This is a genomic window from Methylobacterium sp. Leaf85, from assembly GCF_001422125.1.
GTDB lineage: Bacteria > Pseudomonadota > Alphaproteobacteria > Rhizobiales > Beijerinckiaceae > Methylobacterium > Methylobacterium bullatum.
Genome location: NZ_LMME01000002.1, coordinates 1 through 191,916, shown reverse-complemented (window position 1 = coordinate 191,916; position 191,916 = coordinate 1). Strand labels below are relative to the sequence as shown.

The following is a 191,916-nucleotide window of genomic DNA, read 5'->3' as shown; positions in this document are numbered from 1 at the left end:
CCGGGAAGGGGGCCGGCTCTACCGCACCGGGGATCTGGCGCGCTGGCGGGCGGACGGGACGGTGGAGTATCTCGGCCGGGCCGACGCGCAGGTGAAGCTGCGCGGGTTCCGGATCGAGCTCGGCGAGGTCGAGGCGGCGCTGCTGGCGCAGGAGATTGTGGCGGGCGCGGCGGCGGCGTTGCGCCAGGGTCCGGCGGGTGCGCTGCTGGTGGCCTACGTTGTCACTGCGACCGGGGCGGTCCTCGACACGAGCGCACTCCGGGCCGACCTCGCCCGGCGGTTGCCGGACTACATGGTGCCGAGCCGGATCGTGGCGCTGGATCGCTTGCCGCTGACGCCCAACGGCAAGCTCGACCGGGCGGCGCTGCCGGAGCCCGCGCCGCTGGTCGAGGCGACGGGCGGTCCCTCGCGTCCGCTCACCCCCACCGAGACCGTGGTGGCCGAGATCTGGGCCAAGGCGCTCGGCCTCCCCGCCATCCCACCCGACCAGAACTTCTTCGAGGCCGGCGCGAACTCGCTCACCGCCCTGCGCGTGCTCACCGCCCTCGGCGCGGCCTTCCCGGAGCGCAGCCCGACCATCGCCGACATCTTCAACAACCAGAGCGTCGAGACCCTGGCTGCGGCGCTCACCGCCGACGCCGTCGGCACCGCGCAGGTGGTGCGCCTGCGGGCGACGGGCGACCGCCCGATGCTCTATTGCTTCCCCGGCCTGATGGTGAACACCCGCGAATACGCGCCCCTGGTCCGCCGCCTCGGGCCGGACCAGCCGGTGACCGGCTTCGTCTGCTACTCCCTCACCGATGCGCGCAAGAGCGTGGTCTCGGTGGAAGACATCGCCGCGCGCTATGCGGAGATCATCGAGAAGGAGAGCGCCGGACGCCCCTGCACCATGCTCGGCTGGTCCTGGGGCGGCGTCCTCGCCTACGAGGCGGCGCGGATGCTGGGCTCGCGCATCGACCTCGGCTTCGTCGGCATGCTCGACGTCTGCGACATCGATGTGAGCTTCGCCGTCGGCGCCCTGCCGGTGCTGACGCCGGAGCAGCGCCGCCGCCTTCAGGAGAATGTCGCGTCCTGGCTGGAGCGCTCGCCGATGCGGGCCGATTGGGAGGACCTGTTCCGGCGCATGGACCCGGAACTCCACGAGCAGTTCCTCGCCTATGTGGCGGCCGCCCCCGATCCGCTGCCCCTTGATGGCCCAGGCGTCGGCAGCAAGGAATACGAACTCTGGACCTTCGTCGACAACACGCTGCTCTATCGCCGCTACCGGGCGGACAGGTTCGATTGCCCGATCCGCGTCTGGCTCGCCGGCAAGTCGGTAGAGCGCGGGCTGAACCATGTGGATTGGGGCCGCTACTCCAACCGGGTGGAACAGGTGACCGTGATCCCCGACGTCACCCACCGGGAGATCGTGGATTCCACGATGTTCCACGACAGTTTCGCGGCCTCGCTGTGACCGGACCGCGTCGCTCGGCCTGCATCCCCTCTCCGCGTGGGGGGCTACTGGATTCACACACCTGCTCTTTCAAGCAGACCGCGTCCCTCTCCCCCTTGTGGGCCTACGATGGTCACACATCTCGCAGGATGCGCGGGTCCCCTCTCTTGGAAGGAGAGGGACAGGGAGAGGTGTGTGAGTTTTCCGGGGATGGACCACACCTCACCCCAACCCTCTCCTTCCAGGAGAGGGAGCCCGTCGTGCCTCTGGTCGAACCCTCTTGGGAAGCGGGCCCGTCCGCCGGGCGGAGGCGTGAATCCAGGAGCTTCTGGGCAGAGGCTAGGGGTGTGGATTGTACCGCCAGCCTCCGCAAACTGAGGGTCGCCCGACCACCCCCACCTCCAACTCCTCCCCACAAGCTCGACGGATCTCGGGCAGGCCCGAGATCCGCCGGGGAGGCGTGTCGTCTATCGTTGCGAGCCGGCGCCCGGCGCGAACACCATCAGCGTCGGGCTCGCCGCCACGGTGAAGCCGAGGCCGGCATAGAGCCGTTCCACATGGCCGCCGGCCACGCATTGGAGCATCACCGTCTCCGCGCCGGCCTGCCGGGCGCTCGCCATCGCCGCCCGGGTGACCAGGGCGCCCAGGCCGTGCCCACGCCGCGTCGCGAGGCTGCCGACATTGTAGAGTCCGGCAAGGCGGCCCGCCCGGTAGACCGAGGCGCAGGCCACCGGAACGCCATCCGCGCTCACGGTGAGGTGGCGCGTCTCCACCCCCTCGACGGGCCGGGCGCCACGCAGCACCGGCAGGAAGACCGCCTCGGCGATCGCGTTCACGCCCACATCGTCGTAGAGGCCGCCGCAGACCGACAGGTAGCCCTCGCCGGGCGCCGCCGCCACCTCCGTCGCGAGGGTCAGCCCCTCCGGCATGACTGGCGCCTGCACGTCCCGGCAATCGCCCAGCATCCAGCGGGTCGGGAAGGCGGCCTGCAGGTCCGGATGGGCGCTAAGCGCGTCCCCGCCCTCGGTGACGAGGAGGGCCGGGAGCCGGCCGCGCCGCGCGGAGGTCGCCCGGACCCAGGCGAGGTCAGTGGTCTCGACGCCGACGTTGAAACCCGGCTCCGGAATCGCGTTCGACCAGAGATAGCGCCCGCCATCCGGCGCGGTTTCGATGTCCGAGACGTAGCAGCCCGCCTGCATCAGGCAATGGGCATCGAGCATCTCGCGAAAATCGACATCGTTCATGCATTCTCCCGTTTCGGTTCGATGGCGGCAAGACCTGGTCCGTCCTGTTCCTGGCCAGTGTCAGGTGCCGGTCGAGTACCGATATGGGAGATCGCCCAGTTTTGTCGACATTTTGTCGATCAATATTTTGTCTTTGACAATGTAACGATAAAAGGTGGGGTCGAATGTCTCTTTAGACGGAGCGTGTTCGTGCCTGTGCTGACGGCGAGTAAAACTTTTAGCCTGCCTGTTGCGGGCGTCGCGATCGCGGAGGCGGGATCGCGACATCGAATCGGTTCTTTGCCGGGTTGCGAAGACACGGCGACAAAAGCGCGGAAAGCATTCTTGATGATGGTAGTTTTTCTATCAACTATAAATAATCGATCCGGTGCGCTTCGATGAAATCAGTCACCTTGTTTTGCGTTGTGTGTCCGTCCGTCCTCGTTTACAGCCACCGGCCGATCCGCGGCCAGACTTCGCGCCGTCCCGCCATCGTGGAGAACACCCCGTGACAGCCATGGCTTCCGAAGCCCAGGTGCGCCTCGCCGATGCCGGGCGATACATCGCGGACCTGTGCGAGCATTTCCTCGAACACGACATCCCCGTGCTTCACGAGCCGGGACGCGGGCGGGTCGATTTCGATGTCGGCACCGGCACCCTCGTCGCCGCCGAGGGCCTGCTCGCCCTGAAGGCGGAGGCGACCGACGAGACCTCCCTCGCCGTCGTCAAGTTCATGCTCGCCTCGCATCTCCAGGAGCTTCCCGGCGCCACGGACGCATCCATCGTCTGGACCGGAGACGGCTGCGCCGACGAGACCATTCCGAGCCTGCGCGAGGTGACGGTTCGGCGCGTGGTCGATCTCACGCCGCATATGCGCCGGATCACCTTCGTCGGCACGGATCTGGCGCGCTACGACGCGTTCGACATGCATGTGCACGTCATCATCCCGCCCGAGGGCCACGCGCCGCAATGGCCCGTGCCGGGAATCGACGGTATCCCGGTCTGGCCGCAGGGGGAGGGCGCGCCCTCCATGCGGACCTACACGATCCGCCGCATCGACGTGGCTGCGGGCGAGATCGACATCGACTTCGTCATGCATCACGACGCCGGCCCCGGCGCCTCCTTCGCCAAGCGCGCCAAGGCCGGGGACGTGGTCGGCCTGCTCGGCCCCGGCGGCCGCAGCGCTGGCGCGGCGGAGTGGTATTGTCTCGCCGCCGACGAGACCGGCCTGCCGGCCATCGGCCGCATCCTCGGGCGGCTTCCCGGCCATGTCGGCGGGGTCGCGGTGATCGAGGTCGATGGGCCGGCCGACGAACAGGCGCTCGACCGGCCGGAGGGGGTGGAGTTGCGCTGGCTCCACCGCAACGGCGCACCGCCCGGCACGACCACGCTCCTGGCGGATGCGGTCCGGGCGATCCCGTTCCCGCAGGATCGCACGGTCTTCGCCTGGGCCGGCTCGGAATTCGACGCGTTCAAGGCCCTGCGGGCGCATTGGCGCAAGACCTGTGGCCTCACCCGTGACCAGCATCTCGCCGTGGCCTATTGGCGGCGCGGCGCCGACGAAGACGCCAAGGACGAGGATTGAAGCGTGATGTCAAAGAGCGTCATCCGGAGCGGCATGGCACCATGATGCTCGACCTGTCTCCCCTGCGGGCGAGCCGCGGGTTCCAGCTGCTCTATGCGGCGCGGGCCGCCTCGTTCCTCGCCTTCGGGGTGCTCGGCGTCGCCGTGAGCCTGCAGATGTACGCCCTCACCGCCTCGTCGCTGCAGGTGGCGTTCCTCAACGCCGCCGTCGCGGGATCGATGGCGCTGGCGCTCATCGTCGGCGGCTGGCTCGCCGACAGCTACGACCGCCGCGCGGTCATGGTCTGGTCGCGCACGGCCCATCTCCTCACCATCCTGATCCTCATGGCCAACGCCGCCCTCGCGGCCCCGATGGTCTGGCCGATCTACGCCGCGGCGGTGGTCGGCGGCTCGACCTTCGGCTTCGGCATGCCGGCGATCATGGCCGCCACCCCGGCGCTGGTCGGGCGCGAGCACCTGTCGGGCGCCGCCGCGCTCACGGCCGTCGCGGCGCAGGCGGGCGCCATCGCCGGGCCGTTCCTCGCCGGGGCGATCACCGCCGGCGCGGGGCTCGTCGCGTGCTACGGCGTCGTCGCGCTCATCTCCGGCATCACGCCGATCGTGCTCGGGTTCCTGCCCCCCTTGCCGCCGCTCGCCGGCCCCTCCGCCGGAGCGCCACTCCCCGTACTTGCCGCCGACGAGGCCGGCTTCATGGGGGGCCTGCGCTACATCGCCCGCTCGCCCCTGGTGCTGAGCTTGCTCCTCGTCGATCTCGTCGCCCTGGTCTTCGCCGTGCCCTACGTGCTGCTGCCCGAACTCGCGACGCACGGGCTCGGCGGAGGGCCGGACAGCATCGGCCTGCTCTATGCCGCCCCTTCGGTCGGTGCTCTCTTCGGCGCCCTGGCCTCGGGCCGGGCCGGCGCGAGCCCGTTCGCCGGGCGCTGGCTGGTGGCCTGCGTGGCGATCTGGGCCTGTGCCTGCATCGCGCTGGGCTTCAGCGAGGGCATGGCTCCCGCCCTGTTCTGCCTTGCCACCCTCGGCGCGGCCGCGAGCCTCGCCGGCATCCTGCGCGCGGCCCTGATCCAGCGCGCGACGCCGGATGCGATGCTCGGCCGGGTGTCGAGCCTGTGGGTGCTGGAGGAGACGATCGGCCCGGCGCTCGGCGGCATGCAGGCGGGCACCACGGCCCATCTCGCCTCGGCGCGGATCGCCATGGCGGCGGGGGGCGGCCTGTGCCTCGCCGCCACCGCCGCCATCGCGGCGTTCACGCCCGCCCTGCGGGATGCGAGCCTCGCTCCGGAGGCGAAAAGGAAGGCCGACGATCTCGCCCTGGCTGCCGTCGATGTCCGCTAGACGGGCCGTTCTCGGCCTGGCGGCCTGCCTCCTCGTGCTGGCCTGTCTGCCCGCGCGCGCGGAGAAAAAGATGCCCGCCCAGCCGCGCGTCGCGGCCCTGGACTGGAGCGCCGTGGAACTGCTCCTCGGCCTCGGCATCGTGCCGGTCGCGGTGACGCAGCCAGAGAACTACAACCGCACCGTGGTGGCGCCGGCGCTCCCCGAGGGCGTGGTCGATCTCGGCCTCGTGGTGGAGCCCAATCTCGAAGTGCTGGCGAGCCTGAAGCCGGACCTCATCCTCGCCAACCCGATCCAGGTGGCGACGCAAGGGAGCTTCCTGTCGCGCATCGCCCCGACGGAGGCGGTCTCCATCGCCAATGCCGGGGGCGATCCCTACGCGCGGGCGAAGGCGGAGACCATGCGCATCGCCCTGCGTCTCGGCCGCGTCGATGAAGCCAAGGCCCTGGAAGCACGCACCGAGGCGATTCTCGACGCGGCGGCGGCGAGCGCCTGCCCGGCCGAGAGGCACCCGACCTACCTCGTCTGGATCGTCGACCACCGCAACATCGTCGTCTACGGCCGCACCAGCCTGTTCCAGACCGTGCTCGACCGCCTTCGGATCCCGAATGCCTGGACCGGCGCCAGCAACGCCTCCGGCTTCACGGCGGTGGGGATCGAACAGCTCGCCACCGGCCCGGCCGATGCCCGCATCGTCCATATCGGGCCGATTCAATCCGACGCCGCCAGGGCGCTGGCCGGCAGCCGGCTCTGGCAGACGTTGCCGCCGGTGCGCGAGCATCATGTCGACGTGGTGGCCCCGGTCTGGTTCTATGGCGGCCTGCCGGCCATCGCGCGTTTCGCCGAGCTGATGACCGGTCTCGCCAAGCGGGATTGCCCCCGTGGCTGAGGTGGATCTGGCCGAGCCCCGCCTCGATGCCCTCGCGCCGCCCCGGTCGCGGATCGGCGGGACGATGCTCCTCATCGGCGCGGTGGCCCTCGTGGCCGGGCTCCTCACCCTGCGCACGCTCACCGCCGACATGGCCCTCGGCCCGGCGCTGAAGGCCCTGTGGAGTCCCGACTGGACCGACATCGCCCAGGTGATCCTGCATGAGAGCGTGCTGCCGCGGATCGTCACCGCCTGGCTGGCCGGCGGCGCCCTCGCTCTGTCGGGGGTGGTGCTGCAGCAGGTGCTGCGCAATCCCCTCGCCTCGCCCTCGACGCTGGGCATCTCGGCCGGGGCGCAGCTCGCTCTGGCCCTGGCCTCCCTGTTCGCGCCCGGCCTCTTCTCGCAAGGGCGGGAGGCGGTGGCGCTCTCGGGCTCGGCCCTGGCGGTGCTCGCGGTCTTCGCCCTCGGCCGCGCCAAGGGCTTCGCCCCCCTCGCGCTGCTGCTGGCCGGCCTCGTGATCGAGCTCTATTGCGGGGCGATCCAGACCCTCCTCGTGATCCTGCATCAGGAGCGGCTGTTCGGCCTGTTCGTCTGGGGCGCGGGCTCCCTCGCCATGAACGACTGGAGCGCCCCGGCCTATCTCGCGCCCCGCCTCGCGGTGGCCGCCATGCTGGTCGCGCTGATGGTGCGGCCCCTGTCCGTGCTGGATCTCGACGAGGCGAACGCGAAGAGCCTCGGGCTCTCCCTCGGCCGGGTCCGGTTCCTCGCCGTGGCCGTGGCGGTGGCGCTGGGCGGCTTCGTGGTGGCGGGGGTGGGCGTCATCGGCTTCGTGGGTTTCGCCGCGCCGATCCTCGTTCGGCTCACCGGCACGCGCACCTTGCGCGACCGCCTCGTCGCCGCGCCCCTGCTCGGGGCGGCCCTGATCTGGCTCACCGATTCCGTGGTCCTGGCGCTCGCCCCCATCGCACAGGTGCCGACGGGGGCGCTGGCCTCCCTCGTCGGCGTGCCGATGCTGCTCTGGCTGCTGCCGCGCCTGCGTGGCGTCGGCGCGCTGCATCGTCCGGACGGCGGCGCCTCGGCCCGGATCGCGCGACCCTGGCGCCTGGTCCTCGTGGGAGCGGCGTCGCTGGTCCTCCTCGTCTTCGTCGCGCTGACCCTCGGCCGCGATTCCGCCGGCTGGCACTGGAGCCTCGGGGCCGGGCTCGACGCGGTGCTTCCCTGGCGCCTGCCCCGGATCGCCGCCTCGCTCGCGGCCGGCGCGATGCTGGCTATCGCCGGCACCCTGCTGCAGCGGCTCACCGGCAATCCCCTGGCGAGTCCCGAAGTGCTCGGGATCAGCTCCGGGGCCGCCCTCGGTCTCGTCGCGGTCACGATCGTCCTCGGAACGCCGGACCGGACGGCGTTGCTGGGCGCCGGCAGCCTCGGGGCGCTCGCGACCCTCCTGGCGATCCTGAGCCTCGGCCGCCGTGCAGACACCGCGCCCGAGCAGATGCTGCTGGCCGGCATCGGCCTCACCACCGGGTTCGGCGCCCTCCTCACCATCCTGATGATCAGCGGCGACCCTTCCGTGGTCATGCTGCTCGGGTGGACGGCGGGCTCCACGGCGCGGGTGGCGCCGGAGGATGCCGTGGCCGCCCTCGCCATCCTCGCCCTCGGGGCCGCCTGCCTTCCCGGTCTGACCCGATGGCTCGATCTGCTACCCCTCGGCGCTCCCACCGGCCGCTCGCTCGGGCTCGACCTTCGCCGCAGCCGCCTCGCCATCCTCGTCCTGGCGGCGATCCTCACCACCGCGGCGACCCTGGTGGCGGGGCCGTTGAGCTTCGTCGGCCTCGTGGCGCCTCAGGTGGCGCGGTTGACCGGCCTCACCCGCGCGGCGCCGCAGCTCGCGGGTGCGGCGATCGTCGGCGCGCTCATCATGGTCGCGGCGGATTTCGTCGGGCGGATGGCGTTCTTCCCTTACCAGCTGCCCGCCGGATTGGTGGCGACCCTGGTCGGCGGGCCGTTCCTGATGTGGCTCCTGGCCCGGCGCTGAGGGCGCCTCTCACAACTCTCGGTCACGGGCGGCCCTCCCTCGGAGCACGACGGCGCGGCGGGCGCTTCGTGAGAGCCGCCGAGTATTCCCGAGCGCGTTTATCCAGGCTCTAGACTCGAATTATTCCAAAGTATGAATGTGCTTCCTAGGCAACGCAGTCACAACTTCGCTCGCCGAACCGCAACTTCGCCTTGCTGTCAAAGACGCCGTATGGATTTGTCTTGCCGAGGCGCGAGCTTTGTTTTTGAATCGTTCTACGCGATGCATCGACGGAGACATCTCGCTCAGTCACGATCGAGCCCGTGCTGTATTTTCGACGATCAAGGTCTTCTGTATGTCTGATGGCATGTTGCTCTCCTCCGGCACGTTTTCTCACAAAGCCGTGAGTGGCCTGCGCTGTCTGGCCGGCGTCTCCACCGTGGCGATGCTCGCCATGGCCCCCGCCCTGTGGAGTGGGGAGGCCTTCGCCCAAGCCGCGTCGGGCGGCACGGCGGCGGTGCAGCTCGACACCTTGTCGGTGCAGGGCTCCGGCGCCGGTGTCGGCAGCGGCAGCACCAACGACAGCATCGTCGCGGCGAATTCCTACGTCGTGTCGCGCAGCTCGTCCGGCACCAAGACCAACGCCAGCCTGCGCGAAATCCCGCAATCGATCTCGGTGGTGACGCAGAAGCAACTCGAGGATCGCGGCGCACAGAACCTCGCCGACGCCCTCGCTTACACGGCCGGCGTCTTTTCTTCGCCCCAGGGCGAGGACGGCCGGTTCGACCAGCTCATCATCCGCGGCTTCGACCAGACCATCCGCGGCGTCTACCGCGACGGCATGCGCCTGCCCGTCACGAGCTTCTCCGGCTTCCCGCAGGAGCCCTACGGCGTCGAACGTATCGACGTCCTGCGCGGGCCGACTTCGGGCCTCTACGGCCTGAACGATCCGGGCGGTCTCGTGAACTTCGTCAGCAAGAAGCCCCTCGACGTGCCCCTGCGCGAGATCTACGGCTCTTACGGCACCTACAACCGCAAGCAGTTCGGCTTCGACCTGAGCGGCCCGGCCAACCCCGAGAAGACCATCCTCTACCGGATCACCGGCTTCCTGCGGAACGGCGGCACCCAGGCCGATTATGTCGACCTCGACCGGGTGTACATCGCGCCGGCCGTGACGTTCCGGCCATCTGCCGATACCAGCCTGACGCTTCTGGGCAATTACCAGAAGGATGTCTCGGGCGATAAGTACCGCCTGATCCCGCAATACTACACCAACGGGTCGAACCCGCTGAAGGCCAACCTGCGCGACCGTTTCCTCGGCGAGTCCAATTTCAGCCGTTTCAGGTCCGAGCGCGCCATGGCGGGCTACGAGTTCTCGCACCGCTTCGACAACGAATGGACCGTGCGCCAGAACCTGCGCTACGCCCATGCCAGCACCGACTACAACAGCATCTACCCGACCGGGCTGAACACCACGCTCGTCAACGGCGTCCCGACGGTGACGTCGCCCTCGCTCATCGACCGCTCGGCCCAGACCTGGCTCGAGGATTACGGTGTCTTCACCGTCGACACCCAGATCCAACACGAGCACGTGTTCGACTGGTTCAAGAATACCGCCCTGCTCGGCATCGACTACAGCAACATCAAGCATAAGAGCGATCAGAGAGGCGGCCCGACCCAGGCCTTCTTCGATCCCAACTTCCTCTTCGGCGCTCCGGCGCCAGCGCTCGTCGGCCCGATCGACGTCCTCAACCCGACCTATGGCTCGGCTGTCGCACCTCTCCAGCGGACGCTGCTGAGCCGTCTGTCGCAGGAACAGACCGGCATCTACGCGCAGGATCAGGTGAAGTTCGGCAACGGCTTCCTGTTCAGCGCCAACGCCCGCTACGATTGGGTGAAGACGAAGACCGATGTGCAGAATCCGGCGATCGACGCAGTGCGAACCTTCTTGGACGCCAACGGCATCGCCAACGGGATCCCGACCAATTTCGGGGTGAACCAGAATGCGCAATCGTACAGCGGTCGAGTGGGTCTCTCTTACCTTTTCGATAACGGCCTGACGCCGTACGTCGCTGCCGCCCGCTCGTTCAATGTCCTGCCGTTCTACATTCAGACGAGCGCACCGAGTGCCCTCGGTCCCACCATACCTGGCGCCTACTCCATTACGCCTGCAAAGCCCGAGATTGGCGAGACCATCGAGGGCGGCGTGAAGTATCAGGCGCCGGGGTCCAATAGCACCCTGCTGCTCTCGGTGTTCGACACCAAGAAGACCAATGCCCTGACCTTCGACCCGACCGATCCGCTGCAGCAGGCCTATTACCAGACCGGCGAAATCGCGGTGAAGGGCATCGAGGCCGAGGCCACGATCGAGCTCGCGGAAGGATTCCGTTTGATCAGCTCCGCCACCGCCCTCAATGCCCGAGTGACGAAGGACACGCCTCCGTCCCCTCTGATTGCCAGCGCCGTCGGAAACCGGCCGATCATGGTTCCCCAATACGTCGTCTCCAACTGGGCCGACTACACCGTACAGACCGGCCTGTTCCGTGGTCTCGGCTTCGGCTTCGGCGTCCGCTACATCGGCGACACCTTCGGCGATGCCGCCAACACGATCCGCGTGCCGGATTACTTCCTGATGGATGCGTCGATCCGCTATTCCTTCGACAACTGGCGCTTCCAGGTGGCCGCCAACAACCTCGCCGACCGGGTCTATGTCGGCACCTGCGCCCAACTCGGCGGATATGTCGGCTGCAATTACGGCGACGGCCGCCGCATCACGGGCTCCGTCACCTACCGCTGGTAGACGACGCGCATCCGAGATGATCGGCCCCGGATCGAAAGATCCGGGGCTTTTCTTTTGGGCTGTTGCCGTGACGTCGTTGACGCGGTCTCCCGGCCTCGACTAGCTTGAGCATGACGGTTCCTCTTCGGGGGATCAAAAGGGAACGCGGTGAGGACACCCGCGAGCCAGGAGACCTGCCGTCAGTCGTGGTCACACGCGAAACGCATCGGGCGGGGTGTCCTGGTGGGGTGTCGGGGCGTTCGCATGTCGCGAATGCATCGGCTTCGTTCGCGGTGACGTGCCACTGCGCTGAGCCGCGCCCGCCGTCTGCCTGCGATGCCCGATCGTTCCCGTTCCTTCCGTTACAGAATCGCTCCACGGCATGCCTTCGGCGAGACCGCCCGGTCCCGCACGCAGGCACTTTGCCAGGTTCGCTGTATTGTAACGTTATAACATACGATTTAGCAGAGGGGGCGCGGCATTCGGCCAGCGATCACTCCGGTTTGCCAAAACGAACATGCCCAGACAGGTCACCCACCGCGCCCCCGGCCGGACATCCAAGGCCCGCGCCACCGCTCTCCTCGCGTCGCTCCTCGGCTCGACCCTGCTCGTGGCCCAAGTCCGCGCCCAGGATTCCGTCAGCCAGAATGCCGTCACCCTCGACCAGCTCACCGTGGAGGGGAGCGGGGTCGGCCTCACCCGCGCCAACCCGGTCGGGCTCAACCTCTCGACCCCCTCCCGCAGCGCCAGTCGCCTCGGCCTGACGCCGCTGGAGACGCCCGCCAGCATCGACGTCATCAGCGGCGAGACCGCCCGCATCCGGGGCCAGAACACGGTGGTCGAGGCGGTGACGCAGAACGCCACCGGCATCACCACCATCGCGTCGCCCGGCAACGGCAACGGCGCCTTCTCCAGCCGGGGCTTCGCCGGCCCGAATTCGATCCAGCAGCTGTATGACGGCACCCGCCTGTTCGTGGGCGCCGGCACGGTGACCTTCCCGTTCGACACCTGGAACGTGGAGCGGATCGAGGTGCTGCGCGGCCCGGCCTCCGTGCTCTACGGCGACGGCGCCATCGGCGGCGTGGTCAACGTGGTCTCGAAGAAGCCGAGCTTCACGCCGATCCATGCCGCCCGCGCCGCAACCGGGTCGGATGGGCTCGCGCGCCTCGCCGTCGATCTCGGCGGTCCCATCGGCGATGCGGTCGCCTACCGCCTCAATGTCAGCGGCAACCGCGACGGCGGCTGGACCAGCCCGAACGGGGATTTCCGCAACCTCGCGGTCTCGGGCGCGCTGCTGTTCCAGCTGAACCCCGATCTCGCGGTGACCCTCAGCCACGATCTCGGCTACCAGGAGCCCGCCCGCTACTGGGGCACGCCGCTGGTCGATGGCCGGATCGTCCAGTCCCTGCGCAACAACAACTACAATGTCGACGGCGCGAAGGTCATCTGGTCCGACAACTGGACCCAGCTGAAGACCGAGTGGACGCCGAGCGCCGACATCACCATCCGCAACACCGCCTACCGGCTGCAGAGCCGCCGCCACTGGCTCGATGTCGAGCAATACAGCTTCAATCGCGGCACGGGCCTCATCGACCGGTCCAGCTATACCGAAATCTACCATCAACAGGAGCAGGTCGGGAACCGCTTCGACGCGGCCTTCAAGGGCAACGTCTTCGGGTTCCGCAACGAGTTCGCCATCGGGTTCGACGTCAACCACGTGGATTTCCGCCACACCAACAACTTCTCCAGCGCGGGCGGCGGCCTCGTCACCAGCGTCGATCCGTTCAATTACGATCCCGGACAGTTTCCGGCCAATGGCCGCGCGAGCCCGGCCTATGCCACCAGCACCAACCAGGCCTCGGTCTTCGCCGAGAACCGGCTGATCCTCAGCGACCAACTCTCCTTCCTCACTGGCGTGCGCTTCGACGCGCCGACCCTGCACCGGCGCAACCTGCAGACCGGCGACACCTTCGCGCGCTCGTTCGAGGCCCTGAGTTACCGCTTCGGCCTCGTCTACAACCCGACGCCGGATTCGGCCCTCTACGTGCAATACGCCACCGCCACCGACCCGGTGGGGAGCCTCATCAGCCTGTCGCAAGCGAACGCCAATTTCGACCTCTCCACCGGCGAGCAGATCGAGGTCGGTGCCAAGGGCCTCGCGCTGAACGGCGCCCTCGAATGGACGCTCGCCGGCTACCGCATCGTCAAGGACAAGCTGATCTCGGCGGTGCCGGGCCAGCCCAATGTCTCGACCCAGGTCGGCCGGCAATCCTCGCACGGGGTGGAGGGGGCGCTCGCCCTGCGCCTGCCCGATGGCTGGCGCATCGACGCCAACCTCGCTCTGCTCCACGCGCAATATGACGAGTTCCGGGAGGGGGCGGTGTCCTATGCGGGCAACCAGCCCATCGACGTGCCCGAGCGCGTCGCCAATGTCTGGCTCAATTGGGCCTTCGCCCGTGACTGGGAGGCCAGGATCGGGCTCCAGAATGTCGGCCGGGTCTTCAGCGATTTCTCCAATACCGCGCCACGGCCCGACTACACCCTCGCCCATCTCGGCCTCGACCATCAGGTCACCCCGGCCTCGCGCCTGAGCCTTCGCGTCTACAACCTGTTCGACAAGACCTACGCCATCAGCGGCAACGCCGTGGACGGGATCGGCACCAACTGGATCCTCGGGCGACCGCGCTCGTTCGAGGTGGCCTACAGCGTCGCGTGGTGAACCCGCTGAAACGAGGGAAGCGGTGGCTGGTCCTCGGCCATCGCTGGCTCGGCATCGCCACCGGGCTGCTCTTCGCCCTGTGGATCGGCTCCGGGCTGGTGATGCTCTACGTGCCGTTCCCGAGCCTCACGGAGACCGAGCGTCTCGCGCGTCTTCGCCCGATGGCGTGGGAGGCCGTCGCGGTGTCGCCGGACGAGGCCCTGGCCGCCGCCGGGCTGCACGGCATGCCCCGCAGCCTCGATCTGGAGATGCGCGGGGACGAGCCTTTCTACCGGATGTCGGCTAGCGACGGCCGCCGCATCACCCTCTCGGCGCGAACCGGCGCACCGGCCGGGCCGGTCGATGGCGAGGCGGCCCGGCGCCTCACCGGGGCCGGTCCCGGCGCGTCCGTGGAGGAGGTCGAGCGCGACCAATGGACGGTGACGGCGCGCTACGATCCCCTGCGACCCTTCCACAAGGTCGCGTTGAACGACGCGGCCGGCACGGAGCTCTATGTCTCGGAAAGGACGGGCGAGATCGTGCTCGACACGACGCGGTTCGAGCGCGGCTGGAACTGGGTCGGCGCCGTCACCCACTGGGTCTATCTCACGCCGCTGCGCGCCCGCGCCGAGCTGTGGCGCGATGCTGTGCTCTGGATTTCCGGCATCGCCGCCTTCACGGCGCTCAGCGGCCTCGTCCTCGGGATCTGGCGCCTGCGCCTGAGGCGGCGTTACGCGCGAGGACGCGTCACGCCCTATCGCGGGATGGCGCGATGGCACCACCTCGCCGGGCTCATCGGCGGGATCGGGCTCACCACCTTCATCCTCAGCGGCTGGCTCTCCATGAACCCGAACCGCTGGTTCACCTCCCTCGCGCCGCCCGCCCACCTGCGCGAGGCCTATGCCGGGGCGGACAGCCCAATCGGCCTCACGACCGCGAGCCTGCGGGCGATGGCCGCCCATGCGCCCCTCGGCCTGCATCTCGCGCGGATCGGCGGGCACTGGGTCGCGACGGGGCTCGACCGCACCGGCGGCCGGGTGATCGGAGACGCACCCTCGACCGCCCGGATCGCGGCGGCGGCCGGCTTCGCGATGGAGGGTGCGAGGCTGGAGAGCGTCGAGCGCCTCGACATCCACGATCTCTACTGGTCGCCGCTCACGAGCGGGACGCTCCCCATCCTGCGCCTGCGCTTCGCCGACCCGGCCGCCACCTGGCTTCACGTCGATCCGGCCAGCGGCGAGATTCTCAACCGGCTCGACCGTTCGGGCCGCGTCAACCGCTGGCTGTTCACGGCGGTCCACCGCCTCGACCTGCCAATCCTCGTCGGCCACCCGCCGGCGAGAGATGCGGCGCAATGGCTGCTGAACCTGCTCGCCGGAGCCCTCGTGACGACGGGGCTCGTCATCGGATGGCGGCGGATCGGACCGAAGGCCGGCGCGCATTCCCCTCTCCCCGCGCGCGGCGAGGCGGCAGCCGAGGGTGAGGGGGCGCGGCCGAAGGAGCCCTACCCGGAGAGACCCCCTCACCCTCGCCCTGGCGGGCTCACGTCGCCTCCCGGCAAGGGGAGGACAACGTCATCTCCCCGCCTAGCGGGGAGAGGGGGACCAGCCTCTTTTGAATAGGGACGTGACCTCAGACTGTTGGACCCGAAGGCCGGCGCGTATTCCCCTCTCCCCGCGCGCGGGGAGAGGGCCGCGACGACCCCGTCGTCGGCGCGGCAAGGCGGCAGCCGAGGGTGAGGGGGCTCGGCCGAAGGAGCCACACCCGGAGAGCCCCCCTCACCCTCGCCCTGGCGGGCTCACGTCGCCTCCCGGCAAGGGGAGGACGACGTCCTCTCCCCGCCCGGCGGGGAGAGGGGAAGGGCGTGTGCCTTACTGCTGCTGGGCCTGCTGCGATTGGCGCATGAAGGTGTCGGGCGTGCCGGTCCCGTCCGAGACGAAGCGGATGTCGCGCGGTTCGCGGCGGGGCGTGTCGACGGAGAGGAACACCATCGGCTCCTCCAGGATTTCCGGCACGGAATGCACCACGCCGCGTTGGAACATCACCAGCTTGCCCGGCCCGACCTCGACGGCGGGCTCGTCGGCGAACTTCATCATGCAGCGGCCGGAGAGCACGTAGAGATACTCGTCGCAGGAGGCGTGGCTGTGCGGCGGGGTGGGGGAATAGACCCGGAACACCCGCGCGCTCGCCGCCGGCTGATCGACGAACCGATGGTCAGCCACCATGGTGGAACAGGCCTCGGGCAGGGTCGCCACGGCGGCGGCGACGTCGAACACCGCATGGGCGGCGGTGCTGGAATGTGTCGGGTCCTTGTCCATCGCGCGTCCTGGGCTGTCCGTCTGATTGCCGGCGCAGAATACCCGCTTTTCGCGCCCGCCCCAACGACGATGCCGAGATGCGGGCCCAGGACGACGGGCCCGCCCCCTCAGGCGGCCCGCACGGTCGCGAGAAAGCGGGCGACGTCGGTGCCGAGGCGGTCCGACTGGCGGGACAGTTCGGCGGCGGCCGAAAGCACCTGGCTCGCCGCCGCGCCGGTCTCCTCGGAGGCCTGGGAGACGCCGCCAATGTTCGCGGTCACCTCGCTCGTTCCGCTCGAGGCTTCCGCGACGTTGCGGACGATCTCCTGGGTCGCCGCGCCCTGCTGCTCCACCGCCGCCGCGATGCTGGTTGCCACGACGTCGATTTCGCGGATGCGGGCGGTGATGTCGCCGATGGCGCTGACCGCCTCGCCGGTCGCCCCCTGGATCAGGCCGATCTGCCGGCTGATCTCGTCGGTGGCCCGCGCGGTCTGGTTGGCGAGTTCCTTGACCTCCGCGGCGACCACCGCGAAGCCGCGACCGGCCTCGCCGGCCCGCGCTGCCTCGATCGTGGCGTTGAGCGCCAGAAGATTGGTCTGGCCGGCGATCTGCGAGATCAGGACGACCACGTCGCCGATGCGGGAGACCGAGCCGTCGAGCGCCTGGACGAGGTCGGCCGTCCGGTTCGCCTCGCCGACCGCCCGGCGGGCGAGGTCGGCCGAGCCGTCGACCTGCCGGCTGATCTCGCTCACCGAGGCGCCGAGTTCCTCGGCCGCCGCCGCCACGGTGCCGACATTGGCCGCCGCCTCCTCGGCCGCCGCGGCGACGCTGGTGGATTGGGCCGCCGTCTGCGTCGCCGTGGCGCTCATGTTGCGGGCGGTGGCCTGAAGCTCGGTCGCCGAGGACGAGACCATGGCGACGATGCCGCCCACCGCCGCTTCGAGTTCGTCGGCGAGGCTGAGCACGGCCTGCCGCTGCCGGGCCGCCACCGAGGCCGCCAGACGCTCCTGCTCGGCGCGATGCAGCCGGCGCTCGATGACGCTGTCGCGGAAGGCTTCCGCCGCCTTCGACAGTGCCCTGACCTCGTGCGGGCCGCCCTGGGGCACGGCGACATCCTCGTCCCCCCGGCCGATCGCATCGAGCACCGAGGCCATCCGGGTCAGCGGCCGGGCGATGGCGCCGCCCAGCCCGAAGGCGAGGCCCACGGAGAGCAGGAACGTGGCGAGGCCGGCGACCAGCCAGGCCAGCAGCGCGCTCTCCGCCTCCGTCCGGGTCGCGGCGGCGGCGGCGACCAGATCGGCGCTCAGGCGGTCCTCGACCCCCTTCAGGCCGTCGATCCGCTTCGTCGCGAGCTGGAACCAGAGCGGTGCGTCGCGGAAGGACAGCGTCTCGCCCAAAGCCGTGTCCAGCGCGAGCTTGCGCAGGCGCGCCGTCTCACGGGCGGCCTCGGAGGCTTCCACCGCGTCGAGCAGAGCTGCCTGGTCAGCCTCCGCTCCGGCGCGGAACCGTGCCTCGGCGGAGCTCTGTCCGCCGCCCAGGCCGGCGAGCCGGATGAGGGCCGGCTGGTCGAGGCGACCCGCCGAGAAGGCGGCGGCCCCCGCCGCGCGCTCCTGGCCCGCCTGCTCCTTCAGGGTGAGGAAGGCCGAATAGGCCGAGGCCCGCCCCGCGATGGCGGCATTGCCGACGAGACCCGCCATTTCGCGGACGACGGCGAGCCCTTCCGAGACCAGTCCGGTATAGAAGGCGGCGGCTTGCGGCCCGGTCAGTTCCAGCGCGTCGATGCGGCGGCGCTGGTCTGCCAGCCTGGCCAGATCCTGTTCGAGCGCCTGCCGGTGGCGTCCGAAGGCCGGATCGTCCAGGGCCGCTTTCAGATCGCGGATACCGGCATCGGTCCGGCCGCGCTGGGCCGCGAGTTCGGGCGCGAACTGGCTCCCCTTCGAGCCGATGAACAGGCTCGACGCGCCGCGCTCGCGCTGGATTTCGTGCAGGAAGGCGCTGATCCGCGTGGCGAGGCCGGCCAGCGCCTCGACGCGGATCATCTCGTTGCGCTGCGTCGCCCGGTCGGAGACCGCGATCGCCGTCACGGCTCCGAAGGCCAGACACGGTGCCAGGGCGACCGCAACGATGCGGGCGCGGAGTGTATTGAACCATTTGAAAGACATGCCGGTACCCTGATCGGCCACGATGGTTCGATCCTCTCGGCGAGAACGCATAAAGAATATTTAAAAATGTTATGAAATCGAGGGCTGAGTGCGGTCGATGGTTTGGAGAGCCACACGTGCGAGCCTCCAAGTCGCACGACTGATCCACTCCCCCTTTGTGCGGGACGATTTCCTGCAAAAAATGCTTGGCGGATGGCTTCCTGGCCGGGATCGTCTCGGGAAAAGGCCGACACCGTCGTCAGGCCTTCCCTCCTCTCGGCTTCAGCGCCTCGGCTATCCGTCTCACCGCCGGTATGACGGCACGCTCCGGCACGCAGGCATAGCCGAGAAGCAGCCCCTGCTCGCCTCGCGCCGGATCGGCGAAATGCGGCGAGAGCGCCGTGGTGGCGATGCCGGCACGCGCGCAGGCTTCAACGGCGAGGCGATCGTCGAAATCCGTTCCGGGGACGGGGCGGGCCACCAGATGCATGCCGCCGTCGCGGGGCGGCACTTCCAGCACATCGTCGAGATGGTCGCGCGCCGCCGCCACGAGGGCCGCCTGTCGCTGCCCGTAGAGACGCCGCGTCCGGCGCAGATGGGCGGCGAAATGGCCCTCCGCGATGAAGCGGGCGAGCGCGCCCTGCCCGAGGATCGAGGCGAAGCCGCCGCTACCCGTGAGGGCGCGGCGCACGGGTTCCACGAGGGCCTCCGGCAGGACGAGGTAGCTCATCTGCAGGGCGGGCAGGAGCACCTTGGAGACGCTGCCGACATAGAGAACGCGCCCGGCCCGGTCGAGGGCGTGGAGCGGCGCCAGCGGCCGCCCGGCATAGCGGTACTCGCCGTCGTAATCGTCCTCGACGATCCAGCCATCCTCCGCCTCCGCCCAGGCGAGGAGGGCGAGGCGGTTCTCCAGGCTCATCGTGGCGCCGAGGGGATGGCCCTGGGCCGGCGTGACCACCGCGAGCCGGGCGCCGGGATCGATGGACCGCGCCCGCGCGATCGAGAAGCCGGCCGCGTCGCACGGCACCGGGACCGTGCGCAGGCCCGCGGCCCGCAGGGCATGGGCGAGGCCGGGAAAGCCCGGCTCCTCCAGATAGGCCGCCTCGCCGGGCTCCAGCAGGAGCTCCGCCAGGAGGCGCAGGCTCTGGCGGATGCTGGCGGTGACGATCACCGCCTCCTCGCTGCAAGCGACCCCGCGCCCGGCCGAGAGATAGGCCGCCAGGGCGCGGCGCAGGCGCGGATCGCCGAGGGGATGACGATGCGCGGGCGGGCCGGCGCGCCATTCGGCCTGGAGCAGGCGTGCCCAGGTTTCACGTGGAAACGCATCGAGGGCCGGGCGGCCGAGGGCGAAAGCGTCGGGGATCGGGGCGTCGCCCGCCTCGCCCCGCGACGCTGCCAGCGACGCCCCGCGCCGCGATAGCACCGGCGCCGCGGGGGAGGGGGGCGTGCGGCCTGCCGTGCCCCGCGGGACGAGGAGATCGTCGGGCAGGGTGTCGGCCACGCGGGTGCCGGAGCCGGGGCGGGTGGTGAGGTAGCCTTCGGCCACCAGCTGCTCGATGGCGAGCAGGATCGTCCCCCGCGCGCAGCCGAGATCCCCGGCGAGGGTGCGGGACGAGGGCAGGCGCCCTCCCGGCGGCAGGCGCCCCGCCAGGATCGCGTCGCGCAGGGCCTCCCGCACGCGCCCATGCAGGCTCGCATCCCCGCGACGAAGCGGGCCGGCGGCCGGCGGGTCGAGATCGAGCTGAAGCGGCAGGGGAGGGCGGCGCCGGGTCTTCGTCGAACTGGTCCAGTCAGATGGCGAAAACTGGATCTTCCGCATGATCCGCCCTGCGTCAACAGAGGCTGTGAGACCCACGCCCCGTCGAGGATGCGTCATGTACGAGCCGCCCCATTTCCGCACCGACGATGCCGCGGCCCAGGCCGCCCTCATCCGTGCCTGTCCGCTGGGACTACTGGTGAGCGCTGGCGCCGGCGGGCTAATGGCCAACCCCGTTCCCTTCCTCCTCGACGAGGGCGCGGGCGGAGAGCGCGTGCTCCGCGCCCATCTCGCCCGCGCCAACCCGCACTGGCGCGACCTCGACGGGCTTCCCGAATGCCTCGTCGTGTTCCAGGGGCCGGACCGCTACGTCACGCCCTCCTGGTACGCGACGAAGCGTGAGACGGGGAAGGTGGTGCCCACCTGGAATTACGCCACCGTCCAGGCGCGGGGCCGCCCGCGCGTCATCGAGGACGAGGCCTGGCTGCGCCGGCAGATCGACGACCTGACACGGATGCAGGAGTCGGGGCGGGACGCGCCCTGGTCGGTGGCGGACGCGCCGCCGGCCTTCACCGCCGCGCAGATCAGGGGAATCGTCGGCATCGAGATTCCGATTGCGCGTCTCACCGGCAAATGGAAGGTCAGCCAGAACCGCACGGAGGCGGACCGGGCCGGCGTCGCGGCCGGATTGCGCCGGGACGCGGGCGGCAACGACGCGATGGCGGACCTCGTCGACAGGTTGGGAGTTCGGGCATGAGCGAGCGCGTGAATTCCTATGGCCAGCCGGTCGGCCCCGCCCTCGCGGATTGGACCGCGCCGCCGTTCCCGCCACGCGAGGCGATGCAGGGCCGGTTCTGCCGGATCGAGCCCCTCGATGCCGAGCGCCATGCGGGCGACCTTTTTTCCGCCCTGGCGCACGACCCGGCGCGCTGGACCTACCTGCCCGTGGAGCCCCCGGCGGACGAGGCGGAGTATCGCGCGCGATTGGCCGAGATCGCGCGCAGCCGCGACCCGATGCATCACGCGATCCTCGACGCCGCCACCGGCCGGGCGCTGGGCCTCGCGGCCTATCTCAGGATCGAGCCGGCCCATGGCTGTATCGAGGTCGGCCATATCCAGTTCGGCCCCGGTCTCGCCCGCAACCCCGCCGCCACCGAGGCGATGGCCCTGATGATGGCCCGCGCCTTCGACCTCGGATATCGCCGCTACGAGTGGAAATGCGACAGCCTCAACGCGCCCTCCCGCGCGGCGGCCCTGCGCTACGGCTTCATCTTCGAGGGCATCTTCCGCAACGCCATCGTCACCAAGGGGCGCTCGCGCGACACGGCCTGGTTCGCGGTGACCGATGCCGACTGGCCCCGCCTGCGGGACGCCTTCGCCGCCTGGCTCGCGCCGGAGAATTTCGACGATGCGGGGCGCCAGAGGCGGAGCCTCGCGGCCCTGCGGGGCTGAAGGCCGTCCGGCGATGGGAGCACCGCCCTCCGAAAGCCGGAGGTCGCCTCGGCCACATCTCACGTTTCATCTGGTGCGATCATCCCCTGCATCATGAATACTCTCGTCCTGTTGCAGGGACGGCGCAGCGTCTCGGGGTGCGGCCGGCTAGGGTGTCGACGGGACCGGGGGACATCGGTGCCTCGGGCCGAAGGAAACACCGCGCCATGACGCCCGTGAGGATCGCCGTCGCGCTTCTTCTCGCCGCCTGTTCCTGCGCGCCGGCGCTGGCCGGCTCCGACGACGGCAAGGACGGCAAGAGCGGCGGTCCGGCGCGCTCGTCGAAGGCCAAGTCGCCGTCGCCTGAGACGAAAGCCAAGACGTCGTCGCCCGAGAAAGAGGATGTCGACACCGACCGCGAGCGCTATGTCGGCTTGGCCTTCTCCAGCCGTATGCCGGCCGGCTCTGCCGAGGCTGCCGCGAGCAGAGATTTCCAGTCGTCGGGCGGGTTGCCCTTGTCGAGCATCCCCTTGAACACGCGATAGGCGTCGGTTTTCGAGCCGTAGGGCCGTAACGTCGTCTCGTCGTTCACCCAGGCGAAGATGAGGATTTTCGTTCTGCTGTCGTAGCGGAAGAACAGCCGGAACCGGCCGTTGCCGAATTTGGCCCGGAACCAATGCTTCCGGGTCCTTCCGAGCGTGTCGCCTTGGCGGTACTCCTGCCGCGTTGGATCGGACGGGATCGTCTCGAAGATCAACGTAGCGAGCATGGCGAGAAGCTTCGCTTGCGCCGTGCGCTGATAGCCCGTCGGGTCGGCCGCCTTGGCCGCTTCCACTGCCGCCGTCGCCCTCTCGAGCTGATCGAGCAACAGAGGATGGGCGAAGACCGTCCAGCCGTCGATGACCATGGCTCAGAGCGTCACGTCGCCGTCGATATCCTCATTGAAATCGACGGTCATTCCGGCTGTGAGCGTCGTCATGCGTTCCGCCAATCCGGCGGGGAAAGCCGAAATCTGCGAAGGGTTGCGGGCCATGTCCCGCGCGAGGAAGGTCAGGAACCCGTCGATTACCGGGTCCGTCTCCTCCGCCGCCGCCGCGAACAGGCTCACGCGACCGCCCTCGTCGATGACGTAGGCGATGTCGCCGCCGTAGCTCACGCCGAGCGCCTGGCGCACGGCCTTGGGGATCGTGGTCTGACCCTTCGCGGTGATCTTGCTCCGCTCGCGAACGAGGACCGCCATGATATCCTCCGTCGATGTGTAAGGAATCTACCTTACATTTTGCGGGGCAGGTCGGCAACGGCGAGGATCTGCTTGGACCCGGAAGCAGCCTCGACGTGACGAGCGCAGGCGCACGGTTTCATCCACGCCTGGATTCTCCGTCACCTCGCTCACGGACAAACAGCTCCGCCAATCCTCCGGCGCGAAACGAGTTGATCTCTGATGCGAGGTGAGAAAGAAGAGCACTCATCGTTCCCAAGTGCGGGGTCAGGCTATTCTCATGAAATGCTTATTATTATTGAACGGGAGCTTCGGCCTCGCCATCATCCGGCTGGTCTGATCATGGGCGAACATCACAAGCACGCGTCGGTGGGGGTCGCGCAGGCGATCTTCGACGGGATGCCGTCCGCCGACCGGGCGAAGGTCGAGGCGGAGGCCGCGAGCAAGGGCGTCAGCGCCCTGGAGATCGTGCGCCAATCCCTCGACATCCTCATTGCCGATGCCGAGCCGGCGACCAACGGGGGCGGCGGAGCGGGTTCGGCGCGGTGAGGGCCGTCGCCTCATGGCTCGGCCATGCACGATGACGGGCCACTTCCGTGGCCTCGCGGGGGCGCTCCTCCTGCTCTCGGCCCTGTCCGGCCCGGCGCAGGCGCAGCGGGTCGAGGACGGGTCCGATGCCGTCATCGGCAAGTCCGCGGCGGAAGCGATCCTCGTCATGGTGGGCGAGCGTTTCGGCGCCCTCGACCCGAAGGTGACGGCGTTGCGCAAGGCCGAAGGGTCGTGGGTCTGCGGCTCGGTCAACGTGAAGAACCGGGACGGGCTCTATATCGGCGAGCGCGGCTTCGTGGCCGATCCGGCAAGCGCGTTCTTCGGCCGCGTCCCGGAGGGGCCGGAACTCCTCAACCCGCGCGCCGAGGGGTTCCAGGCCCTGGAGCGGATCAGGCAGCTGTATTTCGCCATGTGCCTGGACTGAGAGACATTTTGGATGTTTTTCCAAGGCTCTACCTTATCCTGAGGTGCCGCGTAGCGGCCTCGAAGGAGGGCTCCAGGGAACGCTTCGGTATCTGGAGGGCTCCTTCGAGGCCCTTCGCCGAGGCGAAGGGCACCTCAGGATGAGGTGGTCGGGTCGGGCGATCGACTTTGGCGGACGACCGACGTCAGCGTGTGCATCCGCTGAGTTATCCGATCACGCCGGCTCGGTCACGGGGCGATCCGAAACCGCCCGGTCCGGCGACACCAAAGCCGGCCGACGCCGTTATCCCCCCATGATGATGGACACGCCGCGCCTCGGTTTCTGCTGCACCTTCGTGCTCGACGACGATCCCGCCAGCTTCAAGACCCTGAAGGCCGCCCGCGAGGCGACGCTTCACATGAACCTGTCGCACACCACCATGAGCCATCTCGACACGCTCGCGCCCGCGGCGCGGCGGGCGAAGCTCGAGGGTCTCGTCCGGCACAATCTCGGCGCGCTCGAACGGCAGATCGCCTGGGTCGCGGCCCGGCCGCCCCTGGAGCGCCTGCTGCGGATGGCGAGCAATGTCCTGCCCGGCTACACCCACGCGGTGGCACGCTCGATCTATGCCGAGCCCGAGATGGTCGATCTCGTGGAGACCGGTCTCGCGCGCGTCGGCGAGCGGGCGCGGGCGGGGGGCGTGCGCCTCAGCTTCCACCCCGGGCCGTTCTGCGTCATCGCCTCGCGCAACCCCAATGCCGAGCGCAACGGCATCTCCGAGCTCGAATACCATGCCGAGCTGATGGCGATGATGGGCTATGGCGGCGGCTGGCACCCGCAGGGCGCCCATATCAACATCCATGTCGGCGCCCGCGATCCGGGCATCGAAGGGTTTCGCGCCAGCCTGCCCAAGCTCTCGCAGACCGCGCGCGACCTGCTGACGGTGGAGAACGACGAGAACGCCTTCGGCCTCGACACGGTGCTGGACCTGGCGGACGACGTGCCGGTGGTCCTCGATCTGCACCACCACTGGGTCCAGAGCGGCGGCGTCTATATAGAGCCCGACGATTCGCGGATCGCCCGCATCCGCGACTCCTGGCGCGGTGTGCGCCCGATCGCCCATATCAGCCTCTCGCGCGAGGCCCTGCTGGAGGGGCACGACCCGGACACGCTGCCCGATTACCCCACCCTGATAGGGGCCGGGCACAAGTGGCGGGACATCGCGGCCCATTCGCACCTGATGGGCAACCGGGCGCTCAACGCCCTCGTGGCCCGGCACCTCGCCTGGGCCGATTTCGAGATCGAGGCGAAGGGCAAGAACCTGGCCTCCACCGGCATCGCCGCCGCGATCGGTGAGGCGCGTGCGGCCGAGCCGTTACGCAGCACCGCCTCCGCTGCGTGAGCGGAGCGGCAGTGGGTCGCCGCTCATGTCACAGAATCGGGAGTGGGCCGGTTCGGAATCTGACGGGTTTGATCTGCCTTCGGGACGGTTGCGCTGGCAGAGGCTGCAGATCGGAAATCGAGCAAACACAAACTATGCGGAAAACTTAGGAGCCAATCTCCCCGCGTGGCAGAAATATACCTTTGATGCATGTGTCGTTTCTGACTGCTATCTGTGTGTGGGTCCTGGAATAAAATCCACCCTGCGGATAAGCTGGGCTTCCTTCAACGAAAAGACCTCTTACTGTATCGAACGGCTCTATGTAGTCTTCGCTTTCGGGGTCATTATAATGTTTGTCTTCAATGATTTCGTGCAAGTGTCGGATGACGGCGCAGTCGCGAAATCGCAGGAGTTTGTCTCCTTGATTAATTGTTTTTGGGTCTTTGTTCTTAGGCATTTCTGTGCCGGCTTGTTCGTTCAGCAGCTTCAGACTATCGTATGCGTCAGTCAGCAGCTCAATATTTTCTCGCTGCAATAAATCGAGACAATTTCCCAGATCGATGATCGCACCTATGACAAATGGATCGTCATATGCGCCGGACGCCGCCTTCGCCTGCGCCCACTCATAGGCCCGTAGCGCATCGTTTTCCCAAAAATAGACTCCCGGGCCGAGCCAATCGTAATCTTTATTGGAAGGGGCCAAAGGAAGACCGTGAGTCAAAGCTTTGCGGCCTACCTTTCTGCTACACCCATGGTAGCCAAAAGCGAAAGACGGCAAATTTCTAGACATTAAAACCCAGCAGTGGCTTTTTTCTTTCGTTCGCCACCGTAGGCAGCAGTAATTTCGCCTTTTTTATTGTGCGTCCCCTCTTTGACCAGGGCGCCCAACGCTAAGGCCTTCGTCGCTTTCTTTGCAGTTGTATAGCGCTTGATCGCCAACTTGAGCGCAGCACGCTTTTCGGCCTTCATTCCATGGTTCCTTATGGCCTCTCTTCAAATTGGCGCGTCGGCCCGCTTAAATCAAGGCAGCAATGCGGCGCTGGAACCGGCATCGACTTCATCACGGGGCACCACCTCCGCCTCATGAAGGGAGCGAGGCGGGCCAGGTCACGTGAAGCCTGCCCGCCGCCCTCCCGCACCGTGGTGCGTCGCGCGAACTGACTATCCCGTCGGTCAGCGCGTGGCGAACTTGATGCTGATCGCGGCCTTTGCCGTCAGGCCTGGGCTCTGCAGCAGGTTGAGGTACTGGGTGTAGCGCTTGTCGAAGGCGTTCTGCAGGGTGAAGTCGGCGCGGATCCGGTCGTTGACCCGGTAGGACGCGAAGAAATCCACGAGGCCATAGGCCTTGGTCGCCAGGATCGTCGCACTGTCGGGAACGACGTTGCTTTTGTCCACGAAGGTGAGGCGGCTTCCCACCGTGAGGCTGTCGTCGAGGAAGCGCAGGCCGAGCGTGGCGCTGATGCGGTCCGGGGGGATGCTCAGAAGGGCCTCGCGCGTGGCCTTGTCGCGCCCCTCGGTATGGGTGGCCGCCACCGAGACGAAGCCGCCGCCCCAATCGTAGGCGCCCTCCAGTTCGACGCCGGAGATTTCGGCCTGCGCCACGTTGAGGTACTGGAACGACTGGACCGGGATGAAGCACGGGAAACGTCCGGGCCGGCCGACGCAGACCGAGGCCGGAATGCCGGGAATCACGGGCACGAAATAGGTCGGGCCGACCTGGGCGGTGTTGATGTAGTCGTCGATCTCGTTCTGGAAGACGTTGGCCTTGGCGCGGAAGACGTCGCCGGGCCTCAGGACATCGCCGTATTTGAGGTTGATGCCCCCTTCGATATTGTGCGCCACTTCAGGCTTCAGGGACGCATTCGGCAGGATGTTGAAGGCCGGGAAGGGATGGATGCCCTGGACCAGGGTCTCGGTGATCGATGGCGCCCGATAGCCTTCCGCATAGGTGCCGTAGAACTCGATCCCGGCAAAGGGCGAGACCCCCACCGTGATCTTGGGAGAGAGGCGGTCGCCGCTCGAGCTCGCGTTGCCGCCGGACATTTCGTAATGGTCGTAGCGCAACGCTCCGATGACCCGCAGCCAGGAGGCGTAGCGCACCTCGTCCTGGATGAAGGCGCCCGCCAGGGTCCGCTCCCCGGAGGGCGTGAAGGCGGAGCCGAAGCCCCCGGCATTGTCCGTGGTCTTGACCCGGTCGAACACCGCGTCGCCGCCGATGGTCAGGGCGTGGCTCAAGGCCCAGGTGTCGAAACGGGCCGTGTTGTGGACGTCGACGCCCAGCGTCTCGATGTCGTAGTCGATCCTGTCGCCGGCCCGCACGCCGAGATTGCCGTAGAGACCGCTCGCGGTGTCGTTGAGGAAGGTCAGCGTGTTGTGCGTGCTGGCGTAGTAGCCCTTCACGCTCAGATCGATCAGCGGCACGTCGGGCCGGGCGAAGCGGTAGCCGAGGGTGTAGGTGTTGGCCTGGACCGCGTTGTTGAAGCGGGCTCCGGCGTTGCTGCTGCCGTTATTGGCGAAGTCGAAGTTCTGCAGGAGGGCCGTGCCGCTGATCTCGTGGCCGTCGGCGGGCCGGAGGTTGAACTTGGCCAGGCCGGAGGTCAGTTCGTTGCCGGTGTCGCGCACGAGCGTGCCGAACCCGTCGCGATAGGCGTCGTTGTTGCGGTAGACGAACTGACCGAACACATCCGCCGCGGTGCCGATGCGGGCGCCCAGCGCCGTCGAGTTCAGGAATTTCTGTCCGTTCGAGCCGAAGCCGAATTTCTGGACCGCGCCCGCCTTCTCGTCCGGCGCCAGGATGTCGTCGATGGAGCGCGTGCGGAAGGCGACCACGCCGCCGATCGCGCCGGAGCCGTAGATGGTGGAGGTGGGGCCGCGCGTGATGTCGACGCCGCCGACGAGTTCGGGATCGAGATAGAAGACGCCGTTGGCGCTGTGGCCCGAGGTCTGGAAGTTCTGGCGGGCGCCGTCCACCAGGACGTTGACGCGCCCGAAATCCTGCAGCCCGCGGATGTTGATGGCCTGGGCCGGGTCGTTCTGGTTCTCCTGCGTGGTGACGCCGGGGACGTCGCGCAGGACGTCGGAGAGGCGGCTCGGCTGCAGGCGGTCCATCTGCGCGCGGGTGACGACGCTGCTCCCGGACAGGGCGTCGATGGCGGGCTCCTCGGTCTTCGTCCCGGTGACCGAGAGGGTGTCGAGGCTCACTGCCGTGTGCGGCGGTTGCGCCGCGGGGAGGGCGGGCGCCGTCTGCGCTTGAGCGGCGCTCATCGCGATGAGCGAGACGCCGACGAGGGCGCCGGCGCGATGGGGGGTGAGGAGGAGACGGGGAGGCATGACCGATTCCGCGAGACAGGAGAGACAGCGCCGGGAGATGGGCTGGCTCCCAGCGCTGATGCTGCTCCATGACTGTGCGGTCAACGCGGTTTAGTCTTGGTTAGATTGGTGTGAGTCCAAGGAGCATCTGAATATGCCTAGACCTGTTCTAGCCTAGTTTTATAATCCCGTGGTCTGTTGCCGCCCGGTCACAGGCGGCGCGGGAGGATGAAGGGCCGGCCGCCCTCGGGCACCCGCCCGACGGGCCAGTTCACCTGGAAGACCTCGGCGATCAGGTCGTCGCGCAGGATCGCCGCCGGGGTGCCGCTTGCCACGAGGCGGCCCTCGGAGAGCACCAGCAGGGTGTCGGCATAGGCGGCCGCGAGGTTGAGGTCGTGCAGGATCGCCACCACGCCGACGCCGCGGCCCCGCAGCCCATCCACGGCTTCCAGGATCGCGCTCTGATGGCGCAGGTCGAGGCTCGCGGTGGGTTCGTCGAGGAACAGGACCTGTCCGGTGGCGATGGTGCGGCCGGCGGCGAGCTGGCACAGCACGCGCGCGAACTGGACCCGGGCCTGCTCGCCGCCCGAGAGGCTCTGATAGGCACGGCCCGCGAGATGCAGGATGTCGGCCCGGCCGAGGGCGTCGGCGAGGATCGCCTCGCGGTCGCGCCGGGTGAGGCCGCGGCCGATGCCGTCGAGGCCGATGCGGGCGACGTCCGAGACCGAGAAGGGAAAGGCGAGCCGCGTGGTCTGCGGCAGCACCGCCCGCAGGGCCGCGAGCCGCCAGGGCGGGATCGTCGGAACCGGCGTTCCGCCATAGGCCACCGTGCCCGCGGTGGGGGCGAGCTCGCCGCAGAGGAGGCGCAGCAGGGTGGATTTGCCCGCGCCGTTCGGGCCGATGATGACCTGCAGCGATCCTGGCTCCACGTCGAGCGACACGCCCTCCACGAGGGTGCGCCCGCCCGTGGCGAAGGCGAGGCCGGAGGCGGTGAGCAGGGGCGCCGCCTCAGACATCGAGGGTCCGGGTCCGCGCCAGGAGGAGCCACAGGAAGACGGGGGCACCCACCAGCGCCGTGACGATCCCGATCGGCAGTTCGGCCGGCGCCACCACGAGACGCGCCGCCACATCCGCCAGGACGAGGAGCGCGCCCCCGAGGAGGGCGGAGGCCGGCAGGAGCCGCCGGTGCTCGGGGCCGATCATCAGCCGCAGGGTATGGGGCACCACGAGGCCGACGAAGCCGATCACCCCGGCCGCCGCCACGCCGGCGCCGACGGCGATGGCGACGAGGAGGATCGCCGCCCGCTTGAGCCGCTCCACCGGGATGCCGAGATGGAACGCCTCCGCCTCCCCGAGGACCAGGGCGTTGAGCCCGCGCCCGAGGAACGGCACGGCGATCAGCACCGGGAGGATCGCCGGAGCGGTGGCCGCCACCTTGGTCCAGGTCGATCCCCCGAGGCTGCCCAGGGACCAGAAGGTGAGGTCGCGCAGCTGCCGGTCGTCGCTGGCATAGACGAGGAGCCCCGTCATCGCGCCGCTCAGCGCTCCGAGCGCGATGCCGGCGAGCAGCATCGTCGCCACGGAGGTCCGGCCCGAGCGCGTGGCGACGAGGTAGAGGCCCAGCGTCGCGGTGAGCCCCCCGCAGAAGGCCGCCGCCGGCAGCACCGCATAGGGGAGCGGCCCCGGCAGGCCAAAGGCCACGAGGAGCCGGTCGCCCAGGACGATGATACAGGCCGCCGCGAGACCCGCCCCGGCGGAGACGCCGACCAGGGCCGGATCGGCCAGGGGATTGCGGAAGAGCCCCTGCATCAGCGCCCCGGAAACAGCCAGGCCCGCGCCGACCATCAGGCCCAGGAGGGTACGAGGCAGGCGGATGTTGAGGATGACGAGGCTGTCGCGCGCGAGGCTCGGATCCGCCCCGCCCCGCATCAGCACGTCGAGGATCCGCGACGGCGCGATGGGGATCGCCCCGATTCCGACGGAGAGGAGGCTGACGGCGAGGACGAGGATCGCCAGGCCGGCGAAGACCGCGACGTCCCGGCGGCGCGGATCGGCGAGCCTGTCCCCGTGGACAGGATCAGCCACGGATGAGGTCGGGGTAGATCGCCCGTATCAGGTCGCGTGCGGCATCCGGGGTGCGCGGGCCGAAGCCGAGGAGGTAGAGGCCGTCCATGGCCACGAGGGCGTGTTTGGCCGCCGCCGGCACCTGGCCGAGGGCGGTGCCGGGGGCGAAGGTCGTCTCCGGGTTCGGGGCCTCGGCCCCGTTCTGCATCATCACCACGGCGTCGGGGGCGGCGGCGATGATGGCCTCGTCCGTCATCGGCTTGAACCCCTCGATGCCGGTGGCCGCGTTCTCCACCCCCGCCAGGGCCAGGATGCCGTCCGCCGTGCTGTTGCGGCCCCCGACCATGACGCGGCCGTTCGCCACCGACAGCACGACGAGCGCCCTGGCCGGGCGGGTGATGCGGGCGCGCTGCTCGCTCAGGCCGGCGAATTGCGCGCGCACCTCCGCGGCGAGGGCGGCGGCCTCCCGTTCGAGGCCGGCGAGGCGTCCCACGGTGGCGATCTTGTCGAGGACACCCTCGGGGGTCGGCGGCTCTTTGACGATGGAGACCGGCACGCCCGCCTCGCGCACCAGGGTCAGCACGTCGGCGGGGCCGGCGCCCTCGGCCGCGATGACGAGGTCCGGGCCGGCCGAGAGCAGCCCCTCCGCCGACAGCGCGCGCAGATAGCCGACATTCGGCTTCTCGCGCAGGGCCTGCGCCGGGTAGATGCTGGTGGTGTCGACCACCACGATCCGGCTCGCGGCCCCGAGCCGGTAGAGGATCTCGGTCACGGCCCCGCCGAGGGAGGCGATGCGCGCGGCCGGCCCCGCCGCCCGCGCCGGGCCCCCGAGGGCGGCGAGGCCGAGCCCGCCGGCCAGGATCGCGCGGCGGGACGGGGGGAGAGGGGAAGGACGGTGCGTCATCGGATCGGGATCACCCTGTCGCTGGCGGCCGCCCGGAGCCGGTCGCGCGCCGGCATGGACGGGGACCGCCTTCCGGCGACCGTCCGTCGGCGTCACCCGTGTCATGCTATAGGTCGAAGAGTGTGCCTGCCTGCGCAGTCCAAGGCAAGATTTAAAAAAATCTCTACTTTTGAATTGATACAGTCTGTTCTTGCCGTTGCTGCGCCGGAGGCTCTACCGACGCGGCCGCTGCATCTTCACCACGGTGCTCTTGGGGCGGCCGATCGGCTTCAGGGGCGCCTTGGCCTCCAGGGCGGCGCGGGCGAGGTCCTGGGGGCGCGGCGCCCCGTTCGCGATCCGCATCAGGGCCTCGGCCATCTCCTCGATGGTCTGGGCCGCCTCGCCCTCCAGCGTCTCCTCCGCCCGGATGCCGGGCAGTTCGGGCGCGATCTCTTCGGCGGCCTCCCGCAACTGCTCGATGAGTTCGGAGGGGGAGTAGCGGGAGGGAGGTGACTGTGCCATCGGGCGACCATGGCAGCCGCCGGCGGCCTCGACAACCGGGCCGATGGATCGGGACGTCGAACTCAGCTCAACGCTGCACTCCAGGTCAAGCCTTGGACAAACACCTCAACCAGCCTCTCGGCGCGGCGCGCCTCCCCCACGCGGCGGCCCCGTACCGAAGGCACACCAAAACGTAGAGGACATGCACTCAGCCTCGAAAAACATCGGGTCGATGCGGCTCCTTTAAGCGAACCTTTCCCTTGTTCTGGCTTCTCGGTGATAGGAGATGGCGCACTGCGGGGGGCGATCACCGGTGACCATGCGGCCTCAATCATTCCACGACGGCTCCGCGACGGACGCGTCCCGCCCCGAGGGCGATTCCGGCCACGGGCGGCTGAGCCTGAAGGGGCAGGGCGTCGTGAACCTCGCTCTGGCCAAGGGAGAGGGCGCCCCCGTCGACGATCTCCTCGCCGCCTCCGAGGCTCCGGCGAGCCAGATGGCGCTGCCGCTCTGGCTGCTGCTGGTGGGGCGGGAGGCGGTCCACCGGCGCTGGGGCCTCGTCACCGGGGCGGGTCTCGTCTGGACGGGGTTCGGCGCCGCCCTCGTGATCGATGCCCTCGACGGGGCCACGCATATTCCCGACCGCTGGTTCGGCCTCCTCCTCGTGGTCGAGGCTGTGGGCGCGTTCCTGCGCGGCCTCGTCGCCACGGGCGCCGCGCGCCGGTTGCGCCTCCTCAAGGCGGCGCTCCTCCTCGTGGTGGCGGTGCTGACGATGCTGGCCTCGTCCTCGAGCACGTTCCTCCTCGCCATGCTGTTCGGGACGGCCTTCCTGTTCGACGGCCTGTCGCGCTTCGCGCTCTCCTATGTGCTCCGCTTTCCGGGCTGGCGCCTGTCGGCGGCGCATGGGGCGCTGGGCGTGGCGCTGGGCATCATCACCCTGCAGCCCTGGCCCACCTGGTACGCCGGCACGGTGGGGTTCTGCATCGGCGCCTTCCTGATGCTGGCGGGGATCAAGGTGGCGATCCTCGGGCTGCGGTTGCGGCGCCCTCCGGCGGCAGCCGGACCGCACGCCGACGGGGCCGGCACGGACACGCTCACCGTCTATGTCTGGACGCCGACGGGAACGGCCTCGATCCCGGCCCGGCAGCGCCTGGTCCATCGCTACGTCATCTCCGTGAACGGGTCCGGCCACATCTCCACCGGGCACGCGGCCCTGGAACTGGGCGATGGCAGCGGGACGCACGGGAGCCCGCTCTATGTGAGCCATTACCCCGCCGTGGAGATCGACCGCTCCCCCGACAACCTGCGCGCCACCCTGCGGGCCGGCCCGGAGAACAACGTGCCGGGCCGCTTCCTGCCGAGCTACCGCGCGGAGGCGGACGATTGGTGCGAGGCCACCGTCACGGTCACCTTGCACGGCATCGACGGGGCGGGCTTGACGCGCTTCTGGGCCGGCTATCGCCGCGACGCGACCTACAATCTCGTGGGCCGGAATTGCTCGACGGCGGTCGCCCGCGCCCTCGACGCCGCCGTGGAGGGCGCCTTCAGCCGGGCCGGCAAGCCGTGGCGCAGGCTCGCCCAGGCCGCCCTGAGCCCGGAATTCTGGGCGGCCGCCCTCCTGCGCAACGGGGCCGGCGCGATGACCTGGACGCCCGGTCTCGTGCTCGATTACTCGCGGGCGCTCAGCGCCCTCATCGATCCCGTCTCGCCGGTCCAGGCGATCGGCTGGGACGGCGTGAGGCGGCGGCTCCTGCGCAACTGGCGGGCCGAGGCGGTGGCACGGATGCGCAGCCTCGCCCGGCGGCGGTCCCCGGCCGCGTAGGCGGCGGGACGGGGGTGGGTCGGTCTGGGATCCGATGGGGTCGCCCCGACCTTGGAGGGTTCGGGCGACCGTGCCATGATGGCGAGATGCAGATTCCCACCTTGCCCAACCATAGCGTTGCCGTGTCAGCGTGCCGGAGCGACAAGACCCGCTTCCGCTGGTCGGTGACGACGGCCGGGTTCCATGCCTGCCGTTCGACGACCTCCTCTTCGTCCGCCGCCATGGCAATGGCCGCCGGCATCTCTCACGCCCACGTCCTGGCGGAGCCGTATCGGATCAGGGCGCGGATCAATGATGGCGGCTGGATATAGTCGGCGCTCCTGCGTTTTTCCGTGGCGTCGTTGATGGAGGGGGCACAATCTGACGGCTGGTACCAATCCCTAACGTCCGAGGTGGGTGGAAAGCGGTCGTCAGTCACTCGCGAGATAGGCCGACGCTTCTAGGTCAAGACCGAAGCGACCAATCGCTGCCACCACGTCGTTCGGCACGAGCAACGAAGCAGTCACGCGATCCTCCTGGACGAAGAAGGCAACGTCTAGGGACGGCCGCCCAACCTCTCCGCGCTCGACGTGCCCCAGCAATGCTGGACCGACCCGTTCAATGAGAGCGAGCACGTCTGACCATGCGCAGTCTTCGGACGTGCCGATCTGAGCGTAGTTGAAGCCGCTCACCTTGGATGCCTCGAACCGATCAAGGGGGCCTACTGTCGCCTCCATCGACGTTCGGGAGATAGTGACGGCTGGAACGCGCACCACGGCATTGACGGGAGGTTTCGACTGCTCGGCCATGCGAGCAGTTTCAGGCGAAGTGCCTACGTCCGCAATGGGTCGAAAGCAGCCCCGGTAACGGGTACCAAACGTCAGATGTTCCCCACTAGATCGATGTAGCCCTGTTCAAGTTGTTGTTCCAAGGCTTTACCTCATCCTGAGGTGAGATCTCGGACCAGAAAATCAAAGCAAGCCCTCGGCATAGGCATCAGGGCTGAAGTTGCCTTTGTGCAAGTCCATTCCGAACAACTGAAATTGCGCATCGTCGGCCGATACCTTCGGCTCCGATGACAGCGAGCGCCGCGTGGTCCCGCCGCCCGGTCCTTCGCCTCAACGCGCCGGGCGCGCCGCCGCCAGCTCCCGCGAGATCGCCAGCATCACCGCCAGCGTGTCGGCTTCGTCCTGCTCGGCGCCGTGATCGCTGAGCTTGACGATCACCGTGCCGGTGTCGCGGTTGATGTAGACGTATTGCCCATAGACGCCGATGGCGGAGATGTCGTCGTCCCCTTCCGGCACGTGCCACCATTGCGCCGAGTAGGGCCAGCCGTCGACATCCCGGCGCGCCGGGGTCTCGATCCGCTCGATCCAGCGTGCCGGGACGATGTGCGTGCCGCCGACGCGGCCATGGTCGGCCACCATCAGCCCCAGGCGGGCGAAATCCCGCGCCACGGCGTTGATGCAGCAGAAGGCCTTCTCCGTCCCCCCCGGCCGGTCGAGATTCCAGGTCGCCTTCGCCTCCGCGCCCATGGGCTTCCAGATCGCCTCCGAGAGGAGGTCGGCCAGGGGCTTCTTCTGGACCTCCGCGAGGATCAGGCCGAGGATCTCGGTGTCGATGCTGCGGTATTGCCCCGTGCTGCCGGGCTTCGACGACAGGGTGGCGTGGTCGCGCACGAACTCCCGGATGTCGCGGGTGAGGTATAGGCCGGCGGTGCCCGTGAGCGGGTCCCACGGGTCGTAATTCTCCGGCACCGCGAGTCCGCTCGTCATGTCGAGGAGGTCGCGGACGGTGATGCGGCCGAAGGCCGGCTCGTCCCGCAGATACGGCAGCAGGGCCGACACATGGTCCGTCTCGGCGAGCTTGCCCTCGGCGATCGTCTGTCCGACCAGCAGCGAGACCACCGATTTGGCCACCGACCAGGACGGGAACAGCGTCGCCGGCCCCGAGCCGGGGCGGTACCATTCGTGGACGAGGACGCCGTCCTGGGTCACCAGCAGGGCGTTGGTATGGGTCGCCCGCAGCATCTCCGCCAGGGGAACGCTCCGTCCCTTCCAGGGAACCCGGTCGGGAATCGCGTGAAGCCGGACGGGCAGGGGGCGGGACGAGGGCGGCGCCGCCACCACCCGGCTCGCGAACCAGGTGCCGACGGAGGAGGGCTCGACGATGGCGAGGGCGGCGAGCGTGATCGGGTTCGGCACGCCGAGCAGCGGCCCGATGGCGGCCGCCAGCCCGCCCAGCGCCAAGGCGCAGATCAGCGCCCCGGCGAGTCGGGGGCGGCGAAAGCGGGGCCGGAGGCGGGCAAATCGCGACATCGCCCCTCAGTGATGCGCGGTCTGGCCCGAGGCGAGGATCGTCACGCCGACGGCGATCACCGCGATCCCGATCATCATCGGCAGGGTGATCGGCTCCTGAAACAGCAGCGCGCCGCCGACCGCCGCGCCGACCATGCCGACCCCGGCCCAGATCGCGTAGACGATCCCGATCGGCAGCATGTTCATGCTGTTCGACATCAGCCAGAACGCCGTGCCGTAGCCCAGCACCACGATGATCGTCGGCACCGGCTTGGTGAGACCGTCGGCCGCCTTGAGGGCGAGGGTCGCCGTCACTTCGGCGCCGATGGCCAGGGCGAGGAGGAGATAGGGGTTCATCCGTGGGTCGTCCGTGCGGTCGGCGGGCTGAAGGCGGGTCGGGCGGCCATCCGCATGGCGATGGCCGCGTCATGGCCGATACCGGGGGAAATCCACCGGTACGGCTCCGGATTTCCAAGAGCACGCCGGCCGTTAATGTCCCGTGTGGATGGCGCATGAAAGGCCGCCCGATGGCGGTCGAAACAGGGTGCGCGTGGCGGTGGCGATCCGGCTCGGGCGGCGCGCACCGGATTCGAAGCCCGCCCGTCGATGGCGTCTTGCCCCGGTCGGGGTCTCACGGCACAGATCGAAGACGGACTGCGCGAGATTCTCTTTCGTCCTTTCGGCGCCGGCAAGTCCGCAGGGGGAGGGGCTCCCGGCACGATCCTCGTCACCACCGAGACCCTTCCCCTCCCTATGTCCCTCTCCCCGCGACGGAATCCGACACCATGCGCACGACCCTGACCGCCTTTCTCCTCATCGCTTTCACGGGTGCCGCCCTCGCGCAGCAGGTGAACGAGCCGCCGATCCAGAGCCCGCAGGACGCCGCCTGTCGCGAACAGGCCAGGGCGCAGGTCTTCAGCGCCGCCAACCCGAACAACCTCAGCCTCTACGACCTCGGCTCGCAGATCTATCACGCCTGCATGGCCAGCTATCACACCACCGGCCCGAACCCGGACCGCAAGGATCGCCGCTTCTGAGGAGAGCCAAGCCCTTCCGTCTCAACGATAATCGGTGGGCGTCAGGCCGTGCCGGGCGATCTTGTCGTAGAGGGTCTTGCGCGGTGTGCCGAGGGATTCGGCGGCGATGCGGACGTCCCCGCCGGCCATGATCAGCTCCTCGCGGATCAGGCCGCGCTCGAACCGGTCGACCTGTTCGGCCAGGGTTCCGGCGGTGGCGGCCTCGGGCGGCGAGACCTCCTTCTGCCCGAGGCCCAGGGCGTGACGCTCGGCGAAATGGCCGAGTTCGCGCACGTTGCCGGGCCAGTCGTGCCGGCGCAGGTGCTCCCGCACGGCTGCGGTGATCGGCGCGGGCTCGCGGCCGAAGCGCGTCGCCGCGCGGGTCAGGAACTCCTGGAACAGTAGCATCACGTCCTCGCGCCGGTCGCGCAGGGGCGGGATCGCGATCGTGATGACGTTGAGCCGGTGGTAGAGGTCGTCGCGGAAGGTGCCCTGCGCCGCCGCCTGGCCGAGATCGACCTTGGTCGCCGCCACCACGCGCATGTCGATGGGGCGGATCTCGTTGGTGCCCAGCGGCTCCACCGCCCGTTCCTGCAGCACGCGCAAGAGCTTGACCTGGAGACCGAGCGGCATGCTCTCGATCTCGTCGAGGAACAGCGTGCCCCCCTGCGCGTGCTCGATCCGGCCGACGCGGCGCTTGAGGGCCCCGGTGAAGGCGCCCGCTTCGTGGCCGAAGAGCTCGCTCTCGACGACGCTGTCGGGCAGCGCCCCGCAATTCATGGCGACGAAGTTCCGGCCGCCCCGCCGGCTCCAGCGATGCAGGGCGCTCGCCACCACCTCCTTGCCAGACCCGGTCTCGCCGAAGACGAGCACGTCCACATCGGCCTGGGCGACCTCGCGCACGAGGCGGCGCAGGCGCACCATCTCGGGTGAGATGCCGAGGAAGGCCGGGTCCTCCTCCACCGCCGCGTCCAGCCGGGCGCGCAGGGTGCGGTTCTCGAGGACGAGCCGGCGCCGCTCCAGCGCGCGGCGCGCCGAGGCGACGAGGGATTCGGCCGGATAGGGCTTGGCCAGGAAATCGTAGGCCCCGTCGCGCATGGCGCCCACCGCCATGCGGATGTCGCCATGCCCGGTGATCAGGATCACGGGCAGTTCCGGATCGATCGCCTTGATCCGCCCGAGCAGGGCGATGCCGTCGAGATCGGGCAGGCGCACGTCGGTGACCACGAGGCCGGGCGGATCGGCGAGGATGGCAGCCAGCGCCGGTCCGGCGGCCCCGAAGGTCTCCACCGTGAACCCGTCGAGCTCCAGGCTCTGGCGGTTGGCGCGGCAGACATCCGTCTCGTCGTCGATGAAGACGACCCGTTCGGCCGACCCGCCCGCACCCTCTTCAACGCTCACGGTGTCGTCTCCACGGGGGCTTTGGCCAGTTCCATCCGAAACACCGCGCCGCCGGCCGGATCGTCCATGGCGTTCAGGCTGCCGCCGCAATCCTCGACGATTCCGCGCGCGATGGCGAGCCCGAGACCGAGCCCATCGGATTTGGTGGTGAAGAAGGCATCGAAGACCTGCGCCCGGATGGTCTCGGGGAGGCCCGGCCCGGTATCGCGGACCTCGATGGCCACGCGATTATCGGGCACGTCCCGCACCAGAAGGGAGACCCGTGGATCGGTGCTCCCCGCCGCCGCGTCGAGGGCGTTCTGGAGCAGGTTCACCACGACCTGTTCGAGGCGCGGCCCGTCGCCGAGGACGTAGAGGCCGGGAGCCGGCCTCTCCGCCGAGATCGCAATCCGGGCCGCCTGTGCCCGTGCTTCCACCAGTTCCAGGCTGTTGGCGAGGATATCGGCGAGCGCCACGGGCTCGCGACGGGGCGACGAGCGCCGGGCGAACCCCTTGAGCTGCCGCGTCAGCCCGCCGATGCGGTCGGTGAGGCGGCCGATGGCGAAGGCGTTCTCCGCCGCCTCCTCGCCCCGGCCCCGCCGCACCAGGATCGCCGCATTGTCGGCGTAGGAGCGGATGGCGGCCAGCGGCTGGTTGATCTCATGCGCCATGCTGGCGGCGAACTGCCCCAACGCTGCGAGCCGTCCGGCCTGGGCGAGTTCGCGGCCCAGGCGCTCCCGCTCGGCTTCCGCCTGTCGTCGTTCCTCCTCCGCCCTCCGCCGCTCCTCGATCTCCAGCCGAAGCATCCTGTTGGCGTCGGTGAGCTCCAGCGTCCGCTCGCGTACGCTCCTCTCCAATTCTTCCCGGCGCGCCGCAGCCTGAGCGAGGTGCTGGCGGGTCCGCCGCCGACGGCCCGCCAGGGTCGCGATCCCGATACAGGCCAGGCCGGTGCCGAGGGCGGCGATGATCCAGGCCTGCACCCGCTCGCGGTCCACGGCAGGGCCCACGGGCGTCAAGGTATGGAGCCGCCAGTCGGTGCCCGGAATGGGGGCATCCAGGGCGAGGGCCGTCCGGGCGGGCCGCGATCCCCGGCCGACGCGGACGAGATCCCGCATCCCCCCGACCGGATGGAGCGGGAGCGCCGAGAGCGGCGCCTCGCCGAATTCCAGCGCCGCGCGGATGCGCTTCCGCTCGTCGTCGCCGACCTCGCGCAGGGTGGCGAAGCTCCAGGCGGGATCGCTCGCCACGAGGACGATGCCCCGCGCATCGGCCACGAACACCCCGTCTCCCGATTGCCGCCACGCGGCCTCGACCCCATCGAACTCGATCTTCACCACGACGACGCCGCCAGCCTCGCCGATCCGCCGCGACAGGTAGAGCCCCGCCCGGCCGCTCACCGTGCCCAAGGCGAATTGCGACCCGGCGCCATCGGCCATGGCCTGCCGGAAGTAGGGTCTGAACGCGTAGTCCCGGCCGACGAAGCTGCGCTCGGCCTCCGCGTTGCTCGCGGCCACGGTGATGCCGTCGGGGCGAATGACGTAGATCACCGCCGAGCCCGTGGCGGCCGCCACCTGGGCGAGGCGCTTGCTCACCTGCTCGACCATGGCCGGCGTCGGATCCGGCCCCGCCACGGCGGCGATTTCCGGGTCCGCCGCGAGGGCGAGGGGGAGCGAGGCCTGCTTCTGCATCTCGGCCCGCAAGGCGCCGACCTGCAGCGCCAGGGTCGACTGTGCCGTGCGGCGCAGGTCGGACAGCGCCCAGCGTTCGGCGGCCTGCCCAGCCAGCCACGCCGCGACCCATACGAGGACGAGGCTGGCGGCGAGGGCGAGGCTCCGGCGCGACCGTTTCAGAAATCCGCGATCGGTTCCCTCGCGAGGCGAGACATTCGAATTCAAGGGGCTCGCTCCAGTGCGGAATTCCGGACGGAATTTCGCGGCGGGGTGCGGATAACCGCATTCGACGTGAGGAGGAGATTGGCGACCATCTGAAAAATATGTCTCAAATCAATGTTTTAACGAATTATTTCAGGAGTTCCCGATCTGGCACGGCGGTTGCCATTCTCAGACCGAAACGCAGGCCTGCGTTCATCGCAGAGCTGTGCGCCGAAGGGGTCTAGCCCCGGACGCCAAGACCAAAAGACGACGAGGCCCGGACACCCCGGCGCTTCGATCCGAACCGATCTATTCCCAAGGGAGAAGCCCGCCATGGCCGCCATACCGTCACCGCTCACCGCGCCGCACGCGCCGGCAAAGCCCAAGCCCCTCTATCGCACGCTGTATTTCCAGGTTCTCGTCGCCGTGGCGATCGGCATCACCCTCGGTCACTTCTACCCGCAGGTCGGCGCGGACATGAAGCCGCTCGGCGATGCCTTCATCAAGCTCGTCAAGATGATCATCGCGCCGGTGATTTTCCTCACGGTCGTCTCCGGCATCGCCGGCATGACCAATCTCGAGAAGGTCGGGCGCGTCGGCGGCAAGGCGCTCATCTACTTCATCACCTTCTCGACCCTGGCTCTCATCGTCGGCCTGATCGTGGCGAACCTCGTCCAGCCGGGCGCGGGCATGCACATCGATCCGAAGTCCCTCGATCCGAAGTCGATCGCGATGTACGCCGACAAGGCGAAGACGCAGTCGATCACCGACTTCCTCATGAACATCATCCCGACCACGGCGGTGGGTGCGTTCTCGGGCGGCGAGATCCTTCAGGTCCTGTTCTTCTCCGTGCTGTTCGGCTTCGGCCTCGCCTTCCTGGGCGATCGCGGCAAGCCGGTCCTCGACATCATCAAGGTGCTGTCGGAAGCCATCTTCGGCGTCGTCAACATCATCATGAAGGTCGCGCCCATCGGCGCCTTCGGCGCCATGGCCTTCACCATCGGCAAGTACGGCATCGCCTCGCTCGCCAACCTCGCCTACCTCGTCGGCGCCTTTTACCTGACCTCGGCGATCTTCGTGCTCGGCGTGCTCGGCCTCGTCGCCCGCTACAACGGCTTCTCGATCATCAAGCTCATCCGCTACATCAAGGAGGAGCTCATGCTTGTCCTCGGTACCTCGTCCTCCGAGTCGGCCCTGCCTTCGCTGCTCGAGAAGATGGAGCGCGCCGGCTGCTCGAAGCCCGTCGTCGGCCTCGTGGTCCCCACCGGCTACTCGTTCAACCTCGACGGCACCAACATCTACATGACCATGGCGGCGCTCTTCATCGCGCAGGCCACGGACACGCCGCTCACCTATGGCGAGCAGGGCCTCCTGCTTCTCGTGGCCATGCTCTCTTCCAAGGGCGCGGCCGGCGTCACCGGTTCGGGCTTCATCACCCTGGCGGCGACCCTCGCGGTGGTGCCCTCCGTGCCCGTCGTCGGCATGGCGCTGATCCTCGGCGTGGATCGCTTCATGTCCGAGTGCCGCGCGCTCACCAACTTCATCGGCAATGCGGTGGCCTGCATCGTGGTCGCCCGCTGGGAGGGCGAGGTCGACGAGGTCAGACTCGCGGCGGCACTGGGCGGCAACCCGATGCCTCTGGCAGCCGAGATGCCGGTTCTCCAGGCTGCGGAGTAACACCCGTCCCGACTTCGAGCCGGGTGGCGATCCAGCCGGCTCGAAGACGATCCGAAAGGGGCTGCCGGACCGCAATGGCCCGGCAGCCCCTTTCGCGTCGAGCACGGCCTCGGCTCCTCGACGCGATGGGTCACCCGAGGCCATTCCAGACGAGACACGTGCCCGAGATCGCCAGAAGCCCGTCCATCATGAACCGGAACGTCTCCGGGGCGAGGCGAAGCACGAAGGGCTTTGCCACGAACGCCCCCACCATGAGAGCCGCGCCCACGGCGAGGCCTCTGACGAAATCCGCGACCGGCAATGCGCCGGTTCCCTGAAAGGTCAGGGTCTTGGTCAGGTAGATTGCCAGCGACGCAGCGGCCTCCGTGCCGATGAACGCACCCTTGGTCAGGCCGTAGCCGATGAAGACCGGAACCGAGGCCGGGCCGGTCGAGGCGACGATGCCCGTCAGGAAGCCGATGACCGCTCCGGCAACCGCCAGATGGGGGAGCCGCACTCTGACGAGGCGGTCGGCCAGCCAGCGGCGTCCGGGGATCATCGCCAGAAGAAACGCGCCGATCGCCAGATCGACAGCATGCGGCGGCAGGACCAGCATCGTGCGGGCGCCGAGCATCGCCGCCGGAATTCCGGTCGCCGCATAGGTAGCGACGGCCCGCCAGTCGACCTCTCGCCACCATGCCAGGATGCGGGAGAGGTTCGCCATCACGGCCGCGACCGCCATGATCGGAATGGCTTCCTTGGGCCCGTAGACATAAGCGAGGACCGGCACCAGCATGATCGAGGAGCCGGTGCCGATGATGCCGCTGACGACGCCCGCCACGAGGCCGATGGAGAGGATGAGAAGCAGGCCCATCGGCCGATTGTGCCCGGTCGAACCGGAAGTCCCTAGGGACAATGCCTGACGGTGGATAACCTCGGCCTGCGAGCCTGTGCTGACGGAGGCCGGCTCGGATCACTTTCCCGCCAGCGAACGTTCTCCTGCCCTCATGCTGACCAGTCGGACCGATCTTGCCGATCTCGGCACCTTCCTCGCCATCGCTCGCCACCTGAGTTTCCGGCGCGCAGGGCTGGAACTCGGTGTCAGTGCCTCCGCGCTGAGCCATGCCCTCAAGGCGATGGAGGCTCGCCTCGGCGTGCGGCTGATCAATCGCACCAGCCGGAGCGTCACCCTGACCGCAACGGGTGAAGAGCTTCTGGCGTCGCTCGATGCGCCCTTCGCGGCGATCGGTTCGGCGCTCGACGGACTCAACCGCCACCGGGAGCCAGGGAACGCCGCGGGGCGCATTCGTCTCAATGTGCTCGAACATGCCAGCACGCTGCTGCTCGCGCCAGTGCTGCCCGTCTTCACCGAGCGCCATCCGCATATTGAGATCGACGTCCGCGTCTCCAACGAGCTGCTCGACATCGTGGATGCCGGGGCCGATGCGGGCATCCGATATGGCGGCACCGTCGCTCAGGACATGATCGCCCAGCGCCTGTCGGCCGACCTTCGCTGGGTGGTTGTCGGCGCACCCTGTTATCTCGATCGGCATGGAACGCCGGCGCATCCACACGACCTGTTGGCGCATCGGTGCCTGCGCATCCGCCTCGGCGACGAACGGCTCTACGGTTGGGAGTTCGAACGGGCCGGTGAGTCGCTCGCGCTCGACGTGCCCGGCGCCGTGACGATCGACAACACGCACTTCGCACTGTCCCTCGCGATGGCAGGCGGGGGGCTGGCTTACCTCCCCGAACCATGCGTCAGGTCGCCGGTCGGTCGCGGTGAACTGCGCGTCGTTCTGACGGATTGGGCACCCGAGGGAGCCGGCTTTCACATCTACTATCCGGGACGTCGCCAGTTGCCGACAGGCCTGCGGCTCCTCATCGATCTGGTTCGCGAGCTTCGCCCGCTCGGTCTGTAGGCGCGATGTCGCCAGCGATGAGCCATGCTCATCGGTCTGTTGAAGCAATGGCGGGTCATCGGAGTGAGGCCGTGAGCCTACTTGTCGCTGATCGGTGAGCGGTAAGGCTCGCCATCACGCCCAGCCGGAGGCTTCCGACATGCTCACCACGCACCGTTTCACCGAAAAGGTCGTTTTCGTCACCGGTGCCGCCAGCGGCATCGGACGTGCCGCCGCCCTCGCTTTCGCGGCCGAGGGGGCTCGCGTGGCGATTGCCGACCGGACTGAGGCGACCCTGGAACACTTGCGGGCCGAGATCGAAGCGGCCGGCGGAGAAGTCCTGGCGATCCGTTGCGACGTGTCTCTGCCGGAAGAGGTGGAAGCGGCGATTGCCGGAACCGTCGAACGCTTCGGGCGCCTCGACTGTGCCTTCAACAATGCCGGAGTCGAGAACAGGGCCACGCCGGTCCACGAGATCGAACTCGACGAATGGGACCGCATCCTCGACATCAACCTGAGGGGGACCTTCCTCTGCATGAAGTATGAGCTGGCGCAGATGGTGCGCCAGGGTGGCGGCGTGGTGGTCAACACCTCCTCCGGTGCCGGCATCCGCGGTGTCGCGGGCGGCGCGGCCTATGCCGCTTCCAAACACGCCATCATCGGTCTGACCCGCTCGGCGGCGCTGGACTATGCCAGGAAGAACATTCGGGTGAACGCCATCCTGCCCGGCAATATCGAAACGCCGATGATGGACCGTTTCACGGGAGGCGACGTTCAAAAGGCGATCGACCTCGAACCGGTAGGGCGCCTCGGCAAGCCGGAGGAGATCGCAGAAGCGGTGCTCTGGATGTGCTCGGACCTCGGTGGGTTCGTGACCGGAGCCGCCACGGTGATCGATGGTGGCTGGTCGCTTTGACGGTCGATCCGGCGAAAACGGAGGAGCAGGCGAATGGAGATCACACGCAGCGGGTCGCGACCGTCCGGCAGGGGACCGTCCGAATGGTTCACCGGGACCGTGCGGATCGACCCTCTTTTCTCCGCGCCCGAACCGGCGAGGGTCGCTGGAGCGAGCGTGACGTTCGAGCCGGGCGCCCGCACCGCGTGGCATACGCATCCGCTCGGCCAGACCCTCATCGTCACCTTCGGGGCCGGCTGGGTTCAGCGGGAGGGCGGCCCTAAGGAGGCTATCGGGCCGGGCGACGTCGTCTGGTTCGAGCCGGGCGAAAAACACTGGCACGGGGCAACGGCAACGACGGCCCTGACGCATATCGCGATCCAAGAGCAGCTCGAAGGCCGGGCGGTGACGTGGTTGGAACAGGTCACCGACGAACACTATCGCGGCGTCTGACGCTCGCGCAAAGGTGGCCCCTCGACGGGCGGGCGCGAAGACCCCCGTCCCGACGGGGCCTCATGTGGAGGGGATCAGGGTGAAGACGTGGTCCGCTCCGGCAATGGTGGCCGGGCGGTGGGCGACGATGATTCGGGTCATGCGCAGATCGCGCAAAGCCTCGGCGATGACCGCTTCCGTCGCTTCGTCGAGATGGCTCGTCGCCTCGTCGAGGAACAGGATCTCCGGTTTGCGGTAGAGGGCGCGGGCAAGGATGACCCGCTGCTTCTGGCCGCCCGAGAGCGTCGAACCCATATCGCCCACGAGGGTCTCGAACCCCATCGGGGTGCGCTTGATGTCGGCGAGAATCGCGGCGCGCGCGGCGCATTCCTCGATCCAGCCGGCATCCGGCCGCTCGTCGAAACTGGCGATGTTCTCGGCGATGGAGCCGGCGAAGAGGCCGTCATTCTGCATCACGCCCGCGATCCGGCGGCGATAGCTGGCCGCCCCGAGGGTGCGGATCTCTTGCCCTTCGACGAGGACGCGCCCCTCGCTCGCCGGCAGCAGGCCCATCATGATCTTCATCAGCGAGGTCTTTCCCGAGCCCGAGGGGCCGGTGATGGCGAAGCTCGTCCCCGCCGGCACGTCGAGGCTGAGGTCGCGGAAGATCCAGGGCTCGTCCGCGCCGTAGCGCAGGGCGAGCTCCTTCACGGCGACACTCCCCGTACCCTCCGCCGCCCGGATCAGCGCCGGGGCGGCCGGTTCCAGGGTGGAGCCGGAACCCTCCTCGGGCTCGCTCATGACGATGTCCGACAGCCGATCGGTCTGGACGTTGAGCATGCGCAGCTGGAAGCCCGACTGGATCAGGTTGCCGATCCGCTGCGAGAACTGGTCGCGATAGGCGAGGAAGGCCACCAGCATGCCGAGCGTCATCGACTGGTCGATGACCGCCCGCGCGCCGAGCACGAGCAGGAGCAGCCTGTCGACGCCGAACAGCAGCTCATTGGCCCGGCCGAAGACGAGGTCGAGGCGCTGGAGCCGCAGCCGCGCATTCAGCGAGGTGACGAAGTGATTCATCCAGGTGCCGCGCCGGCGCTCGCGCAGGTCGAGGAGCTTCACGCTCGCCATGCCGCGCACGGTCTCGATGAAGTGGCTCTGCTGGCGCGCCTCGGCGACGATCGCCTCCTCGGTGCCCTCGCGGTAGGAGGCGTAGGCGGCGATCCGCAGCGCTGCGGCGAGCGCCGTCGAGGCGACGACGACGAGGGATAGCCAGCCGCCATAGACCACCAGCATGGCGAGCATGCCGATGGACATGATCCCGTCGAGCACGGCCTGGACGAGATCGGTGGTGAGCCCCTTCTGGATCGTCGCCAGGGAGCCGAAGCGCGAGATCACGTCGCCGACGTGCCGCTTCTCGAAATAGTCCAGTGGCAGGCGCGAGAGGTGGTCGAACAAGCTCCCCGACCATTGGTAGTTCAGCTTGGTCCCGGTGAGCATGATCGCCCAGGTCCGCGCCACCGAGAGGACGAGCTGGACGACGAGCAGAAGGGCGAGCCCCACCGCCACCACCAGCAACAGGTCGAGATCGGCGTTGACGATGACCTCGTCGATGACGATCTGCGAAGCGATCGGCATCAGGATCGCGACGAGCTCGATGCCGAGGGACAGGGCCAGGATCTGGGCGAGCGCCGGGCGGATGCCGCCGATCGTCCGGAACAGGTCGCCTAGCGCCAGTCCGCGCTGCCGCTTCTCGCGCACGAAGCTGGTGGTCGGGCTCGCCTCCAGGGCGACGCCCGTGAACTCCCGCGACGCCTCCGCGAAGGTGAGCTTGCGCCGCCCCCGGGCGGGATCGTGGATGACGATCCCCCTGCCGCTCACGGCGGTGAGCACGACAAAATGGTTGAGCCCCCAATGCAGGATGCAAGGCGTCTTGAGCTTGGGCAGGTCCTTCAGCTCCGCCCGCAAGGCCCGGGTGGCGAGGCCCATCGAGCCCGCCAGATCGATGAGGTTGCGCAGGGTCATGCCCTTGAGCGACAGGGCGTGGCGGCGGCGCAGGGCGCCGAGATCGACATGGCGGCCGTGATACCCCAGCACCATGCCGAGGCAGGCCATGCCGCATTCGGCGGCCTCCGCCTGAAGCAGGACGGGCACGCGCCGGCCGAAGCCGAACTGAAGGGTGCTGAGCAGGCTCACGCTTTCATCCGCCGCGGGTCACGAGATCGACGCTGCGCTTGACCCGGTAGAGCGGGTCGAGAAGCCATCGGTAGAGGGGGCGCTTCTCCAGGGCGATGTCGGCCTCGACCCTCATCCCGGCTTCCAGACGGCGGCTCTCGCCATAGGCGATCACGCTGTTCTCGTCCGGCCGCACGATGATGCGGTAGATCCCGTCGCCGTTCTTCGCCTTGGCGCCGGCGGCTTCCGGCAGGTCGGCGGCCTCCAGGGGCGCGCGGGTCACCTCCGAGACGGTGCCGCGATAGAGGCCGAAGCGTTGGAAGGGGAAGGCCGCATAGCGCAGCATCACCGCCTCCCCCGTATCGATGAAGCCGATGGCGGAGGATTCCACGAACAGGTTCGCCTGCAGCCTACCCTCGCTCGGCAGCAGGGTGAGCAGCGTGGCACCCGCCGCCACGCCCTGGCCAGCCTGGACCCGGATGGAGGTGAGGATGCCCTTCTCCGGCGCCCGCACCTCGATGGCCCGGCGGGCCTCGCTCTCGGCCCGCTGCTGCTCCAACTGGGCGGCGGTGCGGTCCATCTCGGCGAGGTCGCGGGCGAGCTTGTCGTCGAAAGTGGCGAGCGTCGCCTGCAACTCGCCGACCTTGCCCATGAGCTGCAGGCGCGAATTGCGGAACTGGGCAAGCTGGGAACTCGCCTGCAGGTAGAGGTAATTCTGGTTCTGGAGGTCGGCCGAGCGGGCAAAGCCGTCGCTCACCGCCTTGGCGAGGACATCGACCCGCTCTTTCAGCGGCGGCACCAGCTTCTCCTGCAACTGGACCTGCTCCTCCAATTGCCGCGACTGGGATTGGAGGTTGTCGATCTGCTCGGCGAGCGAGCGCTTCTCGGTGGCCGCCATGGCTGACCGCAACCGAGATTGCGCCTCGATCGTCTCCTTCTGCCGGGCCAGCTGATCGATGATGCGCTGCTGGGTCGGGCCTTTGGCTGAGACGGCGTCGAGGTCGAGCGTGTAGAGAAGCTGGCCCTGCACGACCCGGTCCCCCTCCTTCACCCCCGAGGCGCTGACGCGTCCGGCCACCGGGCTCGCCACGGTGATGAGACCCACATCCGGTGTGAGCATGCCGAAGGCGTGGATACGGCGGGTGTAGGTGCCGAAGACCACGTACAGGATTGCCGCGATGGTGATCAGGATCGTGATCGCGGTCATCAGCCGGATTGAGAGTGGCTGCACGATCTGGGCTTCGCCCAACCAGGAATCCTGGCGCGCTCGGGCGACCTCTGCGCGAAAAAGCGGCGACGTCATCGGGTTCGGCGGTCCTCCTAGCCCAATGGCGGCGTAGTTCGATGTTGAGGCGTCTTATGCACGAGAAGCGCGGCGGGCCTACTGGCCCGCCACGCTTATTCACCGATCAGGATTGATGCGGATAAGTGCTCAGTGGCCGCCGAGGAGGCCGCCGACCGCGCCGAGAAGACCGCCGACGAGGCCACTCACCAAGCCACCCACCTGGCCGACCACGCCGGAAACGGCGCCGAGTTCGCTGGACAGGTCGAGGTCCAGACCGAGGGACAGGCCGCCGCCGACGGCGTCGAGTTCGGTGGCGTCGAGTTCGCGGATGGTGTCGAGGTTCTGGGTCATGTCACATCTCCAAGATTAGGCGGCGCGTTCGCTTCGCGCCATGCCGAGAAATCGGGTTGGCGGGCCGGGCTACTTGCCGCCCAGGAGGCCACCAACGGCGCCGAGCAGGCCGCCGACGAGACCGCCGACCAAACCGCCGACTTGGTCGATCGTGCCCGAAACGGCACCGAGTTCACTCGAAAGGTCGAGGTCGAGACCCAGGGAGAGGCCGCCGCCGACCGCATCGAGCTCGGATGCATCGAGGGTGCGGATGGTGTCATTCGTCTTAGACATTCATTCTCTCCAGAGTGTATTCGGTACGTCGATCTTTTTCTCTAGTCTATGTTTGAAAGCATTCGGTCTTGCTTTCTGTTATCCAGACTACACGCTCAGAATCGTCCATCAACCCTCAATTTCGACCTTCATGCCTGAGGTCGCCCCTCGGTGAGCTTTGTTGTCGATTGATGACGGCGTGGCTGTTTCTTCGGCTACGGTCGGCGAAGGTCTGATTTTCCTCACCAAGTTTGCTGGAATTTGGCGATTCTTGCTGAGGATGAGGCAAGGCTTAGAATTCTGTATTTTCCTAATCAAAGCACTGATAAAAATCATGTTTTTTGAATTATTTGACAATTTGTCGCAGGTAAGTCAATCGACAAAGTGAGGCTTGACTGTGTGGAATTTGCTTCCCCTCCTATCGGCTTAGGCGACAACAATGATCTGCGGCCCCCGGAGCGAGGCGGTCCGAGGGCGGTAAGTCTTATTATAGATTTGACAAAGGGCAGTCGCATTGCCCGAGGAGGCTGTGGCAGTCACCGTCAGCGGGCTAGGCTGAGCGACAAAGGCAAGACATTTCACAATAGGCCTTGTCGCGTCGGATGCAGGTTCATTGGATCTCACCCTTGCGTGCTGCATCGCTTTGCACGAAAGTGCAGATCGAACGGCTTGTGGTGGCGGTTGTTCGTCAAAGCGGCTCATTGCCGATCGAATGCCCAAACTGGGCGCTCGAGGACGGGGCCTTTCGAGACGCGTTTCTTGCGACCGTTCGGGAGACGGGCTGCCAATGGGAGTTTTCGCATGCATCATGATCGCGTGAATGCGGATTGATCAGAGCGAATGCGGTTGCACGATCGAACTCGACGGTGAGATCGAGGCTGTGCTCCAGACCAGCACGGGCCTCGGGTGGTCCGGCATCGGCTTCAGCGACATCATGCTCGGCAGCCAGGGGACGGTGTCCATCGTCCAGCAAGGCATCCACTTCGCCCTTTCGCTGGCGCCGCCGAGTCAGCGCTTCCTCTGGTCGGGCCAGACTTACGATTTCTCGGAGGACAACATCATCGTCCTCGAGCCGGGGGCTGCCGTGGTCGAGAGTTGGACCGGGCCGTTCCGTACGCTGACACTGAGACTGGCCCCGGAGGCCGTCGAGCGCATCACCGACGCCTCCCTCACCAAGACACAGATCCGGACCCAGTTCGTTCCGTCGCGCTCGCAGATCGCGGTGAGCCATCTGCTGCAAGCCGTGTCGGCCGACCTGGAGACGGGATGCTCCACCGGGCCATTGTTGGTGGAAAGCGTATCGGCGACGCTGCTGCAGTTGTTCTCAGGCGGTGAAACGATGCCCCGCCGCACCGGCCCCACGCTGACGTCGCCACAGGCCGCGACCCTTCGCGAACTGATCCTCGCCCGCCTCGCTGAACCGCTGAGCCTGCAACATTTGGCGGACGCCGTCGGCACCAGCGTCGGCCATCTCGTTCGCGCCTTCAAGACATCCTTCGGCGTGACACCCTATCAGTTCATCCTGCGGGAGCGGGTGAACCGGGCGCAGGACCTGATTGCCAGCGGGACGTTGAGCCTGAGCGAGATCGTGCCCCTGGCGGGGTTCAACGATGCGAGCCAGATGTCGAAGACCTTCCGCCGTCTCACGGGACAGCCGCCACGCGCCTTCCTGCGCCGCGCGCGCGAGACTCGGCCCCTCGGCCCATCGAACGGTTAAGTCCCCCCGCGAGGAGTTCCGGCTGTGCCCCCGATTCTTCAGCGGTCGGGGCGATCAGCATCGCTCTTGAATGCCTCCGACCCCCAGGCCGTCATTACCGGATGTGATCGTTATCGACGAGGCGACGAGTTCCCGCGACGGCGAAACCGATGCGGCGGAGATGGCGGCCCTGTCCGGCACGCGCACGCTCATGCTGACCGCGCGCCGGCTGACGAATCTGAACGGAACGGATGTTGTCCATGCCCTGGACGAAGCCCGGCCGATCGCTTCGGGACCATCCGATATTGTCCTGCCGACGACCACAGTGGAACCAGTCCGTTCGATTGTGGGACTCCGATAAGGGATGGTGCGGTCGCAATGCAGGACCGCATGGCCTATCCGGCCTGCCGTTCCGGATCCCCGCCCGTCAGCACTGCGTCGCGGTACATCGGTCCATGCTCCTGGCCAGCAAAACCGTAGCGCTCACCGGGCCTTCAGCACCACCCGGCAGGCGGCGGGAAGGGCCGCCATGGTCATCGGCGGCTTGGGCCTCACCGGCTTCGTCGATTTCGGCGGGTTCAGCACCGCGTCGCTGAACCAATAAGCGAGTTCCTCGCCACAGCCGTCGCCGGGGGGCGGCGGGGCCTGGTCCCCGCACTGATCGTCGCCGGCCGGGCAAGAGAGGCGAATATGGTAGTGGTAATTGTGCCCGTACATCGGGCGAACCTTGTTGAGCCAGGAGCGGTCGCCACCCGCTCCCCGACACAGGGCCTTCTTGATCGCCGGGTTGACGAAGAGGCGCGCGACTTCTGGCTGCTGTGCCGTGAGGCGGATCAGCTTGAGATGTTCCGGTGTCCAGACCTGCGGATCGATGTCAAGGCGGTCCGTGCGCACCACGTTGGTGGCCGAGGTCTCCTCGCGCTCCGCGCGTGTCATGCGGTGGTTTGGCATCGGTGTCAGCCAGATATCCGCGTCGAGGCCGAGCTGGTGGGAGGCATGGCCGGTGAGCATCGGTCCGCCGCGAGGCTGGGACATGTCGCCGACGAGAAGGCCGTTCCAACCGACGCTGGGCGCCTTGGCCGCCAGTCGCTCGATGAAATCCACGAGATTCGGCGTGCCCCACATCCGGTTGCGTGAGAGGCGCATCACCTGCCAGTTCTGTCCGTCCTGGGCCAGCGCCTCGCCGCCGGAGAAGCATCCCTTGGCATAGGATCCGTAGGGTCTTGCAGGACCGGGAGCCGGCGTCGTTGCCCGCCCGAAGAGGGCTTTGGCCGGTGTCGAGGGCGCGTCGGGATTGTCCAGTGGCGGTAGGGGCTTGGGGTTCACACTGCCCCTGTCCTGGGCCTGTGCGGCCCCTCCGCAGGCGAGGAAGGCGAGGGCCGCGAGGCGGAACGAGCGTAAGGTCAGGTGCATGGCGCCAACCTAGTCCATCGGCCGTCGGGCCGTCGAGAGCTCTCGGCTATTCCGCTGGCGAGACCGAGATCTTGATCGAGTCCGATTTCGCGCCGCTGACGACGATGAGAATGGGCATGGTGCCGAACTGGAACCGGACGCTCTTCGAAACGCCCGGACATCCGGGCCGCATCGTGCTCGCCACGGGTTTGCGCGTCGTCGTGCCGTCCTGGCTCACGTCGATCCAGGCATTGTCCGACAGGGTCACCTGATACAGGCCGGGCATAACGACGGGCGGTATTCGCAAGCTGCCGCCGAATGTGCCGGGATTCGGTTCCCGCGAGGGCACGAAGGGGAGATCGGCCTCGGCGATCGGCTTGAGTGCCAGGACGGCGCCCGGCATCTCTGCAGAGAGGGTCGCGCCGGAATCGAGCCGGGGGAGAGAAGGAGCTTCGAACCAGGCCTGCTCACGCAGGAGCGGCCAGTCGAACGAGGTGCAGGCGGCCGGATCGGCGACCTGTTGCGCCGACGCCCTATCGGCGTCGAGACCCGCGCCGGATGCGAGCACCAGGCCGGCGATGATCGGGAGCATTCTGCGCATGGCCACTGTCCTATGAACGGTCGCGGGCCCCTCGACGGTGAGAACGGTGCCGTGACCGGAAAGGTTTCCCACGGTTGTCCGCTTTGGGGGGGCAGTGCGGACCCGGTGATCACTCGTCGTCCGGTTGCTCGACGTCCTCGGACACGGTTCGGCGGACGCCCCAGCCGCGCAACGTCTCGTTGAGCTCGTCGAGGACGAAATGGCGGGCACTGTCGCGGTCGTAGCCTTCGTCGAGATAGGAATCGTATTCGGTGAAGACGTGGCGGGCAAAGGCGACGAGGGCGAGCCAAGCCGCGTTCTCGGGGCTCGCATTCCGCAGCCCCGGACTTGTCAGCGCCCGGGAGAGGACGGAATCCGTCTCGAAAGCGGGCAGGCGCGGAGCGAGGATACGAAGCGCTTCGCCGACGGCGTCCGCGCGGGTCATCGCGGCGTCTTTACTTGTCGTGGTGGCCGGCGGCGATCCGATCCGTGAGGGCCATGAGGATTCCGGACACGACGAAGACCATGTGGAGACCGACGAGCCAGTACAATTCGCGGTCCGGCGTCGCCTTGATGTCCATGAAGGCTTTCAGCAGCGAGATCGCCGAAATGGCGACGATCGACGACATCAGCTTCAGCTTCAGCCCGGTGAAGTCGATCGTCCCCATCCATTCGGGCCAGTCCTTGTGGTCCGTATGATCGATCTTCGAGACGAAGTTCTCGTAGCCCGAGAACATCACGATGATGAGCAGCGACGCGGTGAAGGACAGATCCACCAGGGTCAGCACGCCGAGAATGATCTGCGACTCGGTGGCGCTCCACATGTGCAGGACGAAATGAGCGAGTTCCTGAAACAGCTTGACCAGAAGCACGACGATGCCGATGCCGAGCGCCGCGTAGAACGGCGCCAGTAGCCAGCGGCACGCGAAGAGTACGCGTTCGAAAACCTGTTCGATCATCCGTCTCGAATCCCCCGCCCGACCGGGCGGGGTTTGGCATGTGCGGCCAAGCTCGACAAGCGGTGAGCTCGGCGGGCGAGGCGCCTCAGGCGGCGACGCCGGTACCGATCGGACAGGTCACGCCGGTGCCACCGACACCGCAATAACCCGCAGGGTTCTTGGCGAGATATTGCTGATGGTAACCCTCGGCGAAGTAGAACGTATCGAGGGGGACGATCTCCGTGGTGATCTCGCCGAACCCGCGTGCCTTCAAAGCTTCCCCGTAGGCCTCCCGTACGCGTCGGGCGGTCTCGGCCTGCGCCTCGTTCGCCGTGTAGATGCCCGAACGGTACTGCGTGCCGACATCGTTGCCCTGGCGCATGCCCTGGGTCGGGTCATGGTTCTCGAAGAACGTCTTGAGTACCGCCTCCAGGGGGCGCACGGCCGGATCGTAGACGACGAGAACCACCTCGTTATGCCCGGTCATGCCCGAGCAGACCTCTTCGTAGGTCGGGTTGGGCGTGAAGCCGCCGGCATAGCCCACCGCCGTCACGACGATTCCGTCCGGCAATTGCCAGAACTTGCGCTCGGTGCCCCAGAAGCAGCCGAGCCCGAGGACGATCTGCTCGCTTCCCTCCGGATAGGGGCCCTTCAGCGGATGGCCGTTGACGAAATGGGTCTCGGTGGTGGGGATCGGTGTCGACCGGCCGGGCAGCGCGTCGGCGGCGCTCGGCATTTCGGGACGTTTGCGGAAGAACTGGAGCATCGGGGCCTCCGTGAGAGGGCGGGATGTTCCCTATATGGGGTGCCGGACCCTCTTCCTGAATGCCCCGTGTCGAAACGGCCATGCCTTACGGTCGAGGCGTCAGGGCTGGCTGAGAAAGCCGATCGGCTCTCGGGGCGGCTGGCCGAGCCAGAGCAGGAAGGCCCCGAGACCGAGGCCGAGGAGGCAGGCGGGGGCCAGAGTGAGCGGCAGGACGAGGGCTTGCCACAGCCATGGGGCCACGCTCTCCACCGAGCCCTGGAGCGCACTCCCGCGCTCCTTGAACAGCGTCATCAGAAGGTCGCTCAGGTTGGTGACGCGGACGCCGTTATTGGCGATCGAGCGCGCGCCATCGTAGACGAGGCCGACGAAGCCCGCCGCGAGGACGACATATCCGAGGAGGCGGCTTAGGAAGCGGAGCATCGCGGCTTGCACACACGCCGGCTCCCATGCCGGCCCTGCGGGATTAGGGGGCGCCGTCGCGAGGCGCAAGGTCTCCGAGGCACACGCCGTCCCGGCAGCCAGCGCGCATCGGCCGCCATTGCGCGCCGTGACGGCTCCGTGGCACAGCCCGTCCCAGCCATTTCCAGCGGACCATCGCCTTGCCGACCGAACCCGAAACTTCCACCGGACTGGTGATCTTCGATTGCGACGGCGTGCTGGTCGACAGCGAGCCGCTGAGCCTCGGGACACTGACGGCGGGGCTCAACCGGATCGGTGTCGCCATCGATGTGGATACGGTGAGGGAGCGCTTCGCCGGCACGTCGATGACGTCGATCATGGGACATATCGAGCGCGATTACGGGATCGCCGCACCCGACGGCTTCGTCGAGGCGGTGAAGGCCGAAACCCTTCGTGCCTTCGACCGCGACCTGCGCGCCATGGAGGGAATCGCCCTGGCGGTGCGGGCGCTGGAGCTTCCGAGCTGCGTCGCGTCCAGCAGCGATCCGGCGCGGCTTGCCCATTCACTCGGCCTCACCGGTCTGCTGCCCCTGTTCGAGGGCCGCATTTTCTCGGCGACCATGGTCTCCCGCGGTAAGCCGGCGCCCGACCTGTTCCTCCTTGCCGCCGCCGAGATGGGCGTCGCCCCTGGTCGCTGCCTCGTTGTCGAGGACAGCGTGCCCGGAGTCATGGCGGCGCGTGCTGCCGGAATGCGCGTCCTCGGCTTCATCGGCGGGGGCCATTGGGAGCACGATCCCACGGGGGCGGACCTGATCGCGGCCGGGGCCGAACGGGTCTATGCGCATCATCGCGACCTTGCCGGCCTGATCGGGCGCGCCGCCGCATCCGTCTGACCTCGGCTCTTCCCGAAGAAATCGCCTGTGCTTCGTCGGTCTGCGCGTCATTCATGCCATGAGGGCGCATGCATTCGGAAGATGCATCCGTTGACGAAGCGGAGGACTGCTATCATTCTATAGGTGCGGTTGTGGTCCGTATGGATCGATCCGCCGCGGTGATTTGAAGTGTGTAGCTTGCGCCGCGTCATCAAACGCTAAAGCACTGCGGAGCGCTCGCGCCTCGTGGTCCTTCATCGAAAGGATGACTTGCCGTGATTGATCGAACCTCCTTCCAAGCTCTTCTGCATGCCTGCTCCGGCTGTCGATGCTGACCGACCCGTCAGATCGAGCCGCTTTCAGCAGATGGCCCTCGGGCCGCGTCAGGAGTTCACGACACCATGCCCCATCTCCAGCAGGACGACGCTCGTCGGGCGTTGAATCGATTGCACACGCCTGATGCCCGGGCGGATCATCTCCAGGCCCGTGCCCGCAACCGCCTTCATGCCGCCCCGCCGCCGCGGGTGATCGAAATTGGCGAAGTGACGGCCGGAATCGCCGTACCCGAACGGGGCGGCGTGCGGTTCTTCTCGTCAGAACGCGATTTCGACCCCCTCGACGGGCTCGTCTTCCGCAGCGTCGAGCAGGCGGCAAAGGCGGCGCGGGACCGTTTCGCGGCCCGTCGTGCGCCGCGCCGGCACGCCGTCCGAACCCGGCTCGATCTCGTGCGTCCCGAGGCGGATATCGACCTTCATCGGACGGCGTACGGGCGCTGAGCGTTCGTTACCCTTCGACAGTGGGCGTTCCGACAGGGACGCCCACTGCGGCGACATGCCCTTTACGCTTCGACGACGGTGCTCGACGGACGCGTAGCCCTTAGGCTTCGCCGGCGCTCGGCTCGGGCGAGTTCGGCCGCATTGGCAAATCCCGTCGCCATGGCGATATCGGCCGAACTCAGCGCGCTCTCGCGGCGGAGCTGATGGGCCCGGTCGAGCCGCAGGGCGAGATAATGCTGGTGAAGACTGATACCGATCCGGTTTTTGAAGAGCAGCTCGAGTTGGCGGATCGACACGCGGGCGAGTTCGGCCAGGCCCTGCCGAGGTAGCGGCGCTTCCAGATTGGCCTCCATCGCGGCGAGGACCCGGAGCAGGCGCGGATCCCGCACCCCGATCCGCAGGCGCAGGTCCATCCTCTGCGGGCTCAGGCCCTCCCGGATCTGGTTGTGCAGGAACCAGTCGCTGACACCGTTGGCGAGGCCCGGACCGTGGTCGCGCTCGATCAGGTTGAGCATCAGGTCGAGGGCGGCGATGCCGCCCGAGCAGGTGATCCGATCGTCCTGGATCTCGAACAGGGAGCGCACGACCTCGATATCCGGGTAGCGTTCCTCGAAGGCGGGAACATGTTCCCAGTGGAGCGTGCAACGGCGCCCCGCCAGCAGACCCGCGCGAGCGAGCAGGTAAGGCCCTCCGGAAATGCCGCCGAGGGTGATCCCACGCCTCGCGAGATGGCGAAGCCAAGCGGTCAGGGCCGGGTCGTCGAAGGCGGCAGGATTTCCGCCCGCACAGACGAAGACCCGATCGGCGTCGAGTTTGGTGTCTCCGACATCGACATCCGGCAGGATCGTGATTCCGTTCGAAGCCTGTACGGCGCCTCCCCCCGGTGCCGCATGCCACCAGCGGTAGACTTCGCTGTCCAAGAGAGTGTTGGCCGCCCGCATGGGCTCGACCGCGGCCGCATAGGACATGAGCGGAAAGCCGGGCAGCAGGATGAAGCCGACGGTCAGCGGCTTCGGCTTTTCCGGCGTGGCGGTGTTCCGATCCAAACGTGGAGGAGTGGGAGCTGGGGGGCGGATGCTCATTTCTGCGCGAATTGTCCGAATTACGTCGCAAAATGCAAGGGGTGCTGGCTGGCGATAAGCTACCGATGAGGCTCACACGCCGCATTCAGCCCCGGAGCATGTCCCGCCATGCGCTATTCCCTTCTCAGCATCCTGGGTCAGGCCCTGCGTGGCCAACGCGATTGGAAGCCCCAATGGCGCGATGCTGCGCCCAAGGCTGAGTATGACGCCGTCATCGTTGGCGGCGGCGGCCACGGTCTCGCGACCGCCTATTACCTCGCCAAGGAGCACGGCATCACCAACGTGGCCGTGCTGGAGAAGAGCCATGTCGGCTCCGGCAACGTCGGGCGCAACACCACCATCGTCCGCTCGAATTACGGGCTCGCCGGCAATATCCCGTTCTACGAACGGTCGATGAAGCTCTGGGAGGGGCTGGAGCAGGACATCAACTACAACGCCATGGTGAGCCAGCGCGGCGTGCTGAATCTCTACCATTCGGATGCGCAACGCGATGCCTATGCCCGGCGCGGCAACGCCATGCGGATGGCGGGCATCGATGCCGAACTCCTCGACCGAGAGGGGGTTCGGGGAATGGTGCCGTTCATCGATTTCGACAATGCGCGCTTTCCCGTGAAGGGCGGTCTCCTCCAGCGCCGGGGCGGCACCGTGCGCCACGACGCCGTGGCCTGGGGCTATGCCCGCGCGGCCAGCGACCGGGGCGTCGATATCGTCCAGAACTGCGCCGTCACCGGCATCCGCCGCGAGAATGGGCGGGTGGTCGGGGTCGAGACGAGCCGTGGCTTCATCCGGGCGAAGAAGGTCGCGCTCTCGGTGGCGGGCTCGACATCGCTGCTGGCCTCCATGGCCGATCTGCGCCTGCCGATCGAGAGCCACGTGCTCCAGGCCTTCGTCAGCGAAGGCGTGAAGCCTCTCATCGACACTGTGATGACCTTCGGGGCCGGCCATTTCTACGTCAGCCAGTCGGACAAGGGCGGCCTCGTCTTCGGGGGCGACATCGACGGCTACAATTCCTACGCCCAGCGCGGCAACCTCGCGACGATCGAGGACGTGATGGAGGGCGGCATGGCCCTGTGGCCGGGCCTCGGGCGCCTGCGCCTGCTGCGGCACTGGGGCGGGATCATGGACATGTCCATGGACGGCAGTCCGATCATCGACCGTACACCGATCGACGGCCTCTATCTCAACGCGGGCTGGTGCTACGGCGGCTTCAAGGCGACCCCCGCGGCGGGCTTCTGTTTTGCCCATCTCATCGCCCGCGACACGTCCCATGAGGACGCCGCCGCCTACCGGCTCGACCGCTTCGCCACCGGCCATCTCATCGACGAGAAGGGCATGGGCGCCCAGCCGAACCTGCATTGAGCGCGGATCTGGATTGAGGGAACGACGATCATGCGTATACGATGCCCCCATTGCGGGCCCCGTGACAACGGTGAGTTCAGCTATCTCGGCGACGCCGCGCCGATCCGGCCCGACGGCATAGAAGCGCAGCCCGTCGCCATGCACGACTACGTCTACCTGCGCGACAACCCGGCCGGCCCCCATCGCGAGCTCTGGTATCACGGCGCCGGCTGCCGCTCCTGGCTCGTGGTCGACCGGGATACGCGAACCCATGAGATCACCGGGGTGTCCTCCGCCCGCGACGTCGCGCTGAGCCGCCGGACAGGAGAGGTCGCATGACCACGATCACCCTTCGGGACACCGCCCTCCCGGGCGTTGCCGCGCCAGCAACTTTCACCGGCCAGGACTTTCGCACCGCGACCGGCGGGATGATCGACCGCCGCCGCCCCCTGGACTTCACCTTCGACGGCCGCCGCTACAGCGGGTTCCAGGGCGATACCCTGGCCTCGGCGCTATTGGCCAATGGCGTGAGGCTCGTGGGCCGGTCGTTCAAGTATCACCGCCCGCGCGGCATCCTCACCGCCGGTTCGGAGGAGCCGAACGCCCTCGTCGAGCTGCGTTCGGGCGCGCGCCGGGAGCCGAACACCCGCGCCACCGTGGCCGAACTCTACGAGGGGCTGGAGGCGTCGAGCCAGAATCGCTGGCCGTCGCTGAAATACGACGCCCTCTCGGTCAACGCCCTGGCGGCGCCGGTCTTCGCGGCGGGCTTCTATTACAAGACCTTCATGTGGCCGGCCGCTCTCTGGGAGAAGCTCTACGAGCCGATGATCCGCCGCGCCGCCGGCCTCGGCCGGGCCGCGCACGCGCCGGATCCCGATACCTACGACAAGGCCTTCGCGTTCTGCGACGTGCTTGTGATCGGGGCCGGACCGGCCGGGCTCGCGGCGGCCCTGGCCGCCGGACGCTCGGGTGCGCGCGTCATCCTCGTCGACGAGGATCACCGGATGGGGGGGCGCCTGCTCGCCGACCGGCGCGAGATCGCCGGGCGATCCGGTGCGGATTGGGTGGCGGATGCCCTCGCCGAATTGGAATCCATGCCGGAGGTGCGCATCCTTCCCCGGACCAGCCTGTTCGGGGTCTACGATCACGGTGCCTACGGGGCGGTCGAGCGCGTCGGCGATCATCTGGCCGTGCCCCCCGCCCACGCGCCGCGCCAGCGCATGTGGCGGATCACGGCAAGGCAGGCCATCCTCGCCGCCGGAGCCATCGAGCGCCCGCACGTCTTCGGCGGCAACGATCGGCCCGGCGTGATGCTGGCCGGCGCGGTGCGGACCTACCTCAACCGATACGGCGTGCTGCCGGGGCGGAACGTGGCCGTTTTCACCTCTGGTGACGACGGCTGGCGCACCGTGGCCGATGTCGTCGCGGCCGGCGGGCAAGTCGCGGCGGTGATCGATTCCCGCGCATCGGTGCCGACCGAGCTGCGTCGGGCGGCCGAGGCAGCCGGCGCGCAGGTGATCTGCGACGGCTACGTCACCGGCACGAAGGGGCATCTCGGCCTGGAGGCGATCGAGGTGGTGGACACCTATGGCAGCCGCCAGACCATCGCCTGCGACTGCCTCGCCATGGCCAATGGCTGGAACCCGATCGTGCATCTCGATTCGCATCTGTCGCGGCGCCCGGTCTGGGACGAGACGATCCACGCCTTCGTGCCGGGTGCGCTTCCCTCCGGCATGGTGGCCGTCGGGGCGGCGGGCGGAGCCTTCACCCTCGCTTCCTGCCTGGAGACCGGCGGCCGGGCCGGTGCGGAGGCCGCCTCAGCCTGCGGGTTCGCCGGCGCCGCGCCTGAGATTCCGAAGACCGACCCCGAGAGTATCGCCCATACGCCGCTCTGGCGCGTGCCGGTCTCGAAGGGCAAGGCCTTCGTCGATTTCCAGAACGACGTGGCCGCCTCCGATGTGGAACTCGCCCATCGGGAGGGCTTCCGCGCGGTCGAGCTCCTGAAGCGCTACACCACCCTCGGTATGGCCACCGACCAGGGCAAGACCTCGAACCTCGCCGGGCTCGGCATCATGGCGGAGCTCACCGGCCAGCCGGTCGCGAGCGTCGGCACCACGATGTTCCGGCCGCCCTTCACTCCCGTCGCCATCGGCGCCTTCGCCGGGCATCACCGGGGCAAGGATTTCCGCGCGACCCGGCACGTCCCCTCCCATGCCTGGTGCGAGGAGCAGGGGGCGGTCTTCGTGGAGACCGGCCTGTGGCTCCGCCCGGCCTACTTTCCGAAATCCGGCGAGAGCGACTGGCTGGAAACGGTCAATCGCGAGGTGAACACGGTGCGCGCCCATGTGGGCATCTGCGACGTGACCACGTTGGGCAAGATCGACATCCAGGGGCGGGACGCCCTCGCCCTCATCGAGCGGGTCTGCGCCAATCCCTTCGGCACGCTGCCCGTGGGCAAGGCGCGCTACGCCGTGCTCCTGCGCGAGGATGGTTTCGTCCTGGACGACGGCACCATCGCGCGGTTGGGAGAGACCCATTTCGTGATGACGGCCTCCACGGCCAATGCCGCCAAGGTCATGCAGCACCTCGAATTCTGCCACCAATGGCTATGGCCGGAACTCGACGTGCAGATGGTTTCGGTGAGCGAGCAGTGGGCGCAATACGCTGTGGCCGGACCGCGCGCCCGCGACACGTTGCGGGGCATCGTCGATCCCGGATTCGACCTGTCGAACGAGGCCTTCCCCTTCCTGGCCTGCGCCGACGTCACGGTGGGCGGGGGGATCCCCGCGCGGCTGTTCCGCATCTCGTTCTCGGGCGAACTCGCCTACGAACTCGCCGTCCCGGCCGCCTATGGCGATGCCGCCTGGCGGGCGGTCATGGCGGCCGGCTCGGCCCACGGCATCACGGCCTACGGCTCGGAGGCGCTCTCGGTGATGCGCATCGAGAAGGGCCACGCGGCTGGTGCCGAGATCAACGGCCAGACCACGGCGCGGGACATCGGCCTCGGCGGGATGCTCGCCAAGAAGAAGGACTATATCGGCCGCCTGATGAAGGAGCGCCCGGCCCTCGTCGATCCCGATCGGCCGATCCTTGTGGGCTTCCGCCCGGTCGATCGCAGCCAGCGCCTGCGCGCGGGGGCGCGGTTCCTCGCCGTCGGCGCCGCCCCGAGCCTCGCGGCCGATGAGGGCACCATGACCTCCGTCGCCTATTCGCCGAGCCTCGGGCACTGGATCGGGCTCGGCTTGATCCGGCGCGGCGCCGAGCGCCATGGGACACGGGTTCGCGCCTACGATCCGGTGCGCGACGGGGATGTCGAAGTCGAGATCTGCTCGCCGGTCTTCATCGACCCGAAAGAGGAGAAGCTGCGTGTCTGATGCTATCGAGACGACATGGCGGCCGAGAAGCGCCTGGGCGGGGATCGCGCCGGTCGGCCGGTACGGCCGCCCAGGCGGCGAGCCCGGCCTCCGTCTGACCCTGCGCGAGGACCTCGCGCTCGCCACCCTGATCGCGGTGAAGGGGCGGACCGATGCCCTCCGGCAGGTCTTGGACGAGCGCTTCGGCTGGTCGCTGCCCGATACCGGTACCGCCAGCCTGACGGGAGAGCGGGGATTGGTCTGGTCCGGACCGGATCAATGGCTCGCGCTGTTCGAGACGCGGAGGGAGATGGCCGGCCTCGTCCAGGCCTTGCAGGGGCTCGCTGCGGTCACGGATCAGAGCGACGCCCGCGCGATCGTCCGCGTGTCCGGGCCGGACGCCCGCGCGTTCCTCGCCAAGGGCCTCGCCATCGACCTTCATCCCCGTGCCTTCCAGCCGGGGCAGGTCTCCGTCACCGCCCTTGCGCATATGAGCGCGCAGGTCTGGCAGCGGGACACTTCCCCCACCTATGATCTCGCCGTGGCACGCAGCTTCGCCGGCAGCGTCTGGTCGTGGCTGAGCCATGCCGCGGACGAGTTCGGCTACGACGTGCGCAACTCGACGCCTTGAGCCGAGGCAGTGGTTCAGCCGCGGGGGTAGACGATGATGGACAGGTAGGTCATCGGCGTCTTGATCAGTTTGGCCGGCCCGTGGGACGCCGCCGAATCGAACAGCAGCGAGTCTCCCGGCTGCAGCGTGTAATCGTGCTTGTCGTGACGATAGACGACTTCGCCGGTCAGCATATAGATGAACTCGGTCCCCGCATGCCGAAACCCGGTATAGGATTCGGCATCGTTTTCCAGTGTGATCAGGTAGGGCTCGACGACGATTTCACCGCGCAGGCCCGCCCCCAGAAGCTCGTAGAGATGGCCGGCTTTCGTCCCGCGCCGCTCGATGACGACACCCTGTCCGCGCTTGACGAAGGAGCAGTCGCGGCTCTCCTCGAAAGCCGAGAACAGCACGGTGATGGGCACGTTCAATGCCTTCGCGACGGCATTGATCGACGACAGGGACGGTGAGATCTGCCCGTTCTCCATCTTGGAGATCATGCCCGGCGAGATCCCGGCGGCTGTTCCAAGATCAACTACGGAGAGGTCCCGCTCGCGACGCAGGTGCCGGATCTGGTGGCCCAATGCCCGCTCCAGGCTTCTTTCCTGATCGGTCGGCGCGTTGGAGGCAGTGTTCAGCATCGTTTCCAAGCAATCTCATCGCAACGTCGGTCGTTCGAAAGCACGTCTCGTTCCCCGGCACCGCCGATTCCATCACGACAGGTCGTCGATCTCCAGCGAGGATCGATCGCCGCGGACCTTTCGCAGGCGCGTCGGCTCTCGCCAAAGAGGGCGTGCCGTTGGCGGCCATGTCTCCGTCGATGAAGTGTAAGTCCTCAAGCCGTGCATGACTATGTGGCATCACGAGCGGTCATCGCGATGCGTGGAGCACGCTCCTGGTGTTCCGGAACCCCGATTCGTTGCGCTCTCCACCTCCATGCGCTCCCGAACCCAGCGGCTGCCCGCCCTCCGTGTTTCTTTTGAAGAAATAATTGTTCCCGAGATTGACCCCTGCGGGTGATCCGTGCGACCAGTCCTTTCAAGGGACGGGTCGGCGTGGAGACCAAGTATGTGCGGTATTGTCGGGTTGTTTCTGAAGAATCCTGATCTGGAGCCTCGTCTGGGGTCTCTGCTGTCGACGATGCTCGAGACGATGACGGGGCGTGGTCCGGACAGTGCGGGCTTTGCCGTTTACGGAGCCGATGGAGCCGGGGTGAAGCTGACCCTGCGTGGAGCCGACAGGGCATCGCTCGCCGACGCGGTAGCCCGCCTCGAGAGCCGGCTGGGGCGCGGCGTCGAGGCGGTGGCGCGCGACACCCATACGGTGATCGACGTCCCGGTGGCCCTCGAAGGCGACGTGCGTGGCTTTCTCGGTACCGAGGCCCCCGGCATCGACGTGGTCAGCGCCGGCCGGCGGATGGAGATCTACAAGGAGGTCGGGCTGCCGGCCGCCGTCGCCGCGCGGTTCGATCTCGCCGGCATGACCGGCACCCACGGCATCGGCCATACCCGCATGGCCACGGAGAGCGCGGTCACCACCAACGGCGCGCACCCGTTCTCCACCGGCACCGACGAATGCCTGGTCCATAACGGCTCGCTGTCGAACCACAACGACATGCGCCGCCGCCTCGAGCGCGAGGGGCTCACCTTCGCCACCAAGAACGACACCGAGGTCGCCGCCGGCTACCTGAGTTGGCGCATGCGAGAGGGCGCGTCTCTCAAGCAGGCCCTGGAATCGAGCCTGTCGGATCTCGACGGCTTCTTCACCTTCGTGGTCGGCACCGAGACGGGCTTTGCCGTGGTGCGCGATCCGATCGCCTGCAAGCCGGCGGTGATGGCCGAGACCGACGATTACGTGGCCTTCGGCTCCGAGTACCGGGCCCTCGTGGGTCTACCCGGGATCGCCTCCGCCCGCGTCTTCGAACCCGAACCCGCCAAGGTCTACGCCTGGGAGCGTCACTGATGTCGTCCTACGATCTCAACCAGGCGCCCCTGCGCGACCTCAACCGGGCATTGCACGCCCTGCGCCCCGACACCAACGAGACCCACTGGACCATCACCGGTCCGGATGGCCGCCACGCCATCGCGGTGGGCCTGGATGCGCCGATCTCCGTCGAGATCGAGGGGAATGTCGGCTATTACTGTGCCGGCATGAACAAGCTCGCGAGTGTCGTGATCAACGGCAATGCGGGCGTGGGTGTCGCCGAGAACATGATGTCGGGCTTCGTCCATGTGCGCGGCGACGTCAGCCAGTCGGCCGGCGCCACGGCGCATGGCGGCCTCCTCGTGGTCGACGGCAATGCGGGCGCGCGCTGTGGCATCTCGATGAAGGGCATCGACATCGTCGTGAAGGGCTCGATCGGCCACATGTCGGCCTTCATGGCCCAGGCCGGAACCCTCACCGTGCTCGGCGATGCCGGCGAGGCTTTGGGCGATTCCCTCTACGAGGCACGGCTCTATGTGCGCGGCTCGGTCAAGAGCCTGGGCGCCGATTGCATCGAGAAGGAGATGCGCGACGAGCACCGCGAGCAGCTCTACGCCAAGCTCCAGGCCGCCGGCCTCGCCGGCGAGGTCAGCCCGTCGGAGTTCCGGCGCTACGGCTCCGCCCGCCGCCTCTATCATTTCAACGTCGACAACGCCGGAGCCTACTGATGGCCGAGACTCCCAAGGACCCGACCCTCAAGGATGCGCGTCCCCTGCCGCGCACCAAGCCCCGCTTCTCGGCGACCTTCACCCCCGACGTGATGTCTGAGATCCGCCGCGCCGCCGCCACCGGCATCTACGATATCCGTGGCGCGGGTGCGAAGCGCAAGCTGCCGCATTTCGACGACCTCCTGTTCCTGGGCGCCTCGATCAGCCGCTACCCGCTGGAGGGCTACCGTGAGCGCTGCGGCACCGAGGTTGTGCTGGGCGCACGCTTCGCCTCCAAGCCGATCCACCTCAAGACCCCGATCACCATCGCGGGGATGAGCTTCGGCTCGCTCTCGGCCCAGGCCAAGGAAGCGCTCGGGCGCGGGGCGACGCTGGCCGGCACCTCGACCACCACCGGCGACGGCGGCATGACGCAGGAGGAGCGCGGGCATTCGCAGACGCTGGTCTACCAGTACCTGCCCTCGCGCTACGGCATGAACCCGGACGACCTGCGCAAGGCGGACGCGATCGAGATCGTCATCGGCCAGGGCGCCAAACCCGGCGGCGGCGGCATGCTGCTCGGCCAGAAGATCACCGAGCGTGTCGCCGGCATGCGCTGTCTGCCCCCGGGCGTCGACCAGCGCTCGGCCTGCCGCCATCCGGACTGGACCGGGCCGGACGACCTCGAGATCAAGATCGAGGAACTGCGCGAGATCACCGATGGCGAGAAGCCGATTTACGTGAAGGTCGGCGCCTCGCGGCCCTATTACGACACCGCGCTCGCCGCCAAGTCCGGCGCCGACGTGGTCGTGCTGGACGGCATGCAGGGCGGCACGGCAGCGACGCAGGACGTGTTCATCGAGCATGTCGGCATCCCGATCCTGGCGGCGATCCGCCCCGCGGTGCAGGCGCTGCAGGACCTCGGTCTGCACCGGAAGGTGCAGCTCGTGGTCTCGGGCGGCATCCGCTCGGGAGCCGATGTGGCCAAGGCCCTGGCGCTCGGCGCCGACGCCGTCGCCATCGGCACCGCTGCGCTCATCGCGCTGGGCGACAACGATCCGCGCTGGGAGGCCGACTATCAGGCCCTCGGTACCACCGCCGGAGCCTACGACGATTGGCACGAGGGCAAGGATCCCGCCGGCATCACCACGCAGGACCCGGAACTGGCCAAGCGCCTCGACCCCGTCCTCGCCGGCCGGCGGCTGGCCAACTACCTCGCCGTGATGACCCTGGAGGCGCAGACCATCGCGCGCGCCTGCGGCAAGAGCCACCTGCACAACCTCGAACCCGAGGACCTCGTGGCGCTCACCATCGAGGCCGCCGCCATGGCGCAGGTGCCGATGGCCGGCACGGGCTGGATTCCGGGCAAGACCGGCTTCTGAGCACAACGAAGGGCCGTCCCACGGGGGCGGCCTTTCCCTTCGACAGCACGGCCGAGCGGGCCGCCCGATTCAACGCAGGGTGACGCCATGAACACGGATCTCGAAACCGTCGCGAAAGAGCGCGGCATCAAGTACTTCCTCGTCTCCTACACGGACCTGTTCGGCACGCAGCGCGCCAAGCTCGTCCCGGCCGCCGCTATCGCCAGCACCTGTAGAAACGGCGCCGGGTTCGCAGGCTTCGCCACCTGGCTCGACATGAGCCCGGCCGATGCCGACCTCCTCGCCGTGCCCGATGCCGCCGGCCTGATCCAGCTGCCCTGGAAGCCGGAGGTGGGCTGGCTGCCCGCCGATCTCGTCATGGGCGGCAAGCCGGTGGAGCAGGGGCCGCGCAACATCCTCAAGCGCCTGATCGCCGAGGCGGCCCGCGACGGTTTGCAGATGAAGACCGGCGTCGAGTGTGAGTTCTTCCTGATCACGCCGGACGGGTCCGAGCCGGCGGACATGGCCGACCGGCAGATGAAGCCCTGCTACGACCAGTCGGCCCTGATGCGCCGCTACGACGTGATCACCGAGATCTGCGACGCCATGCTGGAACTCGGCTGGAAGCCGTACCAGAACGACCACGAGGACGCGAACGGGCAGTTCGAGATGAACTGGGACTACGACGACGCCCTCGTCACCGCCGACCGGCACGCCTTCTTCAAGTACATGACCCGCTCGATCGCCGAGAAGCACGGCCTGCGCGCGACCTTCATGCCCAAGCCCTTCATGAACCTGACCGGCTCCGGCTGCCACGCCCACGTTTCGCTCTGGAAGGGCGACCGCAACGTCTTCGCCGATGCGTCGGACGAGATCGGAATGTCGCGGGAGGGCTACCACTTCATCGGCGGGCTCATCCACTCCGCCGATGCCCTCGCCGCCATCACCAACCCGTGCGTGAATTCCTACAAGCGCATCAATGCCCCGCGCACCACGTCCGGTGCGACATGGGCTCCCAACACCGTGACCTATACGGGCAACAACCGTACCCACATGATCCGCATCCCCGATGGCGGGCGCTTCGAGTTCCGCCTCGCCGACGGTGCGGCCAATCCCTATCTGCTCCAGGCGGGCCTCCTCGCCGCCGGCCTCGACGGCCTGCGCAACCGCCGCGATCCGGGCCAGCGCCTCGACATCAACATGTACACGGACGGCCATACGGTTGAGGGCGTCAAGTGTCTGCCGCTCAACATGCTCGACGCCATGCGGGCCCTCGAGAAATGCGACGTGCTCAACGAGGCCTTGGGCTCGTTCGTGCCGAGCTATCTCAAGCTCAAGACCGAGGAATGGAACGCCTATTCGCGCCACCTCACCCAGTGGGAGCGCGACACCACGCTCGACTGCTGAAGCCCGGACCACCCGCCGGTCCCGACGGGGAAAGTCGCGCGAGTTGCCCCCGCCCTCGCGCGGAAGGGGTTCCCGGCCGAAGGGATTCCGGCGGGATCATGCTTGATTAGAACCAGACTGAAGGACATATCGCTTCCGGTTGCCGGTCCCGAGATTTGGGTGCATGAACCGGCTGATCTCGGCTTTTCGGTCCGAAACAGACGACGACGGGCGGGAAGAGCTCTGTGGACCACGACGACAGCAGCGCAGGAATCGAGGCCGACCGTCGTGCGGCCCTCGCGCGCTACGGCATCCTCGATACGGAGGCCGAGGCGGATTTCGACGATATCGTGAAGGCCGCGTCGGCGGCCTGCGATATGCCGATTTCCCTGATCTCCCTGCTCGACGGCGACCGCCAATGGTTCAAGGCCGAGACGGGTTTCGGTCGGCGGGAGACCCCGATCTCCTCTTCGATCTGCCGCCATGCCGTCCAGGAGCAGGACGCGGTGTTCGTGATTCCCGACACGACCCGCGACGAACGGACCTCAGCGAACCCGTTGGTCACCGGCGACTCGCATGTGCGTTTCTATGCCGGTGTGCCTCTGCAGACGTCGAAAGGCGTCACCCTCGGCACGCTCTGCGTCCTCGACACCAAACCGAACAGCCTCACCGCGGCGCAGAAGCTGATCCTGCAGACGCTGGCCAAGCAGGTGATGGCCCTGCTCGAACTGCGCCGTGCCCTGCAGGACCGGCGCGAGAGCGACCGGCTCAACAAGGCGATCCTGGAGAGCGCCGTCGATTACGGCATCATCTCCATGGATCTGTCCGGCCGGGTGACGAGCTGGAACACCGGCGCGGAACGCGTCATCGGCTGGAGCGAGGCCGAGATGCTCGGCGAGCCCGCCCATGTCTTCTTCACCCCCGAGGATGTCGAGACCGGCGCTCCCGAGCAGGAGATGGGTGCCGCACTGCTGCACGGGCGGGCTAGCGACGAGCGCTGGCACCGGCGCAAGGACGGGACCCTGTTCTGGGGCCTCGGCGAGATGATGCCGCTCAGGAACGAGGACGGACATCCGGAGGGATTCATCAAGATCCTGCGCGACCGCACGGAACAGCGCCTCGCGAACCAGAAGCAGCGCGACGACGCGGAATTCATGCGCAGCGTCCTCGCCTCGTCGGCCGATTGCATCAAGGTGATCGACCTCGACAACCGCCTGACCTTCATGAGTGAGGGCGGGATGCGGGTGATGGAGGTGAGCGACTTCAACGCGATCCAGAACTGTCCCTGGCCGGATTTCTGGCAGAACCAGGGCAATGACGACGCCTATGCGGCCCTTGCTGCCGCCAAGGCCGGGGGAACGGGCCATTTCCAGGGTCAGGCCAACACCATGGCGGGCAATCCCCGCTGGTGGGACGTGCAAGTCACCCCGATCCTCGATGCCGAAGGACGCCCCGAGCGGCTGCTCTCGGTCTCCCGCGACATCACCGTCCAGAAGACCGCCGAGCAGCGGATCAGCGCCAGCGAGGCGCGCTGGCGGGGCCTGTTCACCAGCATGCAGGAAGGGTTCTTCCTCGGCGAACTCGTTCGCGACCGGGCCGGCCGGGCCTGCGATTACCGCTTCCTGGAGATCAACCCGGCCTTCGCCCGGCAATCGGGCCTGTCGGAGCAAAGCGTCGGCCGTACCGTTCGAGAGCTCGTTCCCGAGATCGACCAGGGGCTGATCGACCGTTATGCGAGCGTGGTCGATACCGGCGAACCGAGCCTGTTCGAGATCACCGTGCCCGGCCTCGGCCGGACCTTCGAGGTCCGCGCCGGACACGAAAGCGGCCAGCGGTTCAGCTGCCTTTTCCTCGACGTCACCGAACGCAAGCAGGGCGAGACCCGTCGGCTCGCCATCGCGGAGCTCGGCGACCGCCTGCGCGACCTGAGCGACCCGGAAGCGATCGCGTTCGTCGCGGCAGAGATCACGGGCCGGACCCTGGGACTGTCCCATTCCGGTTACGGAGCCGTGGACCAGGAGCGCGAGACCATCGTCGTCGGTCGAGGGTGGTCGGCGCCGGGCCTCCCCGGCATCGACGGAGCCCGCGAGTTTCGGGATTACGGCTCGTGTATCGACGCGCTGAAGGCTGGAACGGCGGTTCTGATCGAGGATGCCGCCGCGGATCCGCGCACCGCATCGGATGCGGTTTCGCTGAACGACATCCGCATCCGTTCGTTCGTCGACCTGCCGGTCATGGAGCACGGACGATTCGTCGCCGTATTCTACGCAGCCAAGGACGTCCCGCACGCCTGGAACACCGAAGAGATCGGGTTCATCCGCAACATCGCCGACCGGACACGCGCCGCCATCGCGCGGATCGAGGCGGAGGCGCAGCAGCGCGTCCTGAATCTCGAACTCAGCCACCGCATGAAGAACATGTTGGCGATGGTGCAATCCATCGCCACTCAGACCATGCGGAACGCCACCGATGTCGTGAGCGCCAAGGAGGTGCTGGCAGGACGTCTGATCGCGCTGGGCAAGTCGCACGACCTGCTACTGGGCGGGTCGCTCGGCGATACGCCCCTGAAGACGCTGATCGAAAGTGCCCTGGAGCCTCACAAGGACAAGCCAGACCGTTTCTCCCTTCGCGGGCCGGCCCTGAATGTGGGTGCCAAGGCCGCGATGTCGCTGGCCCTCATCCTCCATGAGCTCGCGACCAATGCCGCCAAGTACGGCGCCCTCTCCACTGCCAAAGGCAGCGTCTCCATCGTCTGGGAGATCTGTCGGAGCGAGGGCGAGGGCGGCGATCAGGTGCTGCTGCGCTGGATCGAAGCCGGGGGGCCGCCGGTCAGTCCGCCCACCCGCACGGGGTTCGGGACACGCTTGATCGGGCGGGGACTTGCCGGCAATTTCGGCGGCGAGGTCTCCCTCGATTACCGCACGGCCGGTGTGGTCTGTACGCTCGAAGCGTCGCTGAAAGGTCTGCAGGCCGTGGATACGCCGCCCGACTTCCGTTGAGGCGATAGCAGGGAAGCGGATGCCGGGCAGGGCCGGCCTCAGTCTGCGCGGATCTGGGCCGCGCCGGGATCCTTGGAGTTGAGCGCGCAGCCGCAGGTGAACACCCTGGCGCCGCTGTCGGCTCCCCGCGAGACCGCCTCGCAGGTGAGAAGATGCCGGAGCTGCGCCTCCAGCTGATCCTTCTGATACGGCTTCTGCATCACGGGCACAGCCTGATAGGCCGGCTCCAGTCCGGCCGAGCCGTAACCTGTTGCGAACAGGAACGGGATGCAGCGCTCGAACAGCTGATCGGCTACGGGATAGCTGCGCGTTTCGCCGAGATTCACATCGAGGACGGCCGCATCGAAGTCGCCGGCCTGAAGCCGCCGCAGCGCCTGGTCGAGGCGCATGGCGACAACGACCTCGCAGCCGAGATCGAGAAGCATGTCCTCGGCGAGCATCGCGACAAGGCTTTCGTCTTCCACCAGCAGGACCCGGCGTCCCTCCAGGATACTCATGAGACCGGACGCCCCGTCACGACATCCTGTCCATGCCAACCCAGCGCGGTCAGTGGGATGTCGAGGCGGCACACGAGTCCGGCCGGTGCGAAATCGATCTCGGCGCTGCCGTCGAATTCCAGCGGCAATTGCCGCTCGATGAGCCTCGAGCCGAAACCCCTGCGGGTCGGAGGGATCACTTCCGGGCCGCCCGTCTCCGTCCAGGTGAGGGACAGGCGTTCGCGCCCGCCATCGGACGTCAGCGTCCATGTCACTGCGACGCGGCCTTCGGGAACCGAGAGGGCGCCGTATCTGGCGGCGTTGGTCATCAATTCGTGCAACGCCATCGCCAGCGTCACGGCGACCTTGGGGTGGAGGCGAGTATCCGGGCCGGTGATGTTGAACCGCGTCCCGTCGGTCTCCGCGACCGCATGGGGTGCGATCGCCCGCTCGACGACACCGATGAGGCTGGCGCTCTCCCAATTGGATTCCGTCAGGACATTGTGGGCGTCCGAGAGCGCCACGACGCGGGCATCGAACACGGCGCGGGCCGGCTGGTCGGCGACGTTGCGGAAAGTCTGCGCCGCGATGGACTGGACGGTGGCCAGGGTGTTCTTCACCCGGTGGTTCAGCTCGTTCGTCAGCAATTTCTGCCGCTCGGCCGCCGCCTTCTCCTCCGTGATGTCGCGGACTTCGATGATCGTACCGATGATCTTGGCCGCATCGTCGCGAATCGGGCTCGCGGTGAAGCCGACGGGGTAGAAATGCCCGTCCTTGTGGACGAACACCTCTTCACCGCGTTCCTGGTTGTTCTCGGGGAAGGCACGGTCGATGGCGCATTCCTCTAACGGGAACGGACGGCCATCGGGGTAGGTGTGGTGGACGATGTCGTGCAGCGGACAGTCGCGCGCGAGCACCTCTCCGACGCTGAATCCGGTGAGCAATTCGGCGGCGCGGTTCATGTAGACGCAGTGCTGCCGGTCATCCATCAGGAAGATCGCCACCGACGCGTTGTTGAGCACGGCGTTCAGGCGGCGCTCGGTCTCGTGGAGCTGTGACCCGCGGCGCAGGGTCGGCAGGGACATCGAGGCTTCGGCGGAGGAAACGAGTGGCGGCCGGGTCGGCACGAGGCAGGCTCTCTGCAAGGTTGGGTGGGCACCCGATGGCGCACCGCAATATCCTAACGGCTTCGATAGGGTTCGGCGAGGAAAGATCGGCCGATCCCCGATATCCCCGCGCACCGACATGCGAAAGCGTGAGGGGCGGCGGTTTGTTCCGCGCCACGGGCTTCGGCAAGCGATCCGGTGTCGAAACGCAGACGGCAGCGAGAATTCTCTGGGATGGCACAGCGCCGTCGTGCCGGACGATCGCATCGCGTCGGTCCTACTCTCCTGACTGAGGAGGGGGGATGGATGGATCGGCCCCGTATTGCAGGTCGGGCCGGGATCGTATGGGGGACGGTCGGACGCCATGCCGCAAGCCGGGATGGGGATGAGACTCTTGATCGACATGGGATCCGCCCGAGTTCCCGGCGCATGCCAAACTCTCCCGCCCCCCACACTACCATCCCCGGCCCCTGCACGGTGGTCTGCCTGCATTTCCTTGGGGGAAGCGCGCGGGAATGGGAGCCGGTCGCGGCTCTTCTCGATGGCGTCGCTCGCATTGTGGCTCTTGACCTGCCCGGTTTCGGCGATGCCGCCGCCGTGTCCGGTTATTCGGTGGCGGCGATGGCGGATCATGTGGCGGCGGGGATCGCCGCCGCCGATCCCAGTGGTCGATGGTATCTCGCGGGCCATAGCATGGGTGCGAAGGTCGCCCTGGCCCTCGCCCGGCGCGCCGAGGATAGTGCACCGGATCTGGCGGGGCTCGCCGGGCTGGTGCTGCTGGGCGGTTCACCGCCGAGCCCCGAGCCGATGTCCGACGACAAGCGGCGGGAGATGATGGAATGGATCTCAGCGGATGCGGACACCCGTCGCCGTAAGGCCGGAGAGTTCGTCGACCAGAATACCGGCTCTCCCCTCGGCGAGCCGCTTCGGACCCGCGCGGTCGAGGACGTTCTGCGCGCCTCTCCCGCCGCCTGGACGGCGTGGCTGCGCGACGGCTCCCGCGAGGATTGGAGCCGCCGGATCGGCATCCTGCGCATGCCGGCCGTGGTCGTCGGCGGAACCGAGGATGCCGATCTCGGCGCCGCCGCGCAGAAGGCTCTGACCCTTCCCCACTTGGCCCATGGCCGGCTGGTTGCTCTCGATGGCGCAGGGCACCTGCTGCCGCTGGAGCGGCCGGAGGCCGTGGCCAGCCTCATCGCGGGTCTCGCCTCCGAGGAACCGCTTCTGAAGTCCGAGGCACCGACCGTGCCGGAGCCCTATCGCGCGCTGATCGGATCCGACCGGGTGAACACGCGCCTGCGCGCGGCGCTCCTCGCTCGGGCCGAACCCGACGGCTCGGCCGCTCGGCCCGTGTACCTCGACCCGGTCGAGCTCGCGCAGCTTCGCGCCGTCGTGGACAGGGTTTTGCCGCAGGACGGCACGGGCCGGATCGACATCGCAGCGCAGATCGAGGCTCGGCTCGCTGCCGGAACCGGGGATGGATGGCGTTTTGCCAAGCTGCCGGCGGACGGAGCGGCCTACCGCGCCGCCCTGCGAACCCTGGATGCCGCCGCACGGTCCGTCCACGCGACGGGCTTCCTGTGCCTCGACGGCGGTGAGCAGGACGCCTTCCTGCAGGCCGCCGCCGCTGGCGAGCCGCTGTCGCATGGGGTGCCGCAGGGCGGGCTCGATGCCGACGGGATGAGCTTGTGGTTCGAGGATCTGCGCAGCGACGCAGTGCGGATCTATCTCGCCCACCCCGCAAGCCTCGCCCGGATCGGCTTTTCCGGGATTGGCGCGGGCGGCGACGATGCGGAAACCCTGCCGGGCTTCCTGCGCGTCGGCATCGGTGACCCGGAACCCTGGGAGTCCTCCGCTCTGCAAAAGTCCTCTACCCTCGGGGAGACCGGACGATGAAGCTCGATGCGATGCGTCGCTACGCAACCACCGACATCGTCGATGTCGTCGTCATCGGTACGGGCGCGGGTGGCGCGCCGGTGCTCGCCCGCCTCGCGGCGGCCGGGCTCAAGGTCGTCGCCCTGGAGGCGGGGCCGAACTTCGACCCCGCGCGCTTTGCCTTCGACGAGACGCTCGCCGACGAGATCTACTGGACCGAGGAGCGCCTCAGCGGCGGTTCGACGCCGGAGGCCTTCGGCGCCAACAACAGCGGCACCGGGGTGGGCGGCTCCACCCTGCATTGGGGCGCCTTCACGCCTCGCGCCGACGAGCGCGACCTGCGTCTTCACTCAGAGACCGGGATGGGGGTGGATTGGCCCCTCGGTTACGATGACCTGCGGCCGTTCTACGAGCGCGTCGAGGCGTTTATCGGCGTGTCCGGCCCCTCCCAGTACCCCTGGGATCCCGGCCGGCGCTATCCTCTCTCGCCGGTCCCGCGCAACGCGCCAGCGCAGGTGATGGGCCAAGCCTGCGACCGGCTCGGCATCCAGACAGCCGATTCACCGGCGGCCGTTGTCTCGGGTGACTTCCCCCAGGAGGGCGGTGCCCTGCGCCGGGGCTGCATCAATTGCGGATATTGCCACCAGGGTTGCCGCAATGGCGCCAAGACCAGCATGGACGTCACCTACCTGCCGCATGCCGTCTCCAACGGCGCGGAAATCCGTCCCGATTGTCGCGTGCACGGGATCGATCGCGACAGCGAGGGCCGGATCACGTCCGTGATTTACCGGCACGACGGCGTCGATCACCGGCAGCGTTGCGCGGCGGTCTACCTCTGCGCCGGCGCCGTGGAGACGCCCCGGCTCCTCCTGCATCTCGGGCTCGCCAACGGCAGCGGCCAGGTCGGGCGCAACTATATGGGCCATGTGGCGACCCAGGTCTGGGGCACGTTCGAGGCCGAGATGCGGATGAACCGGGGCTATCCCTCCTCGCTCATCAGCGAGGACATGGTCCGGCCCGATGATGCGGATTTCGCAGGCGGCTACCTGATGCAGAGTCTCGGCGTCCTGCCCGTCACCTGGGGCAACTCGGTGGCGCGGGGGCGTGGCCTGTGGGGCCGGGCGCTGACCGAACATCTCAATCGTTACAACCATATGGCGGGCATCGGGATCAACGGTGAGACCCTGCCCTGCGACGCCAACGTGCTGGTGCTCGCCGACGAGGTGGACGCGTTCGGGATGCGCAAGGCCCGCATCGATTTCGGCTATTCCTCCAACGAGGACCGGCTGAACGCCCATGCGACGCGGACCATGACGGCGATCTGGGAAGCCGCCGGCGCCACCGACATCTGGGTGCTGGAGCGCGTCGCGCACACGATCGGGACGTGCCGGATGGGCCGGAGCGGCGACAGCGCCGTGGTCGATCCCCATGGCCGGAGTTTCGAAATCCCGAACCTCTGGATCAGCGACGGATCGACCTTCCCGAGTTCGCTCGCCGCCAACCCGGCCCTGACCATCATGGCCCTGGCCCTGCGCTCGGCCGAGGCGTTCCTGGGCCATCCCTCCTGACGATTCCTGAGGAACGCCACCGCCATTCCCCGGTTAGATTCACCGCAACGCGACGAGGTTTCAAGCGCCATGACCACGAAGATTTCCACGAAGAATGCCCGCGCGGGTGCGCATGGCGAAATCGGCCTCGCCAAGGGTGAGCGGGTCGCCATGCGGATGTGGCGCCACGAGCCGCCGACGGACGACAAGCCGAGCGCCAGCCGACCCTACGAGACGGTGGGCTACGTCATTTCCGGCCGGGCCGAACTCACGGTCGGCGGTGAGACCGTGACCCTGGAGCCCGGCGATTCCTGGCTCGTCCCGGCCGGGGCCGAGCACACCTACACGATCCTCGACGCGTTCACGGCCGTCGAGGCCACCGCCCCGCCGGCCGCGTAGCCTTTCATACCCGCCGCACCCAAGGCGGCGGCGTGAGACCAGACATGAGAAGGGCCGGATCGATCACGATCCGGCCCTTCTCGCTATCTCGTTCCCGAAGGAAGACCCGTCCTACGCGCCGCCCCATTGCATGGTCAGGCCACCATCCACCACGAGGGTATGGCCGGTGACGTAATCGGCATCGTCCGAGGCGAGGTAGAGGATCGCCTTGGCGATCTCGTCGGGCTGGCCGGCGCGGTGCCACGGGATGCGTTCCAGGGAGGCTTCGAGCTTCTCGGGGTTCTCGAACCGGTCGCTGGTCATCGGCGTCTCGATCAGGCCGGGGGCGACGTTGTTGACGTTGATCTTGTCCTCGGCGAGCTCACGCGACAGGCTCCGGCAGAGGGAGCCGACACCGGCCTTCGACATGCCGTAGGGTGCGCTTTCCGGCGTCGGCAGGTGCTGGGCCACCGAGGAGACGATGACGATCTTCCCCCGCCCGCCATTGGCCCGCCGGACCTTGATGAAGGCGCGGGCGCAGAAGACCGGCCCCATCAGATTGACCCGCAGGATCTGCTCGAGTTTGCCGTCATCCATCTCGGCCACCGGCATGCCGCTCATGGCCTGACCGGCATTGTTGACGAGGATGTCGAGGACGCCGAACTCGGCCGCCACCTTGGCGAAGGTCGCCTCGACGGAGGCCGGGTCGCCGACATCGTCCTGGATCACCAGGCATGTGCGCCCGGCGGCCTCGACCCGGCGCGCGGTCTCCCGCGCGCCGTCCGCGTCGGTGTTGTAGGTGATCGCCACGTCCGCGCCTTCGCGCGCGAACAGCTCGGCCGCAGCCTGTCCGATACCGGAATCCGCCCCGGTGATCAGAGCGCGTTTGCCCTGCAACTTCATGTCTGTCCCATCTGTGCGAGAAGGGGTGCGCGGGCATCACGTGGCCGGCGATCACCCGTGATCTTCAGGACAATGGGCACGGTAAAACCCGGTTCCCGGGGTGCGGCATCGGCGGGGAGGGGCGTCGCTCCCCGGGCTCAGGTGATGACGCTCGGCTCGCTGCGCCCCGTGATGCCGGCGATGTCGGCGATGTCGCGCGCCGCCTGGACGACTGGGGCGAGGACGGAATCCGGCGTCAGGTCGAGCCGGTCCGGGGCGTTCTCGTAGCGCTCGATATAGACCCTCAGGGTCGCCCCCGCCGTGCCGGTGCCGGAGAGCCGGTAGACCACACGGGCATCCTCGGCGAAGCTGATGCGGATGCCCTGCTGCGCCGTCACGGAGCCGTCGACCGGGTCGACATAGCGGAAATCGTCCGCCGTGGAGACGGTGAGGTCGCCGATCCGGCGGCCGGGCAGGCTCGCGAGCTGCGCGCGCAACCCCTCCATGAGGCGGTTGGCGCTCTCGGACTCGATCTCCTCGTAATCGTGGCGGGTGTAGTAATCGCGGCCGAACGCGGCCCAATGCTCGCGCACGATGGCGTCGGCGCGCTTGCCCGTCGCCGCCAGGACGTTGAGCCACAGCAGCACGGCCCAGAGCCCGTCCTTCTCGCGGACGTGGTTCGAGCCGGTGCCGGCGCTCTCCTCGCCGCAGAGGGTGATGAGCCCGGCATCGAGCAGGGTGCCGAAGAACTTCCAGCCCGTCGGAGTCTCGTAGGCGGGAATGCCGAGCGAGGCGGCGACCCGGTCGGCGGCGCGGCTCGTGGGCATCGAACGGGCGATGCCCGCCAGGCCGGAGGCGTAGCCCGGCGCGCGATGGGCATGGGCGGAAAGGATCGCCAAGCTGTCGCTCGGGGTGACGAAGAGGCCGGGTGCCACGATCATGTTGCGGTCGCCATCCCCGTCCGAGGCCGCGCCGAAATCCGGCGCGTCCGCGCTCAGCATCAGCTCGTAGAGCTCGTGGGCGTGGACCGGGTTGGGGTCGGGATGGTGGCCGCCGAAATCCTCCTCCGGCGTGCCGTTCACCACCGTGCCGGCGGGGGCGCCCAGCGCCCCTTCCAGGATGGCGGTGGCGTAGGGGCCGGTCACCGCGCTCATGGCGTCGAACCGCATCCGGAAGCCGGAGGCGAACAGGCGGCGGATCGCGTCGAAGTCGATGAGTTCCTGCATCAGGGCCGCGTAATCGGCCACCGGGTCGATGACGGACACCACCATGCCGTCGATCCTCGCCTCGCCCACGGTGTCGAGGTCGAGATCGGCCGCGTCGGCGATGCGATACTCGGTGATCGCCTTCGTGCGCTCGTAGATCGCTGCGGTGACGGATTCCGGCGCCGGACCGCCGTTGGCGGCGTTGAACTTGATCCCGAAATCCCCGTCCGGTCCGCCGGGATTGTGGCTCGCCGACAGGACGATGCCGCCGATCGCCCCGTGCTTACGGATGACGCAGGAGGCCGCCGGGGTGGAGAGGAGACCAGCCCTGCCGACGAGAACCCGGCCGAAGCCGTTGGCGGCGGCGAGCTTGAGGGTCGTCTGCACCACCTCGCGGTTGAAGAAGCGGCCATCGCCGCCCACCACCAGGGTCGCGCCCTCGCGGTCGGGGATGATGTCGAAGATGGATTGGACGAAATTCTCGACGTAGCGGGTCTGCCGGAAGACGGGGACCTTCTTGCGAAGGCCCGACGTCCCCGGCTTCTGGTCGGAGAATGGCGAAGTCGGCACGTGCCTCGAAGTCATCCGCGAAAGCCCCTCGTTGTCGGCCTGCGATGTTCACACCTCTCGCGGGTACGACGGGGTCCCTCTCCTTCCAGGAAGAGGTGGCCTGCCGCGCCTCATATCGATGCCGTCGGCTCGAGAAAGCAGCCGTCGAGGAGATGTGTGAACCCAGTTGCGTTGTCGGCGGGGACAACACAACGGCTGGTCCCTACCGGTCAACCACCCAAAGCACGGTGGCGGGGAAAGATTCTCAGGCGCCGTTCCAATGCGAACCCGGCCCCGAGTGACCTGTCCCTCCTTCAGGGCGTGGAGCGCGATGCGACGCCTTCGGCGAACGAGATCGTCAGGACGGTCATACCCGCCTCGTCGACCACCTCGAACGAGCGGTCCAGGGCTTCGCTCAACGTCGCGCCGCCGCCGAGCGCGTCGGCGACGATCTGCTTGATGCCGATCACGGCGTCGTTGCGCACCTCGTCCATGGAGTCGAACACGTCTCCGTCGAAGTCGCGATGAAGCCCGTCGCGATCGCGCAGGTTCAGAAAGTAACGCGGCATACCGACCTCCTTGCCGTGGCGACCCGACGGGCGCTCAGCTCACGGCTTGCCCTTCCACGCGAAGATAGCCGGCCTTGAACTCGGCGAGGGATTTCAGCCTGGGCCAGTCCAGGATCTTGAGACTCTTGCCCTTGAGTTCGATCAATCCCCGGCGCCGCAGCTCCTGCAGCGACCGGTTCACGTGCACGGTCGTCATCCCCGTCGTATCGGCGAGCTCGTGCTGGGTCATGGGGAGATCGCAGCTGTCTTCCGTGGCGAGGCCCACGGCCCGCAGCCTCACGAGGAGTTCGCAGAAGAGATGCGCGATCCGTTCGAGGGCCGAACGGCAGCCGATATTCACCAGCCATTCGCGCAGCGTCGCCTCGTCGATCAAGGCGGAGATGCGCAGCGCCCGGGCGATCGCCGGATGGTTCTCCATGATCTCCCGGAGGGCCGGGGCGGGAATGCGCGCGACCTTGCAGGCGGAGATGGTCGCGATCGTATGATCGAGGCGGTCCAATAGGGTGATGTCGAGATTGCAGGTGTCCCCCGGCACGAGGTAGGCCGTGACCTGGCGGGCGCCGTTGGCCCGCTGCTTGAACCGGCACCCGATCCCCTCGGTGATGAGGACGATGTCGTTGTGCGGCTCGCCTTCACGGGCGAGGTTGGTGCGGGCGGGGACGTCGCGGGCGATGGCTGTGATCCGATGAAGCACGTCCCTGTCGGCTTCGTCGAGCGCAACGAAGCCTTCGAGCTTCTGGACGAGCGGATTGAACACGCTCTCCATCGTATTCGAGATTCTATTCCTCGACAATGTTCAATATCTCTATCGATAAGCATCGAAATCTGCTCAGAAGTAACATCTTTCGTGATGCGACTTCAACGAGCTATGATGGCAAAAACGTACAAAACATCATTATCTTAAAGCAATCGACCTTGTACCAAAGTCGTAGCCTAGCCTCGAATTCCGTCTTCCGGCTCGGTCGTAATGGTCTGCGAGTTTCCCGAGGTATGTATGATCCTGTTCGTGCATCTGCCCGATCCGAACACATAAAGTCGTGTCGACATTTCGCCGCACCTTCGATCTCGACAGACAAAATGACGGATTTATGCGTCAACTTGTCGAATGGATGCGGCCCGGCGCGCGTATGAATTCAGTATTCAGCCGACCGTACAATCACTATTGGGAGGGGTGGATCGGATGGAGTTTCGCGTCGAAGGCGATCTGTCGGCTGTACTGCGTCATGACAAATAAATAACGGAGCGATGAGGGCCGTTTATCGGCTGGGCACGGAGCTTCGTTTTTCCTGCGGACGAGCACGACGCTCGCCGGCGTCTAGCTCTGCCTGGATGAAAGCTCTTGTAGGATGAGGGCCGTGCGGCCCGCCATCGCCCGGCCCTCGAGGTGCAGACTACTCATTGCTCCGGTGCGACGTCATTCGTGATCAGGCGACGATACTCGGCCTCCGGTATGCCGTAGCTGTCGCCCGCGATGAGTTCGAGTTTCGGCCGATCGACGATCTCGATGTGGGACCTGCGCGCCCGAATGGTGCCGGCCCCCTCGAGGATATGGATCGTCGTCGTCACGCCCGGGCGATGGACACCGAGCATGACGGACAGGAACTCGTGGGTGATGGGAAATTCATCCTTCTCGACCCGGTCGTGGCACATCAGCAACCAGCGGGCCAGCCGCTCTTCCAAAGTATAGCTGCCGTGCGACAGGGCCGTCTGTGCCGTGAAGAGCTGAAAGATGTGGGCGTAGCGCATCATCAGTCTGCGGAACGCGGGTCTTTGTTCGATCAGGCCGATGAATGCGTCCTTGCTCATCCGCAAGGCTTCGCCTTCGATCTGGATGAAGGTTTCGTGGGGCGTGGAATCCACATCGAACAGCAGCGGCAGGCCGGTCGCGCCTTCGGAGCCGATGATGCCGACCTCGATCCGCCGGCGGTCCCGCGTGCCGACGACGACCGAGGCGACTCCGGTCTCCAGGAAATGGACATGGGTCAGCGGTTCGTTCGGCTGGGCAAGAACGTCCTTCCGCTTGAGCTCGACCCGATCGAGGGCAGCCAGGATGGCCGCTCGATCGTCCGCCCGCAGCCGGGAGAGGAGGCTGTTGCGGATCGTGTGCTGGGAGGAAATGACCATGCATGCGCCCTGAGGAGACGACGTCGCAGTTATGAGCCGCTCATCAACGCCGGAGGTTGATCATGACATAGCAACGCAGCTGCAAATTCAACAAATGAAGCATATTCATTTGATGAAATTCGTCGTCCCTGAAACTTTACGTGCGTAATCGTACATCTGACTTGTATGCAGCGCTCCGTCAAGTCCTCCATGTCAGACCGTGCGGGGTCGTTCATATTCTTGCCGGTTCGCTTCAATTTTTCAATTCAACCGGTTCGGCCTGGTTCTCCCGATGGCCGAATCCATCGTGCGGCAAGGATGCACGGCCGGCCTGCGAGCGCGGTCGCGGGCCGGCGCGTCGATGACCGCCGCATCGGCGCGGGAATTGCCTGTTCTCGCCGGTGCGGATGGCGGGTGGGCGAACGCCGTCCATCGGGCCCGCTGCCGCGCATGGGCGGTCTGTTCGGCAAGGGGTGGTCCCGGCCCTCCCTTCCCTGCAGGAAGCGAGGCACCGGCGGGTCGTCGGGCGGGGAATGTCGTCGCGTCCTGCCTCCTGGGGGAAGGGATGCGTCAACTGTCACCGTTCCGGCATAAGTCCCTCGGAGGGGAACCTCCGGGGTCGGATCGACCGAGGAGACTTCGAGCGATCGGACCCTCGGCGTCAGTGGCTTCACGGAACGGAGAGATGCGTGCCTAACTTCCTCAAAGCGATCATCATGTCGGTCATCGCATTCGCCTCTGTCTATTACCTGACGGGTAATCCGACCATGGCGATGGCGCTGTCGCTCATTCCGCTCCTCCTCGGCCTGATGAGGGTGATGCACGGGTTCGCCTACAGCCTCGCCGCACTGTGCCTGATCGGTGCGGTGGCCTGGTCCGTGGCTCCCGTCGAGACGAAGACGATGGTCCGGGCCGAGGTGGAGAAGACCGGCGTCAAGATCACGGCGCCGTGACGGTGCCGGGGCCCTCGGGGTCCGGCCCTCCCACCGCTTTGGCGTGCCCGGCGGGGATCTGATAGGATCGCCGAGGGCGTGCGGGGGATCTGCGATGGAAGAGGGCAGCGGCGGAGCGGCCATGCATCTTTTGATCGTCGACGACCACCCGCTCTTTCGCGACGCGCTGGCGAGCGCGGTCAAGCTCGCCTTTCCCGAAGCGGTCATCGACGAGGCCGAGGGGATCGCCGCCGCCATGGCGGTCCTGGCGGCAGCCGGCACCGTCGATCTCGTCCTGCTCGATCTCTCGATGCAGGGCGTCCTGGGTTTCGAGGGGCTCGTCTCGATCCGCTCCCGCTTCCCGCGTGTGCCGATCCTCGTCGTGTCCGGCCTCGACGACCCGCGCATCATGCGCGAGGCGCTGCAGCACGGCGCGGCCGGGTTCGTACCGAAGGCGGTGGACAAGGCGACGCTGACACGGGCCATCGCCGACGTGCTCGGCGGAGGTCTGTCGATCCCCGCCGCCCTGTCGGATGAAGCGGCCGGCTCGGCCCCTCCGACCCAGCTCGCGGAGCGGATCGCCCGCCTGACGCCCCAGCAGCTGCGCGTCCTTCTGATGATCCGGCAGGGGAAGCTCAACAAGCAGATCGCGCACGAGCTCCAGGTCGGCGATTCCACCGTCAAGGCCCATGTCTCCGAGATCCTGCGCAAGCTCGACGTCATCAGCCGGACGCAGATCGTGATCGAGACGGCCCTGCTCGATTTCGATCAGATCCGTATGCCTCAGGCCGGATGAGCCGAAGGCGCCCCCTCGTCGCGGATCTCCCTCACGGCAATGTGCCCGCGCGGGGGACGGACCGGAGGGGGCTTGGGCGTTGCATCCATGGCGGGCATGGCCGAAGACGGAGCCGCGCCGCGGCGCTTTGAGCGATGACACGAGGCGGGGCGGCCCATCGATCACGGCCTGCCGCTGCCTGGACCCACCCCTCCATCCGATGAAGCGAGTGCGATCATGATGAGTTCGACGTTGAAGTCCGTCCTGGTTGTCGGGGTGCTCGCCGGATTGCCGGTGACGGAAGCCTCCGCCGCCGTCGGCGGCCGCATCGGGGCCTGCAAGCAGGAGATGAAGGCCAAGGGCCTGAAGGGCGACGAAGCCAAGACGTTCATGAAGTCCTGCAAGGTCGATGCGCGCAAGGCGTGCAAGGAGGAGGCGAAATCCGCCGGTTCCGACAAGGCCGACCGGCATGCCTTGATCAAATCCTGCCTGAAGGGCGGCGACGCCCCCGGAGCGACCACCGCCCCGGCCGCGCCGATGGCACCCGGCTCCACCGTACCCCCCGGCCCCGGCATGACACCGGAGGCGACGCCCCCGGCTCCTAAGCCCTGAAGCGCCAGACGCTGCTGCGCTTGATCTCCGCATCCTCCAGGGAGCGGCTCACCGGCACCTCGTAGGTCGCGAGGATGTCGAGCCGGTCCCTCGGCAGGTAGGAGCGGCCGGGATCTCCGATGAGGATGGTGGCGCCCTGCTCGTGCAGGGCCGCCAGCCAGTCGGTGACGCGGCCGGCAATGTCCCGCTCGTAGAAGATGTCCGCCACCAGGATCGTCGTGACGCCGAGATCGGCGGGCCGCGAACCGATGAGGTCGTCGAGGACGGGCGCGATCCTGTCGCCGACGCCGTTGGCCCCGGCATTGAGGCCGATGGCCGCGATGGCGAAGGCGTCGAGGTCGCTCGCCGTCGCATGGGTGGCGCCGGAGAGCGTCGCCGCGATCGCCACCAGCCCCGAGCCGGAGGCGAAATCGAGGACGCGCTGCCCGGCGACGAGCTCCGGTCGGTCGAGGATATGCCGGGCCAGGGCTTGGCCCCCCGCCCAGGCGAAGGCCCAGAACGGCGGCGGCAGGCCGATGGAGTCGAGCTCGTCCTCGGTCTTCTGCCACAGCTCCGTGGCTTCGTCGGCCACATGCAGCACGATCTCCGGCGCGTGGGGCACGGGCAGGAGCCGCGTATTGGCGCGGATGAAGCGAAGAGGATCGACCGAGGGCGTCATGGGCGCAGCAGATCCGCGTAGAGTCCGGACACCGCCCGCATCACCGCATCCTCGGTGAACCCCCCTTCCACCACGCGTCGCCGCGCGGCCTCGCCCATCCGTGCCACGAGGAGCGGATCGGCGGCGAGCCGGACCAGCGCGGCGGCGAGGCTCCGCGCGTCGTCGGGCGGCACCAGCATGCCCTCGATCCCGTCGCGGACCAGCGTCCGGCAGCCGGGCACGTCGGTGGTGAGGAGGGCACGCCCGCAGGACGCCGCCTCCAGCAGCGTGCGCGGCAGGCCTTCGCCGCCCCGCGAGGGCAGGCACCCGACATGGTGCTTCGCCCACACCCCGGTCACGTCGCGGGTCGGGCCGTGCCAGGTGACGCCGTCCCGGCTCCACGACCGCAGGGTCTCTTCCGGGATCGCCCTCCGGTTCGAGGCATCCGGCGCCCCGTAGAGGGAGAGCTCCACAGCGGCACCCTCCGCACGGGCGAGTCGTATCGCCTCCACGGCCGTGTCGATGCCCTTCGACCACAGCATCCGCGCTACGATGGCGACGCGCAGGGGCGGGGAGGGCGGTTGCGGCGTCTGCGCGAGCAAAGCGGGATCGATGCCGGCCCCGCCGACGATGGTGACCGCCGTGTCTGCCGGATCGAGGCCGAGGGCCTGCGCATCGTCCGGGTTCTCGAACAGGAACCGGGTCTGTTTCGAGGCGAGGGGGCCACGGATCAGCTGGCGCAGGGCGAGGCGGCCCATGCGTCCCGCCACGTCGGCGCGCGCGCCCATCAGGCCGAGCCCGGTCAGGGCGTAGACCCGGCCGGAGATGCCCGCCATCGCCGCCGCCGTCCCGCCCACGAGGATCGAGCGCAGCGCGATGCAATGGACGATGTCGGCCTTCAGCCCTTTCAGGATCGCCGCGAGCTGGCCCGCCGCATAGCCTGCCGCCATGGGGTTGAGGCTGGAGCGCTCGGCCTCCAGCTCGACCACGCGCGCGCCAGTCGCCTCGATCACGGCCCGGTGGGCGCGCACGCGGGTCACCACCGCCACGGACAGGCCCATCGCCACGGCGGCCCGTGCCATGGGCAGGAAGTGCGAGGCGAAGAACCAGTCCTCGGTGACGACGAAGACGAGCCGCTTCATCGGCGCGGAGGAAGGCGAAGGGGACATGGCCATGACAGGCGCTGTAGCACGCCGCCGCCTCGTGCGAAGCCGGACGGGAGGCCGGGGGCGATGAAGCGGCCGGGCGAGACATCGCGCCGCCGGCCCGGCTCGGAACGCCGCCCGTACCCCGCCGGTTGATCGTTCCTGACAACCGACGGGAGGCGGAGGATGGCGGCGGATCGCGAAGAGGACGGTGTCGTCGCCGATCCGCGGGATGCGGCCATCGAGGCGGGCCTGACCTATGTGGACGCCGACCGGCCGGGGCTCACGCGGCGGAAGAGCGGAACGGGGTTCTCCTATCGCGACGCCAAGGGGAAGCCCGTCCGCGACCCGAAGATCCTGAAGCGGATCCGGTCCCTGGCGATCCCGCCGGCCTATACCGACGTCTGGATCTGCCCCCGCGCCAACGGCCACATCCAGGCCACGGGCCGGGACGCCAAGGGGCGCAAGCAGTACCGCTACCACCCCGATTTCCGGCAGGCGCGCGACTCGACGAAGTTCGAGCACATCATGGCCTTCGCCGACGCCCTGCCCGCCATCCGCGCGCGGGTGGACGAGGATATGGGCCGTCGCGGCCTCTCCCGTGAGAAGGTGCTGGCCACGATCGTCCACCTGCTCGAAGCGACCCTCATCCGCGTCGGCAACGACGATTACGCCCGCACCAACAAGAGCTACGGGCTCACCACCCTGCGCGATCCCCATGTGACCGTCGTGGGGGCGGAGTTGACGTTCCGCTTCAAGGGCAAGAGCGGCAAGATGTGGAACCTGTCGGTGAAGGACCGACGCGTGGCCCGCATCGTGAAATCCTGCCAGGACCTGCCGGGCCAGGAGCTGTTCCAGTATATCGACGACGCTGGCGAGACGCGGGACGTCACCTCGGCCGACGTGAACGCTTATCTGCGCGAGATCACCGGGCAGGAGATCACCGCCAAGGATTTCCGGACCTGGGCCGGCACCGTGCTCGCCGCCCTCGCCCTGCAGGAGTTCGAGGCGTTCGATAGCGAGGCCAAGGCCAAGAAGAACCTTCGCGCCGCCATCGAGAGCGTCGCGTCACGGCTCGGCAACACGCCGACCATCTGCCGCAAATGCTACATCCACCCCGAAATCCTCGACGGCTACCTGGAAGGCACGCTGCTGCTCCAGGTGGCGGATGCGGTGGAGGACGAGTTGCGGACGGACATCGCCCGGCTGAAGCCGGAGGAGGCGGCGGTCCTCGGCTTGCTGCGGGCGCGTCTCGACGCGGCGAAGGGCAGGGTCTCGGTCAAGGCCAAGGTGTCGGCCAAGAAGGGGAAGGCGGCGCCGCGAAAGGCGAGGTCCCGTCCGGCGGAGTCCGGGGCTCGGGCCGCGGCATAGGTCGAGCTTGTCAGCGCCGCGCCGGCGGAAGGGGCGAAGACCTTGCCCTCGGCTCGCCTACTCGGTTCACGCATCTGCCCTTATGGGCAGAGCGCGTTCCTCTCCCCCTTGTGGGGAGACGTTAGGTGTGGGGGTGGTTCCCCCAGCCTCCGTAAGCTGTGGGGCGCCCAACCACCCCCACCTCCAAGTCTCCCCACAAGGGGGAGGAGGGCAGGGTGGCGCATCCCGCGAACGATGTGAATCCAGATACCCCTCTCATGGGACGTCGCCCTGCCCCTTGTGGCGGCCGGCCCGTCGCCTCGCGTTCCCTCAGTGGCGCGCCATCGTCTCGATGATGGCCTTGTGGCCATGGTGGCCGGATTCGCTCTTGCCCTGGCGTGGCGTCTCGCTCTCCACCACGGGGGCCAGACCCAGTTGCCGGGCGAGGCAGACGAGGTCCTTCAGCCGGCCCGTCTGGGTCTTGCGGCGCAGGTTGAGCCGATGCGTCTCCACGGTGCGCACGCTGAGGCTGAGGCGGCGCGCCACCTCCTTGTTGCTGAAGCCGGCGCTGAGGAACCGCAGGATCTCCGCTTCGCGCGGGGTCAGCCCATCGCCGGCTTCCGCCGGGCCGGCGGCCTGCGTGTCCGCGTCGCCCGCATGGGCCAGCCGCACGATCGTCGCGCTGATCTCCCGCGGGGTCGCCGATTGCGCCACCACCGCATCGGCCCCCGCCTCGAGCAGGCTCCGCAGGGTCTCGGCGGGGAGGCTCTGGAAGGCCACCAGCACGCGCAGGTTCGGGTGACGCTTGAGCGCGGCGATCCGGGCGAGGGCGCTCTTCGACGCGGTCTCGGGCAGGAACACCAGGGCGACGACGCTCCCGGTGCCCGGACCGCCCAGCGGCAGATCGGCCTCGCCCAGCGTATGCAGGCTGGGCTCATGCTCCAGGAAGGCCCGCAGGACAGGCCCGAGCCCCGCTGGCTCGTCGACGATCAAAACCCCCACGGCCTGGTTCATGCCGCTCCCCCCTCTGTCCCATCGCGACACATCGCGATCGGGCTGGTGGAGAGCAGTTCAAATCCCGTTCCATCGGATTCTTCATCGAATCCGGGCCAAGGCCCATGAATACACGGGGGTATTTTACGAAAACAGGTCCGAAAACCGCGTCATCTCGGTTAACGCGGACGGAAGCGCGCCCATGGCGCCAGGGTGCCTGTCCCTATCAGGAACAGCCCGGTTCGAAATGGGATTGGCTCATCCCGCCCGGGCGAGGACGAGGTCGGCGGCGGCCGACATCACCCGGTTGCGCCCCGTGGTCTTGGCCTCGTAGAGGGCGATATCGGCCCGCTTGATCATGGCCTCGATCGTATCGCCCTCGCTCCACTGGCTCACGCCGAAGCTGCAGGTGAGGCGGATCGGGGTGCGGGCGCCGCGGATGCGCAGGGCCTCCACGAGGCGGCGCAGTCGTGACGCGAGCGCCTCGGCATCGGTCACAGGCCGGTGCGGAAGAACGATGCCGAACTCCTCGCCTCCGAGCCGCCCGACGATGCCCTCCTCCGCAATGGTCTTGCAGACGCTCTGGATCGCCGCATCGCCGACATCGTGGCCATATTCGTCGTTGATGCGTTTGAAATGGTCGATATCCACCAGGATCGCCGACATGTCGCCGTGGTTGCCCACACGATCGGCGGCGTCCCGCACCCGCTGCAGGAAGGCGCGCCGGTTGAGGAGGCCGGTGAGCGGGTCGGTCTCGGCGAGGCGAATCAGCTCGCTCTGCATGGTCGTCAGGCGGTCCGCCGCCCGCATGCGGGCATGCAGCTCCTCGGCGCCGGGGGGCTTTTCGATGAAATCGTCCGCCCCGCTGTCGAGCGCCTCGGCGAGATTGCGGGAATTGCGGGCCGAGGACATGGTGATGACGTAGAGCGGCCGGTTGGTTTCGGCGATGAGACGCGCCGACCAGCACAGTTCGAGGCCGCTCAAGGGGCGGACTTCGAGGCTCGTGATCAGGACTCGCACGGTTGGCGTGTAGGTGACGAAGTCGAGGGCGGCCTGCGAGTCAGTGAAGACATCGACGTTATGGCCCTGCGGCTCGAGCATGCCGGCAACGACCTTCAGGACAACGCGGCTGGTATCGACGATGACGATATGCATGTCCTTGGTCGCCCGCCCCGAAATCTCATGTTGTTCGTCAGCATGGCGGCGACAGATTAACATGTTGCCAAGACGCCCCGCCCACATGAGTCGATCCGGGGCCGGGCCGGAGGAGAGGAACGCCGGGCGGCCGGCCTCGTCGGACGACAGGGCGCCGACACCCCGTTCATCGACGGTTGAACGGCGCGCCCGCGGCTGGTAGCTAGCGCATCGGGCCGGATTAGCTCAGCGGTAGAGCAGCGGTTTTGTAAACCGAAGGTCGGGGGTTCAATCCCCTCATCCGGCACCATCCCCCCAATGGCGGAAGCCGGTCGGATCGGGGCCCGCGCCGACGGGCGGATTTCGTTAACGATAACGCGCCATGAAGAGGCCGTCGGGAGATTTCGGTCGTCCGGCCTTGTCGGCACGTCGGGAACGAGGGCGGAAAACCCATGCGGTTAGGTGTTGCGGCGGGTGTGCTCGCGGCGTTGAGCGTCGGGATGGCGGCTCATGCACAAGGTTACGCCCGCGGCACCGAGGACGGTGCCGAGCGCGGCGGCAACATCGCCGGCCCCCTCGGCGCGGCCGTCGGCAGCGTGATCGGAGGCGCGGTCGGGACCGCCAACGAGATCCTCGGCATCGATCGCCGGGAACGGTTCAGGATCTACACGCGGGGCGAGCGTCGCCCGTCCTTCGCCTATCGAGGCAAGGTGCATGTCGGCGCCGTGCTGCCCGAGGGCGGTGTCGTCTATTACGACGTGCCTCCCGAATTCGCCCTGAAAGGCTACAACTACACCGTCGTGAACGATATCCCGGTGCTGGTCGAGCCGGGCACCCGCCGGATCGTCGAGGTGATCGACTGAGGACGGAGCGCGTCCGCCACGGCCCTGCGCCTGCATCCCCATGACGACCCGCTTCACCATCGCCGCCGCTGGCGACGGCCGTTCCGGCGCAGGGACTCCGGTGACCGGCTCCGAGGCCCCGCGCGACGGCGCTTGGGCGCCAGAACTTATCAATTGACAGTCACCCCGCATTGAAGCGGGAATGGAAATCCAGTCACTCTGTTGCGACAGGCGTGAGACTGTCTCCGACGTCCGGTCGAGGTATGGTCATGGAGCGTTGGGGCACCAGTCACCGGGTGGGTCAGCGAAGCGTCCGAAAGGCGACGCAGCCGACATCGTGTTGGGTATCGAGTAGGGTGGACCCATGGCTGACGATGTCTCCAATCGAGAACCCACCATCGGTCACGCCATGACGGCGGCGGATGCGGTCGAAGCCCTGGTCGTCGATGACGAGCGGTACCGCCTGCTGGTGGAGAGCATCGTCGATTACGCCATCTACATGCTCGATCCGCAGGGTCGGGTGGCGAGTTGGAACCGCGGCGCCCAGCGCTTCAAGGGCTATACCGACGCCGAGATCATCGGCGAGCACTTCTCGCGCTTCTACACCGACGACGACCGGGCCATCGGTCTGCCCGGCCGGGCCTTGAGGATCGCCGAGACCGAGGGGCGGTTCGAGCAGGAGGGATGGCGCGTCCGCAAGGACGGCAGCCTGATGTGGGCGCACGTGCTCATCGATCCGATCCGTGGCGAGGACGGTACCCTCGTCGGCTACGCCAAGGTCACCCGCGACCTCACCGAGCGACGGGCCGCCCTGGCCGCCCTCGAACGGAGCGAGCAGCAGTTCCGCCTGCTCGTGCAGGGCGTGCGGGACTACGCCATCTACATGCTCGACCCTCAGGGAAAGGTCACGAGCTGGAATCGCGGCGCCCAGCGCTTCAAGGGCTACACGGACGACGAGATCATCGGCGAGCATTTCTCGCGCTTCTACACCGACGCGGACCGCGCCTCGGGCCTGCCCGCCCAGGCGCTCCGGACGGCGGCCACCGAAGGCCGTTTCGAAGCCGAAGGCCGGCGCGTCCGCAAGGACGGGACGTGTTTCTGGGCGCATGTGGTCATCGATCCGATCCGGGGCGAGCATGGCGAGCTGATCGGTTTCGCCAAGATCACGCGGGACGTCACGGAGCGGCGGAACACCGAGCGGGCTCTCGAGGACGCGCGCTCGCGCTTCGTCCAGTCGCAGAAGATGGAGGCGATCGGTCAGCTCACCGGCGGTGTCGCTCACGATTTCAACAACCTCCTCGCCGTCGTGCTCGGCAATCTGCATCTCGCCCGCAAGCGCCTCCCGCCGGATCGCAAGCTGCTGCAGCTGGTGGAGAACTCCATTCAGGCGGCCGAGCGGGGCGCCACGCTGACCAAGCGCATGCTCGCCTTCGCCCGCCAGCAGAAGCTGGAAACCGGCCCCGTGGACGTGCGGGAGCTCGTGCGGGGCATGACCGAGCTGCTGCAGGGCTCCATCGGTGCGGGCATCCCGGTCGCCACGCGGTTCCCCCCGGAGCTGCCGCTCGCCAACGTCGATGCCAACCAGCTCGAACTGGCCCTGCTCAATCTCGCCGTCAACGCCCGCGATGCCATGCCGGAGGGCGGCAGGATCACCATCGCGGCGCGCGACGCGGTGGTCGCCCCCGACGAAATTCCCGGCCTCGCTCCGGGTCGCTACGTCTGCCTGTCGGTCACCGATACGGGGGACGGCATGGACGAGCAGACGCTGGCCCGCGCCACCGAGCCGTTCTTCACGACCAAGGGTGTCGGCAAGGGCACCGGGCTGGGGCTCTCCATGATCCACGGTTTCGCCGAGCAGTCGGGCGGCCGGCTGCGTCTCAGGAGCGTTCCGGGCCAGGGCACGACGGCCGAGCTGTGGCTGCCCGAGGCCGAGGCCGGCGACCCGGGAAAGGCGGTGCCGGAAACGGCCCTCTGCCCGTCGGCGACGAGGCCGTTGAGGGTGCTGGTGGTCGATGACGACCCGCTGGTCCTGATGAACACGGCGGCCCTGCTGGAGGATCTCGGTCACGTGGTGAAGGAGGCGGCGTCGGGCGCGCAGGCCCTGCACGTCCTGCGCTGCGCCGAACCGTTCGATCTCGTGATCACGGACCAGTTGATGCCGGGCATGAACGGCACGCAGCTCATCGCGGCGATCGGCCGGGACTATCCCGAATTGCCGGCCATCCTCGCGACCGGCTACGCCGACCCGACGGAGGGCGAGCACGCCGATGACGTGCGCTTGACCAAGCCGTTCGGGCAGGAGGAGCTGGCCCGCGCCATCCAGACGAGATTTCAGGTCGAGCGCCGGATCCTGGCGTTCCGGCCGGCGGCGGACGAGACCGGCGGCTCCCCCGGCGCGATGACGGAAGTGGCCGGCTCCTGGCTCGGCTGATCGGACGGGCGCACCGGTTCGCCATCGACCAATCCGGGATCCGCAAAGCCGCAATCGCCGTGACGGCGCGCGAAAAGGCCCCGATGAGGCGAACTCATCGAGGCCTGGCACGACGTCTCGGATCGAAGGGGTCTCAGAACCCCATGGCGACCTTCAGCGAGCCGACGATCGTCGCGATGAGGCCGACGGCAAACACGCCGATCATCGCGTAGTTGAACGGTTTCAGCTTCATCGGCGAACCCTCGTCGACCGATCAGCAGCGGTTCCCGCCCGAGGTCTGGCCGTATTGCTGGACCGGGAAGTTCTGCTGGTTGGCGTTGCCTTCGGCGGCCGAACTCATCGGGCAGGTGGACGGGTTGCGCGAGACATCATCACCACGGGACTGGAGCGAACCCGTCGTCTCGACATCGTAGGGCGAGAACCCCGTGTAACGGGCAGGACGATCGTAAGCCATCGCCGAAGAAATCGAAGACACACCAAGAACGAGGGCAGTGGCGATGGCGGCAATACGGGTCTTCATGGGGGTGACGTGGCTCCTATAAGCTGCAGATCTGGAATGAGGTCTGCTTGTTGCTGTTGGAAATAGATATGGGGCGCCATCTCCATTCTTGGCGTGCTCGCGCGCACGCGGTGTCACGGATTATATCGCGCGCCCAGATCCCGCCCGACCCGCTCAGACGACGAGGCGCGCCTCCACCAGATCGATCTCCCGGACGAGCCGGCGCAGAAGAACGTCGTCGATGGCCTGCGACCGGCGCAGGCGGTAGAGCGCCTGGCGCTCGGCGTCGATGCCCGCGAGGCGCAGGCGCTTCTCGGTGAGAGCCAACTGCTTCACGCGGCTGACATCCTTCCGGGGCTGCTCCGTCGGAGCCTCCAGACCCTCGTAGCGGTCCATGGCGCGGGCGCTGGCTTCCACCGCGATGGAGGCGTCCTCCTGCTCCTCCACGAGCCGATGCTGAAGAGCCTCGATGGCCTTCACGGCGTCGTCGCGCGCGGCGGCGCGGGCGGCGTCCTCCTCGGCATCGAGGCTGGGCTCGGGGGGAAGGCGCAGGCCCCGCAGCAGCGGGGGCAGGACCGTGCTCGCCAGGAGGAGCGAGGTGAGGATCACCCCCATCGCCAGCAGGATGGAGAGGTCGCGCGCGGGGAACGGCGTGCCGTCCGCCAGGGTGAGCGGCAGGGTCAGGATACCCGCGAGGGTGATGGCGCCCTTGACGCCCGCCAGGGTCGTCGCGGCCACGAGGCGCAGGGTCGGCGTCTCCCGGCGATCGCCGCTCCGGCGTGCCTTCATCAGCACGAACTGGAGCGAGATCCAGACCCAGACGAAGCGGATCGCCATCAAGCCGGCGGTGATGGCCAGGATCCAGGCGACGAGCCAGCCGGCCCCCTGGACGTCCGCCTGTTTGACGGCTTGCCGCAGCACCTCCGGCAGTTGCTCGCCGAGCAGGACGAAGATCGAGCCGTTGGCGGCCAGAGCCACCGTGTCCCAGACGGCGGTGCGCCGGACGCGCGTGGCGCCCAGGCTGCGGCCCTGGATCTCCACATAGGTCATGGCGATGCCGGCCGCGACGGCGGCCAGGATGCCGGAAGCGTGGACATGCTCGGCGGCGAGATAGGCGCCGAACGGCGTGAGCGGGCTGAACAGGATCTGTAGGCCGGGATCCTCCCCCGTGCGCCGGCGCAGAAGGTCCTGCGCGCCCATGAGGAGGAAGGTGGTCGCGGCGCCGATGCCGATGCCGCCCAGCGCGAGCCAGACGAAGGTGGTCGCGGCCTGGGGCAGCGAGAAGGTGCCCGTGAGGGCGGCGGCGATGGCAAAGCGCAGGCAGACGAGGCCGGTGGCGTCGTTGAGGAGGGCCTCGCCTTCGAGGATGTGCATGAGACGGCGCGGCACCGGGGCCTGCGCCGCCACGGACGAGACCGCGATGGGATCGGTCGGCGAGAGGACGGCCGCGAGGGCGAAGGCCACGGCGAGCGGCATCCCCGGGATCATGCCGTGGATCAGCGTTCCGATGCCGAGCACGGTCAGGACCACGAGGCCCAGCGCCAGGGCCAGCACGGTCTTGCCGTCCCGGAACAGGTCACGCTTCGGAATACGCCAGCCGTCCAGGAACAGGAGCGGCGGCAGGAAAACGAGGAAGAAGATCTCGGGGTCGAGGGACGTGCTCGGCAGCGGTCCCAGGGCCAGGGCCACGCCGATGGCGATCTGGATCAACGGCAACGGCAGCGGAAGCAGGCGGCCGAGGGCGCCGCTGACGAGGACGGACAGCAGCAGGGCCAGGACGACGGTAACGCTTTCCATGCGCCTCTTTCATGGTGGAGCCGGTGGCGGTGTCGATGCCCCGGCCGTGTGGCGTCATAGGGGCGCGATGGCCAGAGCCGCCATCGCCGTCCGAGCGAGCCGCAGGTCCGGAGAGGACCGCAGCGCGAGCGCCCTCGGATGACCCGCATCATCGATCACAGGACAGTGATCGGCAGGCAGGATCTCACGCTCGCATACTCGGCGGCGGCCAAAATTGTGAGCGATCGGAACGCGAAAGCGTCGTGCGACTATATCGGACGCCCGGATTGCCTCACCAAAAGGCAAAATGCCTATCGAGATTGCAAATCTCGACGCGGCCTGTAAAACTCTCTCTGGTATACCAGGCTCGTGAGCCAGCGATGGCGGCGATGAGCGGCCGAGTGCGCGGTCGAACGGGGGAGGGGTAGGAGAGGATGTCCAACATTGCTGGTCCTGGACGTCGTCTCGGCGACCTGCTCGGATCTCGCCTGTTTCGGCCGATCCTCGCGGGTGCGACGCTGCGCGAGCGTCTCATCGCCTGCCTCGGTGCTCTCCTGGGCATCGCGCTGACCGGCCTCGTCAGCGGCTGGATCGTCGGGGAGGGGCCGCACATTCCCCTGATCGTCGCCCCGATGGGAGCGACCGCGGTGCTCCTCTTCGCCGTGCCGGCGAGCCCCCTCGCCCAGCCCTGGCCGATCATCGGCGGTAACACGATCTCGGCCCTGATCGGCGTCACGGCGGCCTATTTCATCCCCAACCCCGTGCTGGCCATCGGCGTCGGCGTCTCGCTCGCCATCGCGGCGATGTCGTTCACGCGCTGCCTGCATCCGCCGGGCGGTGCCGCCGCCCTGACGGCCCTCATCGGCGGGCCGGCCATCGCGTCCTCCGGCTTCCTGTTTCCCTTCGTCCCCGTCTGCCTGAACTCCCTCATCCTGGTCGGCCTCGGCATCGCCTTCCATCGGCTGTCGGGGCGGCAATATCCGCATGTTCCGCAGGCGGCGCCCGTCAACGTCCATGGGACGGCCGACCTGCCACCTCCGCTCCGCGTCGGCTTCAATGCCCGCGACGTCGACGCGGCGCTCCAGTCCCTGAACGAAACCCTCGACATCGACCGGACCGACCTGGATCGGTTGCTCCGCGAAGTCGAGAGCCAGGCCATGGCCCGCGCCCATGGGGAGCTCGACTGCGGCACGGTCATGTCGCGGGACGTGGTCACGATCGGCGTGAACGACTCCGTCGCGAAGGCGCGCGACCTGCTGCTCAAGCACAACATCCGGACCCTGCCCGTGATCGACGGCGCCGGCCGGCTCGCCGGCACGCTGGGCCTGCGCGAACTCGCCTTGCGCGGTGACGGGGCCATCGCGCAGGTGATGTCGACGGCCAGGACCGCCATGGCGGACGAGCCCGTGCTTTCCCTGGTCGAGACGCTGAGCGACGGACACACGCATGCGGTGGTGGTCACGGCCGAGGATCGCAGCGTCCTCGGGATCGTCACCCAGACCGACCTGCTGGCGGTCCTGATGCGCTTGGTCTCCGCCAAGGCCCTCGAACCCACCGGCCCGCAGACGTCGTGAACGGCCCGTCGGCGGGGAGGGCATGGCCCGGTTGTTGCCAGGGAGGTGCTTTCCTCCCACCGTACCAGCACGGGTTCGGGCCGATGCACGACACGCCGCTTCTTCTCAACCTTCTCTACGCGATCCTTATGGCGTCGAGCATGATGATCACGTGGCAGGTTCACCGGCTTCTCGGCCGCGCCTGAAGGAGACGCGGCCAGCGTTGCGATCAGAGGTTCTTTTCCAGAACCTTCACCACGGCATCGACCCTGTCCTTGAAGTCGGCGACGTTGGAGAAGGGCCGCCAGTTCACGTCGAGGGTGCCGCCCTCGAAGGTCAGCCCGTTGGGGTAGTTCGAGGCCGGCGCGGTCTTCTCGTCGAACCGGATGCGGATCGCCTTGAGCTTCTGGGCAAGGGCGTCCCGGCCCATCTTGTCCTTGCCGACCTCCTTCAACCCGGCGGCGATGGGCTCGAAGATCGTCTTCCCGAAATAGCCTTCGTCCGCATAGTACTTGGCATCGCCGGGGATCGTCAGCTGGTCCCAGGCGACCTCCACCGGCACGGGCATGCCCGCCGCGTCCTGGATCGCCTTCTCGTAGGCGGGATAGCGGTCCTGGCGGTAGGCGGCGATCGCCCGGCGCTCGGCGAGGCCCACCGTCGGTTCGGCCCAGGCCGCCGATGCGGTGAGCAGAACGAGGGCGGTGGCTTCGAGAACGTGGCGGCGTGACATCATGCGGCGGTTCCTTCGTGGTGCTTTGGCCCCGGATCACGGGCCTGGGGTGACGGTTCGACGGCCGGAGCGAGGAGCCTTCAGGAGGCCGCGCGCCGGTTGCGGATCATCCCGGCGATGCCCAGCACGATGATTGCGGCCAGCGCCCCAGTGATCGCCAGGAAGGTGAGGGTGCGGTTCCACAGCCGGTCGAGGCCGAGATCGGTGGTGACGAGGTCGGGACGGCCCGCATCGGCCATCACCCGGATGCTGTAATCGCCCACATGCAGGCCGGTGAACACGTAGTTCACCCGGCGCGCCACGGTGCCGGTGGGCGTGCGCAGGTTCAGCGTCGCGTCGCAGATGTGGATCACGATCTTGGCACTGCACTTGCCGTCCGTCACCCGCGCGTCGGCGACGGGATGGGCCGTGTCGCGGACCTGCCAATCCGAGAGCAGCGGCGGCGCCGTGTAGACGAGGCAGGCGCCGAGGAGTCCCGCGAGCGCCGCGAGGCCGAACAGCGTCCAGAATATGTTGCCCCAGCCCTGGCGGGGAGGGGGGAGGCGCAAGGTGTCCGGGCTTTTCGCGGAAGCGGTCATGGGTGCGGGCCTCACGTGGCTCTGGCGTCGGGGGTGGAGCGGGCCGGGGATGAGCCGGCCTCGGCGAGGACGCGGCGCGCTTCCGCCGCGTGGCGGTAGCGGCCGATCAGGTCGGCGAAGTCCTGCAGCGTCATCTTCCGCGGCAGGCCGGCCCTGATCGTGACGATGCGGCGCTTGGGGTCGAGGCGGATCTTCCGGCCCCCCGGCACAAGCTGCGGGAACGGCGCTTCCGGCGGCAGGAGCAGGCGCGTGACGATTCCGGTCTGCTGCAGGGTCATGTCGAGGTCGGCCATGTCGTCCCAGGGGATGGGCCGGTCGAGGCCGGGGATCACCAGGGCTTCGGGCCGCAGGATCATCGTGGTCCGCTCACCCCGCCACAGCCTGAACAGGCCGAAACCCGCAAGCCCGGCCCCGCAGGCAAGGGCTACCGCCGCCACGAGGCGCGCTTCCCAGGCCGACAATCCCGGAAAGCCGAGGGTCACCAGGCCGAGGGCAAAAGAGGCGAAGAGCAGTCCGGTGACCGCGAGGACGATGGCGCCGGGCCGGCTGTTCTCGCGCAGCACCCGCTCCTCGGTGCCGATCGCCGCCGCCGTCGCTTCGAGATGCGCCCGTACGGCCGCGTCATGCTCCTCCACGGCCCCCCGGAAATCCGCCGTGGCCGTCCGGCACAATCCGGCGGGGTCCGCGAAATAGGCGGCGAGTTGGCCCAGCGCGTGGGGCGGCGGCACGATGGCCGCGGCGGCCAGGAGTTCGGCGTCGAGGGTTCTGCCGAGGGCGGCGATGCGCTCGCGGGTCGGCGGATGGGTGTCGGTGGGGTGGGGCTGCTCGGCCTCCAGATGCGCGGCCGGGTCGTCGAGGCCGCGCGCGATCACGTGATCGAGGATGGCGGCGACGAGATCGGCGGGGGCCGATCCGGGTTTCTCGGCGGCGGCATCGAGAATCTCGGCGATGCGGGGCTGAACCGCGCCGGTGCGGAGCAGCGCCCGCGCGGCGGCATCCGCCGAGGTCGGTCCGGCGCCCGCGGCGTCGGCGGCGAATTCCCGCGCCCGGCTCCAGTGCCGCACGGCGAGGTGGAACCGCTCCATCACGAATGCGCCGAGGCGCAAGGACGGGGTCAGCAGCCCGAAGGATCCGGCATGCCCTTCCGCCACCGCGTCGAGGGAGCGTCCGACCCCGGCATAGATCGGCAGGAAGCGCTGGCTGTAGGCGGTGTCGCCCCCGGCGTAATGGGCGAGTTCGTGGCCGATGATCGCCGCCACCTCGTCGCCGCGCATCAGGGCGAGGTAGGGCAGCGGGAGATAGAGGATGCGGCCCGTCAGGCGCTCGCCCCCCGGCTCCACAACGGCCGGCCCGGCGCTGACGAAGAATCCTCCGGTGAGGCCCACCACCACGGCCTCGGGCTTGAGCGCTCCCAGCCGTTCGGCGAGCCCCTCGGTGAGACGCCACAGGCCGGGCGCTTCCGCCGGCGAGACGGTCCGGCCGAGGATCGGCAGCGGGTCGGGCTCGAACGCGGCCAGCGCGCGGCGCAGGCCGAGGACGGTCGCGCCCGCCGTGACGAGGACGGCCCCGACGGCCACGGCGGCGATCATGAGCAGCTTGATCTCTCCGCTGCCGAGACCGGGCCTGGCGAGGATGCCGGCCTCGAAGATCACGGCGGCGACGAACCCTCCGGCGGTGAGGAGGACCTGGATGGCGAGGATGGGAGGCAGCAGCCGTCGCACCAGGGAGAAGCCGCCCACCAGCACGTCCCGCGAGGCCCGCCCCATCGATCCCAGCACGGCGCCGGCCAGGAGGACGAGGACGGACAGGGCCGCCGCGATGCCCCCGGCCGCGATGACGACGGGCGGCAGCGTCCGGCGCCAGTCCATCAGCAGGGTCAGGGTCGCGGTCTCGTCGCGCGCCGCCCGGGCCTGGACCAGGGCGAGGGGGCCGCCATAGCTTTGCCCGTTGCGGCGGAACTGCATGCGGTAATCGATGCGGCCGTCCCGTGGCTCCCGCGCCTCGAGATCCTGGACGATCCGCGTCAGGTGCAGGCGTTCCGCATCGAGATCGGCCCAGTCGGCGGCGGCGCGCTCCTGCTCCCAGACCCCGAGCAGCATGACGGCCAGGGGCAGCAGGACGGTGGCGGCCACGAGGCCGGCCAGCGAGCGCAGACGCGATGGTGCGCGCGTAATCGTAGCGTCGGCGATGCCTGCCTCCCGAGATGTGTCTTCGCACAAACGGGCATGGGCATAGGCGACTTCCTAGGAAAAATCACCCTTCGAGGCGCACGCCCGATCCAGACGGCCTTCTGGAAACTCTCCCCATGGCGAGGTGGAGGGCGACGCCAGACCGCCCGCTGGCCAGAATGCCCCCTGGAATGAGGCATGAAACTTTTTTGTATGAAGCTCCGTATGCGCGCGGATGAATCTCAACCTCTTTCCGGGTTTCTCCACCCCCGTGCTCGCCTCGACGGAGGCCGCCCTGATCGCCGCCGACGCGGCGTGGATCGCGGAATTGGCGAGCGTGTTCGGATCCGAGAGGATCGACGAGATGGCGGCCCAGCGCGCCGGCCGGGGCGAGGAGGGAAGTCGCCTCCGATCTCTCTACGATGCGCGCGAGCGTGCGTTGGCGGCATGGCGCGCCGCGCGCGGCATGGATTAGCCGCGCTGGCCGGTCCTATTGGGTTCAGAGACGATAGCTACCCGTCGTCCCCGATCCCGCGAGGCTGACGCCCTTCTTCGACGCGCGGTGTCCGTCGCCATAGGTGGGGGGCGCGTAGCCCTGTCGCGACTGCCGATGGATCGCGTCGCCGAGATCGCCTGCGACCTGCCGCAGGGTGGTCGCGTGGCACGAGGCGGCGACCCGCGTGGCGAGTTCGCGGGTATGGCTCCGGCCATAGAGGAAGGCGGCGAGGCGGGCGCGGGTCCGCTCGGGGATCGTGGCCATCAGCGCGGGGATCGCGTCGGCGTGGGCACGGTAGATCTGTCCGAGCTCGTCGCCGGAAACAGGGCAGTCGTCGTTGAAATCTTCGATGCCGATCGAACGGGCCTGGAACACTCGGGTACCTGCAAGTTGGGTTGCCCCATCAGTGCGGCGCCGTGGTTAACGAATGGTGTCCATCCCGGCCGATCGGTGGGAAGTCATTAACAGACGGTCGGTCGGCAGACCTTCACCGGCCCGGTGTCGATCGATCCCGTCGTGTCGGGGTCGCGGCTGAGCGAGGCGTGAGGACCGGGCTGAGGGGCGGTCTTGGGGATCTTCATCAGCTGGAAGGCGCACACGCAACAGAGGGCCAGCGAGGCCAGCCAGAGGGCACAGCGTGCGGTTTTGACAGTTTGTTTCGACATGGCCGCCAGGGTGGGCCCGATTGGTTAGCCAATGTTGAACACCGGTCTGCAGCCGACCGAGGCGTCATCCCCGCCGCAATTCGGCGGCCAGACGCTCCGCATCGCTACGCATCAGGGCCAGGAAATTCTGCGCCATCGGTCCCGAGCGCAGGTGATAGAGGGCGTGGACATCCGCCGACAGGATCGGCGAGACGACGGGCCTGTAAGTGACGTTCGCATGGGCGAGCTTCGCCACGAATTCCGGGATCAGGGCGACACCGAATCCCGCCGCCACGAGGCTGGTGAGCGAGGCGGCCTCCACCGCCTGCTGCGAGATGGTCGGATAGAAGCCGGCGCCGATGCAGCATTGCAGGATGTGCCTGGCAAACAGCGAATCGCGTAGGCGCAGGAAGACGAATTTCTCGTCCTTGAGTCGGCTCAGGGTCACCGAATCGCTCACGATCCCGTGGCCCTTGGGCAGGACCACGGCGATCCCCTCGCTCCAGGCCAGTTCGCTCAGGAGGTCCGGGTCCTGCGGCGGCGTGCGCAGGAAACTGATGTCCGTCTGCCCCGATTTCAGCGCGGCGATCTGCTTGTCCGGCGACATTTCGTGGATCTGGATGTCGACGCCGGCGAAGGTCTCCTGGAATTTATGGATCAGTCCGCCGAGCGGTCCGGCGAGCATCGAGCCCGTCAGGCCGACATTGAGCACGCCGACGCTGCCGCAGCCGATGGCATGCGCCCGCTCGGTGGCGTCCTGCGCGCTGTGGAGAATGGCCCTCGCCCGGACCAGGAAATCCTGGCCCGCCTGGGTGAGCGAGACGCGGCGGGTCGTCCGCTCCAGCAGGCAGGTTCCGATCTCCGTCTCCAGATCGCGGATCTGCTGGCTCAATGGCGGCTGCGCCACGCCGAGGGCCTCCGCAGCCGCCGTGAAACTCAGCTTTTCTGCGACGGCGACGAAGTAGCGGAGGTGGCGCAGTTCCATGGCCGCCATTCATATGTGGAAGCTCTTAATGGCGACGAAAGAGATATTTGACGGCCGGCGCGGGTCGAACAATGCTGCACTCGGCGATTGGCGACGGCATGCCGCACCCGGGTGAGTCCCCCCGACGTGGCGCGGTCACATCGACGACCCTTCCGATGCACCGGGGCCGGGCACGCGGAGCGACGAACGGCCTGAAGCAACGGTTGGAGGTTCGCATGCAGCGCTTCTTTGCGTCCCTGTTCGGTCAGGTGGTCGCGGCCCTCGTCCTCGGGATCGTTCTCGGCATCGTATGGCCGGATTTCGCCGTCGCCCTGAAGCCCCTCGGCGACGGGTTCATCAAGCTGATCAAGATGGCGATCGCGCCCCTGGTCTTCGGTGTCGTCGTGCATGGCATCGTCGGGGCGGGGGATCTGCGCAAGGTCGGCCGGGTCGGTCTCAAGGCGCTGATCTATTTCGAGGCGGTCACGACCGTGGCCCTCGTCCTCGGCATCGTCCTCGCCTACGCGTTCGCGCCGGGGGCCGGCATGAACATCGATCCCTCCACCCTCGATGCCAAGGCCATCGCCAGCTACACCGACCGGGTCGGGCAGGTGACGGGCACCGTCGACTTCCTGATGAAGATCATCCCGACCACGATCGTCGACGCCTTCGCCAAGGGCGACATCCTCCAGGTCCTCATCATCGCGATCCTGTTCGGTTCGGGACTGGCTTTGCTCGGCGAGCACGGGCAGCCCCTGGCGCAGAGCATCGAGCGGATCACCGCCGTCCTGTTCAAGATCATCGGCTTCATCGTGCGGCTGGCCCCCCTCGGCGTCCTCGGCGCCGTCGCCTTCACCGTCGGCAAGTACGGCATCGGCTCCCTGCGGCAGCTCGGGATGCTGGTCGTCCTGTTCTATGTGGGCGTCGCCTTCTTCGTCTTCGTCGTGCTCGGCGCGATCCTGCGCGCGGCCGGCTTCAGCATCCTGAAGCTCCTGGCCTATCTGCGCGAGGAACTCATGGTGGTGGCGGGCACGGCCTCCTCCGACAGCGTGCTGCCGCAGATCATGCGCAAGCTCGAACGGCTCGGCATCCGCGATTCCACCGTCGGCCTCGTGATCCCCACGGGCTACTCGTTCAACCTCGACGCCTTCTCCCTCTACCTCACCCTCGCCACCGTCTTCATCGCGCAGGCCACCAACACGCCCCTGTCCTTCGGGCACCTGATGCTGATCCTCGGCATCGCCCTCCTGACCTCCAAGGGCGCACACGGCGTCCCCGGATCGGCCATCGTCGTCCTGGCGGCGACTCTGTCGGCGGTGCCGGAAATCCCGGTGATCGGGCTGGTGCTGGTTCTGTCCATCGACTGGTTCGTCGGCATCGCCCGGGCCCTCGGCAACCTCATCGGCAATTGCGTGGCGACGGTGGTCATCGCCGCCTGGGAGGGCGATATCGACCGGGCGCAGGCCCACCGCGTCCTGAACGGAGAGGTCGCCACCGACACGGCGGCGGTGCTCGATAGCCCCCTCGCCAAGGCGTAGGCTCAGGGTGCGCATCCGGCGCTGCGCCCGCGACGACGATGGTCCGGACGGGCCGCATGACCTGTTGGAGACGAGCCCATGACCGCCTCTTCCTACAACCCGCCCTGCGGGGGCCTGCCGCCCCAGACCGCGCTGATGACCGGACGGGCCGTGTTCACGGAAGCCTATGCGGTCATCCCGAAGGGCGTGATGAGTGACATCGTCACCAGCGTGCTGCCGTTCTGGGACGACACCCGCGCCTGGATCCTGTCCCGGCCGCTCTCCGGCTTCTCCGAGACCTTCGCCCAGTACCTGATGGAGGTCGCCCCCGGCGGCGGCAGCGAACGCCCGGAACTCGATCCCCGCGCCGAGGGCGTGCTGTTCGTGGTCGGCGGTCATGCCAGCCTCGTCCTCGACGGGGCAACACATGCCCTGCGGCCGGGCAGCTACGTCTATCTGCCGCCGGGCGCCGCCTGGACGCTGCGCAATGGCGGCGACGAGCCGACCCGCTTCCACTGGATCCGCAAGGCCTACGAGCCCGTGCCGGGCATCGACGTGCCCCCCGCCTTCATCCGCCACGATTCCGAGATCGAGCCCCGGGGCATGACCGGTACGAACGGCGTCTGGGCCACGACCCGCTTCGTCTCTCCCGACGACGTGCGCCACGACATGCACGTGAACATCGTGACGCTCCAGCCCGGCGCCTCGATCCCCTTCGAGGAGACCCATGTTATGGAGCACGGGCTCTTCGTGCTCGAAGGCAAGGCGGTCTATCGGCTCAACCGCGACTGGGTCGAGGTGGAGGCCGGCGATTTCATGTGGCTGCGCGCCTTCTGCCCCCAGGCCTGCTACGCGGGCGGCCCCGGCCCCTTCCGCTACCTGCTCTACAAGGACGTCAACCGCCACCCGGCCCTGACGCCGCGCAGGATCGGGTGATGAGCGCCCGCCACATCGTCGCCCGCCCGCTCACGCCCGAGGCCTTCACCCCGTTCGGGACGGTCATCGACAAGGCGGCCGTGGATCCGCGCCCCATGAATGCGGGCATGGCCCGCCGCTTCCACGATCTGGCGGAGGTCCGCGCCCTCGGCGAGGACGCGCGGGTGGTGATCGGCCTCGTGGAGGCCCAACCCTATCCCCTGCCGCTGAGCGTCGGCCTCGTCGAGCGCCATCCCCTCGGCGCGCAGGCCTTCGTGCCGCTGAATGCCGCGCCGTTCCTCGTCGTCGTCTGCCCCGACGAGGACGGGCGGCCCGGCCCGCCGCAGGCCTTCGTCACGGCGCCGCACCAGGGGATCTGCTACGACGTCGGCACCTGGCACGGCGTGCTGACCCCCTTCGGTGCCCCCCAGGAGTTCCTGGTGGTCGATCGCGGCGGGACGGGCATCAATCTCGAAGAGGTCCGGCTCGACGAGCCCTGGACGGTCGCTCTGCCGACAGCGTCGGAAGGATAAGCCGCCGCGATGCCCCTGAGGGCATCGCGAGCCGGACCTCCCGAGACCTCAGGAGCCGAACTTGTAGTTCAGCCCAACCCGGACGACGCTTCCCTCCGACCGGAAGCGCGAGGTCGCTTCCACCAGGGACTGGCCGAGTCCGCTGGAACTCGTCAGCGGGACGCTGCGCTTGCCGAGATCGTAATGCAGGTATTCCACCTTCAGCGTCACCGCGGAGGACCGGAAGACGTTGAGGACACTCTCGGTCGGCAGGGCGTATTCGATGCCCCCGCCATAGGCGAAGCCGGTCTCGAGACGGTCGATCCCGCCGCCGAAGAGGTCGAGGGTCGGGACTCCCGCCAATTGAAAGCTCGTCGCGCTCTGGTAGTTCACGTTGCCGTAGGCGAGACCACCGGTGCCGTAGACCAGGACGCGATCGAACGCGTAACCGAGCCGGCCGCGCACGGTGCCGAGGAAATCGAGGCTTTGCCGCGTGGTGGTGACCACGGCCGAATCGCTGCCCGAACCGAAGAGGCTGCGCGACCTGCGCTTGGTCTCGTCGAGATCGGTATAGGCGATATCGGTCTCGATGCCGAGGACGAGGCCCGCGCCGGGGGTGAGCTGGTAATTGTACCCGGCCTGACCGCCGGCCACGAAGCCCTGCTGACGTGAGGACAGCGAGGCGATGCCAGAGCGCTCGATGAAGAAATCGGTGCCGCTGCCATTCACCGAGGTCGCCGCCGTGCGGACGGTCTGCCGGTCGGTGAAACCGTATCCGGCCTGCACGCCGGCATAGAAGCCGGTCCAGCTGAAAGCCGGGACAGGCACGAAGACGGGCGGCGGTGCGGAACGACGGGGCAGGTCCGCCGCAGCCACGGTTCCGGTCATCAGCCCGATCATCGCGCCGACACCCAACACAATCTTCGCCATCGTCCCCTCACCGCCTCCACTGAGGCAGCGACGTGAATCATAGGCGTGATCCTGGGATAGTGCCGGGAAGACACAATTTCGGAACGACCGTCCGAAATTCTTAACCAAGACGCGACGTGGCTGACTCTCCCTCGTGGCGGTACAAAAATGCCACTGTCATGTGCCCGGCGACCGGTTTCCACAGCCCGTTAGAGCCGCTCCTCGACGAAGGCGCGCATGAGCAGATGCGCGACCGCCATGGGCGGCGGCACGGTCAAACCCTCGCCATGGGTGCCGGCGATCATCGCGGAGACTTCGTCGCGGGTGAACCAGCGGGCATCCGCGAGCTCGGCCGGATCGATGGTGATCGCATCGTCCAGGGAGTCGGCCGCGCAACCGATCATCAGCGACGACGGGAACGGCCAGGGCTGCGAGGCGTGGTAGGCCACCGCGCCGATCCTCAGCCCCGCCTCTTCGAGGGTCTCGCGGCGGACCGCGTCTTCGATGGTCTCGCCGGGCTCAAGGAAGCCGGCGAGGCAGGAATACATGCCCTCCTTGAAGCGCGGCGAGCGCCCGAGCAGGCAGGATTCTCCCCGCCGGATCAGCATGATCACCACGGGATCGACGCGGGGGAAGTGATGCGTCTCGCAGGTCGGGCATTCGCGGCGGAAACCGCCGGCGGCGAAACGGGTGGCGGTTCCGCAATTGGCGCAGAAGCCGTGGCGGGCATGCCAGGCCAGGATCGATTTCGCCGTGGCGAGAAGGCCGAGCTCGTGCGGCGCCACCGCGTTCTCGGCGGCAAGGCTGCGCAGGTCGGTGGTGCGGAAGCCGGGATCGGACTCGTACCCGTCGGCGGCCTCCGGCGAGACCGCGCAGGCGAAGACGGGGGCACCGTCGAGGCGGCCGAGGAACAGCGTGAGATCGGCGTGGCAGGCGCTCGCCGCCTGCCCGGAGGGGAGGAGCGCCGTATCGCCGGCAAGGACGATGCGGTCCCCCGCCACGAGCACGATCCGAGCCTCCGGCGCGTCCGGCTTCGGCACGAGGTCGCTGCTCTCGGCCGAATGGCGGACGAGCCGGCTCTCCGCATAGCCGAGTTGGTCGAGGCGCGCGCTCATCAGGCGGCCGCGAACAGGGCGCCGATGCGCTCGATCATCTGGGCGCGGGCGTGGTGCGGATAGGGCTGGCCCGTGCCGACGCCCCAGACCGGCGAGGGCCAGGCCGGATCGGACAGGAAGCGCCCGATCACGTGGACATGGAGCTGCGGAACGACGTTGCCCAAGGCGGCGACGTTGACCTTGTCGGGCTTGGCGAGGGTCAGCATCACGCCGGTGGCGATCCGGATCTCGTCCATGAGGTCGCGCGCATCCTCCGCCGACAGGTCGGTGAGTTCGCTGGCACCCGTCCGGCGCGGCACCAGGATCAGCCAGGGAAACCGGGCATCGTCCATCAGCAGGACGCTGCACAAGGCGAGGTCGCCCACCGGCACGGTGTCGGCGACGAGGCGCGGGTCGAGGGTGAATTCGTCTGTCATCGCCGCTCAAGCTGGGATGCGTCGGGAATGCGGAGTTCTCGCCGGTTCGGCCTCGTAAGTCACGCGGGCGCGGGCCGCTCGGTGTCGAGGAAGCGGAACAGGGCCGGCGCGTTGGCATGCGCCACGTTGAAGCGCAGCCACGGGGTCGGCTCCTGATCGGCGCGGAACAGGTGTCCGGGAGCGAGCATGATGCCCTTGGCGGCAGCCCTTTGCGCGAGGCCGGCCGTGTCCGGATCGCCGCCGAAGCCTGCCCATAGGAAGAGCCCGTTGGCGGGGCGGTGGAACAGCGACAGGCCTACCGAGAGCAGGGCGTCGGCCACAATCTTCTGCTCGGCGGCGAGCTTTTCGCGGAGCCGCGCGATGTGGAGGCGGTACTGGCCTTCCGTCAGGATCGAGTGGACGATGCTCTCGGAAATCTCCGAGCTCGTCAGGCTCGCCGCCATCTTCATGCGCAGGAGCCGCTGCGCATTCTCGGGGTTGCAGGCGAGATAGCCGACCCGCAGGGCGGGCGAGATGGTCTTCGAGAAGCTGCTGACGTGGATGACGCGCGCGAGCTGGTCGAGGCTGGCGATGCTGGGCGCCGTCTCCTCGACGAAGCTCGCATAGATGTCGTCCTCGACGATCTGGAAGTCGTGTTTCTCGGCGATGCGGAGGATCTGGTAGGCGGTGGCCGGCGAGCAGGACGTGCCGGTGGGGTTGTGGAAGCTCGTATTGGTGAAGAACAGCTTCGGCTTGTGCCGCTCCGCCAGTGCCTGGAGCGCGGGGATCGACGGCCCCTGGAGGGTTCGCTCGACGCCGACGATGGTCACCCCCATGGCGTGGAGCGAGGGGTAGAGGTTGCAATAGCCGGGATCGTCCACGAGGGCGACGTCGCCCGGCTGCAGGAAGGTCCGCATGGTCAAATCGAGGGCCTGGCTCGCCCCGTGCGTCAGCAGGATCTGGTCCGGCTCGCAATCGATGTTGCGCTGGGCGAGGAGCAGCTGGATCGCCCGGCGCAAGGGGGCGTAGCCGAGGGGATGCCCATAGCGCGAGACCAACCGGTCGGGGCGCCGCGCCAGGGCGGCGAGGGCCTGCTTGATCCCGTCGGCGAACAGGTGGCTGTCGGGCAGCCAGCCGCAGCCGGCTTTGACGGGCAAGGCGTCCTCCTCGTAGACCCGCTGGAGCAGCCAGCCGGAATCCACCGAGATCTGCACGGGTTTCCGCCGAGGGACGACGGATTTGCGATCAAGCAGCCGGGCCGAGACGAAGTATCCGCTGGCGCGCCGGGCTTCGAGCAGGCCGTCCGCCACCAGCCGATTATAGGCGTTCGAGACGGTGAGCGTGCTCACGCCGCACTGAACGGCGAGCTTGCGCACCGAGGGCAGTCGGGCGCCCGGCGCCACGCTTCCGCTGCGGATGCGCTCGGAGACGGCCTCCACCAGCTGAGCGACGAGGGGGGCGGTGCTGGCGGGGTCGAGGCTGATCATGGGCCGTCATCCACGGGCGAGGCCGGACTCGGCGATCCGACTGTATGGGCGGGTGAACAGATACAGCTGCGCGTGCCAACCCGCCAACTGTCGATAGTCGGTCGCGCCGGGCCGGGCGATAACGCAGCGCGGCGAGGGTCGGGTTCTTGCATCGCGGATCGGCGGAGAGACACATGGACCATGCGATCATCGACCAGGCGGCGGACCGGCAGCTCAATGTCGAGCCGTACTGGATGCCGTTCACGCCCAATCGCCACGTGAAGGCCGATCCGACGCCGCGCATCATCACCTCGGCGAAGGGCGCCTATTACCGCACCGCCGAGGGGCGCGAGCTGTTCGACAGCCTGTCGGGCCTGTGGTGCTGCCCCCTCGGCCATGCCCAGCCGCGGATCGTCGAGGCCCTGCGCCGGCAGGCCGAGACGCTCGATTACTGTCCCGCCTTCCAGATGAGCAACCCGGTGACCCTGCGGCTGGCCGAGCGCATCGCCGACATGGCGCCGGACGGGCTGGACCGGGTGTTCTTCACCAATTCCGGCTCGGAGGCCGTCGATACCGCCCTCAAGATCGCGCTTGGTTATCACCGCCTGCGCGGCGAGGCCGGCCGCTTCCGCATGATCGGCCGTGAGAAGGGCTATCACGGCGTCGGCTTCGGCGGCATGTCGGTGGGCGGCATGGTGGCCAACCGCAAGATGTTCGCCACCGCCATGATCCAGGGCGTCGACCACCTGCGCCATACCCACGATTACGCCGAGATGGCCTTCTCCAAGGGCCAGCCCGCCTGGGGCGCGCATCTCGCCGACGACCTCGAACGGATGGTGGCGCTGCACGATGCGGGCACCATCGCCTGCGTCATCGTCGAGCCGCTGCAGGGCTCGGCGGGGGTCATCGTGCCGCCGCTGGGCTATCTGCAGCGCTTGCGCGAGATCTGCACGCGGCACGGCATCCTGCTGATCTTCGACGAGGTGATCACCGGCTTCGGCCGCCTCGGCGCGCCCTTCGGCGCTGACCGTCTCGGCGTGATCCCGGACATGATCACTTTCGCCAAGGGCATCACCAACGGCATCGTGCCGATGGGCGGCGTCATCGTGCGGAAGGAAATCTACGACACGTTCATGACCGGGCCGGCCGCGGCGGTGGAGCTGTTCCACGGCTACACCTATTCGGGCCATCCCCTGGCGGCGGCCGTCGCTCATGCCTCCCTCGACCTCATGGAGGAGGGCGACCTCTTCGCCCGCGTGCGCGAGCTGGAGCCGATCCTCGAGGGGGCCGTCCACACGCTGCGCGACGAGCCGGGCATCAAGGACATCCGCAATTTCGGCCTGACGGCGGCGGTGGACCTCGAACCGACACCGGGCCAGCCCGGCGCGCGCGCGCTGCGGGTCTTCGAGCGCGGCCTGCGCGAGGGCATCCTCCTGCGCTTCACCGGCGACACCATCGCCATGGGGCCGCCCTTCATCTCGACCCCCGCCGAGATCACCGGCATGATCGAGATGCTGCGCGGCCTCATCCGCACTGAGGCCTGATCGGCGGCGGTGCTCACCCGATAGACGGCCCGTGACCCGTTCCATTCTCTTCAAAGGTTGAACCGACATGCCCCTGATGCGCTTCGATATCCTGGAAGGTCGCACCGATTCCGAACTGAAGACGCTCCTCGACGCCGCGCACGAGGCGATGCTGGAGGCGTTCAACGTCCCGCCGGGCGACCGCTACCAGATCGTCACCGAGCACAAGCCCTCGCGGATGATCGTCGAGGATACTGGGCTCGACATCCCGCGCACCAAGGACGTGGTGGTGGTCCAGATGATCACCCGGCCGCGCGGAAAGGAGAAGAAGCAGCTGTTCTACAAGCTGCTGACCGAGAAGCTCGAAGCCGCCTGCGGCATCGCCCCGGCCGATGTCATGGTCTCCACGGTGGAGAACACCGACGAGGATTGGTCCTTCGGCCACGGCCGGGCGCAGTTCCTCACCGGCGAGCTCTGACAATCGGTTTATCGGATTTCTCAGCGGTTGCTCAAACCAAAGTCGATCATCCTATCCGACCCCCTCATCCTGAGGTGCCCTTTGCGCGAGCAAAGGGCTTTGAGGGAGCCCTCCAGTCATCACGCGATCCCTGGAGGGCTCCTTCGAGGCCGCTACGCGGCACCTCAGGATGAGGTAAAGCCTTGGAAAAACAACTCAAACAGGCCCTGGGCGGGGTTCGCAACGAGGGTCGCCGCTTCTGCGGCCTGAAACCTGCGACGCGCCATAAGGACTGAGCGAGGTGAAGCGGCGGCTTGCCGATGCGAACCCGCTCGGGGCGCCAAGCCCATTCCGGACCCTACCCCGACCCTCTACGGAACGCCGGCCATGCATGTCCTGATCCTCGGTGGCGGTGTCGTCGGCGTCACGTCGGCCTATTACCTGGCCAAAGCCGGCCACCGGGTCACCGTGCTGGAGCGTCAGCCGGCGGCGGGGCTCGAGACGAGTTTCGCCAATGCCGGCCAGGTCTCGCCGGGATATTCGGCGCCCTGGGCCGCTCCGGGCATCCCGCTGAAAGCCATGAAGTGGCTGATGATGCGCCACCGGCCCCTGGTGGTCTGGCCGAGCTTCGAGCCGCGTTTCTACGGCTGGCTCGCCCGGATGCTGGCGAATTGCACGGAGGAAGCCTACCAGCGCAACAAGGGCCGGATGGTGCGTCTGGCCGAATACAGCCGCGACGTGCTGCGCGACCTGCGCGCCGAGACCGGCATCAGTTACGACCATCGCGAGCAGGGCACGCTCCAGCTGTTCAGGACGCAAAAGCAGCTCGACCATGTCGGGGACGACACGCGCGTCCTCGACGCCTATGGCGTTCCCTACGCGGTGCTGGACCCCGCCGGCTGCATCATGGCCGAGCCGGCCCTGGCGCGGGTGGCTGGGACCTTCGTCGGCGGTCTGCGGCTCCCCGGCGACGAGACCGGCGATGCGCATCTGTTCACCCAGCGCCTCGCCGCGCTCTGCGAGGGCCTCGGCGTGGTCTTCCGCTACGGCACGGCCATCACCGGTCTGCGCAGCGAAGGCGACCGGATCGGCGGCGTGGCGACGGCAGCGGGCGAGATCCTGACCGCCGACGCCTATGTGGCGGCCATGGGCAGCTACACCCCGGCTCTGCTCCGGCCCTTCGGCATCGACCTGCCGATCTATCCGGTGAAGGGTTACTCCCTCACCCTGCCGGTCACCGATGCGGAGGCGGCGCCGGTCTCGACGGTGATGGACGAGACCTACAAGGTCGCGATCACCCGGCTCGGCGACCGCATCCGGGTCGGCGGCACCGCCGAACTCGCCGGCTTCAGCGCGGTCCTGCGCGGACCGCGCCGGGAAACCCTGGTCCGCTCCGTGGGCGACCTGTTCCCGGCGGGCGGGGATCTCTCGCAGGCGAAGTTCTGGACCGGCCTGCGGCCGATGACGCCGGACGGTACGCCCATCGTCGGCGGAACGCGTCTGCCGAACCTCTATACCAATACCGGCCATGGCACCCTGGGCTGGACCATGGCCTGCGGCTCGGGTCGGGTGCTGGCCGACCTCATCTCCGGCCGCACGCCGGACATCGCCACGCCGGACCTCGCCGTCAGCCGCTACGCAAGCGGTGCCTGACGATGGGGCGATGCCCCCTCGCGCCGGGGCGCGAGGGGGTGGGGCGGGGCGGCCTATTCGGCCGCGTCGACGTAGAGCTTGCCGCCCTCGGCCTGGAACTCGGCGGATTTCGCCGCCATTCCCGCCTCGCGCTCGGCCTGGCTCATGGGGGTGGCCTCGCCCAGCACCTGTCCGGCCGCCTCCATGGCGAGCACCTCGGCGCGCAGATCCTGCGTGATCTTCATCGAGCAGAATTTCGGGCCGCACATGGAGCAGAAATGCGCGACCTTGTGGGCGTCCTTCGGCAGGGTCTCGTCGTGGTAGGCGCGCGCCGTGTCGGGATCGAGGGACAGGTTGAACTGGTCCTCCCAGCGGAAGTCGAACCGGGCGCGTGACAGAGCGTCGTCACGCAGCTGCGCCGCCGGATGGCCCTTGGCGAGATCGGCGGCATGGGCCGCGATCTTGTAGGTGATCACGCCTTCCTTGACGTCGTCGCGGTTGGGCAGGCCGAGATGCTCCTTCGGGGTGACGTAGCAGAGCATGGCGCAGCCGAACCAGCCGATCATGGCGGCGCCGATGCCCGAGGTGATGTGGTCGTAGCCCGGTGCGATGTCGGTGGTCAGCGGGCCGAGGGTATAGAACGGCGCCTCGCCGCACTCCTCCAGCTGCTTTTCCATGTTCACCTTGATCTTGTGCATCGGCACGTGGCCGGGGCCCTCGATCATGGTCTGGCAGCCCTTGTCCCAGGCGATCTTGGTGAGTTCGCCGAGGGTCTCGAGTTCCGCGAACTGGGCCGCGTCGTTGGCATCCGCGATGGAGCCGGGGCGCAGGCCGTCGCCCAGCGAGAACGATACGTCGTAGGCCCGCATGATGTCGCAGATCTCGTCGAACCGCTCGTAGAGGAACGATTCCCGGTGCCCGGCGAGGCACCAACGCGCCATGATCGAGCCGCCGCGCGAGACGATGCCGGTGACGCGGCGAGCGGTGAGCGGCACATGGGCGAGGCGCACGCCCGCATGGATGGTGAAGTAATCGATGCCCTGCTCGGCCTGCTCGATGAGGGTGTCCTTGAAGACCTCCCAGTCGAGCTTCAGCGGATCGCCGCCGACCTTCTCAAGCGCCTGGTAGATCGGCACGGTGCCGATGGGGACGGGCGAGTTGCGCACGATCCAGGAGCGGATGTTGTGGATATTTCGGCCGGTGGAGAGATCCATCACCGTGTCGGCGCCCCAGCGGGTCGCCCAGACCAGTTTCTCCACCTCTTCCGCTGCCGACGAAGTCACGGCCGAATTGCCGATATTGGCGTTGATCTTGACGAGGAAGTTGCGGCCGATCGCCATCGGCTCCACCTCGGGGTGGTTGATGTTGGCCGGGATGATGGCGCGGCCGCGCGCCACCTCGTCGCGCACGAATTCGGGGGTGATGAAGGCGGGGAGCGACGCGCCGAAGCTGTTGCCGTCGGCCAGTGCGGTCTGCGCGCCTTCCAGCATCGTCTCGCGGGCGAGGTTTTCGCGGTGAGCGACGTAGATCATCTCCTCGGTGATGATCCCGGCTTTGGCGAACTCGTACTGCGTCACCATCTGGCCGGGGCCGGCCTTGCGGATCTGGCGCGTCGCCGGACAGGGGGCGACGAGCTTGTCCTCCGGCACGAAACCGTTGTCCTCGGGCTTGACCGCGCGCGGCGTGATCGTGGCGTAGCCGCGCTTGGCGATCCACGGGTCGCGGAGCAGGGGCAGGCCGGCGTTCAGGTCGATCCGGGCATCGGTCTCGGTATAGGGACCCGACGGATCGTAGACCCGCACCGGGGCCTCCTTCGGATCGCTCAACGTGACCTCGCGGAACGGCACCCGGATGTCGTCACGGCCTGCCACGCTCGCATAGACCTTGCGCGAGCCCATGATCGGGCCGGTGGTCACCGCTTGCGGCTGCCCCTTGGCGGGTTCTTGTCCGGAAAGGTCTTTGGGGAGGACGGGTGCGTTCATTTCGGATTCGCTCCTGGCGTGGGAGGCGATCCGGTTCGCAACGGTACGTCAGGACGACGGGCACCCGCTCGTCTGGAGCAGACAACCCAAGCGTAGTTCCCGTCCCTCCGCCGGTATGAGCCGGATCAGGTTCAAGGGTCAGGGCTGCGGCCCTATCTCAGCCCCCTGAACGGGGCCCCCCTCGGAACGATTCGAAAGTCTGCGCTCGCGCCCGCTTTGTCAATCTCGAAGGCAAATATCCCAGCGCGGCTGAAAGGCGGTTCCGTTTCCTTCCCGGCGGCGCTCGACCGCCCCTCGATGCCCGCGTGTTGAGTGCCATTGTCGGACATGCGGTTTTAATCCCCGGAAATCGACAATGATCATGCCGTCATATTAGATATTCAAACCAACAGACTTGATGGAGCTTTCTCGAATAGCTGCGCGTTGCCAGTCCTGATGTCCCGAAGACAACCAGGCTGGTGTTCCATGAACAAAGTTATTCTCGCCTCCGCCGCGCTGCTCGGCGCGGTCGCGTTCGTACCGTCCTCGGCCGATGCCCGTGAAGGCGGTGGCTGGGGTGGCGGCGGTGGTGGTGGCGGCGGTGGTGGCGGCGGTGGTGGTGGCCGCATGAGCGCTGGTGGCGGGCTCGCCGCTGCGGGTGGCGGGGGGCGAGGCTGGGGCGGTGGCGGCATCGGTGGCGGCGGACTCGCCGCGGGGGGGGCTGGCCGGGGAGGCTGGGGGGATGGACGTGGGCAGGGCATAGGACAGGGCGGCGTCGGTCGCGGCCCGATCGTCGGCGGTGGCTATGGCCGCGGCGGCGGATTCAATCGTGGTGGCTACGGCTACAATCGTGGCTACGGCCGAGGATATGGCTATGGCGGTCTCGGCCTCGGATTGGGTCTAGGCCTCGCGGGCGCCGGTCTCGGCTACGGCTACGGCAGTAGCTATTACGGCAACGATTACTACGACGGCGGATATTACCGCGGCGGCTACGCGCCGGCCTATTATGGAGGTGCGGTAGAGGTTCAGCAGGATGTCGGCGGGTCCGACCAGGACGTGGCCTACTGCATCCAGCGCTTCCGGTCCTACGATCAGCGGTCGGGCACCTATCTCGGCAATGACGGCCTGCGTCATCGCTGCCCGCAGTAACGCCTTTCGTCCTGGCGCGATTGCCTGACCCTCACCGAGTCCGGAAGCCTCGCAGCCCCTGCCGCGGGGCTTCGTCGCATCTATGGCCCCGCGTCTGCTCGGCAGAGGAGGGACGACGTCGAGGCTCGAGGTTCTGTCACCGGCATCCGGAACCCGCGTCCACCTCCGAAACGGCGCATCTTCCGGTGCCGGGCGGCATGGCGTAACGCCCTATCATGATGGCTTCCGGTCCTCTCCTCGCTCCCGACGACATCGCGCATGTCATTCAGATCGCGCTCGCGCCCGCCTTCCTGCTAACGGCGCTGGCGACGCTGCTCAACGTCTTCTCCACGCGCCTGGGGCGGGTGGCCGACCGGGTGGATGACGCCGCCGACCGGCTGCAGAAGGCGGATGCGGACGAGGCCGCCCACCTGTCGTACCAGCTGGCCTATCTGCGTCGGCGCTCCTTCATGCTCGATGTGGCGGTGGTCCTCGCCTCGTTCGGCAGCATCATGACCGGCATTGCGGTGCTGACGCTGTTCGTGGGGGCCTTGCGCGATGCAGCCACGGCCTCCGTCCTGTTCGGCTGCTTCGGAATCGCCCTGGTCTGCACGGTGGCGGCCATCGTCGCCTTCCTCATCGAGATCCTGATGGCGGGCCGCCGCGTCCGGGACGAAGTCGACCGCCAGACGGTCGAGGCCTCGGACCGTGAAGCGGGCGGACCAGAGATCCCCCGTCGCTCGCCTCGCCCGGGGCGGTCCTGACCGGGGCCGGCGACCTCACGTCCCGGCGGGCGTGTCGTCATGCGTGTCGAGCCAGCGCACGGCGCCGCCGAGGTCGAAGCCGCGCTCCCGGCCATAGGCCAGCAGGTCATCGCGGCGCAGACGCCCCGCCAGCACTTCGGACAAAGCCCACAGGGTCAGCGAGCGCGAGCCGCTGCGGCAATGGGCGAGGACCGGGCCGGGTGCGCTCTCCACGGCCTCACGGAAACGCGCGACGTCCTCCTGGGTGATGCCCGGGCCGGTGACGGGGATATGGAGATAGGCGAGTCCCGCCGCCTCGGCCGCCGCCGCTTCGGCAGCGCTGCCCAACTGGTCCGGCTCCTCGCCTTCGGGACGGTTGTTGATGAGCAGGGCAAAGCCCTTCGTGGACAGGTCCGCGATCTCCGCCTCGTTCGGCTGGCCGGAGACCGACAGGCGGGGCTCGATGGGCGTGATCGTCATGGGGCCTCTCTCGTTGGCTGCCTTCGCGCCGTGCGGCTTCCGCTTGCCGGGGGAGGGCGCTCTGCCGGGGACGAACGGGGCATGTTCATTCCACCGCACCGCCCATCGTGAACCCGCGACGGGGCTCGTCCGTTTCCAATCCGATCCCTCAACCCGCCTTCAGGACGACCACCATGGCCGATGCAAGACAGATCGTCGATGCGCTCGTACGCTCACGCAAGGGCGGGATCGCCGCCACGGCCGCCCTCGGTGGCCTCGCCCTCGTCGCGGGTCTGGCGCTGCGGGCACTCCGTCCCTCCGCGGCGTCCGAGACCCCCGATCTGAGCCAGGTCGGCGAGGACGAGGCGCGCGTCATGCTGCGCGCCATGGTGGCCGCGACTTTGGCCGACGGCATCGTCGACCAGCAGGAGCGCCGGCGCCTCGACGCGGCGGTGGAAGCCGCCGGCATCGACCGGGATGGCCGCGCATGGCTGGAGAAGGAGCTCACCGACCCGGCCGAGATCGACGAACTCGCCGAGCGCGTGGAGTCGCCGGAGCAGGGCGCACGCCTCTATGCGGCGGCGCGTCTCGCCATCGATGCCGACACGCTGCAGGAGCGGGAGTTCCTGAAGCGCCTCGCCGAGGCCCTCGACGTCCCGCAGGACGTGGCCGCGCGGGTCGCTTCCGGGCTGGAAGCGGTCTGAAACCGGAGCCGGATCACTTCCCCACCCATTCGTGCCCGGCCACCAGCGCCTCCACCGAGCGCGTCCAAGTGCCGGGCTGGTCGGTGGAGCCGGTGCCGAGCGCCCGCTGGACCATGACGCTGTCGCTCCAGCGGCCGTACTTGTAGCCCACCGCCGGCAGCAGGCCGACGCGGACGAAGCCGCAGGCTTCGTGCAGCCGCAGGGACGCCTCGTTCTGCGCGTCGATATAGCCGATCATCTGGCGGTAGCCGCCGGCGGCGCAGGCCTCGATCAGCGCGGGCAGCAGGCGCCGGCCGATGCCGGCGTTCAGGTGCTCGTGATGCACGTAGATCGAGTGCTTGAGCGTGTAGCGGTAGGCCGGCCGTTTGCGGAACGGTACGGCATAGGCATAGCCCGCCACTACCCCGTCGCGATCGGCGACGAGGTGGGGCAGACGCTTCTTGCGCATGGCCTTGCGGCGGCGCTTGAGGTCGTCGGGATGGAGCGGATCCTCCTCGAAATCGCCGACATCCCCCACGCCCCGCCGGATATGGTGAGCGTAGATCGCCACCATGGCCGGCACGTCCGGATCCGAGGACGGCCGGATGATCACTTCGGGATCGGAGGCGGTGGGCGGCCCGTCCGGACTCACGGGCGGTTCTCGCGCATGACGTAGGTGTAGAACCGGATCGTCCCGTCGGGATCGACGTTGCGGAACACGCCCTGGATCTCGGCCTCGAAGCCCGGGAACAGGTTCGCCGAGCGTTCGAACATCTTGAAGTAATCCAGCATGGGTTTCGCCCGCTCGTCCAGTCGCTCGCCCGGCAGCACCGTGCCGATGCCCGGCGGGTAGACCAGAAGCAAGGTCGTCGCCACACGGCCCTCGGCTTCCGCGATCGGCACGTAATCGACGTTGTTGCGGGTGAGCTGCTGCACCGCCTCCTTCGGGGTCATCACCATCTCGGGCAGGTGCCCCGGCTCGAACTGCTTGCGCTGGAGCGTGCTGGTGCCGTGCTCGCGGTGGAAGGCGTGGAAATCCGCGCAGAGGTCGCGCAGGCGCACGCCCTTGTAGCGGTTCGGCCGACGCCGGACGAATTCCGGCATGGCATCCTCGAGCGGCACGTTCTCGTCATGCAGGCGCTTGAAGGCCACGAGGCCGGAGATGAGCGTGCCGGCCTTGGAGGATTCGACGCCCGGTGTCAGCAGGAAGAGGAGCGAGTTGAGGTCGTTCTTCTCCGGCACGATCCGGTTTTCACGCAGATACTGGGCGACGATCGGGGCCGGTACGCCATGATCGGCATATTGCCCCGTGCGGCGGTCGAAGCCGGGGGTGAGCACGGTGAGCTTGTTCGGGTCGGTCATGGCGTAGTTCGGCGCCACATGGGTGAAGCCGTGCCAGGCGGCACCGGGGGTCAGCTCCCAGTATTTGGCGTCGCTGGCGAGCTCGTCCGTCGAGACGCTCTCCCACGGCACCTTGCCCTCCGGGCCCTTCACCGTGTCCGGCACGAAGGGGTCGAAGAACCAGCGGCGCAGGGGATCGCCCTCCTTCTCCTCGAATTCGCGGCGGATGGCGCGGACCTTCTTGCGCCATTCGATGCCGAGCCGGATCGTGTCGTCCCACAGGACGACGCCCGAGCGGCCCTTCATCATCTGCGCGCCGACATCCAGCGACGCGAAGAGCGGGTAGAACGGCGAGGTCGAGGCGTGGACGAGGAAGGTCTCGTTGAAGCGCCGGTGCTCGATGCGGCGGGTCTGGCCGCGGATATGGCTGTCCTTGGTGTGAATCTGCGAGGCCTGGGAGAAGCTCGCCAGCTGCTTGTGGGTGGATTGGGTGGCGATGATGCCCGGCGAGGTCTCGTCGAGGCCCTTCAGCCCCATGGCGAAGCGGCCGGCGAAGAGCGGGTGGAACTTCATGAAGCCCGCCCAGGCCTCGTCGAAGAGGATGTAGTCGCAGAGATGCCCGATCTTCTCGAGGATCATCTGCGCGTTGTAGATCGTGCCGTCATAGGTGCACTGCTCCACCACCGCGACGCGGAACGGGCGCTCGCGCTTCCAGGCCTCCTTGTCGGTGACGAGTGGGTTGGTGCGGATCTTCTCGCGGATGGCCGCCTCGTCGAGGGCCTCGTGATACATCGGGCCGATCAGGCCGAAGCAGTTACGGTCGGTCTCCAGGAAGACCGGAACCGCGCCGCCGAGGAACAGGGCGCCGTGGTGGGCCGCCTTGTGGTTGTTGCGGTCGAACAGGACGAGATCGCCCTCGGCCACCAGGGCCGAGAGCACGATCTTGTTGGAGGCCGAGGTGCCGTTGAGGACGAAATAGGTTTTTTCCGCACCGAAGATGACGGCGGCTTCCTTCTGCGCCTTGAGGGCGGGGCCCTCGTGGACGAGGAGATCGCCGAGATCGAGCACGGAATTGTCGAGGTCGTCGCGGAACACCGCCTCGCCGAGATGCTCCACGAAGATGCGCCCGATGGGGGAGCGGTTGTAGAAGATGCCGCCGTTATGGCCGGGGCAGGTCCAGAGCTGGTTGCCCTGCTCTGCGTAATCGACCAGCGCGCCGAAGAAGGGCGTCTTCAGGGTCTCGGCATATTGCTTGACCCGGCTCACGAGGCCGCGGGCGATGTAGTCCGGGGTCTCTTCCGCGAGGAAGATATAGCCGTCGATGAAGTCGAGCACTTCGACGGGGATGTCCTCCAGGCGCTTGCGCCGGACCATGATGACGATGGGCATTTCCAGCCCGCGCTTCCGCATCAGGTTGATGAGGGCGGCGGCCTTGCCGTCGAGGCCGCGCTTGCCCCAATCCACCACCATGCAGCCGATGGCGGCATCGGTCTGGACCGCGATGGCCGCGTCCTCCACGCGGCGGGCGCGGACGACCTCGAAGCCGAGCTTTTCCACCGAGCCTATGATCTGCTGGACGCGCACGCCCTCGAGATCGTCCGGGTCGAAGTTCGGCGCGCACATGAGCACGGTGAAGCGGCGAAAGAAGTCCATGCGGGGGAAGGCTCCGGTGGTCGGATGAATCGAGGGGGGTGTGGGCGCGTTCGCGTTCCGGATCAACCGGGCCGGCCGGCGAGACTGAGCCGGCGGATGACGAGGTAGACGGCGAGCGCCGCGAGCGCGCCGATTCCCAGCGCGAGCAGCGACCCATTGTCGGATTCCGAAAAGAACAGGCCCTTGGTGTTCATGCCGAACACGCCCGTCACCAGGGTGGGCGGCAGGAACAGGGCCGTGAGGATCGACAGGGTGAAGAGCTGGCGGTTGGTGAGCGCGGTGGTGCGGGCGGCGATCTCGTCCTGCAGCAGGCGGCTGCGCTCGGACAGGACATGCATGTCGCGATGGAGGGAATCGAGGCGTTGGACCACCCGCGCGGCCATGGCGCCCACCGCTTCGGGCAATTGATCTCCCTCCGTGCCGGCTTCGTCCTCGAGCCGGTGGAACACCGCCCGCAGCCCGGCGAGCTGCCGGTGGGAGCGCACGGATTGGCGGCGGATCGGTCCCAGGGGCCTCGGGTCGTCCGCCTTGGACTCGTCGAGCATGTCGTCCTCGATGGCGTCGAGGGAGGAGGACAGGCGGTCGGCCGTGGCGATCAGCGCCTCGACGGTGCTGCCGACGAAGCGCTCCAGCAGCTTGGCCGGGCCGGGGACGAGGGCGCCGGACAAGACCGCGTCGCGGGCGGCCACCGCGCAGGACGTGGCGTGGCGGCGGCCGCTGACGAGGAAGCGCGGGCCGAGGATGCAATGGAGACGGCCGTTCGGCTCCTCGCTCGACGAGCCGTCGAAGGCGCGTTCCCGGTCGGCGATGACGAAACCGGCATGGGGGCCGTCCACGACGACGCGCTGATGCTCGTCGCGGGCGAAGGTCGCGGCGGCGAGCCGGGCCGGGCCGAGGCGTCCTTCGAGGATCAGCGCCTCTGTCCGCGCATCGACCAGATCGACATGGAACCAGACGAAGCCGTGATCCGGGTCGTCCAGCGAGGGAATCCCGTCCCCCGGTCCGACCTGGCGTCCCCGTCCCTCCGCGTCGAAGGTGAGGGCGAAGATCAGCCCCGGGAGGGGGGATTCCTCGATGAGAAGGTGCTGCATGGTGCGGTCGCGGCGATCATGGCCGGCAAAATGCCGGCTCACTATCGCGCTGGATCGCAACGCTGGGCGACACTGTGATGACGGAGGGGCACCTCCGCCGATCGATGCTCGGCCTGCGGGTCATGCGATCCGCAAGAGGGGGCGACGACGATTGGCTATCCTCAGCGGGTCACGACGCCCTTATCGGCTTCCTTGACGCTGCCGTCGGCTTCCATGCGGTTCAGGCCCTTGTCCGCTTCCTTGCGAAGCACCTCAGCGAAGGCGGTGGCCTGATGTCCGACGAGAACCTTCATGTCGGCCGGAGCGACGGTCCAGATGACGGCAACGATGAACACCGTCGCGGCCATGCCATAGGCGAAGGTTTCCATGATGCCGAGCCAGCCAAGCAACAACGGGATGCTGCTCACGATCAATCCGATGAAGGAACTTCCGGTCAGAAAATAAACGGAGAAGAAGGTGATGACAGCCAGGCATATGGGCTTGACGAAACGGACGATGAAGCGTTCCATTGCATTTTATCTCCTATTACAGAGTTATTTCAAGAACTTTTCTAAGATGCAATCAGTTGTTTATTACGTATCGACAATGGAATGCGCCTTATAATTCGGTCTATCTCGTTTTCTGACCGCTCAAGTATCTACAAAAATCGTATCGATTCAATAAACGCCGCGTACCAGAAGCTGAGGGAGAGTCCAGCGATTCTCCGGCTTTCGGCGTCGGATGCTGAATTCTACGAATCGAATAAGGAATGTGGTGCCGTTGCCGACGGGGGTCGCCATACTGTCATGCAGCTGTGATTCAAGCGTTCGGATGATTCCCATTCATCAGGAAGGCAATATCATGGACGGCACGCGCGCCGGGACTCGTCCTTTCGATATCGAGGCTATTCGCCGAGAGATGGCGGACGATTTCGATGAAGAGCTCGAGATGGAGCTCGAAGACGAGCGCCTCGAGCAACTCGTTAGCGAAATCGATGCCAGGCCTCGTCTGCCCACCATGGACCGGAAGATCTATTTCCGGGAGCTATTCCGACTGCAACACGAGCTGGTTCGTCTTCAGGATTGGGTGCAGGCCCAGAAACTACGCGTGGTTGTGATCTTCGAGGGGCGGGATTCGGCCGGCAAGGGCGGCGCGATCAAGCGCATCACCCAGCGTCTCAATCCCCGCGTCTGCCGCGTGGCTGCGCTCCCGGCTCCTAACGAGCGCGAGCGTACGCAATGGTACTTCCAGCGCTACGTGGCGCATCTGCCGGCGGGCGGCGAGATCGTGCTGTTCGATCGCTCCTGGTACAATCGGGCCGGCGTCGAGCGCGTGATGGGCTTCTGCACCCCGGACCAGTACGAGGAATTCTTCCAGTCCGCGCCGGAATTCGAGCGCATGCTGGTGCGGTCCGGCATCATCGTGCTGAAATACTGGTTCTCGATCACCGACGAGGAGCAGGAGCTGCGCTTCAACATGCGCATCCACGATCCCCTGAAGCAGTGGAAGCTCTCGCCGATGGACGTGGAGTCCCGTCGCCGCTGGGAGGATTACACCAAGGCGAAGGAAGTGATGCTCGCCCGCACGCATATTCCCGAGGCGCCCTGGTGGGTGGTCGAGGCCGTGGACAAGAAGAAGGCCCGCCTCAACTGCATCAGCCATCTCCTCACGCAAATCCCCTATGGCGACGTGGAGCACCCGCCGGTGCATCTGCCCGAGCGCATGCGCCACGAGGATTATGCCCGCCAGCCGGTGCCGCAGGAGATGTTCGTCCCGGCCCTGTTCTGACCCTGCCGGGGGCGCCGCCCGGCCGGACGCGGTTGCCCAAAGCGGCCGGGATGGGCAAGACCCGTGTCGGACGGGCCGATCCTCGGCCGGTCCGGCTTGGGACCCCCCGCATGAGCGCCACCGACGAGATCCTGTTCGACACCGATGAGGCGGGCATCGCCCGTATCGTTCTCAACCGGCCGCAGGCGCGCAACGCGCTGACCTTCGCGATGTATCAGGGCCTCATCGACCTCTGCGACAGGATCGAGGCGGACGAGCGGATCAAGGTCCTCGTCATCACCGGCGCCGGCGAGAAAGCCTTCGCCGCCGGCACCGACATCGCCCAGTTCCGTGATTTCTCCAGTCCCGAGGATGCCCTCGGCTACGAGCGCTTCATGGACAGGGTCCTGGGCGCGCTCGAGCGTCTGCGCGTGCCCGTCATCGCCGCCGTCGCCGGCGCCTGTACCGGCGGCGGGGCCGCCATCGCCGCCTCCTGCGACCTGCGCATCGCCACCCGTGACGCCCGGTTCGGCTTTCCCATCGCGCGAACGCTCGGCAATTGCCTGTCGATGTCGAACCTGAGGCGCCTGTCCGGCCTCATCGGTCCCGCGCGGGCGAAGGACATGATCTTCACCGCCCGCCTGTTTGGCGCGGAGGAGGCGCTCGCGGCCGGCCTCGTCGGCGAAGTGGTGGAGGATGCCGCTGCCCTCGCCGCCAGGGCGACGGAACTCGCGGCGCAACTCGCCGGCCATGCACCGCTGACCCTGCGGGCCACCAAGGAAGGCCTGCGCCGCCTCGACGCCGAGGCGGAGGCGGAGGGCGAGCGCCCCGGCGATGACCTCATCCTGATGTGCTACACCAGCGCCGATTTCCGCGAGGGCATGGAGGCCTTCCTGGCCAAGCGCCCGCCGAACTGGACCGGCCGGTAAAGCGCTGTTTCGAGCGCCGTTCCGATGCGGATGTGGGCAGCGTGACACACCGGACGGGGAAAGCCGCTGGTCGCCCCGCTGCCTCAGCTCGGTTGCAGCCCTGTCATGCTCGCCGTGATAGAGCGTGAGCGGGGACGGTCGCCCTGGGACATGCTTTTTTTCCGAGGGATGATGCTCCGCTCGTTTCCTCTCGCGGCCGCCGCAGCCCTGTTGTCGGGCCTTGCCGCGTCGGGCGCCCACGCCCAGACCGCCGCCGAGATCGCGGCGCGGCAGGCGCGCCTGGCCCTGGAGGGGCTCGACATCGGCTCGCCGCGCGGCGCCGGCGGCGATCCGCAGACATCGGTGGCGCAGTCGGTGACCTCGGCCAAGCCTTCGGCCAACCTCAACACCTCGATCCAGGACCAGCTCGGCCCCTATGGCGATCCCTACGGCCTGCGCTCGTTCCTGAAGACCAAGGGCATGGAATACAGCCTCACCTATATCGGCGAGACCTTCGGCAATGCGACGGGCGGCGCGCGTCGCGGTGCCATCGTCGAGGGACGCCTCGACGTCCAGTTCGATGCCGACCTCGAAAAGCTTGCGGGCTGGCACGGGGCGGCCTTCCACACCAACCTCTACCTCATCCACGGCACCGGCCTGTCGCGCTACTACGTCAACAATTTCATCACCGTGAGCGCCATCGAGGCGCTGCCCTCCTCCCGGCTCTACGAGCTCTGGTTGGAGCAGAAACTGTTCGACGGCCAGTTCAGCCTCAAGGTCGGTCAGATCGCGGCCGATACCGAGTTCGCCGTGAGCCAGACCGGCACGTTGTTCATCAACTCCACCTTCGGCTGGCCCAACATCATGGCCGAGGTGCTGCCGAGCGGCGGGCCGATCTATCCCCTGGCGGTGCCGGCGATCCGCGCGAAATACGTGCCCAACCAGAACTTTTCCCTTCAGGTCGGCCTCTTCGACGGCGATCCGGCAGGGGCCTACCCCAGCGATCTCGATCCGCAGCGCCGCAACCGCACCGGCACGAACTTCCGCACCGGCGATCCCGCTCTGGTCATCGCGGAGGCCGCCTACGCCTACAACATCGCGCAGGGCGATGTCGGCGATCCCGGCACGGTGACGCTGGGGGGGTGGCACCATTTCGGCCGGTTCGACAGCCAGCGCTTCGACACGGCCGGGCGCTCGCTGGCCGATCCGTCCACCACCGGCATCGCCCGACGCTTCCGGGGCGACAGCGGCCTCTACGGTATCATCGACCAGACCATCTACCGCGAACCCGACGATCCGAACGACGGCGCCAGCGTGTTCCTGCGCGTGTCCGGGGCGCCCTCCGACCGCAACATCGTGGATTTCTACGCCGATGCCGGCATCGCCTATAAGGGCCTCTTCAAGGGACGTTCCGACGACACGATCGGGGTCGCCTTCGCCATCGCGCGGATCTCCGACGCGGCGCGCGGTCTGGACACCGACACGATCCTGCTGGCCGGGACGAACATGCCCCGGCGCAGCAGCGAGGCGGTCCTCGAGGCGACCTATCAGGCCGTGCTCGGACCGGGCGTGACCGTGCAGCCGGACGTTCAGTACGTGTTCCGTCCCAGCGGCGGTGTGCCCAACCCGCGCGACCCCAACGGCGCCCGCATTAAGAACGCCGCCGTGTTCGGCGTGCGGGCGACGGTGCGTTACTGAGAGGCATCGACAGGGCCGATGTGCTCCGGCCGTCCGAAGCCTCGGCACGAGGCGAGGCTGGGATGACGGCTTCGTCTCACGAAGCGCGTGCTCGTCATCGTCATTGACGTCGTCGATATCGGCTATCGATACCATCTGTTTGATGAATGGTGCGCCGCAAAATATATCCCTCTCATGCAACGGGGCATCGGCCCCGGAACACCTGAGGGATCCTCGTCATGACCGTTCGTAGCCTTGTCCTCGCCGCTCTCGCCTCCGCCATCCTGGTCGGTACCGCGACCGCCGACGAGCGCATCACCGTCATCCCCACGCTCTATCGGGAGCAGGCCCGCGTCACGGCTGCCGTGCGTCCGGCCTCCGAGCTGACCACCACGCCGTCCCTGACCCCGCGTGCTCCCGCGACCCGGCGCATCGTCGCCGAGATCGTCGACCCCACGACCCGCTAAGGCGGTTCCCGTGAGCGGGGCCGGAGCAAAGGCGTGCATCAACGCTCCATGGGGTCTGCCCCATGGAGCGTTTTGCGTGTCGAGCCTACCGAATGCTGGTGTTCAGGCGCTGGCCTGACTCACGAACTTCGTCGTCAGATAGGCCTCGATCGCCTCCGAGCCGCCCTCGCTGCCGTAGCCGGAATCCTTGATGCCGCCGAAGGGGGTTTCGGGGAAGGCGAGACCGTGATGATTGATGCCGAGCATGCCGCTCTCGACCCGGGCGGCGATCTCCGTCGCGCGGGTGGCCGAGCGGGTGTAGGCGTAGGCGGCGAGACCATAGGGCAGCCGGTTGGCCTCGGCGAAGGCGGCCTCGTCGTCGGAAAAGCGCTGGACCAGGGCCACGGGGCCGAACGGCTCCTCGTTCATGATCCGCGCGGTGAGCGGGGTCTCGGCGAGCACGGTGGGCTCGAAGAAATGGCCGCGGTTGCCGATGCGCTTGCCGCCGGTGCGGAGTTCCGCGCCCTGCGCCACGGCGTCGGCCACGAGGGATTCCATCGCCTCGCGCCGGCGGGCATGGATCAGCGGCCCCATCTGGGTCTCGGGATCGAGCCCGTCGCCGACCCTGATGCCCTCTGCATGCGCCACGAACCCCTCGACGAAGCGGTCGTAGATGGAATCGTGGATAAGGAAGCGGGTCGGCGCGACGCAGACCTGCCCGGCATTGCGGAATTTGTTGGCGCCGAGCACCGAGACGGCCTTCTCCACATCCGCATCGGCGAAGACCAGGGCGGGGGCGTGGCCACCGAGCTCCATGGTGATGCGCTTCATGTGGCGCCCGGCCAAAGCCGCGAGCTCCTTGCCCACCGGAGTGGAGCCGGTGAACGAGATCTTGGCGATGACCGGATGCGGGATGAGGTAGGACGAGATCTCGGCCGGATCGCCGAAGATCAGGGAGAGCACGTCACCCGGCACCCCGGCATCGAGGAAGGCGCGGACGAGTTCGGCGCAGCTCGCCGGTGTATCCTCCGGCCCTTTCAGGATCACCGAGCAGCCGGTGCAGAGCGCCGCCGACAGCTTGCGGACGGCCTGGTTGATCGGGAAGTTCCAGGGCGTGAAGGCGGCCACGGGACCCACCGGCTCGCGCAGGACCATCTGGGTCACGCCCGGCACGCGGGCGGGGATGATGCGGCCGTAGGCGCGCCTCCCTTCCTCGGCGAACCAGTCGATCACGTCGGCGGCGGCGAGCGTCTCCACCCGCGCCTCGGCCAGCGGCTTGCCCTGTTCCAGCGTCATCGTCCGGGCGATGTCGTCGACGCGCGAACGGAGCAGATCGGCGGCCCGCCGCATCACCTTGGCGCGATCGAAGGCCGCGACCCTGCGCCATTCGGCGAATCCGCGGCGGGCGGACTCCAGGGCACGGTCGAGATCGTTGCGCGACGCCACCGCCACGGTGCCGATGGCGTCGCCGGTGGCGGGGTTGAGGACGGGGATCGTCCGCGCGTCGGAACCGGGCGTCCAGGCTCCTGCGATGTGAAGGGTCACGTCCGTGTCGGTCATCGGCGGCTCACGCTCTCGAAGGAGCATGGGTTGTCCGCCCTTCGCGCCAGCGCCGCAACCCTCCGTGCCGCAACCCTCGGGAGCGGTCTTAGGCGGCGATGCGGACCCGCGCCTCGTCGGCGCCCTTTACCGTCACCGTGCCCCCGCGTGTGGCCTGCAACGTGCCGCCGCGCGGGATCACGATCCAGCCCTCCTTGCAATCGTCGATGGGCTCGGAGACCACCACGAGGCCGGTCTCGGTCTGGCGGTAATAGAGGCTCGGCGGGCGGCCGTCGCAGGCCCAGCGATAAGCCGTCAGGGTCTCGCCGTCGGTGACGACGGAAGTGAAGCGCAGGGCCTCGGTGATTCCGGCCGCCTGCATCAGGTCGCGGACCGTGGAGAGGGTTTCGGCCATGGCGCCGATCGGGTCTTCGGCGAGGCCGTTGGCCAGGGCCAGGAGGAAGATCGCCTCGGAATCGGTGGTGCCGCGCCGTGCTTCGTAGAGAGCGTCCGGGATCAAGGCCTCGATCCGCCGCTTGATGCGATGGTAGCCGCCGATCTGGCCGTTATGCATGAACAGGTGCCGGCCATGGGCGAAGGGATGGCAGTTCGCCCGCGTGGTGGCCGTGCCGGTCGAGGCGCGGACATGGGCGAAGAACATCCGCGCGCGGACCTGCTGGCAGAGGTTGACGAGGTTCTCGTCCGACCAGGCCGGGCAGACGTCGCGATACTGGCCCGGATCGGTCCGTTCGCCGTACCAGCCGATGCCGAAACCGTCGCCGTTGGTCTCCGTCTTCGCCTCGGTGGCGTGCAGCGACTGATGCACCAGCGAGTGCGTCGGGGCGCAGACGAGATCGGTCAGGAAGACCGGATCACCGCTATAGGCGAGAAAGCGGCACATGACTGAGCAACAACCCCCTGTTTCGGCACCCCTCCCCGGATCGGGAAACAGAAACCGTTCCATGATCCAGCTTGACGGTCGTTGAACTGTAACATTCGATCTTTTGCGGTGAACAGATCGTTAATGCATCGCAGCATGCCTGAACCTTGTGCGTCTGCGCGGACGATGCGCAGGCGTGCCCGATTTCGTGCATGCCGGTATCGTAGACGGCCACCATGCCCGCTTTGAGGCGGTTCCCTATCTTTCATTGCGGGAGGCGCATGGCCGTGGCGGCGCATCGTACCCTTGCCGATCCCGGCCCGGCGGCGCAGCCTCGGCATCATCGAATCATCGACCGGGCGCAGGACGCCCCGCAGGGCCGGCATCGTGCCTGGCCTCATTCCTTGGAAAGTGACCTCATGGATCGCACAACCCGCTCGACCGATGGCGCTGCATCACGAGCTCAGATCGATGGCCCCGTCGCCCTGGTGGTGGAGGACGATGCGGCGGTCCGCGACCTCGCCACCGCCATCCTCGAAGAAACCGATCTCGACGTCATCGCCTGTGACAGCGCCGAGGCGGCCATCGGCGTCCTGGAGCGCAAGGGACTGAACGTCGCCCTGCTCTTCGCCGATGTGCGCCTCGGCGGGGCCATGGACGGTATCGCCCTGGCGCGGACGGTGGAACGGCGCTGGCCCGACGTGCGGATGGTCCTGACCTCGGGCTACGACGAGCGCGGTACCGGCCGCCTGCCCGAACAGGCGGTCTACATGCAGAAGCCCTGGCGCGCCCTCGACGTGCTGGTGGAGGCGGAACACGCGTCCGCTGCCGTGGGCATCGCCTGAAACGACACGACGCCCGCGCCGCTTCCGCGGCCGGGCGTCGTGTGAGAGCGAAGGAGGGCCGGTGCGAGACCGGCCGCTCGGCCTTACGAGGCGACGTTGGTCGAGGGAGCGGCGCTCGGAGCGAACGGCGAACCACCCGGACGACGCGGCGCACCGGCGCCGAAACGGGGCTTCGGCTTCGGAGCGGCGATCAGGCCCTCACGGATGGCGGTCTTGCGGGCCTGCTTGCGGGCGCGGCGGACGGCCTCAGCCTTCTCGCGTGCCTTGCGCACGGAGGGCTTCTCGTAGGCCTTGCGCTGCTTCATCTCGCGGAAGATGCCCTCGCGCTGCATCTTCTTCTTGAGAACACGGAGTGCCTGGTCGACGTTGTTATCGCGAACGAGTACCTGCAACGGACTTGATCCTTTAGAGACATATGTTTGTCGGACGGCGCCCTCTCCGAACGCCCCCGCCTGTCCGACGAGGGCAAACCGCCAATAGCCCCATACCCTGGATCGCTCCAGGGAGGGACCTGTGTGTGACGGTCTCGAATCGACGCTGAAAACTCACTTGGGGCAGGCTCATACACCAAGCGGACACGAGTTCCAACCGCTCTCGGTTAAATCCTGAGCCGGACCCGCATCCTCATGCGTGCGACTGGATGAAGTTGCGCACGAGCGGGTAGGTCTGCCCCTCCCACTTGCGGCCGGTGAAGACGCCGTAATGGCCGACGCCCGCCTGGAGGTGGTGGCTCTTCATGTGCGGGGGCAGGCTGCTGCACAGATCGTGCGCCGCCATGGTCTGGCCGACGGCGCAGATGTCGTCGCGCTCGCCCTCCACGGTCATCAGCGCGGTCCTGCGGATGGAGCGCATGTCGATGGGGTTGCCGCGATAGGTCAGCTCGTTCTTGGCGAGGGTGTAATCCTGGAACACCGTCTGGACCGTCTCGATGTAGAACTCGGCCGCGAGGTCGAGGACGGCGAAATACTCGTCGTAGAAGGTCTCGATCTGGTTGGCCTTGTCGGTCTCGCCGTTGGCGAAGTGCCAGAACAGGTCGGCATGGCTCTGCTGGTGGCGCTTGGCATTCATCGAGACGAAGGCCGAGACCTGCATGAAGCCGGGATAGACCCGTCGGCCCGCCCCCGCATGGCGCTTGGGCACGGTGGCGATGAGATTCTTCTCGAACCACGCGATCGGCTTCGAGGTGGCGAGCTTGTTCACCGAGGTGGGGCTGATCCGGCAATCCACCGGCCCGGCCATGAGCGTCATGCTGCGCGGCGGCGCGATGTCCTTCGACTGGGCCATGACGGCGGCGGCGGCGAGCGCCTGGACGGCCGGCTGGCAGACCGCAACGACGTGAGAGCCCTCGCCCATCGCGCCGAGGAACTGCACCAGGTGATCCACGTAATCGTCGAACCCGAACGGGCCGTCGGCCAAGGGCACGTCGCGGGCATTGTGCCAGTCGGTGATGTAGACGTCGTGGTCGGCGAGCAGGGTGCGCACCGTGCCGCGCAGCAGGGTGGCGAAATGGCCCGAGAGCGGCGCCACCACGAGCACCTTGGGCTGCTCGGTATCGATGTCCTTCCTGAAGCGCAGCAGCGTCCCGAACGGCGTCGAGAACGTCGCCTCCTCGGTGACCGGAACCTCGCGGTTGCCGACCCGGATGCTGTCGATGCCGAAAGCGGGGCGGGCGAAGGTCAGCCCGGCGCGCATCATCATCCGGGCGCCAGCCGACCACCAGTTCATCGGAGCCGCGTTCCCCGAACCGACCCAGGGCGATACGGCATCGTGGACGAGCTTGCCCCAGGAGCGGGTGCGCTGGGCGAGGTCGGACTGCACTTCGAAGGCATCGTAGAGCATGACGCTCGAACTCCTGCGCGAACGATCGGATAGCGAACCATTCGCTGTGTCGTTCACGGCCGCCGGATCGTCTCCGGACGGTCGTTCACGGCCCGCTAGGCTGAGCCACGGTTGCGCACAACGCAATCGGCCCACAATACGATCTGTAATAAATGTTGTGAGAATGCACCACTGTCCCATCCTCGTAACAGGAAAGGATTATCTCTTGGGGCGGGTGGTGGCTCGGCGCGGCACGAGACTTGGATGTCCCCAGCCATCCCGGGCCGAGAACTCCATGGACATTCGGGGATAACGACAACAGGGGATGGACATGCCGGTCGCCACGCTCACGATCTCGAGCCGGAACTACTCCTCGTGGTCGCTGCGGGGATGGCTGGTCTGCCGCATGGCCGGGCTCGACTTCGAGACCGAAGTCCTGTCCGGCGACGACGCATCCACGCGGGCCGAGCTCCTGCATCTGTCGCCGTCCTTCCTCGTGCCCCGCCTCGTCCATGGCGAGATCGAGGTCTGGGACACCCTGGCCCTCTCCCAGTATCTCAACGAGACCTATCCCGATGCGGGCTTCCTGCCGAAGGATCCCGTGGCCCGGGCGCGCTGCCGCTCGATCTCGGGCGAAATGCATGGCGGGTTCATCAACCTGCGCTCGGCGCTGCCGATGAATCTCCGGGCCCGTCACACCGATTTCAAGATCTTCAACGGAGCCCGGGGCGATATCGAGCGGATCATCACGATCGTCGAGGATTGCCTGTCGCGCTACGACGGCCCGTTCCTGTTCGGCACGCGCCCGAGCCTGGCCGATGCCATGTTCGCGCCGGTCTGCACCCGGTTCCAGACCTATGACGTCCCGCTGCCGCGCAAGGTCGCCGCCTATCGCGACACCATCCTCGCCTGGCCGCTGATGGTGGAGTGGACCGAGGCCGCCGCCGCCGAGCCCGACGAGATCGAAGAACTCGACATGGAGTTCTGAGGGGCCGGCCCCCCGGCCGACAATCCGAAATGTCCGGATGCGAAAATCATGGGGCGACCGGTGCTGCGGCCCCGTGGTTCGGTATCGGGGCCGCGCGCGGCGGCGTTGCTTGAGCGACGGCGAGGGGCAGGTCGACGCGGGCCACGAGGCCGCGGGGCGCCTTGTTCGACAGGCTGAGTCGTCCGCCATGCCCCTCCACGATGGCGAGCACGATCGAGAGGCCGAGGCCGAAACCGCTGGCCTCGTCGAGATTCCGAGTCCGGTCCCCGCGCACGAAGGGCTGCACCATGGCGTCGCGCTCGGCCTCGGGAATGCCGGGGCCGTCGTCGGACACTTCCAGCGCCACGCCCTGTTCGGATGGATGAATCGTCAGGCGTGCCGAGCCGCCATACTTCACCGCATTGTCGACGAGGTTGACGATGGCCCGCTGCAGATCGTCCGCCCGGCCGCGCACGAGGACGTGGCGCGTCTGTTCCAGGCACACGTCGGCGCCCACATCGGTGAAGCCGTCGCATACGGTCTGGACCAGAGAGGCGAGGTCGACGAGGCTGTGTGCGCCGCCCGCCTGGCCGTCCCGGATGAAGGACAGGGCGGCTTCCACCAATCCGTTCATCTGGTCGAGGTCGCGCAGGGTCATGGTGCGGGCGTGGTCGTCCTCGATGAACTCGGCCCGCAGGCGCAGGCGGGTGATCGGCGTCCGCAGGTCGTGGCTGATCGCCGCCAGCATCTGGGTTCGGTCGTCGATCAGTCGGCGGACGCGCCCGCGCATGGTGTCGAGGGCGCGCGAGACCGCCGCCACCTCCTTCGGCCCGTTCCGGGGCAGGGCCACGAGGTTCATGCCCGTGCCGAAGGCGTCGGCGGCCTCGGCGAGCTTCGCCAGCGGGGCGGTCAGGGCCCGCGTCGCCCAGATCGACATGAGGGACAGGGTGATGCCGAGGAGGACGAAGGTGAAGACGATCGGGCCGGGGCCGAAAGGCGGTCGGTCGTCGTCCGGCAGGGTGGCCCGCAGGCTCGCCCCCGAGGGCGTCAGGATGCCGATGCGGGTGCCGCCCCCCGGCTCCTTCCGGCCCGGCGGGGACAGATCGGTGATGGTGAGCGGCCGGCCGAACCCCTCGCGCATGCGCTTGACCATGGGATGGTCGGGCCGCTCGCTCCGCGTGCTGGCGGACGGAGGTTCCGGCGAGGCCGGGGCCGTTTCGATCTGCAGCGAGGGCAGGCTGCGTGCCGCGTCCTGCAGCAAGCGCAGCCGATCCCCCGGCGGAGCGGCATCGAGCAGGCGGACAATGGTGGCCAGCCGGGTCGCGGCCACGCCCGGATGATTGTCCGGGTTCCAAGGTTCGCGCAGCAGGAAGAAGGCGAGGGTCGCCACCGCATGGCTGACGACGATGGCGGCCACGCTGAGGACCGCGATCTGGCCGGCGATGCTGCGCGGCGGGGTGCCGACGAGGCGGCGCCAGCGGTCCTTCCCCTCGGTGCTCACGAGCGCGTCACCGCCGGCGTGAACAGGTAGCCGCCCGAGCGGATGGTGCGGATGATCTCGGGATTGCGCGGATCGGCCTCGATCTTCTGCCGGATGCGGCTGATGAGGACGTCGATGCTGCGCTCGAACGGGCCGGCGGCGCGCCCCTGCGTCAGGTCGAGGAGCTGATCGCGCGAGAGCACCCGGCCGGGCCTGAGGCAGAGCGCGTGGAGCAGGTCGAACTCCGCGCCCGTAATGGTGATGCGGGCCTCCTCCGGACTGAGGAGCTGGCGCAGGGAGACGTCGAGGGTCCAGTCGAGGAAGCACAGCCGGCGGGCGCCGTCGTCGCCGGCGGCCTCCGTGGTCGCACCCCGCCGCAGGATCGCGCGGATGCGGGCGAGGAGCTCGCGCGGGTTGAAGGGCTTGGCGAGGTAATCGTCCGCGCCGATCTCGAGGCCGACGATCCGGTCGATCTCCTCGGCCTTGGCGGTGAGCATCAAGATCGGGATCGAGGACCCGGCCCGCAGGCGCCGGCACAGGCTCAACCCGTCCTCGCCCGGCAGCATCAGGTCGAGGACGATGAGGTCGACGCGCGCATCCGCCAGTGCCTTGTCCATCTCGCGCCCATCCCCGGCGAGACTCACCCGGCACTCGTTGGCGCGAAGATAGCGCGCCACCAGGGCGCTGATCTCGCGGTCGTCCTCAACCACGAGGATATGGGGCGTGGCGGAATTCGTCTGCGTCATGTCTCGTCCATCCGGTGGCCGTTTATGACGCCTCGGCGGAGGGATTCGAAGGGGATCGCAAGAGCAGAATTGTAAACGTCTGTTTCGGGCCACTTTGATAGATATGCTCGGCAAACTTCGCTCGCAAGAAAGATGTCTCCATTAGGCGCCTCTGGGTCGCGCCTCAATTTAAACTTATTTCTTATTGCAAAAAGCACCCAAACGAGCGCGAGCGGTTAAATGGCAAGAACTCCAAAGTTCTGTCTTGATGTTTGCTTTATGATTGCTCTTCACCGTTGAGAATTTTGTGGAGGTCCGCATTCATTGCCAAGATTCCTCCATCGGCGAGATGTTGTAATTCGACGAAATTAGCTCTTTCGAATATCGACCAAATATTGCGCTGGGCACGTGAAAGCCAGATCTGGATCGCCAGAAGTCGGCGCGTCATGTAAGCACAATCTTCCTCGTCTAAATCCCCGGGCCATGCACCTTCATGGAAAAGACGGTGAACAAAATAGTCCCGCTTGTCCTTAATCCATTTCAGGTATCTAATATCGTCAGCATTGATCCCGTTGGAATCTAGTATCTTGATAAGATTTCCGAGCGTAGATCCCTGTAGTAACTCTTTCTTGGCTAGGGACTTTTCCCAGCGTTCAGCGTCGGCGCCAAGCTCTTTCTTTAGCTTGATGCGATCGCACATGTGCATCGCAGTGATTAACATATCTTCGAATCGACCAATTGCAAGATAGGTGCCTGCCATCTCTTGGCAATATCGAAAGCAAGCGAAATCTAGATTCGACATGTTCTCAATAATTTTTATATGATCAGATTTAGTAAGATTTGGAGAAAACATTTTATATCTTGCTCTCAATGGATTATTGCTGAGTTAGCGTGATTCGGAAATTCAGTAATTTGCTATGAGTAAAAATTTAAATATAATAAGGGCCACGATTTGAGTAGTTTCTATCTCGACTTGAGATTTCTACTGCCGCCTGCGAAACCCGAAATACCCGCCATCAGCGTCGTAGAGCACGTCGAAACCGTTAAGGAAGCGCAGGCCCGTGTTCACGAAGGGCTCCGGGCGACGGGTGTTGAGGGTCACCTTGCCCGGCGAGAGCGGGGTATTTTCACCCACGACGATGTCGTAGGCCGCCGCCGGTGCGGAGCCTCGTCCGGGGAAGGTGAAGCCGAGGCGGGTGCCGGGCAGGAACTGGTTCCGGCCGTCGTCATCGGTGGCGACGGCGCCGTCCACGGCCTCTCCTGGCAAGGTCAGGTACATCACCGACACGCCGGTATCGACGAGCGCGCGACCGCAGGCGCCGGGGGCTTGCCCGTTCACCGCTATACAGACGGGCACGCCCTGCCATTCACCGGGAATGTCGGGGTGCGGATCGAGCTTCACGAAGCGGATGTCGCCGCGCGTATTGGCTCCGGTGAGGCCCGCATGGATTCCCGCCCGCGTCACCACGTAGCCGCGCCGTGCGGGGCTCCTGCCCTCGGGCGCAAGGTTGAGGAGCGGGTTGGTGTCGGGCGTGCTTTGGCTCTGCGAGTCCCCCTCCCGTCCGAAGCCGACGCCCAACATCGCCACGTGGCCGGGCATCGTTTCCGGCGTGCAGGCACGGGCAGTGTCCGTGCACGCGATCTCGGTGACCGCCAGGACGGGGAGCGGCGTGGTGGTCACGCTGGCCCCGTTGCCGCCGACGAGCGTGACCGGTAGCGTCACCCAGCGCCCGATCATGATCCGCCCGGAACTGCTGTAGGTCAGCCGCCCCGGCCGCGAGGGCATCGAGTCGAAGCCGGGGATGCGGCTCGCCGAGACGACGATGCCGGTGGAGCCGGTATCCATGAGCACTGGGCGCACCTCTCCCCCGAAGGACAGGCCGAGGCGCGGCGAGCGCGTCATCTCGGCGCCATCCTCCGCCGCGTCGAGATAGGAAAGATACGTTCCCTGGCGGAAGCCGTCGTAATCCGGCCTGTCGGCGGCATGGGTCGGGTACGCGGCGAGGCTCAAGGCGGCGATCCCGAATGCGAGTGCGACAGGCGAGGCGATCCTCGATTCCCCGGCCCTCTTATGCGCGATGCCGACGCGATATCCGCGGCCCCTGTTCATCATCCGCCCCTCCCGGGCGACGAAGATGCGGCAGCGGGGCCGACCCGATCCTCGTCACTCCATCCGTCCTGCGGTCGAGCTTGGCAGATCGGCGCTTAAGGGACGCTTACGCGAAGGCGGCGACGGCCCGGGCCACCGAGGCGATGGTGGCGCTGCGGGCCTCCGACGACGTCCTCGCCCCGGTCAGGTAGACCGTCAGAACGAGGGGAGGCCGGCGCGGCGGCCAGATCACGGCGACGTCGTTGGCGGTGTCGTTCTCCCCCGATCCGGTCTTGTCGCCGATGCGCCAGTCCTTCGGAAGGCCGGCGCGCAACCGCGCATCGCCGGTGCGGCAGCCGACGAGCCAGGCGGTGAGCAGGGCGCGCGAGGCAGGCGACAGCGCGTCCGCCAGGACGAGGTGCCGGAGCGTCTCCGCCATGGCCCGCGGCGTGGTGGTGTCGCGGGGATCGCCGGGGGCGGCCTCGTTCAGGTCCGGCTCGGTACGGTCGAGCCGGGTCGTCGCATCGCCGAAACGACGGATATGACCGGTGAGCCCGGCCGGGCCACCCATCGTCCCGAGGAGGAGGTTCGCGGCGGTGTTGTCGCTGAGCGTGACGGCCGCTTCGCAGAGTTCGGCGATGGTCATGCCCTCGCCCCCCGCCCTCGGCCCGCTCACGGGCGAATACGGCACGACCTCGCGCAGTTCGTAGCGCAGGCGCCGGTCGAGGCCGTCCTCGCCCCGGTCCACCCGCGCCAGCGCCGCGCCGGCGGCGAGGACCTTGAACGTGCTGCACAGGGGGAAACGCTCGTCCCCGCGATGCGCCGCATGGGCGCCGCTGCCGGTATCGAGAAGGCCGATCCCGAGCCGCCCGCCGCTCGCCTCCTCGATCCGTGCGAACCGGTCGGCGAGATCCCGGCGGAACGCCCTCTCAGCCAGGGCGGGGCCTCCCGCGCCGAACCAGTTCCCCGCGGCCCAGGCGGCCGCGCCGAGGGTGAATTCGCGTCGCCTGATCATGCTCGTCCTCGCCGGGGATCGGTCTTCGATTGAAGCGGAGCGTCGCCGAGCAAGGCGGCGGCTTTGCGGTGTCATCCTGGCCGGCGGAATGGAGCTTCGGCTTGTCCGGCCGTCGATTCCTCGTCTCCGGGGCGGGGGATCGGATTGCCTCGCGGGCCGTCGATTCTTATCTCCTCCTCTCAGGTGCCGGCGCGATGTCCGACGCGGGCCTCGATCTCGGGAGACGACGATGCAAGGCTCTAAGGACGGCGCGGGCCGCGGTTCGAACCGGTTGTTCGACGATTTCGCCCGGTTGATGACCGACGCCGCCGGGGCGGCGCAGGGGGTGAAGCGCGAGGCGGAGACGGTGTTCAAGGCGCAGGTGGAGCGCCTTATCCGCGACATGGACATCGCGTCGCGCGAGGAGGTGGACGTCCTGCGCGATCTCGTCTCGGCGCTGCGCAGCCAGAACGATGCCCTCGCCGCTCGCGTCTCGGTGCTGGAAGGCCGTCAGGGTGCGCAGGATACGCCGCCTGCGCCCGCCACGCCGGTCTGATTCGGGCGCGCCGCTCGGGTTCAAGCTTGTGCACAGGAAGGAATGGTGGAAATCCGCTTTCCTGTTCACCGCTTCTCCCGAGCGCTTTGAAACGCGAGTCCGCCACGGTCTATAGTGAGTGAAGCACTGATTCGCTTCGCCCCCGGACCCGACCTTCGACCCTTCAACTTCTTGCCGAACAAGCTCTGCCTTGCCTATGCGGGGATTCAGCTTGGGAACGGCGACTCGTGAGCGGGATCGATTGTCGTTCACCATTATCGGCGCCCCTCCCGGGACGCCAACCTGGACCGCTATGACCCAACTCCACATCGAAGGCCTCGACCGGAACGAGCACCCCCTCGACATCGTCGAGCGGCTCGCCTCCCTTCGTGACTGGATCTTCGACCGGGCCGAGACCGACGAGATGTCGGTGGCCGTGGCCGGCCGCTGGTCCGACTACCATGTCGCCTTCACCTGGATCGAGGACGTGGAGGCCCTGCACGTGGCCAGCGCCTTCGATCTGAAGGTTCCGGCGCATCGCCGCACCGAGATCCTCACCCTCATTTCCCTCGTCAACGAGCAGCTCTGGGTCGGCCATTTCGACCTGTGGTCCACCGACAGCGTGGTGATGTTCCGGCATTCGCTGCTGCTCACGGACGGCGCCGCGCCGACCCAGAGCCAGTGCGCGATGATGCTGAAATCCGCTGTCGATGCCTGCGAGCGCTACTATCAGGCGTTCCAGTTCGTGCTCTGGGCGGGCAAGTCCGCCCGCGAATCCCTGGATGCGGTCCTGTTCGAGACCGAAGGCGAGGCGTGAGCGTTCCGTCTTCCTCGGCCTTGCCCGCGTCCCTCACCCTGGTGGGGGCGGGCAAGATGGGCGGCGCGATGCTGGCGGGCTGGCTCGCAGGGGGGCTCGATGCCGCCAGGACATGCGTCGTCGATCCGCAGGCCTCGCCCGAGATGGTGCGGCTCTGCGAGAGCCACGGCATCGCCCTGAACCCGAGCGACGTGCCGACCAACGATGCGCTGATCCTCGCGATCAAGCCGCAGGGGCTGGAGGGCGCCGCCGGCCTCCTCGACGGGTTGATCGCACCCCACACGCTCGTCGTCTCGATCCTGGCGGGCAAGACCATCGCCGACCTGAGCCGCCGCCTGCCCTCCGCCCGCGCGATCGTCCGGGCGATGCCGAACCTTCCGGCGAGCATCGGGCGGGGCGTTACCGGAGCGGTGGCGAATGCCGACGTATCCCCCGATCAGCGTGACCAGGCCGATGCGCTGCTGAAGGGCGTCGGCGCGGTGGAATGGCTCGACGACGAGGCGCTCATCGACGCTCTCACGGCTTTGTCCGGTTCCGGCCCGGCCTACGTCTTCCTCCTGGCCGAGGCCATGGCGGAGGCGGGCGTGGCCGCCGGCTTGCCCGCCGACATGGCCGCCCGGCTCGCCCGTGCCACGGTGGCGGGGGCAGGGGCGCTTCTGTCCGCCAGTCCCTACGAGGCGGGGCAGTTGCGGCGCGACGTGACCTCGCCCGGCGGCACCACGGCGGCGGCGCTGGCCGTGCTCATGCGCGATGGCGGCGTGCCGGACCTGATGCGCGAAGCGGTCGCCGCGGCGGCGGTGCGGGCCGGCGAGCTCTCCGGCTGAGCCGCCCCTAACCGATCCGCCTGCGCAACCTACATGGTAGGGAACAGACACGAGGATCGAACGACCATGGCAAACACCACAGGTGCGAAGCCCGAGGGCGGTGACGAGACCGCTGGGACCGACATCGCCGTCGCCGCCCCGCGGCAATCCCCGCGCGAGGCCGCCGTCGAGGCCCTGATGCGGCTCGCCGCCGTGCAGCCCTGGAACGACATCGAGATCGGCGACATCGCCCGTGAGGCCGGCCTGTCGCTGGCCGAGTTCCGGGAGCTGTTCCCCTCCAAGGGGGCCGTGCTCGGCGGCCTGTCGCGGATCATCGACCGCAAGGTGTTGGAGGGCGATTCCTCCGACCTCGCCGAGGAGCCCACCCGCGAGCGTCTGTTCGACGTGCTCATGCGCCGGCTCGATGCGATGACGCCCTACAAGGACGCCCTGCGCCGGATTTCCTATGCGTTGCGTGGCGATCCGCTTTCCCTTGTCGCCCTGAACGGTGTGGCGCTGAACTCCCACCGTTTCATGCTGGCGGCCGCCGGCATCGATACCGAGGGGCCGCTCGGCCGGATCAAGCTTCAGGGCGTGGTCATCGCCTTCGCCCGCACGGTGGAAGTCTGGCTCGACGACGACGATCCGGCCCTCGCCCGCACCATGGCCCGGCTCGACAAGGAGATCCGCAACGGCGAGCGCTTCATGGAGCGCGCCGAAGACGCCCGCCGCCTCACCGCGCCGTTCCGCGCCCTGGGCCGCTCGCTCCTCGATCGCGGCGCCCGCCGGCGCCGGGGCCAGCGGCCCGAGGACGAGGTCGACCAGCAGACGGTGTGACAGAACACTTTCCCTCTCCCGCAGAGGGGAGAGGGTGGATTGGGTCCAAACGAAAAGGGCCGCCCCATCGGGCGGCCCTTTCCATGTCAGGCTGGTCGATCAGCCGCCGATGCGGTTGGCCAGGACCGCCGAGTGGCCGTGCTGGTTGGCGATGTAGGGGAGCGCCTGGTTGGCAAACTCGCGGCCCTGGGCGTTGTCGCCGTTGCGCGAGTAGGACTCGTAGAGGCCGAGGGTGCGGGCATCCGAACGGGCCTGCTGCTGCACGAAGGTGCGGTCGAACTCACGGCCGGTGCGGGCATTCTTCAGGCGGTCGATCCGGGCCTGACCGTCAGGGCCGATGGCGACGCGGCGGCCGGGCTCACCGGGGGTGTTGTCGATGATGCCGACGCCGCCGAGCACGCCGCTGACGATCCGCGATGCAATGGTGGCCGAGATCGTCACCGGGGCGAGGACGACGCCGACCGGATTGTCGAAACGGGTCTCGAAGGGCTGGCTGTCGGAGACGACGGTGCCGCCGGCGGTCAGCGAGGTGCCCTCGGGTAGCAGCGCCTTGGTGGTGGCCTCACGCTCGACCAGCACGTTCTTGGCGTAGTTGCGGACGTTCGGGTTGCGCGAGCGCTCCAGGGCGATGCGGCTCGACTCGATGCTCACGGCATCCGAGCGCAGGGCGGCGGCGCGGAACGAGGAGGTGTCCCGGGCTTCGGGGGCGTTGGCGTCGAACTGGGGAGCGACGCGGATACCGAGGGGCTCCTGAGCGAGGGCCGGGGTCGTAATCGCCGCGACGGTGAAGCCGAGGGCGGCGAAAAGCTTGGTGTTGATCATGGCGGAGGTTGTCCTCACACGCCTTTGCGGCGTTTGGTTGAACGAACGTTTCGTCCGGCATGAACGTTTCGTTAACGGGGCGGTTCCTGCTTGGAGGGCATGGCTGCGGTGCGATGCGGCATGCTTCACCTATTTGTGACATGGCGCTCGTTCGCCCTCCTACCCCATCACCTCATCCTGAGGCACCGCGAAGCGGCCCAGAAGGAGGGGGCCAGGGATCGCAGTGGTTTCTGGAAGCCTCCTTCGAGGCCTCCGCTACGCTCCGGCACCTCAGGATGAGGCGGGTGGGTCGGGCAAATGTTGAGCGGCGGGACGTTTCGAAAGGTACTTCAATGCGTCCCAATCACTGGCGATGAGCGCTTCCTTCTTCGCCCGGCTCCAGCCTTTTACCTGACTCTCGAAGGCAATCGCCTCGGTGACCCGTTCGAACTCCTCGGCATAGACAAGGACCACGGGACGGCGCTTGCTCGTGTACCCTTGGAACGTCCCGGCGTGATGCTCGCCGAGCCGCTTGTCCAGGGTCTCACCGCGAGCCGATCCGACGTAGTAACTGCCGTCGGCACAGCGCAGGATGTAGGCAAAGGCGGCCATCCCGAACTCCTATCCAACCACCTCATCCTGAGGTGCCCGCGGTAGCGGGCCTGGAAGGAGGGCTCCAGAATCCACCGCACGAACTGGAGGGCTCCGCCTTGGGATAAGGTGAGAGAGCAGCACGACGCTCAATGCGCCTCTTCCCAGTTCCCCGCCGCCTGCGCCTCCACCACCAGCGGCACGCGTAAGGTCAGCGCCGGGGAGGGCGCCTCGACCATCACCCGGCGGATCACGGGGAGCGCCTTCTCCACCTCGTCCTCGGAGGCCTCGAACACCAGTTCGTCGTGCACCTGCAGCAGCATGGTCACGTTGAGTTTTTCCGCCCGCAGCGCCTCTTCCATCCTGGTCATGGCCCGGCGGATGATGTCGGCGGCCGAGCCCTGGATCGGGGCGTTGATGGCCTGGCGCTCCACCGAGGCGCGCTCGTTCGGGTTGTTCGAGCGGATCTGCGGATAATGGCAGACGCGGCCGAACAGGGTGGTGACGTAGCCGAGATCCCGGCAGAGCTTCTTGGTGTCGTCGATATAGGCGCGGATGCCGGGGAAGCGCTCGAAATACTGCTTGATGAAGGCGGATGCCTCCTCGCGGCCGATGCCGAGGCGGTCGGCGAGACCGAAGGCCGAGATGCCGTAGATGATGCCGAAATTGATCGTCTTGGCGCGCCTGCGCAGGTCCGAGGTCATGTCCTTCAAGGGCACGCCGAACATGGCGCTGGCGGTGGCGGCATGGATGTCGACGCCGTCCTCGAAGGCCTGGCGCAGCTGCGGGATATCGGCGATGTGAGCCAGGATGCGCAGCTCGATCTGGCTGTAATCGGCGGAGATCAGCTTCCTGCCTTCCGGCGCCACGAAGGCGCGGCGGATGCGCCGGCCCTCTTCGGTGCGGATCGGGATGTTCTGCAGGTTCGGCTCCGAAGAGGAGAGCCGCCCCGTGGTGGTGGCCGCCAGCGAGAACGAGGTGTGGACCCGGTCGGTCTCCCGGTCGGCATGCTGCTGCAGCGAATCCGTGTAGGTCGATTTCAGCTTGGCGAGCTGACGCCATTCCAAAATCTTCTTCGGTAGTTCGTGCCCGGCCTGGGCCAGTTCCTCCAGCAGGGTGGCGGGCGTGGCCCATTGGCCGGACGGAGTCTTCTTGGCGCCGGGCAGGCCCATCTTGCCGAACAGGATGTCGCCGATCTGTTTCGGCGAGGAAACTTGGAAGCGCTCGCCGGCATCCTCCTGGATCTCTTCCTCCAGCCGGACGAGGATCTGCGAGAAGTCGCCCGAGAGCCGGCTCAGCATGTTGCGGTCGACGCGGATACCCGCCGCTTCCATCCGGGCGATGACCGGGATGAGGGGGCGCTCCAGGGTCTCGTAGACCGTCACCCGGCGCTCGGCGACGAGGCGCGGCTTCATCATCCGCCACAGGCGCAAGGTCACGTCCGCGTCCTCGGCGGCGTAGGCGGTGGCCTTGTCGAGGGGCACTTTGTCGAAGGTGATCTTGGCTTTGCCGGTGCCGGCCACGTCCGAGAAGCTGATCGGCTGGTGGCCGAGATGGCGGCGGGCGAGCTCGTCCATGCCGTGCCCGCCCTTGCCGGCATCGAGCACGTAGGAGATCAGCATCGTGTCGTCGAAGGGAGCGATCTCGATGGCGACGCTCTGGCGCCGGAACACCAGCCAGTCGTACTTGATGTTCTGGCCGACCTTCAGGACGCCCGGATCCTCGAGGAGCGGCCTCAAGGCCGTCAGGGCGGCATCGATCGGGATCTGGCCCGTGACCGGGCTGAACTGCCCCGTGGCCGCCTTGGCATCGCCGAACAGGTCGCTCGCCTCGGACGCCGGCACCGGCTCCAGATGGGCGAGGGGGATGTAGGCCGCCCGCCCCGGCGCCACCGCCAGGGAGACGCCGACGAGGGCGGCGTTGTTGGCGTCGAGGGAGTCGGTCTCGGTATCCACCGCCAGCACCCCGGCCTCGCGCGCCTCGGCGATCCAGGCCTCCAATTGAGCGAGGCTGGTGATCGTCTCGTAACCCGTGGTGTCGATGGGGTTCGTCCCCTCCGCCGCACGGGTGGCGACGAGGGAGGAGGGCGTCGCCTCGGCGGGGCCGCGCGGCTTCGGCCCGCCCTCCGGCAGGTTCAGATTGGCGAAGGGGTCGACCTCCCCGCTCCCAGCCCCTCCCTCGAACGGCGGCGCCTCGGAGCCGTCCGAGCCGGGCAGCAGGGCCGGATCGGGCTTCACCGCCTCGGGGTCCACATGCAGCATCGAGGCGATGCGGCGGGTGAGGGTGTTGAACTCCATCGCCTTCAGGAAGCCCACGAGCTTCTGCGGGTCGGGGGCCGGCAGGCGCAGGTCGTCTAGGGCCACGGGGAGCGGCACGTCCTCGACGAGCGCCACCAGCCGGCGCGAGAGCTTCGCCTGGTCGATGCTGGCGAGCAGGGTCTCGCGGCGCTTGGGCTGTTTGATCTCGCCCGCCCGCTCCAGCAGCGCGTCGAGGCTGCCGTATTCCTTGATCAACGCGGCGGCGGTCTTGAGGCCGATGCCGGGGACGCCGGGCACGTTGTCGGACGTGTCGCCAATGAGCGCCAGGGCATCGCCGATCTGGTTCGGCTGCAGGCCTTCCCATTTGGCGATGATGGCGTCGAGGTCGAGGTTGCGCTCGGGCCGGTGCCCGGGCTTGCCCTTCACGCCGGATTCGAAATCGTAGAACCGCACCAGCGGCCCCACCAGCTGCATCAGGTCCTTGTCGGAGGAGACGATGATGACGCCGGCGCCCCGCGCCTCGGCCTGGCGCGAATAGGTGGCGATGAGGTCGTCGGCCTCGTAGCGCTCCAACTCGATGGGCTGCAGGCCGAAAGCCCGCACGGCCTCGCGCATCAGCGGCATCTGGCGCTTGAGGTCGTCCGGCGCGTCGGGGCGGTGGCCCTTGTAGTCGGGGAAGAGCTCCTTGCGGAACGAGCCCTCCGACTTGTCGAACACGATGGCCAGATGCGTCGGCTTGATCCCCGCCGCGCCGTCCTGAACGAATTGGGCGATCTTGGTGCAGAACAGCCGGACCGCCCCCGTGGGCAGGCCGTCCGAGGGGCGGGTGTTGTACTTCTGGTCCTGATTGATCGACTGGAAGTAGGCCCGAAAAATGAAGGACGACCCGTCCACCAGGATGATCTGATCGCCGGGGCCGACGGGGGCGGGGGGAGAAGTCGGCGTGCTGGTCATTGCGCAATCGTGTCGGAGAAAGGGAAGGTGGTCGCTGGACCCGTCATGACCCGCCGGGTAATCGCGTCAGTTCGGCCTTGCAGACGATCAGGAGGCCCGGAAGGTCCTCCTGGACGGTCCGCCAGGTCATGCCGGGCGATACGATATCGTATTCGTGACGATAAACATTGCCTGCGTTGGCGATCTGCCGCCAAGCGATGTGCGGATGCCGTTCTCGCGTCACTGCGTCGACGCAGCGGCTCGCCTCGGAGACGATCTCCAGACAGCGCGTGACGGCATAAAGATTACGCCGGTCGGTCGAAAACTCATCGAGGCGTAATCCGACGACGAAATCCTGTGCCGCCTCGATGTTCTCCACGATCCCGAGAAGCGCGCGTCGGCCGCGCTCAGAAAGCATGGATAGCGTCGCGTTCCGCCGCAGGGCGAACATGCGGCTTGAGCATGTCCTTGTTGGACACGTCGACGGAGATCGGGAAAAGCTCGCCGATGAAGTCGGTCACGCCGACATAATCGTAAACGCTGCGGATCGTCGTCTCGTCGATTTCGATCATCACATCGATATCGCTTCCGGCATGGCTCTCGCCGCGCGCGACAGAGCCGAATAGAGCGGCGTGACGAACGCCGCGCCGCTGCAACTCGCCTTCATGTGCACGAAGGATACCGATGGCCGTCCTAGAATCCATGCGGCGACGATAGCGCAAGACCGGGCTTTGCTGAAGAGGCTGCGAGCGGTCGCGCGAGAGAACGAGTGCAAGTGTCGCGTGCCGGAACAGCCGATTCCGGGGCCGCGTTCCCGATGCATCCCTCCTAGCCCCGGATAGTGTCCCACATGATTCAGATCCGCCGCCCGGCGCATCTCGCCCTGACCCTCGCCCTCTCCGCCGCCCCGCTGCCGGTCCTCGCTCAGGCGCTCCAGAATCCCGGCACCGCGACGATCGAAGCCCATGTGGTCAAGGCCGCGCCACTCGAGGCGACACCGGAGCGGATCGCCGCCCTGAAACTCCCCGCAGGGTTCAGAATCGAGGCCTTCGCCCGCGATCTCGGCGCGCCGCGCGTCATCGTCGTGTCCCCCGACGGGGCGCTCTATGTCAGCGACCGCGATGCCGGCACGGTCACCCGGATCGACGCGGCCGACGCGTCAAAGCGGAAGGTCGTCCTGAAGAAGCCGGATGTGCACGGCCTCGCCGTCCATGACGGCAGCCTGTTCTACGTGACGGTGAAGGAGATCTTCTCCGCGCCGATGAAGGCGGACGGCAGCCTCGGACCGGAGACGAGGCTCGTCTCCGACTTGCCCGATGCCGGCCAGCACCCGAACCGCACCATCGGCTTCGGGCCGGACGGCTGGCTTTATGCCAGCCTCGGTTCCACCTGCAACGAATGCGAGGAGCGCAACCCCGAGAACGCCACGATGGTACGGATGAAGCCGGACGGGTCGGGCCGGGAAATCGTCGCCTCGGGACTTCGCAACACCATCGGTTTTGCCTGGGAGCCTGGGACGAAGGCCCTCTACGGCTGGGACGACGGCGTCGACTGGCTCGGAGACAACGAGACGCCGGAGGAGCTGAACCGGATCGAGCCCGGCAAGAAGTACGGCTGGCCCTACATCTTCGGCGCCGGCGTCAAGAACCTCTATCGCGAGGTCCCCAAAAGCTCCCTGGAGCAGTGGGACAAGGACAGCGAACGGCCGGTGCTCACCTGGACGGCACACGCCTCCTCGATGCAGTTCACCTTCTACGACGGCGCGCAGTTCCCGGCCGAATACAAAGGCGATGCCTTCGTCACCATGCACGGCTCTTGGAACCGCAAGCCGCCGAGCGGCTACGAGGTCCTGCGCGTGCATTTCGAGAAGGGCCGTCCGACGTCGATCACCCCATTCGTGTCGGGCTTCCTCACCGAGGGCGGCCCGAGCGGCTGGTCGCGCTTCGCCCGGCCGTTCGGTCTGGCGGTGGCCAAGGATGGAAGCCTTTTCCTTGGCGACGACCAGCACGGGATCGTCTACCGGATCAGCTACAAGGACTGATCCGGGCGAGGGGACACGGTGGTGCCGCTCAGCGCGCGGCGCCCACCGTGTCGGCCATGCGGGCGTCGCGCGTTCCGAGCGGCCGGTCGCGTCCCACCGTGGTGTCGATCTCGGTCTGATGCTCCATCTCGGCGTTGATCTCGGCGCCGAGCAGCACGATCGTGGTCGAGATCCAGATCCAGGTCATGAAGCCGACGACGGCACCGAGGGAGCCATAGGTCTCGTTGTACTTGCCGAAATTGGAGACGTACCAGGAGAAGCCCAGCGAGCCCGCAAGCCAGAGCACGCCGGCGATGGCGCTGCCCCAGGTGACCCAGCGCCAGCGCGGCGCATCCCGGCTCGGACCGTAGCGGTAGAGCAGGGCGAGACCGGCGAGCACCGCCATCAGCAGCACCGGCCAGCGCAGGAGCGAGATGTACCAGGCCTCCGCGCTGAGACCGACGACGTTGATCACCGCCGGCACCACGACGATGCCCACCAGCGCCAGGACGATGAAGAGCAGGGCACCCCCAGTAAAGGCGAGGGAGCGCAGGTTGAGCCAGAAGAAGTTCCGGGTCTCGCGCTCCTCGTAGACGATGTTGAGGGCCTGGAAGACCGCCTTCATCCCGCCATTGGCGCTCCAGATCGACAAGGCCAGACCGGTGAAGAACGTCAGGCCCAGGGTGGTGTCACCCTTCTCCGCGATGCGCTTCACCTGTTCGCCGACGATGTCGAGGGCACCGGACGGGATGACGCCCTGGAGGTTCTGGAGGTGGTCGTTGATGGTCGCGACATCCGCCACCAGCCCGTAGCAGGCGACCAGGGCCGCAATGGCCGGGAAGATCGCTAGCAGAACGTAGAAGGTCACACCGGCGGCCACGGAGACGAGGTTGTTCTCGCCGACATCGTGGAAGACCCGCAGGCCGATGTCCTTCCAGCCCTTGGCCGGGATTTCCGAGGGCTTGGATGCCTGCCGCCCCCGTTCGGTCTCCGTCCTGGCGACGTGCTTGGCGTCCCTTCCCTCATGGGAGGGGGAGGGCTCGCTCGTGCGCGGGGCGGATGGAGACGGGTCCGACAATGACCCGGACGAGGATGGCCGTGTGCCCTTCCTCGGCAGGACGACGAGACCGACGAGCGCGGTCACGAGCCCCAGCGTCCATAGGGTGGAGCCCGCTTGTGCAGGGCCCGCCGCTCCCGCCGGTTCGTGATGTGGTTCGGCCATCGGCGGTTCGTCCTGTGGAGCGGAAAGTGAATACAATTCCCTTCGACAACCTTCCGGCACGCGGAGGGTTTCATGCCGCGCCCCCGACGGTCCGTCAGGGCATAGAACGGTCTTGCAGCGTACAGAGAAGACCGCGGGGGAACCGCCGGGGCGCCGTTCGGCACGGTGCGTGCTCCCAGGCACGGACTGTAAACCCGTCTGCGGTTACGAGCCGCCATTCGGCGCTTGCCCTCGGCCGCCGTTGCCCTCACCGTTTTCGCGAAATCTCCCAAACGAGGACACGACCGCCCCGTGCCGCACGCGACAGAGCTGATTGCCATCATCGCCCTCGGTCTCGTGTTGGCCTTCGCCTGCGGGATGTTGGCCCAACGCCTGCGGCTGCCTCCCCTGGTCGGTTATCTCCTCGCGGGCGTGCTCGTGGGGCCGTACACGCCCGGCTTCGTCGGCAACAGCCAACTCGCGAGCCAGCTCGCCGAGATCGGCGTGATCCTGCTGATGTTCGGGGTTGGCCTGCACTTCTCGATCAAGGACCTGATGGCGGTGCGCACCATCGCCCTGCCGGGGGCCATCGTGCAGATCGTGGCCGCCACCGCCATGGGCGGCCTGCTGGCGCATCTCTGGGGCTGGGGGATCGGTGCCGGCCTCGTCTTCGGCCTCGCCTTGTCGGTGGCGAGCACGGTGGTGCTGCTGCGGGCGCTGGAGGAACGTCGGCTCCTCGACAGCGACAAGGGCCGCATCGCGGTGGGGTGGCTCATCGTCGAGGATCTCGCCATGGTCCTCGCCTTGGTCCTGCTCCCCGCCCTCGCGCCGTCCCTCGGGGGAACCGGCGACGGCGCGGCCCACCATGTCGCCGATGGCAACATCTGGCTCACCCTGGCGCTGACGCTGGCCAAGGTCGCGGTGTTCGCCCTGGTGATGCTGGTGGGCGGGCGCCGCGTGGTGCCCTGGCTCCTCGATCAGGCGGCCCGCACCGGCTCGCGTGAGCTCTTCACCCTGGCGGTCCTCGCCTTGGCGCTGGGCATCGCCTTCGGATCGGCCGAGCTCTTCGGGGTCTCCTTCGCGCTGGGCGCCTTCTTCGCCGGCATGGTGCTGGCCGAATCCGACCTCAGCCATCAGGCGGCCGCCGATTCCCTGCCGCTGCAGGATGCCTTCGCGGTTCTGTTCTTCGTCTCCGTGGGCATGCTGTTCGACCCCGGCATCCTCCTGCGCGAACCGCTCTCGGTCCTCGCGGTCCTCGGCATCATCCTCCTCGGCAAATCGCTTGCCGCCGTGGCCATCGTGCTGGCCTTCAAGCATCCCATCGGCACGGCCCTCACCATCGCGGCAAGTCTGGCGCAGATCGGCGAGTTCTCGTTCATCCTCGTCAGCCTCGGGCTCTCGCTGAAGCTGCTCCCCACCGAGGGGCGCGATCTCATCCTCGGCGGCGCCATCCTCTCCATCACCCTCAACCCGCTGTTCTTCGTGCTGGCCGACCGGGCGACGCGCTTCTTCGCCGAGCGGCCGGACCTCGCGGCCCGGTTCGAGCGGCGAGGTGCTGCGGCGATGGCCGTCACCGAGGAGGCCAAACCCCATCGCGGCCACGCCATCGTCATCGGCTACGGCCGTGTCGGCAGCACCATCGCCAACGCCTTCGCCACCTGGGACATGCCCTACCTCGTGATCGACCGCGACCGCCGCCGCGTCCTCGACCTGCGCAAGGACGGCGTCGAGGCGGTGTTCGGGGACGCCACCGCGCCCGGCATCCTCGAAGCCGCCGATATCGGACAGGCGAAGCTCATCGTGATCGCGTCGCCCGAACCGCATACGGCGCGGCGCCTCGTCGAACTCGCCCGCGAGGCCAATCCCGGCATCGACACGCTGGTGCGCACCCACAACGATGGCGAGCGCCACTATTTCGAGGAGCAGCGCGTCGGCCTCGTCCTCATGGCCGAGCGCGAACTCGCCTACGGGATGACGCTCTACGCCCTGCGCAGCCTCGGTCTGAAGGAGGGCGAAGCGCGCATCTTCGTCGACAGCACCCGCGTGGAAAGCCGCTCGGCCCCCGTGGAGGCCGAAATCGACCAGGGCGCGCCGGAACTGCGCCCGCACAAATCGGACGTGGTGGAGGGGAAGGGGTAGGCGCGCGGCTCCTCCCGTCGGCTCTGCGACGGGAGCGCGCCGGCGGCGACATCCCGACCGGTGAACCGACCTCGAGGGGCGCGCTCGTCTGCGGCTCAGCCCGGCGCGGACAAGGCGCTTTTCGGTAGCAGCATGTGGACGCCCTTGTTGCCGTCGACCGTCTGCGTGATGCGCAGATTGCCGGCCAACGAGCACAGCATGTAGGCCTGATTGCGGGTCAGTCCGCTGCGTGCGCAGACGTGACGGACCATCTCGCGCACCGCCTGGCGCATGGCATCGTCGAGGCTCTCATGCAGGCCGATCGTCATGAGATCGGTGGGCGTCTCGGCGAAGGGCCACCCATAGCCGAGATCCTTGCGCACGGTGAGCCGGAAGGTGCCCGAAAGCCCCGTCTCGAGGGCCGTGATGCAGACCTCGCCGTCGCCCTGCACGCCGTGGCCGTCCCCGGCATAGAATCCGGCGCCGGGATTGAAGACGGGCAGATAGAGCGCCGTGCCGACCTTGAGCTCCTTGTTGTCCATGTTTCCGCCGAAGGCGCGGGGGACCGGAGAGCCGACCCTCCCCCAGGCGGCGGGAGGCGCCGTGCCCATGATCCCGAAGAACGGATCGAGGGGCAGCTCGGCGCCCCAGGGCAGGATCGCGACGCCGCGGGCGACGTCGATGTCGGGATGGATCGTCTCGTAGTCGGTGAACTCGTCCGGCAGGGTGCCGAGCAGAGGCAGGATCGCCACGAAGCCCCAATCCATGCGGAATTTCAGATCGAGGATGTCGACCTGGAGCACGTCGCCGGGTTCGGCCCCGCGGACATGGACCGGGCCGGTCACGAAATGCGGTCCGGGGCCGGAGGCCAGCGTGTCGAGGGCCGCGAGATAATCGGCCGGCACCCTGGCCGGATCGGGATGGAGCGATTCCTTGCCGCCGGCCGGAAACGAGTGGAGCGTGACGGTATCGCCGGACTCGATCTCCAGGACCGGCGGCAGAGCGGCGTCGAAATAGCCGAGCACCATCGTGTCGGGTGTCGCGGGAATCTCGTGATGCGTCGGCATGAGGGAGCCTTTCGGAGATCTGATGGTCAGACAGCGATGTGCCGGGACAGGGTGGCGTGGTCCAAGGTCTCCCGCGTGCCTTGTTCGACCGCGCTGCCACGTGAGAGCACGACGAAGGAATCAGCGAGCCGGAGCGCAGATTTGCGGTACTGCTCCACGAAGACCAGAGTGATCCGGCTCTTGATCGTCGAGACGACGGAGGGCCGGATGCCCTCGGTCAAAGAGGATAAGGCGGGAATGGCTGCCTGTGCGTGCGGGCGATGGCGGCCTGCCGCGTCGTCCCGGCAGGCGAGTCTGCGCCAGCCGATGCGCCCGGCCACGCCCGCCCGCGATGACCGCGTCGACGGGATGGCCGGACAGGAGGGGAAGCCTGCTCATGCCGGTATTGATTGCCGCCGAGCCCCGTATCGTTGCCGAACATCGGCAGCTTGGCGACATCCCCTGGCCGCCCGGGCATCGCTTCGAATGTCCCATGGCCAACGACATTGTTGCGCGCGGCCACGGCTTGGGTTAGGTGTCGTCCACGGTCAGCACCCGTAGCTCAGCTGGATAGAGCGTTGCCCTCCGAAGGCAAAGGTCACACGTTCGAATCGTGTCGGGTGCGCCAACAAATTCAATGACTTAGCTGACTTTTACCGAGGCCCTTGTGGGTCTGTGGAAGCGATGCGGAAGCAAGATACGCGAATCAGCGTATCCCTTGACTAGCTCTACTTTGGCAGACTGATTTCAGGGAGGCCGGTGGAGTACGGCATCACAGTGCGGGCATCGCCGCGGTGGTGGCCAGCTGAAATGATCCAGGATGGCCTGTCGGGTCGCCGGCATCGAGGGCTGGGGTGGTGGGCGGGCGATTCTCTTTTCCGCCCCGCCGCTGCGAGACGTAGGGACTGAAGGAAGGCGTAGGCGATCATCGTCATCAGCGCGTGGTCGGTGCAGCCCGGTCCACGAGCGGCCCTCGAAGTGGTCGAGGCCGAGCTCCTCCTTCATCTGTTGATGCGCCTGCTCGCAGATCCAGCGCGCCTTGATCGTGGCGACGAGCTGCCTGAGGGCCGCATCGGCCGGCAGGTTCGAGAGGTAGAACTTGCGCTCGCCCGAGCCACGCTCTTCACGCACCAGCCAGACAGCTTCCCCGGGTAGGTGCTGGTTGCCTTGTGTGCCGATCCGCTGCGTCGGCCCATCGGCCATCCGGACGCGAAGCCCACAGAAGCGGGCCCGCAGCCGCCCTTTGGTCCCGTGTCGCCACGTCACGGATCGGCCGGCCATGTCCGCCAGGATCGTCTCGGCCGAGACCGAGACCTGATCCGGCACGTGATGCTGGCGGGGTCGCCCCCGCGCCGCGACGGGGAAGATCATCGCCACGTCGGCCGGGTAGACTTTGCTGCGTCCCGAAATCCCTACGGCCCATCTCAAGCCGCGCTCGCTCAGGGCCTGCCGGAACGGAGCGGAGCAGCCGTAACCCGCCTCGGCCAGAACGCAGCCGAAGCGCACGCCACCCGCTCGGACCCGGTCGATCTCCGCAACCGCGATCTCCAGCTTGCTGCGGGCCGCGCGCTGGACCGCCGGCCAGGCGATCGGCCTCGCAGAGAAGCGCCTGCTGCAGCGGCGCTTCATCCCAGATCCCGGCCGCGATGAAGTGGTGCAACCGATCGTAGGGAACCCCATCAGCCCGCGCCGCCATCGGCTGGACGCTCTTGCGGTCGCCCAAGCCGATCAGCCCGGCCACGTAGAGCGGGCACATCGCCCGGCGTGCCGGATGCGACAGGCCCGCCAGGAACGGCTGCAGCCACCGCTCCAGATCGTCACGCCACCCGCCAGCACCTGACATCGCGATCACCCACGAACATCGCCGTGGCATGCGAATCCGCAAGAATCCTACATCGTTCCGTCAATCTGCCAAAGTAGTGCTAATGCCGGGCCGATCTGCCGGGCGACCTCCGGGGAAAGGCGCGCGCCGCCGACTTGAAGAAGCCGCAGGCTCGATAGATCGCTGTCGTCCCATTCGCGCTGCTGCAGCCACAACGAGACCAAGGCTGCGACGAGGGAGGTCACCGTTACCTTCTGTCGAGCGATCAGCGGGAAGGTTTCGTCCCCGCCCGGAGTCCGCGCCATCACGATCCGGCCGCCGCAGGACAGCGTGCCGAGGATGCCAGGGCATGCCAGGGTGAAGTTGTGTGCCGCCGGCAGCGCCGTGAGATAGACTGTGTCAGACGAGAAGCCGCAGAGCTCTGCCGAGGCGCGGGCGTTGTAGGCGTAGTCGGCATGGCTGCGCGGGATCAGCTTGGGTGTCCCCGTGGTGCCGCCGGACAGCAGTAGGCAGGCGATTTCGGTGGGACGCGGAGCAACACCCGTCGGGGGATCGCCGTCGAGTCCATCGAGATTGCAACACTGGCGAGCTTCGCCGTCAACGATGATGTTACCCAGACAGGCGTGACGCGCCACCAACTCCACCCCCATCGCGCGGTAGTCGAAGCCGAGGAACCGGTCCTTGCAGATATAGGCGACCGGCTGCGCGTTCCGGCACAAGCCGTCGAGATCATTGATGCGTTGGGCCGGCAGCACGAAGATTAGAAGTGCGCCGAGCCGGAACAGAGCGAAGCTGAGCGCGACGAAGTTTGCTCCGTTCGGCAGTTGAAGCAACACGCGGTCTCCCGCCGTGATGCCGAGTTCGGGCAGGCCGCCGGCAAGGCGATCAGCGCGCCGATCAAGCGCGGCAAAGCTCATTTCGCCCCGGTGATCTGTCAAGGCAACGTGGTCTTTATAAGCCTCGGCCCAGCGACGCAGGGATTCGCCCAGCGTCTCCTTCTGCCAATAGCCGCGTCGCTGGTAGGCCTCCACAACCTCTGGCGGTTGAAGGAAAGTCTGCTCGGAAGCGATCATCATATCATGTCGATTTCCATGACTTGGTGGTCATCGGGCGGGCAGCCGCTGGGCGATCACCGTTGGCTGATCATGCGTGTCCAGCAGTCTGCACTTGCAACTCGCTTGACGATCCGACTTGCCGAAGCTAATCTTAACTGTTATGTTTATACTTTAAAATATAACTATCATATGATAATTGTATTTACCTCTCAGATAAAAATTTTTCTTTTTTCGAAGCCTTCATAATGACTAACTATATTCTAAAATTGCCTACCTCAACGACCTGGATGTTCGCGATGGGGTATCGGTTGTTCGCGTTTAAGATCAATCTTCGGTGTGGCGTGACTGCTTGGCGCGCAACGACTTGGGAGCGACGCCATAGCGGCGCCGGAATTCAGTGGAGAAATGTTGCTGCTGATACCCCATGGCTCGCGCGACATGGCCGATGGAATGCTCGCCGGCCTCGATCATACGTTTCGCCTCTTCGAAGCGGCGGTTTTTGACGAAGGCGTAGATCGGCTCCCCGAAGAGATCGCGGAACCCGTCCGACAGCTTCCGCTCATTCACACCGACACTGCGAGCCAGTTCGGCGACGGGCGGTGGCGAGGCGAGCGCATCGAGCAGGATGGCCCGCGCTTCGTAGAACCGCTCGATGTCGCGCGCTGACCAAGCGTAGGCCCGTGGGGCGATGGAGCGGAGCGGACAGCGTTTCTGCGTTTGCTGGATCGACTGCGAGACGCATTCCAGGGCCTTGGCCACAAGAAAACAGCGACGTGCTATTCCTGTAAGGGTGGAGGCGCGCATCTGCCAGGCGATGGCACTGATGACACCCGGGCACGGATCCGAGCGGCAGGAATGATCACTCTCAAGGAGGCGACGACCGTCCTCGCCGAGAAGGTCATCGATGCTGGCATCCGGGATCCGCACGAAAACGGCCGAGAGATTTCCATCCTTCAAGGCACGGTGCTGCACCTGGATCGCCTCGCTCGTGTAGAAGGCCACGGCGCTACCCGGCTCCCAGCATGTACGACCGAAACGGGTCTGCTCGACCGACACCGTGCCATCGAGGATGGAGCCGAGCCAGTAACCTCGACCGAGATCGCTTTCCCAGATCGCATCTCGTGAAACGCTCAGATCACCAAGAAACACCTCGATGCCGCCGGCAGATACGACCTCCATTATAGGCTCCTCGCGGTCAAAAAATTATAATTAGATTTGATAAAATCTAACCGATACGAGATTTATGCTATCAGGAATTGTGCATTTCCCCAATGGCAGCAGCATCCCGGCAAACCAATTATGAGGGAGCCCCATCCTTCAGTGCAGGCGAACTTGTTCTACTTCTCTGGCGTCAATGAGGGGCCTCCATCGTCGCCACGATTCCGGGGTTGGCTGATCCCTCCTCCGTTACCGGCCATTCAGCATTCCAAGACGCGTCACGGCGGCACCGCAGCCTGGACGAACGTTCAGGTTCGATATGCACTGAGGCAATGCGCCTACCGACGCGCCGCACTCACCGTTTGCCCATCGCGCGCGAATGATCCGGTTCCCGAACAAAGGACTCCGAAGCCCGAACATCCGCAGCCTTGTCGAGGCCAGCCACGCAATCTAGGAGCAAAAGACAAGCTGGAGCATAAGATGCGAACCGATCTTAAAAGTATTATAATGTTCGGCAGTGTATCTCTTGGCATCTGTGCCGCTCAAGACGCGACGGCTCAAAACGCAAGAATAAATGACACAGCCTCGGTCGCGCTGGATCCGATTACGGTCACCTCGGATCAGCGGACGGATGCAATCGAGAAGCTCCCTGCGGCGACGACCGTCATAGCGAGTCGCGATCTTGGATACGGCAAAGTCAATACCCTGGACGATGTTGCGCAACGTAGCGTCAACGCCATCTTCAGTTCACAGGGCGGTCCGTTCACGATCCGCGGCATCGGATCCCCGGGACTGGACGCTGGTGTCGACAGACAGCCTTCGGTCGGCGTCTTTCTAGATAATGTCTACATCGCGCGGCCGTTTGGATACCCGACGTTCCTCACGGACGTCAGCAACGTCGAGGTTATCCGCGGATCTCAGGCGACACTCTTCGGCAAGAATACGATCGGAGGTGCCGTCAACATCATCCTACGGGATCCGGGAACCGTTCCAGGGGTCGAGGCAGAGGCGGGGATCGGTAGCTACCCGAGCGGCCGGCTCCAGGCCGGCTTCGATACGCATGTGGGATCGTCTGCCTTCAACGCGCGTGGTTTCGTAGCGTGGACCGGCCAGAATGGGTACATCAGGAACCTGCCGAACGGCCAGGATGTCAGCGACGTCAACGCCCTCGCGACACGGTTCGTCATCGCCGGGCCGCTTGGCGAGGCAACGAAACTTAGGCTGTCTTTCGACTATTCCCGCAATCGTGACGATGGCGGACTTTGGTACGCCCCGCTGCCTCTCGCCCAACGCTACAGGGCGATGCACGACTTCAAACCCGACAACAAACTCGATATCGGAGGCATCACCGCCCGCGTCGACCACGACTTCGACGCGTTCCGGATCACGTCGATCACGGCTCTTCGTGGGCACGGCCTCAACACGATGCTCGACGGTGACTTTACCGCAGCCCCGCTATACGGCCAGGCACAGACGGAGGAGCAGAGGCAATTCAGCCAGGATCTTCGCTTCACCTCCACGCTGCCCGGTCCCTTTCGTTGGACCGGCGGCCTGTTCTACATGCATGAGCGGTTCAACGCCGCACAGTTCTTCGACATGGCAACAGTACCGCGCGAGCTGTGGAGCCGCGATGTCTTCAAGCAGGACACCGATACCTACTCCGCCTTCGGAGAGATTGCTTACCGCTTCGACAATGGCTTCGAACTGATCGGAGGCCTGCGCTATACCCACGAAACGAAGAGCACGACATCCGAGATCTCGAGCCCGAGCGGAACCTTCGCGTTCGGCTCCCCTGGACGGATCGCGGCCGACAGTGCCTTCGACAACCTCTCGCCGGAAGCGACGGCGGTCTACCATCTCTCCGAGGACAAGCAGGTCTTCGCCAAGGTCAGCCGCGGCTTCAAGGCAGGCGGAGTCAGCCCTTACATCGAGGCCGACGGCACCGCCAATCGCTACCAGCCCGAGACGACGACCTCGTACGAGATCGGCACCAAGAACTCGTGGCACGGCGGTCGCTATACCCTGAACGGCTCACTCTTCTACATCGACTGGAGTGACCTACAGACTTCCCTATACACGACCCCCTTCACGCGTGTGATCCGCAACGCGGCGGCGGCGACCTCCAAAGGCGTCGAGGTCGAAGGAGGGGTGCGCCTGACCGACAATCTCACGGTGACGGCGGGTTACGGCTACCTCGACGCGCGATACGACACGTTCGTGGATACGGTGCTCGGCAAGACTTACTCCGGCAACCCCCTCCCCTATGCGCCACGAACCAGCATCGAGGGCGGCTTGAGATGGGTCAGCGCCATCACGGACGACATGAATTTTGTCGGCACCGTAAAGTATGCCTACCGGACAACTTACTCATTCACCCCTGAAAACGGCTACCGCCAACCCGACACCCACATCGTCGATGCGCGGCTTGGCGTCGAAGGCCGGACCTGGAGCGCCACGCTTTGGACGAAGAACCTGCTCGACCAGCGTTACCTCCGGCAATACTTTAACTACAGCGGAACCAACATCGGCGTCGCCGCGCAGGGACGTACGCTCGGCTTGATCGTAGCGGCTCGATGGTAGGCACTCCTTCGATGATGCGATCCGGCGCGACCGATGGCCCCCCGGCGATGGCGAATAAAGCATCCCGCTCGGCGTTTCTCATGATCGCCGGGCTCTACGTCTCCCAGGGCTTACCGATCGGGTTCGCCTTCGAAGCTCTGCCGATACTCCTGCGTCAGGCAGGAATCGGACTCGATACCATTGCGCTCACGCCGATCGTGGCGTTGCCTTGGATTCTCAAGTTCCTATGGAGTCCGTTGGTCGATAATACGTGGACGAAGCGGCTTGGACGCAGAAGGAGCTGGATGATCCCCACGCAAGCGGTGCTCGTCATCTCGTTTGTCGGGCTCGCCTTCGTCCCGCTCGGCATCAGCAACATGCCGATCACCGCTGCCCTTCTGCTGTTCGGATCTTGCGCTGGCGCGACCCAGAACATCGTGACCGACGGTTTTGCGGCGGAGGCCCTACAGCACGAAGCGCTCGGAGTGGCGAATGCGCTGCAGATCGGAGGAATCGTGGCAGGCGCCATGCTCGGCGGAGGGGGCTCGCTCATTCTGCATGATTTATGGGGCGTACACGCCGCACTCCTCGTGCTCGCGGCCGTGGCCCTCCTGAGCCTCCTGCCCGTACTGTCCTGGCGAGAATCCATCCAACCGTCGGTCCGTACGCGGCGGAAGGCGCGCCTCCCAACGATCATCCGACGCAGAGGGTTCGGGCCCATCTTGTTGCTGTCGCTCTGCTACGGTGTGGCAAATACCGGGGGCTTCGGGCTTTCGAAGTTGGTCCTCCTCGAGAAAGGGTGGATGGTCTCGCAGATCGGGGCCATCGCCGTTCTGTCGAGCGCCACGGTGATGTTGATCGGGTCGCCCCTCGCTGCCTTCGCGATCAGGCGGTTCGGGCTCTGGCACACCATGCTGGCCGGCCTTTTCGTCGCTCTCGCTCCGGTGATCGCATGGTGGTGGGTGGCCTCCGGTCCTGCCTCGCCATCGTGGGTTCTGGCGGGTGCGGCCACGGTTCTGCTCGGAACCGCCGCGGGTCTGATCTCTGTCGCCGCGTCGACCCTCGCCATGCGCTTTGGCGCACAGGGTAATCAAGCCGGAACGGATGTCGCAGTGCTGCAGAGCGCCAATGTGCTCGGCGAGATGATGATCGCGAGCAGCGCGATGTGGCTGGCCTCGTCCATGGGCTACGCGAACGCCCTTATCGGAGCTACGGCCGCGACCGCTGTGGTTTTTGCGATCGTGCTGTGGTGCAGGGAGTCGGTACCGTCTGTGGTGCTTGAGGGAGCGAAATGATACGATGACCGTAGGATCACGTTCCCATGGCGACCGCATTACGGACGCCATCGCCCGCAAACCTTCGGGCCTTCTCGGCAAGCTACTGTTCCGATACCCTTTCGCACATCTCACCGGCTTCGAGCTCGCCCTGAAGCTTGCGCCCACAAGCGCCTCCGATGTCGTCTTGGATGTCGGCTGCGGCGGCGGCGTTTTCCTACGCGAAGCGCTTCGAACGGGCTGTACGGCGACAGGCCTTGATCACAGTCCGGATATGCTCGCAACAGCCGCGAGCGTGAACGCTGCGGCGATTCGCGAGGAGCGACTCACTCTCGCCGAAGGCGATGCCGGTGCCTTGCCGTTCCAAGAGGCCAGCTTCGACAAGGTCTTCTGTTTGAATGCTTTCTTCTTTTTTTCCGAGCCCGTGGCCGCGATCGCCGAGATGGCGCGGGTGACCCGGGCGGGAGGCTCCGTCGCCATCCTGACGACGGCGAAGCAATGGGCGGGCGATGCGAACTGGCTCGTCCGTCCCCTGGTCAGGCGGATGCGCTGCCATGAGCCGGAGACCCTGTCCGGCTGGGCAGCGGAGGCCGGCTTGCGAACGATCCGGATCGAACCGGTGCCGAAGAGCGGGTATCTCCAGATCTTCGAAAAGGCCAAGCATCCTGCAGCGCGACGTCCGGAGGCTATATGTCCGGTGTGATCGACGTACCCGGCTTCCGCGGCACTGTCATAGGCACCGTCGGAACGATGACGATTGTGCGTGGCACTTTGCATGGGGAGCTTGCGGCCCATGTGGCCGAGACCGACGAACTGGTTGTCTTGCTCTCTGGAGCCATCGTGGTTCAGGTAGATGGGTCCTGCAAAAACCTCCAACCCGGCGACTGCTCCGTTATCCCGAAAGGCACCGAGCATCGCGTCAGCGCGGCCGATCCTTCGCTCGTAGTGATCGTCGCAAGGTAGCGTGCGCTCATGCCGACGAACTGCTTCTTCCAGCGATAAAAGGTCGGCTCGGATACGCCCATCTTCGTACGCCTTCGGTGAAGGCCGCGGTGTGGTCCGGTTGGGGGTGTCAGGCGGCGATCTGATGGAGCCGAGAGGGGGTCCAGTTCCATGGCAGCAGATCGTCGATGCGCCGGGCGGGGTGGTCGGGTAGCCGCGTGAGTACGTCGGCGAGCCACGCCTGGGGATCGACGCCGTTGAGCTTGGCGGTCTCGATCAGGGTGTAGAGGGCCGCGGCGCGATGGCCGCCTGTGTCGGAGCCGGCGAAGGTCCAGTTGCGGCGGCCGACCGCGATGGGGCGGATCGCGCGTTCGGCGGCATTGTTCGAGAGGCAGATGCGCCCGTCGTCGAGGAAGCGGGTGAAGGCGGCCCAGCGTTTGAGCATGTAGTCGATCGCCGCTGCTGTGGGAGCCTTGGCCGAGAGCTTGGCGCGGTTCTCGCGCAGCCATGCCTCCAGGCTGGCGACGAGGGCAATCAAGCGGGTGCTTCGATGTGCGCGACGCTCATCGGGGACGAGGCCGTTGATGGCGCGCTCGATGGCGAAGATCGCATCGATCCGCGTCACCGCCTCGATGGCGATCGGAGCTTGTCTCAGCTCGGCCAGTTCGAAGAACTTGCGTCGGGCATGGGCCCAGCAGGCCGCCTCGCGGATCGGGCCCGGCTTGCGGCCGGGGTCGTATAGCCGGCCGAACCCCGAGAAGGCATCCGCCTGCACGATGCCGTGGAAGTCGCCGAGCCAAGTCTCGGCATGCGCGCCGGAGCGGTCGGGGGAGTAGAAGTAGGCCGCGGCCGGCGGCTCGGGTCCACCGAAGGGGCGGTCGTCGCGCACCACCGTCCAGAGCCGGCCCGTGCGGGTCTTGCCCTTGGCCAGGACCGGTACCGGGGTGTCGTCGAGATGAAGGCGGGCGGCTCCCCGGACATGGGCCTCGATCCGGGCGACCAGGGGCGATAGGGCGGTGGTGACGGCTCCGACCCAGCCGGCCAACGTCGAGACGTCGACCGGTACGCCTTCATGGGCGAAGCGCTGGCTCTGGCGGTGTAGCGGCAGGTGGAGGCCGAACTTGGCCATCATCACCTCCGCCAGGAGGTTCGGCCCGGCCCGCCCCCGCGGGATCGGGTGGAAGGGAGCCGGATTCTGCGCGATGGTCTCACAGTCGCGGCAGGAGAAGCGCTCGCGCACGTGCTGGATCACGACCCAGCGTGCCGGGATCCGCTCCAGGGTCTCAGTGAAGTCTTCGCCGAGAGGGCGCAGGCGTGCCCCGCCGCAGCAGGCGCAGGTGGTCGGTCCGGGATGGACGACACGCTCGCGCAGCAGGTGCTCGGGCAGGGGGCGGCGTGCGGGCTTGCGCCGGGAGGACGCCGTGGTGGCACACGCTTCGGGCTCGACCGTCGCCTGCGCCTCGGTTTCGGCCAGCGTCTCCTCCAGATCCTCCAGCGTCAGTTCGAGCTGGTCGATCCGGGCACTGCGTTCCGACGAAGCCCCGAAGCGCTCCCGCCGCAGCCGGGCGACCTCCAGTTTCAGCCGTTCGACCGCGATCTCGGACACGAGCCGTGCCGCCCGCTCGGCCAGGATCATGGCGTGGGCGGCAGCGAGATCGGTGGGAAGCGGCGGGGGCTTAGGCGCGTTCGGCACACCAACAGATGAGCATATTCCTCAGCCTGTGTAACGCGTTATCCTCAGGCGACAGCGCCAGGACGCCATGTCTCCTGCGGCATGCGCCAGTCGATACCCGAGAGCAGGTAACCGAGCTGCGCCGTCGAGATCGTCACGGCTCCGTCCGCCACCGAGGGCCACAGGAAGCGGCCGCGGTCGAGCCGCTTGGTGTACAGGCATGCGCCCTGGCCATCGTGCCAGATCACTTTGATCAGGTCGCCGCGCCGGCCCCGGAACACGAATAGGTGCCCGCCATGGGGATCGCGCTTCAACGTCTCCTGGACGATCAGCCCCAGGCTGGAGAAGCCCTTGCGCATATCGGTGTGGCCGGTGGCCAGCCAGACCCGGACGTTGGCCGGCAGCGGGATCATCGGCCCTCCAGGGCATCGAGCACTCGTCGCAGCGCCGCGGCATCGACGTCCCGGTCGACCTTGAGACGCCGACCACCGTCGAGATCGATCTCCATGATCCCCGTCTTGCGCCGCGCTCGACGGGGCTGGTCCGCAACACTCGGATCATCCAACCGCAGAGCCGGAACTGCTGGCGACGGCTCCGGGGTGATTGCGACGGGCACGAAGACCGGGGCCTGCTCGTCCCCGCCCAAACAGCCTTGCCGAGCTTGGCGTCGCCAGGTGAACAGCAGACCCTGGGCGATCCCGTGCCGGCGCGCCACCGAGCACACCGACACGCCAGCCTCGTACGAGGCTTCGACGATCCGCGCCTTGTCCTCGAACGACCAGCGCCGCCGCCGTTCGGCCCCCTCCAGTACCTCAACCCGCATCGCCTCGACCCGCTGACCTTAACGCCAGCATTAAGGTCAGGCTTCAGCCGGGTGCGCGATGACGTCCACCGTGGCCATCACCGGACGCGTACCCATCTTCCGGCAGACCTCGTCCACCGTCGCGCCGTTCTCCGYCTGCCGCAGGGCGAAGGCGATCTGTTCGTTCGTGAAGCGTTTGCGAGGCATGGCATCCACCCTCCTTCAGGGTTCAGGATGCCCGAAAAACTTGCGCTCAGCGCGGACCAGTTTGGTGGGGCAGGGTCAGTGTTGTCGGCCTTGAGCGCAGGTGAAGCAACGGGCGTGGTTGACCCCGCTCGTTGCTGTTCGAGCTCGGCAGCGAACGTTGCCGGGGTAGCGTAGCACAACGACGAGTGCAGCCCAGGGCTTCGGATCCGGATTAACGGGCGAGTTCGCCCAGGATTTCTGCGAGGTAGGTTGGGTCCCATCCGGCGCGCTTTCGTCTGAGCTTGATCGAACGTTTGTCGGAGACGGCCCGGACGAGGTAAGGGCGAAGTGCCGGACGACGGCCATGTTGCGGGCGCCGTGGCCTTTTCGCAGGCGGGATTGGTCGTCGGCGAAGACGACGTCGAGGACCCAGTGCAGGCTGTTCTCGATGGCCCAGTGTCCGCGCACGGCGTCTGCGGCGCGTTGTGCCGTGAGGGCTGCCGAGGAGACGTAGTAGCGGGTCTCGGTGCGGCAGCGGTCCTTGAGTTCGGTGCGAGCCCGGACCCGCACGAGGCAGGCGACGCCCGGCAGGCGTGTCTCACCGGGGAAGCGGCGGGGACCGTCGAGCCAGTCGACCTGCCGCACGACGCTGACACGCCTCTCTTCGATGCGGCCGTGTCCCTTGTCGTGCTCGATGACGGTCTCGGTGTCTCCTTCGGCGCTGGTCTCGAACAGGCTCTTGACCTCGGCGCGCAGGGTGGGCTGGTTGGCTTTGACGGCGAGCAGGTGGTCGGCGCCCGCTGCCGTGATGGCGGCGGCGATGCCCGGATTGGTGGCGACGGCGTCGATTGAGACGAGGGCGCCCTCGAGGCCGTCGTTGTCGGACAGTCTCTCGATCAGGATCGGGATGGCGGTGGTCTCGCTCGCTTTGTCGGGCACCGCCTCCTGGCCGAGCACGAGGCGGGCCGTGGTGGCGAAGGCCGAGACCAGATGCAGCGGCGGCCTGCCGGTGGCGCGGTCGTGGCTGCGGCGCGAAGTCTTGCCGTCGATGGCCACGAAGTCGGGCCGCTGCGGCCAAGTGGCCCGGACCCAGGCCGTGAAGGCGGACGCGAACAGGTGCGGATCGATCCGGTTCATCAGGATGGTCAGCCAGCGACCGCCCGGCACGCCGTGATGGTAGGGCAGATAGCGTCGCAGGATCGGCAGGTGGGCCTCGCCCCACTCCGCGATCAGGTCGTAGTCCTCGCAGTCACAGATCGTGCCGCAGACCACCAAGAGCAGCACCTCCGGCAGGGGATGCGCCACCTGCCAGGGGACCCGCGGGTCGTCGATCTCCCCAAAATGATCGAGAAGCGCCTTCAGGCGCGACGGCGGCAGGATGTCCAGGGGCACGACACTCATCAGGGGCTCCCAATCGGCGCTCTCCTCACAGAGTCAGCATTCCCGCAAGCCGTAAACCGCCGTTAACCCGAGTTCGGAGCCCTGCATGTCGCCCGCGATGTTCGGCAGATGCGGACTGCTATGGTAGAGCGAGTGCACTGGGACCGGGCTGCCCACCGCGCAGACGATGGCCGGAAAGGAGAGGCTGCGATAGCACCGCTGCACCCGACCGTTGCCCGCCACGACGATGGCGATCCGCTCGGGGTGGTATTGCACGTAGGCCCGAGCCGCCGTCTCCCTACGGACCGCGACGTCGCGTGCGAGCCTGAGAACGTGCTGCAGATTCGGTTCGGCAAAGGCCGCCATGGCTCCCCGCAGCAGATGAGGGGGCATCAGCACGAGGCAGGCGAAGCGGTTGGCCTCGACCTCCCTACGCTGCCGCTGATCGCCCTCCTTCGCTTACACGCGCAATAGGTCGGAACTCTTGCAGAGGAACCGGCCGGGCTGATCCGGGATGTGTTGCGGCATCAGGAAGTGGCCGAGTTCGTGCAAGATGGTGAAGCGACGACGCGGTTCGCCCCCGCGCTTGGCAAGGATGGTTCCTTCGGACCGCATGGCGTCGGTTACGAGGCCGCCCTCGAACCCGTCAGTGTCCAGGTCCTCGATCCTGAGGATCCCGAGGCGTGCGCACAGCTCCTGGATCGGCACGGGCACCGGAAGGTTCGGCTCTGCCTGTAGAATGCGTTTGACGAGCGCCTCAGGTGTGCCCGCTCCCCCGAGGTCTATCCTGCTGATCGCCATCCGCGCATCGCCTTCCATCCCCGACCCGCTTCGTTAGGCTGCCACGCACCCATTATCTCGAAACCGGACTGCAGGGAGTTCGTACAGGCAGTAATTCGTTGTAGGCGCGTGCCTTGAGCGGTTACCCGCTATTCAAACGAGACCTCCTGGCCGGAAATCAGTGCCTCTGGGCAAAAAAGTCGCGTTGATCGAAAGGCCGCCATGCACCCCAAGCGATCGGCCTAGCGCGCGAGACGAAGTCCAGCGCGATCCAGCTTTAGCCGACACAAGCCGACACAAAATGTGGGGTAAATTGGCGGTGGTCGCCGGCCGTCAGGCCAAATTCCGCAACAGCTACAATGGTTTGGCTTATTCAAATGGCGGAGAGGGGGGGATTCGAACCCCCGATGGGCTTGCACCCATGCCGCATTTCGAGTGCGGTACAATCAACCGCTCTGCCACCTCTCCGCGGGGCGCCTCGATGAGACGGAGGCTCGTTAACACGAGTTCGGTCGACATCACAAGTCGAGAGCGCACAAAGAATGCGCTCCCGTCGAACGTCGCGGGGTCAGCCGCCGGAGGCCAGGGCCGCGGCGACCTTGCGGGCGAAGGCGACGGGGTCGCGTGGGGTGTCGCCGTCCTGAATGCGGGCGAGGTCGACGAGGGTGCCGGCGGGCTCCGTCACGTCCTCCCCGGCCTCGGCCTTCGCCGCGAGGGAAGCGATCAGCGGGTGGCGCGGATTGATCTCGAGGATCGGCAATCCGCCGGCTCCTCGCCCGGCCCGGCGCAACAGGCGCTGCATCTGCAGGTCGGGCCCGCTGCCCGAGGCCGAGAGCACCACGGCACTCTCCACCAGCCGGTCGGTGGCGCGCACGTCGGCCACATCCTTGGCCAGTGCCGCCTTGAGGGCGGCGACGAGGGCATCGACCGGGGCCGGCGCTTCGCCGGCCTCTTCCGCGGCGGCAATCTTCGAAAGGTCGAGGCCGCCCTGGGTCACCGAACGCAGGGGCTTCTCCTCGAACCGGCCGAGCTGCTCCGGCCAGAACGCGTCCACATGGTCGGAGAGCAACAGCACCTCGACGCCACGGGCGCGGAACCCCTCGAGCTGCGGCGAGGAGGCCAGGGCGTCGGCATCGTCGGCCACGAGGTAATAGATCGCCTCCTGGCCGTCCTTCATGCGCGAGACGTAATCGGGCAGGGAGGTCCAGCCTTCCACCGCCGAGGAGCGGAAGCGCAGGAGCGGAGCGATCTCGCCCCGGCGCTCGTAATCCTCGTAGATGCCCTCTTTGAGGACGGGGCCGAAATTCTCCCAGAAGGACTGGTAGCCCTCCGCATCCTTGGCGCGGGTGCCGAGTTCGGAGAGGACACGGCCGGTGACCGCGCGGCGGATCTTGGTGAGAACCGGCGTCGCCTGCAGCATCTCGCGAGACACGTTGAGGGGCAGGTCCTCGGTGTCGACGACGCCCTGGACGAAGCGCAGCCAGGTCGGCAGCAACTCTGCCTCATCGGTGATGAACATGCGCCGGACGTGGAGCCGGACCTTGCTCGCGCGTTCGCCCTCCACTGCCTGGAACGGCTTCATGCCGGGAATGAACAGCAGGGCCGAGAATTCGAGCGCCCCTTCCGCCCGCCAATGCAGGGTCGCCCAGGGCTCGTCGAAGTTCATGCCGACATGGCGGTAGAACTCGGTGTACTGCTCCGGGGTGACCTCGGATTTCGACTTGCGCCACAGGGCCGTGCCCTGGTTCGCGGTCTCGGTCTTGCCCTCGGCGACGATGGCCACCGGCACGGTGATGTGGTCGGCCCATTTGCGCACGACGTGGTCGAGCCGGTAGCTCTCCAGATACTCGTCGGCGTCCTCCTTGAGATGGAGGACGATGTCGGTGCCCGGCTCGTCGCGTGTCGCCTGTTCCAGGGTGTAGCTGCCCTGTCCGTCCGAAGCCCAGGTCCAGGATTCGTCGGAGCCGGCGCGGCGCGAGGTGACGGTGACACGGTCCGCCACCATGAAGGCGGAGTAGAAGCCGACGCCGAACTGGCCGATCAGGCTGGGTTTGTCCTCGGCCTTCGCGTCTCCGAGCGACTGGCTGAAGGCGCGGGTGCCGGAGCGGGCGATGGTGCCGAGGTTCTGCGCCAGTTCGGCCTTGGTCATGCCGATGCCGGGATCGGAGATCGTCAGCGTGCGTGCGGTCTTGTCGGGGGTGATCGTGACCTTCGCGTCGGCCGGCGGGGCAGAGACCGATTGCGTCAGCGCCTCGAAGCGACGCCGGTCCATGGCATCGGCGGCGTTGGCCACCAATTCGCGCAGAAAGATTTCGCGGTCGGAATAGAGGGCGTGGACCACGAGGTCCAACAGCCGGCCGACCTCGGCACCGAATTCGTGCCGTTCCAGGGTATCGCTCAAGGGTTTGCCTCCGGGGATCGAACGGTGCGCGATATGACCCTTGCGGTGCGGAAATTCAATATCGGCAAGTAGAAGCCGGGTCCGTCATGCCGCCGCCGGGGGCAGGCGCCCGGTCCATGCAACCTTGTCCGCTCTCGGGCGTAGCCGTGTCTGACTCACCACGTTCGAGGACGACGACGATGGAACCGATGAAGCCTATGGAACCCATGAAGCCCATGGAGCCGATGAAGCCCATGTCCGGCGGCGAGGCCTGGTGGCCCCAGGAGCTGGGCCAGCCTTCCACCAGCGGTGGCCAGAACGGGATGCGCTACGCCTTCTTCCCCGACTCGCGCCGGCTCGTCATCGACACGGACGGCAAGCGCACGACCTACGATACCGGCGATCACCAGATCAGCGGCGTCTCCCAGAGCAACGGCTCCGCGCCGACCTTCTCGTCCCGCCAGGGCGACGTGTCGGTGAAAGACCTCAAGACGGTGGATTGAGCCCAAAAGGCGGCGCTTGCGAGCGCCGCCATTGCGCCCGGCCTGACGCACCGACATACTCCTCCGACATGACGTCGAGGCGCAAAGCCGACGCATGACGCCGAGGGGACGGGACGGTGAAGGAAGGCACGCGGATGCGTGGGCATCTGTGCGGGATCAGGACCGCCTGGACGGTCGCCGTGACGGCGGCCGAGGCGGTGGCGGACGTCGCCGCCGGCATCGGTCCATCCCGTCTCTCGCATCTGCTGGCCTTCTTCTCCCCCGATTACGTCGTCGATGACCTGAACACCGCCCTGGCAGGCGCTTTCCCCGGCACACCCATCACCGGATGCACCATGTCGGGCGGCATCTGCCCGGCGGGCGGGCTGGAGCGCGGCCTCGTGGTGGTCGCTTTCCCCGAAAAGGGTTTTCGCGTCGTCTCCGCGATCCTCGATGCCATCGACCATCTCGACGTGGCGCGCACCGCCTCGTCCGTCCGTGCCCTGCGGCGGATCCTGGAGACGGAATCCCCCGATGCCGCACCGAACCGGCGCTTCGCCCTGTCCTTCATCGATGGCCTCGCCAATGCGGAGGAGACGGTGGTCTCGGCCATCGCATGGGCGCTCGATGGCATCCCCCTGGTCGGCGGATCCGCCGGCGACGACCTGAATTTCCGCGAGACGGTGCTGCTCCACCAAGGCTCGATCCATCGCCGGGCGGCGGTGGTGGTCCTGGTGGAGACGGATTATCCGTTCCAGATCTTCAAGAGCGATCATTTCGAGCCGACGACCACGAAGTTCGTGGTCACGGCCTCCGACGACGAGCAGCGCATCGTCCACGAGTTGAATGCCGAGCCTGCCGCCCGCGAATACGCCATGGCGGTGGGGCTCGACCCGGAAGCGCTGACGCCGATGAGTTTCGCCGCCTATCCCCTCGCGGTGAAGGTCGGGGGCGAGTACTTCTGCCGCTCGATCCGGCGCATGAACGCCGATGGCTCCCTGAGCTTCTTCTGCGCCATCGACGAGGGCGTCGTCCTCACACTGGCCCAGCCGCGCGACATCGTAGAGACCACCCGGAGCGAACTGACCCGTCTCGAAGCGGCACTCGGGGGGATCGATCTCATCATCGGCTTCGATTGCATCCTGCGCCGTCTCGATGCGGAGAGCCGGCAGGTCCGCCAGGGCATCTGCGACCTCTATCGCCGCTATGACGTGGTGGGGTTCGAGACCTATGGCGAGCAGTACCGGGCGATGCACCTCAACCAGACCTTTACCGGCATCGCCATCGGCCGGCTGGCCGCTTCATGACAGCCGGCTCTCCCAGCGTCGGCGACGAAGAGGCCAGCCGCCGTATCGCCAAGCTGGAGCGTATCAACGCGGCGCTCATGGCGCATGTGGAGCGCACCATGGACCAGCAGGGGGGCGCCTATTCGCTGTTCCAGACCGCGATCATGCTTGAGGGCCGCGTCCGCTCCCGCACCGAGGAACTCACTGGCCTGATGCACAGCCTGGAGCGCTCCAACGCCGCGTTGGTCGCGGCCAAGGAGGAGGCCGAGACCGCCAACCGCTCGAAGACCCGTTTCCTCGCCGCCGCCGGGCACGACCTGCTGCAGCCGCTGAACGCAGCGCGCCTCTCGGCCTCCGCCCTATCGGACATGCCACTCGGCTCGGAAGCCCTGGCGATGTCGGCGCAGGTCGAACGGGGGCTGCAGACCATCGAGGACCTGATCAAGACTCTTCTCGACATCTCCAAGCTCGATGCCGGCATCGTCCGCCCGGTCATCCGGCCGGTGGCTCTCGGCGATCTGCTCGACGGGATCGCGGCGAGCTTCATGCCGATGGCCGAGCGCAAGGGCCTGCGTCTCGCGGTCCGCTACCCGGAGATTCGGGTGGACAGCGACCCGGTCCTCCTTCGGCGCATCCTGCAGAACCTCGTTTCCAACGCGATCCGATATACTGGCCGGGGCGGCGTACTGATCGCCGCGCGCCGGCGTGGTCGGCTGTGCCGCATCGAGGTGATCGATACCGGCTGCGGCATCGCGGAGAGCGAGCGCCATCTCGTCTTCGAGGAATTCTACCGGGGCGGCGGGGCGGGTGACGAGGGCGAGCCGGGACTTGGCCTCGGACTCTCCATCGTCCAGCGCATGGCCACGGCCCTCGACCATGCCCTCGTCCTCGATTCGCGGCTCCGCCACGGCACCCGGGTCAGCCTGTCCGTCCCCATCGGCGCCTCCCCGACCGAGACCATGGCCGGCCCCGCGCCCATCGCCACGCGGTTGACCGGGGCACGCGTCCTCATTGTCGAGAACGACCCGGCCACCGCCGATGCGCTGAGGCGTCTGCTGCAGAACTGGGACGCGGAGGTCAGTGTCCATCGCGACCTTGCGGGTGTGGCGGAGCGCGTCGCCGCCGGGCAGCCCCCGCCGGACGTACTGATCCTGGATTATCACCTCGATCACGGCGCCTGCGGCCTCGATGTCGCGAGCTACCTGCGCGGCGTGGCCCATTCGGCCCTGCCGGTCATCGTGACCACCGCCGACCATTCGCCCGGGATAGAGGCGGACGTGGCGATGATCGGCGCCGAATTGATGCACAAACCGATCAAGCCGGCGCAGCTGCGTGCCCTCCTCACGCACATGCTCGCCTGATCATACGACCGGGCGGGGGCGCCGTATCAGGCCGGGTCGGCGTCGATACGCATCCGGAGGATGGCGTAGGGCGGCTGCCGCATGTCGCGGCCGTTGTTGTAGTCCGGGCTCCGATTGACCTGCGCGGCGGTGATGTAGAGCCAGCGTTCGGGGGTGATCCAAAACGTGTCGGCCCAGATCAGCCGGGGATCGGTGGCGAGGATGGTGACGGTGCCGTCCGTTTCGCGCCGGCCGACCGCATTGTGCTCCTGCAGGGCGAGATACACGCGGTCCTTGGAATCCGCGATGAGGCCGCCGGTCATGCCCTTCTCGCCGAGATCCTCGACGGCGGCGGCGACCTCGGCATCGGACACCGCCGGGTCGAGGAGCGAGGCGGTCTCCACCGCATAGAGCCGCCGGCCCATGAGTGGCGCGTAGTAGAGGCGGCGGCCGTCCGGGCTCAGGGCGATGCCGTTGGCGCCACCCTGCACCGGGCGCGCCGGTCCCTCCGCCTTGCGCTGCAGGATCTGGCGGTTCTCGACGATCTTGACGATGCCCTTCTGGGATTCGGTGCTGGCATGCTCGGCGAGGCGCCGGACGACGCGGCCGCTGGCGAGATCCACCGCCAGGATCGCGCCGTGCCCGTCCTGGCCCTGGTCGGTGATGAAGGCCACCGCCCGGCCGTCGCGGATATCGACCCGCAGGTCGTTGAGCGAGGAGGTCGCGGTGACGCCGGCCTCCAGCGGGACCATTCTAACGATCCGGTTGGTCGCCAGATCGAACTGAACGAGCTTGGCCCCTCCCGGCATGGGCGGCCCCGCGCCGTCCGGCAGCCCGGCATCGAGAACCCAGAGCTTGTCGTCCCGGTCCATCACCCCATTGGGGACATGCAGCAGGCGGGTCTGGGCGTGCTTTGCATCGGGCTGGTTGGTGGTCTCGTCGGGATAGGGCGTCACGCTCCCATCCGGCATGACTTCGCCGAGGGTGAAGGGCACCTTCGCGTTGAAGCGCGGCATCATCACAAAGATGCGGCCGCTCCGCGACAGAGTGAGGCCAGTGGGGTTCGAGGGCGCATCCGCCGCCATGGCGAGTTCGAGTCCCGGCACCCCTGGATCGCTGGCGACCGTCTTGCCGGATGCCGTAGGGGGGGAGCCTCCCTCAGCCGCGGAGGCCTGGCTGCTCAGGCAGGCAAATCCGGCGAGGCCGGCCGCCAGAATGTCACGTCGTGCGAAAGTCATTGATGCTGCAATCCTGAAGAAATGACGTTGGTCAGCTGGCTTTCGCCGCGCCCCGGACCTTGAGATCGATGGCGGCCACCACGGAGCCGGCCGAGATGAAGAGGCGATGCCCGTCCGCCCCACCGAACTCGACGTTGGAGGCCGGCGTCGCCGTGGCGATCAGGCCGAGCAGCGTCCCGTCGGGTAGGTAGATGCGCACGCCGTCGGCACAGGCGGCGTAGATCCGCCCGGCCTCATCAATGGCGAGACCGTCCGGAGCGCCGGCATCGAGCGAGGCGACGACCCGTGGCTTGCCGAGGCGCCGATCCTCCACCGGGAAGGCGAGGATGGCCCGGGCGCCCTCCGCATTGTCGAGGGCGGCACTGGTCTCGGTGACGTAGAGCGTGTGGCCGTCCGGCGCGAAGGCGATGCCGTTGGGCTGGCCGACGGCATCTGTCATGCCCTGGACTTCACCGGCCGGATCGATCCGGTAGACCCGCCTCGCGGATTGGGCCGGCACCGCCTGAATGCCTTCATCCGGCACGGTGATGCCGAAGACGGGATCGGTGAACCAGATCGCTCCGTCGGGCGCGAGCGCCGCGTCGTTGGGTGAGTTCAGGGGCTTGCCGTCGTAGGAATCCGCCAGCACGGTCATCGTCCCGTCGGGTTCGCGGCGGACGACGCGACGGGTCCGGTGCTCGCAAGTGACGAGGCGCCCCTTCGCATCGAGGATGTTGCCGTTGGCGTTGTTGGAGGGATCGCGAAACGGCTTCACCTCGCCGTTTTCCCTGATCACCAGCATGCGGTTCGACCGCACGTCGCTGACGATGAGGCCCCCGAGATGCGGCGCCCAGCACAAGCCTTCGCACCACCGACCCTCGCGGTAGAGGGGCATCGGCCGGGCGGACGGATCGACCAGTTCGGCGAACCGGGGATCGTCTGACCGGAGGATCGGAGCCGCCGAGGCGTGACCGCTCCAGAGACCGGATGCGGCGAGGCCGCAGAGGATGTCGCGTCGGCGCATGGGAAAGCTCACAGGGGAGGGCGGGAATGCCCGGCCGGTCTCGCCGACCGACCGGGCCTTCGGTCTCAGCGGGCGGATGGGATCGTCGTCGATCCGGTGGCATCGCTCGCCGGGGGCTTGATGCTCCACAGGTCTGTGGGCAGGGCCGCCGGTGCATCGGGCTTGTAGAAGGCCGAATCCTGGATGCGAGAGGTCGTCACGTAGAGGGTGCCGTCCGGTCCCTCGGCGAAAGTGTCGGGCCAGCGCAGGCGCTTGTCCTGGATCAGGGTCGTGAGGGCAGAACCCTTGGCGGACAGGTCGCGGACCTTGATCGAGTCATCCTGGGGCGAGGTGACGTACATCCGCCCATCCTTGCGCGAGATGATGAGGCCGTCCGCAGCGCCGTTGTCGCCCACCGTCTCCACCTTGCCCGACAGGCTCCTGTCGCTGAGCGCTTCCGGCACGAGCGACGACGTCATCCAGCCGGTGAGCGCGGATGTCGGCAGGCTGTAGAGGGTCCGCCCCTTGATCGCCTGCCAGTACAGGGTGTCGCCATCGGGCGAGAGGGCGATGCCGTCGGCGGCGAATTCCACGCCGCGTCCATCGGGCCGCCGAAGGGGCCTGCCCTCGTAGGTCACGGTCACCGTCTTGTCGGGCTGGGTCGTCGGATCTCCGTCGAGGAGGCGGCGGGCCTTGCCGCTGGCGAGATCGACCACGACGAGGGCACCACTCGCGCCCGAATCGGTGATGTAGGCGGTCTTTCCATCCGGCGAAAAGCGCACGTCGTTGAGGTAGGAACCCTGAGGGGCCACGGCCTCGTCGAAGGCGATGGTGCGGGCGGGCCTGTTGGTCTTGAGGTCGATCTCCACGAGCTTCGGCCCGTTCTTCACCACCGCCGCCATGCCGGGCGCGGCCGGATCGAGCACCCAGAGATTACCGTCAGGGCTCGCCACCACACTCTGGACGCAGATCCAATGGTCCCCAGCCGAGACATCGTCCTTGCGCGCATTGCGCCAGGCGTTCCACTCGGCGTCGGGAAAAGGTGTGATCCGGCCGTCTTTTACCTCGGCGACGGAGACGGCGCTGTCTTCGGTCCAGCGTGGGAAGTTGACGAACACGCGACCATCCTTGGAGACGGTGACGCCGGTGACCTGATGCTCGAAGCTGGCGACCTTGGTGAGTGTGCCGGCGGCGGGACCCGGCTGGGCTTCAGCCGCAGCGGCCCCGGTGGCGATCGTGCCGGAGAGAAGCAGCGCGGCCAGGGCGGCGCGGGTCGTCGTCGATGACGTCATGGGGCACTCGTCGCGAGAAAAGGAGGAATCACTCCCTTCGGCAACGCAATGACCGGCGGCCAAGCTTCATCGAAATTTCGCAGACGTGCGGCCCGTTCAGGCGGCGAGCGCGCGTTTCACCGTCGAGCGCAGGTCGGCCAGGGAGAAGGGCTTCGTCAGCACATCGGTGACGATGGCGTCGAGGCCACGGGCCCGCTCGCGCTGGTCTGCGAACCCCGTCATCAGGAGGATGGTCAGGTCGGGAAAATCGCGCTTGGCCGCGAGAGCGAGGGCGATCCCGTCCATCAGCGGCATACGGATATCGGTGAGCAACAGATCGAACCCGCCATCAGCCTCCATCAGCCGATCGAGCCCGTCGCTCCCATCCGACGCCGTCACGACGGAATGCCCGTCGATTTCCAGGCCCCGTTTCAGGAAGCCACGCACGGGCTCTTCATCGTCAACGAGGAGGATTCGTGCCATCAACTCTTTGTCTCTGCTGGATCGTCCAGACTGCGCTTTTACTTAGCTTCGATGTCAAGGGCCGCTTTGCATCAAATGATATGCAAATGTCCTGCGTAACCCGACCGCGCGCAATTGTCGCCCTAAAGCCACGGCTGTGCCTGATCGTCAGCTTCGCGTGCCTGCAGGACGGGCTCAGGTGCCGCCGAACAGGTCCGGCTCGCTGCTCACGTGGTCGACCAGGCCGACGAAGGGGAGCTGACGATATTCGTGGGCTACATCCATCCCGTAGCCGACCACGAACACATCAGGGCAGGTGAATCCGACAAAATCGGCATCGATGGTCACCGCCCGCTTGCCCGGCTTCTCGAGCAGGACGGCAGTCAGGACCCGCTTGGCGCCACGCGCCATGAGCAGGTCCTTGGCGAAGACGACGGTGCGTCCGGATTCCAGGATGTCGTCCACCAGGAGGACGTCGCGGCCGCGAACCTCACTCTCGACGTCGCGCAGGATCTCTACCTGCCCCGAGGAAACCGTGCCGCTGCGATAGCTCGACAGGTGGACGAACTCGACCTGCGGTGACAGGCCGGACCGGTGCAGCGCCCTCAGCAGGTCGGCTGCGAACATGAAGCTTCCCTTGAGAACCGCCACGACGAGGAGGTTCTCGGGCTTGGCCGCGACGATGGCCGCTGCCAGCTCCTCGTTGCGGTTCGCGATGGCGGTTTCGTCGAAGAGGACGCGCACGCGTCGGGTCGGGCTGGTCATACGATCTCTCTACCACGAGCGGGCGCGGGTGGCACCGTTTTTTGCCCTGCGCGAGAGGCAACGTCCGGTGTCAATGACCGAGATCCGTCTCCGGCACACCGCGCTCCGGTGCGAACCCGACCTTGATCGTGCGCCCCTGCGCCGGCGGCGCCGACAAGCTTGCCCTGAACCGGGCCGTCTCGCGATCCTCGAGGCTGGAGCGCGGCGGCGCCACGGTCCAGCGGTAGATGGTCTGGTCCTGCGCATCGCGCACCTCGACTTCGATCGGCGGCACCGGGACGGGGTTGCCCGCCACGCCGACCACGTCGCCCTCGACGACGAGTTGGGACGCGGCGCCCTCGCCCTGGGTCTGGAAGGCCGAAAGATCGCGGATCTCGATGCCGCGCAGGTTCACGGGCATGCCGATCCCGGCATAAAGTGCAGCGCTCTGGGGCATGGCCCGCACCACGGTGCTGCGGGCAAGTAGCGCCAAGGGTATGCCCGCCAGCAAAGCGAGCCCGAAGGCGGCGACCGGCGACATAGCGCCCCATCGTTTCGGAGGGGGCGTGCGCCCGCGGGGCTTGCTGACCGGCTTCTCCTCCGGCATCGGATCCACCGCTGCGGCCTGGGCCTCCTCGGCCAGTGCCGCTTCCCATGCATCGAGATCGGCCTGCGCTTCCCCGCGCCCCTCCACCGAGCCCATCGCCGCCTGAATCTCGGCCATCTCCTCGGCGAGAGCAGCAGCGACCTCATCGGGTGAGATGAACCAAGTCTCGCGACAGGCGGCGCAGCGCACCGAGCGGCCTTCGACGCCGACCCTGTCGGTGGCGATGTCGTATTCGCTTGCGCAGGCCGGGCATACGATCAGCATGGCGAATCGACGCCTCGAATTCTCGATCGGCGGTTGCCGGTTCGGTGAAAAAGACTCACACCATCATCGCCAAGAGCGGTTAATCCTCCGTGAAGCGGCAGAATGGGAGCGCAGGCTTGTCAGCAGAATCAGGCATCAACGGATCCGGGCATCTCGCGTGACCGCTGACAGCCTCCTGTCGGGCGTCGAGGAGCCCGTGGTCCAGTTCGAAAATGTCGGCATGCGCTACGGCCTCGGGCCGGAAGTGCTGAGCGACGTGAGCTTCCAGATCGCCCCGCGTTCGTTCCAGTTTCTCACCGGTCCCTCCGGCGCGGGAAAGACCACCCTGCTGCGCCTGATCCTTCTCTCGGTCCGGCCGACGCGCGGGCTGGTCTCGGTGTTCGGAGAGGAAGTCAGCGACATCTCCAACGAGGCGCTCACCGGTTTGCGCCGGCGGATGGGCATCGTATTCCAGGATTTCCGGCTGCTCGACCACCTCACCACTTACGAGAACGTCGCCCTGCCGCTGCGCGTCCAGGGCAGGTCGGAGACGAGCTACCGTGCCGAGGTGGTCGAACTCCTGCGTTGGGTCGGTCTCGGCGAGCGCATGCACGTCCTCCCGCCGCTTCTGTCGGGCGGCGAAAAGCAGCGCGCGGCGATCGCCCGGGCGCTCATCGCGCGGCCGGACCTTCTCCTCGCCGATGAACCAACCGGCAACGTCGATCCCGGTCTCGGCCGGCGGCTGCTGCGGCTATTCATCGAACTCAATCGGCTCGGAACCTCCGTCCTGATCGCCACCCACGACTTCGCCCTGATGGACCTCGTCGACGCCCCCCGGCTCGTCCTGGGTCAGGGTCGGCTGCAGATCGAACACTGATGGGTCGTCAGGCAAGCCCACCGCCGCATCCCTCGATGCCCATCGCTACCGACCAGGAAGCCCTTCCGGCGACCCTGCGACGCAACGCTCCCCTCGTCCCCACCGACTCGGCCGCGAGCCGGGCGCTCGCGGCCGTCATCGCGATCCTGACTTTCCTGGCGGCTCTTTGCGCCGGGGCGGCCGAGATCGTCGCCTCCAGCGCCGATCAGTGGCAGGGCAGCGTTGCGCAGGAGGTGACGATTCAGGTGAGGCCGAGCGCCGGTCGCGATATCGATGCCGATGTCGCCAAGGCCGATGCGCTGGCAAAGGCGACGCCCGGAATCGCCACGACGCGGATCTTTTCGAAGGCGGAAGCCGAACGCCTGCTCGAGCCCTGGCTCGGCAGCGGCCTCGATCTTTCCGACCTGCCGGTTCCGCGGCTCGTGACCCTGAAACTCGCGGATTCCCCCGCGCCGGATCTGAAAGGACTCCGGGGCGCGCTCGGCGAAGCCCTGCCGGGGGTGGCGAGCCTCGACGACCATGCCCTATGGCTTCAGCGGCTCTCGACCATGGCCAACACCTTCGTCGGTGTCGGCGTCGGCATCGTCGCCCTCGTCCTGATCGCCACCGGGCTCGCGGTCGTGTTCGCCACGCGCGGCGCCATGGCCGGCAATCGGGAAGTGGTGGAGGTGCTGCACTTCGTCGGCGCGAACGACGATTTCATTGCCCGCGCATTCCAACGCCGCTTCTTCGGCCTCGGCCTACGCGGAGGCGTCATCGGCTCGTGCCTGGCACTTGCGGTCTTCGCGCTAGCGGGACTGCTCGCCCGGCTCTGGCGATCGGGGCCGGCCGGAGACGAGATCGAGGCGCTGTTCGGCGCCTTCCATATCGGTTGGCGTGGCTACGCCGCCGTCCTGCTCATCGGCGTGATCGCCTCCGTGGTGACCGGTATCGTTTCGCGGCTCACGGTCAGACGATTCCTGCGCTGAAGCTGGGTTTTCGACTGCGGGACAGGGCTCTTCGCCCCCTTGCTGCATGACATCGCACAGGGTTCCGAGTTCCCGGAATCGCGTTAACTATTCGTAAACCCTTAGGGGCAGAAGTATCGCCTCGCGGATGCCGCATTCGGCACTACCTTCGGAGAATGGCCACGCGGATGTCAGGACTCGGCACCACTCGCCCGCTGGAGGCGTTCGGTTGGGTCTGGCCACGCGGTCGGGCGGAATTGTCGGCGCCTCCCGCACGGATCGCAAGGGTGATGTCTCCAACACTGCAGCGTATCGGCTATGTCACCCTCGGCCTCGGTGCCATCGCCACCCTGGCGCTGGTTGCCGGGTTCCTGATCTTCGCCGAATCCATCGCCCGTGACGAGCGCACGCTCGACGGCCGGGCGGACGGGATCGTGGTCCTAACGGGCGGCGCACAGCGTATCGGCGACGCAATCGATCTTCTCGCCGGCGGTTATGGCCGGCGCCTGCTGATCACCGGCGTCAACGAGCGAACGAGCCGCGACGAGATCGCCCGCCTGAATCCGACCCAGCGCCACTGGATCGAGTGCTGCGTCGATCTCGATTACCGGGCGCGCAACACGATCGGCAACGCCATCGAAACCCGTCGCTGGATGCGCCAGCACCGGTTCAATACCGTCGCGGTGGTCACCTCGAACTACCACATGCCCCGGACCTTGGTGGAGCTCGACCACGCGTTGATGGGCAAGGACCGCGTTCTGCCCCACCCCGTGATCGCGGAAGGCTTCGACGCCGATCGCTGGTGGCGGCACCCTGGAACGGCAAGGCTCATCGGCTCGGAATACCTGAAGTTCCTCGTTTCATGGCTGCGGACACGGTTCGAATCCGATCCGGAGCAATCACGAGCGGCGATCATGATGGGGCGCGGAAAACCCATCAAGCTCGTCTCCGAATCGATCATGCGCGCGCAATACTGACACCGCGCTCTCAGCGCGAGGCGTGTCGCCCGATAGCCACCGTCACAATCCTCGCTCCGGCCTGTATCGGCAGATTTATGGATGTCGAAACCGGATTCCGTCTTCCCCGAGACAGTATCCTCGGACCTTGGCTTCGGGCCTTGCGTCTCGCCTCGGTGGGCGTTTCGATCACGTATAGGGTGGGCGTTCCGACGGGTGCGGGGCGGATGCCGGTGGCGGTGGGAACATCGTATGTTCCATATCCCCAAGCGCTCGGGACAAGCTCGGTTGGGCGGGGTATTGGCGGCAACAACCCAGTACGAGAGGCTGCGACGACATAAGGCCCGGCGTAGCTCTCATCGAACCGCGGTCGGAACGTATCGGGATGGCCGTAGCCCGAAGCTGTGACGTCCTGTGCATGAGCTACTGGTGTCACCACGAGGGCAAGCGCCAGGGTGCATCCCGGCATCATCCATCTCAGCGTGGCCGACATACGAACCTCGTCGTATCGAGACGGACCTCGATAGACCGGCACGACGAGAATGATCGTGCCAAGGTGAAGTCTGATAGTAGGGGCGAGGGGTAAGGTGCGGCAGTCCCTAAGTAGCTGCAAGGCATCGAAGTCGACGCCCACATGCCGTCATCCGAAAGCGGAGGCATTGCCTCAGCGGCAAGTGGTGACACGGCGGACGATCCAGCCCTCGCCATCGACGAACAAGCGCTTGCGCGATTTGGTGCAAGCGAGAGTATCGTCCTCGGCCTCGACCGTCAGGGCTACCTTGCCAAGCTCCGCATCCCGGTGAGGAGTACCGGTCGAGGATCCCTCAGTGCCAGGCATTGCCTCAGCGGAAAAAGAGGACACGCCGACGACGAGCGCAATGCCCATCGCACTGAAAAGCCTGAACCGTTTCGTCATCGCAACCCTGCCCGCGCTCCGTTTTACGAAGCACCATCCAGACCCAAGCCATTGCACTTACCGCAGCGCTTGGTTTGTAAATCGCGGGAGGGCGAAACGGTTGCAGCGCAATGAAGCGCCACACGCGAATAGTTGGGTTTGCCACACTGCTTGTGTGACATCACACCGTCACGATCGTGATTGCGCGTCGAGAAGCCTCTCCGCCGCCGCCGACGGCGCGCCACGAAATCCCGTGGGGTGGCTTCAATGCGCAGCGGTGACACTGAGGAGCGGCAGGGTCACGGCAAGTTCCGGGGCGCCGAGGATCCGGGGCGTCAGGGAGGGAAGGGCCAGGGCTGCGATGCCGAGGACGAGGGTCAAGCCGAGAAGAGACGTTTCGAGCCCGCGGTAGATCACATCCATTCCCACCTCCACCCTGTAGGGACGAGTGGATCATGAGCGGGAGTGGGTTAACCAATCCCTCACGTGTACTTCGCGGAAAGGAGACGTGGGATTGCCCCGTTTTTGTGAACACCAAAAACGCTTTCGCGTGAGGTGATTGTCCAAGGCCCAAGGGCCGCCTTCCATACCCCGCCGAGTTTCGCCGACAGATGGTCGAGTTGGTCCGCGCCGGCCGTGATCCGAACGATCTGGCTCGCGAGTTCGAGCCATCCGCAACTGGGTGGCCGAGGCTGAGCGTAGCGGAGGACAGCGTGATGCAAAGCCACCGTCTGCCGACCCCAGCCTGACAGCGGACGAGTGCGATGAACTCGTCCGGCCACGGCGCGAGAACCGACAATTCAAGCTGGAGCGCGAACCGAAGGCTTGCGAGACAATATTCTCTCTCGCGCGACGGCTTGGTCTGCTCGGGAGACCGGGGGTCTGCCGTCGGGGTCTTCCGGTTCATGAACGCGAATCAGGCCGACTGCCCGATCGCTGGCATGGCACGCGTGCTCGGTGTGTCGAAGGCGAAATACTAGGGTCTGGACTCAATCAGCACCAGAAGGCGATGACAGCGGCGAGTGCGACGGCGGAGGCATAGTTGCGGGCCATCTTGTCGTATCGGGTGGCGATACGACGGAAGTCTTTGAGGCGGCAGAAGGTGGCCTCGACGCGCCAGCGCTCGCGATAGCGGCGCTTGTCGTGGCGGATCTTGCGTTTGCGGCTGCGTTTGCCTGGAATGACGGGGGTGATGCCCTTCTCCCGCAGATCGGCGCGCAGCCAGTCGGCGTCGTAGCCCTTGTCGGCGGTCAGGCTGCGGATACGGCCTGGGGCTTCGGCCAGCACGTCCGGGGCTGTACGGACGTCGCTGGCGTTGCCGGATGTCAGCAGGAGGACGCCGGGGCGTCCGAGGACATCGGTGAGGGCGTGGATCTTGGTCGTCCGGCCCCCACGCGACGGGCCGATGGCCTGCGCTTTGCCCCCCCTTTACCGCCGTGGGCGGAGCGATGCGCTTTGACGTAAGTGCTGTCGATGGCCGCCGCTTCGCCCGACCACCCGGCCTTGGCCAAGGCGGCCAGCATCGCCCGCCAGAACCCGCGCCGAGACCACCGGTTGAAGCGATTGTAGACCGTGGTGCGTGGACCGTACTCCGCCGGGCAATCCTGCCAGCGGCAGCCTGAGATGAGCACATGCAGCATGCCCGAGATGATCTTCCGGTCGTCCTTGCGCTCGGGGCCGGGTTGGTTGACCGGCATGAACGGCCCGATCACCGCCCACTGCTCATCCGAAAGCCAGAACAGGTCCGCCATCATCGCCTCCATGCTGAAAACCGCGAACGTGAATCACAAAACTGCAGCCGCAGCAATATCTTGGTTCGGTTCAGACCCTCGGCCCAGTTGCGCAACGCCTCGCCCGAGCCGCCGATCTTGGCCGCGATCGACTGCATCGCCAGCCATTGCGAGCCATGCTCGCCCTGGTAGTCGAAAACCATCCGCACGGCACGTTCGCGGACTTCGAGAGAATAGGGCGGGGATCGCTTCGTTATGGCTCCATCCTCTCACGAGGCGGAGCCTCCGGGAAAGCCGGAGCGGTTCACACGCCAACCGCGCCAAGCAAGGATTCTCTCCGCCTCAGACGCAGGGTCGCCGCATGGGACGACGACTTCCTCCGAGCCATCGTCACACAATGGAAAAACTCACCCGATTGCCCTGCGGCTTCACACGGCTGCGGGAAAAGATCTGCCGGATGAGATCGGGAGTTCGATCGAGACGGTCGTGCCGTGCCCCGGTTCCGAAGTGATCTGCATCGTGGCCGACCAATCCAGAATGATCCCCTTGACGATCGCGAGCCCGAGGCCGGTGCCTTTACCGCTCGCTTTCGTGGTGAAGTACGGATCGGCCGCGTGTGCGACCACGTCCGCCGACATGCCGTGGCCGTTGTCCATGACCGCGAGCCGCATCCACGGCCTCTGTCCGCCGAGCACACCCGAGGCGTCCGGCAGGTCACGGTAGATGCGATCCACTTCGACCGAGATCCGCGTCGCTCCGGCCTGCAGCGAATTTTGAACGAGGTTGAGCAGGATCTGGGTCAATTCTCCCGGCAAAGCGAGAACCCGGGATTCATGATCGCGGATCGTCACGTCGAGCGGCTGACGCAGGGCGGGCTGTAGGAAGTCGCAGGCCGTCGTCACGGCGGCACCGAACGCCAGGCTCTGCGGCGCGATCGTCTCGCGCCGGACATAGCTGAGGATGCCCTGGATGACGGTGACCGCCTGCTTGGCGCAGGATTCCACGATCTCGATATCGGCCCGTTCGGGCGGCTTCTTCGCGAGGTCGAGGAGCATGATCTCGGTCATGCCGCAGACGGGCTGGAGCAGGTTGTTGAGCTCGTGCGCCACCGAGGCCATGAGCTGCCCGAGGGTTTCGAGGCGCTGGCGGTCCCGCTCGGTCCTGTCCCGCTCCTGCTGCCGCTGCCGCTCGAGCAGGTCGATCTTGGTGCGATAGGCGATGGTCGACGAGATCATCAGCGCGCTGAGGCAGGCCGACATGCGCCGGATGATCTCCGGCTCGTTGATCGGCACCCCCTGGTCGGCCAGGGCGAGGGCCGCGCCCTCGTGCAGACCGGCGATCTCGTCGAGGGCGAAATCCTCCATGATCGCGTGGCGACCGAGCTCTTCGATGTCGAGGAGCGATGCCTCGGCGCAGGTCGCCACATGGCTGGCCATGCCCGTGGTGTATCGCTGGAGCAGCGCCTTCATGCCGTTTCATTCGCCGAAGGTGATGCACAGGACGGCGCAATCGTCGCTCTGGCGTCCGAGACTGGCCATGAGCTGCGCGGCGAGCCGCTCCGGATCGTCGTGCGGCACCGTCGGGTCGGTCCCGAGATCCACGGGCCGGAGTCCGTCGGTCCACAGGATCAGGAGATCGTCGCACGCGAAGGGCAGGTCGAGGGGTTTGAGGTGACGCAGCCCCGCCCCCACGATCCCCGGGGTTCCGTCGAAGCGGCGCGTGCGCGCGCCGAACAGAGCCCCCTGGATGTTTCCCACCGCGGCCACCGTGACGATCCTCGTGCCGGGATCGATCCGGACGAGGGCCGCGGCGGCGCCGCGGGTGTGGCGCATGGCCCGGTCGCCGGTCACGAGCCGCTGCGCCAGGTCGATCTCCGGCTGGCCCTCCAGCAGGGCGAGCAGGGTCTGGGCGGCACGATGGGCGTCCGGTCCGTGGCCGAGCCCATCGGCGATACAGGCCAGGGTCGCCGGCCCCTCGCGCCACCAGGAGACCTGATCGCCGCAGACGGTCTCCCCGGGATAGACCCGTGAGGCGGCCGCGATCCTCGGCCATTCCCTCATGACAGCCGCCTCATGGCCGCCGCATCGCGCAGACGATGCGCGTCCCGCGCCCGACCTCGGAGGTGATCGCGAACTCGTCCATCAGGCGACGGGTCCCGGGCAGCCCGCAGCCCAGTCCGCCGCGGGTCGAGTATCCGTCCTGCATGGCGAGGGCGATATCGGGGATGCCCGGCCCCTCGTCCTCGGCCACCACCTCGACCACGGCCGCTCCCGCCTCGCCCTGTGCTGTGAGGTGGATCAGACCGCCCCGCGCGGTGTGGAGCACGAGGTTCATGCCGAGCTCGGAGACCGCAGTCGCGATCCCGTGCGCCCGCACGGTCCCGAACCCGTGACGCAGGGCGAGGAGACGCGCCTTCTGCCGCGCCTCGACCACATCCATCTCGGACGTCACCCTGACGTCGAGCCTGTCCGGCTCCGGTTTCATCGGCGCCTCGCCATCGAGGCTTGGATCAGGGTGCGTCCCGGCCGCGTCTCCACCGACATGTGGTCCATCAGCTTGTGCACGGCGGGGAGGCCGAGGCCGAGTCCCCCTCCCGTGGAGTATCCGGGCATCATCGCATCGGCGATGTCGTCGATTCCCGGCCCGCTATCCTCCATCTCGATCACAATGCTCCGCTCCACGGGGGTCAGGCGGCTCACCACGCGGCATTCGCCGGTGCCGGCATAGGTCAGGATGTTGCGCGCCAGTTCGGAGACGACGGTGGCGAGGCGGGTCTGGTCGACGGTGCCGAAGCCGATCGCCGCAGCCGCGCCGCGGCTCGATTGCCGGGCGCGGAGGATGTCTTCCTGGACCCGGATCGGAATGACGCAGACAGTTTCGTCCCGCGTCACCGCATCGAGCGGGTCAGACCGTGGGGACTTCGTCATGGCGACCTCCGCGGGACGCTACCAGCCGGGCGACTTTCGCGACCCCGCCCTCGAGATCGAAGGCAGTCTCCATGTGGATCATGTTCTGGCCCATCTCGACTAGGGTCAGAGCCACGGCGGGCCGCATGCCGGCCAGGACGGCGATGCCGCCCATGATCGTCACCATCTTCGCCGTTTCGGAAAGCATTCGGGCCATGTACGAATCGACGACGTCCGCCGCGGTGATGTCGATGACGAGCCCGTCGGCCTTGCCCGCCTGGATCAGCGCCAGGGCGTCGATCTGGAGGTCCATCACCTGCTGATCCGTGAGATCGGATGGCAGCGAGGTCAGAAGGACCCGACCGAGCCGGAGAATGGGAACGCGCATCAGAAGGGGCTCCCGCTCATGCCCTGGTTCCGCTGGGCGAGGAGCCGGAAGGCTTCTGCCAGGCCCACCTGCAGGGTGCCCCTGGTGATCATGCTGGACAGATCGACATCGAGCTTGACCAGGGTCTGCGCCGCGTCCGGGCTGATGCCGGTGACGATCACCTGGGAGCCGAGCAGGCGGGCCGCCTCGACGGTCTTGGTCAGGTGCAGGGCGACGCGGCTGTCGATCAACGGCACCCCCGTGACGTCGAGGATCGCGATATGCGCTTCCTCCCGGGCGAGGGCCTCCAGCAGCCACTCCATCACCTGTCTGGCCCTCTGGGTGTCAATGATTCCCACCAAAGGCATCAGGATGATGTGACGCCAGATCGGAAGGGCCGGGGTCGCCATGTCCAGGAGCGCCCGGCCCTGACGCTGGATGATGTCCTCCCGCGTTTCGACGAAAGCCGCGAAGGTGACGAGTGCCAGCCTGTCGACCACCGCATCCACCCCGATCCGCATCCCGTCCCGGTCGCCGCCGACCTCCCGATCGAGAAGGTCCCGCGTGATGGTCTTCAGCGACATGATGAGGGTCGCGGTCTCCAGGGGGGTCAGCCCGTCGCGGGCACACGCGGCGCTGATCGTGGCGGCCTGGTCTTCGACGGGTTTGAAGAGGGGGCCGCCGAGATCGTGGTCGCCCGCGTTAAAATAGGCGACGAGCTTGTCGACCAGCATCCCCAGCTCGATCTTGAGCAACTGGAACGTGGCCGGCCGCGCCCCGGCCGCGCCGCCGGGAAGGCGTTCGAGCCATGCATCCAGGACCGCCCCGCGATTGTCGAGGATGATCTGTCCGATACTGTGCATGCGTTCCGCTTTCCTAAGCAGGTTCAGCAAAAGTGGTCACGGGTTTCGTGTCTGAAAACCCGTTACACTTCAAAGGCCCAAGTGAGGTGAAGCGTTGGCATCGCCAATGCTGACCTGTTCAGATGCGCGATCCGATGAGATCGGTGACGGCGGACAGGAGTTCCTGCATGCCGACGGGTTTCATGAGCACGCGGTCGGCGCCGGCCCGAGCAGCCTCTTCCATGGAGAAGACCTGCGGCGTCCGCGGAGCCCCCCCGGTGACCGCGATGATGGGCATGCCGCGGTGCTGGGCTTTCACCCAGGCGATCAGCGTCAGGCCGTCCCGGCCGGGCATCCACAGGTCGGTGACGAGGATGTCGAACGACTGGCTGGACAGGATCTGTTCCGCCGCGTCAGCGGAGTCACAGTCCCTGACCGTGTGACCGCCCCGTTCGAGAAAGCGCCGGATCGTCATCCGGACAACGGCGACGTCGTCGGTCAGTAGGATCGAGGCCATGGATCGATACTCTCACCGCATGTATCCGCTGATATGAGACGGCGATGAGTGGACCTCATCGCCGTCTGCCCGTGCGACCGGGCGGCGGGATTCTAAGCGGGGCGGCATTGGCAAGCCAACGCTTCACCTCGCTTAGGTCGTTGAAATGACGCAGGTTTTGTTACACAAAACCGGCGTCCGGTTTTGCCGGACCCGATCAGAACAACTCGATGTCGTTCCCGCGTTTCAATCTCGACCGGGGCGGAGACGGGCCTTCCGCCAGGGCCAGTTCGGCGAAGGCGACAGCATCTGGCCATGTCTCGGGGCGGGGATTGGAAAGATCCATCGCATCGAGATTCTTGCGGGCCGCCGCGAAGATTCCCTCGAGATGCTGCAGCCGCTGTCGCGTGACGTCCTGAAACTGGATCGATCCGATGAGCTGCACGACGGGTTCGGCGATGCGGGCGCTCTCTTCCTGGACCTTCACCAACGTGTCCCTCTGGTGAGAGACCAGGCGTTCCATGTTCTCCGTCAGGCCCGAGATGGCCGTCGAGATCTTTGTGAGCTCGCCCCGCTCCCCTTCGATGCGCTGGCTGACCAGGGTGGCGAAGTTGTCCCGGATCGATTCGCGGAGGCTGGCGAGGCCCTGGCTGATCCGGGTCGCGGTGGCTGCCGAGGCGTGGGAGAGTTGCTTGACCTCGGCGGCCACCACCGCGAAGCCGCGACCGGCCTCGCCCGCGCGGGCCGCCTCGATCGTCGCGTTCAGGGCGAGCAGGTTGGTCTGACGGGCGATCGTCTGAACCCCGTCGATGGCGCGGGTCAGCTCCTCGGTGGTGTCGTCGAGGATTTCGAGACGCCGCTGGGATTCTTCGATATCGGAGTCGCGTTGCGCCAGGAATACGGTGATGAGGCGGCGGTTCTCGATCAACTGCTGATCGGTCTGATCCACGATCTCCATCACCCGGACGTTGGAACCCGACACGTCGAGGAAGGTCAGAAGATCGGTCATCGCGCCGTCCACGGCCTTCAGGCTCGACATGATGTCGAAGGCGGCGGCCTCCGTCTCCTCGGTCACCGACGCGGTGTCCTGCGACGCGCGCTCGAAGAGGCGGTCATAGGCCGTGAAATGGTCCGCCAGGGCCCCCGTCAGGTCGATTCGGGGCTCCAATACCACCGGTTCGGGTTCCGGCGGCGCGTCGGCCTCCGGCGCCGCCCCGGCAACCGGGGCGTCCTTCGCGGGCGGGGTCCGTTGCGAACCCAGCGACAGGCGCATCAGCGCGGTCGAGCTCCAGGTCATGACGAAGCCGGCCACCGCGATCAGGGCCACGCCGGGCACCGGCCCGAAGGCCGCGGCGGCGATGGCGGAGAGGCACAAGGCAGCGAGCCCTGCGCAGAGCGGGCCGATCCATCTGGGAGAAAGCGTTCGACCCGCAAGCGACATGGTCACGCTCCGGGAACGAGCTGGCGGATCACGCCGAGCAATCCGTCGGAATCCACCGGCTTGACGATCCAGCCCGTGGCACCCGCGGATTTCGCCTCGTTGCGCTTGTCCTGCTGCGACTCGGTGGTCAACATCAGGATCGGCAGGAAGGCGAATCCCGGCAGCTTGCGAACCTTGCGGATCAGGTCGATGCCGTTCATCTCGCCCATGTTGAGGTCGGTGATGAGCAGGTTGGGCTTGGTGCCCGACTTCAACGTATCCAGGGCCTTCTCGCCGCTCGGTGCCTTGACCACAGTGAGGCCGGCCTTGGTCAGAATACCTTCGATGCTCAGCAGCATGGTCGGCGAATCGTCGACAATCATGATCGTCGCGGCCATCCTAGTCTCCTCGGTGTAATGCTTGCGTTGGGGGATCGGATTGTGGCGCCGGGGCGCCGCGATCCGATCGGTGAAGGCTATGCCCGCGCCGGGCGCGGGTCGTTTTTCAGGAGGCCGCCCGGGAGGCCTGCAGGAACGGCATGACGATGCCGGCCAGCGTCAGATCGGCGGGCGGCGCGATGGTGACGCCCGGCGCGGCGGCGAGGACCTGGAGGAGGGCGGTGTGCATCCCCAGGCAAGCGGTGAGCACGATCTTGGGCTGGCGCGGCTTGCGGAGGGCTTCCAGAAGCGTGAGCGCTTCCTCCACCGTGCAATGGCCCTCGAGATGAACGACGTTGCGCGCGATTCGGATCGGCATCACAGGAGCTCTTTGAGGTCGAGGACCAGGAGGACGCGGCCGTCGCCGAGGAGGGCCGTTCCGGAATAGCCGCCTATGCCGGTCAGGACGCCCTCGAGCGGCTTCAGGATCACGTCCATGCCTTCCCGGAAGTTGTCGATGATCAGCCCGACGCGCCGGCCGTTCACCTGGCAGACAAGCACCGCGGCTTCCGCGTCGTCCTGCCGCCGGTCGGCCAACCGCAGCAGGCGCGACATCCGGACCAGCGGGATGACGGTCTGGCGCAGCACGAACGTCTCGGCCTTCTTGATCGTCCGGATGCGCTCTCTGGGCACGCGCACCGTCTCGACGATCATGTCCATCGGCACCCCGTAGAGGCTGCCGGCGGCCTCCACCATCATGATCCGGGTCACCGCCATGCTGAGCGGCATGGAGAGACTCGTCGTCGTCCCCTCGCCGAGACGGGAGGTGACGGAGACCTGGCCTCCGAGCTTCTCCACCGTGGTCAGCACCACGTCCATGCCGACCCCGCGGCCGGACAGATCGGAGATCTCCTGCGCTGTCGAGAAGCCGGGACGGTAGATGAGATTGATCGCCTCCTGATCGGACAGGCGGTCGGCCTCTTCCTGATCGATGACACCCTTGGCGACCGCCACGGCGCGAATTCTGGCCGGATCGATGCCGCGACCGTCGTCCTGGATCTCGATGACGACGCGGTCGGTCTCCTGGCGGGCCTTGAGCAGCAGGCGCGCCGTCGCCGGCTTGGCCGCCGCGAGACGCTCGTCCGGCCCCTCGATGCCGTGATCGAGGGAGTTGCGGACGATGTGCAGCAGCGGATCGCCGAGCGCCTCGATGATGGTCTTGTCGGCCGCCGTATCCCCGCCCTCGACGACGAGGTCGATCCGCTTGCCGAGCTTGCGTGCGAGGTCACGCACGAGGCGCGGGAACCGGTCGAAGATGTCCGACACCGGCAGCATGCGGACCTGCATGATCGCGCCCTGCATCTCCTGGGCGAGCCGATCGATGATCGCGTATTGCTCCTTGATCTCCCGGGACATCTCCCGCGAGCCGTAGGTTTCCTCGGCGCGTTTGGCGAGGAACGGCAAGGCGTTCTTGGAGACGACGAGCTCGCCGATGAGGTTCATCAGCAGGTCGATCTTCGCCTGGTCGACCTTGAGGGTCTTCGCCGCCGCCCGGACTTCCGCATCCACTGGGACCGGTGCCGAGTCCTTTGCCACCGGCGCCGATTCCTGCGCGACCGCGACCGGTTTTGGGGCGACCGGTGCTGCGACCGAGGGCTCCGCGCGGTGATCGGTGGGGAAGAGCGGGGCCGGCGCGGCCTCCGTATCCTCGTCACCGAGGAAGGCGGCGATGGCGGTAAGCAGCGGCGCGGTCGAACGGGCCTCGCGCGCCACGTCGAGGGCGGTCTGGAACGCCGCGCGCTGCGCGTTGCGGCCGAGGCTGCTCAGGACGTTGCCGACGATCGTTCCCACCGAGGCGAGGCGAACCTCGTCGTAGCCCGCGCTGACGAGCGCCAGACGCTGGTCGATCAGGATGGTCCGGGCCAGCGCCTGGCGCGAGTCGGCATCGGCCGGGGCAGAGGTCGGCGGGGTGAGCGACCTGGAGCCGACCGCCGCGACCAGGAAGGCGACGAGATCCGGGTCCGGTTGCGCGGCCGAGGCGGCCACTTCCAGCCAGGCGAGGGCATGGCTGCGCCAGAGCGTCGGGTCGGCGCGACCGCGCAGGGAAGCGGCGGCATCGGCCAGGCCGGCATAGTTCTCCGCCGCGAGGAGCGCGGAGGCGCCCTCGTGGAAGTCGTCCCAGATCGCTCCGTCGCCCGGCTGACCGTCGATGCGGATCAGGTCGCGGACGCGCACCGGCGCGACCACGATCTGCTCAAGCTCGTAGCGCATCGCCTGCTCGATCTCGAGCTGGGTGGCCGTGGTCAGCAGGGAGAAGCGAAGGTTGCACTGGTAGGGATCGAGGTCCGCCAGCGGCTCCCAGGGTCGGATCGTCTCGATGTCGAGGGCGATCGACCCGGAAACTTGCAGGATCGCCTGCAGCGGGTCGGTGCCGTTGTAGAAGCAGCCCGGATCGGGCTCGTAGCGGACGGCGTGGATCGCCTGGCCTCCGCAGGCGAGGCGGAACGCTTCGAGGCGGCTCTCGACGGGCATGCGGTCGAGCGTCGCCGGGGACGCAGCGGTGACGGAGGATGGGGCCGGCGGCATGGAGGCCTCCGACATGGTCTCCGCGGATTCCACCGGCGTGCCGAGCCGGCCGCGCAGCGCGATCGACATCCGGTGCGCGACGCCGTCGGCATCCGCCGGCAGCTGAGCCCGTGCCTCGAGCTGGTCGATCCAGAGACTCATCTGATCGAGGCTGTCGAGCAGCATGTCGATCAGACTCGAATCGATCTGCAGCTGCTCCGCCCGGACGGCGCAGAGGAGATCCTCCGCGGCATGGACGAGGCGTGTGAGGGCCGCGGCCTCGAACAGGCCGGACGAGCCCTTCAGCGTATGGACGGCCCGGAAGACCTCGTTGATGGCCGTCTCGTCCGTCGGGCCGCGCTCGAGCTTCAGGAGGCCGCCCGCGGAGGTCTGCAGCAATTCGCGCGCCTCGGGGATGAACCGGGCGAGAAGGGATGCGTTCATGCCCGCGCTCCGGTCAGCAGGCGAGCCATCTCCACGAGGCTTGCGGGGTCGGCGGGTTTGACGATGTAGAGGTTGGCGCCGGCTTCGTAGGCCCGCGTCGCGTCCTCGCCCTGTGCTTCGGTGCTGATGGTGACCACCGGGATCGCCCGCAGGGAGGGTTCGCGGCGGATGCGCGTCACCAGTTCGTAGCCGTCCATCTTCGGCATGTTGATGTCGACGATCATCAGGTCGAAATGACCGAGCAGGGCCTTCTCAAGCCCTTCCACACCGTTCGCCGCCTCCTCCACCGCGAACCCGGCCTTGCCGAGCACGTCCTGATAGAACATGCGCATGGTAATGCCGTCCTCGACGACGAGTATTCGCTTCTCGAGCATGTGCGCCTCAATCATGTTCGATCGGCCTCTGATAAACGATCGTGTCCCCGAACTTCCGCGGCAGGAACATCGACGACATGCGGCTCATGTAAAGGGCGGACCAATTCCAGGCCGCTGCGGCGGAGTAAAACCAGGCCAGTGGCGGTCGGCCGCTTGAACGATGAAGGGGCCCGATCGGGCCCCTTCA

Annotated in this window: 179 protein-coding genes, 3 tRNA genes, 4 pseudogenes and 2 riboswitches; of the genes and pseudogenes, 76 read left to right on the top strand and 110 right to left on the bottom strand. The window is 67.5% G+C overall.

Features of this window, described 5'->3' with window-relative positions:
- Positions 1–1,453: alpha/beta fold hydrolase (locus ASF08_RS03425; RefSeq protein WP_156629432.1), on the top strand; the 1,453-nt coding region annotated here is incomplete at its 5' end.
- A gap of 446 nt (positions 1,454–1,899) precedes the next feature.
- Here the strand turns inward: ASF08_RS03425 and ASF08_RS03420 are convergent.
- On the bottom strand, positions 1,900–2,676 hold the full coding sequence (locus ASF08_RS03420) for a GNAT family N-acetyltransferase (protein WP_056141321.1): 777 nt from the start codon (positions 2,674–2,676) through the stop codon (positions 1,900–1,902).
- 496 nt (positions 2,677–3,172) lie between these two features.
- Here ASF08_RS03420 and ASF08_RS03415 point away from each other — a divergent pair, with 496 nt between their 5' ends.
- The 7 genes from ASF08_RS03415 to ASF08_RS03385 all read left to right on the top strand — a co-directional run bounded on the left by ASF08_RS03415 (position 3,173) and on the right by ASF08_RS03385 (position 15,546).
- A complete protein-coding gene (locus ASF08_RS03415) occupies positions 3,173–4,240 on the top strand; it encodes a siderophore-interacting protein (RefSeq protein ID WP_056141319.1) in 1,068 nt (355 codons plus the stop codon).
- Positions 4,237–5,571, top strand: coding sequence for an MFS transporter (locus ASF08_RS03410; RefSeq protein WP_244474437.1), 1,335 nt, complete (start codon positions 4,237–4,239; stop codon positions 5,569–5,571). The genes ASF08_RS03415 and ASF08_RS03410 overlap by 4 nt, the downstream gene beginning before the upstream one ends.
- On the top strand, positions 5,561–6,457 hold the full coding sequence (locus ASF08_RS03405; RefSeq protein WP_056141316.1) for an ABC transporter substrate-binding protein: 897 nt from the start codon (positions 5,561–5,563) through the stop codon (positions 6,455–6,457). The genes ASF08_RS03410 and ASF08_RS03405 overlap by 11 nt, the downstream gene beginning before the upstream one ends.
- Positions 6,450–8,468 (top strand): Fe(3+)-hydroxamate ABC transporter permease FhuB, encoded by a 2,019-nt coding sequence (gene fhuB, locus ASF08_RS03400; RefSeq protein WP_056141313.1) that lies wholly within the window; start codon positions 6,450–6,452, stop codon positions 8,466–8,468. The genes ASF08_RS03405 and fhuB overlap by 8 nt, the downstream gene beginning before the upstream one ends.
- Before the next feature lie 346 nt (positions 8,469–8,814).
- Complete coding sequence (locus tag ASF08_RS03395; RefSeq protein ID WP_056141312.1) at positions 8,815–11,247, top strand: TonB-dependent siderophore receptor; 2,433 nt, start codon at positions 8,815–8,817, stop codon at positions 11,245–11,247.
- A gap of 97 nt (positions 11,248–11,344) precedes the next feature.
- Positions 11,345–11,442: riboswitch (cobalamin riboswitch) on the top strand.
- A 301-nt stretch (positions 11,443–11,743) separates the two neighbouring features.
- The gene (locus ASF08_RS03390) at positions 11,744–13,945 is read left to right on the top strand and encodes a TonB-dependent receptor (RefSeq protein WP_156629431.1); all 2,202 of its coding nucleotides are present in this window, start codon (positions 11,744–11,746) and stop codon (positions 13,943–13,945) included.
- Positions 13,939–15,546, top strand: coding sequence for a PepSY domain-containing protein (locus tag ASF08_RS03385; RefSeq protein ID WP_244474436.1), 1,608 nt, complete (start codon positions 13,939–13,941; stop codon positions 15,544–15,546). Before ASF08_RS03390 ends, ASF08_RS03385 begins: the two co-directional genes overlap by 7 nt.
- Before the next feature lie 249 nt (positions 15,547–15,795).
- Here ASF08_RS03385 and ASF08_RS03380 read toward each other — a convergent pair whose 3' ends face one another.
- The 3 genes from ASF08_RS03380 to pdxR form a co-directional block, all read right to left on the bottom strand.
- A complete protein-coding gene (locus ASF08_RS03380) occupies positions 15,796–16,242 on the bottom strand; it encodes a cupin domain-containing protein (RefSeq protein WP_056141309.1) in 447 nt (148 codons plus the stop codon).
- 107 nt (positions 16,243–16,349) lie between these two features.
- Positions 16,350–18,383 carry a methyl-accepting chemotaxis protein gene (locus ASF08_RS03375; RefSeq protein WP_056141382.1) on the bottom strand — a complete coding sequence of 678 codons (2,034 nt, stop codon included), beginning with the start codon at positions 18,381–18,383 and terminating at the stop codon, positions 16,350–16,352.
- Between the two features lie 238 nt (positions 18,384–18,621).
- Positions 18,622–20,181: a MocR-like pyridoxine biosynthesis transcription factor PdxR gene (gene pdxR / locus ASF08_RS03370; RefSeq protein WP_056141307.1), complete on the bottom strand. Its 1,560-nt coding sequence runs from the start codon at positions 20,179–20,181 to the stop codon at positions 18,622–18,624.
- A gap of 55 nt (positions 20,182–20,236) precedes the next feature.
- Between pdxR and ASF08_RS03365 the strand changes: the two genes are divergently transcribed.
- Both ASF08_RS03365 and ASF08_RS03360 read left to right on the top strand, forming a co-directional pair.
- Positions 20,237–20,875, top strand: coding sequence for an FMN-binding negative transcriptional regulator (locus tag ASF08_RS03365; protein ID WP_056141303.1), 639 nt, complete (start codon positions 20,237–20,239; stop codon positions 20,873–20,875).
- Positions 20,872–21,570 carry a GNAT family N-acetyltransferase gene (locus ASF08_RS03360; protein WP_056141300.1) on the top strand — a complete coding sequence of 233 codons (699 nt, stop codon included), beginning with the start codon at positions 20,872–20,874 and terminating at the stop codon, positions 21,568–21,570. Before ASF08_RS03365 ends, ASF08_RS03360 begins: the two co-directional genes overlap by 4 nt.
- 403 nt (positions 21,571–21,973) lie before the next feature.
- Here ASF08_RS03360 and ASF08_RS03355 read toward each other — a convergent pair whose 3' ends face one another.
- A complete protein-coding gene (locus ASF08_RS03355; RefSeq protein ID WP_056141297.1) occupies positions 21,974–22,456 on the bottom strand; it encodes a type II toxin-antitoxin system YhaV family toxin in 483 nt (160 codons plus the stop codon).
- A 3-nt stretch (positions 22,457–22,459) separates the two neighbouring features.
- The gene (locus ASF08_RS03350) at positions 22,460–22,789 is read right to left on the bottom strand and encodes a type II toxin-antitoxin system PrlF family antitoxin (protein WP_056141295.1); all 330 of its coding nucleotides are present in this window, start codon (positions 22,787–22,789) and stop codon (positions 22,460–22,462) included.
- A 321-nt stretch (positions 22,790–23,110) separates the two neighbouring features.
- Here ASF08_RS03350 and ASF08_RS03345 point away from each other — a divergent pair, with 321 nt between their 5' ends.
- From ASF08_RS03345 to ASF08_RS03335, 3 genes are all read left to right on the top strand, one after another.
- Positions 23,111–23,317, top strand: coding sequence for a hypothetical protein (locus ASF08_RS03345; protein WP_056141291.1), 207 nt, complete (start codon positions 23,111–23,113; stop codon positions 23,315–23,317).
- 31 nt (positions 23,318–23,348) lie between these two features.
- Positions 23,349–23,741, top strand: coding sequence for a hypothetical protein (locus ASF08_RS03340; RefSeq protein WP_056141288.1), 393 nt, complete (start codon positions 23,349–23,351; stop codon positions 23,739–23,741).
- 292 nt (positions 23,742–24,033) lie between these two features.
- Positions 24,034–25,122, top strand: a complete 1,089-nt coding sequence (locus tag ASF08_RS03335) for a UV damage endonuclease UvsE (RefSeq protein ID WP_200931821.1) — start codon at positions 24,034–24,036, stop codon at positions 25,120–25,122.
- 145 nt (positions 25,123–25,267) lie between these two features.
- On the opposite strand, the gene ASF08_RS23655 is transcribed toward ASF08_RS03335, so the two are convergent.
- The 7 genes from ASF08_RS23655 to ASF08_RS03305 all read right to left on the bottom strand — a co-directional run bounded on the left by ASF08_RS23655 (position 25,268) and on the right by ASF08_RS03305 (position 31,879).
- Positions 25,268–25,804, bottom strand: coding sequence for a hypothetical protein (locus ASF08_RS23655; RefSeq protein ID WP_244474435.1), 537 nt, complete (start codon positions 25,802–25,804; stop codon positions 25,268–25,270).
- 86 nt (positions 25,805–25,890) lie between these two features.
- A complete protein-coding gene (locus ASF08_RS24450) occupies positions 25,891–26,070 on the bottom strand; it encodes a hypothetical protein (RefSeq protein ID WP_147833128.1) in 180 nt (59 codons plus the stop codon).
- A 204-nt stretch (positions 26,071–26,274) separates the two neighbouring features.
- Positions 26,275–28,431 (bottom strand): TonB-dependent hemoglobin/transferrin/lactoferrin family receptor, encoded by a 2,157-nt coding sequence (locus ASF08_RS03325; protein WP_056141284.1) that lies wholly within the window; start codon positions 28,429–28,431, stop codon positions 26,275–26,277.
- Positions 28,432–28,619: 188 nt separating this feature from the next.
- On the bottom strand, positions 28,620–29,426 hold the full coding sequence (locus ASF08_RS03320) for a heme ABC transporter ATP-binding protein (RefSeq protein WP_056141281.1): 807 nt from the start codon (positions 29,424–29,426) through the stop codon (positions 28,620–28,622).
- Positions 29,419–30,495: a FecCD family ABC transporter permease gene (locus ASF08_RS03315; protein WP_056141278.1), complete on the bottom strand. Its 1,077-nt coding sequence runs from the start codon at positions 30,493–30,495 to the stop codon at positions 29,419–29,421. The genes ASF08_RS03320 and ASF08_RS03315 overlap by 8 nt, the downstream gene beginning before the upstream one ends.
- Positions 30,488–31,378, bottom strand: coding sequence for a heme/hemin ABC transporter substrate-binding protein (locus ASF08_RS03310; RefSeq protein ID WP_056141374.1), 891 nt, complete (start codon positions 31,376–31,378; stop codon positions 30,488–30,490). The genes ASF08_RS03315 and ASF08_RS03310 overlap by 8 nt, the downstream gene beginning before the upstream one ends.
- Positions 31,379–31,591: 213 nt before the next feature.
- Positions 31,592–31,879: a hypothetical protein gene (locus ASF08_RS03305; RefSeq protein WP_018045622.1), complete on the bottom strand. Its 288-nt coding sequence runs from the start codon at positions 31,877–31,879 to the stop codon at positions 31,592–31,594.
- Positions 31,880–32,177: 298 nt separating this feature from the next.
- On the opposite strand from ASF08_RS03305, the gene ASF08_RS03300 reads away from it, so the two are divergent.
- Complete coding sequence (locus ASF08_RS03300; protein ID WP_056141276.1) at positions 32,178–33,680, top strand: HdeD family acid-resistance protein; 1,503 nt, start codon at positions 32,178–32,180, stop codon at positions 33,678–33,680.
- Positions 33,681–34,090: 410 nt separating this feature from the next.
- On the opposite strand, the gene ASF08_RS03290 is transcribed toward ASF08_RS03300, so the two are convergent.
- The 3 genes from ASF08_RS03290 to ASF08_RS03280 form a co-directional block, all read right to left on the bottom strand.
- Positions 34,091–34,468: a hypothetical protein gene (locus ASF08_RS03290; protein ID WP_056141270.1), complete on the bottom strand. Its 378-nt coding sequence runs from the start codon at positions 34,466–34,468 to the stop codon at positions 34,091–34,093.
- A gap of 309 nt (positions 34,469–34,777) precedes the next feature.
- Positions 34,778–35,977, bottom strand: coding sequence for a serine hydrolase domain-containing protein (locus tag ASF08_RS03285; protein ID WP_056141268.1), 1,200 nt, complete (start codon positions 35,975–35,977; stop codon positions 34,778–34,780).
- 6 nt (positions 35,978–35,983) lie between these two features.
- Positions 35,984–36,313 carry a DMT family transporter gene (locus ASF08_RS03280; RefSeq protein ID WP_018045616.1) on the bottom strand — a complete coding sequence of 110 codons (330 nt, stop codon included), beginning with the start codon at positions 36,311–36,313 and terminating at the stop codon, positions 35,984–35,986.
- A gap of 428 nt (positions 36,314–36,741) precedes the next feature.
- Between ASF08_RS03280 and ASF08_RS03275 the strand changes: the two genes are divergently transcribed.
- Positions 36,742–36,993: a hypothetical protein gene (locus ASF08_RS03275; RefSeq protein WP_056141265.1), complete on the top strand. Its 252-nt coding sequence runs from the start codon at positions 36,742–36,744 to the stop codon at positions 36,991–36,993.
- A gap of 21 nt (positions 36,994–37,014) precedes the next feature.
- On the opposite strand, the gene ASF08_RS03270 is transcribed toward ASF08_RS03275, so the two are convergent.
- Together ASF08_RS03270 and ASF08_RS03265 are read right to left on the bottom strand one after the other, a co-directional pair.
- Positions 37,015–38,373 carry a sigma-54-dependent transcriptional regulator gene (locus ASF08_RS03270; RefSeq protein WP_056141262.1) on the bottom strand — a complete coding sequence of 453 codons (1,359 nt, stop codon included), beginning with the start codon at positions 38,371–38,373 and terminating at the stop codon, positions 37,015–37,017.
- A complete protein-coding gene (locus tag ASF08_RS03265; RefSeq protein WP_056141259.1) occupies positions 38,370–40,247 on the bottom strand; it encodes a sensor histidine kinase in 1,878 nt (625 codons plus the stop codon). Before ASF08_RS03265 ends, ASF08_RS03270 begins: the two co-directional genes overlap by 4 nt.
- 309 nt (positions 40,248–40,556) lie before the next feature.
- Here ASF08_RS03265 and ASF08_RS03260 point away from each other — a divergent pair, with 309 nt between their 5' ends.
- Complete coding sequence (locus tag ASF08_RS03260) at positions 40,557–41,900, top strand: dicarboxylate/amino acid:cation symporter (RefSeq protein WP_056141256.1); 1,344 nt, start codon at positions 40,557–40,559, stop codon at positions 41,898–41,900.
- A 130-nt stretch (positions 41,901–42,030) separates the two neighbouring features.
- Here ASF08_RS03260 and ASF08_RS03255 read toward each other — a convergent pair whose 3' ends face one another.
- On the bottom strand, positions 42,031–42,753 hold the full coding sequence (locus ASF08_RS03255; protein WP_056141253.1) for a sulfite exporter TauE/SafE family protein: 723 nt from the start codon (positions 42,751–42,753) through the stop codon (positions 42,031–42,033).
- A gap of 133 nt (positions 42,754–42,886) precedes the next feature.
- Between ASF08_RS03255 and ASF08_RS03250 the strand changes: the two genes are divergently transcribed.
- The 3 genes from ASF08_RS03250 to ASF08_RS03240 all read left to right on the top strand — a co-directional run bounded on the left by ASF08_RS03250 (position 42,887) and on the right by ASF08_RS03240 (position 45,128).
- Positions 42,887–43,801, top strand: coding sequence for a LysR family transcriptional regulator (locus ASF08_RS03250; RefSeq protein ID WP_056141371.1), 915 nt, complete (start codon positions 42,887–42,889; stop codon positions 43,799–43,801).
- A gap of 139 nt (positions 43,802–43,940) precedes the next feature.
- Entirely contained in the window at positions 43,941–44,696 is a 756-nt protein-coding gene (locus ASF08_RS03245) for a glucose 1-dehydrogenase (protein ID WP_056141248.1), read from the top strand.
- Positions 44,697–44,729: 33 nt separating this feature from the next.
- Positions 44,730–45,128, top strand: coding sequence for a (R)-mandelonitrile lyase (locus ASF08_RS03240; protein WP_056141246.1), 399 nt, complete (start codon positions 44,730–44,732; stop codon positions 45,126–45,128).
- A 60-nt stretch (positions 45,129–45,188) separates the two neighbouring features.
- Here the strand turns inward: ASF08_RS03240 and ASF08_RS03235 are convergent, their stop codons facing one another.
- From ASF08_RS03235 to ASF08_RS03220, 4 genes are all read right to left on the bottom strand, one after another.
- Positions 45,189–47,300, bottom strand: coding sequence for a peptidase domain-containing ABC transporter (locus ASF08_RS03235; protein WP_056141241.1), 2,112 nt, complete (start codon positions 47,298–47,300; stop codon positions 45,189–45,191).
- A gap of 4 nt (positions 47,301–47,304) precedes the next feature.
- Complete coding sequence (locus tag ASF08_RS03230; RefSeq protein WP_056141238.1) at positions 47,305–48,582, bottom strand: HlyD family secretion protein; 1,278 nt, start codon at positions 48,580–48,582, stop codon at positions 47,305–47,307.
- 129 nt (positions 48,583–48,711) lie between these two features.
- Entirely contained in the window at positions 48,712–48,915 is a 204-nt protein-coding gene (locus ASF08_RS03225) for a hypothetical protein (protein WP_018045605.1), read from the bottom strand.
- Between the two features lie 69 nt (positions 48,916–48,984).
- Positions 48,985–49,188, bottom strand: coding sequence for a hypothetical protein (locus ASF08_RS03220; protein ID WP_018045604.1), 204 nt, complete (start codon positions 49,186–49,188; stop codon positions 48,985–48,987).
- Positions 49,189–49,987: 799 nt separating this feature from the next.
- Here ASF08_RS03220 and ASF08_RS03215 point away from each other — a divergent pair.
- Entirely contained in the window at positions 49,988–50,884 is an 897-nt protein-coding gene (locus tag ASF08_RS03215; RefSeq protein WP_056141235.1) for a helix-turn-helix domain-containing protein, read from the top strand.
- Between the two features lie 103 nt (positions 50,885–50,987).
- Positions 50,988–51,224 carry a hypothetical protein gene (locus ASF08_RS03210; protein ID WP_056141232.1) on the top strand — a complete coding sequence of 79 codons (237 nt, stop codon included), beginning with the start codon at positions 50,988–50,990 and terminating at the stop codon, positions 51,222–51,224.
- Positions 51,225–51,346: 122 nt separating this feature from the next.
- Here the strand turns inward: ASF08_RS03210 and mepA are convergent, their stop codons facing one another.
- The 6 genes from mepA to ASF08_RS03180 all read right to left on the bottom strand — a co-directional run bounded on the left by mepA (position 51,347) and on the right by ASF08_RS03180 (position 54,959).
- A complete protein-coding gene (gene mepA / locus ASF08_RS03205; protein WP_018045601.1) occupies positions 51,347–52,276 on the bottom strand; it encodes a penicillin-insensitive murein endopeptidase in 930 nt (309 codons plus the stop codon).
- 46 nt (positions 52,277–52,322) lie between these two features.
- Positions 52,323–52,856 (bottom strand): hypothetical protein, encoded by a 534-nt coding sequence (locus ASF08_RS03200; protein ID WP_244474434.1) that lies wholly within the window; start codon positions 52,854–52,856, stop codon positions 52,323–52,325.
- A 109-nt stretch (positions 52,857–52,965) separates the two neighbouring features.
- Positions 52,966–53,280, bottom strand: coding sequence for a DUF2293 domain-containing protein (locus ASF08_RS03195; RefSeq protein WP_018045599.1), 315 nt, complete (start codon positions 53,278–53,280; stop codon positions 52,966–52,968).
- Positions 53,281–53,290: 10 nt separating this feature from the next.
- Positions 53,291–53,794 (bottom strand): TIGR00645 family protein, encoded by a 504-nt coding sequence (locus ASF08_RS03190; RefSeq protein WP_056141226.1) that lies wholly within the window; start codon positions 53,792–53,794, stop codon positions 53,291–53,293.
- 85 nt (positions 53,795–53,879) lie between these two features.
- A complete protein-coding gene (msrA, locus tag ASF08_RS03185) occupies positions 53,880–54,539 on the bottom strand; it encodes a peptide-methionine (S)-S-oxide reductase MsrA (protein ID WP_056141223.1) in 660 nt (219 codons plus the stop codon).
- 99 nt (positions 54,540–54,638) lie between these two features.
- Complete coding sequence (locus tag ASF08_RS03180; protein WP_056141222.1) at positions 54,639–54,959, bottom strand: hypothetical protein; 321 nt, start codon at positions 54,957–54,959, stop codon at positions 54,639–54,641.
- A gap of 179 nt (positions 54,960–55,138) precedes the next feature.
- On the opposite strand from ASF08_RS03180, the gene ASF08_RS03175 reads away from it, so the two are divergent.
- The gene (locus tag ASF08_RS03175) at positions 55,139–55,831 is read left to right on the top strand and encodes an HAD family hydrolase (RefSeq protein WP_056141221.1); all 693 of its coding nucleotides are present in this window, start codon (positions 55,139–55,141) and stop codon (positions 55,829–55,831) included.
- 380 nt (positions 55,832–56,211) lie between these two features.
- Complete coding sequence (locus tag ASF08_RS23650) at positions 56,212–56,586, top strand: hypothetical protein (protein WP_443136798.1); 375 nt, start codon at positions 56,212–56,214, stop codon at positions 56,584–56,586.
- A 62-nt stretch (positions 56,587–56,648) separates the two neighbouring features.
- On the opposite strand, the gene ASF08_RS03170 is transcribed toward ASF08_RS23650, so the two are convergent.
- The gene (locus ASF08_RS03170) at positions 56,649–57,668 is read right to left on the bottom strand and encodes a GlxA family transcriptional regulator (protein ID WP_056141219.1); all 1,020 of its coding nucleotides are present in this window, start codon (positions 57,666–57,668) and stop codon (positions 56,649–56,651) included.
- 108 nt (positions 57,669–57,776) lie between these two features.
- On the opposite strand from ASF08_RS03170, the gene ASF08_RS03165 reads away from it, so the two are divergent.
- Genes ASF08_RS03165 through ASF08_RS03150 form a run of 4 tightly spaced genes read left to right on the top strand, consistent with a single transcriptional unit; the run spans position 57,777 to position 62,990 of the window.
- On the top strand, positions 57,777–59,027 hold the full coding sequence (locus tag ASF08_RS03165) for a sarcosine oxidase subunit beta family protein (protein ID WP_056141217.1): 1,251 nt from the start codon (positions 57,777–57,779) through the stop codon (positions 59,025–59,027).
- 30 nt (positions 59,028–59,057) lie between these two features.
- On the top strand, positions 59,058–59,345 hold the full coding sequence (locus ASF08_RS03160) for a sarcosine oxidase subunit delta (protein WP_056141214.1): 288 nt from the start codon (positions 59,058–59,060) through the stop codon (positions 59,343–59,345).
- Positions 59,342–62,380: a sarcosine oxidase subunit alpha family protein gene (locus tag ASF08_RS03155; protein WP_056141211.1), complete on the top strand. Its 3,039-nt coding sequence runs from the start codon at positions 59,342–59,344 to the stop codon at positions 62,378–62,380. The genes ASF08_RS03160 and ASF08_RS03155 overlap by 4 nt, the downstream gene beginning before the upstream one ends.
- A complete protein-coding gene (locus ASF08_RS03150; RefSeq protein ID WP_056141208.1) occupies positions 62,373–62,990 on the top strand; it encodes a sarcosine oxidase subunit gamma in 618 nt (205 codons plus the stop codon). Before ASF08_RS03155 ends, ASF08_RS03150 begins: the two co-directional genes overlap by 8 nt.
- Positions 62,991–63,004: 14 nt before the next feature.
- Here the strand turns inward: ASF08_RS03150 and ASF08_RS03145 are convergent, their stop codons facing one another.
- A complete protein-coding gene (locus ASF08_RS03145; RefSeq protein WP_056141207.1) occupies positions 63,005–63,610 on the bottom strand; it encodes a helix-turn-helix domain-containing protein in 606 nt (201 codons plus the stop codon).
- Positions 63,611–64,037: 427 nt separating this feature from the next.
- Between ASF08_RS03145 and ASF08_RS03140 the strand changes: the two genes are divergently transcribed.
- The 5 genes from ASF08_RS03140 to ASF08_RS03120 all read left to right on the top strand — a co-directional run bounded on the left by ASF08_RS03140 (position 64,038) and on the right by ASF08_RS03120 (position 71,345).
- Positions 64,038–64,931 carry a class II glutamine amidotransferase gene (locus ASF08_RS03140; protein WP_056141205.1) on the top strand — a complete coding sequence of 298 codons (894 nt, stop codon included), beginning with the start codon at positions 64,038–64,040 and terminating at the stop codon, positions 64,929–64,931.
- Positions 64,931–65,620, top strand: a complete 690-nt coding sequence (locus ASF08_RS03135; protein ID WP_018045584.1) for a protein glxC — start codon at positions 64,931–64,933, stop codon at positions 65,618–65,620. The genes ASF08_RS03140 and ASF08_RS03135 overlap by 1 nt, the downstream gene beginning before the upstream one ends.
- Positions 65,620–66,981 carry an FMN-binding glutamate synthase family protein gene (locus tag ASF08_RS03130; protein WP_018045583.1) on the top strand — a complete coding sequence of 454 codons (1,362 nt, stop codon included), beginning with the start codon at positions 65,620–65,622 and terminating at the stop codon, positions 66,979–66,981. Before ASF08_RS03135 ends, ASF08_RS03130 begins: the two co-directional genes overlap by 1 nt.
- A gap of 87 nt (positions 66,982–67,068) precedes the next feature.
- Positions 67,069–68,367 (top strand): type III glutamate--ammonia ligase, encoded by a 1,299-nt coding sequence (gene glnT, locus ASF08_RS03125; protein WP_056141203.1) that lies wholly within the window; start codon positions 67,069–67,071, stop codon positions 68,365–68,367.
- A gap of 224 nt (positions 68,368–68,591) precedes the next feature.
- Positions 68,592–71,345, top strand: a complete 2,754-nt coding sequence (locus ASF08_RS03120; RefSeq protein ID WP_056141201.1) for a PAS domain-containing protein — start codon at positions 68,592–68,594, stop codon at positions 71,343–71,345.
- Positions 71,346–71,383: 38 nt separating this feature from the next.
- Here the strand turns inward: ASF08_RS03120 and ASF08_RS03115 are convergent, their stop codons facing one another.
- A complete protein-coding gene (locus ASF08_RS03115) occupies positions 71,384–71,842 on the bottom strand; it encodes a response regulator (RefSeq protein WP_056141198.1) in 459 nt (152 codons plus the stop codon).
- On the bottom strand, positions 71,839–72,906 hold the full coding sequence (locus tag ASF08_RS03110; RefSeq protein ID WP_056141197.1) for a sensor histidine kinase: 1,068 nt from the start codon (positions 72,904–72,906) through the stop codon (positions 71,839–71,841). The genes ASF08_RS03115 and ASF08_RS03110 overlap by 4 nt, the downstream gene beginning before the upstream one ends.
- 450 nt (positions 72,907–73,356) lie before the next feature.
- Here ASF08_RS03110 and ASF08_RS03105 point away from each other — a divergent pair, with 450 nt between their 5' ends.
- The 3 genes from ASF08_RS03105 to ASF08_RS03095 all read left to right on the top strand — a co-directional run bounded on the left by ASF08_RS03105 (position 73,357) and on the right by ASF08_RS03095 (position 76,748).
- The gene (locus ASF08_RS03105; RefSeq protein WP_056141193.1) at positions 73,357–74,823 is read left to right on the top strand and encodes an alpha/beta hydrolase; all 1,467 of its coding nucleotides are present in this window, start codon (positions 73,357–73,359) and stop codon (positions 74,821–74,823) included.
- Complete coding sequence (locus ASF08_RS03100) at positions 74,820–76,370, top strand: GMC family oxidoreductase (protein WP_082473028.1); 1,551 nt, start codon at positions 74,820–74,822, stop codon at positions 76,368–76,370. The genes ASF08_RS03105 and ASF08_RS03100 overlap by 4 nt, the downstream gene beginning before the upstream one ends.
- Positions 76,371–76,439: 69 nt before the next feature.
- Positions 76,440–76,748, top strand: a complete 309-nt coding sequence (locus ASF08_RS03095) for a cupin domain-containing protein (RefSeq protein WP_056141190.1) — start codon at positions 76,440–76,442, stop codon at positions 76,746–76,748.
- 111 nt (positions 76,749–76,859) lie between these two features.
- Here the strand turns inward: ASF08_RS03095 and ASF08_RS03090 are convergent, their stop codons facing one another.
- The 5 genes from ASF08_RS03090 to ASF08_RS03070 form a co-directional block, all read right to left on the bottom strand.
- Positions 76,860–77,630 (bottom strand): SDR family NAD(P)-dependent oxidoreductase, encoded by a 771-nt coding sequence (locus ASF08_RS03090; RefSeq protein WP_018045575.1) that lies wholly within the window; start codon positions 77,628–77,630, stop codon positions 76,860–76,862.
- A 137-nt stretch (positions 77,631–77,767) separates the two neighbouring features.
- Positions 77,768–79,399, bottom strand: a complete 1,632-nt coding sequence (locus ASF08_RS03085; protein WP_056141188.1) for an alpha-D-glucose phosphate-specific phosphoglucomutase — start codon at positions 79,397–79,399, stop codon at positions 77,768–77,770.
- A 278-nt stretch (positions 79,400–79,677) separates the two neighbouring features.
- Positions 79,678–79,932: a DUF6894 family protein gene (locus ASF08_RS03080; RefSeq protein ID WP_056141185.1), complete on the bottom strand. Its 255-nt coding sequence runs from the start codon at positions 79,930–79,932 to the stop codon at positions 79,678–79,680.
- A gap of 34 nt (positions 79,933–79,966) precedes the next feature.
- Positions 79,967–80,698, bottom strand: a complete 732-nt coding sequence (locus ASF08_RS03075) for a Crp/Fnr family transcriptional regulator (protein WP_056141181.1) — start codon at positions 80,696–80,698, stop codon at positions 79,967–79,969.
- Positions 80,699–81,327: 629 nt separating this feature from the next.
- Positions 81,328–82,056: a Crp/Fnr family transcriptional regulator gene (locus ASF08_RS03070; protein WP_056141175.1), complete on the bottom strand. Its 729-nt coding sequence runs from the start codon at positions 82,054–82,056 to the stop codon at positions 81,328–81,330.
- A gap of 668 nt (positions 82,057–82,724) precedes the next feature.
- Between ASF08_RS03070 and ASF08_RS03065 the strand changes: the two genes are divergently transcribed.
- From ASF08_RS03065 to ASF08_RS03055, 3 genes are all read left to right on the top strand, one after another.
- Positions 82,725–82,988 (top strand): hypothetical protein, encoded by a 264-nt coding sequence (locus ASF08_RS03065; RefSeq protein WP_018045570.1) that lies wholly within the window; start codon positions 82,725–82,727, stop codon positions 82,986–82,988.
- Between the two features lie 94 nt (positions 82,989–83,082).
- Entirely contained in the window at positions 83,083–83,763 is a 681-nt protein-coding gene (locus ASF08_RS03060; RefSeq protein WP_056141172.1) for a response regulator, read from the top strand.
- Between the two features lie 216 nt (positions 83,764–83,979).
- On the top strand, positions 83,980–84,354 hold the full coding sequence (locus ASF08_RS03055) for a PsiF family protein (RefSeq protein ID WP_056141169.1): 375 nt from the start codon (positions 83,980–83,982) through the stop codon (positions 84,352–84,354).
- On the opposite strand, the gene ASF08_RS03050 is transcribed toward ASF08_RS03055, so the two are convergent.
- Both ASF08_RS03050 and ASF08_RS03045 read right to left on the bottom strand, forming a co-directional pair.
- Positions 84,344–85,012, bottom strand: coding sequence for a class I SAM-dependent methyltransferase (locus tag ASF08_RS03050; RefSeq protein ID WP_056141167.1), 669 nt, complete (start codon positions 85,010–85,012; stop codon positions 84,344–84,346). The genes ASF08_RS03055 and ASF08_RS03050 overlap by 11 nt on opposite strands.
- A complete protein-coding gene (locus ASF08_RS03045) occupies positions 85,009–86,166 on the bottom strand; it encodes a glycosyltransferase family 4 protein (RefSeq protein WP_443136797.1) in 1,158 nt (385 codons plus the stop codon). Before ASF08_RS03045 ends, ASF08_RS03050 begins: the two co-directional genes overlap by 4 nt.
- A 156-nt stretch (positions 86,167–86,322) precedes the next feature.
- Between ASF08_RS03045 and ASF08_RS03040 the strand changes: the two genes are divergently transcribed.
- The gene (locus ASF08_RS03040; RefSeq protein WP_056141164.1) at positions 86,323–87,507 is read left to right on the top strand and encodes a DNA topoisomerase IB; all 1,185 of its coding nucleotides are present in this window, start codon (positions 86,323–86,325) and stop codon (positions 87,505–87,507) included.
- A 309-nt stretch (positions 87,508–87,816) separates the two neighbouring features.
- Here ASF08_RS03040 and ASF08_RS03035 read toward each other — a convergent pair whose 3' ends face one another.
- Positions 87,817–88,500, bottom strand: coding sequence for a response regulator transcription factor (locus tag ASF08_RS03035; protein WP_056141161.1), 684 nt, complete (start codon positions 88,498–88,500; stop codon positions 87,817–87,819).
- A gap of 237 nt (positions 88,501–88,737) precedes the next feature.
- Positions 88,738–89,634, bottom strand: a complete 897-nt coding sequence (locus tag ASF08_RS03030) for a GGDEF domain-containing response regulator (RefSeq protein ID WP_056141158.1) — start codon at positions 89,632–89,634, stop codon at positions 88,738–88,740.
- A gap of 214 nt (positions 89,635–89,848) precedes the next feature.
- Between ASF08_RS03030 and ASF08_RS03025 the strand changes: the two genes are divergently transcribed.
- The 3 genes from ASF08_RS03025 to ASF08_RS03015 all read left to right on the top strand — a co-directional run bounded on the left by ASF08_RS03025 (position 89,849) and on the right by ASF08_RS03015 (position 92,886).
- Positions 89,849–89,923: transfer RNA gene (locus ASF08_RS03025), tRNA-Thr, on the top strand.
- Between the two features lie 142 nt (positions 89,924–90,065).
- Positions 90,066–90,476, top strand: a complete 411-nt coding sequence (locus tag ASF08_RS03020; protein WP_026176243.1) for a DUF1236 domain-containing protein — start codon at positions 90,066–90,068, stop codon at positions 90,474–90,476.
- A gap of 388 nt (positions 90,477–90,864) precedes the next feature.
- Positions 90,865–92,886 carry a hybrid sensor histidine kinase/response regulator gene (locus tag ASF08_RS03015; protein WP_056141155.1) on the top strand — a complete coding sequence of 674 codons (2,022 nt, stop codon included), beginning with the start codon at positions 90,865–90,867 and terminating at the stop codon, positions 92,884–92,886.
- A gap of 253 nt (positions 92,887–93,139) precedes the next feature.
- On the opposite strand, the gene ASF08_RS03010 is transcribed toward ASF08_RS03015, so the two are convergent.
- Both ASF08_RS03010 and ASF08_RS03005 read right to left on the bottom strand, forming a co-directional pair.
- On the bottom strand, positions 93,140–93,406 hold the full coding sequence (locus ASF08_RS03010; RefSeq protein WP_056141150.1) for a hypothetical protein: 267 nt from the start codon (positions 93,404–93,406) through the stop codon (positions 93,140–93,142).
- A gap of 153 nt (positions 93,407–93,559) precedes the next feature.
- The gene (locus ASF08_RS03005; RefSeq protein WP_056141147.1) at positions 93,560–95,182 is read right to left on the bottom strand and encodes a Na+/H+ antiporter; all 1,623 of its coding nucleotides are present in this window, start codon (positions 95,180–95,182) and stop codon (positions 93,560–93,562) included.
- Between the two features lie 413 nt (positions 95,183–95,595).
- Between ASF08_RS03005 and ASF08_RS03000 the strand changes: the two genes are divergently transcribed.
- Positions 95,596–96,735, top strand: a complete 1,140-nt coding sequence (locus ASF08_RS03000) for an HPP family protein (protein ID WP_056141144.1) — start codon at positions 95,596–95,598, stop codon at positions 96,733–96,735.
- Between the two features lie 208 nt (positions 96,736–96,943).
- Here ASF08_RS03000 and ASF08_RS02995 read toward each other — a convergent pair whose 3' ends face one another.
- The 3 genes from ASF08_RS02995 to ASF08_RS02985 all read right to left on the bottom strand — a co-directional run bounded on the left by ASF08_RS02995 (position 96,944) and on the right by ASF08_RS02985 (position 100,121).
- Positions 96,944–97,447, bottom strand: a complete 504-nt coding sequence (locus ASF08_RS02995; RefSeq protein WP_056141141.1) for a hypothetical protein — start codon at positions 97,445–97,447, stop codon at positions 96,944–96,946.
- Positions 97,448–97,524: 77 nt separating this feature from the next.
- Positions 97,525–98,022, bottom strand: a complete 498-nt coding sequence (locus tag ASF08_RS02990) for a hypothetical protein (protein WP_018045553.1) — start codon at positions 98,020–98,022, stop codon at positions 97,525–97,527.
- Positions 98,023–98,033: 11 nt separating this feature from the next.
- Positions 98,034–100,121 (bottom strand): M48 family metallopeptidase, encoded by a 2,088-nt coding sequence (locus ASF08_RS02985; protein ID WP_056141364.1) that lies wholly within the window; start codon positions 100,119–100,121, stop codon positions 98,034–98,036.
- Positions 100,122–100,425: 304 nt separating this feature from the next.
- Between ASF08_RS02985 and ASF08_RS02980 the strand changes: the two genes are divergently transcribed.
- Complete coding sequence (locus ASF08_RS02980; RefSeq protein WP_018045551.1) at positions 100,426–100,665, top strand: hypothetical protein; 240 nt, start codon at positions 100,426–100,428, stop codon at positions 100,663–100,665.
- Between the two features lie 24 nt (positions 100,666–100,689).
- Here the strand turns inward: ASF08_RS02980 and ASF08_RS02975 are convergent, their stop codons facing one another.
- Complete coding sequence (locus ASF08_RS02975) at positions 100,690–101,061, bottom strand: hypothetical protein (protein WP_056141138.1); 372 nt, start codon at positions 101,059–101,061, stop codon at positions 100,690–100,692.
- 354 nt (positions 101,062–101,415) lie between these two features.
- Positions 101,416–102,315 (bottom strand): LysR family transcriptional regulator, encoded by a 900-nt coding sequence (locus ASF08_RS02970; RefSeq protein WP_056141135.1) that lies wholly within the window; start codon positions 102,313–102,315, stop codon positions 101,416–101,418.
- Between the two features lie 215 nt (positions 102,316–102,530).
- Here ASF08_RS02970 and ASF08_RS02965 point away from each other — a divergent pair, with 215 nt between their 5' ends.
- From ASF08_RS02965 to ASF08_RS02955, 3 genes are all read left to right on the top strand, one after another.
- Positions 102,531–103,832 carry a dicarboxylate/amino acid:cation symporter gene (locus ASF08_RS02965; RefSeq protein ID WP_056141130.1) on the top strand — a complete coding sequence of 434 codons (1,302 nt, stop codon included), beginning with the start codon at positions 102,531–102,533 and terminating at the stop codon, positions 103,830–103,832.
- Positions 103,833–103,910: 78 nt separating this feature from the next.
- Positions 103,911–104,747, top strand: coding sequence for a bifunctional allantoicase/(S)-ureidoglycine aminohydrolase (locus tag ASF08_RS02960; RefSeq protein ID WP_056141128.1), 837 nt, complete (start codon positions 103,911–103,913; stop codon positions 104,745–104,747).
- Positions 104,747–105,259, top strand: coding sequence for an ureidoglycolate lyase (locus ASF08_RS02955; protein WP_056141124.1), 513 nt, complete (start codon positions 104,747–104,749; stop codon positions 105,257–105,259). The genes ASF08_RS02960 and ASF08_RS02955 overlap by 1 nt, the downstream gene beginning before the upstream one ends.
- 48 nt (positions 105,260–105,307) lie before the next feature.
- On the opposite strand, the gene ASF08_RS02950 is transcribed toward ASF08_RS02955, so the two are convergent.
- From ASF08_RS02950 to ASF08_RS02935, 4 genes are all read right to left on the bottom strand, one after another.
- On the bottom strand, positions 105,308–106,168 hold the full coding sequence (locus tag ASF08_RS02950; RefSeq protein ID WP_056141121.1) for an outer membrane protein: 861 nt from the start codon (positions 106,166–106,168) through the stop codon (positions 105,308–105,310).
- Between the two features lie 188 nt (positions 106,169–106,356).
- A complete protein-coding gene (gene nudC / locus ASF08_RS02945) occupies positions 106,357–107,262 on the bottom strand; it encodes an NAD(+) diphosphatase (protein ID WP_056141119.1) in 906 nt (301 codons plus the stop codon).
- Positions 107,262–107,678 carry an HIT domain-containing protein gene (locus ASF08_RS02940; RefSeq protein WP_056141116.1) on the bottom strand — a complete coding sequence of 139 codons (417 nt, stop codon included), beginning with the start codon at positions 107,676–107,678 and terminating at the stop codon, positions 107,262–107,264. Before ASF08_RS02940 ends, nudC begins: the two co-directional genes overlap by 1 nt.
- Before the next feature lie 59 nt (positions 107,679–107,737).
- The gene (locus tag ASF08_RS02935) at positions 107,738–109,144 is read right to left on the bottom strand and encodes an aminotransferase-like domain-containing protein (protein ID WP_056141114.1); all 1,407 of its coding nucleotides are present in this window, start codon (positions 109,142–109,144) and stop codon (positions 107,738–107,740) included.
- A gap of 173 nt (positions 109,145–109,317) precedes the next feature.
- Here ASF08_RS02935 and ASF08_RS02930 point away from each other — a divergent pair, with 173 nt between their 5' ends.
- The 3 genes from ASF08_RS02930 to ASF08_RS02920 all read left to right on the top strand — a co-directional run bounded on the left by ASF08_RS02930 (position 109,318) and on the right by ASF08_RS02920 (position 112,756).
- Entirely contained in the window at positions 109,318–110,667 is a 1,350-nt protein-coding gene (locus ASF08_RS02930) for an aspartate aminotransferase family protein (protein WP_056141110.1), read from the top strand.
- A gap of 67 nt (positions 110,668–110,734) precedes the next feature.
- Entirely contained in the window at positions 110,735–111,124 is a 390-nt protein-coding gene (locus tag ASF08_RS02925; protein WP_056141108.1) for a tautomerase family protein, read from the top strand.
- Positions 111,125–111,490: 366 nt separating this feature from the next.
- Positions 111,491–112,756, top strand: coding sequence for a D-amino acid dehydrogenase (locus ASF08_RS02920; RefSeq protein WP_056141106.1), 1,266 nt, complete (start codon positions 111,491–111,493; stop codon positions 112,754–112,756).
- 53 nt (positions 112,757–112,809) lie between these two features.
- Here ASF08_RS02920 and thiC read toward each other — a convergent pair whose 3' ends face one another.
- On the bottom strand, positions 112,810–114,717 hold the full coding sequence (gene thiC, locus ASF08_RS02915) for a phosphomethylpyrimidine synthase ThiC (RefSeq protein WP_056141096.1): 1,908 nt from the start codon (positions 114,715–114,717) through the stop codon (positions 112,810–112,812).
- 85 nt (positions 114,718–114,802) lie between these two features.
- Positions 114,803–114,909: riboswitch (TPP riboswitch) on the bottom strand.
- Positions 114,910–115,182: 273 nt separating this feature from the next.
- Between thiC and ASF08_RS23645 the strand changes: the two genes are divergently transcribed.
- Complete coding sequence (locus ASF08_RS23645; RefSeq protein WP_082473027.1) at positions 115,183–115,845, top strand: BA14K family protein; 663 nt, start codon at positions 115,183–115,185, stop codon at positions 115,843–115,845.
- 215 nt (positions 115,846–116,060) lie between these two features.
- Positions 116,061–116,588 carry a DUF2721 domain-containing protein gene (locus ASF08_RS02905; RefSeq protein ID WP_056141089.1) on the top strand — a complete coding sequence of 176 codons (528 nt, stop codon included), beginning with the start codon at positions 116,061–116,063 and terminating at the stop codon, positions 116,586–116,588.
- Positions 116,589–116,603: 15 nt separating this feature from the next.
- On the opposite strand, the gene ASF08_RS02900 is transcribed toward ASF08_RS02905, so the two are convergent.
- The gene (locus ASF08_RS02900; protein WP_056141086.1) at positions 116,604–117,047 is read right to left on the bottom strand and encodes a TIGR01244 family sulfur transferase; all 444 of its coding nucleotides are present in this window, start codon (positions 117,045–117,047) and stop codon (positions 116,604–116,606) included.
- A 173-nt stretch (positions 117,048–117,220) separates the two neighbouring features.
- Between ASF08_RS02900 and ASF08_RS02895 the strand changes: the two genes are divergently transcribed.
- Complete coding sequence (locus tag ASF08_RS02895) at positions 117,221–117,730, top strand: DUF533 domain-containing protein (RefSeq protein ID WP_056141083.1); 510 nt, start codon at positions 117,221–117,223, stop codon at positions 117,728–117,730.
- Between the two features lie 13 nt (positions 117,731–117,743).
- On the opposite strand, the gene ASF08_RS02890 is transcribed toward ASF08_RS02895, so the two are convergent.
- The 4 genes from ASF08_RS02890 to ASF08_RS02875 form a co-directional block, all read right to left on the bottom strand.
- The gene (locus ASF08_RS02890; RefSeq protein ID WP_018045531.1) at positions 117,744–118,361 is read right to left on the bottom strand and encodes a GNAT family N-acetyltransferase; all 618 of its coding nucleotides are present in this window, start codon (positions 118,359–118,361) and stop codon (positions 117,744–117,746) included.
- Positions 118,358–120,703 carry an Orn/Lys/Arg decarboxylase N-terminal domain-containing protein gene (locus tag ASF08_RS02885; protein WP_018045530.1) on the bottom strand — a complete coding sequence of 782 codons (2,346 nt, stop codon included), beginning with the start codon at positions 120,701–120,703 and terminating at the stop codon, positions 118,358–118,360. The genes ASF08_RS02890 and ASF08_RS02885 overlap by 4 nt, the downstream gene beginning before the upstream one ends.
- A gap of 62 nt (positions 120,704–120,765) precedes the next feature.
- A complete protein-coding gene (locus ASF08_RS02880; protein WP_056141346.1) occupies positions 120,766–121,794 on the bottom strand; it encodes a CorA family divalent cation transporter in 1,029 nt (342 codons plus the stop codon).
- Between the two features lie 161 nt (positions 121,795–121,955).
- Positions 121,956–122,303, bottom strand: a complete 348-nt coding sequence (locus ASF08_RS02875) for a hypothetical protein (RefSeq protein ID WP_018045528.1) — start codon at positions 122,301–122,303, stop codon at positions 121,956–121,958.
- A 331-nt stretch (positions 122,304–122,634) separates the two neighbouring features.
- Here ASF08_RS02875 and ppk2 point away from each other — a divergent pair, with 331 nt between their 5' ends.
- The 4 genes from ppk2 to ASF08_RS02855 all read left to right on the top strand — a co-directional run bounded on the left by ppk2 (position 122,635) and on the right by ASF08_RS02855 (position 126,592).
- Positions 122,635–123,561, top strand: a complete 927-nt coding sequence (gene ppk2 / locus ASF08_RS02870) for a polyphosphate kinase 2 (RefSeq protein ID WP_026176236.1) — start codon at positions 122,635–122,637, stop codon at positions 123,559–123,561.
- Between the two features lie 110 nt (positions 123,562–123,671).
- A complete protein-coding gene (locus ASF08_RS02865; RefSeq protein ID WP_056141082.1) occupies positions 123,672–124,469 on the top strand; it encodes an enoyl-CoA hydratase/isomerase family protein in 798 nt (265 codons plus the stop codon).
- A gap of 168 nt (positions 124,470–124,637) precedes the next feature.
- Positions 124,638–126,146, top strand: coding sequence for a carbohydrate porin (locus tag ASF08_RS02860; RefSeq protein WP_156629435.1), 1,509 nt, complete (start codon positions 124,638–124,640; stop codon positions 126,144–126,146).
- 218 nt (positions 126,147–126,364) lie between these two features.
- On the top strand, positions 126,365–126,592 hold the full coding sequence (locus tag ASF08_RS02855; protein ID WP_056141069.1) for a hypothetical protein: 228 nt from the start codon (positions 126,365–126,367) through the stop codon (positions 126,590–126,592).
- 102 nt (positions 126,593–126,694) lie between these two features.
- Here the strand turns inward: ASF08_RS02855 and ASF08_RS02850 are convergent, their stop codons facing one another.
- Together ASF08_RS02850 and ASF08_RS02845 are read right to left on the bottom strand one after the other, a co-directional pair.
- A complete protein-coding gene (locus tag ASF08_RS02850) occupies positions 126,695–128,131 on the bottom strand; it encodes an NAD-dependent succinate-semialdehyde dehydrogenase (RefSeq protein WP_056141066.1) in 1,437 nt (478 codons plus the stop codon).
- Positions 128,132–128,219: 88 nt separating this feature from the next.
- On the bottom strand, positions 128,220–129,011 hold the full coding sequence (locus ASF08_RS02845) for a class II glutamine amidotransferase (protein ID WP_018045521.1): 792 nt from the start codon (positions 129,009–129,011) through the stop codon (positions 128,220–128,222).
- Between the two features lie 398 nt (positions 129,012–129,409).
- Here ASF08_RS02845 and ASF08_RS02840 point away from each other — a divergent pair, with 398 nt between their 5' ends.
- A complete protein-coding gene (locus ASF08_RS02840) occupies positions 129,410–129,835 on the top strand; it encodes a response regulator (protein ID WP_056141340.1) in 426 nt (141 codons plus the stop codon).
- An 83-nt stretch (positions 129,836–129,918) separates the two neighbouring features.
- Here the strand turns inward: ASF08_RS02840 and rpsU are convergent, their stop codons facing one another.
- Together rpsU and ASF08_RS02830 are read right to left on the bottom strand one after the other, a co-directional pair.
- Positions 129,919–130,227, bottom strand: a complete 309-nt coding sequence (gene rpsU, locus ASF08_RS02835) for a 30S ribosomal protein S21 (RefSeq protein ID WP_018045519.1) — start codon at positions 130,225–130,227, stop codon at positions 129,919–129,921.
- 232 nt (positions 130,228–130,459) lie between these two features.
- The gene (locus ASF08_RS02830) at positions 130,460–131,674 is read right to left on the bottom strand and encodes a polyhydroxyalkanoate depolymerase (protein WP_056141063.1); all 1,215 of its coding nucleotides are present in this window, start codon (positions 131,672–131,674) and stop codon (positions 130,460–130,462) included.
- Between the two features lie 310 nt (positions 131,675–131,984).
- Here ASF08_RS02830 and ASF08_RS02825 point away from each other — a divergent pair, with 310 nt between their 5' ends.
- Positions 131,985–132,641 (top strand): glutathione S-transferase family protein, encoded by a 657-nt coding sequence (locus tag ASF08_RS02825; RefSeq protein ID WP_056141336.1) that lies wholly within the window; start codon positions 131,985–131,987, stop codon positions 132,639–132,641.
- A gap of 46 nt (positions 132,642–132,687) precedes the next feature.
- Here the strand turns inward: ASF08_RS02825 and ASF08_RS02820 are convergent, their stop codons facing one another.
- The 5 genes from ASF08_RS02820 to bla form a co-directional block, all read right to left on the bottom strand.
- On the bottom strand, positions 132,688–134,121 hold the full coding sequence (locus tag ASF08_RS02820) for an ATP-binding protein (RefSeq protein ID WP_056141059.1): 1,434 nt from the start codon (positions 134,119–134,121) through the stop codon (positions 132,688–132,690).
- Positions 134,118–134,846 carry a response regulator gene (locus tag ASF08_RS02815; RefSeq protein ID WP_018045515.1) on the bottom strand — a complete coding sequence of 243 codons (729 nt, stop codon included), beginning with the start codon at positions 134,844–134,846 and terminating at the stop codon, positions 134,118–134,120. The genes ASF08_RS02820 and ASF08_RS02815 overlap by 4 nt, the downstream gene beginning before the upstream one ends.
- A gap of 256 nt (positions 134,847–135,102) precedes the next feature.
- Positions 135,103–135,585 carry a hypothetical protein gene (locus ASF08_RS02810; RefSeq protein WP_056141056.1) on the bottom strand — a complete coding sequence of 161 codons (483 nt, stop codon included), beginning with the start codon at positions 135,583–135,585 and terminating at the stop codon, positions 135,103–135,105.
- Positions 135,586–135,807: 222 nt separating this feature from the next.
- Entirely contained in the window at positions 135,808–136,836 is a 1,029-nt protein-coding gene (locus ASF08_RS02805; RefSeq protein ID WP_338011734.1) for a hypothetical protein, read from the bottom strand.
- Between the two features lie 205 nt (positions 136,837–137,041).
- The gene (gene bla, locus ASF08_RS02800) at positions 137,042–137,929 is read right to left on the bottom strand and encodes a class A beta-lactamase (RefSeq protein WP_156629429.1); all 888 of its coding nucleotides are present in this window, start codon (positions 137,927–137,929) and stop codon (positions 137,042–137,044) included.
- A gap of 229 nt (positions 137,930–138,158) precedes the next feature.
- Between bla and ASF08_RS02795 the strand changes: the two genes are divergently transcribed.
- The 4 genes from ASF08_RS02795 to ASF08_RS02780 all read left to right on the top strand — a co-directional run bounded on the left by ASF08_RS02795 (position 138,159) and on the right by ASF08_RS02780 (position 140,900).
- Positions 138,159–138,464, top strand: coding sequence for an accessory factor UbiK family protein (locus tag ASF08_RS02795; RefSeq protein ID WP_018045512.1), 306 nt, complete (start codon positions 138,159–138,161; stop codon positions 138,462–138,464).
- Positions 138,465–138,756: 292 nt separating this feature from the next.
- Positions 138,757–139,260 (top strand): YbjN domain-containing protein, encoded by a 504-nt coding sequence (locus tag ASF08_RS02790; protein ID WP_018045511.1) that lies wholly within the window; start codon positions 138,757–138,759, stop codon positions 139,258–139,260.
- The gene (gene proC / locus ASF08_RS02785) at positions 139,257–140,084 is read left to right on the top strand and encodes a pyrroline-5-carboxylate reductase (protein WP_056141052.1); all 828 of its coding nucleotides are present in this window, start codon (positions 139,257–139,259) and stop codon (positions 140,082–140,084) included. The genes ASF08_RS02790 and proC overlap by 4 nt, the downstream gene beginning before the upstream one ends.
- 66 nt (positions 140,085–140,150) lie before the next feature.
- Complete coding sequence (locus ASF08_RS02780) at positions 140,151–140,900, top strand: hypothetical protein (RefSeq protein ID WP_056141051.1); 750 nt, start codon at positions 140,151–140,153, stop codon at positions 140,898–140,900.
- A 99-nt stretch (positions 140,901–140,999) separates the two neighbouring features.
- Here ASF08_RS02780 and ASF08_RS02775 read toward each other — a convergent pair whose 3' ends face one another.
- The 5 genes from ASF08_RS02775 to ASF08_RS02755 form a co-directional block, all read right to left on the bottom strand.
- The gene (locus ASF08_RS02775) at positions 141,000–141,722 is read right to left on the bottom strand and encodes a DUF4142 domain-containing protein (RefSeq protein WP_056141041.1); all 723 of its coding nucleotides are present in this window, start codon (positions 141,720–141,722) and stop codon (positions 141,000–141,002) included.
- A gap of 270 nt (positions 141,723–141,992) precedes the next feature.
- The gene (locus ASF08_RS02770; protein ID WP_056141036.1) at positions 141,993–142,313 is read right to left on the bottom strand and encodes a GIY-YIG nuclease family protein; all 321 of its coding nucleotides are present in this window, start codon (positions 142,311–142,313) and stop codon (positions 141,993–141,995) included.
- 128 nt (positions 142,314–142,441) lie between these two features.
- Entirely contained in the window at positions 142,442–145,504 is a 3,063-nt protein-coding gene (gene polA, locus ASF08_RS02765; RefSeq protein ID WP_056141033.1) for a DNA polymerase I, read from the bottom strand.
- A gap of 43 nt (positions 145,505–145,547) precedes the next feature.
- Entirely contained in the window at positions 145,548–145,934 is a 387-nt protein-coding gene (locus tag ASF08_RS02760) for a HepT-like ribonuclease domain-containing protein (protein ID WP_244474433.1), read from the bottom strand.
- Positions 145,891–146,205, bottom strand: coding sequence for a nucleotidyltransferase family protein (locus tag ASF08_RS02755; RefSeq protein ID WP_244474432.1), 315 nt, complete (start codon positions 146,203–146,205; stop codon positions 145,891–145,893). The genes ASF08_RS02760 and ASF08_RS02755 overlap by 44 nt, the downstream gene beginning before the upstream one ends.
- A gap of 128 nt (positions 146,206–146,333) precedes the next feature.
- Here ASF08_RS02755 and ASF08_RS02750 point away from each other — a divergent pair, with 128 nt between their 5' ends.
- Positions 146,334–147,524: a PQQ-dependent sugar dehydrogenase gene (locus ASF08_RS02750; protein WP_056141024.1), complete on the top strand. Its 1,191-nt coding sequence runs from the start codon at positions 146,334–146,336 to the stop codon at positions 147,522–147,524.
- Between the two features lie 28 nt (positions 147,525–147,552).
- Here ASF08_RS02750 and ASF08_RS02745 read toward each other — a convergent pair whose 3' ends face one another.
- A complete protein-coding gene (locus ASF08_RS02745; RefSeq protein WP_056141022.1) occupies positions 147,553–148,725 on the bottom strand; it encodes a YihY/virulence factor BrkB family protein in 1,173 nt (390 codons plus the stop codon).
- 291 nt (positions 148,726–149,016) lie between these two features.
- Between ASF08_RS02745 and ybaL the strand changes: the two genes are divergently transcribed.
- On the top strand, positions 149,017–150,843 hold the full coding sequence (ybaL, locus tag ASF08_RS02740; protein ID WP_056141015.1) for a YbaL family putative K(+) efflux transporter: 1,827 nt from the start codon (positions 149,017–149,019) through the stop codon (positions 150,841–150,843).
- Positions 150,844–150,938: 95 nt separating this feature from the next.
- On the opposite strand, the gene ASF08_RS02735 is transcribed toward ybaL, so the two are convergent.
- Positions 150,939–151,889 carry an acetamidase/formamidase family protein gene (locus tag ASF08_RS02735; protein ID WP_056141012.1) on the bottom strand — a complete coding sequence of 317 codons (951 nt, stop codon included), beginning with the start codon at positions 151,887–151,889 and terminating at the stop codon, positions 150,939–150,941.
- A gap of 26 nt (positions 151,890–151,915) precedes the next feature.
- Entirely contained in the window at positions 151,916–152,209 is a 294-nt protein-coding gene (locus ASF08_RS02730) for a hypothetical protein (RefSeq protein WP_056141009.1), read from the bottom strand.
- A 210-nt stretch (positions 152,210–152,419) separates the two neighbouring features.
- Here ASF08_RS02730 and ASF08_RS02725 point away from each other — a divergent pair.
- Positions 152,420–152,496, top strand: a tRNA-Arg gene (locus ASF08_RS02725).
- Between the two features lie 144 nt (positions 152,497–152,640).
- Here ASF08_RS02725 and ASF08_RS02720 read toward each other — a convergent pair.
- The 3 genes and pseudogenes from ASF08_RS02720 to ASF08_RS02710 form a co-directional block, all read right to left on the bottom strand.
- A pseudogene (locus ASF08_RS02720) lies at positions 152,641–153,711 on the bottom strand (IS701 family transposase).
- Positions 153,712–153,758: 47 nt separating this feature from the next.
- Positions 153,759–154,766, bottom strand: coding sequence for an AMP-binding protein (locus ASF08_RS02715; RefSeq protein WP_056141006.1), 1,008 nt, complete (start codon positions 154,764–154,766; stop codon positions 153,759–153,761).
- A gap of 303 nt (positions 154,767–155,069) precedes the next feature.
- The gene (locus ASF08_RS02710; protein ID WP_056141003.1) at positions 155,070–155,924 is read right to left on the bottom strand and encodes a helix-turn-helix domain-containing protein; all 855 of its coding nucleotides are present in this window, start codon (positions 155,922–155,924) and stop codon (positions 155,070–155,072) included.
- 459 nt (positions 155,925–156,383) lie between these two features.
- Here ASF08_RS02710 and ASF08_RS02705 point away from each other — a divergent pair, with 459 nt between their 5' ends.
- From ASF08_RS02705 to ASF08_RS02690, 4 genes are all read left to right on the top strand, one after another.
- Positions 156,384–158,483 (top strand): TonB-dependent receptor, encoded by a 2,100-nt coding sequence (locus tag ASF08_RS02705; protein ID WP_162238936.1) that lies wholly within the window; start codon positions 156,384–156,386, stop codon positions 158,481–158,483.
- Between the two features lie 80 nt (positions 158,484–158,563).
- On the top strand, positions 158,564–159,757 hold the full coding sequence (locus ASF08_RS02700; protein WP_210166697.1) for an MFS transporter: 1,194 nt from the start codon (positions 158,564–158,566) through the stop codon (positions 159,755–159,757).
- Positions 159,758–159,761: 4 nt separating this feature from the next.
- Positions 159,762–160,439 carry a class I SAM-dependent methyltransferase gene (locus ASF08_RS02695; protein WP_056140996.1) on the top strand — a complete coding sequence of 226 codons (678 nt, stop codon included), beginning with the start codon at positions 159,762–159,764 and terminating at the stop codon, positions 160,437–160,439.
- Positions 160,427–160,699 (top strand): cupin domain-containing protein, encoded by a 273-nt coding sequence (locus tag ASF08_RS02690; protein ID WP_056140992.1) that lies wholly within the window; start codon positions 160,427–160,429, stop codon positions 160,697–160,699. Before ASF08_RS02695 ends, ASF08_RS02690 begins: the two co-directional genes overlap by 13 nt.
- A gap of 109 nt (positions 160,700–160,808) precedes the next feature.
- On the opposite strand, the gene tnpC is transcribed toward ASF08_RS02690, so the two are convergent.
- From tnpC to htpG, 9 genes and pseudogenes are all read right to left on the bottom strand, one after another.
- On the bottom strand, positions 160,809–162,314 hold the full coding sequence (gene tnpC / locus ASF08_RS02685; protein WP_082473022.1) for an IS66 family transposase: 1,506 nt from the start codon (positions 162,312–162,314) through the stop codon (positions 160,809–160,811).
- Between the two features lie 101 nt (positions 162,315–162,415).
- Positions 162,416–162,763 (bottom strand): IS66 family insertion sequence element accessory protein TnpB, encoded by a 348-nt coding sequence (gene tnpB / locus ASF08_RS02680; RefSeq protein WP_056140988.1) that lies wholly within the window; start codon positions 162,761–162,763, stop codon positions 162,416–162,418.
- The gene (tnpA, locus tag ASF08_RS02675) at positions 162,760–163,173 is read right to left on the bottom strand and encodes an IS66-like element accessory protein TnpA (RefSeq protein WP_056140982.1); all 414 of its coding nucleotides are present in this window, start codon (positions 163,171–163,173) and stop codon (positions 162,760–162,762) included. Before tnpA ends, tnpB begins: the two co-directional genes overlap by 4 nt.
- 90 nt (positions 163,174–163,263) lie before the next feature.
- Positions 163,264–163,359, bottom strand: a pseudogene (locus ASF08_RS02670) (transposase); the annotation flags it as partial.
- Positions 163,360–163,570: 211 nt separating this feature from the next.
- A pseudogene (locus ASF08_RS02665) lies at positions 163,571–164,739 on the bottom strand (ISAs1 family transposase).
- A gap of 33 nt (positions 164,740–164,772) precedes the next feature.
- On the bottom strand, positions 164,773–165,111 hold the full coding sequence (locus ASF08_RS25600) for a hypothetical protein (RefSeq protein ID WP_244474431.1): 339 nt from the start codon (positions 165,109–165,111) through the stop codon (positions 164,773–164,775).
- Between the two features lie 66 nt (positions 165,112–165,177).
- Positions 165,178–165,537 carry an ImmA/IrrE family metallo-endopeptidase gene (locus ASF08_RS25595; protein ID WP_244474430.1) on the bottom strand — a complete coding sequence of 120 codons (360 nt, stop codon included), beginning with the start codon at positions 165,535–165,537 and terminating at the stop codon, positions 165,178–165,180.
- Between the two features lie 339 nt (positions 165,538–165,876).
- Positions 165,877–165,966 (bottom strand) — tRNA-Ser (locus ASF08_RS02655).
- 100 nt (positions 165,967–166,066) lie between these two features.
- Positions 166,067–167,899, bottom strand: a complete 1,833-nt coding sequence (gene htpG / locus ASF08_RS02650; protein ID WP_056140978.1) for a molecular chaperone HtpG — start codon at positions 167,897–167,899, stop codon at positions 166,067–166,069.
- A gap of 188 nt (positions 167,900–168,087) precedes the next feature.
- Between htpG and ASF08_RS02645 the strand changes: the two genes are divergently transcribed.
- The 3 genes from ASF08_RS02645 to ASF08_RS02635 all read left to right on the top strand — a co-directional run bounded on the left by ASF08_RS02645 (position 168,088) and on the right by ASF08_RS02635 (position 171,007).
- Positions 168,088–168,381 (top strand): hypothetical protein, encoded by a 294-nt coding sequence (locus tag ASF08_RS02645; RefSeq protein ID WP_238253847.1) that lies wholly within the window; start codon positions 168,088–168,090, stop codon positions 168,379–168,381.
- Between the two features lie 134 nt (positions 168,382–168,515).
- Positions 168,516–169,667 (top strand): FIST N-terminal domain-containing protein, encoded by a 1,152-nt coding sequence (locus ASF08_RS02640; protein ID WP_056140975.1) that lies wholly within the window; start codon positions 168,516–168,518, stop codon positions 169,665–169,667.
- The gene (locus ASF08_RS02635; RefSeq protein ID WP_056140973.1) at positions 169,664–171,007 is read left to right on the top strand and encodes an ATP-binding response regulator; all 1,344 of its coding nucleotides are present in this window, start codon (positions 169,664–169,666) and stop codon (positions 171,005–171,007) included. Before ASF08_RS02640 ends, ASF08_RS02635 begins: the two co-directional genes overlap by 4 nt.
- A gap of 26 nt (positions 171,008–171,033) precedes the next feature.
- Here the strand turns inward: ASF08_RS02635 and ASF08_RS02630 are convergent, their stop codons facing one another.
- The 6 genes from ASF08_RS02630 to ASF08_RS02605 form a co-directional block, all read right to left on the bottom strand.
- The gene (locus ASF08_RS02630; RefSeq protein ID WP_056140970.1) at positions 171,034–172,224 is read right to left on the bottom strand and encodes an L-dopachrome tautomerase-related protein; all 1,191 of its coding nucleotides are present in this window, start codon (positions 172,222–172,224) and stop codon (positions 171,034–171,036) included.
- Between the two features lie 31 nt (positions 172,225–172,255).
- Positions 172,256–173,227 carry an SMP-30/gluconolactonase/LRE family protein gene (locus ASF08_RS02625; RefSeq protein WP_056141323.1) on the bottom strand — a complete coding sequence of 324 codons (972 nt, stop codon included), beginning with the start codon at positions 173,225–173,227 and terminating at the stop codon, positions 172,256–172,258.
- A 65-nt stretch (positions 173,228–173,292) separates the two neighbouring features.
- On the bottom strand, positions 173,293–174,498 hold the full coding sequence (locus tag ASF08_RS02620) for an SMP-30/gluconolactonase/LRE family protein (RefSeq protein ID WP_056140967.1): 1,206 nt from the start codon (positions 174,496–174,498) through the stop codon (positions 173,293–173,295).
- A gap of 96 nt (positions 174,499–174,594) precedes the next feature.
- Positions 174,595–174,960: a response regulator gene (locus tag ASF08_RS02615; RefSeq protein ID WP_056140965.1), complete on the bottom strand. Its 366-nt coding sequence runs from the start codon at positions 174,958–174,960 to the stop codon at positions 174,595–174,597.
- 174 nt (positions 174,961–175,134) lie between these two features.
- Entirely contained in the window at positions 175,135–175,704 is a 570-nt protein-coding gene (gene hpt, locus ASF08_RS02610) for a hypoxanthine phosphoribosyltransferase (protein ID WP_056140962.1), read from the bottom strand.
- 70 nt (positions 175,705–175,774) lie between these two features.
- Positions 175,775–176,554 (bottom strand): zinc-ribbon domain-containing protein, encoded by a 780-nt coding sequence (locus ASF08_RS02605; protein ID WP_056140959.1) that lies wholly within the window; start codon positions 176,552–176,554, stop codon positions 175,775–175,777.
- Between the two features lie 157 nt (positions 176,555–176,711).
- On the opposite strand from ASF08_RS02605, the gene ftsE reads away from it, so the two are divergent.
- From ftsE to ASF08_RS02590, 3 genes are all read left to right on the top strand, one after another.
- The gene (ftsE, locus tag ASF08_RS02600) at positions 176,712–177,410 is read left to right on the top strand and encodes a cell division ATP-binding protein FtsE (protein WP_018045475.1); all 699 of its coding nucleotides are present in this window, start codon (positions 176,712–176,714) and stop codon (positions 177,408–177,410) included.
- A 35-nt stretch (positions 177,411–177,445) separates the two neighbouring features.
- Positions 177,446–178,378, top strand: coding sequence for a cell division protein FtsX (locus ASF08_RS02595; protein WP_056140957.1), 933 nt, complete (start codon positions 177,446–177,448; stop codon positions 178,376–178,378).
- Positions 178,379–178,647: 269 nt separating this feature from the next.
- A complete protein-coding gene (locus ASF08_RS02590; RefSeq protein ID WP_056140955.1) occupies positions 178,648–179,334 on the top strand; it encodes a YdcF family protein in 687 nt (228 codons plus the stop codon).
- Positions 179,335–179,977: 643 nt separating this feature from the next.
- On the opposite strand, the gene ASF08_RS02585 is transcribed toward ASF08_RS02590, so the two are convergent.
- From ASF08_RS02585 to ASF08_RS02510, 16 genes and pseudogenes are all read right to left on the bottom strand, one after another.
- Positions 179,978–180,229 (bottom strand): hypothetical protein, encoded by a 252-nt coding sequence (locus ASF08_RS02585; RefSeq protein ID WP_056140953.1) that lies wholly within the window; start codon positions 180,227–180,229, stop codon positions 179,978–179,980.
- A 243-nt stretch (positions 180,230–180,472) separates the two neighbouring features.
- Entirely contained in the window at positions 180,473–180,631 is a 159-nt protein-coding gene (locus ASF08_RS25245; RefSeq protein WP_018045471.1) for a hypothetical protein, read from the bottom strand.
- Positions 180,632–181,201: 570 nt separating this feature from the next.
- Positions 181,202–181,959 (bottom strand): IS5 family transposase gene (locus ASF08_RS23635; RefSeq protein WP_156629433.1). Its coding sequence is split into 2 segments (ribosomal slippage): positions 181,202–181,623 and positions 181,623–181,959, totalling 759 coding nucleotides; the frame shifts between segments, so codons are not numbered across the junction.
- Positions 181,960–182,041: 82 nt separating this feature from the next.
- Positions 182,042–182,195, bottom strand: a pseudogene (locus ASF08_RS24445) (IS3 family transposase); the annotation flags it as partial.
- A 171-nt stretch (positions 182,196–182,366) separates the two neighbouring features.
- Entirely contained in the window at positions 182,367–183,407 is a 1,041-nt protein-coding gene (locus ASF08_RS02565) for a sensor histidine kinase (protein WP_056140946.1), read from the bottom strand.
- Between the two features lie 6 nt (positions 183,408–183,413).
- Positions 183,414–183,998 (bottom strand): SpoIIE family protein phosphatase, encoded by a 585-nt coding sequence (locus ASF08_RS02560; protein WP_056140945.1) that lies wholly within the window; start codon positions 183,996–183,998, stop codon positions 183,414–183,416.
- Between the two features lie 10 nt (positions 183,999–184,008).
- Positions 184,009–184,422 carry an ATP-binding protein gene (locus ASF08_RS02555; protein WP_056140941.1) on the bottom strand — a complete coding sequence of 138 codons (414 nt, stop codon included), beginning with the start codon at positions 184,420–184,422 and terminating at the stop codon, positions 184,009–184,011.
- The gene (locus ASF08_RS02550) at positions 184,419–184,865 is read right to left on the bottom strand and encodes an ATP-binding protein (RefSeq protein WP_056140938.1); all 447 of its coding nucleotides are present in this window, start codon (positions 184,863–184,865) and stop codon (positions 184,419–184,421) included. Before ASF08_RS02550 ends, ASF08_RS02555 begins: the two co-directional genes overlap by 4 nt.
- Positions 184,843–185,232 (bottom strand): STAS domain-containing protein, encoded by a 390-nt coding sequence (locus ASF08_RS02545; RefSeq protein ID WP_056140934.1) that lies wholly within the window; start codon positions 185,230–185,232, stop codon positions 184,843–184,845. Before ASF08_RS02545 ends, ASF08_RS02550 begins: the two co-directional genes overlap by 23 nt.
- Positions 185,232–186,074, bottom strand: a complete 843-nt coding sequence (locus tag ASF08_RS02540) for an STAS domain-containing protein (protein ID WP_056140930.1) — start codon at positions 186,072–186,074, stop codon at positions 185,232–185,234. Before ASF08_RS02540 ends, ASF08_RS02545 begins: the two co-directional genes overlap by 1 nt.
- A 118-nt stretch (positions 186,075–186,192) precedes the next feature.
- Positions 186,193–186,570 (bottom strand): response regulator, encoded by a 378-nt coding sequence (locus tag ASF08_RS02535; RefSeq protein WP_056140927.1) that lies wholly within the window; start codon positions 186,568–186,570, stop codon positions 186,193–186,195.
- Between the two features lie 196 nt (positions 186,571–186,766).
- The gene (locus ASF08_RS02530; RefSeq protein ID WP_082473019.1) at positions 186,767–187,990 is read right to left on the bottom strand and encodes a methyl-accepting chemotaxis protein; all 1,224 of its coding nucleotides are present in this window, start codon (positions 187,988–187,990) and stop codon (positions 186,767–186,769) included.
- 2 nt (positions 187,991–187,992) lie between these two features.
- Positions 187,993–188,367: a response regulator gene (locus ASF08_RS02525; RefSeq protein ID WP_056140921.1), complete on the bottom strand. Its 375-nt coding sequence runs from the start codon at positions 188,365–188,367 to the stop codon at positions 187,993–187,995.
- A gap of 106 nt (positions 188,368–188,473) precedes the next feature.
- A complete protein-coding gene (locus ASF08_RS02520) occupies positions 188,474–188,725 on the bottom strand; it encodes a hypothetical protein (protein ID WP_056140918.1) in 252 nt (83 codons plus the stop codon).
- Entirely contained in the window at positions 188,725–191,355 is a 2,631-nt protein-coding gene (locus ASF08_RS02515; protein WP_056140914.1) for a chemotaxis protein CheA, read from the bottom strand. Before ASF08_RS02515 ends, ASF08_RS02520 begins: the two co-directional genes overlap by 1 nt.
- Positions 191,352–191,729 (bottom strand): response regulator, encoded by a 378-nt coding sequence (locus tag ASF08_RS02510; protein WP_056140910.1) that lies wholly within the window; start codon positions 191,727–191,729, stop codon positions 191,352–191,354. Before ASF08_RS02510 ends, ASF08_RS02515 begins: the two co-directional genes overlap by 4 nt.
- Positions 191,730–191,916 lie beyond the last annotated feature (187 nt).

Coding starts and splice junctions, on each gene's coding strand:
- ASF08_RS02940 (WP_056141116.1), bottom strand. CDS start 107,678: ATGACAGACGAATTCACCCTCGACCCGCGCCTCGTCGCCGACACCGTG.
- ASF08_RS02980 (WP_018045551.1), top strand. CDS start 100,426: ATGAATCTCAACCTCTTTCCGGGTTTCTCCACCCCCGTGCTCGCCTCG.
- ASF08_RS03250 (WP_056141371.1), top strand. CDS start 42,887: ATGCTGACCAGTCGGACCGATCTTGCCGATCTCGGCACCTTCCTCGCC.
- ASF08_RS03340 (WP_056141288.1), top strand. CDS start 23,349: ATGACGGGCCACTTCCGTGGCCTCGCGGGGGCGCTCCTCCTGCTCTCG.
- ASF08_RS02585 (WP_056140953.1), bottom strand. CDS start 180,229: ATGACGAAACGGTTCAGGCTTTTCAGTGCGATGGGCATTGCGCTCGTC.
- tnpA (WP_056140982.1), bottom strand. CDS start 163,173: ATGCGGGTTGAGGTACTGGAGGGGGCCGAACGGCGGCGGCGCTGGTCG.
- ASF08_RS03275 (WP_056141265.1), top strand. CDS start 36,742: ATGCGCACGACCCTGACCGCCTTTCTCCTCATCGCTTTCACGGGTGCC.
- ASF08_RS02530 (WP_082473019.1), bottom strand. CDS start 187,990: ATGTCGCTTGCGGGTCGAACGCTTTCTCCCAGATGGATCGGCCCGCTC.
- ASF08_RS03280 (WP_018045616.1), bottom strand. CDS start 36,313: ATGAACCCCTATCTCCTCCTCGCCCTGGCCATCGGCGCCGAAGTGACG.
- ASF08_RS02825 (WP_056141336.1), top strand. CDS start 131,985: ATGCCGGTCGCCACGCTCACGATCTCGAGCCGGAACTACTCCTCGTGG.
- ASF08_RS03220 (WP_018045604.1), bottom strand. CDS start 49,188: ATGTCTAAGACGAATGACACCATCCGCACCCTCGATGCATCCGAGCTC.
- ASF08_RS03260 (WP_056141256.1), top strand. CDS start 40,557: ATGGCCGCCATACCGTCACCGCTCACCGCGCCGCACGCGCCGGCAAAG.
- ASF08_RS02735 (WP_056141012.1), bottom strand. CDS start 151,889: ATGCCGACGCATCACGAGATTCCCGCGACACCCGACACGATGGTGCTC.
- ASF08_RS02630 (WP_056140970.1), bottom strand. CDS start 172,224: ATGACTTTCGCACGACGTGACATTCTGGCGGCCGGCCTCGCCGGATTT.
- ASF08_RS23650 (WP_443136798.1), top strand. CDS start 56,212: ATGCCCCATCTCCAGCAGGACGACGCTCGTCGGGCGTTGAATCGATTG.
- ASF08_RS02700 (WP_210166697.1), top strand. CDS start 158,564: ATGATCGCCGGGCTCTACGTCTCCCAGGGCTTACCGATCGGGTTCGCC.
- ASF08_RS02855 (WP_056141069.1), top strand. CDS start 126,365: ATGACCGTTCGTAGCCTTGTCCTCGCCGCTCTCGCCTCCGCCATCCTG.
- ASF08_RS02565 (WP_056140946.1), bottom strand. CDS start 183,407: ATGAAGGCGCTGCTCCAGCGATACACCACGGGCATGGCCAGCCATGTG.
- ASF08_RS02960 (WP_056141128.1), top strand. CDS start 103,911: ATGACCGCCTCTTCCTACAACCCGCCCTGCGGGGGCCTGCCGCCCCAG.
- ASF08_RS02990 (WP_018045553.1), bottom strand. CDS start 98,022: ATGACCGCTTCCGCGAAAAGCCCGGACACCTTGCGCCTCCCCCCTCCC.
- ASF08_RS03075 (WP_056141181.1), bottom strand. CDS start 80,698: ATGGAGAGCGTGTTCAATCCGCTCGTCCAGAAGCTCGAAGGCTTCGTT.
- ASF08_RS02745 (WP_056141022.1), bottom strand. CDS start 148,725: ATGGCCGAACCACATCACGAACCGGCGGGAGCGGCGGGCCCTGCACAA.
- ASF08_RS03310 (WP_056141374.1), bottom strand. CDS start 31,378: ATGACGCACCGTCCTTCCCCTCTCCCCCCGTCCCGCCGCGCGATCCTG.
- ASF08_RS02520 (WP_056140918.1), bottom strand. CDS start 188,725: ATGCCGATCCGAATCGCGCGCAACGTCGTTCATCTCGAGGGCCATTGC.
- ASF08_RS03055 (WP_056141169.1), top strand. CDS start 83,980: ATGATGAGTTCGACGTTGAAGTCCGTCCTGGTTGTCGGGGTGCTCGCC.
- bla (WP_156629429.1), bottom strand. CDS start 137,929: ATGATCAGGCGACGCGAATTCACCCTCGGCGCGGCCGCCTGGGCCGCG.
- ASF08_RS03015 (WP_056141155.1), top strand. CDS start 90,865: ATGACGGCGGCGGATGCGGTCGAAGCCCTGGTCGTCGATGACGAGCGG.
- pdxR (WP_056141307.1), bottom strand. CDS start 20,181: ATGCGGAAGATCCAGTTTTCGCCATCTGACTGGACCAGTTCGACGAAG.
- ASF08_RS03005 (WP_056141147.1), bottom strand. CDS start 95,182: ATGGAAAGCGTTACCGTCGTCCTGGCCCTGCTGCTGTCCGTCCTCGTC.
- ASF08_RS03395 (WP_056141312.1), top strand. CDS start 8,815: ATGTTGCTCTCCTCCGGCACGTTTTCTCACAAAGCCGTGAGTGGCCTG.
- ASF08_RS03100 (WP_082473028.1), top strand. CDS start 74,820: ATGAAGCTCGATGCGATGCGTCGCTACGCAACCACCGACATCGTCGAT.
- ASF08_RS02935 (WP_056141114.1), bottom strand. CDS start 109,144: ATGATCAGCCTCGACCCCGCCAGCACCGCCCCCCTCGTCGCTCAGCTG.
- ppk2 (WP_026176236.1), top strand. CDS start 122,635: ATGGACGGCACGCGCGCCGGGACTCGTCCTTTCGATATCGAGGCTATT.
- ASF08_RS02830 (WP_056141063.1), bottom strand. CDS start 131,674: ATGCTCTACGATGCCTTCGAAGTGCAGTCCGACCTCGCCCAGCGCACC.
- thiC (WP_056141096.1), bottom strand. CDS start 114,717: ATGAACGCACCCGTCCTCCCCAAAGACCTTTCCGGACAAGAACCCGCC.
- ASF08_RS03365 (WP_056141303.1), top strand. CDS start 20,237: ATGTACGAGCCGCCCCATTTCCGCACCGACGATGCCGCGGCCCAGGCC.
- ASF08_RS03180 (WP_056141222.1), bottom strand. CDS start 54,959: ATGCTCCGCTTCCTAAGCCGCCTCCTCGGATATGTCGTCCTCGCGGCG.
- nudC (WP_056141119.1), bottom strand. CDS start 107,262: ATGAGCGCGCGCCTCGACCAACTCGGCTATGCGGAGAGCCGGCTCGTC.
- ASF08_RS03200 (WP_244474434.1), bottom strand. CDS start 52,856: ATGCGCAGAATGCTCCCGATCATCGCCGGCCTGGTGCTCGCATCCGGC.
- ASF08_RS03110 (WP_056141197.1), bottom strand. CDS start 72,906: ATGTCCCTGCCGACCCTGCGCCGCGGGTCACAGCTCCACGAGACCGAG.
- ASF08_RS03225 (WP_018045605.1), bottom strand. CDS start 48,915: ATGACCCAGAACCTCGACACCATCCGCGAACTCGACGCCACCGAACTC.
- ASF08_RS03215 (WP_056141235.1), top strand. CDS start 49,988: ATGCGGATTGATCAGAGCGAATGCGGTTGCACGATCGAACTCGACGGT.
- ASF08_RS02625 (WP_056141323.1), bottom strand. CDS start 173,227: ATGCGCCGACGCGACATCCTCTGCGGCCTCGCCGCATCCGGTCTCTGG.
- ASF08_RS02750 (WP_056141024.1), top strand. CDS start 146,334: ATGATTCAGATCCGCCGCCCGGCGCATCTCGCCCTGACCCTCGCCCTC.
- ASF08_RS02925 (WP_056141108.1), top strand. CDS start 110,735: ATGCCCCTGATGCGCTTCGATATCCTGGAAGGTCGCACCGATTCCGAA.
- ASF08_RS02605 (WP_056140959.1), bottom strand. CDS start 176,554: ATGCTGATCGTATGCCCGGCCTGCGCAAGCGAATACGACATCGCCACC.
- ASF08_RS03390 (WP_156629431.1), top strand. CDS start 11,744: ATGCCCAGACAGGTCACCCACCGCGCCCCCGGCCGGACATCCAAGGCC.
- ASF08_RS03405 (WP_056141316.1), top strand. CDS start 5,561: ATGTCCGCTAGACGGGCCGTTCTCGGCCTGGCGGCCTGCCTCCTCGTG.
- ASF08_RS02850 (WP_056141066.1), bottom strand. CDS start 128,131: ATGACCGACACGGACGTGACCCTTCACATCGCAGGAGCCTGGACGCCC.
- ASF08_RS03140 (WP_056141205.1), top strand. CDS start 64,038: ATGTGCGGTATTGTCGGGTTGTTTCTGAAGAATCCTGATCTGGAGCCT.
- ASF08_RS02920 (WP_056141106.1), top strand. CDS start 111,491: ATGCATGTCCTGATCCTCGGTGGCGGTGTCGTCGGCGTCACGTCGGCC.
- ASF08_RS03000 (WP_056141144.1), top strand. CDS start 95,596: ATGTCCAACATTGCTGGTCCTGGACGTCGTCTCGGCGACCTGCTCGGA.
- ASF08_RS02885 (WP_018045530.1), bottom strand. CDS start 120,703: ATGGACTTCTTTCGCCGCTTCACCGTGCTCATGTGCGCGCCGAACTTC.
- ASF08_RS02955 (WP_056141124.1), top strand. CDS start 104,747: ATGAGCGCCCGCCACATCGTCGCCCGCCCGCTCACGCCCGAGGCCTTC.
- tnpB (WP_056140988.1), bottom strand. CDS start 162,763: ATGATCCCGCTGCCGGCCAACGTCCGGGTCTGGCTGGCCACCGGCCAC.
- ASF08_RS02560 (WP_056140945.1), bottom strand. CDS start 183,998: ATGAGGGAATGGCCGAGGATCGCGGCCGCCTCACGGGTCTATCCCGGG.
- ASF08_RS02770 (WP_056141036.1), bottom strand. CDS start 142,313: ATGGCCGCCTTTGCCTACATCCTGCGCTGTGCCGACGGCAGTTACTAC.
- ASF08_RS02795 (WP_018045512.1), top strand. CDS start 138,159: ATGCAAGGCTCTAAGGACGGCGCGGGCCGCGGTTCGAACCGGTTGTTC.
- glnT (WP_056141203.1), top strand. CDS start 67,069: ATGAACACGGATCTCGAAACCGTCGCGAAAGAGCGCGGCATCAAGTAC.
- ASF08_RS02590 (WP_056140955.1), top strand. CDS start 178,648: ATGTCTCCAACACTGCAGCGTATCGGCTATGTCACCCTCGGCCTCGGT.
- ASF08_RS23645 (WP_082473027.1), top strand. CDS start 115,183: ATGAACAAAGTTATTCTCGCCTCCGCCGCGCTGCTCGGCGCGGTCGCG.
- ASF08_RS03290 (WP_056141270.1), bottom strand. CDS start 34,468: ATGGCCGAGCAGTCGAAACCTCCCGTCAATGCCGTGGTGCGCGTTCCA.
- ASF08_RS03325 (WP_056141284.1), bottom strand. CDS start 28,431: ATGCCTCCCCGTCTCCTCCTCACCCCCCATCGCGCCGGCGCCCTCGTC.
- ASF08_RS02780 (WP_056141051.1), top strand. CDS start 140,151: ATGGCAAACACCACAGGTGCGAAGCCCGAGGGCGGTGACGAGACCGCT.
- ASF08_RS02620 (WP_056140967.1), bottom strand. CDS start 174,498: ATGACGTCATCGACGACGACCCGCGCCGCCCTGGCCGCGCTGCTTCTC.
- ASF08_RS24450 (WP_147833128.1), bottom strand. CDS start 26,070: ATGAAGGCCGAAAAGCGTGCTGCGCTCAAGTTGGCGATCAAGCGCTAT.
- ASF08_RS02525 (WP_056140921.1), bottom strand. CDS start 188,367: ATGGCCGCGACGATCATGATTGTCGACGATTCGCCGACCATGCTGCTG.
- ASF08_RS02550 (WP_056140938.1), bottom strand. CDS start 184,865: ATGACGAAGTCCCCACGGTCTGACCCGCTCGATGCGGTGACGCGGGAC.
- ASF08_RS02865 (WP_056141082.1), top strand. CDS start 123,672: ATGAGCGCCACCGACGAGATCCTGTTCGACACCGATGAGGCGGGCATC.
- ASF08_RS03035 (WP_056141161.1), bottom strand. CDS start 88,500: ATGAACCAGGCCGTGGGGGTTTTGATCGTCGACGAGCCAGCGGGGCTC.
- msrA (WP_056141223.1), bottom strand. CDS start 54,539: ATGCTCCAGTTCTTCCGCAAACGTCCCGAAATGCCGAGCGCCGCCGAC.
- ASF08_RS02985 (WP_056141364.1), bottom strand. CDS start 100,121: ATGCTGCTCGGGGTCTGGGAGCAGGAGCGCGCCGCCGCCGACTGGGCC.
- ASF08_RS03060 (WP_056141172.1), top strand. CDS start 83,083: ATGGAAGAGGGCAGCGGCGGAGCGGCCATGCATCTTTTGATCGTCGAC.
- ASF08_RS03165 (WP_056141217.1), top strand. CDS start 57,777: ATGCGCTATTCCCTTCTCAGCATCCTGGGTCAGGCCCTGCGTGGCCAA.
- ASF08_RS03105 (WP_056141193.1), top strand. CDS start 73,357: ATGCCAAACTCTCCCGCCCCCCACACTACCATCCCCGGCCCCTGCACG.
- ASF08_RS03350 (WP_056141295.1), bottom strand. CDS start 22,789: ATGGCGGTCCTCGTTCGCGAGCGGAGCAAGATCACCGCGAAGGGTCAG.
- ASF08_RS25600 (WP_244474431.1), bottom strand. CDS start 165,111: ATGCCCCCTCATCTGCTGCGGGGAGCCATGGCGGCCTTTGCCGAACCG.
- ASF08_RS03090 (WP_018045575.1), bottom strand. CDS start 77,630: ATGAAGTTGCAGGGCAAACGCGCTCTGATCACCGGGGCGGATTCCGGT.
- ASF08_RS03240 (WP_056141246.1), top strand. CDS start 44,730: ATGGAGATCACACGCAGCGGGTCGCGACCGTCCGGCAGGGGACCGTCC.
- ASF08_RS02705 (WP_162238936.1), top strand. CDS start 156,384: ATGCGAACCGATCTTAAAAGTATTATAATGTTCGGCAGTGTATCTCTT.
- ASF08_RS02880 (WP_056141346.1), bottom strand. CDS start 121,794: ATGCAGCACCTTCTCATCGAGGAATCCCCCCTCCCGGGGCTGATCTTC.
- ASF08_RS02710 (WP_056141003.1), bottom strand. CDS start 155,924: ATGGAGGTCGTATCTGCCGGCGGCATCGAGGTGTTTCTTGGTGATCTG.
- tnpC (WP_082473022.1), bottom strand. CDS start 162,314: ATGATCCTGGCCGAGCGGGCGGCACGGCTCGTGTCCGAGATCGCGGTC.
- ASF08_RS25595 (WP_244474430.1), bottom strand. CDS start 165,537: ATGGAAGGCGATGCGCGGATGGCGATCAGCAGGATAGACCTCGGGGGA.
- ASF08_RS02695 (WP_056140996.1), top strand. CDS start 159,762: ATGACCGTAGGATCACGTTCCCATGGCGACCGCATTACGGACGCCATC.
- ASF08_RS03255 (WP_056141253.1), bottom strand. CDS start 42,753: ATGGGCCTGCTTCTCATCCTCTCCATCGGCCTCGTGGCGGGCGTCGTC.
- ASF08_RS02515 (WP_056140914.1), bottom strand. CDS start 191,355: ATGAACGCATCCCTTCTCGCCCGGTTCATCCCCGAGGCGCGCGAATTG.
- ASF08_RS02905 (WP_056141089.1), top strand. CDS start 116,061: ATGATGGCTTCCGGTCCTCTCCTCGCTCCCGACGACATCGCGCATGTC.
- ASF08_RS03070 (WP_056141175.1), bottom strand. CDS start 82,056: ATGGTCATTTCCTCCCAGCACACGATCCGCAACAGCCTCCTCTCCCGG.
- ASF08_RS02815 (WP_018045515.1), bottom strand. CDS start 134,846: ATGACGCAGACGAATTCCGCCACGCCCCATATCCTCGTGGTTGAGGAC.
- ASF08_RS03115 (WP_056141198.1), bottom strand. CDS start 71,842: ATGAGTATCCTGGAGGGACGCCGGGTCCTGCTGGTGGAAGACGAAAGC.
- mepA (WP_018045601.1), bottom strand. CDS start 52,276: ATGCACCTGACCTTACGCTCGTTCCGCCTCGCGGCCCTCGCCTTCCTC.
- ASF08_RS03095 (WP_056141190.1), top strand. CDS start 76,440: ATGACCACGAAGATTTCCACGAAGAATGCCCGCGCGGGTGCGCATGGC.
- ASF08_RS03145 (WP_056141207.1), bottom strand. CDS start 63,610: ATGCTGAACACTGCCTCCAACGCGCCGACCGATCAGGAAAGAAGCCTG.
- ASF08_RS03380 (WP_056141309.1), bottom strand. CDS start 16,242: ATGGACAAGGACCCGACACATTCCAGCACCGCCGCCCATGCGGTGTTC.
- ASF08_RS03195 (WP_018045599.1), bottom strand. CDS start 53,280: ATGACCCGCGCGGACGCCGTCGGCGAAGCGCTTCGTATCCTCGCTCCG.
- ASF08_RS03020 (WP_026176243.1), top strand. CDS start 90,066: ATGCGGTTAGGTGTTGCGGCGGGTGTGCTCGCGGCGTTGAGCGTCGGG.
- ASF08_RS02965 (WP_056141130.1), top strand. CDS start 102,531: ATGCAGCGCTTCTTTGCGTCCCTGTTCGGTCAGGTGGTCGCGGCCCTC.
- ASF08_RS02895 (WP_056141083.1), top strand. CDS start 117,221: ATGGCCGATGCAAGACAGATCGTCGATGCGCTCGTACGCTCACGCAAG.
- ASF08_RS02510 (WP_056140910.1), bottom strand. CDS start 191,729: ATGCTCGAGAAGCGAATACTCGTCGTCGAGGACGGCATTACCATGCGC.
- ASF08_RS03305 (WP_018045622.1), bottom strand. CDS start 31,879: ATGGCACAGTCACCTCCCTCCCGCTACTCCCCCTCCGAACTCATCGAG.
- ASF08_RS02875 (WP_018045528.1), bottom strand. CDS start 122,303: ATGGAACGCTTCATCGTCCGTTTCGTCAAGCCCATATGCCTGGCTGTC.
- ASF08_RS03045 (WP_443136797.1), bottom strand. CDS start 86,166: ATGGCCATGTCCCCTTCGCCTTCCTCCGCGCCGATGAAGCGGCTCGTC.
- ASF08_RS03415 (WP_056141319.1), top strand. CDS start 3,173: ATGGCTTCCGAAGCCCAGGTGCGCCTCGCCGATGCCGGGCGATACATC.
- ASF08_RS03355 (WP_056141297.1), bottom strand. CDS start 22,456: ATGGTCATCGACGGCTGGACGGTCTTCGCCCATCCTCTGTTGCTCGAT.
- ASF08_RS02810 (WP_056141056.1), bottom strand. CDS start 135,585: ATGGCAGGCACCTATCTTGCAATTGGTCGATTCGAAGATATGTTAATC.
- ASF08_RS03345 (WP_056141291.1), top strand. CDS start 23,111: ATGGGCGAACATCACAAGCACGCGTCGGTGGGGGTCGCGCAGGCGATC.
- polA (WP_056141033.1), bottom strand. CDS start 145,504: ATGACCAGCACGCCGACTTCTCCCCCCGCCCCCGTCGGCCCCGGCGAT.
- ASF08_RS02555 (WP_056140941.1), bottom strand. CDS start 184,422: ATGAAACCGGAGCCGGACAGGCTCGACGTCAGGGTGACGTCCGAGATG.
- ASF08_RS03135 (WP_018045584.1), top strand. CDS start 64,931: ATGTCGTCCTACGATCTCAACCAGGCGCCCCTGCGCGACCTCAACCGG.
- ASF08_RS02840 (WP_056141340.1), top strand. CDS start 129,410: ATGGATCGCACAACCCGCTCGACCGATGGCGCTGCATCACGAGCTCAG.
- ASF08_RS02535 (WP_056140927.1), bottom strand. CDS start 186,570: ATGGCCTCGATCCTACTGACCGACGACGTCGCCGTTGTCCGGATGACG.
- ASF08_RS03360 (WP_056141300.1), top strand. CDS start 20,872: ATGAGCGAGCGCGTGAATTCCTATGGCCAGCCGGTCGGCCCCGCCCTC.
- ASF08_RS03245 (WP_056141248.1), top strand. CDS start 43,941: ATGCTCACCACGCACCGTTTCACCGAAAAGGTCGTTTTCGTCACCGGT.
- ASF08_RS03420 (WP_056141321.1), bottom strand. CDS start 2,676: ATGAACGATGTCGATTTTCGCGAGATGCTCGATGCCCATTGCCTGATG.
- ASF08_RS02615 (WP_056140965.1), bottom strand. CDS start 174,960: ATGGCACGAATCCTCCTCGTTGACGATGAAGAGCCCGTGCGTGGCTTC.
- ASF08_RS02950 (WP_056141121.1), bottom strand. CDS start 106,168: ATGGCGAAGATTGTGTTGGGTGTCGGCGCGATGATCGGGCTGATGACC.
- ASF08_RS03050 (WP_056141167.1), bottom strand. CDS start 85,012: ATGACGCCCTCGGTCGATCCTCTTCGCTTCATCCGCGCCAATACGCGG.
- ASF08_RS03160 (WP_056141214.1), top strand. CDS start 59,058: ATGCGTATACGATGCCCCCATTGCGGGCCCCGTGACAACGGTGAGTTC.
- ASF08_RS03040 (WP_056141164.1), top strand. CDS start 86,323: ATGGCGGCGGATCGCGAAGAGGACGGTGTCGTCGCCGATCCGCGGGAT.
- ASF08_RS02900 (WP_056141086.1), bottom strand. CDS start 117,047: ATGACGATCACGCCCATCGAGCCCCGCCTGTCGGTCTCCGGCCAGCCG.
- ASF08_RS02995 (WP_056141141.1), bottom strand. CDS start 97,447: ATGATGTCACGCCGCCACGTTCTCGAAGCCACCGCCCTCGTTCTGCTC.
- ASF08_RS03080 (WP_056141185.1), bottom strand. CDS start 79,932: ATGCCGCGTTACTTTCTGAACCTGCGCGATCGCGACGGGCTTCATCGC.
- hpt (WP_056140962.1), bottom strand. CDS start 175,704: ATGACCAGCCCGACCCGACGCGTGCGCGTCCTCTTCGACGAAACCGCC.
- ASF08_RS25245 (WP_018045471.1), bottom strand. CDS start 180,631: ATGGATGTGATCTACCGCGGGCTCGAAACGTCTCTTCTCGGCTTGACC.
- ASF08_RS03300 (WP_056141276.1), top strand. CDS start 32,178: ATGCGGCCTCAATCATTCCACGACGGCTCCGCGACGGACGCGTCCCGC.
- ASF08_RS03320 (WP_056141281.1), bottom strand. CDS start 29,426: ATGTCTGAGGCGGCGCCCCTGCTCACCGCCTCCGGCCTCGCCTTCGCC.
- ASF08_RS02790 (WP_018045511.1), top strand. CDS start 138,757: ATGACCCAACTCCACATCGAAGGCCTCGACCGGAACGAGCACCCCCTC.
- ASF08_RS03230 (WP_056141238.1), bottom strand. CDS start 48,582: ATGACGTCGCCGCTTTTTCGCGCAGAGGTCGCCCGAGCGCGCCAGGAT.
- ASF08_RS03030 (WP_056141158.1), bottom strand. CDS start 89,634: ATGCATATCGTCATCGTCGATACCAGCCGCGTTGTCCTGAAGGTCGTT.
- ASF08_RS02845 (WP_018045521.1), bottom strand. CDS start 129,011: ATGTGCCGCTTTCTCGCCTATAGCGGTGATCCGGTCTTCCTGACCGAT.
- ASF08_RS02970 (WP_056141135.1), bottom strand. CDS start 102,315: ATGGAACTGCGCCACCTCCGCTACTTCGTCGCCGTCGCAGAAAAGCTG.
- ASF08_RS03190 (WP_056141226.1), bottom strand. CDS start 53,794: ATGATCGAACAGGTTTTCGAACGCGTACTCTTCGCGTGCCGCTGGCTA.
- ASF08_RS02645 (WP_238253847.1), top strand. CDS start 168,088: ATGAAGCCTATGGAACCCATGAAGCCCATGGAGCCGATGAAGCCCATG.
- ASF08_RS02715 (WP_056141006.1), bottom strand. CDS start 154,766: ATGATGATCGCTTCCGAGCAGACTTTCCTTCAACCGCCAGAGGTTGTG.
- ASF08_RS03010 (WP_056141150.1), bottom strand. CDS start 93,406: ATGAAGACCCGTATTGCCGCCATCGCCACTGCCCTCGTTCTTGGTGTG.
- ASF08_RS03375 (WP_056141382.1), bottom strand. CDS start 18,383: ATGTCTTTCAAATGGTTCAATACACTCCGCGCCCGCATCGTTGCGGTC.
- ASF08_RS02775 (WP_056141041.1), bottom strand. CDS start 141,722: ATGATCAACACCAAGCTTTTCGCCGCCCTCGGCTTCACCGTCGCGGCG.
- ASF08_RS02690 (WP_056140992.1), top strand. CDS start 160,427: ATGTCCGGTGTGATCGACGTACCCGGCTTCCGCGGCACTGTCATAGGC.
- ASF08_RS02545 (WP_056140934.1), bottom strand. CDS start 185,232: ATGCGCGTTCCCATTCTCCGGCTCGGTCGGGTCCTTCTGACCTCGCTG.
- ASF08_RS02930 (WP_056141110.1), top strand. CDS start 109,318: ATGGACCATGCGATCATCGACCAGGCGGCGGACCGGCAGCTCAATGTC.
- ASF08_RS03085 (WP_056141188.1), bottom strand. CDS start 79,399: ATGACTTCGAGGCACGTGCCGACTTCGCCATTCTCCGACCAGAAGCCG.
- ASF08_RS03170 (WP_056141219.1), bottom strand. CDS start 57,668: ATGAGCATCCGCCCCCCAGCTCCCACTCCTCCACGTTTGGATCGGAAC.
- ASF08_RS02860 (WP_156629435.1), top strand. CDS start 124,638: ATGATGCTCCGCTCGTTTCCTCTCGCGGCCGCCGCAGCCCTGTTGTCG.
- ASF08_RS02595 (WP_056140957.1), top strand. CDS start 177,446: ATGCCCATCGCTACCGACCAGGAAGCCCTTCCGGCGACCCTGCGACGC.
- ASF08_RS03285 (WP_056141268.1), bottom strand. CDS start 35,977: ATGTCGCGATTTGCCCGCCTCCGGCCCCGCTTTCGCCGCCCCCGACTC.
- ASF08_RS02760 (WP_244474433.1), bottom strand. CDS start 145,934: ATGTTCGCCCTGCGGCGGAACGCGACGCTATCCATGCTTTCTGAGCGC.
- ASF08_RS03130 (WP_018045583.1), top strand. CDS start 65,620: ATGGCCGAGACTCCCAAGGACCCGACCCTCAAGGATGCGCGTCCCCTG.
- ASF08_RS03155 (WP_056141211.1), top strand. CDS start 59,342: ATGACCACGATCACCCTTCGGGACACCGCCCTCCCGGGCGTTGCCGCG.
- ASF08_RS02540 (WP_056140930.1), bottom strand. CDS start 186,074: ATGCACAGTATCGGACAGATCATCCTCGACAATCGCGGGGCGGTCCTG.
- ASF08_RS03335 (WP_200931821.1), top strand. CDS start 24,034: ATGATGATGGACACGCCGCGCCTCGGTTTCTGCTGCACCTTCGTGCTC.
- ASF08_RS02635 (WP_056140973.1), top strand. CDS start 169,664: ATGACAGCCGGCTCTCCCAGCGTCGGCGACGAAGAGGCCAGCCGCCGT.
- ASF08_RS02640 (WP_056140975.1), top strand. CDS start 168,516: ATGCGTGGGCATCTGTGCGGGATCAGGACCGCCTGGACGGTCGCCGTG.